This is a genomic window from Rhodococcus sp. IEGM 27, assembly GCF_033142305.1.
Taxonomy (GTDB): Bacteria; Actinomycetota; Actinomycetes; order Mycobacteriales; family Mycobacteriaceae; genus Rhodococcus_F; species Rhodococcus_F oxybenzonivorans.
In genome coordinates, this window is sequence record NZ_JAWLSG010000001.1 from 626,495 (window position 1) to 857,180 (window position 230,686).

At 66.6% G+C, this 230,686-nt stretch carries 202 protein-coding genes, 5 tRNA genes, 2 pseudogenes and 3 riboswitches (2 of these 212 cut by a window edge); of the genes and pseudogenes, 85 read left to right on the forward strand and 124 right to left on the reverse strand.

Features of this window, described 5'->3' with window-relative positions; all coding sequences use genetic code 11:
- Positions 1-310, forward strand: the 3' portion of a protein-coding gene (locus R4P95_RS02990) for an alpha/beta hydrolase family protein (protein WP_317743544.1). The gene continues 650 nt to the left of window position 1, outside the view; 310 of the gene's 960 nt are visible here — the last part of the coding sequence; its start codon lies beyond the left edge, outside the window; it ends in the stop codon at positions 308-310.
- Between the two features lie 45 nt (positions 311-355).
- Here the strand turns inward: R4P95_RS02990 and R4P95_RS02995 are convergent, their stop codons facing one another.
- The 17 genes from R4P95_RS02995 to R4P95_RS03075 all read right to left on the reverse strand — a co-directional run bounded on the left by R4P95_RS02995 (position 356) and on the right by R4P95_RS03075 (position 41,568).
- Positions 356-11,890, reverse strand: a complete 11,535-nt coding sequence (locus R4P95_RS02995) for a non-ribosomal peptide synthetase (protein ID WP_317753814.1) — start codon at positions 11,888-11,890, stop codon at positions 356-358.
- Positions 11,877-12,719, reverse strand: a complete 843-nt coding sequence (locus tag R4P95_RS03000; protein WP_317743548.1) for a 3-hydroxyacyl-CoA dehydrogenase family protein — start codon at positions 12,717-12,719, stop codon at positions 11,877-11,879. The genes R4P95_RS02995 and R4P95_RS03000 overlap by 14 nt, the downstream gene beginning before the upstream one ends.
- Entirely contained in the window at positions 12,716-17,164 is a 4,449-nt protein-coding gene (locus R4P95_RS03005; RefSeq protein WP_317743549.1) for a condensation domain-containing protein, read from the reverse strand. The genes R4P95_RS03000 and R4P95_RS03005 overlap by 4 nt, the downstream gene beginning before the upstream one ends.
- 31 nt (positions 17,165-17,195) lie before the next feature.
- Positions 17,196-26,357: a non-ribosomal peptide synthetase gene (locus R4P95_RS03010; protein ID WP_317743550.1), complete on the reverse strand. Its 9,162-nt coding sequence runs from the start codon at positions 26,355-26,357 to the stop codon at positions 17,196-17,198.
- 140 nt (positions 26,358-26,497) lie between these two features.
- Positions 26,498-28,078 (reverse strand): amino acid adenylation domain-containing protein, encoded by a 1,581-nt coding sequence (locus tag R4P95_RS03015; protein ID WP_317743551.1) that lies wholly within the window; start codon positions 28,076-28,078, stop codon positions 26,498-26,500.
- On the reverse strand, positions 28,075-29,109 hold the full coding sequence (locus R4P95_RS03020) for an HAD-IIIC family phosphatase (RefSeq protein WP_317743552.1): 1,035 nt from the start codon (positions 29,107-29,109) through the stop codon (positions 28,075-28,077). Before R4P95_RS03020 ends, R4P95_RS03015 begins: the two co-directional genes overlap by 4 nt.
- Before the next feature lie 5 nt (positions 29,110-29,114).
- The gene (locus tag R4P95_RS03025) at positions 29,115-30,119 is read right to left on the reverse strand and encodes a 3-oxoacyl-ACP synthase (protein WP_317743553.1); all 1,005 of its coding nucleotides are present in this window, start codon (positions 30,117-30,119) and stop codon (positions 29,115-29,117) included.
- The gene (locus R4P95_RS03030) at positions 30,116-31,213 is read right to left on the reverse strand and encodes an acyl-CoA dehydrogenase family protein (RefSeq protein ID WP_317743554.1); all 1,098 of its coding nucleotides are present in this window, start codon (positions 31,211-31,213) and stop codon (positions 30,116-30,118) included. Before R4P95_RS03030 ends, R4P95_RS03025 begins: the two co-directional genes overlap by 4 nt.
- Positions 31,210-31,509 (reverse strand): acyl carrier protein, encoded by a 300-nt coding sequence (locus tag R4P95_RS03035; protein ID WP_317743555.1) that lies wholly within the window; start codon positions 31,507-31,509, stop codon positions 31,210-31,212. Before R4P95_RS03035 ends, R4P95_RS03030 begins: the two co-directional genes overlap by 4 nt.
- 44 nt (positions 31,510-31,553) lie before the next feature.
- The gene (locus R4P95_RS03040) at positions 31,554-32,696 is read right to left on the reverse strand and encodes an LLM class flavin-dependent oxidoreductase (RefSeq protein WP_317743556.1); all 1,143 of its coding nucleotides are present in this window, start codon (positions 32,694-32,696) and stop codon (positions 31,554-31,556) included.
- A 44-nt stretch (positions 32,697-32,740) separates the two neighbouring features.
- Entirely contained in the window at positions 32,741-34,117 is a 1,377-nt protein-coding gene (locus R4P95_RS03045) for an NtaA/DmoA family FMN-dependent monooxygenase (protein WP_317743557.1), read from the reverse strand.
- Positions 34,114-35,256, reverse strand: a complete 1,143-nt coding sequence (locus tag R4P95_RS03050) for an LLM class flavin-dependent oxidoreductase (RefSeq protein WP_317743558.1) — start codon at positions 35,254-35,256, stop codon at positions 34,114-34,116. The genes R4P95_RS03045 and R4P95_RS03050 overlap by 4 nt, the downstream gene beginning before the upstream one ends.
- Positions 35,249-36,898 (reverse strand): ABC transporter ATP-binding protein, encoded by a 1,650-nt coding sequence (locus tag R4P95_RS03055; protein WP_317743559.1) that lies wholly within the window; start codon positions 36,896-36,898, stop codon positions 35,249-35,251. The genes R4P95_RS03050 and R4P95_RS03055 overlap by 8 nt, the downstream gene beginning before the upstream one ends.
- A complete protein-coding gene (locus tag R4P95_RS03060) occupies positions 36,895-37,815 on the reverse strand; it encodes an ABC transporter permease (RefSeq protein WP_317743560.1) in 921 nt (306 codons plus the stop codon). The genes R4P95_RS03055 and R4P95_RS03060 overlap by 4 nt, the downstream gene beginning before the upstream one ends.
- A complete protein-coding gene (locus R4P95_RS03065) occupies positions 37,808-38,800 on the reverse strand; it encodes an ABC transporter permease (protein ID WP_317743561.1) in 993 nt (330 codons plus the stop codon). Before R4P95_RS03065 ends, R4P95_RS03060 begins: the two co-directional genes overlap by 8 nt.
- A 3-nt stretch (positions 38,801-38,803) precedes the next feature.
- Entirely contained in the window at positions 38,804-40,393 is a 1,590-nt protein-coding gene (locus R4P95_RS03070; protein WP_397517672.1) for an ABC transporter substrate-binding protein, read from the reverse strand.
- Between the two features lie 119 nt (positions 40,394-40,512).
- Positions 40,513-41,568: an LLM class flavin-dependent oxidoreductase gene (locus R4P95_RS03075; protein ID WP_317743563.1), complete on the reverse strand. Its 1,056-nt coding sequence runs from the start codon at positions 41,566-41,568 to the stop codon at positions 40,513-40,515.
- 324 nt (positions 41,569-41,892) lie between these two features.
- Positions 41,893-41,991: riboswitch (SAM riboswitch) on the reverse strand.
- Positions 41,992-42,204: 213 nt separating this feature from the next.
- Here R4P95_RS03075 and R4P95_RS03080 point away from each other — a divergent pair.
- Both R4P95_RS03080 and R4P95_RS03085 read left to right on the forward strand, forming a co-directional pair.
- Positions 42,205-42,972, forward strand: a complete 768-nt coding sequence (locus R4P95_RS03080) for a sulfite exporter TauE/SafE family protein (RefSeq protein WP_159920023.1) — start codon at positions 42,205-42,207, stop codon at positions 42,970-42,972.
- 79 nt (positions 42,973-43,051) lie between these two features.
- Positions 43,052-43,831, forward strand: a complete 780-nt coding sequence (locus R4P95_RS03085) for an HAD-IIA family hydrolase (RefSeq protein ID WP_109327585.1) — start codon at positions 43,052-43,054, stop codon at positions 43,829-43,831.
- A 60-nt stretch (positions 43,832-43,891) separates the two neighbouring features.
- On the opposite strand, the gene R4P95_RS03090 is transcribed toward R4P95_RS03085, so the two are convergent.
- The 3 genes from R4P95_RS03090 to R4P95_RS03100 form a co-directional block, all read right to left on the reverse strand.
- Positions 43,892-45,115, reverse strand: coding sequence for an O-succinylhomoserine sulfhydrylase (locus R4P95_RS03090; RefSeq protein ID WP_109327583.1), 1,224 nt, complete (start codon positions 45,113-45,115; stop codon positions 43,892-43,894).
- Complete coding sequence (locus tag R4P95_RS03095) at positions 45,112-45,531, reverse strand: rhodanese-like domain-containing protein (RefSeq protein WP_213578242.1); 420 nt, start codon at positions 45,529-45,531, stop codon at positions 45,112-45,114. The genes R4P95_RS03090 and R4P95_RS03095 overlap by 4 nt, the downstream gene beginning before the upstream one ends.
- A gap of 67 nt (positions 45,532-45,598) precedes the next feature.
- Positions 45,599-46,045 (reverse strand): hypothetical protein, encoded by a 447-nt coding sequence (locus R4P95_RS03100; RefSeq protein ID WP_109327581.1) that lies wholly within the window; start codon positions 46,043-46,045, stop codon positions 45,599-45,601.
- 258 nt (positions 46,046-46,303) lie between these two features.
- Between R4P95_RS03100 and R4P95_RS03105 the strand changes: the two genes are divergently transcribed.
- Positions 46,304-47,695: an FAD-dependent oxidoreductase gene (locus R4P95_RS03105; RefSeq protein WP_213573239.1), complete on the forward strand. Its 1,392-nt coding sequence runs from the start codon at positions 46,304-46,306 to the stop codon at positions 47,693-47,695.
- Between the two features lie 93 nt (positions 47,696-47,788).
- On the forward strand, positions 47,789-48,544 hold the full coding sequence (locus R4P95_RS03110) for an amidohydrolase family protein (protein ID WP_213573240.1): 756 nt from the start codon (positions 47,789-47,791) through the stop codon (positions 48,542-48,544).
- Between the two features lie 13 nt (positions 48,545-48,557).
- Here R4P95_RS03110 and R4P95_RS03115 read toward each other — a convergent pair whose 3' ends face one another.
- The 5 genes from R4P95_RS03115 to cobF form a co-directional block, all read right to left on the reverse strand.
- Complete coding sequence (locus R4P95_RS03115) at positions 48,558-49,328, reverse strand: hypothetical protein (protein WP_213573241.1); 771 nt, start codon at positions 49,326-49,328, stop codon at positions 48,558-48,560.
- A gap of 74 nt (positions 49,329-49,402) precedes the next feature.
- The gene (locus R4P95_RS03120; RefSeq protein ID WP_213573242.1) at positions 49,403-49,885 is read right to left on the reverse strand and encodes a DUF456 domain-containing protein; all 483 of its coding nucleotides are present in this window, start codon (positions 49,883-49,885) and stop codon (positions 49,403-49,405) included.
- Complete coding sequence (purT, locus tag R4P95_RS03125; protein WP_213573243.1) at positions 49,882-51,093, reverse strand: formate-dependent phosphoribosylglycinamide formyltransferase; 1,212 nt, start codon at positions 51,091-51,093, stop codon at positions 49,882-49,884. The genes R4P95_RS03120 and purT overlap by 4 nt, the downstream gene beginning before the upstream one ends.
- Before the next feature lie 26 nt (positions 51,094-51,119).
- Positions 51,120-51,986, reverse strand: coding sequence for an Fpg/Nei family DNA glycosylase (locus tag R4P95_RS03130; RefSeq protein ID WP_213573244.1), 867 nt, complete (start codon positions 51,984-51,986; stop codon positions 51,120-51,122).
- A 9-nt stretch (positions 51,987-51,995) separates the two neighbouring features.
- Positions 51,996-52,745: a precorrin-6A synthase (deacetylating) gene (gene cobF, locus R4P95_RS03135; protein ID WP_213573245.1), complete on the reverse strand. Its 750-nt coding sequence runs from the start codon at positions 52,743-52,745 to the stop codon at positions 51,996-51,998.
- Positions 52,746-52,832: 87 nt separating this feature from the next.
- On the opposite strand from cobF, the gene R4P95_RS03140 reads away from it, so the two are divergent.
- The 5 genes from R4P95_RS03140 to R4P95_RS03160 all read left to right on the forward strand — a co-directional run bounded on the left by R4P95_RS03140 (position 52,833) and on the right by R4P95_RS03160 (position 55,780).
- Positions 52,833-53,633, forward strand: a complete 801-nt coding sequence (locus R4P95_RS03140; protein WP_109327565.1) for a thymidylate synthase — start codon at positions 52,833-52,835, stop codon at positions 53,631-53,633.
- Entirely contained in the window at positions 53,633-54,139 is a 507-nt protein-coding gene (locus tag R4P95_RS03145) for a dihydrofolate reductase (RefSeq protein ID WP_213573246.1), read from the forward strand. Before R4P95_RS03140 ends, R4P95_RS03145 begins: the two co-directional genes overlap by 1 nt.
- Positions 54,140-54,211: 72 nt before the next feature.
- A complete protein-coding gene (locus R4P95_RS03150; RefSeq protein WP_317743564.1) occupies positions 54,212-54,610 on the forward strand; it encodes a hypothetical protein in 399 nt (132 codons plus the stop codon).
- Positions 54,611-54,681: 71 nt separating this feature from the next.
- Positions 54,682-55,008 (forward strand): cupin domain-containing protein, encoded by a 327-nt coding sequence (locus tag R4P95_RS03155; RefSeq protein ID WP_159919999.1) that lies wholly within the window; start codon positions 54,682-54,684, stop codon positions 55,006-55,008.
- A 46-nt stretch (positions 55,009-55,054) separates the two neighbouring features.
- Positions 55,055-55,780: a hypothetical protein gene (locus tag R4P95_RS03160; protein WP_317743566.1), complete on the forward strand. Its 726-nt coding sequence runs from the start codon at positions 55,055-55,057 to the stop codon at positions 55,778-55,780.
- 11 nt (positions 55,781-55,791) lie between these two features.
- Here the strand turns inward: R4P95_RS03160 and R4P95_RS03165 are convergent, their stop codons facing one another.
- The gene (locus tag R4P95_RS03165; protein ID WP_213573249.1) at positions 55,792-56,415 is read right to left on the reverse strand and encodes a Tat pathway signal protein; all 624 of its coding nucleotides are present in this window, start codon (positions 56,413-56,415) and stop codon (positions 55,792-55,794) included.
- Between the two features lie 116 nt (positions 56,416-56,531).
- Between R4P95_RS03165 and R4P95_RS03170 the strand changes: the two genes are divergently transcribed.
- The gene (locus R4P95_RS03170; RefSeq protein WP_317743567.1) at positions 56,532-58,175 is read left to right on the forward strand and encodes a GAF domain-containing sensor histidine kinase; all 1,644 of its coding nucleotides are present in this window, start codon (positions 56,532-56,534) and stop codon (positions 58,173-58,175) included.
- Here the strand turns inward: R4P95_RS03170 and R4P95_RS03175 are convergent.
- From R4P95_RS03175 to R4P95_RS03200, 6 genes are all read right to left on the reverse strand, one after another.
- Positions 58,172-58,807, reverse strand: coding sequence for a response regulator (locus tag R4P95_RS03175; protein WP_213573251.1), 636 nt, complete (start codon positions 58,805-58,807; stop codon positions 58,172-58,174). The genes R4P95_RS03170 and R4P95_RS03175 overlap by 4 nt on opposite strands.
- 5 nt (positions 58,808-58,812) lie before the next feature.
- Complete coding sequence (locus R4P95_RS03180) at positions 58,813-59,700, reverse strand: universal stress protein (protein WP_109334909.1); 888 nt, start codon at positions 59,698-59,700, stop codon at positions 58,813-58,815.
- Between the two features lie 55 nt (positions 59,701-59,755).
- On the reverse strand, positions 59,756-60,796 hold the full coding sequence (locus R4P95_RS03185) for an LLM class F420-dependent oxidoreductase (protein WP_213573252.1): 1,041 nt from the start codon (positions 60,794-60,796) through the stop codon (positions 59,756-59,758).
- 58 nt (positions 60,797-60,854) lie between these two features.
- Positions 60,855-61,739: a universal stress protein gene (locus R4P95_RS03190; RefSeq protein WP_109327547.1), complete on the reverse strand. Its 885-nt coding sequence runs from the start codon at positions 61,737-61,739 to the stop codon at positions 60,855-60,857.
- Between the two features lie 273 nt (positions 61,740-62,012).
- Positions 62,013-62,468, reverse strand: coding sequence for an SRPBCC family protein (locus tag R4P95_RS03195; protein ID WP_317743568.1), 456 nt, complete (start codon positions 62,466-62,468; stop codon positions 62,013-62,015).
- A gap of 152 nt (positions 62,469-62,620) precedes the next feature.
- Positions 62,621-64,129, reverse strand: a complete 1,509-nt coding sequence (locus tag R4P95_RS03200; protein ID WP_213573254.1) for a glutamate-cysteine ligase family protein — start codon at positions 64,127-64,129, stop codon at positions 62,621-62,623.
- Positions 64,130-64,241: 112 nt separating this feature from the next.
- Between R4P95_RS03200 and R4P95_RS03205 the strand changes: the two genes are divergently transcribed.
- Complete coding sequence (locus tag R4P95_RS03205; protein WP_159919981.1) at positions 64,242-64,502, forward strand: hypothetical protein; 261 nt, start codon at positions 64,242-64,244, stop codon at positions 64,500-64,502.
- Between the two features lie 3 nt (positions 64,503-64,505).
- On the opposite strand, the gene R4P95_RS03210 is transcribed toward R4P95_RS03205, so the two are convergent.
- Positions 64,506-65,300, reverse strand: a complete 795-nt coding sequence (locus tag R4P95_RS03210) for a M23 family metallopeptidase (RefSeq protein WP_317743569.1) — start codon at positions 65,298-65,300, stop codon at positions 64,506-64,508.
- Between the two features lie 113 nt (positions 65,301-65,413).
- The gene (gene cycA / locus R4P95_RS03215; protein WP_213573256.1) at positions 65,414-66,892 is read right to left on the reverse strand and encodes a D-serine/D-alanine/glycine transporter; all 1,479 of its coding nucleotides are present in this window, start codon (positions 66,890-66,892) and stop codon (positions 65,414-65,416) included.
- 204 nt (positions 66,893-67,096) lie between these two features.
- Here cycA and R4P95_RS03220 point away from each other — a divergent pair, with 204 nt between their 5' ends.
- Both R4P95_RS03220 and R4P95_RS03225 read left to right on the forward strand, forming a co-directional pair.
- The gene (locus R4P95_RS03220) at positions 67,097-67,354 is read left to right on the forward strand and encodes a hypothetical protein (protein ID WP_213573257.1); all 258 of its coding nucleotides are present in this window, start codon (positions 67,097-67,099) and stop codon (positions 67,352-67,354) included.
- Positions 67,355-67,464: 110 nt separating this feature from the next.
- Positions 67,465-67,537: transfer RNA gene (locus tag R4P95_RS03225), tRNA-Arg, on the forward strand.
- 3 nt (positions 67,538-67,540) lie between these two features.
- On the opposite strand, the gene R4P95_RS03230 is transcribed toward R4P95_RS03225, so the two are convergent.
- Entirely contained in the window at positions 67,541-67,897 is a 357-nt protein-coding gene (locus tag R4P95_RS03230; RefSeq protein WP_317743570.1) for a hypothetical protein, read from the reverse strand.
- 103 nt (positions 67,898-68,000) lie between these two features.
- Positions 68,001-68,585, reverse strand: a complete 585-nt coding sequence (locus R4P95_RS03235; protein ID WP_317743571.1) for a hypothetical protein — start codon at positions 68,583-68,585, stop codon at positions 68,001-68,003.
- A 179-nt stretch (positions 68,586-68,764) separates the two neighbouring features.
- Here R4P95_RS03235 and R4P95_RS03240 point away from each other — a divergent pair.
- Both R4P95_RS03240 and R4P95_RS03245 read left to right on the forward strand, forming a co-directional pair.
- Positions 68,765-68,887, forward strand: a pseudogene (locus R4P95_RS03240) (TetR/AcrR family transcriptional regulator); the annotation flags it as partial.
- A 138-nt stretch (positions 68,888-69,025) separates the two neighbouring features.
- Positions 69,026-69,286 (forward strand): hypothetical protein, encoded by a 261-nt coding sequence (locus R4P95_RS03245; RefSeq protein ID WP_249353974.1) that lies wholly within the window; start codon positions 69,026-69,028, stop codon positions 69,284-69,286.
- A gap of 192 nt (positions 69,287-69,478) precedes the next feature.
- On the opposite strand, the gene R4P95_RS03250 is transcribed toward R4P95_RS03245, so the two are convergent.
- From R4P95_RS03250 to R4P95_RS03260, 3 genes are all read right to left on the reverse strand, one after another.
- Entirely contained in the window at positions 69,479-70,969 is a 1,491-nt protein-coding gene (locus tag R4P95_RS03250; protein WP_317743572.1) for a DUF4173 domain-containing protein, read from the reverse strand.
- 80 nt (positions 70,970-71,049) lie between these two features.
- The gene (locus R4P95_RS03255) at positions 71,050-72,078 is read right to left on the reverse strand and encodes a HAMP domain-containing sensor histidine kinase (RefSeq protein WP_317743573.1); all 1,029 of its coding nucleotides are present in this window, start codon (positions 72,076-72,078) and stop codon (positions 71,050-71,052) included.
- Positions 72,075-72,761, reverse strand: a complete 687-nt coding sequence (locus R4P95_RS03260; protein ID WP_317743574.1) for a response regulator transcription factor — start codon at positions 72,759-72,761, stop codon at positions 72,075-72,077. Before R4P95_RS03260 ends, R4P95_RS03255 begins: the two co-directional genes overlap by 4 nt.
- A gap of 179 nt (positions 72,762-72,940) precedes the next feature.
- Here R4P95_RS03260 and R4P95_RS03265 point away from each other — a divergent pair, with 179 nt between their 5' ends.
- Entirely contained in the window at positions 72,941-73,570 is a 630-nt protein-coding gene (locus R4P95_RS03265) for a hypothetical protein (protein ID WP_317743575.1), read from the forward strand.
- A gap of 13 nt (positions 73,571-73,583) precedes the next feature.
- On the opposite strand, the gene R4P95_RS03270 is transcribed toward R4P95_RS03265, so the two are convergent.
- From R4P95_RS03270 to R4P95_RS03345, 16 genes are all read right to left on the reverse strand, one after another.
- On the reverse strand, positions 73,584-75,857 hold the full coding sequence (locus tag R4P95_RS03270; protein ID WP_317743576.1) for an ATP-dependent DNA ligase: 2,274 nt from the start codon (positions 75,855-75,857) through the stop codon (positions 73,584-73,586).
- 87 nt (positions 75,858-75,944) lie between these two features.
- On the reverse strand, positions 75,945-76,376 hold the full coding sequence (locus R4P95_RS03275; protein WP_159919961.1) for an SRPBCC family protein: 432 nt from the start codon (positions 76,374-76,376) through the stop codon (positions 75,945-75,947).
- 67 nt (positions 76,377-76,443) lie between these two features.
- Positions 76,444-78,078: a cation acetate symporter gene (locus R4P95_RS03280; RefSeq protein ID WP_317743577.1), complete on the reverse strand. Its 1,635-nt coding sequence runs from the start codon at positions 78,076-78,078 to the stop codon at positions 76,444-76,446.
- A complete protein-coding gene (locus R4P95_RS03285) occupies positions 78,075-78,437 on the reverse strand; it encodes a DUF485 domain-containing protein (protein ID WP_317743578.1) in 363 nt (120 codons plus the stop codon). Before R4P95_RS03285 ends, R4P95_RS03280 begins: the two co-directional genes overlap by 4 nt.
- Before the next feature lie 188 nt (positions 78,438-78,625).
- Entirely contained in the window at positions 78,626-80,383 is a 1,758-nt protein-coding gene (locus tag R4P95_RS03290; protein ID WP_317743579.1) for a cation acetate symporter, read from the reverse strand.
- 7 nt (positions 80,384-80,390) lie between these two features.
- Positions 80,391-80,762 (reverse strand): hypothetical protein, encoded by a 372-nt coding sequence (locus R4P95_RS03295; protein ID WP_213573328.1) that lies wholly within the window; start codon positions 80,760-80,762, stop codon positions 80,391-80,393.
- Entirely contained in the window at positions 80,747-81,559 is an 813-nt protein-coding gene (locus R4P95_RS03300; RefSeq protein WP_397517665.1) for a LytR/AlgR family response regulator transcription factor, read from the reverse strand. Before R4P95_RS03300 ends, R4P95_RS03295 begins: the two co-directional genes overlap by 16 nt.
- 33 nt (positions 81,560-81,592) lie before the next feature.
- Complete coding sequence (locus R4P95_RS03305) at positions 81,593-82,756, reverse strand: sensor histidine kinase (protein ID WP_317753811.1); 1,164 nt, start codon at positions 82,754-82,756, stop codon at positions 81,593-81,595.
- The gene (locus tag R4P95_RS03310) at positions 82,753-83,118 is read right to left on the reverse strand and encodes an MmcQ/YjbR family DNA-binding protein (RefSeq protein WP_213573331.1); all 366 of its coding nucleotides are present in this window, start codon (positions 83,116-83,118) and stop codon (positions 82,753-82,755) included. The genes R4P95_RS03305 and R4P95_RS03310 overlap by 4 nt, the downstream gene beginning before the upstream one ends.
- Positions 83,115-84,353, reverse strand: coding sequence for a lipase family protein (locus tag R4P95_RS03315; RefSeq protein ID WP_317743582.1), 1,239 nt, complete (start codon positions 84,351-84,353; stop codon positions 83,115-83,117). Before R4P95_RS03315 ends, R4P95_RS03310 begins: the two co-directional genes overlap by 4 nt.
- On the reverse strand, positions 84,350-85,978 hold the full coding sequence (locus R4P95_RS03320) for a Na+/H+ antiporter (protein WP_213573333.1): 1,629 nt from the start codon (positions 85,976-85,978) through the stop codon (positions 84,350-84,352). Before R4P95_RS03320 ends, R4P95_RS03315 begins: the two co-directional genes overlap by 4 nt.
- A 106-nt stretch (positions 85,979-86,084) precedes the next feature.
- On the reverse strand, positions 86,085-86,276 hold the full coding sequence (locus tag R4P95_RS03325; protein ID WP_213573334.1) for an antitoxin: 192 nt from the start codon (positions 86,274-86,276) through the stop codon (positions 86,085-86,087).
- 127 nt (positions 86,277-86,403) lie between these two features.
- A complete protein-coding gene (locus R4P95_RS03330; protein ID WP_317743583.1) occupies positions 86,404-88,854 on the reverse strand; it encodes an HAD-IC family P-type ATPase in 2,451 nt (816 codons plus the stop codon).
- A 36-nt stretch (positions 88,855-88,890) separates the two neighbouring features.
- On the reverse strand, positions 88,891-90,222 hold the full coding sequence (locus R4P95_RS03335) for an MFS transporter (protein ID WP_213573336.1): 1,332 nt from the start codon (positions 90,220-90,222) through the stop codon (positions 88,891-88,893).
- A 37-nt stretch (positions 90,223-90,259) separates the two neighbouring features.
- Complete coding sequence (locus R4P95_RS03340) at positions 90,260-91,375, reverse strand: MBL fold metallo-hydrolase (protein WP_213573337.1); 1,116 nt, start codon at positions 91,373-91,375, stop codon at positions 90,260-90,262.
- Positions 91,376-91,419: 44 nt separating this feature from the next.
- On the reverse strand, positions 91,420-92,151 hold the full coding sequence (locus tag R4P95_RS03345) for an enoyl-CoA hydratase (RefSeq protein ID WP_204164881.1): 732 nt from the start codon (positions 92,149-92,151) through the stop codon (positions 91,420-91,422).
- Between the two features lie 143 nt (positions 92,152-92,294).
- On the opposite strand from R4P95_RS03345, the gene R4P95_RS03350 reads away from it, so the two are divergent.
- Positions 92,295-93,386, forward strand: a complete 1,092-nt coding sequence (locus R4P95_RS03350; RefSeq protein ID WP_213573338.1) for an NAD(P)-binding domain-containing protein — start codon at positions 92,295-92,297, stop codon at positions 93,384-93,386.
- Here the strand turns inward: R4P95_RS03350 and R4P95_RS03355 are convergent.
- On the reverse strand, positions 93,358-94,500 hold the full coding sequence (locus R4P95_RS03355) for a lipase family protein (RefSeq protein WP_249353980.1): 1,143 nt from the start codon (positions 94,498-94,500) through the stop codon (positions 93,358-93,360). The genes R4P95_RS03350 and R4P95_RS03355 overlap by 29 nt on opposite strands.
- Before the next feature lie 91 nt (positions 94,501-94,591).
- Here R4P95_RS03355 and R4P95_RS03360 point away from each other — a divergent pair, with 91 nt between their 5' ends.
- The 3 genes from R4P95_RS03360 (at position 94,592) to R4P95_RS03370 (ending at position 97,456) form a co-directional block, all read left to right on the forward strand.
- On the forward strand, positions 94,592-96,088 hold the full coding sequence (locus tag R4P95_RS03360) for a phospholipase D-like domain-containing protein (protein WP_213573339.1): 1,497 nt from the start codon (positions 94,592-94,594) through the stop codon (positions 96,086-96,088).
- A gap of 205 nt (positions 96,089-96,293) precedes the next feature.
- Positions 96,294-97,016 carry a hypothetical protein gene (locus tag R4P95_RS03365; RefSeq protein ID WP_213573340.1) on the forward strand — a complete coding sequence of 241 codons (723 nt, stop codon included), beginning with the start codon at positions 96,294-96,296 and terminating at the stop codon, positions 97,014-97,016.
- On the forward strand, positions 97,013-97,456 hold the full coding sequence (locus R4P95_RS03370; protein WP_213573341.1) for a cupin domain-containing protein: 444 nt from the start codon (positions 97,013-97,015) through the stop codon (positions 97,454-97,456). Before R4P95_RS03365 ends, R4P95_RS03370 begins: the two co-directional genes overlap by 4 nt.
- Here R4P95_RS03370 and R4P95_RS03375 read toward each other — a convergent pair.
- Positions 97,453-98,307, reverse strand: a complete 855-nt coding sequence (locus tag R4P95_RS03375) for an aldo/keto reductase (protein ID WP_213573342.1) — start codon at positions 98,305-98,307, stop codon at positions 97,453-97,455. The genes R4P95_RS03370 and R4P95_RS03375 overlap by 4 nt on opposite strands.
- A gap of 138 nt (positions 98,308-98,445) precedes the next feature.
- Between R4P95_RS03375 and R4P95_RS03380 the strand changes: the two genes are divergently transcribed.
- Both R4P95_RS03380 and R4P95_RS03385 read left to right on the forward strand, forming a co-directional pair.
- Complete coding sequence (locus tag R4P95_RS03380) at positions 98,446-99,039, forward strand: class I SAM-dependent methyltransferase (protein WP_109327485.1); 594 nt, start codon at positions 98,446-98,448, stop codon at positions 99,037-99,039.
- Between the two features lie 61 nt (positions 99,040-99,100).
- Positions 99,101-100,738, forward strand: coding sequence for an ABC-F family ATP-binding cassette domain-containing protein (locus R4P95_RS03385; protein ID WP_213573343.1), 1,638 nt, complete (start codon positions 99,101-99,103; stop codon positions 100,736-100,738).
- 1 nt (position 100,739) lies between these two features.
- On the opposite strand, the gene fdxA is transcribed toward R4P95_RS03385, so the two are convergent.
- Positions 100,740-101,066 carry a ferredoxin gene (gene fdxA, locus R4P95_RS03390; protein WP_005244047.1) on the reverse strand — a complete coding sequence of 109 codons (327 nt, stop codon included), beginning with the start codon at positions 101,064-101,066 and terminating at the stop codon, positions 100,740-100,742.
- Positions 101,067-101,212: 146 nt separating this feature from the next.
- On the opposite strand from fdxA, the gene R4P95_RS03395 reads away from it, so the two are divergent.
- The 5 genes from R4P95_RS03395 to R4P95_RS03415 all read left to right on the forward strand — a co-directional run bounded on the left by R4P95_RS03395 (position 101,213) and on the right by R4P95_RS03415 (position 104,882).
- Entirely contained in the window at positions 101,213-101,518 is a 306-nt protein-coding gene (locus tag R4P95_RS03395; protein ID WP_109327481.1) for a helix-turn-helix transcriptional regulator, read from the forward strand.
- A 7-nt stretch (positions 101,519-101,525) separates the two neighbouring features.
- On the forward strand, positions 101,526-102,065 hold the full coding sequence (locus tag R4P95_RS03400) for a hypothetical protein (RefSeq protein WP_213578259.1): 540 nt from the start codon (positions 101,526-101,528) through the stop codon (positions 102,063-102,065).
- 32 nt (positions 102,066-102,097) lie between these two features.
- Positions 102,098-102,994 carry an ATP-binding cassette domain-containing protein gene (locus R4P95_RS03405; RefSeq protein WP_317743584.1) on the forward strand — a complete coding sequence of 299 codons (897 nt, stop codon included), beginning with the start codon at positions 102,098-102,100 and terminating at the stop codon, positions 102,992-102,994.
- Positions 102,991-104,184 (forward strand): ABC transporter permease, encoded by a 1,194-nt coding sequence (locus tag R4P95_RS03410; RefSeq protein ID WP_213573345.1) that lies wholly within the window; start codon positions 102,991-102,993, stop codon positions 104,182-104,184. The genes R4P95_RS03405 and R4P95_RS03410 overlap by 4 nt, the downstream gene beginning before the upstream one ends.
- 65 nt (positions 104,185-104,249) lie before the next feature.
- A complete protein-coding gene (locus R4P95_RS03415) occupies positions 104,250-104,882 on the forward strand; it encodes a hypothetical protein (protein WP_317743585.1) in 633 nt (210 codons plus the stop codon).
- A 27-nt stretch (positions 104,883-104,909) separates the two neighbouring features.
- On the opposite strand, the gene R4P95_RS03420 is transcribed toward R4P95_RS03415, so the two are convergent.
- Positions 104,910-107,150 carry an NADP-dependent isocitrate dehydrogenase gene (locus tag R4P95_RS03420; RefSeq protein ID WP_317743586.1) on the reverse strand — a complete coding sequence of 747 codons (2,241 nt, stop codon included), beginning with the start codon at positions 107,148-107,150 and terminating at the stop codon, positions 104,910-104,912.
- Between the two features lie 210 nt (positions 107,151-107,360).
- On the opposite strand from R4P95_RS03420, the gene R4P95_RS03425 reads away from it, so the two are divergent.
- Together R4P95_RS03425 and R4P95_RS03430 are read left to right on the forward strand one after the other, a co-directional pair.
- Positions 107,361-108,128, forward strand: coding sequence for a hypothetical protein (locus R4P95_RS03425; protein ID WP_317743587.1), 768 nt, complete (start codon positions 107,361-107,363; stop codon positions 108,126-108,128).
- A 135-nt stretch (positions 108,129-108,263) separates the two neighbouring features.
- A complete protein-coding gene (locus tag R4P95_RS03430) occupies positions 108,264-111,410 on the forward strand; it encodes a multicopper oxidase family protein (protein ID WP_317743588.1) in 3,147 nt (1,048 codons plus the stop codon).
- An 8-nt stretch (positions 111,411-111,418) separates the two neighbouring features.
- On the opposite strand, the gene R4P95_RS03435 is transcribed toward R4P95_RS03430, so the two are convergent.
- From R4P95_RS03435 to R4P95_RS03450, 4 genes are read right to left on the reverse strand one after another with little or no spacing between them, the layout of a single operon-like run.
- The gene (locus R4P95_RS03435; protein WP_249353982.1) at positions 111,419-112,048 is read right to left on the reverse strand and encodes a PepSY domain-containing protein; all 630 of its coding nucleotides are present in this window, start codon (positions 112,046-112,048) and stop codon (positions 111,419-111,421) included.
- A 35-nt stretch (positions 112,049-112,083) separates the two neighbouring features.
- On the reverse strand, positions 112,084-113,055 hold the full coding sequence (locus R4P95_RS03440) for an antibiotic biosynthesis monooxygenase (protein WP_213573349.1): 972 nt from the start codon (positions 113,053-113,055) through the stop codon (positions 112,084-112,086).
- Between the two features lie 10 nt (positions 113,056-113,065).
- Entirely contained in the window at positions 113,066-115,789 is a 2,724-nt protein-coding gene (locus tag R4P95_RS03445) for a molybdopterin-dependent oxidoreductase (protein ID WP_317743589.1), read from the reverse strand.
- On the reverse strand, positions 115,786-116,613 hold the full coding sequence (locus R4P95_RS03450) for an FAD binding domain-containing protein (RefSeq protein WP_317743590.1): 828 nt from the start codon (positions 116,611-116,613) through the stop codon (positions 115,786-115,788). Before R4P95_RS03450 ends, R4P95_RS03445 begins: the two co-directional genes overlap by 4 nt.
- A gap of 177 nt (positions 116,614-116,790) precedes the next feature.
- Between R4P95_RS03450 and R4P95_RS03455 the strand changes: the two genes are divergently transcribed.
- The 4 genes from R4P95_RS03455 to R4P95_RS03470 all read left to right on the forward strand — a co-directional run bounded on the left by R4P95_RS03455 (position 116,791) and on the right by R4P95_RS03470 (position 121,706).
- Positions 116,791-118,290 (forward strand): acetyl-coenzyme A carboxylase carboxyl transferase subunits beta/alpha, encoded by a 1,500-nt coding sequence (locus R4P95_RS03455; protein WP_213573352.1) that lies wholly within the window; start codon positions 116,791-116,793, stop codon positions 118,288-118,290.
- A gap of 126 nt (positions 118,291-118,416) precedes the next feature.
- Positions 118,417-119,454: an alpha/beta hydrolase family protein gene (locus R4P95_RS03460; RefSeq protein WP_317743591.1), complete on the forward strand. Its 1,038-nt coding sequence runs from the start codon at positions 118,417-118,419 to the stop codon at positions 119,452-119,454.
- A 78-nt stretch (positions 119,455-119,532) separates the two neighbouring features.
- Entirely contained in the window at positions 119,533-119,700 is a 168-nt protein-coding gene (locus tag R4P95_RS03465) for a hypothetical protein (RefSeq protein ID WP_317743592.1), read from the forward strand.
- 86 nt (positions 119,701-119,786) lie between these two features.
- Positions 119,787-121,706, forward strand: coding sequence for a propionyl-CoA synthetase (locus tag R4P95_RS03470; RefSeq protein ID WP_317743593.1), 1,920 nt, complete (start codon positions 119,787-119,789; stop codon positions 121,704-121,706).
- Between the two features lie 21 nt (positions 121,707-121,727).
- On the opposite strand, the gene R4P95_RS03475 is transcribed toward R4P95_RS03470, so the two are convergent.
- Complete coding sequence (locus R4P95_RS03475) at positions 121,728-122,312, reverse strand: TetR/AcrR family transcriptional regulator (protein ID WP_213573356.1); 585 nt, start codon at positions 122,310-122,312, stop codon at positions 121,728-121,730.
- A 91-nt stretch (positions 122,313-122,403) separates the two neighbouring features.
- Here R4P95_RS03475 and R4P95_RS03480 point away from each other — a divergent pair, with 91 nt between their 5' ends.
- On the forward strand, positions 122,404-123,627 hold the full coding sequence (locus tag R4P95_RS03480; RefSeq protein ID WP_317743594.1) for an MFS transporter: 1,224 nt from the start codon (positions 122,404-122,406) through the stop codon (positions 123,625-123,627).
- A gap of 21 nt (positions 123,628-123,648) precedes the next feature.
- Here R4P95_RS03480 and R4P95_RS03485 read toward each other — a convergent pair whose 3' ends face one another.
- Both R4P95_RS03485 and R4P95_RS03490 read right to left on the reverse strand, forming a co-directional pair.
- Positions 123,649-124,989 (reverse strand): deoxyribodipyrimidine photo-lyase, encoded by a 1,341-nt coding sequence (locus R4P95_RS03485; RefSeq protein ID WP_317743595.1) that lies wholly within the window; start codon positions 124,987-124,989, stop codon positions 123,649-123,651.
- 29 nt (positions 124,990-125,018) lie between these two features.
- A complete protein-coding gene (locus R4P95_RS03490; protein WP_213573358.1) occupies positions 125,019-125,936 on the reverse strand; it encodes a mechanosensitive ion channel family protein in 918 nt (305 codons plus the stop codon).
- A gap of 71 nt (positions 125,937-126,007) precedes the next feature.
- Between R4P95_RS03490 and R4P95_RS03495 the strand changes: the two genes are divergently transcribed.
- Positions 126,008-126,724, forward strand: coding sequence for a response regulator transcription factor (locus tag R4P95_RS03495; protein ID WP_317743596.1), 717 nt, complete (start codon positions 126,008-126,010; stop codon positions 126,722-126,724).
- Positions 126,721-128,088 (forward strand): sensor histidine kinase, encoded by a 1,368-nt coding sequence (locus R4P95_RS03500; protein WP_250777992.1) that lies wholly within the window; start codon positions 126,721-126,723, stop codon positions 128,086-128,088. Before R4P95_RS03495 ends, R4P95_RS03500 begins: the two co-directional genes overlap by 4 nt.
- A gap of 28 nt (positions 128,089-128,116) precedes the next feature.
- Here R4P95_RS03500 and R4P95_RS03505 read toward each other — a convergent pair whose 3' ends face one another.
- The 5 genes from R4P95_RS03505 to pdxH all read right to left on the reverse strand — a co-directional run bounded on the left by R4P95_RS03505 (position 128,117) and on the right by pdxH (position 133,198).
- Positions 128,117-128,479, reverse strand: a complete 363-nt coding sequence (locus R4P95_RS03505) for an FKBP-type peptidyl-prolyl cis-trans isomerase (protein ID WP_109327431.1) — start codon at positions 128,477-128,479, stop codon at positions 128,117-128,119.
- Positions 128,480-128,523: 44 nt separating this feature from the next.
- Positions 128,524-129,819 carry a citrate synthase gene (locus R4P95_RS03510; RefSeq protein WP_109327430.1) on the reverse strand — a complete coding sequence of 432 codons (1,296 nt, stop codon included), beginning with the start codon at positions 129,817-129,819 and terminating at the stop codon, positions 128,524-128,526.
- A gap of 438 nt (positions 129,820-130,257) precedes the next feature.
- A complete protein-coding gene (locus tag R4P95_RS03515; RefSeq protein WP_317743598.1) occupies positions 130,258-131,220 on the reverse strand; it encodes an aldose 1-epimerase family protein in 963 nt (320 codons plus the stop codon).
- Positions 131,221-131,261: 41 nt separating this feature from the next.
- Positions 131,262-132,551 carry an MFS transporter gene (locus R4P95_RS03520; protein WP_317743934.1) on the reverse strand — a complete coding sequence of 430 codons (1,290 nt, stop codon included), beginning with the start codon at positions 132,549-132,551 and terminating at the stop codon, positions 131,262-131,264.
- Complete coding sequence (gene pdxH / locus R4P95_RS03525; RefSeq protein WP_397517671.1) at positions 132,548-133,198, reverse strand: pyridoxamine 5'-phosphate oxidase; 651 nt, start codon at positions 133,196-133,198, stop codon at positions 132,548-132,550. The genes R4P95_RS03520 and pdxH overlap by 4 nt, the downstream gene beginning before the upstream one ends.
- A 296-nt stretch (positions 133,199-133,494) precedes the next feature.
- Between pdxH and R4P95_RS03530 the strand changes: the two genes are divergently transcribed.
- A complete protein-coding gene (locus R4P95_RS03530) occupies positions 133,495-134,625 on the forward strand; it encodes a citrate synthase 2 (RefSeq protein WP_317743600.1) in 1,131 nt (376 codons plus the stop codon).
- Between the two features lie 41 nt (positions 134,626-134,666).
- Positions 134,667-135,788 carry a phosphoserine transaminase gene (gene serC / locus R4P95_RS03535; protein ID WP_109327422.1) on the forward strand — a complete coding sequence of 374 codons (1,122 nt, stop codon included), beginning with the start codon at positions 134,667-134,669 and terminating at the stop codon, positions 135,786-135,788.
- 86 nt (positions 135,789-135,874) lie between these two features.
- Here the strand turns inward: serC and R4P95_RS03540 are convergent, their stop codons facing one another.
- Positions 135,875-136,360: a nucleoside deaminase gene (locus R4P95_RS03540; protein ID WP_213573362.1), complete on the reverse strand. Its 486-nt coding sequence runs from the start codon at positions 136,358-136,360 to the stop codon at positions 135,875-135,877.
- A gap of 267 nt (positions 136,361-136,627) precedes the next feature.
- Here R4P95_RS03540 and sepH point away from each other — a divergent pair, with 267 nt between their 5' ends.
- Both sepH and R4P95_RS03550 read left to right on the forward strand, forming a co-directional pair.
- Positions 136,628-137,485 carry a septation protein SepH gene (gene sepH, locus R4P95_RS03545; protein WP_213573363.1) on the forward strand — a complete coding sequence of 286 codons (858 nt, stop codon included), beginning with the start codon at positions 136,628-136,630 and terminating at the stop codon, positions 137,483-137,485.
- A gap of 72 nt (positions 137,486-137,557) precedes the next feature.
- A complete protein-coding gene (locus R4P95_RS03550; RefSeq protein WP_317743601.1) occupies positions 137,558-138,361 on the forward strand; it encodes a DUF6928 family protein in 804 nt (267 codons plus the stop codon).
- Positions 138,362-138,365: 4 nt separating this feature from the next.
- Here R4P95_RS03550 and R4P95_RS03555 read toward each other — a convergent pair whose 3' ends face one another.
- Positions 138,366-138,659, reverse strand: a complete 294-nt coding sequence (locus R4P95_RS03555) for a DUF2537 domain-containing protein (RefSeq protein WP_397517664.1) — start codon at positions 138,657-138,659, stop codon at positions 138,366-138,368.
- Positions 138,656-139,462: a TrmH family RNA methyltransferase gene (locus R4P95_RS03560; RefSeq protein ID WP_213573365.1), complete on the reverse strand. Its 807-nt coding sequence runs from the start codon at positions 139,460-139,462 to the stop codon at positions 138,656-138,658. Before R4P95_RS03560 ends, R4P95_RS03555 begins: the two co-directional genes overlap by 4 nt.
- Before the next feature lie 70 nt (positions 139,463-139,532).
- Between R4P95_RS03560 and R4P95_RS03565 the strand changes: the two genes are divergently transcribed.
- The 6 genes from R4P95_RS03565 to R4P95_RS03590 all read left to right on the forward strand — a co-directional run bounded on the left by R4P95_RS03565 (position 139,533) and on the right by R4P95_RS03590 (position 146,300).
- Positions 139,533-140,372, forward strand: a complete 840-nt coding sequence (locus tag R4P95_RS03565; protein ID WP_317743602.1) for an SDR family NAD(P)-dependent oxidoreductase — start codon at positions 139,533-139,535, stop codon at positions 140,370-140,372.
- 60 nt (positions 140,373-140,432) lie between these two features.
- The gene (locus R4P95_RS03570; RefSeq protein ID WP_317743603.1) at positions 140,433-141,326 is read left to right on the forward strand and encodes a MoxR family ATPase; all 894 of its coding nucleotides are present in this window, start codon (positions 140,433-140,435) and stop codon (positions 141,324-141,326) included.
- A gap of 5 nt (positions 141,327-141,331) precedes the next feature.
- Positions 141,332-142,447: a vWA domain-containing protein gene (locus tag R4P95_RS03575; protein ID WP_317743604.1), complete on the forward strand. Its 1,116-nt coding sequence runs from the start codon at positions 141,332-141,334 to the stop codon at positions 142,445-142,447.
- A gap of 96 nt (positions 142,448-142,543) precedes the next feature.
- Complete coding sequence (locus R4P95_RS03580; RefSeq protein WP_317743605.1) at positions 142,544-143,077, forward strand: (2Fe-2S)-binding protein; 534 nt, start codon at positions 142,544-142,546, stop codon at positions 143,075-143,077.
- Positions 143,074-145,449, forward strand: a complete 2,376-nt coding sequence (locus R4P95_RS03585; protein WP_317743606.1) for a xanthine dehydrogenase family protein molybdopterin-binding subunit — start codon at positions 143,074-143,076, stop codon at positions 145,447-145,449. The genes R4P95_RS03580 and R4P95_RS03585 overlap by 4 nt, the downstream gene beginning before the upstream one ends.
- The gene (locus R4P95_RS03590; RefSeq protein WP_317743608.1) at positions 145,446-146,300 is read left to right on the forward strand and encodes a xanthine dehydrogenase family protein subunit M; all 855 of its coding nucleotides are present in this window, start codon (positions 145,446-145,448) and stop codon (positions 146,298-146,300) included. The genes R4P95_RS03585 and R4P95_RS03590 overlap by 4 nt, the downstream gene beginning before the upstream one ends.
- Positions 146,301-146,316: 16 nt before the next feature.
- Here R4P95_RS03590 and R4P95_RS03595 read toward each other — a convergent pair whose 3' ends face one another.
- From R4P95_RS03595 to R4P95_RS03605, 3 genes are all read right to left on the reverse strand, one after another.
- Positions 146,317-147,648, reverse strand: coding sequence for an MFS transporter (locus R4P95_RS03595; protein ID WP_317743936.1), 1,332 nt, complete (start codon positions 147,646-147,648; stop codon positions 146,317-146,319).
- A 95-nt stretch (positions 147,649-147,743) separates the two neighbouring features.
- The gene (locus R4P95_RS03600) at positions 147,744-148,175 is read right to left on the reverse strand and encodes a MarR family winged helix-turn-helix transcriptional regulator (RefSeq protein ID WP_109327398.1); all 432 of its coding nucleotides are present in this window, start codon (positions 148,173-148,175) and stop codon (positions 147,744-147,746) included.
- 33 nt (positions 148,176-148,208) lie between these two features.
- On the reverse strand, positions 148,209-149,663 hold the full coding sequence (locus tag R4P95_RS03605) for an NCS2 family permease (protein WP_213573372.1): 1,455 nt from the start codon (positions 149,661-149,663) through the stop codon (positions 148,209-148,211).
- 77 nt (positions 149,664-149,740) lie between these two features.
- Between R4P95_RS03605 and R4P95_RS03610 the strand changes: the two genes are divergently transcribed.
- Positions 149,741-149,989: a DUF2530 domain-containing protein gene (locus tag R4P95_RS03610; RefSeq protein ID WP_213573373.1), complete on the forward strand. Its 249-nt coding sequence runs from the start codon at positions 149,741-149,743 to the stop codon at positions 149,987-149,989.
- On the opposite strand, the gene R4P95_RS03615 is transcribed toward R4P95_RS03610, so the two are convergent.
- The 3 genes from R4P95_RS03615 to R4P95_RS03625 all read right to left on the reverse strand — a co-directional run bounded on the left by R4P95_RS03615 (position 149,986) and on the right by R4P95_RS03625 (position 154,134).
- Positions 149,986-150,525 carry a phosphatase PAP2 family protein gene (locus R4P95_RS03615; RefSeq protein WP_213573374.1) on the reverse strand — a complete coding sequence of 180 codons (540 nt, stop codon included), beginning with the start codon at positions 150,523-150,525 and terminating at the stop codon, positions 149,986-149,988. The two genes, R4P95_RS03610 and R4P95_RS03615, sit on opposite strands and share 4 nt — an antisense overlap.
- Positions 150,515-153,082: an ATP-binding protein gene (locus R4P95_RS03620; RefSeq protein ID WP_317743938.1), complete on the reverse strand. Its 2,568-nt coding sequence runs from the start codon at positions 153,080-153,082 to the stop codon at positions 150,515-150,517. The genes R4P95_RS03615 and R4P95_RS03620 overlap by 11 nt, the downstream gene beginning before the upstream one ends.
- 176 nt (positions 153,083-153,258) lie before the next feature.
- On the reverse strand, positions 153,259-154,134 hold the full coding sequence (locus R4P95_RS03625; protein WP_213573375.1) for a DUF3027 domain-containing protein: 876 nt from the start codon (positions 154,132-154,134) through the stop codon (positions 153,259-153,261).
- 38 nt (positions 154,135-154,172) lie between these two features.
- Here R4P95_RS03625 and R4P95_RS03630 point away from each other — a divergent pair, with 38 nt between their 5' ends.
- From R4P95_RS03630 to R4P95_RS03640, 3 genes are all read left to right on the forward strand, one after another.
- On the forward strand, positions 154,173-154,979 hold the full coding sequence (locus tag R4P95_RS03630) for a glutaminyl-peptide cyclotransferase (RefSeq protein WP_317743609.1): 807 nt from the start codon (positions 154,173-154,175) through the stop codon (positions 154,977-154,979).
- A 70-nt stretch (positions 154,980-155,049) separates the two neighbouring features.
- Positions 155,050-156,720, forward strand: coding sequence for an MFS transporter (locus tag R4P95_RS03635; RefSeq protein WP_317743610.1), 1,671 nt, complete (start codon positions 155,050-155,052; stop codon positions 156,718-156,720).
- Between the two features lie 6 nt (positions 156,721-156,726).
- The gene (locus R4P95_RS03640) at positions 156,727-157,212 is read left to right on the forward strand and encodes a DUF2771 domain-containing protein (RefSeq protein WP_317743939.1); all 486 of its coding nucleotides are present in this window, start codon (positions 156,727-156,729) and stop codon (positions 157,210-157,212) included.
- A 71-nt stretch (positions 157,213-157,283) separates the two neighbouring features.
- On the opposite strand, the gene R4P95_RS03645 is transcribed toward R4P95_RS03640, so the two are convergent.
- Complete coding sequence (locus tag R4P95_RS03645) at positions 157,284-157,694, reverse strand: cold-shock protein (protein WP_159926933.1); 411 nt, start codon at positions 157,692-157,694, stop codon at positions 157,284-157,286.
- 143 nt (positions 157,695-157,837) lie between these two features.
- Between R4P95_RS03645 and R4P95_RS03650 the strand changes: the two genes are divergently transcribed.
- The 3 genes from R4P95_RS03650 (at position 157,838) to R4P95_RS03660 (ending at position 159,548) form a co-directional block, all read left to right on the forward strand.
- On the forward strand, positions 157,838-158,077 hold the full coding sequence (locus R4P95_RS03650) for a hypothetical protein (protein WP_213573378.1): 240 nt from the start codon (positions 157,838-157,840) through the stop codon (positions 158,075-158,077).
- A 52-nt stretch (positions 158,078-158,129) separates the two neighbouring features.
- Positions 158,130-158,507: a YccF domain-containing protein gene (locus R4P95_RS03655; protein WP_213573379.1), complete on the forward strand. Its 378-nt coding sequence runs from the start codon at positions 158,130-158,132 to the stop codon at positions 158,505-158,507.
- Positions 158,508-158,742: 235 nt separating this feature from the next.
- A riboswitch (cyclic di-AMP (ydaO/yuaA leader) is annotated at positions 158,743-158,957 on the forward strand.
- Between the two features lie 9 nt (positions 158,958-158,966).
- Positions 158,967-159,548 carry a resuscitation-promoting factor Rpf1 domain-containing protein gene (locus R4P95_RS03660; RefSeq protein ID WP_317743611.1) on the forward strand — a complete coding sequence of 194 codons (582 nt, stop codon included), beginning with the start codon at positions 158,967-158,969 and terminating at the stop codon, positions 159,546-159,548.
- A gap of 67 nt (positions 159,549-159,615) precedes the next feature.
- Here R4P95_RS03660 and R4P95_RS03665 read toward each other — a convergent pair whose 3' ends face one another.
- Positions 159,616-159,804, reverse strand: a complete 189-nt coding sequence (locus R4P95_RS03665) for a hypothetical protein (RefSeq protein WP_109327376.1) — start codon at positions 159,802-159,804, stop codon at positions 159,616-159,618.
- A 60-nt stretch (positions 159,805-159,864) separates the two neighbouring features.
- Between R4P95_RS03665 and R4P95_RS03670 the strand changes: the two genes are divergently transcribed.
- Entirely contained in the window at positions 159,865-162,180 is a 2,316-nt protein-coding gene (locus R4P95_RS03670) for a helicase-associated domain-containing protein (protein ID WP_317743612.1), read from the forward strand.
- 109 nt (positions 162,181-162,289) lie between these two features.
- On the forward strand, positions 162,290-163,270 hold the full coding sequence (locus R4P95_RS03675) for an alpha/beta hydrolase (RefSeq protein ID WP_250777854.1): 981 nt from the start codon (positions 162,290-162,292) through the stop codon (positions 163,268-163,270).
- Between the two features lie 280 nt (positions 163,271-163,550).
- Here the strand turns inward: R4P95_RS03675 and R4P95_RS03680 are convergent, their stop codons facing one another.
- Complete coding sequence (locus tag R4P95_RS03680; RefSeq protein ID WP_317743613.1) at positions 163,551-164,210, reverse strand: class I SAM-dependent methyltransferase; 660 nt, start codon at positions 164,208-164,210, stop codon at positions 163,551-163,553.
- Between the two features lie 89 nt (positions 164,211-164,299).
- A complete protein-coding gene (locus R4P95_RS03685) occupies positions 164,300-165,082 on the reverse strand; it encodes a hypothetical protein (RefSeq protein ID WP_317743614.1) in 783 nt (260 codons plus the stop codon).
- A gap of 168 nt (positions 165,083-165,250) precedes the next feature.
- Here R4P95_RS03685 and R4P95_RS03690 point away from each other — a divergent pair, with 168 nt between their 5' ends.
- Positions 165,251-166,930, forward strand: coding sequence for a DNA repair helicase XPB (locus R4P95_RS03690; RefSeq protein ID WP_109327371.1), 1,680 nt, complete (start codon positions 165,251-165,253; stop codon positions 166,928-166,930).
- Between the two features lie 38 nt (positions 166,931-166,968).
- Positions 166,969-167,637, forward strand: a complete 669-nt coding sequence (locus R4P95_RS03695; protein WP_159919841.1) for a DUF3239 domain-containing protein — start codon at positions 166,969-166,971, stop codon at positions 167,635-167,637.
- A 1-nt stretch (position 167,638) separates the two neighbouring features.
- Here the strand turns inward: R4P95_RS03695 and R4P95_RS03700 are convergent, their stop codons facing one another.
- Both R4P95_RS03700 and R4P95_RS03705 read right to left on the reverse strand, forming a co-directional pair.
- Positions 167,639-168,202 carry a GNAT family N-acetyltransferase gene (locus R4P95_RS03700; protein WP_317743615.1) on the reverse strand — a complete coding sequence of 188 codons (564 nt, stop codon included), beginning with the start codon at positions 168,200-168,202 and terminating at the stop codon, positions 167,639-167,641.
- Between the two features lie 29 nt (positions 168,203-168,231).
- Positions 168,232-169,218, reverse strand: a complete 987-nt coding sequence (locus R4P95_RS03705) for an LLM class F420-dependent oxidoreductase (protein WP_213573386.1) — start codon at positions 169,216-169,218, stop codon at positions 168,232-168,234.
- Positions 169,219-169,306: 88 nt separating this feature from the next.
- Here R4P95_RS03705 and R4P95_RS03710 point away from each other — a divergent pair, with 88 nt between their 5' ends.
- The 4 genes from R4P95_RS03710 to R4P95_RS03725 all read left to right on the forward strand — a co-directional run bounded on the left by R4P95_RS03710 (position 169,307) and on the right by R4P95_RS03725 (position 174,523).
- The gene (locus R4P95_RS03710) at positions 169,307-170,485 is read left to right on the forward strand and encodes a sensor histidine kinase (RefSeq protein WP_317743616.1); all 1,179 of its coding nucleotides are present in this window, start codon (positions 169,307-169,309) and stop codon (positions 170,483-170,485) included.
- A 9-nt stretch (positions 170,486-170,494) separates the two neighbouring features.
- On the forward strand, positions 170,495-171,187 hold the full coding sequence (locus R4P95_RS03715) for a response regulator (RefSeq protein ID WP_213573388.1): 693 nt from the start codon (positions 170,495-170,497) through the stop codon (positions 171,185-171,187).
- A gap of 106 nt (positions 171,188-171,293) precedes the next feature.
- Complete coding sequence (locus tag R4P95_RS03720; RefSeq protein WP_249353991.1) at positions 171,294-172,076, forward strand: ABC transporter ATP-binding protein; 783 nt, start codon at positions 171,294-171,296, stop codon at positions 172,074-172,076.
- A complete protein-coding gene (locus R4P95_RS03725) occupies positions 172,073-174,523 on the forward strand; it encodes an ABC transporter permease (protein WP_317743617.1) in 2,451 nt (816 codons plus the stop codon). The genes R4P95_RS03720 and R4P95_RS03725 overlap by 4 nt, the downstream gene beginning before the upstream one ends.
- Positions 174,524-174,558: 35 nt before the next feature.
- Here R4P95_RS03725 and R4P95_RS03730 read toward each other — a convergent pair whose 3' ends face one another.
- The 5 genes from R4P95_RS03730 to R4P95_RS03750 are packed head-to-tail and all read right to left on the reverse strand — an operon-like array spanning position 174,559 to position 180,018.
- Entirely contained in the window at positions 174,559-175,785 is a 1,227-nt protein-coding gene (locus tag R4P95_RS03730) for an MFS transporter (RefSeq protein WP_317743618.1), read from the reverse strand.
- Positions 175,782-177,146, reverse strand: a complete 1,365-nt coding sequence (locus R4P95_RS03735) for an LLM class flavin-dependent oxidoreductase (RefSeq protein ID WP_317743619.1) — start codon at positions 177,144-177,146, stop codon at positions 175,782-175,784. Before R4P95_RS03735 ends, R4P95_RS03730 begins: the two co-directional genes overlap by 4 nt.
- A gap of 35 nt (positions 177,147-177,181) precedes the next feature.
- Positions 177,182-178,075, reverse strand: a complete 894-nt coding sequence (locus tag R4P95_RS03740; RefSeq protein WP_213573392.1) for an ABC transporter permease — start codon at positions 178,073-178,075, stop codon at positions 177,182-177,184.
- A complete protein-coding gene (locus tag R4P95_RS03745) occupies positions 178,068-178,904 on the reverse strand; it encodes an ABC transporter ATP-binding protein (protein ID WP_317743620.1) in 837 nt (278 codons plus the stop codon). Before R4P95_RS03745 ends, R4P95_RS03740 begins: the two co-directional genes overlap by 8 nt.
- A 43-nt stretch (positions 178,905-178,947) precedes the next feature.
- On the reverse strand, positions 178,948-180,018 hold the full coding sequence (locus tag R4P95_RS03750; RefSeq protein ID WP_213573394.1) for an ABC transporter substrate-binding protein: 1,071 nt from the start codon (positions 180,016-180,018) through the stop codon (positions 178,948-178,950).
- A gap of 280 nt (positions 180,019-180,298) precedes the next feature.
- Between R4P95_RS03750 and R4P95_RS03755 the strand changes: the two genes are divergently transcribed.
- The gene (locus R4P95_RS03755) at positions 180,299-181,219 is read left to right on the forward strand and encodes a sigma-70 family RNA polymerase sigma factor (protein ID WP_213573395.1); all 921 of its coding nucleotides are present in this window, start codon (positions 180,299-180,301) and stop codon (positions 181,217-181,219) included.
- Here R4P95_RS03755 and R4P95_RS03760 read toward each other — a convergent pair.
- Positions 181,194-181,823, reverse strand: a complete 630-nt coding sequence (locus R4P95_RS03760; RefSeq protein ID WP_249353992.1) for a carboxymuconolactone decarboxylase family protein — start codon at positions 181,821-181,823, stop codon at positions 181,194-181,196. The genes R4P95_RS03755 and R4P95_RS03760 overlap by 26 nt on opposite strands.
- A 144-nt stretch (positions 181,824-181,967) precedes the next feature.
- Here R4P95_RS03760 and R4P95_RS03765 point away from each other — a divergent pair, with 144 nt between their 5' ends.
- Positions 181,968-183,155 carry a pyridoxal phosphate-dependent aminotransferase gene (locus R4P95_RS03765; protein WP_213578275.1) on the forward strand — a complete coding sequence of 396 codons (1,188 nt, stop codon included), beginning with the start codon at positions 181,968-181,970 and terminating at the stop codon, positions 183,153-183,155.
- Entirely contained in the window at positions 183,152-184,183 is a 1,032-nt protein-coding gene (locus R4P95_RS03770; RefSeq protein WP_213573396.1) for an AraC family transcriptional regulator, read from the forward strand. The genes R4P95_RS03765 and R4P95_RS03770 overlap by 4 nt, the downstream gene beginning before the upstream one ends.
- A gap of 62 nt (positions 184,184-184,245) precedes the next feature.
- On the opposite strand, the gene R4P95_RS03775 is transcribed toward R4P95_RS03770, so the two are convergent.
- Both R4P95_RS03775 and R4P95_RS03780 read right to left on the reverse strand, forming a co-directional pair.
- Entirely contained in the window at positions 184,246-184,671 is a 426-nt protein-coding gene (locus R4P95_RS03775; protein WP_109327342.1) for a VOC family protein, read from the reverse strand.
- 70 nt (positions 184,672-184,741) lie between these two features.
- The gene (locus R4P95_RS03780) at positions 184,742-185,389 is read right to left on the reverse strand and encodes a LysE family translocator (RefSeq protein ID WP_317743621.1); all 648 of its coding nucleotides are present in this window, start codon (positions 185,387-185,389) and stop codon (positions 184,742-184,744) included.
- Positions 185,390-185,611: 222 nt separating this feature from the next.
- Between R4P95_RS03780 and R4P95_RS03785 the strand changes: the two genes are divergently transcribed.
- Positions 185,612-186,259, forward strand: coding sequence for an alpha-ketoglutarate-dependent dioxygenase AlkB (locus R4P95_RS03785; RefSeq protein WP_317743622.1), 648 nt, complete (start codon positions 185,612-185,614; stop codon positions 186,257-186,259).
- A gap of 4 nt (positions 186,260-186,263) precedes the next feature.
- Here the strand turns inward: R4P95_RS03785 and R4P95_RS03790 are convergent, their stop codons facing one another.
- Positions 186,264-187,352, reverse strand: a complete 1,089-nt coding sequence (locus R4P95_RS03790) for a 3-deoxy-7-phosphoheptulonate synthase (protein WP_159919809.1) — start codon at positions 187,350-187,352, stop codon at positions 186,264-186,266.
- A gap of 304 nt (positions 187,353-187,656) precedes the next feature.
- On the opposite strand from R4P95_RS03790, the gene R4P95_RS03795 reads away from it, so the two are divergent.
- From R4P95_RS03795 to R4P95_RS03815, 5 genes are read left to right on the forward strand one after another with little or no spacing between them, the layout of a single operon-like run.
- The gene (locus R4P95_RS03795; RefSeq protein ID WP_317743623.1) at positions 187,657-189,108 is read left to right on the forward strand and encodes a GntP family permease; all 1,452 of its coding nucleotides are present in this window, start codon (positions 187,657-187,659) and stop codon (positions 189,106-189,108) included.
- A gap of 25 nt (positions 189,109-189,133) precedes the next feature.
- The gene (locus R4P95_RS03800; protein ID WP_317743941.1) at positions 189,134-190,387 is read left to right on the forward strand and encodes a CaiB/BaiF CoA-transferase family protein; all 1,254 of its coding nucleotides are present in this window, start codon (positions 189,134-189,136) and stop codon (positions 190,385-190,387) included.
- Complete coding sequence (locus R4P95_RS03805) at positions 190,384-191,322, forward strand: hydroxymethylglutaryl-CoA lyase (RefSeq protein WP_213573400.1); 939 nt, start codon at positions 190,384-190,386, stop codon at positions 191,320-191,322. Before R4P95_RS03800 ends, R4P95_RS03805 begins: the two co-directional genes overlap by 4 nt.
- Positions 191,319-192,314, forward strand: coding sequence for a D-glycerate dehydrogenase (locus R4P95_RS03810; RefSeq protein ID WP_317743624.1), 996 nt, complete (start codon positions 191,319-191,321; stop codon positions 192,312-192,314). Before R4P95_RS03805 ends, R4P95_RS03810 begins: the two co-directional genes overlap by 4 nt.
- Positions 192,311-192,652, forward strand: a complete 342-nt coding sequence (locus tag R4P95_RS03815; RefSeq protein ID WP_397517663.1) for a glycerate kinase — start codon at positions 192,311-192,313, stop codon at positions 192,650-192,652. Before R4P95_RS03810 ends, R4P95_RS03815 begins: the two co-directional genes overlap by 4 nt.
- Here R4P95_RS03815 and R4P95_RS03820 read toward each other — a convergent pair.
- Complete coding sequence (locus R4P95_RS03820; RefSeq protein WP_213573402.1) at positions 192,647-193,432, reverse strand: IclR family transcriptional regulator; 786 nt, start codon at positions 193,430-193,432, stop codon at positions 192,647-192,649. The genes R4P95_RS03815 and R4P95_RS03820 overlap by 6 nt on opposite strands.
- Before the next feature lie 261 nt (positions 193,433-193,693).
- Between R4P95_RS03820 and R4P95_RS03825 the strand changes: the two genes are divergently transcribed.
- A complete protein-coding gene (locus R4P95_RS03825; protein ID WP_317743626.1) occupies positions 193,694-194,161 on the forward strand; it encodes a DIP1984 family protein in 468 nt (155 codons plus the stop codon).
- Between the two features lie 265 nt (positions 194,162-194,426).
- On the opposite strand, the gene R4P95_RS03830 is transcribed toward R4P95_RS03825, so the two are convergent.
- Positions 194,427-196,847: an ATP-dependent Clp protease ATP-binding subunit gene (locus R4P95_RS03830; protein ID WP_213573404.1), complete on the reverse strand. Its 2,421-nt coding sequence runs from the start codon at positions 196,845-196,847 to the stop codon at positions 194,427-194,429.
- A 169-nt stretch (positions 196,848-197,016) separates the two neighbouring features.
- The gene (locus R4P95_RS03835; RefSeq protein WP_317743627.1) at positions 197,017-198,630 is read right to left on the reverse strand and encodes an FAD-dependent monooxygenase; all 1,614 of its coding nucleotides are present in this window, start codon (positions 198,628-198,630) and stop codon (positions 197,017-197,019) included.
- Between the two features lie 119 nt (positions 198,631-198,749).
- On the opposite strand from R4P95_RS03835, the gene R4P95_RS03840 reads away from it, so the two are divergent.
- A complete protein-coding gene (locus tag R4P95_RS03840; RefSeq protein WP_317743628.1) occupies positions 198,750-198,941 on the forward strand; it encodes a hypothetical protein in 192 nt (63 codons plus the stop codon).
- A gap of 9 nt (positions 198,942-198,950) precedes the next feature.
- Here R4P95_RS03840 and R4P95_RS03845 read toward each other — a convergent pair whose 3' ends face one another.
- From R4P95_RS03845 to R4P95_RS03855, 3 genes are all read right to left on the reverse strand, one after another.
- Positions 198,951-200,354, reverse strand: coding sequence for a CitMHS family transporter (locus R4P95_RS03845; RefSeq protein WP_317743630.1), 1,404 nt, complete (start codon positions 200,352-200,354; stop codon positions 198,951-198,953).
- A gap of 108 nt (positions 200,355-200,462) precedes the next feature.
- Positions 200,463-201,761, reverse strand: a complete 1,299-nt coding sequence (locus tag R4P95_RS03850) for an LLM class flavin-dependent oxidoreductase (RefSeq protein WP_317743632.1) — start codon at positions 201,759-201,761, stop codon at positions 200,463-200,465.
- Positions 201,761-202,525: a 3-oxoacyl-ACP reductase gene (locus tag R4P95_RS03855; protein ID WP_213573409.1), complete on the reverse strand. Its 765-nt coding sequence runs from the start codon at positions 202,523-202,525 to the stop codon at positions 201,761-201,763. Before R4P95_RS03855 ends, R4P95_RS03850 begins: the two co-directional genes overlap by 1 nt.
- Before the next feature lie 48 nt (positions 202,526-202,573).
- Positions 202,574-202,677, reverse strand: a riboswitch (TPP riboswitch).
- Positions 202,678-202,759: 82 nt separating this feature from the next.
- On the opposite strand from R4P95_RS03855, the gene R4P95_RS03860 reads away from it, so the two are divergent.
- Both R4P95_RS03860 and R4P95_RS03865 read left to right on the forward strand, forming a co-directional pair.
- A complete protein-coding gene (locus R4P95_RS03860; protein ID WP_317743633.1) occupies positions 202,760-203,218 on the forward strand; it encodes a MarR family transcriptional regulator in 459 nt (152 codons plus the stop codon).
- Positions 203,219-203,222: 4 nt separating this feature from the next.
- The gene (locus tag R4P95_RS03865) at positions 203,223-203,645 is read left to right on the forward strand and encodes an organic hydroperoxide resistance protein (protein WP_159919782.1); all 423 of its coding nucleotides are present in this window, start codon (positions 203,223-203,225) and stop codon (positions 203,643-203,645) included.
- A 19-nt stretch (positions 203,646-203,664) separates the two neighbouring features.
- Here R4P95_RS03865 and R4P95_RS03870 read toward each other — a convergent pair whose 3' ends face one another.
- Positions 203,665-204,543: an oxidoreductase gene (locus R4P95_RS03870; RefSeq protein ID WP_317743635.1), complete on the reverse strand. Its 879-nt coding sequence runs from the start codon at positions 204,541-204,543 to the stop codon at positions 203,665-203,667.
- 40 nt (positions 204,544-204,583) lie between these two features.
- Positions 204,584-206,566, reverse strand: coding sequence for a CocE/NonD family hydrolase (locus R4P95_RS03875; RefSeq protein WP_317743636.1), 1,983 nt, complete (start codon positions 206,564-206,566; stop codon positions 204,584-204,586).
- Positions 206,567-206,757: 191 nt separating this feature from the next.
- Here R4P95_RS03875 and R4P95_RS03880 point away from each other — a divergent pair, with 191 nt between their 5' ends.
- Positions 206,758-207,675 carry a pseudouridine synthase gene (locus R4P95_RS03880; RefSeq protein WP_317743638.1) on the forward strand — a complete coding sequence of 306 codons (918 nt, stop codon included), beginning with the start codon at positions 206,758-206,760 and terminating at the stop codon, positions 207,673-207,675.
- Between the two features lie 22 nt (positions 207,676-207,697).
- Here the strand turns inward: R4P95_RS03880 and R4P95_RS03885 are convergent, their stop codons facing one another.
- Positions 207,698-208,279, reverse strand: a complete 582-nt coding sequence (locus R4P95_RS03885) for a transglycosylase family protein (protein ID WP_317743639.1) — start codon at positions 208,277-208,279, stop codon at positions 207,698-207,700.
- A 262-nt stretch (positions 208,280-208,541) separates the two neighbouring features.
- Between R4P95_RS03885 and R4P95_RS03890 the strand changes: the two genes are divergently transcribed.
- On the forward strand, positions 208,542-209,423 hold the full coding sequence (locus R4P95_RS03890; protein ID WP_317743640.1) for a universal stress protein: 882 nt from the start codon (positions 208,542-208,544) through the stop codon (positions 209,421-209,423).
- A gap of 13 nt (positions 209,424-209,436) precedes the next feature.
- On the opposite strand, the gene R4P95_RS03895 is transcribed toward R4P95_RS03890, so the two are convergent.
- A complete protein-coding gene (locus R4P95_RS03895) occupies positions 209,437-210,165 on the reverse strand; it encodes a VIT family protein (protein ID WP_317743641.1) in 729 nt (242 codons plus the stop codon).
- A 147-nt stretch (positions 210,166-210,312) separates the two neighbouring features.
- Here R4P95_RS03895 and R4P95_RS03900 point away from each other — a divergent pair, with 147 nt between their 5' ends.
- Positions 210,313-211,095 carry an SDR family NAD(P)-dependent oxidoreductase gene (locus R4P95_RS03900; protein WP_213573417.1) on the forward strand — a complete coding sequence of 261 codons (783 nt, stop codon included), beginning with the start codon at positions 210,313-210,315 and terminating at the stop codon, positions 211,093-211,095.
- 475 nt (positions 211,096-211,570) lie between these two features.
- Here the strand turns inward: R4P95_RS03900 and R4P95_RS03905 are convergent, their stop codons facing one another.
- The 5 genes from R4P95_RS03905 to R4P95_RS03925 form a co-directional block, all read right to left on the reverse strand.
- Positions 211,571-212,029: a MaoC family dehydratase gene (locus R4P95_RS03905; RefSeq protein ID WP_317743642.1), complete on the reverse strand. Its 459-nt coding sequence runs from the start codon at positions 212,027-212,029 to the stop codon at positions 211,571-211,573.
- Positions 212,030-212,094: 65 nt separating this feature from the next.
- On the reverse strand, positions 212,095-212,856 hold the full coding sequence (locus R4P95_RS03910; RefSeq protein ID WP_317743643.1) for a glucose 1-dehydrogenase: 762 nt from the start codon (positions 212,854-212,856) through the stop codon (positions 212,095-212,097).
- Positions 212,857-212,873: 17 nt separating this feature from the next.
- Positions 212,874-214,682, reverse strand: a complete 1,809-nt coding sequence (locus tag R4P95_RS03915; protein ID WP_317743644.1) for an acyl-CoA dehydrogenase — start codon at positions 214,680-214,682, stop codon at positions 212,874-212,876.
- Between the two features lie 31 nt (positions 214,683-214,713).
- Positions 214,714-215,445 carry an SDR family NAD(P)-dependent oxidoreductase gene (locus R4P95_RS03920; protein ID WP_317743645.1) on the reverse strand — a complete coding sequence of 244 codons (732 nt, stop codon included), beginning with the start codon at positions 215,443-215,445 and terminating at the stop codon, positions 214,714-214,716.
- A gap of 20 nt (positions 215,446-215,465) precedes the next feature.
- Positions 215,466-216,683: an acetyl-CoA C-acetyltransferase gene (locus R4P95_RS03925; RefSeq protein WP_317743646.1), complete on the reverse strand. Its 1,218-nt coding sequence runs from the start codon at positions 216,681-216,683 to the stop codon at positions 215,466-215,468.
- Between the two features lie 146 nt (positions 216,684-216,829).
- Here R4P95_RS03925 and R4P95_RS03930 point away from each other — a divergent pair, with 146 nt between their 5' ends.
- A complete protein-coding gene (locus R4P95_RS03930; RefSeq protein WP_317743647.1) occupies positions 216,830-217,468 on the forward strand; it encodes a TetR/AcrR family transcriptional regulator in 639 nt (212 codons plus the stop codon).
- Between the two features lie 365 nt (positions 217,469-217,833).
- On the opposite strand, the pseudogene R4P95_RS33500 reads toward R4P95_RS03930, so the two are convergent.
- From R4P95_RS33500 to R4P95_RS03960, 6 genes and pseudogenes are all read right to left on the reverse strand, one after another.
- Positions 217,834-217,968, reverse strand: a pseudogene (locus R4P95_RS33500) (IS3 family transposase); the annotation flags it as partial.
- 2 nt (positions 217,969-217,970) lie between these two features.
- Positions 217,971-219,005 carry a phosphotransferase family protein gene (locus R4P95_RS03940; protein ID WP_317743648.1) on the reverse strand — a complete coding sequence of 345 codons (1,035 nt, stop codon included), beginning with the start codon at positions 219,003-219,005 and terminating at the stop codon, positions 217,971-217,973.
- On the reverse strand, positions 218,998-219,780 hold the full coding sequence (locus tag R4P95_RS03945; protein ID WP_317743649.1) for an SDR family oxidoreductase: 783 nt from the start codon (positions 219,778-219,780) through the stop codon (positions 218,998-219,000). The genes R4P95_RS03940 and R4P95_RS03945 overlap by 8 nt, the downstream gene beginning before the upstream one ends.
- A 1-nt stretch (position 219,781) precedes the next feature.
- Positions 219,782-221,035: an acyl-CoA dehydrogenase family protein gene (locus R4P95_RS03950; protein ID WP_317743651.1), complete on the reverse strand. Its 1,254-nt coding sequence runs from the start codon at positions 221,033-221,035 to the stop codon at positions 219,782-219,784.
- Positions 221,013-221,828, reverse strand: coding sequence for an enoyl-CoA hydratase-related protein (locus R4P95_RS03955; RefSeq protein ID WP_317743652.1), 816 nt, complete (start codon positions 221,826-221,828; stop codon positions 221,013-221,015). Before R4P95_RS03955 ends, R4P95_RS03950 begins: the two co-directional genes overlap by 23 nt.
- Entirely contained in the window at positions 221,825-222,643 is an 819-nt protein-coding gene (locus tag R4P95_RS03960) for an SDR family oxidoreductase (RefSeq protein WP_317743653.1), read from the reverse strand. The genes R4P95_RS03955 and R4P95_RS03960 overlap by 4 nt, the downstream gene beginning before the upstream one ends.
- Positions 222,644-222,938: 295 nt before the next feature.
- Here R4P95_RS03960 and R4P95_RS33505 point away from each other — a divergent pair, with 295 nt between their 5' ends.
- Positions 222,939-223,160 (forward strand): acyl-CoA dehydrogenase family protein, encoded by a 222-nt coding sequence (locus R4P95_RS33505; protein WP_397517662.1) that lies wholly within the window; start codon positions 222,939-222,941, stop codon positions 223,158-223,160.
- An 8-nt stretch (positions 223,161-223,168) separates the two neighbouring features.
- Here R4P95_RS33505 and R4P95_RS03970 read toward each other — a convergent pair whose 3' ends face one another.
- Entirely contained in the window at positions 223,169-223,822 is a 654-nt protein-coding gene (locus R4P95_RS03970) for a TetR family transcriptional regulator (RefSeq protein ID WP_159919768.1), read from the reverse strand.
- A gap of 800 nt (positions 223,823-224,622) precedes the next feature.
- Between R4P95_RS03970 and R4P95_RS03980 the strand changes: the two genes are divergently transcribed.
- Both R4P95_RS03980 and R4P95_RS03985 read left to right on the forward strand, forming a co-directional pair.
- Positions 224,623-224,814, forward strand: a complete 192-nt coding sequence (locus R4P95_RS03980) for a hypothetical protein (RefSeq protein ID WP_317743654.1) — start codon at positions 224,623-224,625, stop codon at positions 224,812-224,814.
- Positions 224,807-225,082, forward strand: coding sequence for a hypothetical protein (locus R4P95_RS03985; RefSeq protein WP_317743655.1), 276 nt, complete (start codon positions 224,807-224,809; stop codon positions 225,080-225,082). The genes R4P95_RS03980 and R4P95_RS03985 overlap by 8 nt, the downstream gene beginning before the upstream one ends.
- Positions 225,083-225,522: 440 nt before the next feature.
- Here R4P95_RS03985 and R4P95_RS03990 read toward each other — a convergent pair whose 3' ends face one another.
- The 5 genes from R4P95_RS03990 to R4P95_RS04010 all read right to left on the reverse strand — a co-directional run bounded on the left by R4P95_RS03990 (position 225,523) and on the right by R4P95_RS04010 (position 227,555).
- Positions 225,523-226,122 (reverse strand): TetR/AcrR family transcriptional regulator, encoded by a 600-nt coding sequence (locus tag R4P95_RS03990; RefSeq protein WP_317743656.1) that lies wholly within the window; start codon positions 226,120-226,122, stop codon positions 225,523-225,525.
- 281 nt (positions 226,123-226,403) lie between these two features.
- Positions 226,404-226,477: transfer RNA gene (locus R4P95_RS03995), tRNA-Phe, on the reverse strand.
- 66 nt (positions 226,478-226,543) lie between these two features.
- A tRNA-Asp gene (locus tag R4P95_RS04000) sits at positions 226,544-226,617 on the reverse strand.
- A 110-nt stretch (positions 226,618-226,727) separates the two neighbouring features.
- Positions 226,728-226,800: transfer RNA gene (locus R4P95_RS04005), tRNA-Glu, on the reverse strand.
- 98 nt (positions 226,801-226,898) lie between these two features.
- A complete protein-coding gene (locus R4P95_RS04010) occupies positions 226,899-227,555 on the reverse strand; it encodes a TetR family transcriptional regulator (RefSeq protein WP_317743657.1) in 657 nt (218 codons plus the stop codon).
- Between the two features lie 317 nt (positions 227,556-227,872).
- Between R4P95_RS04010 and R4P95_RS04015 the strand changes: the two genes are divergently transcribed.
- Positions 227,873-227,948, forward strand: a tRNA-Lys gene (locus R4P95_RS04015).
- Positions 227,949-227,997: 49 nt separating this feature from the next.
- Here the strand turns inward: R4P95_RS04015 and R4P95_RS04020 are convergent.
- Positions 227,998-228,582 (reverse strand): TetR/AcrR family transcriptional regulator, encoded by a 585-nt coding sequence (locus tag R4P95_RS04020; protein ID WP_317743942.1) that lies wholly within the window; start codon positions 228,580-228,582, stop codon positions 227,998-228,000.
- Positions 228,583-228,710: 128 nt separating this feature from the next.
- Between R4P95_RS04020 and R4P95_RS04025 the strand changes: the two genes are divergently transcribed.
- Both R4P95_RS04025 and R4P95_RS04030 read left to right on the forward strand, forming a co-directional pair.
- A complete protein-coding gene (locus tag R4P95_RS04025) occupies positions 228,711-229,184 on the forward strand; it encodes a DUF4334 domain-containing protein (protein WP_317743658.1) in 474 nt (157 codons plus the stop codon).
- 48 nt (positions 229,185-229,232) lie between these two features.
- Positions 229,233-230,321, forward strand: coding sequence for an NAD(P)-dependent alcohol dehydrogenase (locus R4P95_RS04030; protein WP_317743659.1), 1,089 nt, complete (start codon positions 229,233-229,235; stop codon positions 230,319-230,321).
- Positions 230,322-230,331: 10 nt separating this feature from the next.
- Here R4P95_RS04030 and R4P95_RS04035 read toward each other — a convergent pair whose 3' ends face one another.
- Positions 230,332-230,686 carry the 3' portion of a hypothetical protein gene (locus R4P95_RS04035; RefSeq protein ID WP_213573465.1) on the reverse strand. Its footprint extends 233 nt past the window's final position, so the window shows 355 of its 588 coding nt (coding positions 234-588); its start codon lies off the right edge, out of view; its stop codon occupies positions 230,332-230,334.

A 230,686-nucleotide genomic window follows, 5' to 3' on the forward strand; every position in this document is an offset into this window, starting at 1 on the left:
GTGGGCGCGGCACGATCCGATGCTGAGCGCCGAGCGCCTGCGCGGCACAACGCTGTTCGTGTCGACCGGCAACGGGATGCCGGGGCCCGTCGACAACCACGACCCACTACTGGCCGTGCCGCAGACGATCGGCGGCAGTGTCGTCGAGATGGTCACCCATGTGTGCGCCGGCGCCTTCGAATCGCGGCTTCGGCAACTCGGAATCCCGGCCACGTTCGCCTACCTACCGCAGGGCACCCACTCCTGGGGTCTGTTCGAGACCGAGCTACGCGACTCCTGGCCCGTCATCGGCAGTGCTATCGGGGCATAGCGGCGATCGGGGAGACAGCGGCGATCGGGGCATGAGCGGAGACCATCAGGGCGTGCGCGCCAGTGCGTTTTCCAGGATCGGCCCGATCACCGCGAAGGCCTCCGGTGTGGTCATCCGCACGTGATCGCACTCCACCTCGTTCGCGGTGATCACGCCGGTCACCACGGGCTGCCACACGCTCGGCGAGGGTCGTTCACCTTCGTCGTCGGCGCCCTGCGCGGCGGCGAAGAACAGCAAGTCGCCGTCGAACACGCGCGGCCGATGTTCGGCCGAGATCCGCTTCGAGTTCTCGAGGCCCGCGCTGATGCGGCCCAGGAGGGTCGACGCGAACGCCGGGTCGCGGCCGAACGATCGGCCGAGCATCTCGACCAACTGCTCTCGGTACGACCTGTCGTCGTCGCCGCTGCCCTCGAAGTCGACGCCCAGTCCGTGTAGCCATTGCTCGGCGTCGACCTCGAGGTCACCGAAATCGCCCTCCTCTGCCAGGTAGCTGTCCATCATCGCGAGCGTGCCGACGTCCGCCCCGGACTCCCGCAATTCGACGGCGATCGCGTGTGCGATCACGCCACCGAGCGACCATCCCAGCAGGTGGTACGGGCCTCGGGGCTGCACCGCCCGCATCTCGACGACGTAGCGGTGTGCCAGTTCTTCCATCGACTCGAACGTCGCGCCTCCGCTCAGGATGGGCAGCTGGAGCCCGTACACCGGCCTGTCCGGCGCGAGGTGCTGGATCAGTCCGGCGTATCCGAGGGCGAGTCCGCCCGCGGGGTGGACGCAGAACACAGCGGGACGTGTTCCACCGGACCGGAGCGGGACCACGACACTCAACACGTCGTCGGTCGCCGCGGCGCCGGGCGTGGACGGGTCGACGATGCGGCGCGCCAGCCCTTCGGGAGTGGGGTTGCGGAAGATCCACTGCAGTGCGACGTCCGTGCCGAGCCGGTCCCGCAGTGCGGACGCCACCCTGGTCGCGACCAGGGAGTTCCCACCGAGTACGAAGAAGTCGTCGTCGGCTCCGACGCGTTCTACCCCGAGTACGTCGGCGAACACCTCCGCGACGGCGTGCTCGAGCGGAGTGGCTGGTGCCTTGAACGGCCTGGGTGAGACCATCGGCGCGGGAAGTGCCCGCCGGTCCAGTTTGCCTGTGCGCCCGACCGGCAGCTCGTCGAGCACGACCAGCTGGGAGGGCACCATGTAGGGCGCGAGATGAGAGGCGGCGTAGCGCAGCACTTCCGCCGGATCGATATTCGCATTGCCCTCCGGGACAACGTAGCCCACCAGTCGATCGATCGCGCCGGCGTGTGTCGTCACCGCCGCCCGGCCCACCCCGTCGCAGCGGGCCAGTACCGACTCGATCTCGCCGAGCTCCACCCGCTGTCCTCGAATCTTCACCTGGAAGTCGTTGCGGCCTATGTATTCCAGCCGGCCTATCTCGGTCCAGCGCACGAGGTCACCGGTGCGGTACATGCGGGAGCCCGGACCTCCGAAGGGGTGCGCCACGAACGACGCTGCTGTCATACCCGGGCGTTGATGGTATCCACGAGCCAGTCCCGGTCCCGCCGCATACAATTCGCCCACCACACCCACCGGGACCGGCTGCAACCACGGATCCAGGACTATCACGTCGACGCCGCGGCCGGGACCCCCGACGGTGACCGGCTCGTCCGGCGACAGCGCCTCGCTGGCCGTGGTCTGAATCGTCGCCTCAGTGGGACCGTATCCGTTGAAGACGAACCGGCCCGGTGTCCAGCGGTTCGCAAGCTCGGGGGCGAACCGTTCACCTGCCACTGCCAGAACTCGGACGGATGGAAGCTCCTCGGGACTCACCGTTTCCAGGATGGTAGGGGTGAAGAACGCATGTGTGACGTGTTCGGCCTCGAGGAGTTCGGCCAGCTCGCGGCCACCGAGCACGGTGGGGGGCACGATCACCAGCGTCGCCCCGACGGTGAACGCCATCAGCAGTTCGAAGACGGACGCGTCGAAACTCGGCGACGCCAGGTGTGACACCCGTGCCCCGTGCGTCGCTGCGAAGCGTTCCCGCTCCTCGACTACCAGGTTTGCCAGACCGCTGTGCGAGACGACGACACCCTTCGGTGTGCCGGTAGAGCCGGATGTGTAGAGCAGGAAGGCGGCGTGCTCGGTATGCAACGGTCGCACGCGGTCGTCGTCGGTGACCGGGTCCCCGGGGTACGCGCTGTCGACCTCCGGGTGGTCGAGCAGCAGCCACTCGACCCCGCCGGGCAGATGCCCGCGGTGCGCCGATACGGTCAGTCCGAGGAACGCACCGGAATCCTCGAGCATCGCCGTGATGCGGGCTGCCGGGAGCGCGGGGTCGATCGGCACGTACGCCGCGCCCGACTTCGCGACCGCCCACACCGACAGCACCGATTCGATCGACCGCGGCACCCCGACGGCGACGAAGGAGTCGGGGCCGGCGCCCCGGTCGAGGAGCGCTCTGGCCAACCGGTTGGACCGTTCGTCGAGCGTCCGGTACGAAACGTCGATGCCGTTGCTCGACAGTGCGATTGCCTCCGGATCCACGGCGGCGCCGGCGACGAGCACGTCCGACAGCGTCCGTTCCGGAACCGCGGGCGCACCCCGGACCGGCGCGAGTTCGTCCCGTTCGAAGTCGTCCAGTATGTCGAGGTTCCCCAGCCGCACCGAGGGGTCGTCCACCACGGCGTCGAGCATGCGAACGAAACGGTCGGCCAGCTCGGCCACGGTGTCGGCATCGAAAAGGTCGGTGGCGTAACTGAATGCGGCCCTGATACCCGACGGTGACCCCTCGTCGTCGTACTCTTCGGACACGGTGAGCTGTAAGTCGAATCGTGCGATCGTCGCACCGAGGTCGATGCCGGTCACCTCGACGTCCGGCAGCGACAGGTCGGATTGCTCCACATTCTGGAATTCGAGTAGTACCTGGAACAGCGGTGAATGCGCCGTCGACCGAGGTGGGTCGAGCGCTTCGACGACCTTCTCGAACGGCACCTCGGCGTGGGCGTATGCCCCGAGGTCGACGACGCGCACCTGCTCGAGCAGTTCGGCGAATGTGTTCGCGGACCGGATGACGGTGCGTAGCACCACGGTATTGACGAACATTCCGACCATGTCGTCGAGTGCGGCCTCGCCGCGTCCGGCGACGGGGGTTCCGATGGCGATGTCCTCGGAACCGGAAATCCGGGCCAGGAAAGCGGCCAGGGCGGCATGCGCGACCATGAACAGCGTCGACTGGTGCGCCGACGCCAGCGCCGTCAGCCGACGATGCAGGTCGGCGTCGATTTCGAATCCCACTCGGCTCCCACCCGGTGACCGTTGCATCGGACGCGGACGGTCCGCCGGTAGATCCAGTGCGGCAGGAAGACCGGCCAACGCGTTCCGCCAATAGTCCAGCTGTGCCGACACCAGCGACTGCGGATCCTCGCCCGAACCGAGGAGTTGCCGCTGCCAGAGTGCGAAGTCGGCGTACTGCACCGCCAGGGGTTCCCATTCCGGGGCACCCCCGTGGGTGCGGGCCGTGTAGGCCACCAGCACGTCCCGGGCGAGCGGGACCATCGATGCTCCGTCCGCGACGATGTGGTGCACCACCACCAGGAGCACTCGCTCGGCATCGGAGGTCTCGAACAGCGCGGCTCGCACCGGCACCTGCTTGGTGACGTCGAAGCCTTCCGACACCGACGCCGAGAGCCGCTCGCGCAACTCGGTTTCGCTGGTCACCGTCACCTCGGGCAGATCCGGTGCCGCGTCGGGGAGGATTACCTGCACCGGCTCACCGTCGCACATCGGAAAGCGGGTCCGGAGCGATTCGTGCCGCGCCACCACGTCGGCCACCGCAGCGCGCAACGCTTCGACATCGAGTGCGCCGGTGAGCCGGAACGCCATGGCAATGTTGTAGGCGGGAGAGGAGGTGTCGAACTGGTTGAGGAACCACATACGAGTCTGCGCCAGCGACAACGGGATTCGTTCCGGACGCGGTCCGGCCTGCAACACCGGTCGGTCGGTACGCACGGTGGCTTTCGCGGCACGCGCCGCAAACGCTGTGACGGTCGGCGCCTCGAAGAGGGCGTGCAGTCCGACTTCGACGTCGAGTGCCGCGTCGACCCGGGCGACCACTCGGGTGGCGGACAGTGAGTCGCCACCCAAGCGGAAGAAGTCGTCGTCGGCGCCGACCTGTTCGATTCCGAGGACATCGCCGAACACACCGGCCACGACGGCTTCGAGGGGGGTGGCGGGTGCCCGGAAGCGACGCGTCCCGGCGCCGGGTTCGGGTAGTGCTGTGCGGTCAAGTTTCCCACTCACCGTCACCGGCAACTCCCCCACAACCACCACCACCGACGGCACCACCCACCCCGGCACCACCCCCGCCACCCACTCCACCACCACATCCGGATCCACCCGCACCCCCACCTCCGGCACCACATACCCCACCAACCGACCCCCCTCCCGCACCACCGCCGCCGCCCGAGCCACCCCCGGACACCGCGCCAACACCGCCTCCACCTCCCCCAACTCCACCCGCTGACCCCGCACCTTCACCTGCCCATCAACCCGCCCCACAAACTCCAACACCCCCACCTCAACCCACCGCACCACATCCCCCGTCCGATACACCCGAGACCCCACACCCGAAAACGGATTCGCCACAAACGACACCGCCGTCAACCCCGCCCGACCCCGATACCCCCGCGCCACACCCGACCCCGACACATACAACTCACCCACCACCCCCACCGGCACCGGACGCAACCACCCGTCCAACACCACCACCTCCACCCCCACCCCCGGACCACCCACCGACACCACACCCCCCGCCACCAACGGCCCACCCACCGTCGCCTGCACCGTCACCTCCGTCGGCCCATACGCATTGAAAAACTCCCGACCCGGCGCCCACCGCGCCACCAACTCCGGCGCACACACCTCCCCCGCCACCACCAACACCCGCACCGACCCCAACCCCACACCCGACCCCAACGTCGCCAACACCGACGGCGTCACAAAACAATGCGACACCCCCTCCGCCTCCCACAACTCCACCAACCCCACACCCCCGAACACCCCCGGCGGCGCCACCACCAACCGCGCCCCCACCGAAAACGCCATCAACCACTCGTACACCACCGCATCAAAACTCGGCGACGACACCTGCGACACCCGCGAACCCGACGACAACCCGAACCGAACCCGCTCCTCCACAGCCAAATTCGCCAAACCCTCATGCGTCACCACCACCCCCTTCGGCCGCCCCGTCGACCCCGACGTATACATCACATACGCCGCACACCCCGCCCTCAACGGCCGCACCCGATCCCCATCCGACACCACACCCCCCGACACCCCCTCCACCACACCCGAATCATCGAGCCACAACCACTCCACCCCATCCGGCACCACACACCCCGACACCGACAACCCCACCACCACACCCGAATCCACCAACATCTCCCGCACCCGCACCAACGGCAACACCGGATCCACCGGCAAAAACGCCCCACCCGCCTTCGCCACCGCCCACACCCCCACCACCAACTCCACCGAACGCCCCACCACCACCGCCACCACCGACTCCGGCCCCACACCCCGACCGATCAACACCCGCGCCCACCGCGACGACAACTCATCCAACTCCCCATACGACACCTCCACCCCACCACACGAGACCGCCACCGCCCCCCGATCCACCCCCACCCCACCAGCCAAAATCTCCGGCAACACCCGAACACCCACACCCCGCCCACCCCGCACCGGAACCAACACCCCACGCTCCCCCGCACTCAACACCTCCACCCCCGCCAACAACCCATCCGGTTCGGTGGCCATCTCCTCGAATATCCGGGTGACCCGTGCCGCGATCGTCTTGACCGTGGCCGCCTCGATCAGGTCGGGTAGGTAGTGAAAGGTCATGCGCAGCTGCGTGTCCATCGAGAAGGCCACGCTGAGTGGGTAATGCGTGGCATCGACACCGCTGACGTCCACTACCCGGATTCCGGCCAGGTCGGTGTCCTCGGTCAGCCCACCTCGATCGATCGGGTACGACTCGAAGACGGTTGCCGTGTCGAATCCGAGCTGTGGGCCGGCCGCGCGCGCAATGTCGGCGAGACCCAGGTGGTGGTGGTCGAACAACGCCGCCTGCTCCGACTGCGTTCGTTCGAGCAACTCGCCCACCGTTTCCCGGGGATCGAGCGTGATACGAACGGGGACGGTGTTGACGAACAATCCGATCATCGACTCGGCGCCGGCGAGTTGCGGTGATCGCCCGGACACCGTGCCGCCGAACGTGACATCGGACGAGGACGTGGCCCCGTTCAACAGAAGTGCCCACGCAGCCTGGGTCACCGTATTCACAGTGACGTTGCGCTCGCGTGCCAGAGTCGCGAGTTCCGCGGTAAGGCTCTCGGAAAGCGAAAACTGTACCTGGGCGGGCGGGACCGACGATTGTTTTCCCCACGCATCCGGCAGGAGCAACGTCGGTCCGTCGATGCCGGCGAGCGCGTTCGCCCACACCCCCCGCGACTCCTCTGGATCTCGGTGGCGCAGCCAGGTCAAAAAGTCCCGATAGGGCCGGGGACTCGGCAGCGTCCCCGCCCCATCTGCTACATACAGGGCGAGGAGATCCCGGATCGCGAGTGGCATCGACCACCCGTCGAGGAGGGTGTGGTGGTTGGTCCACACCAGACGGACTTCGTCGTGTCCGATGGACAGGAGAAGGAATCGCATCAGCGGTGCGTGGGAGGTGTCGAATGCCGCAGAGCGATCGGCGGACAGAATCCGGTCCAGTTCGGCGCCGCGCGCCTCCTCGGGAATACCCGTCAGGTCGACCTGGCGGAACGGCACGTCGACGGTCGCCGGCACCACCTGTACGAAGGTGCCGTCGGCGGACGGCACGAAGGCCACCCGCAGGTTCGCGTGCCGATCCAGCAGTGCCTGAGCCGCGCGGCGCATCCGCGCCGGATCGACGGCGCCTTTCAAATGTAGCGACACCTGCACCGTGTAAGCGTCGATCGCGGGTTTCGCCATGAGGGCGTGAAACAGCAACCCGGCCTGCAGGGGTGCGAGTGGCCACACATCGGTGAGCGGCCCGAAGCGCTCCTCCCACGCGTCGAGGTCGCTCTGAGTCACGGTGACGAGCGGAACATCGGAAGGGGTGACCCCCCCGGCCTCAGGACGGTGAGAATGAGTTGTCAATGCGGACAACGCCTCCCGTAACAGAATCGCGAACCGCTCGGCATCGTCGCGCGCCACCAGGGTGTCCGGGTAGCCCACGCTCACCCGAAGTTTTCCGCCGACCACGATCGAGTTGACCTCGAGCGCGGCGGAGGCTGGCATGTCGGGGTCCGGAACGTACTGCAGGTCGCCGAATCCGTCGGCGGGTGCCCATGCCACCGTGCTGCCGGCTGGTGCGTCGGGGACCTGGCCGAGATAGTTGTAACTGATGTGCCCCGGTTCGGTCTTCGGCAGCGTGTCGGCCGTGTCGGGGTTCAGGTAGCGGAGGAGGCCGTAGCCGATGCCCATGTCGGGTACAGCGCGCAGCTGCTCCTTCACCACCTTGACCGCCCGGCCCATCGCGGGGCCGCCGGCGAGCGCGTCGTCGAGGTCGACACCGGCGAGGTCGACGCGGACGGGAAAGATTGTGGTAAACCAGCCGACGGTGCGGGACAGGTCGGCGCCCGGCACCACATACTGCTCGCGCCCGTGCCCCTCCATGCGGATCAGCATGGACGACAACGAGATTCCCCGATCGCGTCGCCATCTCGACGATGCCACTGCCAGGGCGGTGACGAGCACGTCGTGGGCACCCCCGTGGTATAACCCCGGGAGGGTTGTCAACAGTACGGAGGTGTCTTCGGTCGACATCTCGACGCCGACGTCACGAATTGCCGTCGCCACGTCCACCGCGGGATCCAGAGGGCGGTCGGTGATCGGGGGGTCCGGCCCGTCCACGACGCTCCGCCACCACGCCAGCTCGGCGACCCGCTCACCGCGCTGTGCCTCCTCCGCCAGGGCATGCGCCCACCGGCGCATGGACGTTCCCGGCGCCGGCAGCTCCGCACCGTGTCCGGCGGAGATCTGCGACCAGGCGGTCGCGAAGTCGGGCAACAGAATCCGCCAGGACACCCCGTCAACGGCAAGATGGTGAGCCACGACGATCAATCGGCCCGAGGTTGCGGGGACGCTCGACGGTCCCGGATCGAGCCACACGAACTGGACGACGACACCATCGGAGGGACGCAGTCTCTCGACAGCAGCCTGGTGCTCGGCCGCGACGAGTGTCGCCGGCGGGTCGGCCTCGACAGTGGCGTCGAACCTGACGCGACGGATCAGTGATGCCGCATCCACGTCGGTGTCCGGGCGGGTCTCCATCTGCCACTGCCCGCTCGCACCCCGGAAGAGCCGGGACCGCAGCATGTCGTGCCGTGCGATCACTGCGGTGACGACAGCGACAAGTCCGTCTTCGTCGATCCCGGCGGGGAGCGTGAGCAGCAGGCTCTGACTGAACCGCTCGAAGTGGCCGCCGCGCTCCAACAGGTACCGCACCACAGGTGTGGGCGGGAAAGTGCCGATACCGCCGCCGGCGAGTTCGGTGAGAGGTCCGGGCGTCGTGCGGTCCGCGATGTCCGATTGTGCTGCCAGCGCAGCCACCGTTCGGTGCTCGAACACCTGTTGCGGAGTGAACACCAGTCCTCGGGCCTTGGCCCGCGACACAAGCCGGATCGACAGGATGCTGTCGCCGCCCAACGCGAAGAACGAGTCGTCGTACCCCACCCGTTCGATTCCGAGTACTTCCGCGAAGACCGATGCCAACGTCTCTTCGACTGCGGTGCGCGCGGGCCGCTGGGGTCGGTGCACAAGTTCCGGTTCGGGTAGTGCTGTGCGGTCAAGCTTCCCACTCACCGTCACCGGCAACTCCCCCACAACCACCACCACCGACGGCACCACCCACCCCGGCACCACCCCCGCCACCCACTCCACCACCACATCCGGATCCACCCGCACCCCCACCTCCGGCACCACATACCCCACCAACCGACCCCCCTCCCGCACCACCGCCGCCGCCCGAGCCACCCCCGGACACCGCGCCAACACCGCCTCCACCTCCCCCAACTCCACCCGCTGACCCCGCACCTTCACCTGCCCATCAACCCGCCCCACAAACTCCAACACCCCCACCTCAACCCACCGCACCACATCCCCCGTCCGATACACCCGAGACCCCACACCCGAAAACGGATTCGCCACAAACGACACCGCCGTCAACCCCGCCCGACCCCGATACCCCCGCGCCACACCCGACCCCGACACATACAACTCACCCACCACCCCCACCGGCACCGGACGCAACCACCCGTCCAACACCACCACCTCCACCCCCACCCCCGGACCACCCACCGACACCACACCCCCCGCCACCAACGGCCCACCCACCGTCGCCTGCACCGTCACCTCCGTCGGCCCATACGCATTGAAAAACTCCCGACCCGGCGCCCACCGCGCCACCAACTCCGGCGCACACACCTCCCCCGCCACCACCAACACCCGCACCGACCCCAACCCCACACCCGACCCCAACGTCGCCAACACCGACGGCGTCACAAAACAATGCGACACCCCCTCCGCCTCCCACAACTCCACCAACCCCACACCCCCGAACACCCCCGGCGGCGCCACCACCAACCGCGCCCCCACCGAAAACGCCATCAACCACTCGTACACCACCGCATCAAAACTCGGCGACGACACCTGCGACACCCGCGAACCCGACGACAACCCGAACCGAACCCGCTCCTCCACAGCCAAATTCGCCAAACCCTCATGCGTCACCACCACCCCCTTCGGCCGCCCCGTCGACCCCGACGTATACATCACATACGCCGCACACCCCGCCCTCAACGGCCGCACCCGATCCCCATCCGACACCACACCCCCCGACACCCCCTCCACCACACCCGAATCATCGAGCCACAACCACTCCACCCCATCCGGCACCACACACCCCGACACCGACAACCCCACCACCACACCCGAATCCACCAACATCTCCCGCACCCGCACCAACGGCAACACCGGATCCACCGGCAAAAACGCCCCACCCGCCTTCGCCACCGCCCACACCCCCACCACCAACTCCACCGAACGCCCCACCACCACCGCCACCACCGACTCCGGCCCCACACCCCGACCGATCAACACCCGCGCCCACCGCGACGACAACTCATCCAACTCCCCATACGACACCTCCACCCCACCACACGAGACCGCCACCGCCCCCCGATCCACCCCCACCCCACCAGCCAAAATCTCCGGCAACACCCGAACACCCACACCCCGCCCACCCCGCACCGGAACCAACACCCCACGCTCCCCCGCACTCAACACCTCCACCCCCGCCAACAACCCATCGGGCGATTCCAGTGCGGCCGTGAGGATTCGGACGAAGCGCTGCAGATCGGCCGGACCGTGTGCTTCGACGGACCACGTCCCGTCCCCGTCGTCCACGGCGATAGATGCGCGCTCCCCCGTTGCGCCCCAACGCTTCACCACTGCGACGGCGCAGTTCCCGATCCGCTCGACGCCGAGCGGTTCCCGCACTTCACCCGCCAGCGGGCACCAGTCCTGCCCGATTGCGGCAGCATCGGTTGTGGAGAGGAAGCGCCGTCGACGGGATCTCCGCAGTTGCAGGCCCACCTGCCGCGTCACCGCGTCGAACGTGAAATGGGGGGCGAGGGTCACCCTGACCGGCATCGTCGTCCCGTGTTCCCGGAACCCGAGCAGTACGTCGTCGATGCCCGTAAGGCTCTGCCGGTACAGCGCGAGAGCCGCGAGGAGAACTGCTGCCGTACCGCCGCCGCTGCGGCGTGCGAGTCGCGCCGCTACACCGCCGACCGATACATTCTCGTAGCGTGAATCCTTCTGTTCGGGAACCTGATCCAACAGTTCTTTCGCTTTCGGGACCCCGGCGAGGAGTTCCTCCCAGTAGCGGCGGTCGTCGAGCCACGCGGCGCTCTCCCGGTAGCGGGCATCGGAGGCGAGCAATGCCGACGGGGACGTGAACGGCCAGATCACTCTCCGAGGCGGCGCGGTGCGGGCGGCCTCGTAGGTTTCGGCGGTGGCCCGGACGATCGCCGCCATGCCCGGTTCGTCGTTGACCAGGCGGTGGTAGCGCTGGAACCAGCCGAACCGTCCGTGCGGCAACCGGAAAAGGGTGTGGACGTACAGCGGGCCGGTGGTGACGTCCATTGTCCGGTCCAGTTCGCGGCTGATCCACGCCGCGACGAGGGTGTCGGCGTCGGCCGAGGTGCTCGCGTCGATCACGTCCGGTCCGGACACGTGCCCGGTCCCGGTTCTCTGGCGTAGTTCTTGCCCATTACCGCCGAGGGTGACGCGTAGACAACCACATTCGGTCAGCGTCTGCCGCAATGCGGTAGAAAATGCGTCCTCGACGAGCGGGCCGTCGAGTTCGAGATACAACGCGAAAGTGGGGTTGTGGTGTCCGGTCTCGACCAGTGCGAGTTGGTCGTACGTCAGGGGCAGTTCCACACTGCCAGTGAGCTCTTCATCGGCAGGCGGTCGTTCATCGGTAGTCATGGAAGCCCCGCCCGGTCTTACGCCCCAGGTGGCCGGCGTCGACCAATGCGGTGAGCGACTCGGGCGGGCGGTAGTGGTCGTCGCCTGTCAGCGCGCGGAGGGTGGTCATCGTGTCGTGAACGTTGTCGAGGCCGATCAGGTCCGCGGTGCGCAGCGGCCCCATGGGATGGCCGAGGCAGCCCTCGAACAGTGCGTCGACGGTTTCCGGGTCGGCGATACCGGCGTCGACGGAGGCGGCCGCCTCCGCGATGCACAGCATGAGCACGCGATTCAACACGAAGCCGGGTCCGTCACCCACGATGATGCCGGTTTTGTTCAGGGAGGTGAGGAACTCCTGCGCGCGGTCCAGGGTGCGCTGGGACGTTCGCGGTCCGGCCACTACCTCTACGGTGTCCTTGAGCGGCGCCGGGTTCATGAAGTGCAGCCCGACAACCTGTTCCGGCCTCGAGGTGGACGCGGCGACGAGATCGACCGGAATCCCCGAGGTGCACGATGCGAGTACGGCATCGGCGGCGCACCAGCGGTCCAGTTCGGCGAAGATCTTCTCTTTGAGGTCGATCCGTTCGGGAACACACTCGACGACGACGGTGGCGTCGTGCAGCTCGGACATCTGATCGGTCCATCGCACACGTGCCGCCACCTCGGCGGGTTTCGGGCCCGCGCTGCGGCCGAGGAGTATCGCGAGCCGCAGCGAGTCGCTCATGCGCTTGCGCGCGACTTCGACGGCGTGCGGATCCGACTCGACGACGATCACGTCGTGGCCGGAGTGCGCACAGCACTCGGCGACTCCGACCCCCATGGTGCCTGCGCCCACCACACCGATGCTCATCGCGCCGCCTCCGAGGAGAGACCGGTGTCGTCTTGATGCACGTACTCCATCGCCACCTCCTGGGCCGGCAGGTCGGGATGCGTCACCAGCCCCCGGATGAGCTGACGGAGGTCGGCGAGCATCGCGGTTGCCGTGCTGCGGTCGAACAGTTCCACCGCGTAGTCGAGTTCGAGGGTGAGATTCGGGCCCTGCCCACGGGACCACGCCAGCGCCAGTTCGGCGGACGATGCCTCGGCACGGTCGTCACTCGGGGCGCGTTCTCCGTCGCAGCGGACCGGGAAGTGTACTGCTGCGGAATCCCGCATGCTGCTCTCGGAGCACAGTTCCGTACGGACCGTCGACACCAGTTCGAGGAACGAGGGTTCACCCGACAGGTCGACACCGACGAGCCGCGGCGGGCCCCCGGGGGCCGCGGCGGTGCCGACGACCACCTCGTCCTGAGCGGTGTACCAGGCGAGGAGGGTGATCCACGCGGCGAGCAACTCGGCGAATTCCGGGGCGTCGTCGAGCATCGCGGTTACCCGATCGATCGAGTAGCGAAGCGGTTCCGCGCCGTTCGATGTCGGCCGCGGCCGGTCGGCCGGTACCACCGGGGGTGCGATCGGCAGTTCGCGCGACGGGAACTCGTCGGACGAGTCGGTGAGCAACGCTGAGATCGACTGCGCCGCCTGAGAATCGACGATGCCCGTCAGGATGGCAACGTACTCCTCGCACAGCGCGGCGGCGGTCTGCTCGGTGAAGAGTTCCGTGCTGAACTCGAGCCCGGCGGCCATGTCGTCTTCGCCGCCGCGCTCCGTGGTGACGAGGGTGAGGTCGAACTTCGCTGTACCGGAGGGCACCCCGCCGAAAGCGATGGCCGAGGGATCCTCCTGATCGAACAGCGTCTCGGTAAGCCCCTGCTGCGACTGCAACGCGGGCAGTTCCTGGTGGACATGGCAGACATCGAAGAGCGGGGTACGGCTCGTGTCTCGGTCACCGGTGAGTGCCGTCACGACCCGGTCGAACGGAATCTCCTGATGTTCGAGGGCGCCCAGCACGACGTCGCGCACCCGGCCGAACAGTTCCGTCAGGCTCGGTTCGCCGGACAGGTCGGCGCGCAACGCCACAGTGCTGTTGAAGTACCCGATCATGCCGGCGAGTTCCGGCCGGTTGCGCCCCGTCGTCGGGGTCCCGACGACGATGTCCCGCTGGCGACTCCGGCTTGCCATGAGTAGGAAGAACGCGGAGAGAAGTACCACGAACAGTGACACCGACTCACGCCGGGCCACGGCTCGTAGGCGTGCTGTCTGTTCGGCCGAAATGGTGAAGGTGTGGAATGCGCCGGTGAAGTTCTTCCGTTCCGGTCGAGGAAAGTCGGTGGGAAGCCGCAGCAGCGGGACATCGGCGAGTACCCGTCGCCAGTAGTCGAGTTCCGGCTCGAGTGCGGCGCTCGCGATCAGTTCCCGCTGCCACAGCGCGTAGTCCCAGTACTGGATGGACAGTGGCGGGAGATCCGCGGGGCGACCGGTCCGGCGTGCGGCGTACAGGGCGGGGAGTTCGCGTTCGAATATTCGCGGCGAACCACCGTCGTTGACGGAGTGGTGGGTGGTCACCTGCAGGACGTGTTCGTCCGGGCCGATCCGGACGAGGAGAGCACGCACCAGCGGGTCGTTTGCCAGGTCGAACGGTGCGATCGCCGCTTCGTGCACGAGTGCCCGGGCCGCAGCCACTGGGTCCGGCTCGTTCGACACGTCGGCGGTCCGGAAGAAGTCGCCCAGCGATGGGCGAATGCGCAGTTGCGGCTCTCCGTCGACGTTGACGTAGTTGGACAGCAGTACCTGATGCCGTGCGGCGAGGTCGTCCCACATTCCGCGGACGGCCGATTCATCGATCGGTCCGTGCAGGTCGCTGACCATCGGCAGGTTGTAGATCGTCGTGGCGGCGTCGAGTTGGTGGTGGAACCACATGCGCACCTGGCCGAAAGACATCACATGCCGTCCGCGTGGTGTGATCGGGGGCAGCCCACCGGCTGCGGACGTGCCCGCCGCGAGCAGCTCCGCGAAATCTGCGACCTTCGGCCGCTCGTAGAGGTCGATCAACTTGGGTCTAACCCCGTACTGCTCGGCCACCTTGTCGACGAGTTGCATCGCGATCAGCGAGTTGCCGCCGAGTTCGAAGTAGTCGTCGTCTGCGGCAACCGCCGTCTCGCTGTGCAGCAGACCGCGCAGTGTCGTCTGCAGCCAGTCGAGGCTGTCCGCCGGGGCGACGCGCGCCGGTTCCGGCTTCGGTTCCTGCGCGACGACTTCGGGGGTTCGACCCCACTCCGGCCGGCCGGGCAGGTCGTACCAGCACCGGGAGCCCAGCATGGGGTGCCCGGGCAACCGCACCCGCCGAGCGGTCTCGTCAGCCGCACCGACGGCAGCCCAGTCGAGGTCGACTCCGCGCTCGTACAATCCCGCGAGCACATGGGTGATGGCCCCAGAGGTGTCCGGTACGCGCAGGATCTCTGCATCCGCTCGGTCACCGAGCGTGTCGGCGAGCAACCGTCCGAGCCGCCCGTCCGGGCTCGGCTCCACGAACACGACGGGTCCGTCGGCGAGCATTCCTTTCGCGACGGCGACGAACCGTCCCGTGTCGATCGCAGGGTCGGCGGCGGCCGCCGCGATCTCGGAGGCGGTGACCTCCGACAACGTGCCGAGCAGATACCTCGCGGCATAGCGCGACACACCACCGCTGAGGACGGCGTCCACGGATATCCCAGCGTTCCGCAATTCCCGGTGAACGGCGATCTGGCCGGCGAGAAGGTCCGCCTCGTCACCCGTGGCCGGCAGTGCCGGCGGAAGGGAACGGCCACGGAGTGCGGCGGGCATCGGGTCCGGTGACAGCAGCAGTGCCACAGACGGTGCCCGCCGGGTCGGCGCAGTCTCGTTCCGATCCTCGAGGTCCGCAGCCTGCGCGGCGAGTGCCTTCGCCAGTTCGTCGACAGTGCGCGCCTGCACCGCCACCCGATACTCGTGATGCGGCCGCCCATGGTTGAGAGTGAAGACGATGTCGGCGAGGTGATACCCGCGCACCGCCGACGCCAGATCGTCACACAGAGTGGCCAGCGCCGCTGCGCTTTTCGCCGACACACCCACGAGCCGAAGAGTGTCCTCGGCGCGGGGCGCGGTGTCCTCGACGCGGGGCGCGGTGTCCTGCCGGGGTGGCTGCTCCACCACACAGTGCGCGTTGATACCGCCCAGACTGAACGAGCTGACTCCGGCCCGTCGAGGGCTGCGCTCCTCGCTCCAGGTCCTGGCCTCGGTGACCACCTCGATCCCGCTGCCGGCGAAATCTACTCCGCCGGTGGGCCTGTCGAAATGCAGCGACGGGTACAGCTCACCGTGCTCGACGGCAAGGATCGCCTTCACCAGGCCCGACACTCCTGCTGCGTGGTCGAGATGGCCGATGTTGGTCTTCACCGAACCGATGGGCAGAACACCCGACCTACCCTCGAATGCGGTGGCGATTCCCTCCAGTTCCACGGCATCGCCCAAGGGTGTTCCCGAACCGTGCGCTTCGAGATACCCGGCATCGCGCGGTGCGAGCCCCGCGTTGCGCCAGGCCCGCTCGATCACGGCCACCTGCGCCCGAGCGCTCGGTGAACTGATGGTCGCCGACGAATGACCGCTCGACACCGTTGCGGTGCCGCGGATCACCGCGTGCACCGGCACATGGTCGGCACGCGCGCGCCCCATCGTGGTGAGGAGCAGCGCCGCGCCACCCTCGCCGACGGCAGTACCGTCCGCGCTCGCATCGAATGCCCGGCATCGTCCGCCGGGTGACATCAGCTCGGCCGAGCCCTCGGCCAGATCGGCGCGAATGCCGTTCACCCGCAGACTGACACCGCCCGCGAGCACGAAATCGGCGTCTCCCGAGCGCAGCTCCCGGCAGGCGTGGTGCACGGCGATCAGCGAACCGTTGCAGCCCGAGTCGACGGCGTAACAGGGCCCGGTGAGCCCGAGTTGGTACGCGATGCGGGCGGGCACCGCGAACGGAACGTTGCCCAGGGTGCTCAGGACGCCCGGTTCCGCCCACATCGCCGGGTACGTGGACGTCGCGGCGCTGAAGATCACCGCTGTCGCACTGTCCCGGAAGTCGGTCGCCGAATAGCCGGCCTCCTCGATCGCTCGATACGCCAGGACCAACGCCAGACGTTGCTGCGGGTCGATCAGCGACGCCTCCCGCTTCGACAGCGTGAAGAACGAGTAGTCGAATGTGGCGATGTCCTCGACGAACCCCATCGGCTGGTAGTCCGAGGGCGGACCGAGTCCGGTGGCCTCGGCCCGCGACCGGGACAGCGGGCGCACCGAATCCCGGCCGGCCGCGAGGTTCGCGCGGAACTCCGCCAGGTCGTCGGCCTCGGGGTAGCGCGCGGCGATGCCCACCACGACGACGTCGTCGTCGCCCGGTTGTCGCTGGGTCACTGTTGCCTCCCGGAGTTGGTCAGAAGTTCGGTCAGAATTCGTAGGTAGCGGGTGCGCGGACCTGCGTTGCCCCGGCAGAGTGCGAGATCACCTCGGCCTGCGCGGCGACCGTGACGACGTCGAACAGCCGGCCCACGCGGAGGGCGCCCGGCCACCGGTCCTCGAACCGCCGCGCAAGTTCCACGACACGGACAGAATTGCCGCCGACGTCGAAGAACCCGTCCTCGCGAGAGAAATCGTCATGCCCCAGGACGGCCGCCCACTCCTCGGCGACGGCGCGTTGCACCTCGGTCCACCGTTGTCGTGACGTGCGGTCGGGTGCCTGCGCCTCCGGAATCAGTGCGCGCAGCGCATCCTCGTCGACCTCGCCTTCGGGGGTGCGCGGCACTGCACCGAGCGCGAAGAACTGCGCGGGCACGAGTCGGGATTCGAGTCGCTGGGCACCGAATGCGCGCAGATCCTCGGGCATCGGCAGGACCGCCGCAGTTGCCGCCGGAACCCAGAACAGCGTGATTCCCGCCGCCGTCGTCAGCGCGACCGCCTCGCGGATTGCGGGGTGAGTCTTCATGATGTCCGGAATCGAGTGAAGCGGGGAGCCGTCGACGCCGACGAGGCGTCCCGACCGTGTCCACCGAGCGAGCCGGCCGGTGCGGACCATGCGGGATCCGGGGGCACCGAAAGGATTGGCGACGACAGTGGTGGCCGCCGCCCGCGGTGACAGGTCGTCCGCCGCGGACTCGGCCAGGTACACCGCGCCCGTCGCCCCCTCGGGCACCAGATGCAGCCGGGAATCGAGAACGAAATTGCCTGCCGCCAAGCTATATTCGCGGAGCTGCTGCCGGTCGGCGGGGGCGAGAACATCAATCTCGTCGACGGCGATACCCGGCTCCGCGACTGCGGCCGATAGGATTCTGGTGAACCGGTCGGCGAGGGTGTGGATGGTCTGCTCGTCGAACAGGTCGGTGGCGTAGGTGAAGGCAGCGGTCATCCCGGTCGGCGACCCGGACTCGTCGTGGCGTTCACGGAGGGTCAGTTGCAGGTCGAACAGGGACACCGTGACTTCGGGTTCGAGCACCTCGACATCGAGGTGTGGGAGCGGAAGCGCGGGGTACTCGGTGTTCCGGAATTCGAGCAGCACCTGGAACAGCGGCGAATGCGACTGCGAGCGTGGCGGATTCAATGCCTCCACCACTCTCTCGAACGGCACGTCGGCGTGGGTGTATGCAGCGAGGTCGGTGTCGCGGACCCGCCCCAGGAGATCGGCGAACGTTCCCGAGACCTCGGTCCGCAGGACGAGGGTGTTGACGAACATCCCGACGACGTCGTCGAGGTCCGCCTCTCCGCGTCCGGCGACGGGCGATCCGATCACGATGTCGCGGGTGCCCCCCGACCTGGACAGCAGTAGCGCGAACGCCGCGTGCACCACCATGAAGACGGTGCAGTGCCGCGACCGTGCGAGCGCTACGACATCCCTGTGCATGTTTGCGTCGATGGTGAACGTCCACCGGTCGCCGGCACCGGATCGATGCGGCCGTCGTTCCCGATCCGCGGGTAGCTCGGTTACCACCGGCGCATCGGCGAGGACGGCTCGCCAGTAATCCAGTTGCCGGGACATCAGGGAGTCGGCGTCGTCCTCCGAACCCAGCAGTTGCCGCTGCCACACGGTGTAGTCGGCGTACTGGACCGGCAGCGGGTCCCACTCCGGCGCGCGGCCCGCGGCTCGGGCGCTGTACGCCGTGAGAACATCCCGCGCCAACGGGACCATCGAGAACCCGTCCGCGGCAATGTGGTGCACCACGACGACGAGCAGGTGGTCCCGCTCGCCGTACTCGAACAGTCGCGCCAGCATCGGGACTTCGGCGGCCACGTCGAACCCTGTCGACACCAACTCTGACAGGGGTGCCTCTCCCGTGGTCACCACCGTGAGCCCCGCGACGTCGTGAGCGTCGATGATCACCTGGGTGGGCCCCGCGACCCCGTGGGGATACCGCGTGCGCAGCGTCTCGTGCCGGATCACCACATCCGTGAGTGCGGCGGCGAGCGCGTCCACGTCGAGTTTTCCCGAGAGCCGCACCATCATTGCAATGTTGTAGGCGGGCGAGGAGGTGTCGATCTGGTTGAGTAGCCACATCCGGTGTTGCGCCCACGACAGCGGGAGCGGGTCCGGCCGTTGCACCGCCGTCAACCTGGGCCGGTCGGCAGCGCCTCTACCCTCGATCCGTCCAGCCAGGGCCCGCACCGTGGGGGCCTCGAACACGTCGCGCACCCCGATGCTCGCGCCAAGTGCGGCGTTGATCCGCGCGACGACCTGTGTCGCTGTCAGGGAGTTGCCACCCGACGCGAAGAAGTCGTCGTCGGCGCCCACGGCACCGCTTCGAAGCACTTCCGCGAAGATGCCGGCAACGATCGACTCGAACGGCGTGGTGGGCGCCCGGAAGACACGCGGGGCGAGCTCGGGATCCGGGAGTGCCCGCCTGTCGACCTTTCCGTTGGGGCCGAGCGGCATTCGATCCAGGACGGTCACCGTGGCCGGCACCATGAACGGCGCAAGGACGGATCCGGCGAAGAGCAGGACTTCTGTGCTGTCGAGATCCGCATGCTCGTTCGCCGTGACGTAGCCGGCGAGCACCGCCTGGCCGGCCGGGGTGCGGCGAACCGTGACCACCGCCTGCGCGACCCCGGGGCAACGGGTGAGCATCGCCTCGATTTCTCCCGGCTCTACCCGCTGTCCACGCAACTTCACCTGAAAATCGTTGCGGCCCACATACTCCAGGAGTCCGTCGGGTGTCCACCGCATGAGGTCGCCGGTACGGTACATTCGCGAGCCCGCGCGGTCGAACGGGTTGGCCACGAACGAGGCGGCGGTCGAACCGGGCTTCCGGTGATAACCGCGCGCCAACCCGTCCCCCAGCATGTACAGCTCACCGACCACGCCGACGGGAACCGGTCGCAGCCACTCGTCGAGGAGGAGTTCGCGGATGCCGCGGATCGGGCGCCCGATCCGCACGGGGTCGCCGGGCGCCATCGGGGCCCCGATGTTGGACACCACCGTCGTCTCCGTGGGCCCGTAGGCGACGAGCAGGGTGCGCCCGGATGCCCAGCGGTCGAGCAACTCCGGTGGACAGCGTTCCCCGCCGACGACAAGGGTGCGGAGGAGGTGCAGGCCGCGCGGATCGACCGTGGCGAGCACGGCGGGGGTCACGAAGGCATGCGTGATGCGTTCGGAGGCGAGGAGATCCGTCAGCGCGTCGCCGCCGTACACCTGGGAGGCCGCGATCACCAGTCGAGCGCCCGCACCGAAGGCCATGAGGTACTCCAGCATCGACGCGTCGAATCCGGGCGCCGCAAGATTGAGCACCCGGGAGGCGGCGGTCGTGGCATACCGGATGTGCTGCTCGACGGTAAGATTCTGCAGCCCCGTGTGGGTGATCACCACACCTTTCGGCGTTCCGGTCGACCCGGACGTGTACATCAGATAAGCGGGATGTTCCGGTCGCAGCGCGGCGACCCGGTCGCCGTCCGTGATGGGATGGGACCGCCACCGCCGCGACGGACCCGGGTAGTCGAGGTGTAGCCACTCCACACCGTCGGGCATCCGGTCGCGCTGTTCGGCGACCGTCAAACCGACGACCGCGCCGGAATCGGCGAGGATGTCGGCGATCCTCGCCTGCGGCAGAGTCGGATCGACCGGTACGAAGGATGCCCCCGACTTCGCCACCGCCCACACCGACACCACCAACTCCACCGACCGGACGAGGCCGATCGCCACTTGGTCTTCCGGGCCGATGCCGCGATCGATCAGCACCCAGGCCAGCCGATTCGACCAGTCGTCGAGTTCGCGATACGACATCACCGCGTTGCCGTAGGACAACGCGACTGCATGCGGATCGCGTTGCGCCGCGGCAGAGAGAACGTCCGGCAGCAACCGGGGCGCTTCGGCAGGGTGTCCGCCGACCGGAACCAGCGCCCCCCGCTCGTCGGGCGTGAGCACATCGATGCGCGCCAGTGGAACGTCGGGCGATGCCACGATCGTGTCGAGCAGACGCACGAACCGTTCGGCGAACGCGTGCACGGTCGCAGTGTCGAAGATATCCGTGGCGTAGGTGAAGCCACCACTCATTCCCGCCGGGGCGCCGTCCTCGGCGAACTGTTCGATCAACGTCAGTTGCAGGTCGAAGGTCGACACGGACACGCCGAGATCGATCTCTTCCACCGTGAGACCCGGTAGGGCCAGCGTCGGCCGTTCGACGTCCTGGAACTCGAACAACACTTGGAACAACGGCGCGTGTGACGTGGTGCGCGGTAGGTCGAGCACCTCGACCACCCGCTCGAAGGGCACGTCGGCGTGGGCGAACGCCTCCAGATCACGGTCCCGGACGGTGTGGAGCAGGTCTGCGAACGAGCCGGAGCCGGGGACCGGGGTCCGCAGCGCGAGAGTGTTGACGAACATCCCGACCAGGTCGTCGAGGACCGCTTCGCTGCGACCGGCGACCGGCGAACCGATCACCACGTCACTCGTGCCGGTCAGGTTCCCGAGTAGTACCGCGAACACTGCGTGCGACACCATGAACACCGTCACCTCGTGTTCTCGCGCGAGGTCCCGCAGTCGCTCGTGCAGGCGTGCGTCGACGGTGAACGACACGCCCGCCCCGGCGAGTGACCGCACTTCCGGACGAGGATGATCGAGCGGTAGATCCGCCACGATCGGCGCATCGGCGAGCGTGGAACGCCAGTATGCGAGTTGCCGGGACATCAGGGAGTCGGGGTCGTCCTCCGAACCCAGCAGTTGCCGTTGCCACACGGTGTAGTCGCCGTAATGCACGGGCAGCGGTTCCCACCGCGGCGCGTGGCCGGCCACCCGAGCCGCGTAGGCGGCCGTCACATCCCGGGCGAGTGGGCCCAGGGACAGCGCGTCCGCCGCGATGTGGTGCACCACGAGAGCGAAGACGTGCTCGCTCGGCCCGACTTCGAACAGTTCCGCCCGCAAGGGCACCTGCGTCGTGAGATCGAAGCCTGTCGCCAAGGCCGACGAGATTCGTTGGCGCAGTTCGCTTTCTCCCGTCACTGCCACCGCACGGAGTTCCGGCAGGGCGTCCCTCACCGGGAGCACCGACTGCACGGGGGTGTCTCCGGCCAGTGGGAACACGGTCCGGAGAATCTCGTGACGGTCCACCACATCGGTCAATGCGGCCTCCAGCGCGGCTGAGTCGAGAGGCCCGCGCAATCGGAAGGCCGCTGCAATGTTGTAGGCGGGCGACGTCGTGTCGAACTGGTCGAGAAACCACATCCGCGTTTGCGCGAGGGACACCGGCACCGGCGAGGAGCGATCCGTCGGGACCAGCGGTGGCCGAGTCGTCGTCGCGGCTCTACCCACGCGAGTGGCCAGCAACCGGATCGTCGGGGCCTCGAAGAGGTCGCGCACGCCCACACCCGCACCGAGTTCGGTCTGGACTCGGGCCGCGGCCCTGGCGGCGATCAGCGAGTTGCCGCCCAGCCCGAAGAAGTCGTCGTCGACACCGACGGACGGCACGTTCAGCGACTCCGCGAAGACAGCCGCCAGCGCCTGCTCGACGGCAGAGCCCGGTGCGACGAAGTCGGCACGGGCCTGCACTACCGGAGACGGAAGGGCCGCCCGGTCGACCTTGCCGTTGACGGTGAGCGGCAGCTGGGTGAGAACGGTCACCGACCCGGGAACCATGTACGAGGGGAGAGCGGATTCCGCTGCCTCGAGGACTGCCCCCGGGTCGACGAGCGCCCCCGGTCCGGGTACCACGTATCCAGCAAGGGCCGGGCCGGTCACCTCGTTCCGGAGCAGCGTCACCACCGCCTGCGCCACCCCGTCGCAGCGGCCCAACACCGATTCCACCTCGCCGAGTTCCACGCGGAATCCACGGATCGCGACCTGCTGATCGTCGCGCCCGAGGTACTCGAGATGTCCGTCCCGGCGCCACCGCACCACGTCACCGGTCCGGTACATACGCGACCCGGACGTGTCCGCGACGAATCGGGATGCCGTGAGCCCGGCGCGGCCCAGATAGCCGCGCGCCACTTGGGGTCCCGAAACGTACAGTTCACCGGCCACACCCACCGGCACAGGATGGAGTCGTGGGTCGAGCACCGATACGCGGAAACCCGGAATTGCCCGCCCGATCACACTCGTCCACGCGGCGGCTGCGAACTCAGGGTCGAGGGGAAGGTGACTGACGTGCACCGTCGTCTCCGTGATGCCGTACATGTTGACGAGTACGGGCGCGTTGTCGTCGTGCCGCGAGTACCAGCGTGCGAGCTGCCCGAGGTCGAGCGCTTCACCGCCGAGCACGACGTATCGCAGCGAGAGTGGTTCGGCGCTCTCGTTCGTGGCTTCCGCCTCGATCAGCTGGGCGAACGCCGTGGGCGTCTGGCTCAGCACCGTCACCCGTTCTCGGCGCAGCACTTCGAGGAACTGTGCCGGCGAACGGGTGGTGTCGAAGTCGGCGACCACGAGCGTCGCCCCGTGGAGCAGAGCTCCCCACAGCTCCCAGACGGAGAAGTCGAACGCCGGTGAGTGGAACATCGTCCAGACGTCGGTGCCGTCGAACCGGAACAGCTGCTCGGCGCTCGCGAAGAGGGCCACCACGTTTCCGTGTGACACTGCCACGCCCTTCGGTCTGCCCGTCGATCCCGATGTGTAGACCACGTACGCGAGCGAATCCGGGTTGATCGGCGCCCGCTCGGTGTCCGTCACCGGCAGCGCTGAAACGGTGTCGAGCTCGCCTTCCTCCGAATCGAGCAGGAAGACAGGGATGTTCGACGGCGCCAGCGCCGCTGCGGTGTCCTGGGTGGCGAGAAGACACACCGGTCGGGCGTCGTCGAGCACGAGCGCCGACCGCTCACCGGGGTGATCGACGTCGATCGGGAGATACGCCGCACCGGCCTTGACGACGGCGACCAGCGCGACCACCAGCGTGGCCGACCGCGGTGCCGCGACCGCGACCAGGGATTGCGGACCCACTCCCCTCGACAGAAGCTGCCGCGCAAGGCGATTGGACCGGTCATCCAACCGGCCGTACGTGAGCCGTTCGCCGCCCGCCACGACCGCGGTGGCATCAGGTGTGCCCGCGGCCCGCACTGCGAACAGCTCGGTCAGCGTCCGACGTGGGGGCGACGTGGGGCGCGTCGACCACTCGAGGAGAAGCGTGTGCTCGGCCGGCGCGAGCAGCTCGATGTCACCGACCGGGACGGACGGGTCATCGAGGGCGGCCTCCGCGAGTCGGAGCAGCCGATAACCGAAGCCCGAGACTGTGCCGGCGTCGAACAGATCTGCGGCATAGGAGAATCGGACCTGCTCGTGGTCCACGGTCACCACCAGGTCGAGATCGCCGAGATCCCGGCCTCGGTCTCCGTAGTCGAGCAGCACTTGGAACAGTGACGCGTGTGATCGGGACCGCGGCGGATCGAGCGCGTCCACGATCTGCTTCCACGACACGCCGCGGTGAGCGGCCGCCTCTCGTGCCGCGTCCCGCACCCTCTGGACCAACTCCGTGAACGGTTCACTGCCACGCAGCCGGGTCCGCGACACCAGTACCTCCGCGTCCACCGCGGTTCCGACGACCACGTCCGCGGTACGCGCTACCCGCGACAGCAGCAGAGCGAGCGCAGCGTGGACCACCGTGAACACGTCGGTGCGGTACTCGGCCGCGAACGTCGTCAGCCGATGCTGCAGAGCTGCGCCGATCGCCACCTCCACGGCGGCGCTGCGCCCGGACGGCCGGGGTGGCCGGGGCCGATCGGCAGGCAGCTCGATCAGCGGCGGCGCATCCGCCAGCGTCCGCGTCCAGAAATCCAATCTGGCTGTGTCTTCGTGGACAGTGCTGATCACGGCGTCCGCGTCCGCCCGCAGGAACTCGTCGAGCAGTTCCACGAACCGGCGGTGGTGGGCACCGACCTCCTCGGCGTAATACCGATTCGGGTTCGCCAGGAAGTGGACGAAGGTCTTCACCGGCGCACCGCTCTGGTACACGTCGACGAGCAGATCTTCCACCGGCCCGGACGTGACGATGTGGTACTCGCCCACGAGGGAGCCGAGCCTCAGCTCTTGATGGAAGAGCATCACGTTGACCATCGGCCCGGACAGCGTGTCGGCGGCGCCCGCCCCTGCGTCGCGGCGAATGTCCCCGAGCCCGAAACGCTGGTGTCGCAGGGCACCCAGCAAGTCGAGCCGGACTCGTTCGACCAACTCGCCCACCGTGTCTTCGGGCCGGATCTCCACCGGCAGCGGCACGATACCGGCCACCATGCCGCCCGAACGTCGCAAAACCGCCGTCGTTCGCGCCGACACCGGGATAGTGACCAGCACGTTCCGGCGTCCTGTCATGCGTGCGAGATAGCAGGCGAACCCGGCGATGATTCTCGCCGTGCCGTGCTGCCCGGCCTCGCGCAGCGCACGCTCGGCCGTCTCGGGCAGCGGTCCCCCGATGTCATTGCTGTCGGCCACAGCGGGTGCGGCCCTGCGAGCCAGGCTCGGTGCAGGACCGAGTCCGGCGATCCGCTCGGCCCAGAACTGGCGGTCCGCGGCGAAGCGGCTCGACGATCGGTACTGCTCGTCCACGTCGAGGAGGTACCGGGGATCGACAGCCTCATTCGGTGGCGGCTCCCGGTTCGCGATCGCGGCACTGTATCGGGCCGCGATCCGGTTGAGCATCGTCATTGCGCCGTAGCCGTCCAGCGCCACGTGATGAATCTTGCTGTACCACAGGTAGTGCTCGTCGCCAACCCGCAGAATCGCGGATTCGACGAGGCGGTCGTGGGTCAGGTCGATCGGCGTGGCGCAGTCCGCCCGCATCCACCGGCGAGCCGCGTCTTCCGGGTCGACCTCTCCGCGGAAGTCGACCAGCCCGATGGATCGGTCCGTCGAAGGGTCGACCAGCTGGAACGGGCGGCCCTCGACTTCGATCAGACGCAGGAACGGCGACCCGAACTCGTCGGCGGCGGCCACCGTGGCGGACCTGAGGAGATCGACGTCCAGGTTTCCGTGCAATTCCACATACTGCGCGATACACAACGGCACGTCCGGTGCGAGCTGCTGCGCCAGCCAGGCCTCGTACTGCGCGGCGGACAGTGGAAACGGTGAGGCTGGTGAAGCGAGGAAACGGGCGGGAGCGTCGGCGACACAGGCGGGTTCGCCGGCCGACCCCCTCGCTGCTCGTCGCTCCATCGCAATCGCATCCCAGCCAAGGCCCCCATCGCCTTCGCATCCGGGAGCAACCAACCACGGTGACGGACTACCTGCCCCTCACCCTGACCACGCAACGAAATCCCCGAGAAGATCGAGACTGCCTCCAATCCAGCACACTGTCAACCGCCGCCACCGCCGTTCATCTCGGACTTTTCCAGCAATGTCCGCAGCGCCGCTTCGTCGACCTTGCTGCTCGCCGCGAGAGGAAGGGCACCGAGCGCCACGAAATGGGCGGGCACCGCCTGCGCGACGAGACGCTCGGTGCAATGCGCGATCAGGTCGCGGGTGGTGGGCAGGAGGGTCGCCGCCGGGGCGGGAACCCAGAATGCGGTGAGGGCGGTGTCGCCGTACTCGTCCACGGTCGCGAGCACCACCGCCTGACGGATCGCCGGGTGACTCTCGAGCACCGACTCCACCGCGTGCCGCTCGACCCTCGCTCCCCGCACCTTCACCTGACCGTCGACCCGTCCGCAGAATTCGATGTCGCCGTGGACATCGACGCGTGCGAGGTCACCCGCGTGGTACATCCGAGAACCGGGATCGGTGGCGAACGGGTCGGCCACGAATCTGGCTGCGGTGCCCGCCGGGCGATGCGCGTAGCCTGCGGCGATCTGGGGACCACCGAGGTAGAGATCCCCCACCGTTCCCGGCGGCACGGGAACCAGCTTCGCGTCGAGGATGTGCGCCGTCGTCGCACCCAGCGGCCTGCCGATCGGGGCGATCGACGCGGGCAGCTCACGCACCCGGTGCGCAATGCAGCTGACGGTGGTCTCCGTGGGCCCGTACTCGTTGGCCAGCGGCACGCCAGGCAGCACCGCGCGGTGCCGTTCGACGAGCGTCGTGGGAAGCGCCTCGCCGGCCAGGGTCACCCACTGCAGGTGCGAGCGCAGCGGAGCGAGGTGCGGCAGCAGCAGCCGGTAGAACGACGGTGTCGCGGCCAGATGGGTGGCCCGCCACTTCCCTGCGAGCGCTGCGACGGCCTCGGCATCGCGCATACCGCCCGCGTCGGGGAGCACGCTGGTGCCGCCGGTGCAGAGCGCCCAGATTGTCTTCAGCAGGGCGCCGTCCCACGTCAGACGAAACGCGGAGAAGGTGACCAGATCGGACTCGTCGTAGTCGTAGTTCCGCCCCGCGACCATGCTCGCCAGATTGGCGCGGGTGACCACGACGGCTTTGGGAACACCGGTCGTCCCCGAGGTGGTGATCACATAGGCGGGTGCGCCTGCGGGGACGCGTTCGGGAAGGCCGATCGCACGTGACCGTGGCGGTGATTCCCGGTGCCGGTCGATCAATGCAGGCACGCCGGCACCGGCTTCACGGGCGAGGGCGCCGACACCGTCCGTGGAGGTGGCCGGATCCGTGGAGTCGAACACGATGGCGCCGCAGTCGACGTCCGACAGCAGGGCGCGCAGTTGCATCGCCGGGTGGCCTGGTTCTATGACGCACCAGGCGGCGCCCGCCCGTAGGGCGGCGATCATCGCCACCATCGTGTCGGTGCTCTGCTTCCGGTAGATCAGAACCACCCGGCCGGGCCGCACGCCGGTCGACACCAGATCGGCGGCGAGTTCCGCACTCCTCGAAGCGAGCTCGGCATAGGTCAGGGCTCGCTCTCCCACCGCTATCGCGATCCGCCCGGGAACTCGTGAGCATTGCTCGAGGATTCCCGCGATCACCTCGCCACCCGGACACCAGGCGCTCATGGCACCGCGCTCACGATGCGGACGTGATCGGTGTTCGGTCCACCGTGAGCAATGCCATTGTGCCGCAGCAGTAATCGCTCGGGGTCCGTGGAGGCGACCTCGAACCCACCGAAACGCAGGGTCACGAGCATCACGCGATTGACCTCGGTGGGCACGAATTCCGCACAGGGCTGCTGTCCGCGCGCCCGCGCCCGGTCGACGACATGCTGAATCAGGGCCGCGCCCACTCCGCGGGACATCACTCGGCACGACATCAACAGCAACTGGAGCACCGAGTCGTCCCCACGGAACTCCGACACCGCGAGTCCGATCGTTCCGTATCCACCGAAACGGTCCTCCAGGGCCGCCACGAGCACCTCGTGGCGATCCGAACGGCACAGTCGGCGGAGTTCGTCGATGCCGAATGTGCGACCGGTGGTGTTGAGTTGATGCGAACGCACGGTCAGTTCGTGCGCCCGCGCCAGGTCCGCGTCCTCTGCCCTGCGCACGGTCATCACCAAGCCCAGCGTGGCGAGGAACTCGGCGCTCGATCCCGCGAAAACCTCCTCACTGCTCTGCCGGATCCGCTCGGCGCGGTACAGCGCGCGCCGCCCCGCTGCCTCGGCCGTGATCGATTCCGGAGTCAGCTCGGGCAGATCGGGGAAGGAAGCGATGCTCTCGGCCGGATAACACCGCACCGACGGCAACGCCCCGGCGACTTCGGCGCGCTCGACCGGATCGTTGTCGACGAAGGCCACCGTGTCGAGACCGATATTCAGGGTGTCCGCTATCCGCCGCACTGCACCGGATTTAGGCCCCCATCCGACGTCGATGGCGCAGAACAGTTCTTCGAGGCCGTGGGCGCGCAGATGAGCGACAGCGGGTTCGAACTCTCCGCGGCTCGCGATGGCGTGCAGAATGCCGCGGCGGTCGAGCACGTCGAGCGTGCGCAGCACTTCGGCCTTCGGCACCGGGACATCCTGCTCGAGCACCACCCCGTCCCAGATGGTGTCGTCGAGGTCCCAGACCACGCACTTGACGGTCTGCTCCATTGCGCTTACTTCCCGTTCCCGGTCGGATCCGGCAGTCGCCGCAGGAGCGCGCTGCTCCACGCCGCGACAGGACTGCTGTTCATGAGTACGGCATAGTCGCCCGGCCGCTGCGACGCAGCCGCGGCTTCCAGGTTGAGCGCGACGTCGACGGATCCGAGGTGGCCGAACCGGGCCAGGTTCGCGCGGCACACCGGGTCGATGGGCACATCGAGGGCTTCCTGCCAGAACGCGAACGCACCGGCCGAAAGGTTCTGCATCAGAAAGGTCCCCACCCTGTCGTGTTCCACACCGTTGCGTCCGAGAAGCGCAGCATTGATGTCGGTGAAGCGCTTCCGGCTCTCGACGGCCAGCCGGAACGAGTACGTCGGCTCGTCCGTGCATTCCTCGGTCCAGTCGGCCTCGCGCACGTTCCGGTAGTCGATTCGGAACAGGTCGGAGTACTTCCCGTCGCTGCGGACGATCTGGTCGACGAGTTCGTATCGCCCGGTCCCCGACGTCGTCAACAGCACCGCGGCCGCACCGTCCCCGAGCAGCGTCATCGGTGAGCGGTAGCGGGCTCGCGTGGGCGTCTTCGCCGCAGCGACGACCAGAACATTGTGGCAGTGGGGGTCTCCCCGAAGTAGCGCGGATGCCAGTGCGAATCCCGCGGAGATCGAGACGCAGCCCAGGTCACCGACACCGGTCGTGAAGGCCTGATTTGCACCGAGCCGGTGTTGCAGCCGGGTGGCCTCGGAGGCGAGCAGATATTGCGGAACCCTCCCTTGCACGAGCAGGAGGACATCGAGCTGGGTCGGGTCGATGTCCGCTGCGCGCAGCAGCGCGGTGGCGGCGGCGTGAGCCATGTCCGACTCGGACTGACCGATGCCGATCCGAACGGTGTCGATGCCGAGGGACAGGGCGTGCTCGCGCTGCGCCACAGGAAGCTGATCGAGTTCCGGCAGACCCGCCACGGTGACCTCGTCGTCCGGGAACCACAGCGCGATCGAGTGCAGGGCGACGGGGGCAATCATCGAACACCACCGGCCAGCACGTACTCACCGATCTGCAATTCGGCGACCTCGGTGGCGCCCTCGATGATCTGCATGACCTTCGCGTCCCGGAAGAATCGGCCGACCCTGCTGTCTCCGGCGCATCCGGTGGCGCCGAGGATCTGGACTCCCTGCTGGCTCAGCGTCACGGCTGCGCGCGCAGCGGCGTACTTGGCGGCAACGGTGGTGAAGAGGGCGGTGTGCTCGCGTGCGTCGCGTTCCTGCGCGGCGCGTTCACAGAGGGCGCGCGCACCGGCGACCTCGACCCAACCGCGGCCGATCATCGACCGCACCGCGTCCTGCTCGGACAACACTGCAGTGCCCTGCACCCGGGTCGAGGCATGAGCCACCGCATCGGCGAGGCACGCCCGGGCCATCCCCGCGCACCCCCACGCGATGGTGTACCGGCCGTGGTCGAGAGCTGTGCCGGTGACGTGGGACAGACCGAATCCGGGCGGCGCAATGACGTGGGTGGCGGGTATGGACACGTTGTCGAGTTCGATGTGCGCCACCCGTGTACCTCGCATGCCGAGCTGCCCGTGTACCGGTTCCACGGTGACCCCCGGCGAACTCGTTTCGACAAGTGCGGTCGTGAGGCCCCCGGACGTCTGGCCGAGGACCAGGAGTACGTCCGCGACCTGGCCGTAGGTGACCCACAGCTTCCTGCCCGACACCCGGTAATCGGAACCGGCGGGGTCGAAGGTGGTGGCCACGCAGGAGAGTTCGGTTCCGGCACCGGCCTCGGTCGCCGCGAACCCGGCGAGGAGCTCACCGGTGGTCAGCACCGGCAGCCACTGCTCCCGTTGTTCGGCACTTCCCCATCGGTCGAGCGCGGCATTCACCATTCCCTGCACCGTGAGGAGCGACCGCAGCGACGTGCAGACAGCTCCGAGTCGTTCTGCCACCGAGCCCAGTTCGGCTGCGCTCAGGCCGAGGCCTTTGCAGGCGGGGGTCCGGTCCAGACCCAGGACACCGGCCCGGGCGGCGGCGTCGATCACCTCGGTGGGAAGCCCCGACTCGTCCCATGCGACCGCGTCCGTCTCCGCTGCCGCGACGAGAGTGTCGATCCCGATCACGGCGCCGCCCCGTCCGTGGCCCGAACCTGCTCGCCCCGCTTCCTCCGGATGAACTCGGCGACACGGGCAGCGGTGCGGAAGTTGTCGAGGTCGAGGTCCTCCACCTCGACCACGACGTCGTGGGAGCCCTCGATGTAGGTGACGATCTCCAGGGCCCGCAGAGAACTCACCAGGCCCAGCGTGAAGTAGTCGTCGTCGGGTCCGAGATCCGTCGACGTGATCGAACTGAGGTACTGCCGTAGCTGCTCGACCAACCCGTCAGAAGGCTCGGGCACAGGAGCGTGTGCTGTGTCCATGAGCGGGGAATGCCCACTTGGACCAGCGTTCAACCATCGCGGTGTCAGGCAGCGAGTAGTCGGGGCAGCCCCCATTCCCGCGCAAGCAGCTCGTAGGAACGCAATCGGTCGACGTGGTCGTGGGTGACGCTGGTGACCACCAGTTCGTCGGCGGCGGTGACTTTCCGCAGGCTGTCGAGCCGGTCGGCGACGGTGGCGGGTGCCCCGACGAACTGCGTGATCAGCCGGTCCTCCACCGCGGCGCGTTCCGCCTCACCGAGCGGCGGGGTACGGCGGGGATCCGGATACGGGATCGCACCGTGCCCGCTTCGGATGCTGTGGGTCCAATGTCCGAAGGTCGATGCCAACTCCCGGGCTGCCGCGTCGTCCTCCGCCACCACGGCGTCCGCGGAGACGACGACATACGGTTCCCGCAGTACCCGTGACGGCCGGAAGGCGGCCCTGTATGCCTCGACGGCGTCGATCGTCGTCGCCGGACTCACGTGGTAGTTGGCCCCGAAGGGTAGCCCGAGCCGCCCGGCGAGTTCGGCGCTCGGGCCCGCGCTGCTCCCGAACACCCACAGCTCGACGTCGGCGCCCTCCCCCGGACTCGCGTGGAGGTCGATGCCGTCCTCGGTACGGTACGTGCCCTCGAGTAACGCGAGGATGTCGTCCACCTGCTCTTCGAACTCGGGTGACCGTGCCCCCGGCTGCTGTAGCACCGACATCGACGCCGTGAGCCGCGGGGACAACAGCAGTTCGGACGGGTCGAACGGCGCCGGAATCACGACGCCGTCCCGGATCTCGGTCCGGGACGGCGGCACCGAAGGTTGCTGTCGGCGTTCGCCGACAGCCTGCAGTGCCTGCGCCCGGCGTTGACCCGACCGCCCCAGGCCGAGGTCCACACGCCCCGGGTACAGGGCATCAACGGTTCCGAACGCTTCCACCACAGCTGCTGCCGTGGTGTGCCCCAGCTGCACGGCCGCGGCGCCGACACGCAATGTGCTCGTCGCCGCAGCGAGTATGCCGACCAGCACGGCGGGTGACGAACTTGCGACGCCGACGAAGTGATGCTCGGCAACCCAGTACCTTTTGTAGCCCCACAGCTCTGCGTGCTGACCGAGGTCCACGGTGTTCCGCAGCGCGGCTCGGGCGGTGGATCCCTCGCTGATGGGCGACAGGTCGAGGACGGACAACGGGGTGACCATCTACTGCCGATCCTGTTCGAATTCCGTGGCTTCCGACGCTGCGATCATGATGCTCGTACTCCTTCGTTCCGGCGGTGCGGATGGCTCAGCCCGAGATGGCTGCGCAGGGTGGTGCCCGAGTACTCGGTGCGGAAACTGCCACGGTCCTGCAATTGCGGCACCACCTTCTCGACGAACTCGTCGAGCCCGGCCGGTGTGAGATGCGGCACGAGGATGAAACCGTCGCAGGCGTCCGACTGCACATAGTGGTCGATGTCCTCGGCCACCTGGGCCGGGGTGCCCACGAACTGCTGCCGGGCGGTGACCGCGATGATCAGCTCACGGATGCTGAGCTTCTCCGCCTCGGCCTTCGTCCGCCATGCCGAGGCGATCTCCCGCGGATCCTTCACGTGCCGGACACGGCCGCGGGTGATGTCCGGATTGTCGGCGGGTTCGACGTCCGGAAGGGGGCCGTCCGGGTCGTATCCGGAAAGGTCACGCCCCCAGACCTGCTCGAGGAATGCGATGGCTGTCTGGGGACCCACCTGCTGGTGCCGGATGTGATCGGCCCGTTCGGCGGCATCCGCCGCCGTATCACCCAGAACGAAAGTGGCCGCGGGGAGCACCTTGAGGTCCTCGGCTCTGCGCCCGTACTTCGCCAGCCTGCCCTTGACGTCGGAATAGAACGTGCGGCCGTCCTCGAGTGTGCCGTGCACGGTAAAGATGGCGTCGGCCTGAGCCGCCCCGAACTCGCGGCCCTCCTCCGAATCCCCCGCCTGCAGCAACACCGGATGACCCTGGGGGCTACGGGGCACCGTGAACCGTCCCCGCACGTCGAACTGCGAGCCCGAAAAGGCGACCTCACGGATCGACGACTCGTGCGCGAAAACCCCGTGCTCCCGGTCGATCACGAGAGCGTCCTGATCCCAGCTGTCCCAGAACTTCCGCGCGCCCTCGATCATTTCACTTGCGCGGACGTAACGGTCTCTGCGATCGAGATATCCCCCGCGCCGGAAGTTTTCGCCGGTAAACGCGTCCGAGGAGGTGACCATGTTCCACGCAGCCCGGCCGTCCGACAAATGATCGAGTGACGCGAATTGCCGCGCCAATTCGTACGGTTCGTTGAAGGTGGTGTTGATCGTCCCGGCCAGGCCGAGGTGGGTCGTCGCCCCGGCCAGCGCACCGAGCACGGTCAGGGTGTCGGGCCGGCCGACGACGTCGAGGTCGTGAATCCGTCCGCGGTGCTCACGCAACCGCAGGCCCTCGGCGAGGAAGAAGAAGTCGAACAACCCGCGTTCCGCTGTTTGCGCCAGGTGCACGAACGACTCGAAAGCTATTTGGCTCTTCGACTCGGGGTCGCTCCACACCGTGGTGTTGTTCACCCCCGGGAAGTGCGCTGCGAGGTGTATCTGCTTGCGGGGCACCGCTCGCGATGTCGTCATGCCGAAAGTCCTGTTCGGGTGAAGTGATTGGTGGGACGGTCGAAGCCGAGGCGTTCCCGCAGTAAACGCACGTCGCCGTCGTCGGGTCGCAGGAGCGGCAGTACTGCCTCGGCGAGGGTGTCCAGTCCGGAGGGAAGCGCGAGCGGGCGGAAAGTCACGCCGTCCACCTCGCCCACCCCCGCCACGTTCACGACGAGATCGGCCAGTCCCGCCGCATCCCCCCGGTAGAGGAGCGATCGTGGTTCGTACCCGGTCCCGGCCCAGTTCTCGAGCTGGGCGAGGTCCCGGGCGGCGCCGCTGTGGTCGGCGGCGAGCAACACCTCCACATCGAGGAGTATCCGGACCGCGCTCCGGTCGCGGCCCGCCTCGACCACGTCGCGCGAAATGTCCGCCGCAGCCCGGCCGGCCGCGTCGACGGTGAAGCCGCTGATGCGGATCACGTCGGCGTGTGATGCGGCCACCCGGTGGGAATGTTCATCGTGCACACCGAGCACGACCAGCGACTGGCCTTGTGGTGAGCGCGGTGTGATCGACGGCCCCTTCACGGAGAAGTGGGTTCCCTCGAAGTCGATGTAGTGCAGTTTGTCCCGATCGACGAATCGGCCGGTGGCGACGTCGCGGATCTCGGCGTCGTCCTCCCAGCTGTCCCACAGCAGACGCACGGCTTCGATGGCCTCGCTCGCCTCCGACCACAAATCTTCGCCGTCCTGGGGGTCCTTACGGCCGAACAGCTGAGCCTGGGCTCGACCGGCCGACACATCGACCTGCCACCCCGCGCGCCCCAGCGAGGCGTGGTCGAGACTCGCGATGGCTTTCGAGACGTGGAACGGCTCGGTATGGGTCACGGTCACCGTCGGGACCAGACCTATGGTCCGGGTGCTCGTCACAGCCCGTGACGCGATCGCGACAGCATCGAGTTGCCCCCGCTGTTCGCCGTGGCCCGCCGAGGCGAGAGCGAAAGAGTCGCCGATGAAGGCGAGGTCGATGCCGGCCCTGTCGGCAACTCCCAGAAGCCCGGTCCAGTAACCAGCCGTGAAGAGATCTTCTGCGCGTGAGTCGGGGCGACGCCACGCCTGCGGGTGCAGACCGGTGCCGTACAGGTCGACGGCGATGAGGGGGTGGTGACGATGTTCAGGCATGAATGGCTTCCTCCAGCTGTGCTGACGGTGGGCGAGCGATGGACCGCCCGGGAATCGCGTCGAGCAGCTCCCGGGTGTAGTCGTGACGGGGTGTGTCGAATACCTCGGCGGTGGTGCCGGATTCGAGGATGCGACCGGACCGCATCACGGCGACCGTGTCACTGATCTGCCGGACCACCGCGAGATCGTGCGAGATGAACAGGTAGCTGAGGCCGAGTTCGCGCTGGAGGGTCTCCAGTAGATCGAGTATCTGCGCCTGCACCGAAACGTCCAGAGCGGACACCGGCTCGTCGAGCACGAGAAGTTCCGGGTGCAGTGACAGCGCCCGGGCAATCGCGACCCGTTGACGCTGGCCGCCGGACAGTTCTGCGGGTTTCCGCGCGAGGTAGCTGCGCGGCAGCGCCACCTGCTCGAGGAGTTCGGCGACCCGCTCCGCTCGTTCGGCCTTGCTCCCGATCCTGAAGGCACCGAGCGGTTCTGCCACGATGTCGGCGACGGCAAGTGTGGGATCGAGCGAGGCGTACGGATTCTGGTAGACGAGTTGAACCCGCCGGCGAAGGGCACGCAGCGCGCCACCCCGCAGCGTCGTGATGTCTTCTCCGTCGAACTCGATGCTGCCACGAGACGGCGTCTCCAACCGGATCGCGATACGGGCCACCGTCGACTTACCGGATCCCGACTCGCCGACCAGGGACAGCGTGCGACCGCGCGGAACCTCGAAGGACACGTCCTCGACGGCCTCGATCGCTGTCTTCCGGTCGATCCGGAATGTTTTCGACACGCCCGACACGCGCAGGAGCGGGTCGGCCACGGTGGACGAGTGCTCTCTGCGCCGGGGTGCCGCGGACAGGCTGGGCGCGGCTGCCAGCAGTGCGCGCGTGTACGCGTACTGCGGCCGCGTCAGGATCTCCCGGGTGGGCCCCGACTCGACCACCTCGCCGCGGTTCATCACGATGATCCGGTCGGCGCGGTCGGCCGCGACACCCAGGTCGTGCGTGATCAACAGGACTGCGGTGCCAGACTCGGCGGTACGCGCAGCCAGGTGATCGAGGATCCGGCGTTGAACCGTGACGTCGAGTGCACTGGTGGGCTCGTCCGCGATCACCAGTTCGGGGTTGCAGGCCAGCGCGATTCCGATGAGGACGCGCTGCCGCTGTCCGCCCGACAGGTCCTGCGGATACTGCCGGGCACGCACGTCGGGCTTGTCGATCCCGGCCTCGGCGAGAATGCGCACCGCCTCGATTCCGGCCGTCCGCCGGTCGGCGAGACCGTGCACCCGCAGCACCTCGGCGACCTGAACCCCCACCCTGATCACCGGGTTGAGCGAGGTCGTCGGGTCCTGTGGCACCAACCCGATCCTCGCGCCGCGGATGCGCCCCAATGCGCGCTCGGACAGGGTGTCGAGGCGCTCGTCGTCGAAGGTGACGGTGCCGCCGATCGCGCGTCCGCTCCCCGCCAGTAGCCCGAGAATCGCGTGCGCGGTGGTCGACTTACCGGAGCCGGACTCGCCCACCACGGCCACCACTTCCCCGCGCGAGACCGTAAGGTCGACGCCCGTCACCGCCAGAAGTGGATCGCTCACGCTCCCGTACGCGACCCGCAGTCCGGAGACTTGCAGCAGCGGGGTGTCGTTCGTGCTCATCGCGACTCTCTCTGTTCGAGTGCATGCCCGAGGCGGTGTGCCGACAGCACGACGGCCACGATCACCAGGCCGGGCAAGGTGGTCATCCACCACGCCGTCGCGAGGTAGTTGCGGCCCTCGGAGATCAGCGAACCCCACTCCGGTGTCGGTGGTACCGCCCCGAATCCGAGGAAGCTCAACGACGACACCGCGAGGACCGCCATGCCGAACTCCACGGCGGCGAGGGCGACGACGGGTGCGTAGGAGTTCCGCAGGATGTGCCGGTGGAGCACTGTGTGCCACCGGACTCCCGAGGCGAATGCGGCCTCGACGTAGAGTGACCGGCGCACTCGCAGCACCTCTGACCGCATCACACGGGCAAAGTTCGCGATCAGGGAGACACCCACGGCCACAGCGACGTTGACGGTGCCGAATCCCAAGGCCGTGACCAGTGCGAGGGAGAGCAGCAATGCCGGAATGGACAGCAACACATCGACGAGTCTCATCAGCACCGCATCGACCGCTCCCCCGGCCGCACCGGACAGCAGACCGATCAGCGAACCGACAACCAGGGCGATTCCCACCGCCAGCAGGGTTGCGGTGAGCGAGAGTCCGGCACCGTGAACGACTCGGGTGTACACGTCCCGGCCAATGTTGTCGGTGCCGAACCAGTGCGCGGCGCTCGGGGCCTGCAGCTTCTGCGCGGGCACGCCGGTGAGTGGGTTGCCGCCGGCGAATACGGAGGGCGCCACCGCACACCCGACAGCAAGCAGGAGCACGACGGCGGAGACCACGAGCATGAGATTGCGACGCAACCAGGCCGCGACACTGCGCCGACGGGTAACAGGGAAGGGCCCGGCCACGGGTGTGAGTATGCGCGGAGACGGATCGACATCGACGACCTCGCCCGTCACCTCCCTCGTGAGGATGTCAGACATGAACCTTCTCCTCCACTTCCGCGAATTCGCCGGTGCCGCCGGAACTGCCTCTGCCCTCGATGATTCGCGGATCGATCAGCGGGTAGAGCAGATCCACGGCGAGGTTGACGAGGACGTAGGCAAGCGAGCTCAGTACCACGATTCCCTGGACCACCGGGATGTCCTGCGCCATCACGGAGGTCTGTGTGAGCCGCCCGACTCCGGCTCGTGAAAACACGGTTTCGACGACCACGGACCCGGCCAGCAGCGTGCCCACCAATACTCCGGCGATGGTGAAGGCGGGGATGCTCGACAACCGCAGCGCGTGCCGGGTCTGGATCCTCCACCGGGAGGCTCCTTTCGCCCGGGCGGTGTCGATGAACGCTTGCCGCCACGTGGTCTGCAGACTCGCGGCGAGCACCTGGGCTATCACGGCGCCGGTCGGCAGTGCGAGAGTGACCGCGGGAAGCACCAGGGTCGCGATCCCCTGGTCGCCGAACGCCGGAAAGGCTTTCCATCGAAACGAGAACAGCTGCAGCAGAATCAGACCTACCCAGAACGTCGGCACCGCGACACCGAGCGGAGGCAGCGAGAACAACAGATTCCGTACCCAGCGCACCTTGGTGTACGTGGCGACGAACGCTACCGCGGTCCCGAACACCACGGCGAGAACGAGTGCCACGGACGCGAGCGCGAAGGTGCTGGGCACCGCGTTCCCGATGGCCTCGGTCACCGACTGCCCGGTGGCGATCGAGTATCCGAAGTCACCGCGAACGGAGTGGCTCAGGGAGTTCCAGTACTGCACCCATACCGGCTGATCCAGGCCATACCGTGCCTGCAACTCCGCAACGGCCGCCGCGTCGACCGTCGTCCCCGCTGTTGCGGAATCGACCGCGATGCTCACCGGGTCCGAAGGCAGTAGGAACAGGACTGCGAACGACACGGTGAATGTTGCCCACAGCACGCCCAACGCCTGCAGGACGCGGGATCCGAGGTATCGAGTCATCTTCTAGCGTCCACTGATCCAGGTATCGAAGAACTGGAGCCGGGCCGAGGCCTCGAAATTCAGATCCTGCACGTTCGGTCCTGCGCCGATCGCCTGCGACAACTCCACGGTGGGGATCCACAGGCCGTTGTCGAGCACCTGCTGCTGGGCGTCGGCGAGAAGTGCGTTCCGCTCGGTGGTGTCGGTGGTGGCGAGTTGCTTCGCGAGCACGTCGTCGAGCGCGGGAATCGGGCCACGGCTGTTGAGGTTGCGGCCGTCGAGTCCGAACTGGGTACGCAGGATGTCACCGTCGGCGCGGGTGCTGTTGTAGTAGGTGGCGTCGAAGTCCTTGGCATTCTGGCGAGCGGTGGCCTCCGGAGTGGCCACGAGATTCAGCTGCAGATCCACTCCCACCGCTGTGAGCTGCTGCTGCACCAGTTCGAGGATTGCCTGGTTGCCGGCGAACACGGAGCTGAACAGAACGGGGAAGCTCAGCCTCTGACCGCTCTTCTCCCGGATGCCGTCGGCACCGGGAACCCAACCCGCCTGATCCAGGATGGACTTGGCCTTCTCCGGGTCGTACGTCACGTCCGGCAGCGCCACGTAGCCGGGGGTGCGGCTGGCCAGCGTGCTGGTGGCGGGCGTGAAGTTGGGGCCGAGCACGGTGTCGACCAGTTCCTGCCGGTTGATCGCCGGGACCAGCGCACTGCGCACGACCGGATCCACGAGCGGTCCGCGAGTCACGTTGGGCTGGAATCCGAATGGCGTACCCGGGTTCGATGTGGTGAGCACCTGCCCACCGACGCCTTCGATCTGCGGGGCATCCTGCGGCAGCGCATCGCTGATTGCGTCCAGCTGTCCCGAGGACAGGCTGCCCGTACGGACACCGGATTCGGGCACCACGCTGAACTCGATGGTGTCGAGGTAGGCCTCGCCGTCGTGACCGAATACGTCTGAGCCCCAGCTGTATCCGGCCCGCTTGGCGAGGGTCACCGACTTGTCCTGCTGGTAGTCGGCGTACGTGAACGGCCCGGTTCCCGAGATGTTGCCGGTGCAGCGCTCCTCCGCCGGCTTGGCGACGGACGCATCCGACAGAATGCCCAGCTGCGGGGTGGACGATGCCTGCAGGAACTGGGCGTTCGGTGCCGAGAAGTTGACCTGCGCGGTGCGCGCATCGATCACGGTGGTCCCGGTGTATCCGGTCAGATAGCTGGCGGCCAGTGGCGCCTTGGCCCCGGTGAGGGTGTTGACGAGCGCGTCGAAATTCTTTTTCACCGACTCTGCGGTGAGGGGAGTTCCGTCACTGAAGGTGACGCCCTCCTTCAGGCGAAAGGTGAAGGCGGAGGCGTCGGCATTCAGTTCCCAACTCTCCGCGAGCCACGGCGTCAACTCACCTGTTCGGGGATCCTGATCGGTGAGCGAATCGACCACCTGACGAGTCACGTAGATCGTCTGGTTCGTGCCGGACTGTGCGGGGTCGGCGCACGTGGGCGCCTGGGACAGGCCGTAGCGGAGTGTGCCGCCCGGTTGCGCGGGACCCGCATCCGCGGAGGAACTGCTGGAACCGCCACCGCAGGCGGTGAGAATCGACGCCACTATGGCGGCGACGCCGATACCTGCTGCCCTACGGGCTTTTCCGCGGAAGGTCGGGGACAAGGACACAAGCACTGAGGACACCGATAGCTCCGTAAATTCGACGACAGGCACGAATGACACCCGGGATTCGGGGACGCTCACGTGCACGGAAGGGTTGTGAGGGATCGGCTCGGGATGGTCGCGCGCAACGCGGGCGCCACTTCTGCCTGGAAGAGCTCGAGACTTTCGCGGTGCTGCTTGTCGCTTGTCCCCACTCGATCAGCCCCGAGGTGGATCACTTCGTGGCCGAACTGCTCGTGGTACCGAGCGACCTTGTCGATCACCTGCTCGGGACTGCCGATGAGCGCCGAGCTTCGCTCCACGAAGTCTTCGACCGTGTCGAACACCACGGGCAGTCCGGTCCTGCGCGCAAACTCGATCCTTGCGGCATGGATCGGCCGCCAGGTGTCGACGGCGTCCTGCGACTTCGGCGTCACATAGAAGCCCGCAGTCCCGGCACCGACCAGAGCGTCGGCGGGGTCGTGGCCGTAGTCGATCCACCGCTCGCGATAGTGGCGAATGAGTTCGGCATACGGCTCGACAGGGTTGGTGACGTTGGCGGAAAAGAGTGGATCACCGTAGCGAGCGGCCAAGTCGACCGACTCCCTACTCGTGGCACTGCCGTGCCAGATCCGGATCCGGGGCTGGAGTGGTCGCGGAAGTGCGACAGCGTGTTCGAGACGCGGACGGAAGCTGCCTTGCCACGTCACGTCCTCGCTCTCCCACAGTTGCCGGAACAGTTCGTACCCCTCGCGATTGCGATCCCACTGGTCGTCGGGGGTCACGGAGAACAGTTCGGCCTGGGCCGTGCCGTTTCCCTTGCCGATGATCAGCTGCAGGCGGCCGCCCGACAAGTTGTCCAGCGTCGAATAATCCTCGAAGGCCCGGACCGGGTCGAGCAGGCTGAGCGTGGTCACGGCTGTCCACAACTGCAATGTGGTTGTGCGCGCCGCGATCGCGCTGAGCACGACGGGCGGTGCCGAAGACAGGAATGGGTGTTCGTGCCGCTCACCGACGGCGAACCCGTCGTAACCGAGTTGTTCGGCGAGGACCGCCGAATCGACTACTTCCCGCAATCGCGTCGCAGTGTCGACTTTCTCGCCGGTTACCGGGTCGGGCTGATGCGTGACGAGAGTCATCAGCAGAAACTTCATGCCGACTGGAACTTCCTCGACGCCGACGAGGGGGCGGGCACAGCCTTCTCGAAGGCGTGCGCACCGAGTGGACCGTCGTCGAGGCTGTCCTCCACGGGTCGGGGCGCACTTATGACAGACATCACTACACGGCCTTTCATCGAGGCGGGGATCGAGAGGGAAGCGCACTTCCACGCTCCCCGTGGACACGCGCCAGACACTCACCGAGCACTGCGCCCGGTGAGCTGAGAGGTGGACCTACGTCAACAACCGCAGGACTTGGTGCGGCACAGATCGATGTGCCGTCTGCGCCATGTGCTGCGTGCGGTGTGTGTCATGTGATGCCTTCCATCGATCCTGGCGGTAGCACCCACACCCGAAAAAATGTCGGAAGGGTTGCTGCGACGTCGACGAGCCAGGTCTCTCGGTCGCTCTGGATGGTTGACGCGAACACTATCCGCATCACGCCACCTCGTCAACACGCGAATTCCCCTGCCACACAGGGGAAACCCGAAAAACCCCGTAATCGGATCAGGCTGCGTGTAAATGCTGACACCGGCCGCGCCATGAGGTTGGATGGGGTGGGCACCCTCTCTACGGGGCGCGTGTCCGGAACCCGGGCGCAGGGTGCCAGGCGCCCCTTGTAACGTCGCCCCGGTGACTCCACTCGAAGCCATTGCGATCCTCGTTGCCGGCATCGGCGCAGGTGCGATCAACGCGGTCGTCGGCAGCGGTACGCTCATCACCTTCCCGACCCTGGTGGCCTTCGGGTTTCCACCCGTGACCGCCACGATGTCGAATGCGGTGGGCTTGGTCGCCGGCGGCGTCTCCGGCACCTGGGGTTACCGGCGAGAGCTGGCCGGGCAGGGATCCCGGCTGCGCTGGCAGATCCCGGCGTCACTGTGCGGTGCGATTCTCGGCGCTTGGTTGTTGCTGCACCTGCCCGAATCGGTGTTCGAGTTCATCGTCCCTGTGTTGTTGGTCCTCGCGCTCGTGCTCGTGGTGTTGCAGCCGCGGATCCAGGCGTGGGCGAAGGAGCGCGGTAGCCACGAAGCCGGCCTCAGCCGGCCGCGTCTGCTGTTGCTGACGGCCGGCACGTTTGCGGTCGGGGTGTACGGCGGGTACTTCACCGCAGCGCAGGGCATCCTCCTGATGGGTGTGATGGGCGCGATCCTCCCCGAGAGTCTGCAGCGGATGAACGGCGCGAAGAACCTGCTCTCCCTGCTCGTCAACATCGTCGCCGCGCTCGCGTACACGCTTGTCGCCTTCGACCGGATCAGCTGGGCCGCCGCGGGCCTCATCGCGGTCGGTTCGCTCCTCGGCGGAGTGCTCGGGGCCCGCTACGGCCGTCGCCTGTCCCCCGCCGCGCTCCGGGTGACCATCGTGGTGGTCGGCCTGATCGGGCTGGGCCGGCTCCTGGCGTAGTCGCGCAAGCAGCCTGGTGCTGCCTCATACTGGGTCGGTGAGCACAACAGATGTAGAAAACCCCGGCTGGACGTACCTGATGGACATGGACGGAGTTCTCGTTCACGAAGAACACCTGGTCCCGGGGGCAGACCTCTTCCTGGCCGAGCTCCGCGAGGCCGAGATCCCGTTCATCGTGCTGACCAACAACTCCATCAGGACACCCCGCGACCTCCGCGCCCGGCTTCTCCGCACGGGACTCGACATTCCCGAGGAATCCATCTGGACGTCCGCGTTGGCGACAGCCACGTTCCTGGCGAGCCAGCGGCCGAACGGCAGCGCCTATGTGGTGGGCGAGTCCGGTCTCACCACCGCACTGCACGACATCGGTTACGTCCTCACCGAGAACGATCCCGACTATGTGGTGCTCGGCGAGACCCGCACCTACTCCTTCGAGGCGATCACCACCGCAATCCGCTTGGTGGAGAGAGGTGCTCGCTTCATCGCCACCAACCCCGATCCCACCGGACCGTCCCGGGAGGGATCGTTACCCGCCACCGGTTCCGTTGCCGCATTGATCAGCAAGGCCACCGGCCGCGACCCCTACTACGTGGGCAAGCCGAACGCCCTGATGATGCGCTCGGCACTCCGGGCCATCGGGGCGCACTCCGCGAACACCCTGATGATCGGCGATCGCATGGACACCGACATCGTGTGCGGGCTCGAAGCCGGGCTGCAGACCATTCTGGTGCTGACCGGTATCTCGACGCGCGATTCCGTCGAGCTCTTCCCCTACCGCCCCACGGCAGTCCTCAAGTCCGTGGCCGATCTCGTCGGGCGCACCTCGGACCCGTTCGATCGGGCTGAAACCTCCGTCTGACACCCGTGAGTACTTGTTAACACTCCGTGGTTAACAAGTACTCACGGGTGCTGCGTCAGCTCAGCTCAGCGCGTGCTCGAGGTCGGACAGTAGGTCCTCGGTGTCTTCGAGTCCGACGGAGAGCCGGACGACGCCGTCCGTAATTCCCACTGCCGCACGCCCTTCGGGTCCCATTGCCCGGTGGGTCGTGGTGGCGGGGTGGGTGATGAGCGACTTGGAGTCACCGAGATTGTTCGAAATGTTGACCAGCCGCAGCGCGTCGAGTACTTCGAACGCACGCTTCTTGGCCTCGTTCTCGGCGGCAGCGAGCGCGAAGGTGACCACCGTGCCGCCGCCGCTCATCTGGCGTTTGGCGAGCTCGTGCTGGGGATGGGACTCGAGGTACGGGTACTTGACCCACTCGACCGCGGCATTCGATTCGAGGAACCGCGCGATCTGCAAAGCGGAACCGACCGAGTGCCGAACGCGGATCGGCATCGTCTCCAGGCCCTTGAGTAGCGTCCAGGCGTTGAACGGACTGAGTGCCGGACCGGTGTGACGCATCAAGTTCTGGACCGGACCGTCGATGTACTCCTGTGAGCCGAGGATCGCACCCCCGAGCACGCGCCCCTGCCCGTCGATGTGCTTCGTCCCGGAGTAGACGACGACGTCAGCTCCCAGATCGAGGCTGCGTTGCAGCAGCGGCGTAGCAAACACGTTGTCGAGCACGACTTTGGCACCTGCCGCATGCGCCAGCTCCACCACGCGCGGCACGTCCACAAGGGTTTGCATCGGGTTGGAAGGCGTCTCGAAGAACACTGCCGTGGTCGGCGTCGAGAGGGCCTCCTCCCACTGGTCGAGGTCTTCGCCGTCGACGAACACGGTCTCGACACCCCAGCGGGGCAGGATCTCGTTGCACACCACGAAGCAGGACCCGAACAGGCTGCGCGCCGCCACCAGGCGGTCGCCGGCCTTCAGCAGGGCGCCCAGGGCGGTGAACACCGCCGACATCCCGCTCGCGGTGGCGAAGCACGCTTCCGCACCCTCGATGAGACGGAGCCGCTCCTCGAACATCTTCACGGTCGGGTTGCCGTAACGCGAGTAGACGAAGTGGTCGATGTCGCCGGTGAACGACGCCTCGGCCGCTCCCGCGCTCTCGAACACGAAGCCCGAATTCAGGAAGATCGCTTCGGACGTTTCTTCGAAGCCTGATCGGAGGGTTCCGCCGCGCACACTGATCGTGCCCTGACCGATGCCGTCCGGCAGCGCCTTCTGAAACGCGCCGCCCTGGGGAATTGCACTCACCACTGCCTCCACGGCAGGCCTAGCGCCCGCCAGCCGACCGCCCCACGATGACCGTCGGCGTCCAAGGCGCCTTCGAAACCGTCGAGCACGTTGTACGACGGGCCGATGCCCGCCGCTGTCGCGGCCTCCGCCGCACCGATGGAACGCTGACCGGATCGACACAGGAAGATGACGGGTGCGTCCTCGCCCCCGGTGATCCCGGCTTCCTTCAACTGATCCACGAAATTGTCGTTACGGGCACCGTGGGGATAGCTCACCCACTCGATCAGCACCGGCTGCTTGCCCAGTGCGGACGTATCGGGAACACCGACATATTTCCATTCGGCATCTGTTCGTACGTCGACCAGCACAGCGTCGGGATTGTCGCGAAGCAGCTCCCAGGCATGCTCCGGCGTTATGTCGCCTGCGTAACTCACCATGTCAGCTTTTCACAACCCTCTTATCGATGCCCTCCCGGGCAAGCGGCCCTCTTCTGGGCCCGCATCAATTGCACACGACCCACTTGTCGCCGGAGCGGGTCAGCTGCCAGGTGTCCGTCGCCTCACCGCGACCGTCCTCGGCCGTGATCCGCACCTCTGCCCGGGCGCGGTCGCCGTTCACCTCGGAGGAGTCGACACCCTGCAGGGTGATCTCCCCTTCGCGCCCTGCGAGCGGTGACCGGTCGTCCGACCAGGTAGAACACACCAACGACTTCTGCAGGTCGGCGTCGTCATGATTGCGGGCCTGGATGTAATCGGCCACCGAGCGGTTGATGCGGTCGGCCTCGGTGACGTTCTCGTCGGCGGGCGAGAGAATACTGCCGACGACGATCGCGACCAGGATGATCACGACGAGGGCGACGGCGGCGATGAACGGTGTGGCAGTGGTACGCCGGGGATCCTCCGGGTCGTCCCCCGCGGCGTTGTGCGGCGATTCGCTCGGATCGGACATGACTTCCCTTCGTTTCGGCGTGGTCAGCAGTGTATAGAGCAGCTCGTACAAATCTAATTTGTGACCCCCCAACCGGGAGACGACTACCCTCGACATTCGCAAGCCCAGACAATGGGAGCCGCCCACCTCTCACCGGCGCCACCGAGTGCGGGCCCGGCCGGGCAGGGGCGTGACGCAACACCTCGGCCACCCGATTAGGCTGGGCTTAACTTAAGCTGAAAATTCGTTGTCCGCCCATCAGAAGGTAGTTCGCTCCAGATGACTGATCAGACACGTCCGTTGCGCGTAGCGATCGTCGGTGCCGGCCCCGCCGGTATCTACGCTGCCGATGCACTCATGAAATCTGATGCCGCCTCGGACGGCGGGATCAGCATCGACCTGTTCGAGCGGATGCCGGCACCGTTCGGTCTGATCCGCTACGGCGTCGCCCCCGACCACCCGCGCATCAAGGGCATCATCACCGCCCTGCACAAGGTGCTCGACAAGCCGTCGGTGCGCCTGCTCGGCAACATCGACTACGGCACCGACATCACCCTCGAAGACCTGCACAACTTCTACGACGCGGTGATCTTCTCCACCGGCGCCAACGCCGACCGCGACCTGAACATCCCGGGCATCGACCTCGACGGCAGCTACGGCGCCGCCGACTTCGTCTCCTGGTACGACGGCCACCCCGATGTGCCGCGCACCTGGCCGCTCGACGCGGAGAAGGTCGCTGTCCTCGGTGTCGGCAACGTCGCCCTCGACATCGCCCGTGTCCTCGCGAAGACCGGCGACGAGCTGCTGCCGACCGAGATCCCCGCCAACGTTTACGAGGGGCTCAAGGCCAACAAGGCCGTCGAGGTCCACGTCTTCGGCCGCCGCGGACCGGCGCAGGCCAAGTTCACGCCTCTCGAGCTGCGCGAACTCGATCACTCCCCGACCATCGAGGTCATCGTCGACCCCGAGGACATCGACTACGACGAGGGCTCGGAGCAGGCGCGCCGCAACTCCAAGCAGGTCGACATGGTGGCCAACACCCTGCAGGACTGGGCTATCCGCGACGTCGGTAACCGGCCGCACCGGCTGTACCTGCACTTCTTCGAATCACCCACCGAGGTCCTCGGCGAGGACGGCAAGGTCGTCGGTCTGCGCACCGAGCGCACCCAGCTCGACGGCACCGGTAACGTCAAGGGCACCGGCAAGTTCAACGACTGGGACGTCCAAGCCGTGTACCGCGCGGTGGGCTACCTGTCGCAGAACATCGCGAAGCTGCCGTTCGACGAGCAGGCCGGCACCGTCCCCAACGAGGCCGGACGCGTCATCGCCGACGACTCGGCCGAGGGTGCCGCCCGGTTCATGCCGGCCACCTACGTCACCGGCTGGATCAAGCGCGGCCCCGTCGGCCTCATCGGGCACACCAAGGGCGACGCCAACGAGACCGTGGCAAACCTGCTCGAGGACCGGCCCACCTTCGCCGAACCGGCCAACCCGTCCGAGGACGGGATCATCGAGTACCTCGAGAGCAAGCAGATTCCGTACACCACCTGGCAGGGCTGGTACCGCCTCGACGCGCACGAGCGCAGCCTGGGTGAGCCCGAGGGCCGCGAGCGCATCAAGGTTGTCGAACGCGAAGACATGCTCAAGGCCAGCGAGCCCGACAAGGCCTGATCGTCGAGCATCAGCGAAGGGAGCCTCCCACGGGAGGTTCCCTTCGCAGTCCCTCCCCGCGTGGTACGCCGGCGACAAGGCAAAATGTGAACCGTGTTTGATGCCCACGTGCACATCATCGATCCCCGGTTCCCGGTGTTCGAGAATCACGGCTACCTGCCTGACCCCTTCACCATTGCCGATTACCGGGCACGGACCGAAGGTTTCGGCGTGGACGGTGGCGCCGTGGTCACTGCGTCGTACCAGGGCACCGACCAGAGCTATCTGATTGCCGCGTTGGAAGAACTCGGCCCCAGCTGGGTCGGCGTCACACACCTCGAGCCCGACGCCACTGACGAGGACATTCTGCGTCTCGATTCTGCCGGCGTGCGGGCAGTCCGGTTCAACCTCCGCCGCAGCGCGACCGATCTGAAGCTCCTCACCAAGCAGGCGCTGCGCGCTTACGAACTCGCCGGCTGGCACGCCGAGTTCTACGTCGACGCCACCCTCCTGTTGTCGCTGGAGCCGGTGTTCGCCAAGCTTCCCGCCGTCAGTATCGATCACCTCGGCATGTCGACCCGCGGGCTGCCCTACCTACTGGATCTCGTCGACCGCGGCGCACGCGTGAAAGCAACCGGATTCGGTAGAACCACCATCGACGACGTGTGCGAAGTGCTCCGCCAAATTCACGCCGTCAATCCCCGGGCACTGATGTTCGGCACCGACCTCCCCGGCAGCCGTTCCCGAAGAGTGTTCCAGGACAGCGACATCGACATCGTCGCGGAGGCGGTCGGAGACGATTTCGATGCCGTCATGGGCGACAACGCACGCGAGTGGTACCGCTGCAGCTCCGAACAGGGCCCCTGCTAGAACACGGACGCTGCTAGCAGCCTTCCATCTGCATGCTGTTCATCGACATCATCTCGCTGACCGGCGGTGTCTGCGGTTGTGAGGCGAGCCAGTCGTTGTATCCGCCCATCTGCTCGCATGCGGCCTGATCGTCGTCCCTGCGCTCCTGCCGCCGCTCCCGATTGCGTTCGTCCATGTCGTCGTTCCGGTCGACGGCGATACCACCTGTGGTCGATCCGTTGGCCTGCCGTTCGAGCCCCCGCACCCCGTCAGTGCGCATGATCCAACCGAGGGTGTAGTCGGCACCGTCGCGGTTGGTGGTGGCGCGGTAGAGGCCTTCATCGGCCACCGCGGGTGCGGCCTCGAACGCCTTGTCGGTCATGCCCGCAGCGGTAACCGTCCCCGACACCTTTCCGTCGCTCATCGTGCCGGTGAGCGCCGACCCGTCCGGCGCAGTCAGTGCCAACCGGTCACCGTCCATCGTTCCGGACATCCACATCCACATGTCGTCGCCGTCGCACAGGAATGCGACAGCGTCGCTACCCGACGTGACGACGGCGACATAGGCGTCCGAATCGTCCACCGCGCCGAGGAAGGTTCTCTCGAGCTGGGGTTCTTCTTCGAACGGGGAGGGAATCTGCTCCATCAGGGCGGCCGCTGCCGCGGTGGTGGTCGCGGCGGTGCTCGCGCTCGGAGTGCTGGTGTCGCTCGCCGCCGACGAGCCTGACGAGTCGTCCCCACAGCCGCTCACGGCCAGGACGATGACAGTGAGGGGACCGAGTATCCAGGTCGTCTTGGTGTGCACGGGCGTTCCTCCGCTAGGTGGGAGATCTCGTTCCGCATTCCATACTTGCAGGTGACGACCGCGTCTGGATACCCCTAAGTCGCGACCACCGCCGCCAGCCAGATACCGGAGGCGATCAGGGCGCCGAGCAGTTCGATCAGCATCGACAGCCCGACTGCCTTGCACGCGTGCCAGGTCGACGCCCATGCACGGTTGTGCGCCCGCAGCCGGTAGAGCTCGGCCACATACGTTCCCGCGATGAAGCCGAGAAACAAGCCCACTACCGGGATAACGAAGAATCCGACGATCCCCGTCAGTCCACCGGCGACGAGTGACATGTTGGGCACGCCGGCACTGCGCATCCGCTTACCTGGCCAGGTGTACTTCACGACGCCACTCACTACGAGAAACAGCGTGGCAGCGGCGAACACGGCCCACGCGGTAGCGGTGCCGGACATGATTGCCCACACCAGAATTGCGGCGAAGATCAGTATCGTTCCGGGAAGTACCGGAATGACGATGCCGATCAACCCGATCACGATAACGAGGCCGACGAGCGCCTCTGCTCCCGTGCTCATTCGACCGGACGAACGCGGGACGCGGCCTCGCGTGCCCTGCTGCGCGCCGTCTCGACGTCGGGTCCCGTGGACACGGCCACTCCCATGCGCCGTCGGACGTAGCTTTCGGGTTTCCCGAACAGCCGTAGGTCGGTTTCCGGTACGGCCATCGCCTCGGCGACACCCTCGAAACCGATGCCGACTGCGTCCCTGCCGCCGTAGATCACCGCGGACGCGCCGGGCGCGATGAGCGTGGTGTCGACGGGAAGCCCGAGTATGGCGCGGGCGTGGAGCTCGAACTCCGAGAAGCGTTGGGTGCGTAGTGTTACCAAGCCGGTGTCGTGCGGACGGGGACTGACCTCCGAGAAATAGACGTCGTCACCCTTGACGAACAGTTCGACCCCGAACACTCCCCTGCCGCCCAGCGCCGCGGTCACCGTTCCCGCTACCTCCCGCGCACGGGCGAGCGCTACCGGGCTCATCGCCTGCGGCTGCCACGACTCCACGTAATCACCGGCGTCCTGCAGGTGACCGATGGGCTCGCAGTAGGCGGTGTGCACCTCACCGTCCGCGCCGACGGCCCGAACGGTGAGCTGGGTGATCTCATAGTCGAAGTCGACGAACCCCTCGACGATGACGCGTCCGTGATTGATCCGGCCGCCGGAAAGTGCGTATTCCCAAGCCTTGTCAACGTCCTCGAGATCGCGGACGGTAGATTGCCCCTTCCCTGACGAGGACATCACCGGCTTGATCACACACGGCACACCGATGCGTTCGACAGCGGAACGCACTGCGTCCAGCGAGTCGGCGAATTCGTACGGCGACGTCGGGAGTCCCAGTTCCTCGGCCGCGAGACGGCGTATCCCCTCCCGGTTCATGGTCAGCGCGGTGGCGCGCGCCGTCGGAATCACCACGGCGGCACCGGACTCCTCGACGGTGGCCAGCGCGTCGGTGGCAATGGCCTCGATCTCGGGAACGACGAAGTGCGGCTTTTCGGCGTCGACGAGACGCAACAGCGCTTCCGGATCGCTCATGTCGACGGTGTGCGCGCGGTGCGCCACCTGATGCCCGGGCGCATTGTCGTACCGGTCGACCGCGATCACCTCGACGCCGAGTCGCTGCAGGGCGATGATGACTTCTTTGCCCAGCTCACCCGACCCGAGCAGCATCACACGTATCGCGCCCGCCGTCAGAGGTGTACCGAACCGCTCGGGTGCCTGTTTCCGCATGGCGACAACTATATGCGTGCGTAGAGCTACTTCAGCAGCCTGGACATCCGCCGATCCGCGAGCACCTTGCCGCCGGTCTGACAAGTGGCACAGTACTGAAAAGACTTCTCCGCGAACGACACTTCCCGCACCGTGTCGCCGCACACCGGGCAGGGCAGACCTGTGCGCGCGTGCACACGCATACCGGATCTCTTCTCCCCCTTGAGCCGCGCGGCATCCTGGCCGAGGGATCGTTCGACAGCATCGGTCAGCACCGTGCGCATCGCGTCGTACAGAATGTGGACGGAATCCTCCGGCAGTGTCTTCGCCGTCGCGAACGGTGAGATCTTCGCCGTGTGGAGTATTTCGTCCGAGTACGCATTGCCCACGCCTGCCAGCAGAGACTGATCGACCAGCGCGTTCTTGATCCGCGCAGAGGAGGTCTCGAGCAACGCGGCGAACTCCGGTTCGGTGACCTCCAGGGCGTCGGGGCCGAGTCGCGCGATCCCCTCCACTTCCTGCGGGTCGTGCACCACCCACACCGCGAGCCGCTTCTTCGTTCCCGCCTCGGTGAGGTCGAACGCCGGTGTCGCGCCCTCCGGGGTGAAGAAGTGGAGCCGCAACGCGAGCGGACCCTTCCCCGGCTTCGGTGGGGCGGCCGACGGGTTGTCGGTCCAGCGCAACCATCCTCCGCGGGAGAGATGCGTGACCAACCACACCCCGTCGCAGTCGAGGGCCAGGTGCTTACCGAAACGGGCAGCACCCGTCACATCCCGGCCCTGCAACGCCGTGATCGGCGGGTCGAACGTCTTCAGGACACTCAGCGCGGCCACGTCCACCCGTCCGACGACCGCGCCCACGGCATGTTTCCGCAGGAACTCGGCTAACGCCTCCACCTCCGGCAGCTCGGGCATGGCACCAGGCTAACGGACGTACCGCCGCAGCAGGTACGTGTCCATGATCCAGCCCTTGCGCTCGCGAAGTTCGGTCCGCACCCGCTGGATCTCGCTTTCGACGTCGCGGAGGCGACCGGAGATGAGAACCTCGTCGGGGGTGCCCAGGTAGGCGCCCCACCAGATCTGCACGTCCTCGCCGGGCACTTGGGTGAACGTCGTGTTCGCGTCGAGCATCACCACCGCGTTGTCGACGCCCTCGGGGAGTCCCTCGGCAAGCCGGCGACCGGTGGTGATGTGAATGGGTTCACCGATCCGGTTGAGCACCATCCGGTGTCCCGCCGCCAGCGACTGCACACTGGTCACGCCAGGGATCACCGAGTAGTCGAACGACACATTTCCGCGGGCGAGTACTCGCTCGACGATCCGCAACGTGCTGTCGTACAGCGACGGGTCACCCCACACGAGGATCGCCCCGACTCCCGGTTCGGCCGCGAACTTCTCCTCGAACAGTGCCGCCCGGCGCTCGTGCCAGTCGTCCACCACGCCCTCGTAGTCGTCGGGCGTGCGGTTCCGCGGCGGGTCGACGATGTCGACCACCCGATACGGACCGGTGACGTGTTCGTCGAGAATGGTGGTGCGGAGATCGACGAGGTCCTGCTTCTCGTCGCCCTTGCCGATGACGAAGAACACATCAGCCTTGTTCATCGCCTTGATCGCCTGGACGGTCACCTGGTCGGGGTCGCCGGCGCCGATGCCGATCACGAGAAGTTCACGCATGGGCGAAGGCTATCGCTCGTGAGTGGTCGAGGAGTCCAGGGACCCGCAGACCACTCACGGGCGGCGGAGCCGCCTAAACTGAACGCCGTGACTGTGCCGACCCCGTACGAAGACCTCCTCCGACTCGTGCTGGACACCGGCACGCCGAAGGCCGACCGCACAGGAACCGGCACGAGGAGTGTCTTCGGTCATCAGATGCGGTGGAATCTGGCGGACGGGTTTCCGCTGGTCACGACCAAGAAGGTGCACCTCAAGTCGATCGTCTACGAGCTGCTGTGGTTTCTGCGCGGCGACTCGAACGTGAAATGGCTCCAGGACAACGGCGTGACCATCTGGGACGAGTGGGCCGACGCGGACGGTGAACTCGGCCCGGTCTACGGCGTGCAGTGGCGCAGCTGGCCCACCCCCTCGGGTGAGAACATCGATCAGATCACCCAGACCATCGAGACGCTGAAGTCGAATCCGGATTCCCGGCGCATCATCGTGTCGGCGTGGAACGTCGGCGACATCCCGCAGATGGCGTTGGCGCCGTGCCATGCGTTCTTCCAGTTCTACGTGGCGGACGGCCGGTTGTCGTGCCAGCTGTATCAGCGCAGCGCGGACATGTTCCTGGGTGTTCCGTTCAACATCGCCAGCTACGCGCTGCTCACCCATATGGTGGCGCAGCAGGCCGGACTCCAACCGGGTGACTTCATCTGGACGGGCGGCGACTGCCACATCTACGACAATCACGTGGACCAGGTCACGGAGCAGCTGAGCCGGGAAGCGTTTCCGTATCCGACGTTGAAGCTGAACAAGCGGGATTCGATCTTCGACTACACCTTCGAGGACGTCGAGATCGTCGACTACCGGCATCACCCGGCCATCAAGGCTCCGGTGGCCGTCTAGTGGGCGCACGGCAGGTCAGCCTGGTCTGGGCGCAGGCGAACGGTGGCGTCATCGGTCGCGACAACACGATTCCGTGGCACGTGCCCGAGGACATGGCGTACTTCAAGAAGGTCACGCAGGGACACCCCGTGGTGATGGGCCGCAAGACCTGGGACTCGTTGCCGACAAAGTTCCGGCCACTACCGGGGCGGCGCAACATCGTGGTCACCAGGCAGCCGGACTGGATGGCGGAGGGCGCGGAGACCGCGTCCGGGCTCGCATCGGCGCTGGCACTGACGAACGAGGACGTCTGTATCATGGGCGGTGGCGAAATCTACAACGCGGCAATGCCTTTCGCCACACGGTTGTTCGTCACCGAAGTCGACGTCACGGTCGACGGCGATGCCTGGGCACCGCCGATCGACGACTCCTGGCACGCTGAGGACACCGGTGAGTGGCTCACGTCGGCGAAGAACGGCACCCGGTACCGGTGGATTACCTACACCCGGGCATTACCTGCAAGGTAATTGAGAGCATTCGGCTTCGGCGCGAGTCTGAGTGACATACCCGTTCACTCGTCTCACGTGAGGATCGCCGACATGATCGCCGCACTCGAAGCCCGAACCGCCCTCTCCCCGCTGCGCCTCGTATTGCGCCTCGACGCCGTCGTCACGGGCGTCAACGGGCTTGCCTATCTCGTTGCCGCCGGCCTACTCGACGGCCTGCTCGGTCCGACGACGGGTTTTCTGCGGGTCATCGGGGTGTTCCTCCTCGCCTTCGCCGTGGGCGTGTGGTCGGTGAGTGCGCCCGACCGCCCGCGAACCGCGGCCGTCGAGGCCGTCATCGTCGCCAATGCCGCGTGGGTGGTCGCCAGCCTGGCACTCGTACTCGCGGGATGGCAGCATCTCACCACTGCCGGAGCTGCCTGGGCTGTACTGCAGGCTGCCGTGGTCGGGGCCTTCGCGGCGCTGCAGGGGTGGACACTCGCCCGTCGCTGACCACAGCACCACGACCGCACCGTTACCCCATTCACCGGGTGACGGTGCGCGCGTTGGGTCATACTCGACTCATGGACAAGAAGTCACTGACCGCCCTTGCCCGTCAGCAACTGAAGTTGGCAGGCGGGACGTCCAGCGGTCGCAGTTCGCAGACCGTGTACGGCGGCCACCGGCGCAGTCTCCGTCAGACCGTTGTCGCGCTCACCGCAGGTCAGAAGATGGCTGAGCACGAGAGCCCGGGCGAAGGCACTCTGTTCATTCTCAGCGGCAAGCTGACCCTGGTATCGGGCGAGGATTCATGGAAAGGCTCCTCGGGCGATTTCCTGGTTCTCCCGAGTGATCGGCACAGCGTCGAAGCGCTGGAGGACGTGGCTTTCCTGCTCACCGTCGCCATGTGACATGAGCGTCCGCACGTGACCTCCCGCCCCGTGTGACACTGTCTTCATGACCGACACGCAACCGGTGATCGAGGTGTCCGTGGCTGCGGCGCCGCCCGTGGTGTGGCCCGCGCTGCGGGATCCGGAGCTGATCCGGCGCTGGCACGGATGGGATTATGACGGCCTCGACGCCGAGATCGAGGAAATCTATTTCCGCGACGTGACCGAGGATCCTGCCGCGTACAGCCTGGCCTTGGCCGGGGGTGACCGCTTCACACTCCACGAACACGAGGGCACTACCCTCGTGCGGATCACCCGGCCACCCCGCGACAGCAGCCCGGTCGCGGCCGACTGGTATGACGACGTCACCGAGGGCTGGACCACGTTTCTGCAGTTCCTGAAATTCGGCATCGAGCGGCACGGATTGGCGGAGCGGCGCACACTGTTTCTCGAAGGCCCAGTCGCGCAGGGAGATTCGGCGCAGCATCTGCTGGGCCTCGACAAGATCACCGGCGCGAGGCCGGGCGATCACTTCAGCGCCGTCTCTGCGGCGGGCGATCTGCTGTCCGGCGTGGTGTGCTTCGTCGGCGAGCACCAGACCGCGGTAAGTGTCGACGATCTCGGCCCTGGACTGCTGCAGTTCGGCGAGCAGCCGGTCAACTCTGCGCGCCCGCACGGTGGTGCTCAGATACTGCTGGCCGTGTACGGCCTGGACGAGGAAGAGTTCCGCGAGCTGGAGGAGCGCTGGACGGAGTGGTGGCAGGCCCGGCCGCCGGCCGGACCCGCCACCTAGTTGCTCGACTGTCAGGCGAGCACGGTCCCCAAACTGGGCCACCAGATCGTGCTCTTGACGATGTTCGGACCGACCTGATGATTCAGCGACCCGTACACGGCCGCCACGACCAGGCCACCACCGAGACCCGCGACCGGCGGGGTGGAGATGACGGTGGGAACCGCCACGTTGTTCTGGTCCAGCTTGACGACGCCACTGGCACCGGTGGCGAAGCTGTAATACACGACCTCGAGCTGGGCACCCGCCTGGTCGGCAGCGATGGTCCCCGGTCCCCCGAAGAACCCGAAGCGGAACTGGTTGCTCATGTTGGTTGCCACTCCGGCGCCGTACAGCTGGCCGAGGACGGGTCCGCCCTGACCGGTGTCGGAGTACGCGGGAACCTGGAAGATCTGGCCCGGCAGGGCGATGTCCATCGCGGCCGCATCGGTCGGTGAGAGTGCCAGCCGTTCGATGGCGGCCTCGGCGTCCGGATTACCTGCTGCAGCGGTCCGCAGCTTGGCGATCGCCGTGGTGGGGTCGACAGCCGGAACTGAATCTGTGGGCTGCGCCGAAGCCGCCCCGGTAAACATCATCGTCGCTGCCACTGCAGCGGTCAGGCCTGCCGCGATCCGTCGTCCGAAGTGCCGTCGATTCATTCTTCTTCTCCTCGTCCTTCATGGATAAGCGTTACTTCGAATGAGTAAACACTCTCGCGCCTCTATCGATACCCCAGTTCCGGGCGTTACCCCCCTCTCACACCTATGCTGCTGACATGGGACGGGACGACCAGCACGGGATGAGGATCAGACTGCCTCGCGGAGGCCTCAGCGAGGTCGTCCCCACCCGTCAGAGTTTGCAGCGTCTGTTCGAGGCGGTCCTCGTGGTGGGGTCGGGTCTCGAACTCGATTCCACCCTGCAGCGCATCGTCGATTCGGCCACCTCGCTGCTCGACGCCCGCTACGGCGCATTGGGTGTGCGTGCCCCCGACGGCGGTCTGGCCGAGTTCGTGTTTCGGGGCATCACCCCGGACGAGCGCGCCGGGATGGGCCATTTCCCGGAAGGTCGCGGGCTGCTCGGCCTACTGATCAACGACCCGCGCCCGGTCCGTCTGCCGAACCTCTCCCGCCATCCCGCATCTGTAGGCCTTCCGCCCGGCCACCCACCGATGAATAGCTTCCTCGGCGCGCCCATCATGATGCGCGGGACCGTCTTCGGCAGCATTTACCTCACCGAGAAACGCAGCGGTCCCGAGTTCACGGAAGAGGACGAGGTGATCCTGCTCGCACTCGCCACGTCGGCCGGGGTGGCCGTAGACAACGCCCGGTTGTTCGAGGAGTCGCGGACGCGCGAGCGGTGGCTGACGGCGGTCGCCTCCATCACGTCGCGCTTGATGATCGGTGGCTCACTCGACGAGACCCTACGTACCCTCGCCGGGCAGGTACGCGAATTGTCGAGCGGCGACGAGGTGTTCATCGTCGTCACGCAGGGCGACGGCGCCGTTGTGGGAGCGGAGACCGCCGCACGTCCCCTTCCCGACGCCTATCGGATCGCTGCGCACGCCGAGCCGCTGGCCGAGGTCCAGCATTCCCGGACTCCCGCTCTGCTGACGGGATTGGCCGGTCTGGCACCGTTCTCGCCGGATGCCGGTCGCGCCGCCGTTCTTCCGTTGTCGACGGCATCTGGGGTCGGCGGCGTCCTGGTGGTCACCGCCCGCGGGAACGAGCCCTGGGACCCCGACGAGGTTGCTCGGCTCGAGTCGGTGGCCGACCTCGCCGCTGTGGCAGTCGAGTTCGCGGACCAACAGCGCAAACAGCGACTGTTGTCGGTACTCGCCGATCGCGACCGAATAGCCCGGGACTTGCACGACAACGTGATTCAGCGTCTCTTCGCCACGGGTATGAGCCTGCAGAGCACCGACGCCGACGGACATGTGCCGGAGGCGGTGCGTTCCATCGTGGCCACCGCAGTCGAGCAACTCGATCGGACGGTGCGCGAAATCCGTACCACCATCTTCGATCTTCAGGCCACCGATGCCGCGTCCGCGACGAGCCTGCGCAGACGTTTCCTCGACGTGGTCAGTGATCTCACGGCGCAGTCACCGATCGCTCCCAACGTTCAATTCGCCGGCGCCATCGACACACTCGTGCCGAGCCGGATCCACCAACACGCCGAGGCAGTCCTGCGCGAAGCCCTGAGTAATGCGCTGCGGCATGCTCGCGCGACCACGATCGACATCTGCATCGCAGCCGAAGACGAACTCGCCATCACCGTAGAGGACGACGGGATCGGCATCACGCCAGGAGAACGTAGCGGCCTGGCCAACCTCGATCGCCGAGCAGAGTTGTGCGGCGGCACCTGCACCGTCGAGACGGGCCCCTCGGGGACACTCGTCACATGGCGAGTACCCATCTCCTAGGTCCGGCGCCGCAGCTCGGTCGCCAATACCGCTGCCTGAGTGCGCCTTTGCATTCCCAGCTTGGCCAACAGCCGCGAGACGTAGTTCTTGATCGTCTTCTCGGCGAGGAACAGCCGCTCGGCGATCTCCCGGTTGGTGAGACCCTCCCCGATCAGCTCGAACACCGCCCGTTCCTGTTCCGACAGTTGGGCGAGCGGATCTTCCCTCCGCTCGGACCGAATGCGCTGCATCAGCGCCGACGTGGCACGGCTGTCGAGTAGCGAACCCCCCTGCCCCACCGTACGGACTGCGGCTACCAGGTCTGTGCCGAGAATCTGCTTGAGGACGAAACCGGACGCACCCGCCATGAGCGCGTCGAACAACGCCTCGTCGTCCGAATACGACGTGAGCATGAGGCAGCGGAGCGCAGGCAGGGCGGCTCGAAGGTCCCGGCACAGCTCCACACCATTGCCGTCCGGCAGCCGGACGTCCAGGACGGCGACATCCGCACCGCTGGCGGGCAACCGGGCCAACGCCTCCGCTACCGAACCCGCCTCCCCGACCACTTCCAGATCCGGCACGCTGCCGAATAGGTCGACCAGGCCCCGGCGAACGATCTCGTGGTCGTCGACGAGAAACACTCGTGTGGTCATGCTTTCTACTGTTCCCGCACGATCATCACCGGACAGTCGGCGGTATGCATCAGGGCATTACTGGTGGAACCGAGCAGCATGCCCGTGAAGCCGCCGCGCCCACGGCTTCCGACGACGACGAGCTGCGCCTTTTCGGCGAATTCACTGAGGACACGGACCGGACGATCCCGCGCGACGACGCGTTCGACCGTGACGTCGGGATACCGCTCCTGGAAGCCGGCGAGCCGCTCGGAAAGTACTACCTCTTCCCCGGTTTGGATACCCCCCCACAAGGGGTCGTCCGGGCTTGCACCGAGCGACGGCTGAACGCTGACATCACTCCACACGTTCACCGCGACCAACGTCGACGACGTCGCCGACGCCTGCGCGAAGGCGACGTCCACTGCCGCCTTGCTACTTTCCGAACCGTCGACGCCGACCACGATCGGACCTTCCGTGGGCGGCCGCCCGTCGAGTGTGCGGCCACGCACCACCACCAGCGGGCACTGTGCGTGGGCCGCCACCGAGGATGTGGTGGAACCGACCAGCAACCCGGTGAACTCACCGTGCCCGCGCGAGCCGAGAACCACCATGTGCGCGTCGGCAGACAGGGCGATCAGCGTCTGACTCACCTTGCCCTCGTGCTGCTCGGTGGTGATGTCGAGGCTGCCGTCCACGGTCTGCTTGGCCAGTACGCGGGCACTGCCGAGGCGGGCCTTGGCAGTGTCGGCCAGCTCTTCCTTGAAGCTCTCGGCCAGATAGGGCTCGGTGTAGTAGAAGGCGGGGATATGCACCACCGTCACGATGTGCAGTGGCAGGGACAGCGCAGCTGCAGTCCGGGCCGCCCACACGACGGCGGCGGACGCCGACTCGGATCCGTCGACACCCACGATGATCGGCTTATGTCCGGTCATGATCGCCTTCCCCTCCTTCACACCTGCTTCCAGGCACGGCAATTCGGTGGTTCGGTTACCCGCAGATCTTGCGCAGCTTCTCGACCAACTCGACGCGGCCGGCTCGGTCGGCGGCCAGCGGCGACACGGTGAGAGTGGTGACGCCGGACTCGGCGAACGCCGCGACGCGCTCCGCCACGTAACTCTCCGGTCCGATCAGCGAGACGGCCCGGACGAGTTCGTCGGGCACCGCCGCGGTGGCCTCGTCCTTCTTGCCTGCAAGATAGAGATCCTGGATCGTCTCGGCTTCTTTCTCGTAGCCGTACCGGACCGCGAGGTCGTTGTAGAAGTTCTTGCCCTTGGCACCCATGCCGCCGATGTACAGCGCGAGACTCGGGCGAACCCAGTCGAGCATGTGCTCCACGTCTTCACCGATAGCGAGCGCCGGCGACGCATAAACCTGCAGCTCACCGAGGCTGGGGTCGCGCTTGGCCTTGCCCTTGGCCAGTGGCTCGCCCCACACACTTGCCGCCTTCTCCGGGTGGTAGAAGAGCGGCTCCCAGCCCTCCGCGATCTCGGCGGTCAGCTCGACGTTCTTGGGGCCGAGAGAGGCGATGATGATCGGAATGCGCTCACGCACAGGATGATTGATGATCTTGAGCGGCTTGCCGAGGCCTGTGCCCTTATCCGCAGGAAGCGGCACCTGATAGTACTTGCCCTGGAACTGAACCTTTTCACGACGCCACACCTGACGACAGATTTCGACGACCTCACGAGTGCGGCCGAGCGGTGCGTCGTACTTGACGCCGTGGAAGCCCTCGATCACCTGTGGGCCCGACGCGCCCAGACCCATGACGAAGCGTCCGTTGGACACGAAGTCGAGACCGGCGGCCGTCATGGCGGTCAGGCTCGGCGTACGGGTGTAGATCTGGAAGATTCCCGAGGCCAGTTCGAGCGTGGACGTCTTGGCGGCCAGGTAGCCTAGCTGGCTCACCGCGTCGAACGAGTAGGCCTCGGGCACGAACGCGATGTCGAGGCCCGCCCTTTCCAGGTCTGCGACCTCTGCGACCGTTTCGGCGAATCCGCCGCTGTAGTTCAAGCCCATACCGATGCGCACGTCGCTCCCCAATCCTGGCGTTCTTTTCTAACTCAGCACACTACTGCCGCCGATGGCGTCAGGGGCGTTCAGGCCTCACGACGACGACGGGACAATGGGCACCGCACACCAGACTGTTACTGGTCGAGCCGAGCAGCATCCCGGTGAACCCGCCTCGCCCCCGGCTGCCGACCACCACGAGCTGCGCCTTCTTCGACCATCCGAGCAGCCGGGCTCGCGGGTTGTCGACGTAAACCTTCCGAGAGACCTGCACGTCAGGGTACTTTTCCTGCCAGCCGGCGAGTCGCTCGGCGAGCACTGCCCGCTCGTCCTCCTCGAGGCCGGCGGGCACCAGCGCGGCGTTGCGGGGGTCGTCGAAGGTCATCGGGCCGAGGTCGCTCCAGACGTGGACGGCCACCAGCGCCGCGTTCCGCAACGAGGCCTCATGAAAGCCCACGGCGATGGCGCGTTCGCTGGTGCGACTCCCGTCGACCCCGACCACGACCGGGCCGCCGGAGTGCGCGTCACCGCGTACCACCACGACCGGGCAATGCGCGTGACTGGTGACGTTGATCGCGGTATTGCCGAGCAGGGCCGTGGCCGCAGCCCCCGACCCCGACGCGCCGACCACCACCATCCGCGCGGTCTCGGATAGGTCGACGAGCCACTGAGCGCTGCTGCCGATGGACAGCTCGGTGCAGACATCGATGATGGGGTTGACCACGTACGCCTGTTCCTGGGCTTCGGCGAGGATCGTTTTCCCGCTCGCCTCGACCCACTCGTACACGCCCCCCGAGTCCATGTAGGGCCCACCGAAACCGTACGGGGCGAAATCGAGCGCGTGGATGATCTTCAGATTCAGTCCGCGCTCGGTGGCCAGTTCAGCCGCCATTCGCACCGCAGCCTTGGAGCTGTCCGAACCGTCGACCCCGACGACGACACTGTTGCGGTCCCGTGCGCTCATGCCTCCACACTATCCCCGGTCGCCAATTCGGGTCTGCCGCCCTTCATCTTTCAGCAACGGGCCGGCATCACCACGCACCATAGACTCCAGCCCCTTCGCGGGTCGGGCGCCCTGCGGATAGTTCCGTGTGTATATTTCAAAGGGGTTGTTGGACAGATACATTGGTCGAGCACATCACGACTGCGCGACCCGCTACCGACGGACCGTTGATCGACACCGCTGTCACCGACATCACATCTCTGTTCGACGTCGGGGTGGTGCACCTTTCCGAGTTCAGCTTTCGGTGGTGAGCAGGTCGGCAAGGTTGTCCAGACTCGCCCGCACCGTGCGGGAGTACGCCTTGTTGACGATGGGGTCCGCCAGCTTGCCGAAGATGCCTCCGAGACCACTGTCGCTGTCGACGCGATAGGTGAACAGGGTGCCGCCGTCGACCTCTTCGAGTCTCGTCGAGGCTGTGAATCCGATCTGGCCCTCCACCGACTTGGATACACCGGCCTTCGCCGGCTGATATTCGACGAACTCGCTGACCCACTCGAATCGCTTCCCCAGGATCCGCGTTGCTCCGCGCCACCGGGTGCCTACCCCGGGGTCCCCGTCGGTGAGCTGCTCGCATTCGACGATCGACGATTCCCACGAGGGCCAGTTCTCCGCGACGGTCAGATAATTCCAGACTTCCGAGGGAGGGCGGGCGATGACGACGGACTGCTCGGTAACCGGCATTGCAATCATTCCTTGTACGGATTGGCAGATGAATGGACCAGATGAAATGAGACCGGTCCGTTTTCATCGTCCTCCCGAGCCGCGCCGATGTCACCCATGGTTAGCTCATCGAAGCACCGAGCGGCGGCCGTCGACGGGGAAGATTCGTCACCGTCCGGGGTTCACACTCGCCACGTGTGGACAGGGCTCCCGTCACGCATGTTCTCGACGTACTGACGCATCATGGCGGCGAGCGCGTCCCGCCGGTTCATCCCGGCGTCCTCGTGACGAACTACCTGCGCGCGCTGCCACGCTGCCCCTGTCTGCCGGGTGAGGCATCGGCCCTCGATGACGCTGAGGTAGCGGTCCCGCGCTTTCTGTGACAGGCCGAAGGCCGCCAGTCCCTGGTCGGCGATCGGCAGTAGCCTCCGCAGTACCAGCTCGTCCGCTCCCAGCGTGCCGACACCCGGCCAGTACATCTGGGCATCCATGCCGTGCTGGGCACCGGCGCGTAGGTTTTCCTCCGCCGCGTCGAACGACATGCGCGCCCATACGGGCTGATCGGCTTCGACCAGTCCTCGCAATGCGCCGTAGTAGAAGGCCGCGTTGGCCATGATGTCGAGCACGGTGGGGCCGGCAGGCAACACCCGGTTCTCGATCCGCAGGTGCGGTTTGCCGTCGGCACAGTCGTAAACCGGACGATTCCAGCGATAGATGGTGCCGTTGTGCATTTGCAGTTCACTCAGGTCGGGAATGCGGCCGGCGTCCAGTTCGGCCGCGGGGTCGACATCCGTCACCTCCGGAAGAAGCGCCGGAAAGTACCGGGAGTTCTCCTCGAACAGGTCGAAGACCGACGAGATCCACCGTTCCCCGAACCACACCCGTGGACGGACGCCCTGATTCTTGAGCTCGAGGGGTCGGGTATCGGTAGCCTGCTCGAAGATCGGTATGCGCGATTCGTGCCACAGCGCCTTCCCCGCGAGAAACGGCGAGTTGGCTGCCAGCGCGACCTGCGCACCTGCGAGGCACTGGGCAGCATTCCAATGTGCAGCGAACTCTTCGGGTGCCACTCGCAGATGCAGTTGCAGTGACGTGCACGCTGCCTCGGGGACCACAGAATTGCTGTCGGCACGAAGTTGCTCCTGCGGACGGCCTTCGAGAGCGACACCCTCGAGGTCGAGTTCGATGTCCTCCCCACGTGCCGCGAAGATCTGCTCGTTGAGCAGTTCGTACCGAGGGTTGGCCGAGATCCACTCGCGATCCAGGTGCTCGAGCTCGAGGGTCGGCAGCATCCCGATCATGACCAGTTGTGCGTCGTGGCGGTGGATCCGGGCATCGACGACGGACAGTGATGCCCGCAGCGTGCGCTCGAGGTCGAACGTCCCGTCACCGACAAGCGGCCCTGGTTTGACGTTCATCTCCACGTTGAACTGACCCAGCTCGGTCTGAAACACCGCGTCGTCACCGATCGACTCGAGCACGGCATTGTTGGACATGGCCGGCGTCATGTCTGCGTGCACGAGATTGAACTCGATCTCCATGCCCAACATCGGTCGTGGTGGATCGATGTCGTCCCGGAAAGCGCCTTCCTGCAGCATGCGTTCGAGCGCGTCGGCGCACATCAGGACCTTCTGGCGGAACAAACGTCGATCTGCTCGGCTGAATGTCCGAGAGGTGACCTCGCGGCCCATGCCACTCCTCTGCTCTGCGACTTCGGTTCCGCGAGCATATCCGTTCGGTCGGCACGAGACCGGGGTGGCGGGATAACCTCGAACCAGACGCTGGTGAGCGGAAGGATCCGAGATGACACCTCACACCGACTCGAGGAAGAAACCAGAGTTCAGCGTGGGAACGCGGGTGAAGACCCGCCATTCGGTCGATCCCGAGCTTCCCGAGAAGGAGTGGCCACTCGAGACGGGCGTCATCGTCGACGAGTTCGGCGGCGTCCAGGACATCACCGACGAGTCCTACGGCCGCAACTGGGCCGTGTCGCGCCGATGGGCGATAGCCCTCGACGGTGGGCCCCTCGTCTTCCGTAACGACCCGGATCTCGAGCCGGAATGAGACTCAGGCGTTGGCGCCGGCGTCGCCCCACGTGACAGCCACGCCGTTTTCCTTCAACCAGTGGGCGGGATCGACCTTGTTGCCGGCGGCGTCATGGACCTCGAAATGCAGGTGCGGGCCGGTGGACTGACCACGGTTGCCCACGTGAGCGATCTGCTGTCCGGCGGAGACACGCTGCCCGACGGCGACGGTGTAGTCGTTGACGTGCCCGTACACCGTCACGGTGCCGTCGTCATGAAGCAACCGCACCCACAGGCCGAAACCGGACGCAGCGCCGGCGTCGATGACCTGACCATCGGCGGCCGCAAGGACGGGGGTACCGATGGGAGCGGCGATGTCGATGCCGCCGTGGTGCGCCCCCCAGCGCGAGCCGAAGTTGGATGTGAGGGTGCCCGAGACCGGCTGTACCGCGTGCGGCTTGACGGGGTTGACCGAGCTCAGCCACTGCTGTGCCTGCGCCCCCAGGTCGGGTCCGCCGAAGTTCTGGACGGCGGCCCCCAAATCTGCAGGCAATTTGAATCCGGCAGGGAGGACGCCCGCCGGAATCTCGAAGGGAAGGTTGGGAGCGGTGTGCGGTGCTGCCGGCTCGACAGCGTGCGAGTCGGCCGGGGCAGCGGCCGCGCTGCCCGCTCCGAGCTGGGCTGCGCCGACGACGAGGGCGCCGGTGGCCGCCGCAACCGTTGCTGCCTTCACGCCCACTCCCGCTCCGGTCTGCGCAGTGCGATGGCGCCCGCGCGCCGCGTCCGGATCGATCTCGAATCGGAGCGAATTGCCGTTCGAGCGGTGGTGGGAACCCACAGTTGATACCTCGTCAGTCGTCGGATTGCAGCACGCCCCGTGTGGGGTGGGCTCCTCTGTCTGGCGACGAATGTAACAAAACGATATAGGTCAGCGCCACCGTGACCGAATCTTTATGCTTTGCGCCGCTCGAGTTCGGCGCGGAATTCGGCATAGCGGGCCTTGTGTGGGGCGCGCGTCCGCACCACCGCCCAGGCGATACCCAGCACGACGAACCAGAGGGGCGTGACGAGCAGCGCCTCGAGCGTGTCCTCTTCCTGCGTCAGAGCCCAGAGCAGGAACACGAAGAAGGCCAGCACCACCCAGCACATCACCACACCGCCGGGCATCTTGAAGGCCGACGCCTCGTGCAGTTCCGGCCGACGTTTCCGGTAGACGAGGTAACTGGCCAGGATCATCGTCCACACGAACATGAAGAGCACGGACGAGATCGTCGTTACCGTCGTGAAGGCTTCGATCACGGAATCGCCGGAGAAGAGAAGCGCGATGGCCGACAGCAGGAACGTGCACGAGAACATCAAGGCGTTGGCCGGCACCCGGCGCGAGCTGAGCGTGCCCAATCGGGCGGGTGCGTCACCCTCGCGGGCGAGACCGTAAACCATCCGTGACGTCGAGTAGATACCCGAGTTGGCCGACGACGCGGCAGAGGTCAACACCACGAACTGGATCACTCCCGCCGCGATCGCGAGACCGGCGAGCGAGAACATCGCCGTGAAGGGACTCTCGCCGGGAACCACCTCACGCCACGGCGTGACCGAGATGATCACTATCAGCGACACCACGTAGAACAACAGAATGCGGATGGGGATGGAGTTGATCGCCTTCGGAAGGTTCTTCTCCGGATCCTTCGCTTCGGCCGCGGTGGTGCCGACCAGTTCCATGCCCACGAACGCGAACACCGCAATCTGGAATCCGGCGACGAAACCCATTGCGCCAGTGGGGAACATGCCACCGTCGTTCCACAGATTGTCGAAGCCGGCCTGAGCACCGTTCGGGGCAGTGAAGTGGGCGAACACCATGACGAGACCCACCACGATGAGACTGACGATTGCGATGATCTTGATCAGAGCGAACCAGAATTCGGTCTCGCCGAACGCCCGCACGGTGGGGAGGTTCAGCAGAAGCAACGCTGCAATAGCGACGACCGCTGGAATCCACAATTGCAGGTCTGGCCACCAGTACTGCACGTAACCCGAGATGGCGATGATGTCGGCGATTCCGGTGACGATCCAGCAGAACCAGTACGTCCAGCCGGTGAAGAATCCGGCCCACGGGCCGAGAAGGTCTGCCGCGAAGTCGGAGAAGGACTTGTACTGCAAATTCGAGAGCAGAAGTTCACCCATCGCCCGCATGACGAAGAACAGCATGAAGCCGATGATCATGTACACGAAGATCACCGACGGCCCTGCCAGCGAGATCGTCTTGCCGGAGCCCATGAAGAGGCCCGTGCCGATGGCTCCACCGATCGCAATCAGCTGGATATGACGGTTGGCCAGCTGCCGCGACAGATGCGGTGCTTCCGCTGATCCGGTGGACGGAGTTTCGCCCGATTCCGATCCGATCGCGCCCGTCGAGGAAGTTCGGTCAGCCATGGAAACCCGCAACCCTTTCGTCGTACGTGCCGCGCCCTCGGGGTCTGGCGCCCGAGAAACGCACCCCACAAAAGCGTGGGTCACGTTACGCGCGATTTCCTCGAGACCCGCGTTCGAGGGCAGTGTCTTCAGACGCAGGGGTTGACAGGCCACACCCAGCTAAGGCTAACCTTCCTAGAACTTACCGAGGCAGGAGCTGAGTTCATGATCGACGACCTCATCGAGATCGCGTACGCACAGGGCGCCGTGCGGACCGCCGCCCGTGCGAGCAACGGTGTGGACGAGTACGAACTCGCACGCATCGACTGCGACCGCTCTACCGTGACCGTCGCCGTGCGCGCGGACGGCAAGTTCGCGAAGGCCACGACCATGGACGGGTACCTCACGCTCGGTCAGGTCATGCGGGTCTGCGGCCTCGACTACCGGAACGCCACCTCCCGCGCCCGGCACGCCGTCTCTTGACTGCCAGGCAAGCCCCGCCAGGACATCTGTTGCCGACTATGCACTCCGGATCGCGAGCGCACCCCAATTCCCGCTACACTCACCACGGCGTACGCCACGGGTGTACACGCGCCCTCGTAGCTCAGGGGATAGAGCAACCCTCTCCTAAAGGGTAGGTCGCAGGTTCGAATCCTGCCGAGGGCACTGTCAGCCCGGTCTCAGCTCGCAATGGACGCGTGATGACGCCTCGGTTGTGACTCGATCTGTTGCGACTCGATCTGTTACGACTCCTCGGTTGTGTCGCAGTGCGGCGTCGACCAGCGAGCGAAGGTCCTCCCCGCCCTGCTCGGAGCTGGTGCCGACCAGAAAGCATGACGTCACTTCGTGCAGCAGCGGGCGGGGAATGGTGAACATGCCGGCAACTGCAGCACGCAGGATGGTCTCGACAGCGATGCGTCCTTCACCCATGTCCAGGAATTCATCTACCCGACTTCGCGCACCGGCGTCGAGGAAGGGCTCGGCGATCTGCGACAAGTCGTGGGCAACGTCGATCGCATTTCTCATCCGCTGAGTGTAGTGCGACGGTCGTCACCGGGGACCGGAGCGCGAAATCTGACCCCCAACGAGCGGTGAGTGAAACTAGTTGTGACGCACAGTTACTCACATCTCAGAGTGCCGCGCATGCGATGCCGATGACCGCCAGCCCGAGCAGCGCGTCGAGGACACCGCAGAACTCCGCGAGGGAGCGGTCGACCACCGTATTCGCTCGGTAGTGGTAGAGGTCCCACGCCGCATGAGCGAGCAAACCGGAGCCGACGACGACGGCCCCCACCGTGGGCGCGACAACGACGGCCGTGGCCGCCACTGCACCGTAGGCGGCCATCGCCAGTACTGCAGGCTGCACCCGAAACGTGTGCCCTATGACGGCTCGGCCCACGGCGTAGCCGATTCCGATGACGCCGAACCCCAACAGCACCCACGTGACGTCGACGCCGACGTCCGTGGCACGCTCCGCCAGTTTTCCCGCGGTGATCACTACGACCGTCCCGAAGAACAGCGGCCACGCGGAGCTTCTGCGCCCCAGCAGTGCGGCACCTAGATACACGAGAGCGGCGGCGGCGAGGACCGGCGCGAAATCGGTGCCGCCACCGAACATGACGAACATCGCGAATACGACGGCAGCCAAGGTCGGCCAGCGTTGCAGGACGGAATGGGCCGGGTGGTGAGCGTGCCGTGTGACCGTGGTGCTCATATCGACTTCCCTTCGCGTGTCAGCGACCAAAGTCCTCAAGTCGAACATGCATGTTCAACTTATTTGCAGCGTAACCTGTACACAACTGTTCGACAAGAGGAAGAGGAGCCACGAGCACCAGCGAGGTACCCAGGAAGTCCGGCCGACGCCGCGCTGACGCGGAACGCAACATCGAAGCGATCCTCGACGCAGCTCACACATGCCTGAGCTCCGACCCGGACGCCAGCATCGGCGACATCGCGAAAGCCGCCGGCGTCGGGCGGGTCACGCTCTACGGACACTTTCCGACTCGCGCCGACCTCGTCGACGCAGTCGTCACGCGGGCACTTGCCGCCGCCGAACACGCCCTTACTGCCATCGACCTCACCGGTGATCCACGGGACGCCATACACCGGCTCGTCGCCGGCTCCTGGTCACTCACTGCCGATGCCGGTGCACTGGTGGCCGCCGCCGAACGCACCCTGCCCGCCGCACAGATACGTGCCGCCCACGACGGGATGCTGGTTCCCGTCGGGGAGCTCCTCGAGCGCGGTCGGAGCGAAGGTGTGTTCCGCACCGACCTGCCCACGTCGTGGTTGGCCGCCGTCCTCCACAGTGTCGTGCACTGCGCCGCAACCGAAGTCGATGCCGGACGGCTCGATCCGGGCGACGCCGCGTCCTACATCACCAAGACAGTGCTGGCGTCCTTCGCCCCGGGCTGACAGGTCAGATGCGACGCCACCAGGCATCGTGGCGCTCGACGCCTTACGAGAGCAGAAGGCCGAACTCACGCAGGCGCAGTACGCACAGGTCCACGCCATCACCGACTACTACTACCTGTGCTCGAACGAAGACGAGCGACGTGGGATCAATCCCGCGCATTCCGGCACGCGACGATCCGCCGTTCCAGCGATCTACGACGCGACCCGATCACAGCGCCCGACAGGGTGAGCGGCCAACAGATCGCGGGCCCTGTTCCGCGCTGCGTTGTACTCGTACCACTCGGCTCCTTCATCGACCTCGTGCTGGAGCCGATACAGGGCACACGAGCGTTCCGGCTCCGGCAGTCGATCCAGAGCGGGAACCGCATCGACCGACAACTGTCTCAGGTAGCTCACATCGATGCGTCCGGTCTCCTCGAAGCGTTCGACGTTCTTCTGCGCGATATAGGCGTCCGGATCGACCACCACAGCGAGGAGGAGCACCCCGCACACTGCCGAACCCAGAACCGCACACGGCAACCACCGCCCCGACAACCGCAGCCCCGCAATGAGCAACAGTACGAACACCAATCCCAGCCATAGTTCGGTCACCAGAACGAGCAGGCGCAGCTGTGTGTACCCGTAGTGACTCTCGTACAGCGACATCCGGGCGACCGCCGATGCGACGATGACGAGCGTCAGAACACAGAGCAGGCCGAGGAGCACTCGCACCAGCGTGCGGTCGATCGCCTCCCTCCGCGCCGCCTTGCGGAGAGCAACAGCGATCACCAGCAGCGTCAGCCCCGTCACGGCCAGCAACTGCCAGAAGCCCTGCCGGGCGTACTCGGCGTACGTGAGATCGTCCGTCGTCAACACGTGCCGGTCCCCACCGAACAGCACTCTCAACTGCACGGCGACGAAACCGAGGAACAGCAAGTTCAGCAGCGCGAGCGGAAAGGCCCACTCCCAGCGGGCAACGGGTCGACCAGGACCGGGGGCGAGTGCGTCCACCCGTGGGGTGCGTCTCAGCAGATAGGCAGCACCCAGCGTCCCAACGCACACGAGCGTGCCGAGCACGAGCCTGCCGACCGGATTGGACACCTCCACCGAGGGTGTCGCCTGCTCGAGGAGTTCGGCGAACTTCGCATCGGCGCTGGCGAACAGCGATCCGAACACCAGCAGGAGGACCGCGCTGACGGCGGCCACGCCGAAAACACGAAGCAGCGAGACTCTTTCGGTGGAACTCCAGCGGGAGGCTCCGCGTCGTGTCCAGCGAATCACCCGCAGCGGGGTGAACCACAGCGCGAACGAACCGGCGGCCAGACCCGTCCAGGTTCTGCCTCCGACCACGGCGAAGGACCCGACCACCCAGCTGAGGGCTACACACACGGCGGCCAGCCAGCCGGCGCCCCGAACACTGAGCACAGCGAGCAGGGCGAGTGCAGTGACTACTGCAACTGCCTGCGCAGCTGTGGGTCTCACCCTGCGCGTCGCGAAGACCGCCAGTGCGATCGCGGTACCGGTCAGCAGGTAACCAAGACCGACCACCGTGATGTGGAGAGTGAGAGCAGCGACCACGCCGGCTCCGACGGCGGCGAGGACGATCGCGCGCGGAGCGATCGACGTGCGGTCGCGCCGCCACACTCCCCCCGGCCACGATCGTGTCCGCCGTGGCCGAACTGGTTGGGCAGGTGCGATTGTCATGTGTCCTCCCTGGTTGCATCACCCGGATTCGGGCAGGCGTCATCGCGGGACCGGTGGGTCCCGTATCTGGTGTGTTCGTGTCAACCGGCGGGCAGGGTCACCCGGATGCAGCAGCCGCGCACCGTGTCGACGACCTCGATGCGGCCGTCGTGCAATTCGACCGCCCAGCGTGCGATCGCGAGTCCGAGCCCGGTTCCCCCATCCGTCGAACCCCCGCGTGTGAAACGCTCGAATACCCGGGAGCGCTCGCCGGGGCTGATGCCGGGGCCGTCGTCCTCCACCTCGATGATCACACAACCCTCTTCCGGAGCGGGGCGGCCGCGCACTACGACCTGGGTGCGGGCGGAGCCGTGCCGAAGAGCGTTGTCGACGAGGTTCGTCACCGCCTGGTGGAGTCGCGCGACATCGGCATCGACGCAGAGGCCGGACGGCTGCACGTCCACTTGCACCCGCCGTGGTCCTGCCGGTCCCACCGCCTGACGAACCACATCCTCGAGGAAGTCCCGAACCGGGAACCGCTCGCGGTCGAGTTGCACGGCACCCTCTTCCAGGCGCGACAGGTCGAGAAGTTCGGCGACCAACCGGCCCAGCCGCTCGGTCTGATCGAGTGCCACCTGCATCCGAGCCGGATCGGGTTCTTCCACACCGTCGACCACGTTCTCGAGCAGTGCCGACAGTGCGGAAATCGGTGTGCGGAGCTCGTGCGAGACGTTGCCGATCAGTTCGCGGCGATAGCGGTCGGCTGCCTCGAGATCCTCGGCCATGGAGTTGAATGCGCGGGCCAGTTCACCGATTTCGTCTCTCGACGTCGACCGGACCCGGCGGGAGTAGTCGCCCGTCGCCATCGCGCGGGCCGCAGCCGTCATCTCCCGCAGGGGCGAGGTCATCCCGTGCGCGAGGATCTGGGTCACTGCTAACGACACCAGCATCGCCAGGGCGAGCGCGTATCGGAAGGGCCAGCGCGCCGTCACCCAGAACATCAGGGAGGCGAGAAACAGTGCCGCGACCACGAGTAGCCCGGTCTTGACCTTGAACGACCGAAAAGGATCGAGCGGTCGGGGCAACCTGTCGACGATCCGTCCGCCACCGACCCGGTCACCGGCGCTCACCTCTGCACGTCCAGCGCGTAACCGACACCATGGACCGTGCGGATGAGGTCGCCGCCGAGTTTGCGGCGCAGGGCCTTGACGTGGCTGTCGACGGTCCTGCTGCCGGCCACGTCACCCCATCCCCAGACCTCCGCGAGCAGCGACTCCCGGGAGATGGCAGCCCGTGGGCGAGAGGCGAAATGCGCGAGAAGGTCGAACTCCGTCCTCGTGAGGTGTATTTCGTCGTCACCGCGCCGGACCCGTCGCTCGACGAGATCCACCTCGAGATCACCCACCGACATCCCCGCCTGTCCGCTGGAGGCCGCCTCGGTGGCCCGTTCGGCGCGGCGCACGAGCGCGTGCACCCTGGCCACGAGCACCCGCATGCTGAATGGCTTGCTCAGGTAGTCGTCCGCTCCCACCCCGAGCCCGATGAGCATGTCTGTTTCGTCCGCTCGGGCGGTGAGCATCAACACGGGAACCGGCCGTGCGGCCTGCACCCGCCTGCACACCTCGAGCCCGTCGAATCCGGGCAGCATCACGTCCAGGACGAGCAGGTCCGGTTCGGAGGCCTCGCATTCCGCCACGGCACCCGGACCGTCCGAGGCCGTGACGACGTCGAAGCCCTCGGCACGCAACCTGGCGGCGACCGACTCGCAGATCGTCGCCTCGTCGTCGACGACGAGCACTCTTCGCTGGCTCATGCCCCGACTGTATTGCCCGCACGTGCGGATCCCCGTCAGAGCCTGTGAAGATTCTGTGCAGGTTTACCCGCGCACGGGGTGGTGGATCGTCACCCTGGGGTCGCTGTCGCGGCGTTCGTCTTCAGCGCACGCTTGAGTCATCAGCCCGGCACACCCCCTACCCACCGGAGGCCTACACCGTGACCACCACCGCAACCCGCATCGCACTCGGCACCACCGCCGCCATTGCCTTCTCGTTCGTGGGGACGGCAGTCGTCCTCCTCACCGGAGGACACATCGACGGCGCACCCTCACCGACTTCCGACAGGAGCAACTCGCAGCAGCGAGTTCTTCCCGGTATCGCTGCTGTGCCCGGTGCCGTCGCGGTGGATCCGGGTACTGCGGCGGCCGATATCGAGGTCGCGGCGCCCGGACCGGAGGTCGTCCCACCGATCGTCTTCGCGCCGGCACCCCAAGTCGCAGCGCCGCCGGTCGGGGTGCCCCAGGTCGCAGCACCCCCGGTCGTGATTCCGCCGATCGCACAACCGCCCGTCGCCAAACCGCCTGTCGTCGAACCGCCGGTCGTCGAACCGCCCGTCGTCGAACCGCCCGTCGTCGAACCGCCCGTCGTCGAACCGCCGGTCGTGGTGGATCCGGTCAAGCCGCCGAAGCGCCCGTTCCCCTTCCCCGGGAAGATCGACGACGAAGTCCTCTCGCCCGCGACCGATCCCTTCCCGGCCGGTGGCGGACCGAAGCCCCGGCCGCCGAGCGTTCCGCAGGCCCCCGGTGGAGTGGGCGGGTCCGTGGGCGGAACGACTGTCGGCGAGTGAGTGGATCGGAGCGCTACGATTCGTCCACCACATCCGCCGGACGCTTGTCTTCCCGCAACCCACGCCAACTCGGGTGTCGTAGTCGTCCGGCGCCGGTCCATTCCATGAATCGCACCTCCCCCACCAGGGTGGGTTTCACCCACACCGCACCTTTACGGTCAGCGGTCGGGAGGTCGTCGACGAAGGGGCTGGTTTCGGTCTCGAGCGGACCGAGGGTGGATGCGAGTTCGTCGAGGTCGCGCTGGGTGAATCCGGTACCCACCCGGCCCACGTAGCGCAGTCCGCCGTCCTGGGGGATTCCGAGAAGGATGGAACCGATCCCCCGGGAACGGCCGCCCTGCCCGCGCCGCCAACCTCCTATCACCGCTTCCTGGGTCCGCCAGTTCTTCACCTTGATCCAGCTCGACCCACGCTTGCCCGGCAAGTACACGGACTCACGACGTTTGGCCACCACACCTTCCCAACCGCGGCGGCCACTCTCCTCCAGCGCCTCCTCCGCCGTACCGTGTAGCTGCGGAGGCACCACGAGGTCGTCAACTTTCTCGGCGAGGGCTTCGAGCACCCGACGGCGGTCGGTGTACTTCTTCCGCAGCAACGACACACCGTCCAGGTACAGCACGTCGAACGCCAGGAAGTGGGGTTGGTTTCCTTGTTGGAGCAGGCCGAAACTGGTGATTCCGTGCTGATCGAAGGCGACCACCTCACCGTCGAGCACGACGTCGTGGTCGGCGAGAGCGTCTGCAAGCCAGCCCAATCCAGGGTAGTCGCGGGTCTTGTCGTTACCTGCCCGGCTGCGCAGACGCAGTTCTCCCCCACCGATCTCGGCGATCACTCTGATGCCGTCCCATTTACCCTCGAAAGCCCATTCGGCTGGATCGAGCCCGTCGAGGGTGCCCGGCGTCGCCAACATCGGTGAAAGATCCCGTGGCAGTTCGGCGGATGTCGATTCCCCCGTCGACTGGTCCTTCATCAAATGCATCAACCACTGATCACCTTTGGTGCGGATCAGCGCGAAACGACCCTCCACCTGCTCGCCGTGCAACTGCACGATCACTTCGTCGTCGCGCCACTTCTCGACGTCGTACGTGCCGGTGTCCCAGATCGTCATGGTTCCGCCGCCGTACTCCCCCTTCGGGATGGTGCCCGAGAAGGTCAGGTATTCGAGCGGGTGATCCTCGGTGTGGACGGCCAACCGGTTCTCACCGGTGGAGGTGGGCACATTCTTCGGCACCGCCCACGACACCAGAACACCTTCGCGCTCCAGCCGGAGGTCGTAGTGCAGGCGCCGGGCATGATGTTCTTGAATGACGAAACTGTTGCCCGCACCGGGGTTGACCTTGTCCGGCATCGGTTCCGGGGTTCGGTTCGGGTCGCGTTTGCGGCGATAGTCGGCCAGCGTCGCGTCGTTCTCCCACGGCGGGTCGAGATCGGCCAGTAGGTCACCGTCGGTTTCCCACCGCTCGAGCACTTCCGTGAAGCTCAACTGCCGTAACTCCGGATCGTCGAGTTCGTCCCAACTGCGGGGCGCCGCGACCAACGGCTGCGGTCGTCCCCGCAACGAGTACGGCGCGATGGTCGTCTTCGACGGATTGTTCTGACTCCAGTCGACGAACACCTTCCCGGCGCGAACCGCTTTGGCCATCGTGGCGGTGACCAGTTCGGGCATCAGCTTCTCCAGGCCCGTCGCCACCTGCTTCGCGACGGTCGACGCCCCCGACCCCTCCAACTTCCGGTCGAGGGGCACATACAGGTGAATGCCCTTGCTGCCGCTCGTCACCGGGAAGGCGGTCCAGCCGAGTTCGGCTACGAGGTCCCGGACGGCGCGGGCAACCTCGGCGCATTCCGGCAGACCCACGCCCGGTCCCGGGTCGAGGTCGAAGACGATCCGGGTGGCCGGCCCGCGCCGCGACCCGTCGAATCGCCACTGCGGCACGTGGATTTCGAGCGCTGCCTGCTGACCCGCCCAGGCGAGCGCCGCCACAGAGTTGAGAATCGGATAGTGCACGGAACGGTCGGAGTGTTCCAGGGCCCGTCGTTCCAGCCAGGCAGGGGCGGAAGCGGCCAGGTTCTTCTCGAAGAACGGGTCGCTCTCCACGCCGTTCGGCCAACGTTTACGGGTGGCAGCCCGATCGAGGATGTGGGGAATCATCGCGGGCGCGATTCGCGTGTAGTACTCGATCACCTCACGCTTGGTGGTGCCCGACTCGGGGTAGAGGACCTTGTCCAGGTTGGTCAGCGACAGCCGATGTCCGTCGACCGTCACCTGCCGGGTTCCCGTGTTCGCCATCGACACCCTTCCGCCGCCAATACATACATATTGTGCGCTGCGGGAGGATTTTCCTCGCTCCGATTCCGGGTCCGGCAGGTGTGTCGATCAGCCGTACAGCTCCACGAACGTCTGCAGCGACTTCTCGATGTCGCCCTTCAGTGCCTTCGCGACACCGGAGCCGATGGGTCCGAACAGCGGCGCGCCGCCCAGCTCGATGGTGAACACGACCTCGGAGCCGCCACCCTTCGCCTTCACTTCCAGCGTGAGGCCGAGCTTCACGCCGCCCTTGCCGTCACCCTTCAGGACCAGTCGCCGCGGAGCGTCATATTCCTTGATGGTCCACTTCACCCGGTTCCGCAGCCCCTTGACCGTGACGACGGAGCTGAGAACCGTACCAGCGGTGAGCGTTTCGGGAAGCTCGCTGCGCCAGCCGTCGTGCACCACGAACCACTTGTCGAACTCCTGCAGATTCGATGCCTTGTCCCAGGTGTCCTGGGGAGTCAGCGGGACGTCCGTCTCGACCGTAAGTTTCGCCATCGCTGCAGCCTAGCCGCCTGTGAGTACTTCTTAACCGCGGGCGGTTAAGAAGTACTCACAGGCGGGATCAGTGCGAGACGGCCTTCTCCACGCCGACACCGGTGAGTGAACGGACCTCCATCTCCGCCTGCTTGGCGGGATCCTCCGCCTTGCTGCGACCGATGTAGGTGCCGACAGCGCCCAGCAGGAACGCGAGCGGGATGGACACGATGCCGGGGTTGGCCAGCGGAAAGAAGTCGAAGTCCGCGGACGGGAACATCGACGACTTCTTGCCGGACACCGCCGGGGAGAAGACGATCAGCACGAGGCAGCTGACGAGGCCGCCGTAGATGCTGAACAGCGCACCGGTGGTGTTGAACTTCTTCCAGAACAGGGAGTACAGCAGCGTCGGCAGGTTGGCCGAAGCGGCGACGGCGAACGCGAGCGCCACCAGGAACGCGATGTTCTGCCCCATCGCGAGAATGCCCAGGATGATCGACACGACGCCGATCACGACGACCGTGATGCGCGACACCCGTACCTGCGACTCCTCGGAGGCATTACCGCGCTTGATGACACTGGCGTAGATGTCGTGGGCGAACGATGCCGAGGCCGTGATCGCCAGGCCTGCGACCACTGCGAGGATGGTCGCGAACGCGACCGCGGAGATGACTGCGAGGAAGATGGTGCCGCCCAGTTCGAATGCGAGCAGCGGTGCGGCCGCGTTCTCACCGCCGGGCGCGGCGAGGATGGTGTCCGGTCCGACCATCTTGGCGGCGCCGTAACCAAGGACCAGCGTGAACAGGTAGAACGCGCCGATCAGCCCGATTGCCCAGGTGACCGAGCGGCGAGCTTCCTTGGCGGTGGGGACCGTGTAGAACCGCATCAATACGTGCGGAAGGCCGGCGGTTCCCAGAACCAGCGCGATACCGAGCGAGATGAAGTCGAGCTTGCTCATCGAGCTGATGCCGTACTTGGCACCGGGGCTGAGCATGTCGCGGCCCGCGATCGCCTCGTTCGTGGAACCGGCGGCCGTGGCCTGCGCGTCGGCGAGCAGCTGCGAGAAATTGCCGCGCACCGCGAACAGGACGAGGAAGAACATGACACCGGCACCGAGGACGAGCAGCACCGCCTTGACCATCTGCACGTAGGTGGTGCCCTTCATGCCACCGACGAGCACATAGACGATCATCAACGCACCGACCACGGCGACAACGATGGCCTGGCCTACCTTGCCGTCGATGTTGAGCAGTAGCGCGACGAGTCCGCCGGCGCCCGCCATCTGCGCGAGCAGGTAGAACAGCGACACGACGAGCGTGGAGAGCGCCGCGGCCATGCGCACCGGGCGCTGCTTCAGCCGGAAGCTCAGCACGTCCGCCATCGTGAATCGGCCGGTGTTGCGGAGGAGTTCGGCGACCAGGAGCAGAGCCACCAGCCAAGCGACGAGGAAGCCCACCGAGTACAGGAATCCGTCGTACCCGTACACCGCGATGGCACCGGCGATACCGAGGAACGACGCCGCCGACAGGTAGTCGCCGGCGATGGCGAAACCGTTCTGCGGTCCGGAGAACTGACCGCCACCGGTGTAGAAGTCCGAGGCCTTCTTGGTGGTGCGGCTCGCACGGATCACGATGGTCATCGTGATCACGACGAAGGCCGCGAAGATCGCGATATTGAGGAGCGGGTTGCCGACGTCGGTACCGGCCGCGAGGGTGTTGATCACTTCACGGGTCCTTCCAGCTCTTCACGGATGGCGGCGGATCGGGGATCGAGTTCCCGGTTCGCGAACCGCACGTACAGGGCGGTGATCGCGAAGGTGGTCACGAACTGCCCGAGGCCGAGGATGATGCCGAGGTTGATGTTGCCGAGCACCTTGGTCGCCATGAGTTCGGAGGCGTAGGTGGCCAGGAGCACATACGCCGCATACCAGGCGAGGAAGAACGCCGTCATGGGAAAGACGAACCTACGAAGGCGGCGCCGCAACTCCTGGAACTCCGGACTCGCCTGCATGTCGAGGAAGGCTTGCGCATCAGGGGTGCGCCGCTTTTGCGACGCTCCCTCGCTGATATCGGCTGTGGTCACTGCTGACTCCTTGGTCGCACGCATGAAGTGAACTGAAAATCGACGGTACTGAGAGGTGAGTCACAACAACATAGTGTGGCGGCAGTCACACGCCGAACTGTCGGAGTGTGCGCCGAACGGTTACCCGACCGCGACGAGCGGCTTCACCCCTCGTGCGTGCTCGAGGAGTGCAGAGACTCGTCAAGCACTCACGGGGAGCGGAGCTCCCTCTCGCGGTCGGAGCCGACACCGAGGCGCTCGGGGGCGTGCATGCGGGTGAAGATCCGGCTGAGGTCGGCGGGGATCTGACGCTTCGTCATCTTGCTGACCAGCACCATCGTGGCGAAGGCCAGCGGCACGCTGACCGCAGCAGGGTAGGCGACCATCGCGGCGGGCCAACCGTCGGCGATGTCGTCGGGGACGCCGCCCACCACGACGACAGCTGCGGCAGTACCGGCGACGAGTCCCCCGGCCGTCATCCCGGCGCCCGCCCCGGCCGCGGTGAGTCCGCGCCACCAGATGCCGAGGACGAGTAAGGGACACAGCGTCGACGCCGCGACCGCGAAGACCAGGCCGACAGTCCGGGACAGGTCGAGCGACGTCACCGCCAACGACAGCGCCAGTGGCACGACCCCGGCGAGGGTCGCGGCAATCCGGAAGTCGCGGACCCGTCCACGCAGCACATCGGTGCTCAGTACCCCCGCGATGCTGACGAGCAGTCCGGACGACGTGGACAGGAAGGCGGCGATCGCACCGGAGGCGACGAGCGCGGCCAGCAGCTGACCACCCCAACCGGAGAACACCGAGCCGGGCAGCAGGAGCACCGCGGCGTCGGAGGTGCCGGTGATCAGCAGTTGTGGCACGTACAACCGCGCGAACACGCCGAGCAGCGTCGGGAACAGGTAGAACACCCCGAGCAGTCCGACGACGGCGAGGGACGTCAACCGCGCCGCCCGTCCGTCGGGATTGGTGTAGAACCGGACCAGGACGTGCGGAAGCCCGAGCGTGCCGAGGAATGTGGCAACTATCAGCGAATACACCTGATATGTCGGGTGCCCGCCCCCGAAACCCCATCCGGGCGTAATCCAGTCGGAGTTGTCGGCCGGTGCGCCCGCGACGACGGGAACCGGCGACCCCGCTTCGAGGATCATCGACGTGCCCTCGCCGAGATGGTGTTCACCGGGTGCCAGGGTGACGTCTTCCGTGTTCTCCACTCCGTCGATCGTTCCCGACCCCCCGACCGTCACGGGAGCCGAAACCTGCACGACGACGTCGGTGGTGATGTCGACGGTGGTCTGCTCGTCGACGGTGGGCGGTGCGGGTGCACCCAACTCGTGGGAGTCGGCGAAGAAGTACACCGACAACACCAGCGCGGGTATCGCGACCGCGGTCAGTTTGAGCCAGTACTGGAACGCCTGCACGAAGGTGACGGACCGCATGCCGCCGCCCACCACGTTGGCGATGACGATGACCCCGACCACCGCCGCTCCGACCCAGCTGGGGACGCCGAGGAGGATGTTCAGCGTGAGGCCGGCCCCCTGGAACTGCGGGACGAGGTACAGCGCGCAGATGACGGCGACGACGATCATGGCGAGCGTACGAACCCGAGCCGAGCCGAGCCGGAACTCGGCGAAGTCGGGCACCGTGTAGGCCCCCGACCTCCTCAGCGGCGCCGCGACGAACAGCAGCAGGCCCAGGTATCCGGCCGTGAACCCGATCGGGTACCACAGGGCGTCGGCACCGTACTTGGCGATGAGCCCGGCGACTCCGAGAAAGGATGCGGCCGAGAGGTATTCACCGGAGATCGCGGCGGCGTTCCAGCGCGGGCCGACGCTACGCGAGGCGACCAGGAAGTCGGAGGTGGTGCGGGCCAACCGCACGCCGTAGATTCCGATGGCCACGGTGGCGACGGCCGCCGCAGCCAGACCGGCCAACGTGAGCCAGGGAATCGGCTGGTCGGTGGTCACGGCGTGCTCAGTCGTCCACGAGTTCGGTGAATTCCTGCTCGTTGCGCTCGGCCTGCCGGATGTAGACCCACCCAGTCGTCAGGAGCACCGGATACACCAGGGCGCCGAGCACCACCCACGGCAGGCGAATCCCCAGCACGGTCGCCTCCGACACCGCGGGGAAGGACAGCAGGACAACCGGTACCGCGCACAGGACACCCGCGGCGAAGACGGCGAGCCGGACAGCGAGCCACAGCTGGGCGCGGACGAGCCCGCGGATCATGGCATCCCCGACCTCGGTCTGTTCCTGGACCTCGACACGGGTACGCACGATGCGGGCCCCACGCCGCTGCGCCAGCACCACTCGAACCCGTTCGGGCGAGCTCATCGCGCGGTCCATGACTGTTTCGGTGCCCGGACCAGGCGATCCTTGAGAATTCGCGTGTGCCGTCGACTGACCGGCAATTCGACGGACGGCAGATCACCGTGCGGGCGTAGACAGACGACGAGGCCGTTGCCGACGGTGCGAATTCCCGTGACCAGCGGCAGGGACACCAGGTAGGAACGGTGCACGCGGAGGAAACCGGCTTCGGCCCAGCGTGCCTCCAGCGCGGAGATCGGAATGCGCACGAGATGTGAACGGTCGGCGGTGTGCAGTCGCGCGTAGTCACCGTCGGCTTCGACCCACTCCACCGACGAACGGTGTACCAGAGTGGTGACGCCGCCGAGCTCGACCGGGATCACCTCGTCGGACACCGCCCCGGCTGCGGCGGGTTCCTTTCGGCGCCGCCGGCCTTCGACGATCCGCCGCACGGACTCGGCGAGACGTTCCTCGCGCAACGGTTTGAGCAGATAGTCGACGGCACCGAGGTCGAACGCGTCCACAGCCCGGTCGTCGTGTGCGGTGACGAACACGACCGGTGGGGGCGACGCGAAGTTCGACAGGATGCCGGCCAGCTCGAGGCCGTCGAGTCCCGGCATGTTGATGTCGAGGAACACGGCGTCGATGTTCCCGTCCCGGAGGATGCGCAGCGCCGTCGTGGCCTCCCCTGCGGTGCGGATTTCCCCGACGGCGTCCTGCGCGCGCAGCAGGAATGCCAACTCGTCGAGGGCGGGTTTCTCGTCGTCGACGGCCAGCACGGTGAGCGGCGCGTCGCTTCCGGACGCTCGGGGGGCCATGTCGTCAGTGTCATTCACAACGAAACCGATTTTCGCACGGACCCCACCGGGTCACGGGCGGATCCCCTGCCGGAACTTGGGAACGCGCATGCTCACCTTGGTGCCCGCCCCGGGCGCGGTCTCCACGACCAGCCCGTAGTCGTTGCCGAAGGCGGCGCGCAGCCGGTCGTCGACGTTGGCGAGCCCGACGTGCGCCGCCTCCTTCATGCCGGACGACTCGGCGACCGCGTCGAGCGACCCCGACCGCAGCAGTTCCGGGTCCATCCCGATTCCGTCGTCCTCCACGCTGATCACGCAGTCCGTACCCTCGTCGGCGGCGACGATGGTGACGGTGCCGCCCTCGGGTTTGCCGGAGATGCCGTGCCGCACCGCGTTCTCCACCAGCGGTTGCAGCGCAAGAAACGGCAGCACCACATTGAGCACCTCCGGGGCCACCTGCAGGGTGACGGCCAGCGTGTCACCGAATCGGGCACGTTCGAGGGTGAGGTATCGGTCGATGTTGCGGAGTTCGTCCGCCAGCAGGGTGTACTCCCCCGCCGACCGGAACGAATACCGGGTGAAATCGGCGAACTCGAGGATCAGTTCCCTGGCCCGGTCGGGATCGGTGCGCACGAACGACGCCACGGTGTTCAACGCGTTGTAGATGAAGTGCGGGCTGATCTGTGCGCGCAGCGCCCGCACCTCGGCGCGGTCGAGTCGCGCGCGAGACGCATCCAGGTCGGCCAGTTCGATCTGACTGCACGCATACCGGGCCACCTCCGTGACGGCGCCCAGAATGCCGGGCCCCGGGTCCTCCGTGGTGACCACCCCGAGCACTCCCACCACGCCGGTGGCCTCGATGAGCAGGGGCTGGGCGATCAGCGCCCGCACCCCGTGGTCACCGGCGCTGCGAACCAGTCCGCCGTAGGCGACGAGCACCCGGCGCTCCCCGTCGACCGCCCGGCTCGCCGCATCGTGGAGTTGTTCCGCCAACGCCTCGTGGGGGCCGTTCCAGGCGAGGAGGTGTCCGGCGGCATCGAAGATCGCGAGCGCCTGGGCACCCGTAAGCAGGCGCAGATGCGGCGCCGCCTCCTGCGCCGAGGTCTCGTCGAGTCCCTGCCGCAACGATCCGGCCGCCAGCGACGCCGTGTGCAGGGTGGTGTGGACCGCTCGTTCGGTGGGTGTGGTCAGCTCCTGCCTCGCCCGCAACCATTGCAGCAGCCCGCGACGGCTCATTGTCCGGCGTCCAGTCGAGCGACCAGCGTTTTCGGGGCCACGGTGCGGTAGGCCTCCTCGACGATGTCGGCGAGGTCGCGCCAATCCTGCGGCACGTCGAGGTACACGCCTACCCACCCGCGCCCGCCGACGTACGGCGGCACGAAGAAGCGCTCCTCGTCGCGCCGAACCCAGTCCTGCTGCGCGCCTGCGGGAGCGGCGGCCCAGAACGACAAGCGGTCGTCGTGGTGATGGTCTGCGAGAGTCGCGAATTGGGGTGACCGGCGGACGAACCATGCGGGTTCTCCGTGACTGACGCGTTCGGTCGCCTCGGGCAACGCCAGGCACAACGCCCGCAGTCGGTCGATCACCGATCCGCTCACCGTGCGCCGCCGTCACAGGTGTTCGGCGCCTGCTCACCGGCGAAGCGGTCGGCAATCCATTGCACCGCACCGGGCACGGCGCGTCCGTCGGCGTGACCCTCCCCGGGTCGGGATTCGAACTCGATGACGTCGCCCTGCGCACACGCGTTGTCGACGGCTTCCGAAGTCCATTGCGGCAGAATGAGATTGTCTCGCTCACCGACCACGACGAGCATCGGGCCTTCGGCGCGCTCGCGTGGCAGTGCGATCTCCTCGAGCCAGCCGTTCATCCGTTCGGCGGCGGCCTCCGTGCGCGGTCCGGTGTCCACCGGAGTGAGCTGGGTTGCCACAGTCCACTTCTCGGAGAGTCTCGCCGTGACGCACGACAGCGTGATCTCCTGATTGTCGGCGAGCGCGCCGCGCATGTAGTCGGCCGGATCGAGGTCCGGATGGAGCACCGAGAGCCCCTCGAGTAGGTACGGCAGGAACATCTTCTGCGGCAACGACAACGGGGCTGCGGTTCCCTCCGCCATGATGCCCGACAGATCAGCCGCGGGCGACAGGTTGGCCGAACCCACGAATTCGAGCCCGTCCCCGTAGTCGTCCGCGTGTTCGGCCGCCGCCCACGACGCCTGACCGCCCTGGGAAACCCCGAGGGCCGCCCAGCGCGTCGAGGCCTCGGGCACCACGTTGCGGGCCGCGCGGACGGCGTCGATGAGGTTGTATGCCGCGGTGACGGGTTCGAGGTAGGGGTGCGGGCCGTCGGTGCCGAGACCTTGGTAATCGCTGACGGTCACCACATACCCCCTCTGCAGGAGCGGCACGACGAGTCCGGTGGTGCCCGACAGCGTCGGTGACGCCGACGGCGCGCAGTCGTCGGTGACCCCGGTGGTGCCGTGCCCCACGGTGACCACCGGCCAACCGTCCTCGGGAGCGGGTCCTGCCGGTGTGAACACGGTGCCCACCACTTCGGTACCGGCCCCGTCGACTCCCGACGTCGACCGATAGACGACGCGGGTTGCCGTTGCTCCCAGATTCGTGATCGCCGGGTCGATGCCGGCCACGGGGGTCTGCATGGTGAGCGCGCCGCGGTCGTCCCCGGTGGGGGCCGGCGGCAACGCGGGGGTGGAGGTCGCTGCGGGAGCGGAGGGCGGCGGGACGGTCGCCCCGTCTGCGCCGCACGCTGCGAGCACTACGACCCCGGCGACGGCGAAGATCACGGGCCATCCCGCACGCGGCCTCGACAGACCTGTCATCGCGCACCCCATTCTCGACGCCGTCGGACCCGCTCTTCTGCTGCAGCCTCTTCCACGTCGAGGCTTTCCAATACGGTACGCATTACCTCGTCGTCGAGACTGCCCGCGTCACGGGCATCGATCAACGCCTGCCGCTGCGCACGCAGCGCTGCCCGGCGGATGTCGTCGAACACCACGCCGGCCCGCGCCTTCTCGCCGGGCTCTTCCGCTTCTTCGGCCTGCAGGCGTGCCCGCATCGACCGGCGTACCCGCGACAGAATGTCGGTCACCTCTGCGGAGTCGATTCCCGAGGGCGGATGCTCGGCGCAGTCGTCGAGAAACCGTTCGCCCGCCTCGCGTGAAATGGTGCGCGCGTGCTTCACCTGTTCCTCTTCCCGTTGACGTTCGAGGGGGTCTGCCAGATCTAGCATTCGAATCAGCAACGGCATGGTGGCGCCCTGGATGAGCAGGGTTCCCACCGCGACGACGAAGGCGATGGCCTGGATGACTTCCCGTCCCGGGAAAGGGGCTCCGCTCGCGACCGTCATCGGAATCCCCGCCGCTGCCGCGATCGTGACGACTCCGCGCATGCCGGCCCACGACACGACAAGGCTTTCGCGCCAGCCGAGTTCCACGGTGTCGCCCGGTGTACGTACCACCAGACCGATGTGGCGGCGAAACCGGTGCAGCAGTATCCACGCCGGCCGCACCGCCATCACCACGACGAGGACCGCGAACCCGTAGAAGAAGATGTGGTGCACCGGCAATCCGTTGTCGCGGACGTCGACGATGACGAACTTGAGTTGCAACCCCATGTAGGCGAACACGAACATCTCGAGCACGAGATCCACGCTTTCCCAGAGGGACCGCTCCTGTATGCGGGTGGAGACCGAGGCGTCGGTTGCCTTGTGGCCCATCAGGAATCCAGCCGTAACCACCGCGAGAACGCCGGAGGCGTGCAGTTGCCCGGCGGCGAGGTACGCCGCGAAGGGAAGCATCAGCCCCAGGACCGTTTCCAGTGGCGAGTCGTACATGCGGCGCCGCACCCACTCGACGATCTTGGCGAGGACCAGCCCGACGAGCACTCCACCGATCACCTCGTAGGCGAAGAACAACACCGGGTGAACCGGTACATCCGTTCCGACCACGGCCGAGACGGCCACGGCGAACAGTGTCAGAGCGGTGGCATCGTTCACCAGGCCCTCACCGGTGAGAATGGCGATCACCCGATTCGGCAGCCCCAGTCGGCGGCCGACGGCGACAGCGCTGACCGCGTCCGTCGGCGCGACCACCGCCCCGAGTACCAGTGCAGCCCCCAACGTCAGCTCGGGCGACAACCACGAGGCGAAGAACGCGACGGCGAATGCCGTGGCCAGCACGGTGAAGATGCCGAGCCGCAGAATCGGCCCGAGGTGGCGACGGAAGGTGGCCACCGAGAATTTGAGGGCCGCCGAGTACAACAGGGGCGGCAGCACGACTCCGAGGATGGCCTCGGGGTCGAGTTCGAGGCGCGGAAGGCCGGGAATGAAGGAGGCGATCGCGCCGATCGTGACCAGAACGAGGGGCGGCTGCAGATCGCGGCGCTTGGCGAGACTCGTCACCGCGATGGCCGCGATGATGACGAGAAGCACGAGGACGCCGTTCACAGTTCGATTGTGCCGTGCCCGCCCCGAGCTCGCGGCTCATCACCGCGGACGCGTCCGGGCCCCGGTTCGAGAACCGGGGCCCGGACAGGTCTCGTGGGAAGGGTGGTCACTCCTTCGGAGGAACTGCCTTCTTCGCCGCGTCGGCAGCCTTGTCGATCTTGTCGCTGTACTTGCGACCGGTCTTGCTGTTCGCGAGGTCGGCAGCCTTGTCGATGGCGCCGTGAACCTTGTCCGCGTTCTGCGAGGCCGCAGCCTTCCCCTTGCCCAGCAGGCCCTTCAGTGTGTCGGCAAAACTCATCGTTCTTCCTCCTCTGTGCTTGCGCACATAGCGTCTGCGCGAGATCGAACACTCGCAGCGCACCCAGTCTCACAGCATCGAGCCAGGGACGCCAACGGTCCCGTTAACAGGACGCGAGCCACCGCCCTCAGCGGCGGCCCGGCAGATCCGCCGGTGGCGCGAAAAGTCGTCGATGCTCTCCGTGGAGGCGGCCCGTCACCCACCACGCCACCTCCACGAGAACCACCCCGACGAGACCGCAGGTGAGCGCCGACGTGGTGGCAGCCACGTTGGTCGGGTCGAGCTCGAAGAACGTCCGCGTGAACGGGAGGGCGAACAGGACGAGGTACGCCGCGACGGACCCGAAGATCAGGACCAGCTTCCACCACACGTACGGGCGTGCGACGACGGCGAGCACCCACAGCGCGATCATGATGAGTGTGATCAGTGCCGACGTACCCGCCTGCACCTTCTGCGTCTGGGTCTGCTCGGGCCCGGCGTAGACCAGGAGGTACGAAATGAACGTGGTGACACCGATGATGACGCCCGACGGCACCGCCAGCCGCATCACCCGTGGGACGAAGCCGGAGCGGGCACGTTCGTTGTTGGGAGCCAGCGAGAGGATGAATGCGGGGATACCGATGGTGAACCAGGCCGCGATGGTCACATGCCTCGGCAGGAAGGGGTATGGGACCGGTTCGAAATCGAACATCTGCGACAGCGCACCCGTCAGGCCGATCAGGAACGCCAGCAACACCGAGTAGACGGTCTTGGTGAGGAAGAGGTTGGAGACGCGTTCGATGTTGCCGATCACCCGGCGACCCTCACCGACCACGTACGGCAATGTGGCGAACTTGTTGTCCAGCAACACGATCTGTGCCACCGCCCGCGTCGCGGGGCTTCCCGATCCCATCGACACGCCGATGTCGGCGTCCTTGAGCGCGAGAACATCGTTGACACCGTCACCCGTCATCGCCACCGTGTGGCCGCGAGATTGCAACGCTGCCACCATTTCCCGCTTCTGATCCGGCCGCACCCGGCCGAACGTGGTGGATTCCTCGAGAACATCGGCGAGGGCCTCGGGTTCCGACGGCAGGGTGCGGGCGTCCACGGGTCGGTTCCCACCCGGAAGGCCGAGCGATCCGGCCACGGCACCGACCGACACGGCGTTGTCGCCGGAAATCACCTTGACCGTGACGTTCTGACCCGCGAAGTACTCGAGGGTGCCGCGCGCATCGGGTCGCACCCGCTGCTCGAGGATCACGAGGGCGCGAGGCGTGACGACCCCCGGCGCCGCCGGATGGTCGACCGGAACGTCGCCGCTGCCGAGGAGCAGCACCCGCAGTCCCGACGCACCCGCACGCTCCGCCTCCCGTGCCATGGCGCTGCCCGGGTCCAGGAGAACGTCCGGTGCGCCGAGCACCCAGTTCCCGTGGGAACCGTACGACTGTCCGCTCCATTTCTTCGCCGAGGAGAACGGCGCCTCAGCCGTGGCGTCGCCCCAGCCGGGATCGTCGGGGAACGCCTCCTTGATCGCCAGGACACTGGCGTTGGGGCGTGGATCGTCGGCGGCCAGGGCAGCGAGTGCGGCGCCGGCCGGACCGGCATCTTCGGCCAGGGCGCAACGCAATTCGGACAGGCGCATCCCGTTCTCGGTGAGCGTGCCCGTCTTGTCGGCGCACACCACGTCGACCCGGGCGAGCCCTTCGATGGCGGGCAACTCCTGCACCAGACACTGACGCCGGCCGAGCCGGACCACGCCGACGGCGAACGCGATCGACGTCATCAGCACGAGCCCCTCGGGCACCATCGGCACCAGCGCGGCCACCATGCCGTTCAACGCCGGTCGCAACGCCTGACCGCTCGAGAACAGCTGGTTGTAGATGATGAGCAGCCCCGCCGGAATCATCAGGTACGTGATGAACTTCAGAATCGTGTCGATGCCGCTGCGTAACTCCGAATGTACGAGTGTGAACTTACTGGCCTCCTCCGCCAGTTTCGCGGCATAGGCGTCACTGCCGACCTTCGTCGCCCGGTAGCAGCCGCTGCCGGCGGCAACGAAACTCCCCGACAGAACCGGATCACCCACCGCCTTGTGCACCGGGTCGGCCTCGCCGGTGAGCAGCGATTCGTCGATGTCGAGCGCGCTCGCCTCCACCACGACACCGTCGACGACGATCTGGTCGCCCGATCCCAGCTCGATGAGGTCGTCGAGCACCACCTCCCGAGGCGCCATCGCAACGGCCGATCCGTTGCGGCGCACCACCGGTTTGGTCTGGCTGACGATGGCAAGTTCGTCCAGAGTCCGCTTGGCGCGTATCTCCTGGATGATGCCGATGCCACTGTTCGCGATGATGAGCAGCCCGAACATCCCGTCGATGATCGAACCCGTCGCCAGAACGATGACGAACAGTATGCCGAGGATCGCGTTGATCCGGGTGAAGACGTTGGCGCGCACGATGTCGCGGATCGACCGGCTGGCGCGGTCCGGCACGTCGTTGGTCTTGCCTGCGGCCACCCGCTCGGCGACCTGGTCGGCGGTCAAGCCGTGCGCAGCGAGGACGGCAACACCGTCCGTACCGGTCTCGTCGTACGCCATGGTCCACAGGCTACGCAACGGGGCGGCGACAGGCGGTCATCCCGCCTCGAGAACCATCCCGGCACGCTCCGGCAGCGTGAACGCCGCACCGGCGGCCACGAGGAATGCTGCCGCGAACACGGCGAACACCAGTGCGTTTCCCCCGCCGATGAGCAGCCAGGGAACCATCAACGGCGCAAGGATCGACGCTATCCGGCCGAAGGCCGCCGCCGCACCCGTCCCTGCCGCCCGCACCGACGTCGGATACAGCTCCGGACCGATCGCATACAGGGCGCCCCAAGCGCCGAGGTTGAAGAACGACAACATCATTCCGGCGGCCACGATGGTGGCGGGCGTATCCGCGAGTCCGAACAGCCCTGCCGCCACCGCGGAGCCGAGGAGGAACGTCGCGAGTGTGCTGCGGCGGCCCCACACCTCGATCAGCCAGGCGGCGACCGCATAGCCGGGCAGTTGGGCGAGCGTGATGAACAACGTGTACTGAAACGACTTCACTAGGTCGAATCCCTGGTTGACGAGCAGGCTCGGCAGCCAGATGAAGGCGCCGTAGTAGGAGAGGTTGATACAGAACCACACCGTCCACAGCGCGGCCGTTCGGGACCGCAGCCGCGGCGACCAGATCGACTCTGCCGGTGGCTGCGGGGTGGCGCTGTCGGGACCGGCGGCGTTGTCGGCGTTGCCACCATCGACCGCGGCCGTCACGCCCGCCGATTCCTCGAACGAGCGGACCGCGGCTTCCGCTTCCTCGTATCGGCCCTGTCGTTCGAGGAACCGCACCGACTCGGGCAGTCCGATCCGCACCGCCACCGCGTACAGGGTGGGGACGAGTCCCACGGCCAGGGCCCATCGCCATCCGTTGTCACCGAGGGGGATGACGAAGTATCCGATCAGCGCGGCCAGAATCCAGCCGAGTGCCCAGAACGCCTCGAGCGCCACCACGACGCGCCCCCGTACCTTGCGCGGTGCGTACTCGCTGACCAGCGTCGACGCCACCGGAAGTTCCGCGCCCAGGCCGAGGCCGACGACGAATCGCAGAACGAGCAGCAGGGCGACCGAACCGACGAGCGCGGTAGCACCGGTCGCGAGGCCGTAGACGAGCAGCGTGACCGCGAATACCTGGCGTCGTCCGATCCGGTCGGCGAGTAGCCCGCCGAGGGCGGCACCCACCGCCATGCCGACGAAGCCGATCGACCCGATCCACGACAGCTCCGTCGAACTCAGTTTCCACTGCACGGCCAGCGCCGCCATCACGAACGAGATGAGCCCCACGTCCATCGCGTCGAGCGCCCACCCCACGCCGGAGCCGAGCAGCAGCTTTCCGTGCTTCCGGGTGAAGGGAAGCTCGTCCAGCCGCTGGGTTCGTGTGTTCATGGACCGGAAGTTAGCACCCGGCACCGCGTTCCACAGATCAGCCGAGGGCGGTCCACCACGGCGTCTGCGCCGTCGGCTTCGTCGCGTCGACGCGCTGGCCCGGCATCGGCACGGCCACCGTCGTGCCCGTGTCTTCCGCGGCCTCGACGAGCCGGACGATCGGTTCGGACCACGCATGGAAGGCGAGATTGAAGGTCGCCCAGTGCACGGGAACCAGGAGTCCGCGGGTGGCGTCTCCCTGTTGGAGGTCGGTGTGTGTCTGCACCGCCTCTTCCGGGTTCATGTGAATGTCGGCCCACCGGGGGTCGTAGGCACCGACCGGCAGCAGGGTGAGATCGAACGGCCCGTAGCGGCGGCCGAGGTCCGCGAACCTCGGGGTGTATCCGCTGTCACCACCGAAGAACACGGTGCGTTCGGGGCCGGCGAGAACCCACGACGCCCACTGCGTGGTGTTGCGGACGAGCCCGCGACCGGAGAAATGCCGCGCCTCCGTGCAGGTCAGCGTGAGCGCACCCACGGTGGTCGACTCGTCCCAGTCGAGTTCCACGATCCGCTCCTCCGGCACCCGCCACCGGCGCAGGTGCGCGCCGAGCCCGACCGGGACGACGAACGGCGCCTTCTGGCTGGAGACGAGTTGCCGCACCGTCGCCATGTCGAGGTGGTCGTAGTGATCGTGGGAGATGACGATGGCGTCGACGGCAGGCAGGTCCGAGAGTGGCACCGGTGTGGGATGCATGCGGGACGGACCGAGGAACGTCGACGGAGACACCCGGCGACTCCACACCGGATCGGCCAGGACCCGGTACCCGTCGACCTCGACGAGCACGCTCGAATGGCCGTACCAGGTGACCGCGACGTCGGCTGCCTCGACCGGTGCGAGGGGTGTGGCCAGCGGAATCGGCCTGCGCGGTCGTCCAGCGGTGCCCCGGGTGACGAGCGCCTTCAGGATTCCGGTTTCCGATCCCGGCAACATCGTGCTGCCGGGGTCGGAGTTGTGGAACTGCTGGTTGCGGTATCTCGGCGACACCGCGGCGTAGGGACGCACCTGCGCGCGGGACGCACCGATTTGCGCGGGCAGACCCCACGCAGCCCTCATCAGCCACCCGAGTGTGGCAGTTGCCAGGACTGTCGTCACAGCGCGTTTCGCGTTCATCCCGACAACTGTAACCACGAGTGCGCCGTACGTGACGCGGCCGGCTAGCGGCCCCGGAACACCGGGGGCCGCTTCTCCGCGCGTGCCACCCGCGCTTCGTGGGCGTCGTAGCTCTTCCACGCGGCATGGAGTGCGGCGAGCTGCTCGGGCGGCGGCGGGCTCTGGGTGCCGTCGTCGTTGAGAACCATCTTGAGGTGCTGCAACGACAGCGGGGCGAGCCGGGCGATGGAGTGCGCCCAGCGCTGTGCGACTGCGAGGTCGCCACGCTTGTTGGCGAGACCGTGGGCGAGGGCCTCGTCGGCACCGACCTCCTCGGCTCCGAGAAGGATGGTGCGGGCCGGTCCGCCGCCGATCAGCGACGCCAGCCGGTGCACGGTCCACCTGTCGACGGAGATACCGAGCTTGGCAGCGGGAATGGCGAAACGCGCTTCGGGGGCCACCACCCGCAGGTCCGCAGCGAGGGCCAGTTGGCTTCCTGCGCCGATGGCCGGACCGTTGATCGCGGCGATCACCGGGACGGGGACCGAGTCGATGGTGTGCAGCATCTCGAGCAGGGTGTCGGTGAACCCGTCCGCGTACACGTCGCCCGACAGATCGGCTCCCGCGCAGAACGCGGTGCCCTGTCCGGTGAGCACGATCACTCGTCCGCCGTCGGTGACGGACGTCTCCATCTCCTCGCGCAGGCGCTCGCAGAGTTCGGTGTTCAGGGCGTTCCGGCGGTCGGGGCGTTGTAATTCGAGGGTGATGACGTCGCCGTCACGACTCGTCCCGATCATGTCCACTCGCTTTCTCCGTGTTTGCTGTCCGTTGCGTTGCTGACGTGCCCACCCGACTGGACCGCTGCCAGCCAACCACACGCCGGAACGGCCGGAACACGGGAGCCGGTCGGATAGTTGTCCAGGAGGAGGTAAGGACGAACATGAGTCGGAATGTGAACGTGGTGGTGATCGGGGCCGGTCAGGCGGGGTTGTCCGCCGCCTACTTCCTGCGCAGGTTGGGGGTGGAGCCGGAGACGGAGTTCGTGGTTCTCGACCATGCGGCCGGGCCCGGGGGCGCCTGGCAATTCCGCTGGCCGTCACTGACCCTGAGCACTGTCAACGGGGTGCACGATCTTCCCGGCCTCTCCTTCGCCGATGCGGTCGGCGTCGACGGCGATGACGTGGCGGCGGCCCAGGTGCAGGCGTCGACCGCGGTCCCCCAGTATTTCGCGACGTACGAGAAACAGTTCGAACTGCCGGTGCACCGGCCCGTGCACACGCGCGTGGTGTGTGCCCGCGAGCAGCGGCTGCGGATCGAGACCGACGCGGGCACCTTCACCGCTCGCGGACTGATCAATGCCACCGGCACCTGGGAGCGCCCGTTCATCCCCCGATATCCGGGCGCGGAGTTGTTCGCCGGACAGCAGCTGCACACCAAGGATTATTCGTCGGCGGATCAGTTCGCGGGACGCCACGTGCTGGTGGTCGGCGGCGGTATCTCGGCGGTGCAACTGCTCGACGAGATCTCCCGGGTCACCACCACCACGTGGGTTACCCGGCGTCCGCCCGAGTTCCGGGACGAGCCCTTCACCCCTGAGATCGGCCGGGCCGCGGTCGCCCTCGTCGAGGATCGAGTCCGGCGCGGTCTCCCGCCGGGTTCGGTGGTGTCGGTGACCGGCCTCCCTGTCACTCCCGCTATTCGCGCCGCCCGCGAGCGCGGGGTGCTGGACCGGTTGCCCATGTTCAGCGAGATCACGGCGACCGGTGTCCGTTGGGCCGACGGGCGTGAGCAGAACGTCGATGTGATTCTGTGGTGCACGGGCTTTCGCAGTTCGCTCGACCATCTGGCGCCGCTGCGACTTCGCGGCCCGGGCGGCGGCATCGAGATGACCGGGCGGCTGGCCACTCAGGTAGCTGCCGATCCGCGGATCCATCTGGTCGGTTACGGGCCGTCGTCGTCGACCATCGGCGCCAACCGTGCGGGGCAAGCCGCCGCACGCGAACTCACCCGGTACCTCGAGTCGCCTGCCTGAACAGCGCCGCCACGAACACGGCCTGCTCCGGCGCGGACTGGTACATGCTGGCGAAGTGGCCGCCCGAGTACATGCGGTAGTCGAGCGGGGTTCCCGCTCGGCGCATGTCTGCGGCCAGTTTGTCCGTCAGGGGGAACGGCACCGACGGGTCCGTGACACCTTGAACGATCAGTAGCGGGCGGTCGTAACCGGCGACGGGTACTTCCAGATACTCGCGCAGCGCCGACTGCAGGTCGGGCGCGTCCAGCCCGCGCGACAGCATCTGCGCCACCGAGACGTTGCGCGTCAGCCTCACAAACTCGCGGAACGGCAACTCCGGCGCCGCATCGACCAATCGCCTACCCACCTCGGTGAGGTAACTGTCGAGGTCGAGTTCCGGATACGCGTCGCGGAACCCGGCGATCAGATAGGACATGTACACCGTCAGGCCTGCGAGCCCCTGCGGGGGAAACCAGGGACCACTCCACGGCGCCACCAGCTCGATGTTCGAGGGCACACCGCCCGCGACGGCGCCGCGGTAGTCGAGCTCCGGCGCGTAGGTGGTGGCAGCGTGGGCGGCGAACACGGAGGCCTGCCCACCCTGTGACAGTCCGACCGTGACCCAGGACGAGGACAGGGTATCGTCGACCTCCCTCGAAGCCCGGACCGAATCGACGACACTGCGTCCGGCAACCTTGCCGTCGAGGTAGGGCGGTACCCCCGGAGTGCCCAGCCCCACGTAGTCCGTCGCCGCGACGGCGTAGCCCCTCTGCAGCCAGCTGCTGACATAGTCTCGCGACTCCGTGTCGACGCCGGTCACCGACGGAGCGTCGTAATCGGAGTTCCCCACCGTGCCGTGCGCCCAGGCGATCACCGGCCAGCCCCCGTCGGGCGGTGGGCCTCCCGGCACGAACAGCATTCCGGTACAGGGCGTGACGCCGTGCCGGTCGGTGGTGCGATAGGTCATCCGGTACGCAGCGCCTGCACCCGGGAGTCGGAGCTCCGCCGGGAGTTCGGAGGATGCGATGACCGTTCCGGGACGCTCGTCGGAGCGCACCGGTACCGCACCGACAGTGGGTGCCCAGAGCACGCTGACCAGTGCGAGTAACGCCACGATGCGCCACCGATGCCGCACCTCTCCACGGTAGTCCGCGCAGGGATGGCAGTAGTGTGAATCGTCCGCCTTCGGGGGTAGGGCGGTCCCACCGGACGGGGAGAGCGGAAACATGAGCGACGAGAGCCCGATACTCGCACCGGGCGACACGTGCTGGCAGGTCACGCACGCCGATCGGCTGGCGTGCATCGTCGACGCCGCCGACTACTTCCGCCACGCCAAATCTGCAATGCTCCAGGCCCGGCACCGCATCATCCTGATCGGCTGGGACTTCGACACGCGGATCAAGTTCGAGCCGGACGAGAAGACGCTCGAGGGCCCGAATCGGCTGGGACGATTCCTCGTCTGGCTGACCCGGAAGCGTCCCGATCTGGAGATCTATCTGCTGAAGTGGAACATCGGGGCCTTCGCGGCGATCGGGCGCGGTATGACCCCGGTGTTCATGGTGAACTGGGTGACGGATCGCCGGTTGCATTTCGAGATCGACGGAGCTCACCCGGTCGGGTCCGCTCATCACCAGAAGATTGTCGTGATCGACGACACGCTCGCGTTCTGCGGCGGTATCGACATGACCGTGGACCGCTGGGACACCTCCGATCACCGGGACGACAACCACTACCGCACCCAGCCGAACGGCAACCGCTACGGGCCGTGGCACGACGCGACCACCGCGGTGGACGGTGACGCCGCCAAAGCTGTCAGCGAACAGGCCCGCGCCCGATGGAAGACCGCCACCGGCAAGGAACTTCCGGCGCTCGACGACACCGCGCACACGACACCCTGGCCGGACGGGCTGGAGCCGACGATGCATTCCGTCGACGTCGGCATCGCCCGTACTCTGCCCGAACTCGCCGATCGGGGGGAGGTTCGCGAGATCGAGGCTCTCTATCTGGCGGCGATCGCGGGCGCGGCACGGTCGCTGTACATCGAAAGTCAGTACCTGGCGTCGCGCACCATCGCGGAGGCGATCGCCACGCGACTGCGTGAACCGGACGGCCCGGAGATCATCCTGGTGCTGCCCCGCAACGCCGACGGGTGGCTCGAGCGGCTGGCCATGGACGGGGCCCGCCGACGACTGCTGCACCTGTTGTGGGACGCCGACGCCGGCGGCAAGCTCGGGGTGTACTACCCCGTCACCGCGGGCGGAAACCCCATTTACGTGCACGCCAAAATTCTGGTGATGGACGACCGCCTTCTGCGGGTCGGCTCGTCGAACCTCAACAACCGGTCGATGGGTTTCGACTCGGAGTGCGACCTGGCGGTCGAGGTGACGGCAGACACCGCGAACGGCGACCGACTCCGCGACACCATCGTCGGAATACGGCGTCAGCTGTTGTGCGAGCACCTCGACGTCGCGTCGGACACCTTCGACGACCTTCTCACCGAGAAGGGTTCGTTGTTGGCCACCGTCGAGGCGCTGCGCGGCGACGGCCGGACGCTGATGCCGTTCGAGCCGGACACCGTCGAGGGTGAGGACAGCCCGCTGGCCGAGAGTGAACTGATGGACCCGGAACGGACGCCGCCGAGCATCTGGGAGAGGACCAACTGGACGCGGTTCCGGCGCAGACTGGTACGGCGCAGGAAAGCGGCCGGATCGCTACAGGCGTGAGCTACAAGCTGCCCCACAACCGAGTGATGCGTAGCCTGATGTCGTTGTCGAGTACCGGAATTGGAGCTCCCGGCTTCCGAACACCTACGACTCTGGGGGTTACCGTCCATCCATTCAACGCACCCGAGGGATGGCGTTCACCCACCCTCGGGTACCCGACAGCGAAAGTATGATGAACGGACAGGGCACAGCCGAGGAGGCCGTGATGACGGACAGCCCACGATCGATCGCCCAACGCGACACGCCGCTTCCCGCCGGTCTGAACGAGGAGCGTTTCGCGGGGTACGGGGTGATGGGCCTGCCGTTCGCCAGCGGGCACTACCTCGCGTTCCGGCACTTCCCGGCGAGCTCGGTCGGGGAAGGGTACGACTCGGTGTGGCATCGCGACCCGGCCGGGAACTGGGTGATCTACAGCAGCGTCCCACCCAGCTCGAGTTGCGCGCGCTACTTCGGTTCGGAACTCGAAGACGCACGGGTGGAGGACATTTCAGTCCAGTGGACCGGTCCGCGCGCTTTCACCGTGGAGATTCGGCACAAGATCGTGTGGGAACTCGAACTCGGACGCTCGGTTGCCACCGCGGCGATGACCGGGATCGGCCGTCTCATGCCTGCGGCCTGGTGGCGGAGCGAGAAGGTGCTGTCCGCGATGTCGAAGGCGGCGGGACCAGTGCTGCGCGCCGGAAAGGTCGGCCTCACCGGGACGGTGTCGAACGGCCAATGGTTCCGCGCCAATCCACGGATGCTGTGGACCGTCGACGACAGCCGTGCCATGGTCGACGGCGTCGACATCGGGCCGCCTGGACCGCTCGATCATCAAGCGAGACTGGGAGACTTCTGGTTGCCACAGCGCGGCATGTTCGTGGTCGGCGAGTCGTTTTTCGAGCCGTATGATCCCGAGCGCCATCGGCAGAACACAATGGGTTCATGACAGATCTTCCGGACTGGGCGCGCGCGCTCGATCTCACTCCTCATCCGGAGGGTGGGTGGTATCGCGAGACGTGGCGCAGCGACATCACCGTCCCCGCCGAAAGTCTGCCCGCCGACTATCCGGGACCGCGGTCGGCAGGCACCGCGATCCTGTTCCTCCTGCTGCCTGGTCAGCAGTCGGCGTGGCACACGGTGCGCAGTGCCGAAATCTGGTTCTACCACCGGGGCAGCCCACTGCTCCTCGATCTGGGTGGTGACGGCGGCGAACCCGATGCCCCGGCAGCGCACATTCTCGGACCCGACGTCGCGGCGGGCCAGCAGCCACAGCTACTGGTCCCGCCCCGACACTGGCAGCGCGCCACTCCGGCGGGCGACGAACCGACTCTCGTCAGTTGCGTCGTCGCCCCGGGTTTCGACTTCGAGGATTTTCGGCTGGTCTAGCCGGCGAACGTGTCCGGGTCGCCGCCGAGACGGCCGTCCGGGCGGCTGAGAGAGCCGATGGTGTTGATCTCGTCGGGGGTCAATTCGAAGTCGAAAACGTCGATGTTGGCGGCGATGCGCTCGGGGGTCACCGACTTCGGGATCACCACGTTCCCGATCTGAATATGCCAGCGGAGAATCACCTGCGCTGTCGACTTACCGTGTGCCGCCGCGATGGTGGTGATCGACTCGTCCTCGAGGATGGTTCCCTGCCCGAGGGGGCTCCACGCTTCGGTCGCGATTCCCTTTCCGGTGTGGAAAGCCCGCAACTCGGCTTGGTTGAATCGAGGGTGAAGTTCCACCTGGTTGAGAACCGGCACCTCACCGGTTTCGGCGATCAGGCGCTCGAGGGTGGCCGGGGTGAAGTTGGAGACGCCGATCGAACGGGCGCGCCCTTCGGCCTTGATCTTCTGGAAAGCCTTGAAGGTCTCGACGTATCGATCAGCCGACGGCACCGGCCAGTGGATGAGGTAGAGGTCCACAAAGTCGAGGCCCAGCCGGCCCAGGCTCGCGTCGAAAGCGCGGAGCGTGGAGTCGTAGCCCTGATCGTCGTTCCACAGCTTGGTGGTCACGAACAGTTCGTCCCGAGCAATGCCCGAGTCGGCCAGCGCACGGCCCACCCCGGCCTCGTTCTCGTAGATGCGCGCCGTGTCGATGCTGCGGTATCCCGCCTTCAGCGCCTCGGTGACCGCGCCGTAGCTCTCGTCGTCGGGTACCTGCCAGACACCGAAGCCCAGCGCAGGAATGCTGTTCCCGTCGCTCAGCGTGACCGTAGGTACAGGTACAGGACTCTGTGCAGTGTTGAAACCCATAGGTGAATCCAACCGGACACCCGGCGAGGATGTTCCGCTGTCTCAGGATGTGGACGTTGCGTGTCGTCCGGTGGCGAGCGGGTAATCGGTCGCCAGTGGTGTGTTCAGGTGGGGACGCACCCATCGGAAGGGGCGAGCATGGGCCTCGGGTACGAACTGGCCTATCGGTTCAAGATCACACCCTGGGTAAAAGCGGGCCGAATCTTCGGCGATCAGATCGAAGGACTGCTCGACCCGTGTGACACCCCACCGGGCAAAGTCCTCGACGTCGGCTGCGGGACGGGCGACCATGCCATCGAAATGGCCAGGCGAGGCTGGGACGTGACCGGAATCGACACCGTCCAGCTGGCGCTGGACAAGGCACGCTCCAAAGCGCGAAAGGCGGGCGTCGACGCGCGGTTTCTCCGTGCGGACGCCACCGATCTCGAGCACACCGTCGGCCGCGGCTACCACCTTGTCCTCGACGTCGGGTGCTACCACGGCATGAGCGACGCCGACCGCATCGCGTACGCAGAAAACGTCACCACCGTCACCGAACCGGGAGCCACTCTCCTGATGTTCGCGTTCGGCCCGGGTCACCGGGGGCCCCTCCCCCGCGGAGCCTCCCGTTCCAACGTCGAGCGCACCTTCGAGGCGTGGAAGCTGACTTCCGACGTGGACGCCGACACCACGGGCATGCCCGGGCCGCTGAAGAAGGCCGACCCCCGCTGGTTCCGCCTCGTCAAGCGCTGACCCCTGTGCGCACTTGTCCACCGCCCGCGGTGCACAAGTGCGCACGGGGGATAATGCCCAGGTGACTGCAACACTGCGCATCAGCGGATTGTCGGCTTCGCGGGGTGAGCGGACACTGTTCTCCGGCCTCGACCTGACTGTCGCCCCCGGCGACGTCACCGGCTTGGTCGGCGCCAACGGCGCAGGCAAATCCACCCTCCTCACCGCTCTGGCCGGGGTCGGATCGGCCGACGTCGAGGGCAGCATCATCCTCAGCCCACCCGACGCCGCGGTCGGCTACCTCGCTCAGGAACCGGAGCGTGTGCCGGGTGAGACGGTTCTCGATTTCCTGGGACGGCGCACCGGTGTCACCGTGGCCGAGGACGCGATGAACGTCGCAGCCGAAACCCTGGGCGAGTCGGAGGAGGATCTCTACTCCCCCGCTCTCGAACGGTGGCTGGCGCTGGGCGGCGCCGATCTCGCCGAACGTGCCGAGAAGGTGGTCGCCGAGCTGGGACTAGGGGTGCCGCTGACCGCCCCGATGACGGCCCTGTCGGGCGGGCAGGCCGCGCGGGCAGGGCTGGCGTCGCTGCTGCTGTCCCGCTACGACGTCCTTCTGCTGGACGAGCCGACCAACGACCTCGATCTTCTCGGGCTCGAACAGCTCGAGCGTTTCGTCGCGGACAGCAGGGCAGCGATGGTGGTGGTCAGCCACGATCGTGAGTTCCTTGCACGCACGGTGACCGGCATCGTCGAACTCGACCTGGTTCAGCAGCAGATCGCCGTGTACGACGGCGGCTACGAGTCGTATCTCGCGGAGCGCGAGATCGCCAGAAAGCATGCCCGCGAGGCCTACGAAGAGTACGCCGGCACCCGTTCGGAGCTGGAAGACCGCGCGCAGATGCAGCGCAATTGGATGGAGCACGGCGTCCGCAACGCGCGGCGGAAAGCGAAGGACAACGACAAGATCGGAAAGGGCCTGCGTACCGAGTCGACCGAGAAGCAGGCCGCGAAGGCCCGTCAGACCCAGCGCCGAATCGAGCGACTCGACGTGGTCGAGGAACCCCGCAAGGAGTGGGAACTGCGCATGGAGATCGCTGCTGCCCCGCGCAGCGGGTCCGTGGTCGCGACGGCGAACGGTGCAACGATCACCCAGGGCGTCGGCGACTTCGAATTCGGGCCCGTGACCACCCAGGTCGACTGGGGTGATCGCATCCTCATCACCGGCGCCAACGGTTCGGGCAAGACGACGCTGCTGAAGGTACTGCTGGGCAAGCTCGTTCCGGATGCGGGTAGCGCGTCGCTGGGCTCGGGTGTGGCGATCGGCGAGATCGACCAGGCGCGCGGCCTGTTCGAAGGCGCGGAGAAGGTGTCCGACGCCTTCGCCGCCCAGGTCCCGGACTGGGCGGACGCCGACGTGCGAACACTGCTCGCGAAATTCGGATTGAAGGGGCACCACGTATTGCGTTCCGCGTCGTCGCTGTCCCCCGGCGAGCGCACCCGGGCGGCGCTCGCGTTGTTGCAGGCCCGCGGAGTCAATCTTCTGGTGCTCGACGAGCCGACCAACCACCTCGACCTTCCGGCGATCGAGCAACTCGAGCAGGCGATGGAGAATTTCGACGGCACCCTGCTGCTCGTCACCCACGACCGTCGGATGCTGGAGACGACCCGCAGCACCCGCCGGTGGCGGATGGATGCGGGCCGGCTGTTCGAGGAGTAGGTCAGTCGCCTTCGGCCATGGGCGGCAGGGCCTTGACGAACGGCGGGTCGTAGTCGACCTTGCCCAGTTTTGCCGCACCTCCCGGCGACCCCAGGTCGTCGAAGAAGTCGGCGTTCGCCTTCGTGTATTCCACCCACTGATCGGGGACATCGTCCTCGTAGAAGATGGCTTCGACGGGGCACACGGGCTCACAGGCGCCGCAGTCGACGCATTCGTCGGGGTGGATGTAGAGCATCCGACCACCCTCGTAGATGCAGTCGACCGGGCACTCTTCGATGCATGCCTTGTCCAGAACGTCGACACAGGGCTCGGCGATGGTATACGTCACGTCAGTAATCCTGGCCTTTCCTGCCGTCCGGCGCGAATCGCCTCCACTCTGCCACTCAATTGCCCGTGGTCAACCGAAGTCGACTTCGGCGCGCGGATCGTTGCCCCCAATTGACAAATCGTTGGGTTTTCACAACACTTCTTTGTGTGAGTCCAGTTCGCCGGGGGGAGTCTCTTCCCATCTACAACCGCATCGGAGTTCTTCGCGCCGAGCGAGGGATGAGCCGGGCACAGCTGGCGGGCCTCATCGACGTCAATCCGCAAACCGTCGGCGCGCTGGAACGGGGCGACCACTACCCCAGCCTGGACCTCGCCTTCCGCATCGCGTGGGTGTTCGAGCTACCCGTGGAGGCGATCTTCTCCCGGACCGAATTCGGTCCGCTGTCCACCGAGTTGTACCGCAACACCCGTCCGGCGCGCGAAACAGGAAGCGAGAGGAGTTCCGATGCCTGACACGACTCTGCCTGACACGACTCTGCTGGAGCGGTACCAGGGTTTCCGCACCCGAAGGTTTTTGCAGAACGAAGCACGTTATCGGACGTGGCTGCCGGGGTGGCGGACACAGCGCCGCCGGCGGCTACTCGTCGTGCTCCTTGCGCTCACATTCGTGTTCATGGTCGCAGTGGGGATCGTGTGCCACTTCGACATGGTGGTGGGACCACTGCTGTGGCTTCCCGCCTGCCTCTTCTTCTTCCCACTGTGGACGACGTTGCAGATAGTCTCCGGACGGCAGGGTGACGCACCCCGTGATGCACTCGACGAGTGGGAGATCCAGCAGCGGAACAGCGCCCGGTCGATCGGACTCACGGTGACCCAGCTGCTGACGCTCGTTCCCGGGTTGTACCTGATCTTCGTCGGCGCGCAGGACGGCGATCACAGCAACGTGCCGTACGCCGCAGGTCTCCTCGTGGTCACCGCGCTGATGGTCGGCGGATGCACCCCGGCCATGATTCTGGGCTGGACACAACCCGATCCGGAACCGGAAGACCTGACGCCATGACAACTTCTCGCCCTCCGAAATGGGAAGGACCCATGTCTCACACCCTCACGATCGACGGCATCTCCAAACGGTACGGTGACGTCGTCGCACTCGACGACCTCTCGTTCGACGTGCGGCCCGGCGAGATCTTCGGATTCGTCGGCAGCAACGGCGCCGGAAAGACCACCACGATGCGTATCGCCCTCGGCGTTCTGTCCGCCGACTCGGGTGAGGTGCGGCTCGGGAACAAGCCCGTGGACCTCGAGGTGCGACGGACCATCGGCTACATGCCCGAGGAGCGCGGGCTGTACCCGAAGATGAAAGTGGGTGCGCAACTCGCGTATCTCGCGGAGCTGCACGGTCTCACGCGCGCGGCCGCCCGCGAGTCGGTAGGCCGGTGGACCGAACGCCTCGGCATCTCGGACCGCACCGGTGACACCGTGGATGCACTCTCGCTGGGTAATCAGCAACGAGTCCAGCTCGCGGCAGCGCTGGTCCACGATCCGGCGGTCCTGGTGCTCGACGAGCCGTTCTCCGGGCTAGATCCCGTCGCCGTGGACGTCATGAGCGAGGTGTTGCTGGAGAAATCGAGAACCGGTGTGCCGGTGATCTTTTCGAGCCATCAGCTCGAACTGGTTCAGCGCCTGTGCCACCGGGTGGGCATCATCGCGTCCGGGAAGATGCGTGCGGTCGGGACCGTCGAGGAATTACGCGGCGCCGGCAACGTCCAACTCGACGTCTATGCACCGGAAGCTCCCGTCGGGTGGGCACACCACCTCGACGGCGTGACCACGATCAGCCACGTCGACGGCCGGACCCTGCTGTCGCTCGAACCACATGTGGACGATCAGCTGATACTGCACACTGCGTTGAAAACCGGCCCGGTGCACGAATTCTCGTTGCACCGGCCGTCCCTCACCGAAATGTTCCGAGAGGTCGTGACGGCATGAGCGCCCCACTGAGTCCTGTCCGTGCCATCGGCTTGGTAGCCCGCCGCGAGTTTCTGACACAGGTCGGCAAGAAGAGTTTCGTCATCAGCAACGTGATCATTCTCCTCGCGATCGTCGGCGGTATCGTCGCCTACTCGCTGTTTTCGGGCGGCGGCGACGACCGGGCGAAGATCGGCGTCGTCGGCGACCAGGCCCTCGCACCGGTTCTCGTCGCGACCGGGGACGCTGTGGGCACCCCCGTGGAGGTGTCGGCGATCGACAGCGAACAGGCCGGGCGCGAACGCGTCGAGAACGGTGATCTGGACGTGGTCCTCATCCCGGGCGCCGACGGCTCTGCCACTGCGGTCACCGAATCGGAGATCGGCTCCGGCCTACGTGCCGTGATCGACGGCGCCGTGATGCAACGAGCACAGGCCGAAGCACTGTCGGCGCAGGGTGTCGATCCCGCTCAACTGGCGGAGGAAGCCGGCAAGGCCGTGGTGACGGTCGACGCCCTGGACCCGCCCGACCCGGAGAAGGGTCAGCGGGTGGCATTGTCGGTTGCCGTGGTGGTGCTGCTCTACATGCAGATCATGATGTTCGGGATGTACGTCGCGATGGGCGTCGTCGAGGAGAAGTCGAGCCGCGTGGTGGAACTGCTGCTGTCGACCCTGCGGCCATTGCAGTTGTTGTGGGGCAAGGTCATCGGTATCGGCGCCGTCGGTCTGCTGCAACTGGCCGCGTACGGGGTGGCCGGCGTGGGCGCAGGCCTCGCCACCGGCACCCTCACCGTGACCGGTACCGCACTCGGGGTCCTGGTGGGCACACTCGGCTGGTTCGTCCTCGGTTTCGCGTTCTTCGCCGTGCTCTACGCCGCTGCAGGCTCCATGGTGTCCCGGCAGGAAGACGTCAACGCCACGGCGTCACCGCTGATGGTCTTGATCGTCATCATGTTCTTCAGCGCGTTCTCCTCGGTGAGCGACCCCGACGGCACAGTGAGCAACGTACTCAGCTGGATCCCGCCGTTCTCCGCGATCCTGATGCCGTTGCGGATCGCGGCCGGCGTGGCATCACCCACGCAGGTCGTGGCAACCGTGGCACTGATGCTCGCCGTTACTGCCGCGCTGAGTGTGCTGGCCGCCAAGATCTACCAGCGCTCGATCCTGCGTATCGGCAAGGTCGTGTCGTGGAAAGAGGCACTGGGACGCTAGTGTCGCGCATCTCCCGGGAACACCCGTCGCACGGTTGAGGTCCGGAGCGCCGGGTATCCAGGGTCATGACCACAGAACACCTGTCGCGCCATCGTGTGCCGTGGGCGAAGGAACACCCCACCGTTCGAAAGGTTGCGAACCGCGAAGCCCAGCTGATGCGAACGCTGGAGCGGGTGGTGTCCCTGCTCTCGGCCGCCGAAGTGCCGTTCGCGGTGGGCGGGGACTGCGCGGTGTACGCCCGCGGCGGACCGCCGGCCGAGCACCCGGTGACCATCATCGCCTCGGACACCCACCTGGCCGGGGCAAGGGCTGCGCTGGCGACGGGCGGGATGCGGCCCCTCGTTTCCCCCCGGCTCGGGTCACGCCTGCTGGTCGACGGTGATCACCGGATCACCCTGCTGTATCCGTCCCGTACCACCGGGACCGGACACGGACTCCTCGAACCGGCCGAGACGATGCGAATCGGGCAGATCTGGGCACCGGTCCTCAGCGCAACAGATCTGATGATCGACAAACTTCGTCATCTCGATGCTCATCGGTGGAACTTCGTGCCGATGCTGCCGGTGGCCCGCGCACTACGCGAGCAGGTCGACTGGCCCACTGTCGCGGCGGTCACCGCTGACCTCCCCAGAGCCCGGGCATTCTTGGGGCTGCTCGACGACCTGGCGGTCACACCACCGGTGGCAGAGCGGACCTGAACCGAAAGACCGCCCGGGCGTTCGGGCTCAGCGTTGGACGCCCGCCAGCGTGGTGTTCAGGGTCTTGCTCGGCCGCATCACGGCGACCGTCTTGTCGCTGTCCGGCTTGTAGTAGCCGCCGATGTCGACCGCTTCGCCCTGAACCTCGATGAGTTCCCGCACGATGGTGTCCTCGTTTTCGGCCAGCGCCTCGGCAAGCGGGGCGAAGTGCTGTGCCAGTTCCTCGTCCTCGGTCTGCGCGGCGAGTTCCTGCGCCCAATACATCGCGAGGTAGAACTGGCTGCCCCGGTTGTCGAGCTCGCCGGTCTTGCGCGACGGGCTCTTGTTCGTGTCCAGGAGCCGGCCGGTGGCTGCGTCGAGCGTCGTGGCCAGGATCTTGGCCCGATCGTTGCCGGTCTTGATCCCGAGGTCCTCCAGGCTGACGGCCAAGGCAAGAAACTCCCCGAGCGAATCCCAGCGCAGGTGGTTCTCCTCCACCAACTGCTTGACGTGCTTGGGCGCCGACCCGCCGGCGCCCGTCTCGTACAAGCCGCCGCCGGCCATCAGCGGCACGATCGACAGCATCTTGGCGCTCGTGCCGAGTTCCAGGATCGGGAAGAGGTCGGTGAGATAGTCGCGCAGGATGTTGCCGGTCGCGGCGATGGTGTCCATCCCGCGGATGAGCCGCTCCAGCGTGTACCGCATCGAGCGCACCTGCGACATGATCTGGATGTCGAGGCCCTCGGTGTCATGATCCTGCAGGTACAGCTCGACCTTCTTGATCAGCTCGTTCTCGTGCGGGCGGTACGGGTCGAGCCAGAACAGGACCGGCATGCCGGAGTTGCGTGCCCGGGTGACCGCAAGCTTGACCCAGTCGCGGATAGGCGCGTCCTTGACGGTGCACATGCGCCAGATGTCGCCCGCCTCGACGTGCTGGGTGAGCAGCACCTCACCGGTGTCGACATCGACGAAATTGGCGTCACCCTCCTCCGGAATCTCGAAAGTCTTGTCGTGCGAGCCGTACTCCTCGGCCTTCTGCGCCATGAGCCCGACGTTGGGGACGGTGCCCATCGTCGTCGGGTCGAACGCGCCGTTGGTCTTACAGAAGTTGATGATCTCCTGGTAGATGCGCGCGAACGTGGACTCCGGCATCACTGCCTTGACGTCCTTGGGCCGTCCGTCGGCGCCGTACATCTTGCCACCCGAGCGGATCATCGCGGGCATCGAGGCGTCCACGATCACGTCGCTCGGCGAATGGAAGTTCGAGATGCCGCGGGCGGAGTCGACCATGGCCAACTCGGGACGGTGCTCATGGCAATCGTGCAGATCCCGACTGATTTCCTCGCGCTGCGTGCTGGGCAGCTTCTCGATCTTGTCGTAGAGGTCGGCGAGGCCGTTGTTGACGTTGACGCCCAGTTCGTCGAACAGCTTCTGATGCTTGGCGAAGGCGTCCTTGTAGAACGTCTTCACCGCGTGACCGAAGACGATGGGGTGCGAGACCTTCATCATCGTCGCTTTGACGTGGAGGGAGAACATCACGCCGGTCTTGCGCGCATCCTCCATCTGCTCCTCGTAGAAATCGAGCAAGGCCTTCTTGCTCATGAACATGCTGTCGATGATGTCGCCCTCACCCAGTTCCACCCCGGGCTTGAGAACGATCGTCTCGCCGCCCTTGGTCACCAGCTCCATCTTGACCGTGCGCGGCCGGTCGAGCGTCATCGACTTCTCGCCGTGATAAAAGTCGCCGTGCCGCATGTGCGCGACGTGGCTCCGCGAGGCCATCGACCACTCACCCATGCTGTGCGGGTGCTTGCGGACGTACTCCTTCACCGCCTTGGGTGCGCGGCGATCGGAATTCCCTTCACGCAGGACCGGGTTGACCGCGCTGCCGAGGATCCTGCCGTAGCGCTGCCGGATCTCACGTTCCTCGTCGGTCTTCGGGGGGTCCGGGAAGTCCGGAATCTGGTAGCCCTTGCCCTGGAGCTCCTTGATGGCGGCCAGGAGCTGCGGCACAGACGCGCTGATGTTGGGCAGCTTGATGATGTTGGTCTCGGGCAGTTGTGTCAGACGACCCAGCTCGGCGAGGTTGTCCGGGACACGCTGCTCTTCGGTCAGACACTCGGGAAACTCGGCCAGGATGCGCGCCGGAACCGAGATGTCGCTGGACTCGACCTCGATGCCCGCGGCCTCGGCAAAGGTGCGCACGATCGGCAGGAAGGCGTAGGTCGCGAGCAACGGCGCCTCGTCGGTCAGCGTGTAGATGATGGTCGACTGTTTATCGGCGCTCATGCTTGTTCTCCCGCGTCAGTTCGGTCCGTTTTCGAAAGGGTGCTCTTGGCATCGCGACGAAAACCAGGCTACGTGCGAGATCAATAGAACCATATTCGAGCGCCGGTACCCGGTACTCCGAACTCCGCTTCACTGCGGTTGGTTTCGTCCACCGCTCGACGCACGGGAAACAGACCTACGTCCGATGGCGTGCGCTCTACCCTGAACGTCGTGGCCGCTCTTCACGCGGAGTGGATCAGAATCTGGAGCAACCCCGCAGACACCCTTGCGACCGTCGCGTTCAACGCCGTCCTGATGATCGGGGCCTGGTCCCTGCTGCCGCGGAACTGGTTGTTCGAGTGGACCGGGCCGTCGGGTTTCGCCTTGGCCTTGGCCGGCTGGATGTACGCCGATGTCACCGCGACCAACGTGCTGGCACCGGACCGGGAGAAAGTTCTCGCTTCGCTCGACGACCGCGCCGCGCTGCGCAGGATTCTCGGCGCCAAGGCGGTGGCTTTGTGGATGCTGATCGCGCCGCTCTGCGCGACCATCGCGATCGTTGTCGGTTTCGTGGAGCGGGACTGGATGTTCACTGCCGTGGTGGTCGTCGCTGTGGCGTTGTGTCCGTTCGGTCCGCTGGCCGGGTCGAGTCTGGTCGGGGTGTTCTTCCCCTACCATCAGCGGTCCCTGCGGTGGCGGTGGGAGCAACGGGCCCGGTGGCGCACCGTCGTCGTCCGGTGGTTGATCCTACTGGTACTTCCCTACGGCGTGTTCCCGGCGTTGTCGGTGGCGGTTGCCGTCGCCCCAGTCGCGCTGTGGCGCTCAGTGCGACCCGCGGATCCGCCTACCCGGATCGACACCGCCGCTTTCGCGCTGTGCGTCGTCCTCGCCGTCGTCATCTCCGCGTTGATGTGGGTGGTGGCGCGCCGGATCGCAGTGTCGCGGATACAACGGCACGCTCCGCTGGCGGAGTACCTACGCGACTGCGACAGGGGCTGAGGCCCTGCCGTGGAAAGTGGCGCTGGGCCGCGAGTGGGTGAAGGCGCGAATCCCCTGATTGCGGCCGTGCGTGCCGTGTAGCGTTCGATATGTCGATCGGCGCTGCTCACGTGCGGTCGTGGAACGGGGAACGTCATGGTCGTCCGTCGCAGAAGGCCGGTCGTCCTGGTCGCTGTCACGATGGTCACGTCGCTCACTCTGATGTTCACCGGCTGCGCATCCGAGACGACCACCGTGGGCGGTGGCAATTCTGGGCCGGACGGCACACCGGTCGCATACCAGGAGCCGGTGAAGCTGATGAGCGACGGCGGGGTCCTCGAAGTGCGGCTCTCGGCCCGCCAGGGCACCGTCGACCTCGACACCGCCTCGGCGCCGGTATCGAATTTTCTGCTCTTCGGGTACGAGGTTCTCCGAGGGACGGCCTCCGACGGTTCGGCGGAGGCCGACGGCGTCTACCCGGCCCCGACACTGCGGGTCGATCCGGGTGAGCGTCTGATCATCCATTACGACAACGACCTGCAGAACCTGACGATCGAAGATTTCTACGACCCCGCCTTCACACCCGCAGGTGGGGACGTACCGATCTACCCGCCGCCTCTGACGTCGTCGCCGCTCAATCTCCACACCCACGGACTCCATGTCAGTCCGGACGGCAACGCCGACAACGTCCTACTCGACATCCCGGCGGGCAAAGGCAACGTCTACGACTACGCGGTGCCTAAGGACATGCCGAACGGCCTGTACTGGTATCACAGCCACCGCCACACGGTCACGGCGCAGCAGACATATCTCGGGCTCGCGGGACTCCTCGAAATCGGGCGTCCCGACGGCAACCTGCCGCTGGTGACCGAGAACGACATCCCGATCCGGGACATGGCGTTGCAGTACAACTTCGTGTTCGACCGCAAGGGCGGCGGGCATCAGCTGAACGACCCGAACTGGCCGCAGTATGTGAGCACGCTGACGCCTCCCGAAGGCGACCAGCTTGCCGACGGCACCTACTCGCCGACCCTGGCCCCGGTGAACTTCTCGGAGACGTCGGAGGGCGCTCAGTACTTCACCAACTGGTACGCCGGACCGCTGTCGCCCGCCAACCACCGGGGACAGAACCAGTTCGTTCCCGGCAACCTGCAGAGTTTCAGCAGCGACGAGGCGAACATCCCCGCGGATCCGTCCCTGCCGGACAATCAGCGCGATGTGCAGTACACGGTGAACGGCCAGTTCCAGCCGGAACTGAAGCTGAAACCGGGACAGACCGAAATCTGGGTGCTCGCGAACATCAGCGACTTCGCCTACATGCCGCTGCGCCTCACCGAGACGGCGACGGGCAATCACCCGAAATTTGCGGTAGTCGGCCAGGACGGTAATCCCTTCCCTCAGGTCGAGAGGCCCGTCGGCGGTGACGGGACCCGGCTCGTCATCCCGCCGGCGTCGCGGTACGCGATTGCCGTGACGATGCCGCAGACCGGCGACCTGGTGCTGGACATGCCGCCCTTGGAGAAGGCACAGCCGGTCAGCAATCCCGGTGTGCTGTACACGAACGACGGCACCGAGAACCCGCCCGCCGTTCTGGGCACCGTCACCGTCGATCCGTCGGTCATCAGCTACGCCGACGGGTTCTTCACCTTTCCCACGCAGAAGCTCATCCAGGCCACCCCGGACGACGGCCAGGGACGGACCACACCGTTCGAACCCGGGCAGAAACTCGACGCCTACACGTCTTTCGTCGACACGTCGGCGATGACGCCCGACGTGAAACGCACCCTCACCGTCTCGGGCGGTTTCGGCAACGAGAAAGCCAGCAACAGCGACCCCAAGGCATTCACCTACGAGTTCGACGACAACACCTTCCCCAACATTCCCTTGATTCAGCCGCGGCTGAACTCCGTCGAGGAGTGGCTGATCACCAATCTCAACAACGACGAACACCCGATGCACATCCACGTCAACGACTTTCAGGTCACCGAGATCGTGGACCCGGTCGCCGGAACGAGGACAGGGGTGCAGATGTGGGGTGAGGACAACGTCAACGTGCCGGCCCCGGTGACCGACGCGAACGAGAATCCGCTCGTACCGGCCTCGGTGACGCTGCGCACGAAGTTCACCGAGTACATCGGCACCTTCGTCATCCACTGCCATCGCCTCAACCACGAGGACAACGGACTGATGGCCACCGTCAACGTGATCCCCGAGGTGTCGACGTACGCGGTCGCGGTACCCGGATCACCGGGCAGGGCGGCGACCGTGCAGGTCTACGACGGCAACGGTGACAGGCTCGTCTCGACCGCCACGCCCTTTCCCTCGTTCGAGGGAACGCCGACCGTCGCCATGGCCGACGTCGACGGCGACATGGTGCTCGACCTCGTGGCCGGCACGGGTGCGGGGGTGGCACCCGAGGTGGTGTCCTACGACGGAGCAGACGGGTTCCTCTCCGAGCTCACCCGTTTCGCGCCCTTCGATTCGGAATTCCGCGGTGGTGTCACCGTCGCAGGCGCGGACATCGACGGCAACGCCCTGGCCGACAACATCATCGTCGGCTCCGGTCCCGGAATCGAGTCGGAGGTGAAGATTTTCGGCCTTCCCGGCGAGAAGGGCACGGCCCCCGGGTTGTTCGGGCGCTTCACGCCGTACCCAGGATCGACGTCGGGTGTCACAGTTGCCACCGGCATGGTCGACGCCGTCTCGGGCCGCGACAGCATCGTCACCGCGCCCGGTCCGGGTGAAGCACCCCGCGTCAAGACATTTCGCTACGACCTGTACACCCCGACCGCAACGGCCGAGGCGAACGGATCGGCGGACGAGCATGCCAGCCACGCTGCCGGACCTGTGACCACCTCGGACTTCCTGGCCTTCGACGAGGGCTATACCGGTGGCGTCTCCCTGTCGACCGGGTGGGTTGCGGGCGCCGAGGGCGGCGCGCAGAGCATCGTCACCGGCATGCTCGGCGGCGACGGCACGGTTCGCGTCTGGTCGAGCGGTTCACGACTCGACGGCGAACCTGCGATGTATCTCGAGAGCCCCAACCATCATTCGGGGCCCGTCACCTTCACGCAGATCGCCGACTTCGTGCCGTTCCCGGGCAGCGGCGTGCAGGTGGCCACCACGAGCACCACCACGGGCGCAGATCTCCTCGTCAGTGGTGCCGGACCGGGCGGCGCCGAGGTCCGCAAGTTCGGGCTCGGCAGGGCCGACCCGCAGGCCGGCACCCTGGCGCCGTCCCCACTGGGCGCTCTGCCTCCCCTACCCGCCCCGAGCGGACCGGTGCCGCTCGGTGGGCGGTAGATCGTCCGTCAGTTGTCGGGTACCACCACGCCGGTGGCGGCATCGACGTTCACGTCGTAGTCCCAGCCCCTGCCGTCGCGAATATGCACGTGCCACACCGTTTTACCGTCCCGCTGCTGTTCCTCGGACGACGCCACCGTGCCCCCGGGCACCGTCGCCAGAGCCGTCTGCTCCGCCTGCTGCTGGGTGACCGCCTGTGGTGCGGCCGGCACGGTGGGTGTCGTCGCAGTGTCGTCGTTGTCCCGGTCCTGGTCCTGGTCCTCGGATACGACTGTGCCGTTGGCAGCATCGACGTTCACGTCGTAGTCCCAACCCCTGCCATCGCGAATATGCACGTGCCAGACGGTCTTACCGTCCCGCTTCACCTCTTCGGACGAGACGACCGTGCCTCCGGGTACCGTCGCCAGAGCGATCTGTTCGGCCTGTTGCTTGCCCACCGCCGTCGAGGCCGCCGTCCCGCTGGGCGAGGTGCCGGCGCCAGTCGTGGTTGCCGAATCCGTCGTGGTGGCGGCTGCCGTGGCACTGGTCTGCGAACCGGAGTCGTCAGCGCTGTCCGAGCCACAACCTCCCAGGAGCAGTGCCGATGCCATGGCAAGGGCGGTCAGGCTCGTACCTCGCACGGTTTTCGCGGTCATCATCGATCCTTCCGTTGACGGTGTCGGGGGCGCTGCTGTCAGGGCAGCGTCCAGAACTGGGTGGTCACCAGAAAGAAGACGAGCACCCAGAACACATTGGCGGCTGCGACGAGCGCGATCCCTCTGACGTTGGTCTTCACCTTCGACGCACCCGCCGGGGGCCGCAGCCACCGCCCCAGGAGCGGGTTCACGTAGTGGGGCATCGTCAAGAAACTCATGGTGAAGCTGGACAACAGATTGCCGACGAGCATTCCGAGCCACAGCGGCATCCGCAACGGCGACAGCGCAAGTGTGAGCAGCACGACGGTGGGATACAGGCCGACCCAGACAGCGATGGAGGTTTTGGTCTCCGACGGCGGCGGGGCCTCCTTGCCGTTCTCGTCGAACGCGAACCAACTGCCGAAGGAGTTGTCGACGGTGCGTAACTCGAAATCGGAGAACTCTTCGCCCTCCGCCAGCAGCTCCTGCCGCTTCTTCGATGTGAGCCAGGTGTCGAGGTGCGCCGCGGTGTCGTAGCGGTACAGCGCGGTCCACTCGTCCTGCACGCCCTCGACGGGACGGAAGAGTTCGCTGCCCCGGAAGCCCTGGAACCTGCTCTCTTCCAGGCGCAGTCGCTCCTGCCATTCGAGGAAGGCGGGGACGTTGCCGGGCGCGACGCGATGTGACACGACGACGGTGACGAGCGGGTCGGGGGGTCGGGTGTCCCCGCCGAGGACCTGCTGGGTGGCGGGACCGTCGACGTACCGCTGCCCCGCGTCGAGGTGCTCCTGCCGGGTGGCGCTGTTGATCCAGGCCTGCACGTGAGCGATGGAATCGAAGCGGTAGACCACCACCCAGTCGGGTTGCACGTCGGTCGGTGCGGTGATCTCGGCGCCCAGGAACCCTGCGTAATCCGAGGCGGCGGCATTCATGTCCTCCTGCCACGTCTCGAAGGCCTGCTCGCAACCGGCGCGGACCTTCTGGCCGATGATCACCGTCGCGGCGCCGCTGTCGATCCGTTCCGCGCGCATCGCCTCCGCCCTACCCCTGCGCCGTCACAACGCTCGTCGACTCCCCGAGCCGTCGGTAGATGCGCTCGGGTGTCAGTGGCAACTCCCGGTAGCGCACACCGGTCGCGTTGTGCAGGGCATTGGCCAAAGCGGGCGCCACCGGGTTGATACAGCACTCCGCCATGCCTTTGGACCGCATCGGGCCGACAGAATCCGTCGAGTCGACCAGCAACACCTCCGTGCGCGGGACGTCGGCGTACGTGGGGATGCGGTAGTTCCGCAGGCTCGGGTTGATCATCGTGCCGGTGTGGTCGACGTGGTAGTTCTCGGTCAGCGCGAACCCGATGCCCTGGGCCACGCCGCCCTCGATCTGGCCGCGCACCTGGGCCGGGTTGATGACGACGCCGGCGTCGGTGGCATGAACGCTGTAGAGGATGCGGACCTCGCCCGTGATCCGGTGAACGGCGATACGGAAGCCCTGGGTATTCGACACCACGCTGCGCGGCGAGCCATACGCCTTGCGCGCCGCGGTGAAGCGGATGCCGCGTCGGTGTGCCGCATCGAGGAGTTCGCCGAGCGAAACGCGGACGCCACCACAGACGACGCCGTCGTCGTCCATCGAGCACTCGGACAGACCGGCTCGGGTGTGTGCGGCCGCGAAGGCCAGGATGCGGTCGCGCAGGGCGTCGGATGCCCGCAGCACGGCGTTGCCGGCGACGAACAGGCCCGCACTCGCGAACGCTCCTGTGTCGAAACCGGTTCGGTCGGTGTCGGACTGCACGAGCCGCACCCGCGCAGGTGTGGTGCCGAGCTGGTTGGCGGCGATCTGCACGTGCGCGGTGGACGTTCCCTCCCCGAATTCGACCGTGCCGATTGCCAATTCGTAGACACAGTCGTCGCCGAGGGTCAGCCACGCCTCCGAGATGTGCTCCGTGGGCGGGGCGGTCTCGTGCACCGAACTGGCGGTACCCGTGCCGATCAGCCAGTGGTCACCGAGCGCCTTCCCGTCCGCACTGCGCGAGAGGGCAGCGTCGACGAGGTCGATGCACTGGCCGAGGCCGTCCTCGGTGAATGCGACGTCGTCCGGTCGGTCGTCGATAGCCACGAGAGAATCCCCGGGGCGCACGATGTTGCGTCTGCGCAGTTCCAGCGGATCGATGTCGAGGGCGATCGCGAGTTCGTGCATCGCGGACTCCACCGCGAACGCCGGCTGAGTCATGCCGTACCCGCGCAGCGCACCACTCGGCACCGTGTTCGTGTAGACGGAGTACGCGTCGAACTTCTTGTTGCGGCACCGGTACATCGAGATGGCGGCTCCGGCCGCGAACAGGGTCTCGCCCCCGTGATTGCCGTACGCGCCCGTGTTCGACACGTTGCGCACCCCGAACGCGGTGAGCGTTCCGTCGGCCCGCGCTCCCAAGGTGATCGTCAACGTCATCGGGTGCCGCGGCGATGCCGTCGTGAACTCCTCCTCCCGGGTGTACTCGAAGCAGACCGGACGCCCGGTGTCGAGGGCGGCGAGCGCCACCAGATCCTCGGTGATCACCTCCTGCTTGCCACCGAAACCGCCGCCGACACGCTTGCAGAACACACGCAGCTGATCGGGACGCAGGTCGAAGAGATGGGCCAGCTTGACCTTGGCGATGGACGGCGACTGCGAGCTGGTGCGCACGTGCAGCCGGCCGTCCGCCATCCATGCGATCGACCCGTGCGTCTCGAGATGCGCGTGCTGTACGCGCGGGGAGAAGTACGTGCCCTCGTGGATCACGTCGGCCTCGGCCAGCCCCGCCTCGAGGTCACCGATGTTCCCGTGGAGTTCGAGGAGGATGTTGTGGTCGGGGTCCCGTACGAAGGGGTCGTCCGAGCCGTGCAGCCGAGGCGCCCCGTCCGCCATCGCTTCCTCCGGGTCGAACACCGCAGGCAGCTCGTCGTACTCGACCACCACCTTCCGGCATCCCTCCTCGGCGGCGGCGACGGTGTCGGCGAGTACCGCGACCACCCGCTGCCCGGCGAACCGCACGGTGTCGTCGAGAATGTAGGTGTCGTCGGGGTCGACGAGGTGATCGGTGTGAATTGCCGTCGTGAACCTCTTCCGGGGCACGTCCTGCCACGTGTACACCCGCAGCACCCCGGGAACGGCGAGCGCCGCGGTCTTGTCGATGGAGACGATGCGCGCATGGGCGTGCGGGGAGTGCAGCACCTTCAGCTGCAGCATGCCCTCGATCTCGGTGTCCATGGTGAACTCGGCGCGGCCCGTCACCACGTCGGTGGCTGCGGGCGCCCCCACACTGGTGCCGACTGCCTTGCCCGGCAACGCTTCCTCGATCTCGGTGACACCGTTGATCGCGTCTTCGATCGCCCGGTACCCGGTGCAACGGCAGAGGTTACCTTTCAGCGCGCGAGGCAGATCCGCCTTCTGCGCCTCCGTGAACGTCGCCGAGGTCATGATCATGCCGGCAGTGCAGAAACCGCACTGGAAGCCCGGCGCATCGCGGAAGCAGCGCTGCACCGGGTGCAGGTTTTCGGGTGAGCCCAGCCCCTCGATGGTGGTCACCTCGTGGCCGTCGGCCCGGAATGCAGGGGTGATGCAGCTGTGCACAGGGACGCCGTCGAGCCATACCGTGCACGCTCCGCAGTCGCCCGCGTCGCACCCCTTCTTCACACCGTGATGGCCCAGTGCGCGCACGAAGGTGCGCAGGCACTGGCCCGGCTCGGGTTGTTCGTCGAACGTCTTGCCGTTCACGGTGTACGTCATGACAGTTCTCCCGGTGCCAGTTCACTGCGAATCTCTTCGGCGAAGTGTTTCGCCAGGTGACGGCGGTGGTCGGGAGTGCCGTTCGGATCGTCGAACCACACGTCTGCGGGTAGGTCGTCGATGCTGCGGCGCAGCGCGTCGGCATCGGGCATGGAGTCGAACGACAGGCGAACCGGACGGGTGGTGCCCGCAGTGAGGGTGAGTAGCATGTCGTCGGTTCCGGGCGACTGCGTGGCGATCAGGAAGATCGTGGAACGACCCAACTGTGTGAGGGTGAAACGACGGTGGGTGTGACGCTTACGCAAGGCACTCACCGGAATGTCGATGCGCCGCAGGATGTCACCCGGCGCGAGGATGTTCCGGTGATCTCCCGTCACGAAGTCGGCGGCATCGACGGTGCGTTCGGATCCGTCGGCATTCCAGAGCGTGTAGGTCGCCTCCAGCGCGACGGTCAGCGTGATCATCGGGCCGGCAGGCAGTGACATGCAGATGTTGCCGCCGACTGTCGCCGAATTCCATACCTTGAACGACGCCAGAAACGCCTCGCAACTCGTGGCCAGCAACGAGCCGGCGAGCCAGTCGCCCGGCGGCTCCAGCGCATACAGCTCCCGGATCGTGCACGTGGCCCCGATCTCCAAGCCGGCGTCACCAGCCACCAGCGCATCCCAGCCGAGAGTGGTGATGTCGACGAGGCGGCGGACGTCGGGCTGCGGGACGGAGAACAACCACGTGCCCCCGGCCAGCCAGGCGTCGCCGTCACGCCACGCCTCCTCCGGCCTGTCGGATGGTCGTCGAACGACGTCCGTGACAGTGTGGAGATCCATGGGACTGCTCCCCTCGGGGGAAGGTGTCGTTCTCATGCCCAACCTGCATCGACGTCTTCGACTCTAGACACCGGCGACGGTGTGTCGGCGCTGTTTGCGCTGTTCCCCCCGAATGGACTGCCGTCACCCGCCGTAGCAGGCATCGCTCCGTGCGGACGTACCGCTACTCTCAGGGCCATGGCCGCCAAGATCTCCGCCCACGACGTCCTCGAATTGGTGTTGGATCAGGGCAGTTACGTCTCCTGGGACACCACCCCGGTGGACGTGCGGCCCGACGACAAGTACGGAACGGACCTGATGAAGGCCACCGAGAAGTCGGGCGTCGACGAATCGGTGCTCACCGGAGTCGGCACGGTTCGTGGTCGCCGGGTAGCGGTGATCGCCTGCGAGTTCGCGTTCCTCGCGGGTTCGATCGGGGTGGCGGCGGCCGAACGCATCGTCAGCGCCATCGAGCGGGCCACCCGCGAGGGGCTGCCCCTGCTCGCCTCCCCCACGTCCGGGGGCACGCGGATGCAGGAGGGCACCGTGGCCTTCGTGCAGATGGTCAAGATCGCCGCGGCCGTGGCGACCCACAAGGCGGCGCACCTGCCGTATCTGGTGTATTTGCGCAATCCCACCACCGGCGGAGTTTTCGCGTCCTGGGGTTCACTCGGGCACATCACCGTGGCCGAACCCGGTGCGCTGGTCGGGTTCCTCGGTCCCCGCGTCTACGCGGCGCTCTACGGCGAGAAGTTCCCCGACGGCGTGCAGACGTCGGAAAACCTGTACCGCAACGGCGTCATCGACGGCGTGGTCCCCGCCAGTCGGCTACGGCTCCTGGTACATCGCGCCCTGCGCGTGCTGATCGACCCTCCTGCCACACCGACGGTCACCGTCGAGGTCCCGGACGTCGAGATTCCCGACGTCCCTGCCTGGCAATCGGTGATGCTCTCGCGGCGCGCCGACCGTCCCGGTATCCGTCACCTCCTCCGGCACGCGGCCACGGAGCAGGTACCGCTCAGCGGAACGGGGCAGGGGGAAACCGAGGGCACCGTGTTGTTGTCGCTGGCGCGGTTCCGCGGTGCCCCCTGCGTTCTCCTGGGTCAGGACCGCGCCGGACAGTCGGCGCTCAACACCATGGGACCGGCCGCCCTGCGCGAGGCTCGTCGGGGCATGCGTCTCGCGGAGGAGTTGCAGATACCCCTGGTCCTCGTCATCGACACCCTCGGCGCGGCGCTGTCGAAGGAGGCGGAGGAACGCGGACTGGCCCCGGAAATTGCGCGCTGCATCTCCGATCTGGTGACGCTGAAGACTCCGACCGTCTCGGTTCTGCTGGGGCAGGGCACCGGCGGCGGGGCGCTGGCGTTCCTTCCCGCGGACCGTGTCCTCGCCGCACAGAACGGCTGGCTGGCGCCGCTGCCTCCGGAAGGTGCCAGTGCCATCGTCCACCGCGACACCACGCACGCCCCGGAGATGGCGGCCGCACAGGGCATCCGTTCCCTCGACCTGCTGCGCGACGGCGTCATCGACTCGATCATTCCCGAGCGACCCGACGCCGCCGACGAACCCGTCGACTTCTCGAAGCGGGTCGGCGAGGCCATTTCCCGTGAACTGCGCACGCTCACCGCTGCGCCCGACGCCGAGCGATTCGCGGCGCGGCTGGCCCGCTACCGGAACCTCGGCCTGCCGAACGGCTAGCTTTCCGTTGCCGGCGAACATCGGGTCTTCCGTTTCGGCCGCCGAGAGGAATGTTTCCCCGTTACCGTGAGAGGGAATCAGGATCCAACGGTAGTCGGGCACTGCAGTCGAGCACGAGGAGCGGCCATGAGCGCGATCGGACACTGTCGGGCACTCCTGATTGTCGCCGTCGTCGCCTCGTCGAGTCTGTTCGGTCAGGTGGCCGTGGCGTCGGCCGACGAGTGGCGAACTCTTCCCACCGACAAGCCGGCCTCGGCGGACGGATCTGTTCTCGACCGCATCGAGGAGATCGACGGCCGTCAACTGAACATGTACGTCTACTCGGCGGCGATGGAGAAAGTGATTCTCCTCGAGGTGATTCGTCCCGCAGACACCAGCGTGCCCCGCCCTACCTTGTACCTACTCAACGGTGCCGGTGGCGGGCAGGACTCGGCAACCTGGAAGGCCAAGACTGACGTGGTCAGCTTCTTCGCCGACAAGAACGTCAATGTCGTCACCCCCGTCGGCGGCGCGTTCAGTTATTACACCGACTGGCAGAAGCCCGATCCCACTCTCGGCGTCAACAAATGGACCACCTTCCTCACTGAGGAACTTCCCCCGATCGTCGACGCCACACTGGGAACGACCGGTGAGAATGCCATTGCGGGACTGTCGATGTCGGGCACTTCGGTGCTGAGTCTCGCGCAGTCCGCCCCCTCGGTGTATCGGGCGGTCGGCTCCTACAGCGGGTGTGCCGAGACGAGCACCCAGCCTGGCCGAGATTACGTTACCTTCGTGGTCAGCGCCCGCGGCGGAGACGTCGAGAACATGTGGGGACCCCCGGGCGATCCGGACTGGGTGGCCAACGACCCCGTCGTCAACGCCGAAAAGTTGCGGGGCATCGACCTCTACATCAGCAACGGTTCCGGACTGCCCGGTCACCACGACACGCTGAACGGTCCGGACGTCAACGGGGATGTCGGCGTCCTCGCCAACCAGGTGATCGTGGGCGGAATCATCGAAGCGGGGACCAACCAGTGCACCTACCGGCTGGCCGACCGGCTGAACTCACTGGGAATCCCTGCCACGTTCGACTTCCATCCCACCGGCACCCACTCGTGGGGCTACTGGCAGGACGACCTGCACAACTCCTGGCCGATGATCGCGTCCTCGCTCGGCATCTAGCGCCGGATCCGGCGGGTCTCCCGTTTTGCCTCTCGCCCCGTCGGGTACCCGGCGCCGACCGAGAGGAAGGACGAGCACATGGAACGCGCGAGCGCCAAACACGGACCTCGGCAGGACGACGAAATGAAGCACGAGACAGAAGGAATGATCCGCGGCAACACACCCACGCGCGCGGAAGAATGGCGGGATCCGGAACCTCCAGCCGACGACGACCCCGATGTCGTGGGTTGGCGCGGTATGGATTGACCCCGCGCCGCGCCGTCCATCGACGTCCACCCGCCATCGCATAGGGTGTTTCAGGTCACAGGTGAACGGCGAGAGGACGAACATCAATGAGCTCCCCGACAGCGAGCGCCGGACGTACGTACGCAGACGTCTACCGCGAGAGCGTCGAACGTCCCGAGGAGTTCTGGCTGGCGGCCGCAACGGCAGTCGAGTGGGTCGAAGAACCGACGCGCGCCCTCGACGATTCGTCCGCCCCGATGTATCGCTGGTTCCCGGACGCGCGGCTGAACACCTGCTTCAACGCTCTCGACCGGCACGTGCGGGACGGGCGAGGTGACCAGGACGCCCTGATCTACGACTCGGCAATGGCACCCGAGGCTTCCCGCACATACACGTACGCACAGCTGCTCGACGAAGTGTCACGGTTCGCCGGCGTCCTCGCCGGGCAGGGTGTGGTGGCCGGCGACCGGGTGATCGTCTACATGCCGATGATTCCCGAGGCCGCCGTCGCGATGCTCGCCTGCGCCCGCATCGGCGCCGTCCACTCGGTGGTGTTCGGAGGTTTCGCCGCCAAGGAGCTGGCGACACGGATCGACGACGCCGGACCGGTGGTGCTGGTCACGGCATCGGGCGGTCTCGAGCCGGGGCGCACCGTCGAATACCTGCCGATGGTGGCGAAGGCGCTCGAATTGTCGAGCACTCCACCGCATACGGTGATCGTCAAGAATCGCGAGCAGGTACCGGGATCGGCCGCCGACTACCGCAACAACGGAGCCTCCTGGTTCGACTGGGACGCCCTCGCCGCCGACGCCTCCCCCGCTCAGCCGGTTCCCGTCGCTGCCACGGATCCGCTGTACATCCTCTACACGTCCGGAACCACGGGCAAGCCGAAGGGCGTGGTCCGGGACAACGGCGGGCATGCGGTGGCCCTGACCTGGTCGATGGCCAACGTCTACGACATCGGCCCGGGTGATGTGTGGTGGACCGCCTCCGACGTGGGCTGGGTGGTCGGTCACTCGTACATCGTCTACGGCCCCTTGCTGGCCGGTGCCACCTCGGTGCTCTACGAGGGCAAACCGGTGGGCACCCCCGACGCCGGGGCGTTCTGGCGGGTGATCTCCGACCACGGGGTAGCCGCACTGTTCACGGCCCCGACCGCGATCCGGGCAGTCCGCAAGGCCGACCCCGAAGCGAAAGAGATTGCCAAATACGATATCTCGTCGTTGAAGACGCTGTTCGCCGCCGGCGAGCGCCTCGACCCCGACACCTATACGTGGGCCACCCGGGTTCTCGACCTCCCGGTGGTCGACCACTGGTGGCAGACGGAAACGGGCTGGGCCATCTGCGCCAATCTGCGTGGGCTCGAACCCATGCCCGTCAAAGCCGGCTCCCCCACCGTGCCCGTGCCGGGTTATCGCGTCGAGGTGGTCGACGGTGAGGGTCACGTCGTTCCGGCAGGCACCGAAGGCAATATCGTGATCGGACTTCCCCTCCCGCCGGGAACCCTCACCGGGCTGTGGCGCGACCCGGACCGGTTCGTGAAGTCGTACCTCGCCACCTTCGACGGCTACTACCTCACCGGCGACTCCGGGTACATCGACGAGGACGGGTACGTGTTCGTCCTCGGCCGCAGCGACGACGTCATCAACGTGGCCGGCCATCGGCTGTCGACCGGCAGCATGGAAGCCGTGGTCGCGGGACATCCGGCCGTGGCCGAGTGCGCGGTGGTCGGGATCCGCGACGAGCTGAAGGGACAGCGGCCCAGCGGCTACGTGGTCCTCAAGGCCGGTGTCGACATCGACCCGGAAACGTTGCGCGCCGAATTGGTTGCGATGGTGCGCGAGCAGATCGGCGCGGTCGCAACCTTCCGGGACGTCACCGTCGTGGGAGCCCTGCCGAAGACGCGCTCGGGCAAGATACTGCGTAAGACGATGCGTCAGATCGCCGACCACGAGCCCTATACCGTGCCCTCCACCATCGAGGATGTCGCCGTGCTCGAGGCGCTCGAGAAGCAGCTGCGGGACTGACGTCTCCAGGAAAGGCGCGCGTCAGGCGTGAACAACCGCATCGAGGGCGGAATCGACGAGTGCCTCGATGCGGTCCTCCGCGAGCGGATCCTGATCGAACAGTATGCGATAGACGATCGGCGCGACGACGTGGTCGATCACGCCCTCGACGGCACCCGGCGCCCCTGAAAACTGTGCGTCCCGTACCAGAATGGCGTTGATCTGACTCCGGCAGAATGCCGCGCACTTGTACTGGTTGGTGCCGTTGTCGGGGCGGCCCATGTCACCACTCATCACGATGTCGCGTAGCGCGGCCCGGCCCACCGGCGAGGACATCTCCTCCAGGTACTCCTGAGCCCACGCCACGAGGTCACCGCGCACACTGCCGGTCTCCCGCGGGGGCGTCTCGGGCCGCAGCCTCTCGATCGCCACGTCGGCGAATACCTCGGTGATGTCGCCCCAGCGCCGGTAGATGGTGGACGGGGTGACGCCGGCGTCGGCCGCGATCATCGGGACGGTGATGTCCGCTCGCTCGCGCTCGGCGAGCAGCTTGCGCGTGGACGCATGCACCGCTTGCTGGATGCGGGCGCTGCGCCCACCGGGGCGTGGACCTGTGACCGGGCTCATGAGCCCATACTAACGCGAAATCTTTGCATTAAGAACAACGGCGGCGTACGTTCGTAAAGCAAACGCTTTGCTTTAAAGCTGGGAGTACCGCATGACGACCCTTGCCGCACCCGATGCTCCACCGAAGTCGCGACCCACACTCGGCCGCGCCGCTGCGTTCACGCTCGTCGCCGTGGTCATCGCCACCCTGCTCGGAGCGTCAGCGGCGCCGACGCCCCTCTACGAGCTCTACCAGAGCCACTGGGGCTTCTCGTCCCTGCAATCCACCCTCGTCTTCGGGATCTATGCCGTAAGTCTGCTCTTGGCCTTGCTCACCGTCGGTTCTCTCTCGGACTACATCGGCCGACGCCCCGTCCTCGTCACCGCGCTGGCCTTCGAGGCGGTCGCGATGGCCATGTTCGCCTCAGCCGAGAGCCTCGGGCTTCTCCTGGCAGCCCGGGTCGTGCAAGGCTTTGCGACCGGCGCCGCGATCAGCGCCCTCGGATCGACCCTCATCGACCTCGAGCGCAGACCCGGCCGCGGTTCCACCGTCAACAGCATCGCGCCTACGGTGGGTCTCGCGGTCGGCGCCATCGGATCGAGTCTGATCAGCGAGCACCTTCCGCGTCCGACAAGCACCGTATTCCTCGTCTTCCTCGCGCTCTTCGTCCTCGAGCTCCTGGGTATATGGGCAGCACCGGAAACGGCCGTGCGGCAGCAGGGCGCACTGGCCTCGATGCGCCCGACGCTCGCGATACCGTCCCCCGCTCTCGGCATGCTCGTGCTCACCGGGCCGTGCCTGATCGCCGTATGGGCACTCGGCGGTTTCTACTTGTCGCTCGGCCCCTCACTCGCCCGCAGCGCCTTGGACGTCCACACCTCGTTGATCGGCGCAATCATGGTGGCGACCCTGACGGGAACCGGGGCGATCGCCGTCTTCGTATTACGTAACGTGGCGGCGCGGCGAGTGCTGTTCGTCGGCACCTCCGCCCTGATCGCCGGTGTGGCCGTCACACTCGTCGGCGCCGAAACATCCTCTGCAGCAATCATCCTGGCAGGAACAGCCATCGCGGGGGTCGGCTTCGGCGCCGGCTTCCAGGGCACAATCCATACCGTGATGCCTCTGGCCGCGCCCCACGAGCGGGCGGGCCTGCTCTCGACCATCTACGTGATCGCCTACCTGGCCAACAGTGTCCCGGCGCTCCTCGCCGGCTACCTGGTCGGCGAGGTCGGATTGGTCGACACCACCCGCCTCTACGGCGGACTCGTCATCCTGCTCGCCGGGGCAGCCTTCCTCGGCCTCCTTGTGCGCCCAGCGCCTGTGAGTACTTCTTAACCGCCCGCTGTTAACAAGTACTCACGGGGCCTTGATTTCGCCGTAGCGGGCGAGGGACTCCTGCCGCGCGAGGCCGTGTTCGACGATGGGCTCCGGATAGCCCTCGGGCCGAAGGGCTTTCAGCGAATGGACTGCGCGGCCCGGGATGCCGCGAAGCTCCGGCACCCACTTGCGCACGTAGGAGCCGTCGGGATCGAACTTCTCGCCCTGGGTGATGGGGTTGAACACTCGGAAGTAGGGCGAGGGATCGGTGCCCGTTCCCGCCGTCCACTGCCAGCCGTGCTGATTGTTGGCCAGATCGCCGTCGACGAGGCGGTCCATGAAGTAGCGCGCTCCACGCCACCACGGCAGGTGCAGGTCTTTCACCAGGAACGACGCGACGATCATGCGCACCCGGTTGTGCATCCACGCCTCGGCTCGGAGCTGACGCATTCCCGCATCGACGATCGGGAACCCGGTTCTTCCCTCGCACCACGCGGCGAACGACTCGTCGGCGTCGGGACCGGAGTCGAGTCGGATCGCGTCGAACTTGCGGTCGTAATTGCCGCGCGCACTGTCTGGGCGTTGAAAAAGGATGTCGGCGTAGAAATCTCGCCAGGCCATCTGACGCCGGTACGCTTCGACCCCCTTACCGCGGCGGCGCGAGAGGTCGCGGAGCATGGTGCGGGGATGGATGTTGCCGTACTTCAGGTACACCGACATCCGGCTCGTCGCGTCGAGGTCGGGCCGGTTGCGGGCGTCGTCGTAGGAGTCGAGTTCGTCCTCCAGGAACTCCGCCCACCTTCGCGACGCCTCGGACTCGCCCGCGGCCACGCCCTCGGACTCCGGCTGAGGAATTGCTGCCCGCCGGACGGGGACGTCGTCCGGTTCGATCCAGTCGACCGTCGCGGCACCGGTGTCGATCGGCGCACGCCACCCGTGGTCGAGCCATTGCCTGAAGTACGGGGTGAACACGCGATACGGTTCGCCGTCGGCCTTGGTGACCCTCCCCGGCGCCACGGCATAGGGCGATCCGGTGGCCACCAGTTCGATGCGCTCGGCAACCGCAGCATCACGCTCGCGGCCGTAGGGACCGAAGTCGGCGCTCACATGAACGTCACCCGCCGACACCGCCTCGGCAACCGCTGGGACCACGTCGGCAGGATTGCCGTGCACTACCAGCAGCCGCCCCCCGAGTTGGTCGTCGAGCGCAGTCAGGCTGCGGTAGAGAAAATCCCGGCGCGGACCGCCCGCGGGGTGGAGCAGCTTGTCGTCGAGCACGAACAGGCCGAGCGCGCGAGCCCCCGCCTCGGCGACGGTGTGCAAGGTCGGAAGATCGCCGAGCCTGAGGTCGCGCCGGAACCAGACCAGTGCCGTGTCCATGCCTGCCACGGTACTGAAATGCAATGCCGTCAGGCGTCCATGCGGGCCGCGGACACGATCGACAGGTACGGCGCATCGATGTCGTACTTCTCGAACGCCGCGAGAGCCGCCCGCGCGAACGTGCGCTGCACCGCCCACTGCCGCCCCGGCTTGGTGCGGGCGGTGATGCGGAGCGTCACCGATTCGGCGGTCACGGCGTTGACACCCAGCATCTCGGGCGTTTCCAGCACGTCGGCCTCGATCGCGTCACTTCGCGACGCCTCCAGGATGGCGTCGAGGGCCACCTCGCATGCCCGCTGGACGTTGGCCGCATGCGCGATCGGCAGATCCACCACCGCCACCGCGTACCCCTGACTCATGTTGCCGACCCGGACGATTTCACCGTTGCGGCAGTACCACAGCGTGCCGTTGACGTCGCGGATCGTGGTGACCCGCAAGCCCACCGTCTCGACGGTTCCCACGGCCTCACCGAGATCGACCACGTCGCCAACTCCGTACTGATCCTCGAGCAGCATGAACATGCCCGACAGAAAGTCTCGGACGAGGTTCTGCGCACCGAATCCCAGTGCGAGACCGATCACACCGGCGGACGCGATGAACGGGGCGACGTTCACCCCCAGAATCCCCAGGATCTGCAACACACCCCAGATGAGGACGACGATCGACACAGCGGATTTGAGTACCGACCCGATCGTCGTGGCACGCTGCGCTCGGCGTTCGTTCGCCATCGCTTCCTTGATGCCTCTCGGCGCTCGCTCACGCAGAGGGCGAAGCATCGCCGGTTTGTCGGTGGCAGTCCGCTGCCGGGTCATTCGGTCGATGAGCCGGTGCAGGGTGAACCGCAGGGCCAGCGCGAGAACGACGTAGATCGCGATCTCGGCTGGGCGGCGAATCAGCCAGTCACGGTTGGTTTCGGTCAGTTCGAATGCCAGTAGGGAAGAAAACATCGCACCCGAGTGTACGGACGGACACGACCGGACCACCGCCATCCACCCCCTCCTCACGGCACAATGCAGGAGTGACCACCACCGACTCAGCCAGTGTTCTCGTCGTCGACGACGACGAGGACGTGCGGACTTCGCTCGAACGTGGTCTGCGCCTGTCCGGATTCACCGTTCTCACCGCAATCGACGGAGCCGACGCCCTCCGTGTGGTCAGCGAGCGACGCCCCGACGCGATGGTCCTCGACATGAACATGCCCGTCATCGACGGAACCGGTGTCGTGACCGCGCTCCGCGCAATGAACAACGACATCCCGATCTGTGTGCTCAGTGCCCGCGACACCGTCGACGACCGCATCTCCGGGCTGGAGTCGGGAGCGGACGACTACCTGGTCAAACCGTTCGTCCTGGCGGAGTTGATCGCCCGGATCCGGGCCATGCTCCGGCGGCGCGGCGCGACCACGCCCCCCGCAGCCGATACCCCCGCGGCTCCGCCGATCCGCGTCGGGTCCCTCGAGATTTTCGTCTCGGCGCGCCGAGTCTTCCTCGCAGGCCACGAAATAACCCTGACCAAGCGGGAGTTCGAACTGCTCGAGGTCCTCGCCCGCAACGTCGGCATCGTCCTGAGCCGCGAACGACTGCTGGAACTGGTGTGGGGATACGACTTCGTGGCCGACACCAATGTGGTGGACGTCTTCGTCGGGTATCTGCGGCGCAAGTTCGAAACCGAGGGCCAACCGCGCATCCTGCACACCGTGCGTGGTGTCGGGTTCGTGTTGCGGGAACCGTCGTGAAGCGCTCGTTCTCCCTCCGGACCCGTGTCGCGGCGGCCACCGCGCTCGGGGCGACCATCATCGTCGTGGCGTTGGGCATCCTGGTGGCACTCGCGATCAACAGGAACAACCTGTCCCAACTCGATCGCCGGCTCGAGACGGCGTCCGACGTGCTGGTTCCCAACGCGGCGACAGCGGGACTGTTCCTCGGCGCGCTGGGCGACAAGGGTGCCTTCGCGATCACCATCCGGTCCGCAGGCGGCGACACCGTTCTGGTGAGTACCCCCACCCGGCTGCCACCGCTCGAACCGGGGTGGCAGTCCGTCGACGTCAACGGCACGAAGTATCGGGCGTTCACGGCGACGACGCCCTTCCTGGGGACCCGGATCTCACTCGCCGTCCCGTACTCGGAGGCCCAGGACGTCACCACCGAACAGCAGCGCCAGGTGGCCCTCGTCGGTGTCCTGGCGGTGGCCGCAGCCAGTGGCCTCGGATGGCTGTTCGGTGGCCGGGCGGTTCGACCCCTGGTCGACCTCACCGGCCGCATCGTTCGCCGCGACCCCGAGTTGACGCCCGCGTCCTCAGGGGTGCGCGAGGCAGACGAACTGGCCTCCGCGGCGGAGTCGATGTTGCGCGATGTCGCCGAGGCGCAGGACGCGACCACCGCCGCCCTGGCCACCGCGCGTGACTTCGCCGCCGTGTCCGCCCACGAACTGCGCACGCCGCTCACCGCGATGCGCACCGACCTCGAGGTGCTCACCACGCATCAGCTGACGTCCGCGCAGCAGAACGAAATTTTCCGCGATCTGATTCGCGCACAGGGCCGGGTGGAATCGACCCTGTCGGACCTGGAGCGGCTGGCCCGCGGAGAATTGTCCACCGACCAGGACTTCGTAGACTGCGACCTCGTCGACATCTGCGATCTGGCGGCCGACGATGCGATGCGACACCATCCCGGACTGCAGGTCACCGTCGACGCCGTCCCGCTGACCGTCCGCGGGATGCCCGGCGGACTGCGGCTGACACTGGACAATGCGATCACCAACGCCGTCCGGCACGGGGGTGCGACTGCGGTGCGGATCACGCTGAGAGCCGTGGACGACGCCACCGTCATCACGGTCGACGACAACGGTTCCGGCGTACCGGACGCCGAGCGGACTCAGGTGTTCGAGCGGTTCCACCGCGGCACCAACGCCACCAGCAGCGGATCGGGACTCGGCCTCGCGCTCGTTGCTCAACAGGCAGCACTACACGGCGGGCGGGCGCACTTCGAGGACAGCCCGCTCGGTGGTGCCCGGTTGGTCGTGGAGCTGCACTCGGCCGACGCACATCCGATGCCGCACCTTCCGGCGCAGAATGCGACAAGTCCCGCCTCACCGAGGTGAAGCGGGACTTGTGACGTGAAGCGGGAAACTATTCCTTGGCGTCCAGCAGATCGATCACGAACACCAGGGTCTTGCCGGACAGCTGGTGTCCGGCGCCGGCTGGGCCGTAGGCCAGCTCCGGCGGGATGGTGAGCTGACGACGTCCGCCGACCTTCATGCCGGGGATGCCGTCCTGCCAGCCTTTGATGAGACCGCGCAGCGGGAACTGGATGGACTCCCCGCGACTCCACGAAGAGTCGAACTCCTCGCCGGACTCGAACTCGACGCCGACATAGTGCACGTCGACGGTGCCCCCCGGAACGGCCTCGGCGCCTTCGCCGACCACCAGATCCTTGATGACCAGGTCGGTCGGGGCGGGTCCCTCCTGGAACTCGATCTCGGGCTTAGTCATGTGTCCTCCTCGGTGAGGGCTGTCTGTTCGGCACAGGTCGCAGATCAGCGGCTTGTGACGTCCTTGTAGTCGCGCTCGGTGTAGCCGGTGTAGATCTGGCGCGGACGGCCGATCTTCGTAGCGGGATCCTCGTGCATCTCCCGCCAGTGTGCAATCCACCCCGGCAACCGGCCCATGGCGAACAAGACGGTGAACATGCGCGTGGGGAAGCCCATGGCGCGGTAGATGAGGCCGGTGTAGAAGTCGACGTTGGGGTACAGCTTGCGCTCGACGAAGTAGTCGTCGGTGAGCGCCGCCTCTTCCAGTGCCATCGCGATGTCGAGCAGCTCGTCGTCGCCACCGAGTTTGTCGAGGATGGTGTGCGCGGTCTGCTTCACGATGGCCGCACGCGGATCGTAATTGCGGTAGACGCGGTGCCCGAAGCCCATGAGCTTCACGCCGTCTTCCTTGTTCTTGACCTTGCGGACGAAATCGCCTGCGTTGCTGCCGCTGGCCTTGATCTCGTCGAGCATCTCGAGGACCGCCTGGTTTGCGCCGCCGTGCAGCGGGCCCCAGAGTGCGTTGATGCCGCCGGAGATGGAGGTGAAGAGGTTCGCGTCCGACGATCCGACGAGGCGCACCGTCGACGTCGAGCAGTTCTGCTCGTGGTCGGCGTGCAGGATCAGCAGCATGTCGAGTGCCTTGGCGATCTCCGGGTCGATCTCGTACGGCTCCGCGGGGAAGCCGAACGTCATCCGAAGGAAGTTCTCGACAAGGTTCAGCGAGTTGTCCGGGTACAGGAACGGCTGTCCGACGGACTTCTTGTACGCATATGCCGCGATGGTGGGCAGCTTCGCCAGAAGGCGGATGGTCGACAGTTCGACCTGCTCGGGATCGGCCGGATCCAGGGAGTCCTGGTAGTAGGCCGAGAGCGCGTTCACAGCACTGGAGAGAACAGGCATCGGGTGCGCGTTGCGGGGGAACCCGTCGAAGAACCTCTTGAGGTCTTCGTGCAGCAGCGTGTGCCGGCGAATCCGGTCGGTGAACGACTCGAGCTGCGTTGCGGTCGGCAGCTCACCGTAGATCAGCAGGTAGCTGACCTCGATGAACGTCGACTTTCCGGCCAGCTGCTCGATCGGGTAACCGCGGTAGCGGAGAATCCCGTGCTCACCGTCGATATAGGTGATCGCGGAGCTGGTGGAGGCGGTATTGACGAAACCCGGGTCCAGGGTGGTGTACCCGGTGCTGGCCAGCAGCTTGCCCAGTTCGATACCGTCATTGCCCTCGGTTGCCCTGGCAATGGACATCGTGTGCTCACCACCAGGGTAGGTAAGCGTGGGCTTTGTGTCATTGTCAGGCACGAAGCATCCCTCTCAAGCTCAAACCAATGAGTAACAACTTCATTCAGGTAGAAACTAGTCCCACTCCAGCCCGCATGCTGCAGGAGGGTCCACGGAAAGGCCGCAACCCGCCCCCGCCGCCGAATGCGGCGAGACCGTGGTGGCGACGCGCGGAGTACCGCCACGAGGATGAGACATTTCGTGCGGTGCGAGCGGCCGAGACTAACGGCCGGTGGCCGCCCGAGTGAGAAGATGCGGCGTTACCTGCATCGATGGCGTCGACAATGCGCAAACGCACAATCACGCCAGGAAAGCGGTGAGGAGACCTGCCGTAGTAATACGGCCTTCCACCGGATCCGGTCACGGCAACAGAAGAACCCCCACGGAACTTATCGAGCGATGCACTGCCGGTGTTACACCGTCTCACTCTGTGGACGTATGTCGTCGCGGACCGGACCGTCAGGAACCCACTGCGGTCATGCCCCACCGGCCGGACCAATGCTGCCCGGGAGCGAGCACCAACTGGTCGATGCCGGAGTTGAACGAATCCGGTGGACAGGTCATCGGTTCGAGGGCCAGCGCCCGTCCGCGGCCCGGATAGGGCTTGCCGTCCGCCGGATCGGCGATGAAAGCCTGCAGCCAGCCGAACTCGCGGCTAGCCCACAACAGAGTTCCGGCGCCGTCCGGGGCACGCAGTTCGTGCCGGGACCTACCGTCCGGGTCGACGTCCAACGCGCTGAACGGCGTGTCGAGCGACACCCCGGAGAGGGGGCGTGGACTGGTGAAGTCGTAGTCGCTGCCGGCAACAGCCTGCGAACCACCGTTCGGCAACCGGCGGTCGTCGAGCGGCAACCGGGTGCCTGCGGACAGGCGGAGCGTGCAGTCGTCGAGCGGAACGTCGCCGACGCGGACGTACGAGTGCATTCCCAAGCCGAACGGCGCCGGAATCGCCCCGGTATTGGTGGCGGTGTGTGTGACCGTCAGACCCGAAGCGTCGAGAGCATATTCGACGGTCACCCGCAGCGGATACGGCCAGCCCTTGTGAAGTCCCACATCGATCGACATCTCCACACGGTTCTCGGCGCGGCTGACGACACGCCAGTCCCGGCGACGGACGAAGCCGTGACTGGCGTTGCCGAACTCCGTGTCCGTGATCTCGAGCTGGTGTTCGATACCGTCGAAGACGAAATGACCGTCACGGATCCGGTTGGGCCACGGGGCGAGGATCAACCCCGCGGACAGCGGCGGCCTGGACCCGAGTTCCCACGTTTCGGTCAGCGCCCGCGGACCGTCCGGGCCGTGCCATTCGAGGCGTCGCAGCCCAGCCCCCGTGACTGCGATCTCGGCCCGGTAGCCGCCTCCTCGGATCTCCACTCCGCCCGCTGTGGACCTCTTCGATTCCGACGACTGCGGTTCACCCATGCACCACAGTGTGCCCGAAATCTGTGACAGGGCACAGGAACCTAACGAGCGACCTTGTATCGCACCAGCGCCGGGAATGCCACTGCGGCGATTACCACACCGACGACGACGAGGACGCCGCCACCGGCCGCGGCGACGCTCGTTCCGACTGCAGCGGCGGCAGCGCCGTGCAGGACGTCACCGATGCGGGGTCCGCCGGCGACGACGACGATGAACACACCCTGCAACCGTCCGCGCATCTCGTCGGTGGCCACCTGCTGGAGCATCGTGCTGCGGAACGCCGCGGACACCATGTCGACGGCACCACCGAAAGCGAGGAAGGCGAGAGCCGCCCACAACAGGACCGGACTCGAGCCCGGGGACGCAACCCCCACCACGAGACCGAAGCCCAGCATCGCCAACCCCCACAGCACGATGCACACGATCACGGCGAGTCCCTGTCGGCGCACCCGCGGCAACCAGCCGGAGAACACACCACCGGCAACCGCCCCCACGGACATCGCCGCGAACAGCAGACCGAGAGCGACACCGCCGCCTGCAGGGTCACCGAAGGTGTCGTGGGCGATCTGCGGGAACAGCGCCCGGGGCATCCCGAAGACCATGGCAATGATGTCGACCACGAACGACGCGAGCAGCACCTTCTGGGTGGCCAGGTAGGCGAAGCCGTCGAACACTTCCCGGAATCCCGCGCGCCGCGACTCCCCCACCGGTGGGATGGCGGGCAGCCGGAGTACGGCCCACAGGGTGGCCAGCAGTGCTATCGAATCGACGAGATACAGCGTCGACAGGCCGACGGCAGGAATCATGACCCCGGCGAGCAGGGGTCCGGCAATCGCGCCGAACTGCATCACCGTCATGTTCAGCGAGTTGGCCGCCGCCAGCTGCCCCATCGGTATCAGCCGCGGGATGATCGCGCTGCGGGTGGGCTGATTGACGGCGAAGAACGCCTGTTGCAAAGCAAGGAGTCCCAGCACCAGCCACACGTTGTTCAGGCCGAGCGCCGCCTGTACCCAGAAGAGGACAGAGGTCAGTCCGAGTCCCACCGTGGTGATCGTCAGCAAGATGCGCCGATCCATCACGTCGGCGAGGGCGCCGCCCCACAAGCCGAAGACTATCAGCGGTACCAGGGCGAACGCTCCCGTGAGGCCCACGTACGCGGAGCTGCGCGTGATCTCGTAGACCTGCTGGGGAACCGCGACCACGCTGAGCTGTCCCCCGATGACGGTGACGATCCCGGCAGTCCACAGGCGCCGGTAGTCCTTGTTCTCGAGTGGGGTCGTATCTGCGAGGAACCTTCGGGGCCGACGATCCCGGGTCACCTGTCCGGTCATGGCTGCAGCCGTTCGACGGTCCACCGGTCTCCGTGCCTCGAAGTCCGGATTCGGTTGTGCATCCGGTTGGCCCGGCCCTGCCAGAATTCGACCACCTCGGGGCGGATGAGGATCCCACCCCAGTTGGGTCGCACCGGGATGTCGACGTCGACGCCGAAGCGTTCGGCGACGTGCAAGAGCGCTGCATCGAGTTCGGCCCGCGAGCCGATCGGCCGGGATTGCTCCGACGCCCACGCACCGAGCCGCGACCCCCGCGGCCTGCTGTGCCAGTACTCGTCGGTGACCTCGGCGCTGACCCGTTCGGCGGGACCGCGAACGGTGATCTGCTTGGCGATCGGCACCCAGGTGAAGGTCACCGACGCGTACGGAACGGCGGCGAGTTGCCTCCCCTTGTCCGACTCGTAGTTGGTGAAGAACAGCACTCCGGCCGTGCTCAGGCCCTTGCAGAGAACGGTGCGCGTGCAGGGATGGCCGTGTTCGTCGACGGTGCCCAGCGTCATCGCATTGGGCTCGGGAATTCCCGCCTCCACGGCGTCCTCGAGCCAGCGACGCATCAACGGCAGCCAGCCGTCATTCAGCTGCTCGGCGTCCAGATCGGACTCTTCGGACCGTCCGGCGATGCCCTGATGTCCGTAACCGACGCGCATCGTCGCGAGGTCGGGGTTCGCCGGACCCGGCTGTTCTGCATCTGATGACACAGCGGAGAACGCTACTCCCGGGTATGCACTGACTGCCCTTCCGGTGACACCGGCTAAAGTTTTGGGGACCGAACCCGCCTTTGCTGAACCGTCGCCTCCACCGCGCGACACCAGGAGGGCGGGAGGCCGATTGCGCGGACGAACGAGTGCCTGCCCATCCCGCACGCACGATCAGCGCAGTTGTCGAAACGCCGAGGCAGTGCCGCTCTGACCGGGGGCACTCGAACGAGGAGAGTCCACGAGCTATGTCAGCGAGCGCGGCAATACCGGAGGATTTCGTCAGCGGACTGGAGGGCGTGGTCGCCTTCACCAGCGACATCGCTGAACCCGACAAGGACGGCGGCGCCCTGCGCTACCGCGGCGTCGACATCGAAGACCTCGTCTCCAAGCACGTCACCTTCGGCAACGTCTGGGCACTACTCGTCGACGGACGCTTCGGCCCCGGCCTCCCCCCGGCCGAACCCTTCCCCCTGCCCGTGCACACCGGCGACGTCCGCGTCGACGTCCAGGCCGGCCTCGCGATGCTCGCCCCCATCTGGGGATACCAGCCCCTACTCGACATCGACGACGACACCGCCCGCGAACAACTCGCCCGCGCCTCCGTGATGGCCCTGTCCTACGTCGCCCAGTCCGCCCGCGGCATCTACCAGCCCGCCGTCCCGCAGAAACGGATCGACGAGGCCAAGACCGTCACCGAACGATTCATGGTCCGCTGGAAGGGCGAACCCGACCCCGCCCACGTCGAAGCGATCGACGCCTACTGGGTCTCCGCCGCCGAACACGGCATGAACGCCTCCACCTTCACCGCCCGCGTCATCGCCTCCACCGGCGCCGACGTCGCCGCCTCCCTCTCCGGCGCGATCGGCGCGATGTCCGGCCCGCTGCACGGCGGCGCCCCCGCCCGCGTCCTGCCGATGATCGAGGACACCGAGAAGTCCGGCGACGCCCGCGCCCTGGTCAAGGGCATCCTCGACCGCAAAGACAAGCTGATGGGCTTCGGTCACCGCGTCTACCGCGCCGAAGACCCCCGCGCCCGCGTGCTGCGCGCCACCGCCAAACGCCTGAACGCCCCCCGCTACGAAGCGGCCGCCGCCCTCGAACAGGCCGCCCTCGCCGAACTCCGCGAGCGCCGCCCCGACCGGGCCATCGAAACCAACGTCGAGTTTTGGGCCGCGGTCATCCTCGACTTCGCCGAGGTTCCCGCGCACATGATGCCCGCGATGTTCACCTGCGGCCGCACCGCCGGCTGGTGCGCCCACATCCTCGAGCAGAAACGCCTCGGCAAGCTCGTCCGCCCCGCCGCCATCTACACCGGCCCCGCACCCCGCACCCCCGAGTCCGTCGAGGGCTGGGACCAGATCGCCCACACCAGCTGAACACCCTCACCGGAAATATCAGTAAGGAACAGAAAGTAGCGATGACCTCCACACCGATCATCCCCGCAGACCTCCTGCCCGCCGACGGACGTTTCGGCTGCGGACCCTCCAAGGTTCGCCCCGAACAGCTTCAGTCGCTGGTGGAGGTGGGCTCCTCGGTGTTCGGCACCAGCCACCGACAGAAGCCCGTCAAGGACGTCGTCGCCAGCGTGCGCTCCGGGCTCGCCGACCTGTTCTCCCTGCCCGAGGGATACGAGGTGGTTCTCGGCAACGGCGGCACCACCGCGTTCTGGGATGCCGCGGCGTTCGGCCTCATCCGGGAGAAGTCGCTGCACCTGACGAACGGCGAGTTCAGCTCCAAGTTCGCGTCGGTCGCGAAGAACAACCCGTTCATCGGTGATCCGATCGTCGTGTCGGCCGAGCCGGGCAGCGCCCCCGAGCCGGTGTCCGACCCCTCAGTCGACCTCATCGGCTGGGCACACAACGAAACGTCCACCGGTGTCGCGATCCCCGTGTCCCGTCCCGCCGGGTCGGAGAACGCCCTCATCGCCATCGACGCCACCTCCGGTGCCGGCGGACTGCCGGTCGATGTCTCCGATGCCGACGTCTACTACTTCGCGCCGCAGAAGAACTTCGCGGCCGACGGTGGTTTGTGGATCGCGCTGATGAGCCCGAAGGCCCTCGAACGGGTGGCGGAGATCAAGGACTCGGGTCGCTGGACCCCCGACTTCCTCTCGCTGCCCATCGCCGTGGACAACAGCTCGAAGGATCAGACGTACAACACGCCGGCCGTGGCGACGCTCCTGCTGCTTGCCAACCAGATCGAGTGGCTGAACAAGCAGGGCGGTCTCGACTGGGCCACCTCGCGCACCGCGGATTCGTCCTCGCGCCTGTACCAGTGGGCCGAGGCGACCGAGTACACCACCCCGTTCGTCAGCGATCCCGCGCACCGCTCGCAGGTGGTCGGCACCATCGACTTCGACGACAAGATCGACGCGGCTCAGGTGGCGAAGATCCTGCGCGCCAACGGTGTGGTCGACACCGAGCCCTACCGCAAGCTCGGCCGTAACCAGCTTCGCGTCGGCATGTTCCCGGCCGTCGACCCCGAGGACGTCACGCAGCTCACCAAGTGCGTCGACTGGGTCGTCTCTCAGCTCGGCTAGTGAACTGAATCGACGTCAGCCCCCGGCATGTGCTGCCGGGGGCTGACGTCGTTTTCAGGCGGTGTCGTTTTCAGGCGGTGTCGGTTTCAGTCGGTGGCGAGGAACCGGTGGAACGGAGCCAGAGCCTCGTCTCCGAGGTGAGGGCCGCTGACCTCGATCTCGACGTCGGCGGAGTCCACTACGTCGGAGCAGCGCAAACCGAACCGCGGCCCGTCCGGGAGGATTCGGCCGAAGTCGTCGGACGACGCGGCGAAGACGACCCGTCTGATCCCTGCCCAGACCATGGCGGCGCTGCACATCGGGCAAGGCTCACCGCTGGCGTACATGGTGGCGCCGACGAGCTGCTCTGTCCGCCCCTCGGCGCAGGCCGTGGTGATCGCGTCGAGTTCGGCGTGCTCGGTGACGTCGCCGGACGTGGCGACGGAATTGGCGCCCTCACTGATGACGTGTCCATCGGAGCCGACGGCCACCGCACCGAAGGGTCTGTTGCCCGCGTCTCCGGTCTCATCGGCCAGTTCGATTGTGCGCCGCAGATGGGCGAGGTCGGTGTCGTCGACATCGGTATGGCTCATCGTCGGGGATCCACTTCTGTTCCGACTTCCCGGTTCCCGGGCTCTGCCGATCAGTATGCGCGCCACGACCACGTCCTGGGAGCCGATCCCGACGGAGTGATGGAGGGTGTAGCGGATGAATTGCGACTCCGAAACGTCGAAGCGTAACGCGGACATGATCCTCTGTGCCGCGACTACGGCCGCGCGTGTCCTCCCGCATCGGCTGTCACGAATGAATTACAGTTGGCGCGGTACATCGTCGCGAGCCGGCGCGATAAGGAGGTCAACGTGCGAGAGCTTCGAGTGATCGGTCTCGAGCCAGATGGTTCGCACGTCGTGTGCGCTGATGCTGCTACCGGCGAGAAATTCCGGCTTCCCGCCGATGACAAGCTCCGCGCAGCATCCCGTGGGGACATCGCTCGACTCGGCCAGATTGAGATCGAAATGGACAGTCAGCTCAGACCCCGTGAGATCCAGGCCCGCATTCGCGCCGGTGCTTCTGTAGAGCAGGTGGCCGACGAGGCCGGTATTCCGCTGTCGAAGGTGGAACGCTTCGCCTACCCGGTTCTACTCGAACGCTCCCGTGCCGCCGAGATGGCGCAGGGTGGACATCCGGTCCGCGACAACGGCCCTGCCGTTCCGACGCTGGCCGAGATCGTCACCCAGGCTTTCCGGGCGCGCGGACACAACATCGACGACGCCACGTGGGACGCCTGGCGTGACGAGGACAACCACTGGGTCGCCCAACTGCAGTGGCAGGCGGGCCGCACCACCAACGCCGCGCACTGGCGGTACCAGCCGGATGCCCACGGCGGCACCATCGTCGCACTCGACGACACCGCGTTCGACCTGATCGATCCCGACTTCGGCCGTCCACTGCGCGGATTGGCTCCCGTGGCGTCCGACGAGCCCGAGCAACTCGAATTCGTCGACTACCCGGCGGAGTCCACATCGCCTGCGGCGGAGCCGGAGCGCATCGTCGAAGCCGAAACCGACGTGCCCGAGCCGGTCGACGAAGACACCGAGCCCGAGCCCACCGCACCGAAGGTCGCTCCGCACCAGACCTCCAACAGGGACAAGCGCGGGAAGCCGTCGCTTCCGTCGTGGGACGACGTTTTGCTCGGCGTTCGCAGCAGCGGACGCTGATTACCGGCGCGGTGAACAGGCCGGGAACACGGTCGTGGTCGTACTCTTTCAGGTAAGCACCGAAAGAGAGGGATGACCGTGGGGGCGAAGGTATCAACGATCTGGTACGTCGACGCCCCCGATCCGGTCACCGTCCTACGTGGACACCCACAATCCGATCCTGATGCCGCCCAGGCACTCGCCAGCCGGCTCTACCCCGATCTGGTGGCCACGCGGACCGGTTCGGCGTCGCTGTCCGAGGCGGCCGCCGTCGATGAGGACGGCACCGTGTATATCGGTTGCTACCCCGGTGTCACCGTCGTGTGCAGTGCCGATCTGGCGATTCCCCGCCCGTCGACACTGCCCGAAAGCCGGTTGCCGGTCTCGGCATTCGAGCGAATCTACTATGTGGCGTCCAAGCCCGACCTCGCGTGGGGTTCGTTCGCAATGTGGGAGAACGGCAAAGTGGCCCGATCCTTCAGTGCGACACCGGTGCACATCCATGAAGACCTCGGCCTACCCCTGGTATGGGAAAGGCCTTACTGGGCAGGCGAGTTCCCGCTGCGCTATCCGCCGGGGGTTCTTCCCGATCCGCAGTCGCTGCCGTTCCACCCACAACAGTTCGCCGAAGGCGCCAACCGGAACTGGCTGGGATTCCGGTACACCGGACCCCGAGAGGACTCCGAGCTCGACCCGAAGTCCCTCCCGGTGCTCGCCTTCACCGTGCATCGCCCGGGCGAAGGGCCCGCCGCGGACGTGGAGGAGCCGGAAACGCCGGAGCCGGAACCGGTATCAGCACCGGCGCTGGAACCGGCGCCGGAACCGGCCCCCGTTGCCGTCGAACCACCCTCCGCCACCCGCAGGCCCGGACGCCTGCGCAGGTATTTCGGTTTCTGAACGGTCAGCCGGCGCCCGCGAGAGCCGCGATCCATCCCACGAAAACTCCTACGCCCATTCCGTATACCGCCCACCGCCACACCGGCGTCCGGCGGAACCGCCACGCTGTCGGGGCGACACCCGCCACCACCACCAGCTCCAGGAAGACCGCGAGCACCGCGTTGATGCGGGCCAATTGGGTGCCGAAGGCGATGACCGCGGTCGCCACGACGACCGCCGTGAATCCGGTGACGAGTAGCCCGGTGAACCACGGGACCCCGGCGCCGGACACCTGCCGTGGTGCAGGTGGCACCGTCACCGACCCGTCCGGACGCGTTCGTAGAACGCCATCGCGGCGGCGGTGGCCACGTTCAGCGAATCCGTCCCCGGGGCCATCGGGATGCGGGCACGGACGTCGGTGGCACGCATGGCATGTTCGGTGAGGCCTGGGCCTTCCGCGCCGAGCAGGACGGCGACCTTCTCCCCTGTCATGGCCTCGGCCAAGGTGATCGCTTCGGGGTTCGGCGTCAGCGAGATCAATTGGAACCCGCGCTCGCGCAACACGTCGAGGTCGCGGGGCCAGGCCGAGACGTGTGCGAACGGAACGCGCAGAACGTGGCCCATGGACACTCGCACCGCCCGGCGGTAGAGCGGGTCCGCACAACCCTTGCCGAAGACGACGGCGTCCACTCCCAGCCCGGCAGCGTTGCGGAACATGGAACCGAGGTTCTCGTGATCGTTCACTCCCTCGAGGACAGCGACCGTTCGCGCGTTGTCGAGCACCTCCGGTAAGTCGAGCGGCACCGGCCGACGTGCCGCGGCCAGTACGCCGCGATTGAGATGGAATCCCACGACCTCGGCCATGACATCCGCCGTCGTTCGGTAGAACGGGACGTCCACCTCGGCCAGGTCGTCCGCGAGTTCCCCGAGCCGGCGATCGACGCCCAGAAGCGCAATCGGGTCGAAACGAGAGGCAAGCAGGCGCTGAGCCACCAGCACGCCTTCCGCAATCACCAGGCCCTTACCTTCGGGAAGATCCGGGCGGCGATCCGAGGAGTTGAGATCGCGGAAGTTGTCCAGCCGCGAATCGGCCGGATCTGCTATGTCGATGACGGAAACCACTGGTCCATCGTGCCGTATGTGCGGAGTCACCCCGTTGACTCCCCACCACCGAACGCGAAAGCTCGAAGGGATGAAGCAATTGCGTGGACGCACAGCTCTGGTGACGGGTGCCTCCGGCGGCCTCGGCCGCGTCATCGCACGGGCGCTGGCGCGTGAAGGCGTCACCGTCGCGGTGTCCGGCCGGCGCGAGGATCGACTCGCGGAAGTCGTCGGTGAACTGCGTGCTCTCGGTGTGCGCGCCGAGGCCGTGCCCGGGGACCTGAACCGACTGGAACAGCTCGATTCGCTCATCGAACGCACCGAGGCCACAGTCGGTCCCCTCGACCTGCTGGTGAACAACGCCGGTGTGGAGAACGTCTCGGCCTTCACCCGACTCGACCCCGGCGAGCTCACCGCAATGGTCGACGTCAATCTCACCGCACCACTGCTTCTCACACGCCGAGTGGTTCCCGGGATGCTCGACCGCGGTTGGGGACACGTGGTGTTCATCTCGTCGCTGGCAGCCAAGATCGGTCCGGCGTACTGCGCGCCGTACGCCACGACGAAGGCGGGCCTGATCGGTCTCACCCAGTCGCTGCGGGCGGAGTACGCGGGCTCGCCCGTCGGCTTTTCCGTCGTGTGCCCCGGCTTCATCGCCGGCGACGGCATGTACCAGCGCATGACGGAACGCGGCATCAGGGCCGGCCGGATCACGGGCGAGACCACCACCGACAAGGTCGCCGCCGCCGTGATCCGGGCAATCCAGCGTGACCGGCCCGAGATCGTCGAGAGCGGAGCCCCGATCCGCCCGCTGCTCGCTCTGGGGCAGATCGCGCCGGGACTGGTCGAACGGGTGGCCGCGCGGTTCGGCGCCACCGCGATGTTCCGGCGGTTGAGCGAGGACCGCGGCAGGGTGGAGCCGGACGCTTGACGGCAGCAAGCTCCTCCGAGTCGCGTATCCGGGGGCGGGCACTCACCTAGGCTCGCGTGGGTGAGGGATTCCACACCGACGGTCGGTTCGCCTGGGGAACTGGCGCGGGCGCTCGACGCCACGGGCTACCTTGCCGACGACGGCATCGCGATGGCCGCGTTCCTCGCCATACGTATGGGACGACCGCTGTTCTGCGAGGGTGAACCCGGCACCGGCAAGACGTCGCTCGCGACCGCGTTGTCGGAGGCGTTCGACCTGCCGCTGATCCGCCTGCAGTGCCATGAGGGCATCGACGCCGCGCAGGCGCTCTACGACTGGGACTTCCCGCGGCAGCTGCTGCACCTGCGGACGCTCGAGGCGGCGAGCAACGGCCTGCTCGAGGCCGACACCGTCGAACGCTCGCTGTACACCGAGCGGTTCCTGCTGGCCCGCCCCTTGCTGCGGGCGCTCACCGAAGCCCCCTGTGTGCTGCTCGTCGACGAGATCGACCGCGCCGACGACGAGTTCGAGGCGTTCCTGCTGCAGGTATTGGACGAGAACGCGGTCACCATCCCAGAACTCGGCGAGGTGCGGGCGGCGACACCGCCGCTGGTGGTGCTCACCTCCAACCGCACCCGCGAAGTGCACGACGCCCTCAAACGCCGCTGCCTGTACCACTGGCTCGAGCACCCCGACCTGGCCCGGGAGGTCGCGATCCTGCGACGCCGCATCCCCGGCATCGGCCCCGCCCTCGCCACGCAGGTCGCCCACGCCGTCCACTCCCTGCGGGAGATGGAACTCCTCAAGCCGCCGGGGGTGGCCGAGGCGCTGGACTGGGCACGCGCGTTGCGCGAACTCGACCGGGACGTGCTGGACGCGGAGACAGCCGCCGCGACGCTCGGTGCCGTCCTCAAGTACCGCGAGGACCTCGAACGGGTCGCCCGTGCCGGACTGGACCGGCTACTGGCCGGGTGAGAAGCATGCCCGCAGCACAGGGCGCCGGCGATCCTCTGGTGGGGTTGGCCGGGTTCGCCCACGCCCTCGCAGCCGCGGGACTGCCGGTCGCGTCGGACGCCGTCGCCGCCTTCACCCGGGCACTCCGCGAGGTGGAAGTAGGCAATCCCGAACAGGTGTACTGGTCAGGTCGCGCGACACTGTGCCGCGGTCCCGACGACATCCCCCGGTATGACTCGGCGTTCGCAGCCTGGTTCGGCGGTACCGTTCCCGTCCGTGTGCCGCCGTCCGGGGAACTGCCTCGCCGGGCGCGAACCGCCGCCCTGACCACGACGGACGGCGGCGACACCGGTGGCGACGCGCCGCAACTGCGGGTCGCCGCGGACGACACCGAGGTATTGCGCCACCGCGACATCGCCGACCTCACCGCGGCCGAACGCGCGCACCTCGCCGAGTTGATCGCCGCCCTGCGCCCGCGGCCCCCGACCCGCCCGGCCATCCGGATGCGCCCGGCCCGCCGTGGGACGGTGGACCCGCGGCGCACCGTACGGGGCATGCTCGCGGCGGGCGGCGAACCGGTGCGGCCGAGCCTCCACCGCAAAGCCACCCGGCCACGCCGGATGGTGCTGCTCATCGACGTATCCGGATCGATGAGCCCGTACGCCGACGCACTGCTGCGTTTCGCGCACGTCGTCGCCCGCGGCAACCCGGGCGGCACCGAGGTGTTCTCGCTGGGCACCCGGCTGACCCGGTTGTCCCGGGCGCTGCGGGTCCGCGACCCGGAAGTGGCGCTCGCCGCGGCAGGCAGGGCCGTGCCCGACTGGGCGGGCGGCACCCGTCTCGGTGAGACGCTGCGCGCGTTCCTGGACCGCTGGGGCAGGCGAGGCGTGGCCCGCGGCGCCGTCGTAGTGATTTTCTCCGACGGCTGGGAGCGCGGTGACCCCACGCTGCTCGCGGAGCAGATGGCACAGTTGCGCCGACTCGCCCGCACCGTGCTGTGGGTGAATCCGCACGCAGGCGCGGACGGTTACGAGCCGGTGCAGTCGGGGATCGCGGCCGCGCTGCCGTACGTCGATCGTCTGCTCGCCGGCCACAGTCTCGCGACACTGCAGGAACTGCTCGAGGTCGCGCGCCGAACGTGACCGATACGGAACGGGTTCCACGATTTCGGGTGTTGTTCGCGCTTCATCGGCGCAGAGTAGGACGTATCACCTGAGGCTCCCGGCTTTGGAGGCGCGATGCGCATCACTGTCACCGTCGACGGAACGGCATATACGGACGAGGTGGAACCACGACTACTCCTCGTCCACTACCTACGGGACCGGCTCGGCAAGGTCGGCACCGTCATCGGCTGCGACACCGGCAACTGCGGGGCGTGCACCGTTCACCTGAACGGTCACAGCGTCAAGTCCTGCTCGGTGCTCGCCGTGCAGGCCGACGGCGCCGACGTCCTCACCATCGAGGGACTGTCCCGGAACGGCACCCTCCACCCCGTGCAGCAGGCGTTCCGCGACAACCACGCCCTGCAGTGCGGCTACTGCACGCCCGGCATGATCATGCAGACCCTCGACCTACTCGCCGAGGAACCCGACCCGGACGAGCGGACCGTGCGGCTGGGGTTGGAAGGCAACCTGTGCCGCTGCACCGGATACCAGAACATCGTCAGTGCGGTGCAGGATGCGGCGCAGCGGTTGCGCGGCGGCAGCACCACCGAAACACCGACGACGGCGGATGCACCGGAGACCGACACCGCACAGGGAGGTGTGCGATGACCGCCACCGCCGAACCGGAAATCGGGAAGGCCCGCAAACGCAAGGAGGACGAGCATCTGGTCACGGGCCGTACCCGCTGGACCGACAACCTCGTGCTACCGGGTATGCAGCACCTGGCGATCCTGCGCAGCCCGTTCGCGCACGCCCACATCACCGGTGTCGACGCCACCGCCGCCCGCGAGATGCCCGGTGTCGTGGCGGTCCTGACCGGCGCCGACCTCGCCGCCGAGCAGGGCAGCTTGCCGTGTGCCTGGCCGATCACACCGGACATGAAGTCGCCGCCCGCCCCGTCCCTCGCGGTCGACAGGGTGAACTTCGCCGGCGAGGCCGTCGCGGTTGTGGTGGCGCGCAGCGCGTACGAGGCGCACGACGCACTCGAAGCGATCGACGTCGAGTACGACGAACTGCCGGTCGTGCTCGATCTCGCGGCCGCGTCCGCCGACGGCGCCGAACTCGTGCACCCGGATCTCGAGACGAACGTCAGCGCCACCTGGACCTTCGACTCTGCGGAGGCAGGCACGGGCGGCGACGTCGAGCAGGCCATCCGCGACGCCGAGGTACTCGTCGAGCGCACATTCCGGCAGCAGCGGCTGATCCCGGCGTTCATGGAACCCCGCTCGGTGGTGGTCGACCCGACCGGCGCTCAGATCACCATGTGGTCGGCCACACAGATCCCCCACATCCTGCGGCTGATGCTGGCGATGACGCTCGACATACCGGAACATAAACTGCGCGTCGTCGCCCCGGATGTCGGCGGCGGTTTCGGCGGCAAACTTCAGGTGACGCCGGAAGAAGTCATCGCGCTGCTCGTCGCGCGGCGACTCGGCAAGCCCGTCAAGTACACCGAGTCGCGTAGCGAATCGATGGTCGCGGCGCATCACGGGCGCGACCAGATCCAGAAATTGACACTGGCCGCCCGCCGCGACGGCACCGTCACCGGAATGAAGGTGGAACTGCTCGCCGACATGGGCGCGTACCTGCGCCTGGTCACCTCGGGGGTGCCGATCTTGGGCGCGTTCATGTTCAACGGCATCTACAAGTTCCCGGCGTATCACTTCACGTGCACCAACGTGTTCACCAACAAGGTGCCCACCGACGCCTATCGCGGCGCGGGGCGGCCGGAGGCGACGTTCGCGATCGAGCGGATGATGGACGAGCTCGCGACCGAGTTGTCGATGGATCCGCTGGAACTGCGGGCGAAGAACTGGATCACCCACGAGGAGTTCCCGTTCGACACCGTCGCGGGCCTGACCTACGACTCCGGCAACTACGAGGCCGCCACCGAGCGCGCGCGGGAGTTGTTCGACTACGACGGGCTCCGGCGCGAACAGGCGGAGCGCCGCGAGCGGAAGGACCCGGTGCAACTCGGCATCGGGGTGTCGACGTTCACCGAGATGTGCGGTCTGGCGCCGTCGCGCACCCTCGGCGCCCTGGCCTACGGGGCCGGCGGGTGGGAACACGCGGCGATCCGAATGCTGCCCACCGGCAAGGTCGAGGTGGTCACCGGTTCGTCGGCGCACGGCCAGGGACACGAGACCGCGTGGAGCCAGGTGGTCGCGGATCAGCTCGGGGTTCCGTTCGAGGACGTCGAGGTGCTGCACGGCGACACCCAGACGTCGCCACGTGGCATGGACACGTACGGTTCACGGTCGCTGGCCGTCGGGGCGATCGCGGTGGTGAAGGCCGCCGAGAAGGTGATCGCGAAGGCCCGGCCCATCGCGGCGCACCTGATGGAGTGCGCCGAGGACGATCTCGAATTCACCGAGGGCCGATTCCGGGTGAAGGGCACCGAGAAGGCGGTCGGCATCGCCGACGTCGCGCTCGCCGTGTTCGCCGCGCACGATCTGCCCGACGGGGTGGAGCCGAACCTGGACTCCGAGGCCACGTACGACCCGGAGAACTTCTCGTTCCCGCACGGCACGCATCTGTGCGCGGTGGAGGTGGACACCGAGACCGGGAAGGTCGGCATCCGGTCCTATGTGTGCGTCGACGACATCGGGCACGTGGTCAACCCGCTGATCGTCGAGGGTCAGGTGCACGGCGGACTTGTCCAAGGCATCGCGCAGGCCCTGTACGAGGAGGCGGTGTACGACGAGTCCGGCACTCTGCTGTCGGGTTCCTTCGCCGAATACCACGTGCCGTCCGCGGCGGATCTGCCGAAGTTCACCACGGGCCGCACCGAGACTCCAGCCACCGGTAATCCGCTCGGCGTCAAAGGGGTCGGTGAGGCGGGAACGATCGCATCCACCCCGGCCGTCGTCAATGCAGTCCTCGACGCCGTCCGCCAGTTCGGGGTGCGTGACATCGCGATGCCCTGTACACCGATGCGGGTATGGAACGCCATCCGGTCCGCTCAGGGAGGTGCCCGATGATTCCGTCGACCTTCGACTACGTAGCCCCGACCACGGTCGAAGAGGCGGTGGCCGCACTCGCCGACGCCGGGGACGACGCCAAGATACTCGCGGGCGGCCAGAGCCTGCTGCCGGTGCTGCGGCTGCGCTTGTCCTCGCCGAGCGCTCTCGTCGATCTCGGCCGGATCGTCGAGTTGCGCGGTGTGCGCGAGGACGGCGACAGCATCGTGATCGGCGCGATGACCACGTACTACGACATGATTCGAGACCCGCTCGTCCAGGAGCACGCGCTGCTGCTCGTCGAAGCGACCCGCACGGTCGCCGATCCGCAGATCCGGCACCGCGGCACGCTGGGTGGCGCTCTGGCACATGCCGATCCGGCGGGTGACCTGTGCGCACCGGCACTGGCACTCGACGCCACCCTGACCGCGGTCGGTACCGCGGGCAGGCGAAGCATTCCGGTCGCCGACTTCTTCGAGGGCTACTACACGACGGCACTGCACCCGGACGAAATACTTGCGGATGTGCGGATCCCTAAGCACACCGGCTGGGAGGCGCGGTACGAGAAGTTCAACACCGTCGCGGAGGCGTGGTCGATCGTGGCGGTGGCCGCGACGATTCAGGTCGACGGCGGCACCATCCTCCAGGCCCGGGTAGCGCTGACCAACATGGGCTCCGTGCCGGTGCGCGCTCGCGGCGTCGAGGACGCGCTCGTCGGCAATGCCGCCGATCCGGAGTTGATCCGGGCGGCCGCCGAGCACGCGGCCGAGGGCACCGACCCGGTCACCGACGGTAACGCCGACGCCGACTACCGCAGCCACCTCGCGAGAGTGCTGACCCGGCGGGCCGTGGCGACGGCGGTCGGCGTCTGAACGGTCGCGGCAGCCGTCAGGGCCGCGAGTCGCGGCCGGCTTCCACCGCCTGCTCGGTGGCGTCGCACACCACGACCGGGTGCGGGTCGACGACGTTATGCAGCTCGAACACCGGAAGGTAGCGGCCCGCATCCGGTCTGCGCACCTTCAGTCGCACCTTCGCGTGCCGCATCAGGTACAGGGCAGCGCCGAGGCCGCTGACCAATGAGATGACACCGCCGATCACGAGGGGTGCACGCGGGTCGAGGACGTCGGCGAGCCAGCCCAGAACGGGACTGCCCAGCGGAGTGCCACCGAGGAAGCAGAGCATGTAGATACCCATCACCCGGCCCCGCATCTCCGACGGCACCGACATCTGGAGAATGTTCATCGCCGCCGTGGTGAACGTGAGGGTGAGCGCCCCGGTGGGCACCAGCATGACGGCCACGAGAAGGTAGGTGGGCATGAGTCCGACGAGAATCTCGAATGCGCCGAACGCTGCCGCGGCACCGAGGAACGTACGCAATCGCGGCGGTGTCCGGCGCTTCGCGGCGATCGTGGCGCCCGCGAGCGTGCCGACGGCCAGGGTGGTGGAGAGCAGCCCGTAGGCGTCCGCGCCTTGCCCGAAGGTGTTGCGGGCGAGCACAGCCAGGCTGAGGGCAAAGTTCAGCCCGAACGTCGACACCAGGAACACCGCGATCATGAGCACCCGCAGATCGGCGCGGCCCCACACATAACGAAAGCCCGCCCGCACCTGCCCTTTACCGCGTTCCGCGGGCGGCGCTGTGAACAGTTCCCGCGTATTCATCATCACCAGCGCGACCAGCACCCCGGTGAACGTGGCTGCGTTGAGGAGGAACACCCAGCCCGTGCCGATGAGGGTGATGAGCACCCCGGACACCGCCGGGCCGATGATGCGCGCGGTGTTGAAGGTCATCGAGTTGAGCGCGATGGCATTGGGAAGGAAATCCCTGCCGACCATTTCGATGGTGAACGATTGACGGACCGGTGCATCGATCGCCGACGCGCAACCCAGCACGAAGGCAATCAGGTACACGTGCCACAGCACGACCACCCCACCCACGTCAAGCAGGCCGAGCGCCAGGCCGCACAACGCCATCGCCACCTGAGTGGTGATCAGGATTCGCCGCTTGTCGTAGCGGTCGGCGAGCACGCCACCCCACACGGACAGGAACAGGGTCGGCCCGAACTGCAGTGCCATCACGATGCCCACCGCGAGGGCGTTGCCGTCCGACAGGGTCAGGACGAGCCAGTCCTGCGCCACCCGTTGCATCCACGTCCCGACGAGGGACACGATCTGCCCCGAGGCCCACAACCGGTAGTTGCGGGTATGCAGGGCGGCGAACATTCCGGTCTTCTGCCGGGCGGGTGAGGCGGCGTCAGGTTCGGGTGGCACCGTTCCATCTTGCTCCCGGCGGCCGAAGCACCTGCGCTCCGGTGCGGCTACTCGGAGTCGGCGACAATGGCCGTGATGATGCCGACCGCGTCGCGGAGCGTTTTCAACTGGTCCTCGTCGAGTCCGGACAGCCGCTCGTTCATCCAGGCTTCACGGGCGTGCGTCTCGTCGGCGATCAACGCGTGACCGGCATCGGAGAGTGTGACGATGATCTGGCGGCCGTCGGTGGGATGCGCTGCGCGCTCGACCAGTCCCAGATCGACGAGCGAGGCGATGACCCGGGTCATCGACGGCGGCTGTACCTTCTCACGGGCGGCGAGATTGCCCGGCGTCATGGCTCCGTCACGCGCAAGGGTGGCCAGCGCAGACAGCTGGGTGAGCGACACCTGGGCGTCGACGCGACGCCCACGCAGATGACGCGTGAGGCGCACGACGGCCAAAGAGAGGTCGCTGGCGAGTGCGCGCGTATCCGTGGTCACGGGAATGACAATACGGGACCGATGGGCCGTCGTTTACGTTACTGCGTCGGTGATCGGGTCCACTGCGAAGTACGCCACGAACAGCAGTGCCACCACCCACATCAACGGGTGAATCTTCTTGACACCGCCACTCGCAGCGTTCAGGACCACCCAGGATATGAAGCCGACACCGATGCCGTTGGCGATCGAGTAGGTGAACGGCATCACGACGATGGTGAGGAACGCGGGCAACGCGATCGAGAACTTCGAGAAGTCGATGTCGCGAACCTGGCCGATCATCATGGCGCCCACCACAACCAGGGCTGGGGCGGCCGCCTCGATCGGCACCACCGAGTACAGCGGGGTGAGGAACATCGCGGCCAGGAAGAGCAGTCCCGTCACGACATTCGCCAGGCCGGTGCGCGCGCCCTCGGCGATGCCGGATGCGGACTCCACGAAGACCGTGTTGGACGAAGCGGATGCGCCACCACCGACGATAGCGCCGGTTCCCTCCACGACGAGCGCCCGCCCGATGTTGGGCAGGTTGCCCTCCTGGTCGGTGAGACCGGCTTCCTTGCCGAGGCCGGTCATGGTGCCCATGGCGTCGAAGAAGTTGGCGAGCACGAGAGTGAACACGAGAAGGCTCGCGGCCAGCACGCCGATGCGGACGAAGGCGCCGAAGAGGCTGACGTCGCCGACGAGGCTCAGGTCTGGGAGTTCTGCGACGACATCGGGAGCCGCGGGCACACTGAGGTTCCAACCGTTCGGGTTCACTCCGAGCGACGGGCCCACTCCGGCGACCGCCTCGATGATCGCCGCCAGCACGGTGGTGACGACGATGCCGATCAGCAATCCACCGCGCACCTTGCGGACTACCAGAACGCCCATCAGCAGGACACCGAACACGAAGGTCACTGTGGGCCAGGAAGAAATAGATCCGTTGATGCCGAGTCCCACTGGGACCGTCGTTCCGGCAGCGTCGGGAATGCGTCGCACGAATCCGGCGTCCACGAGGCCGATGAACGCGATGAACATTCCGATGCCGGCGGCGATCGCGGATTTCAGTTCGGGCGGAATGGCGTTGAACACCGCGGTCCGGAAACCGGTGAGCGCCAGGACGACGATGATGATTCCGTCGATCACCACCAGGCCCATCGCCTCCGGCCAGGTGACCTGCGGCGCGATGGTGACGGCGAGGAGACTGTTGATACCGAGGCCCGCCGCGATCGCGAAGGGATAGTTGGCCACGATGCCGAAGACGATGCTCATCAGCCCGGCCACGAGGGCGGTGACCGCCGCCACTTGGTTGACGGGGAGGATGTTGCCGAGGACGTCCGTCTTGGCGACGGCGTCGTCCGCGGAGAAACTGCCGAGAATCAACGGGTTGAGGACCACGATGTACGCCATCGCGACGAAGCTGACCACACCGCCGCGGATTTCCGTGCCCACCGTCGAACCACGTTCGGTGATCTTGAAGTAGTTGTCGAGCAGTGTCGGAGCTGCACCCATGTTCTCAATCCCCATCGCCAGAAGTCGCGCGTCGCTACTGGAGATTAGGGCACGATGACGAGGGTAGCGTTCTTTCGGTGAACGAGACCGAAGACCGACAGCCCCTCACGCGGCGCCTCGCCGACCCGCGACCTGCACTGATCCTGGGCACGCTTGCGTGGGTTGTGGCGATGGTCGTGGTGATCGTCACGGGCGACCGGTGGGCGGATGCGCTGCCGACGTGTATCGCGGGCGTCGTCGTCGGATTCCTCGGCTACGGATTGTTCGCGCTGCAGCGGCGGGCGGCGAGGCGCGGCAGTCGGGGGGCACAGCAGGGTCTGCTCTAGGTGCGGGTGCGGGCGGGTGAGCGGGTCAGCAGGATCCAGAAGGCCGCCCACAGTGCCCCGAAGACCCAGCCGGCGAGGACGTCGGTGATCCAGTGCGCCGCGAGGTAGACCCGCGACAGCCCGACCATCAGCGTGTAGAGCCCGAGCAGGGTCAGCGCTGCCGCGCGGACACGAGGAAGCACGACGAGGCGAACGACCAGGGTGCCGACGACACAGGCCAGGATGGCGGTCATCATGGCGTGGCCGGACGGGAACGAGTAGGTCGAGATGTTCACCAGCCGTTCGGGGAGCGGTGGTCGGTCGCGCCGGAACAGTTGTTTCAGGCCGCTCATCACCGCCCAGCCGGACAGCATCGCGCCGCCGACGAGCAGGGCGTCCCGTCGGCGGTCCTGCCGCAGCAGAGTGATGGTGAGTACGACCGAGATGATCCACGCGGCTACGGTTCCCCCGCTGTTCGTGATCGCCGTGACGACGTCGACCAGCCACACCGGCCGGTCCTCGATCACCCCGTTCAGGACACTGCTGTCAACGAGCATCGGGCACACCCCAGGTGGCTGCCGCCCAGGACTCGGAGACGTGTGTGGTGCCGTCTTCGTCCACCCACCACGGAACGGTCACTTCGGCATCGAGGGCACCGGTGAGCGATACGGTGAGCTGCGGATGAACCACGACCTTGCCGTGGGGCAGGGGCCGGCCGATGCTGACGTGGGCGAGCACTGCCGTCGGTTCGAGCTCCCACGACACCGGGCGGCCGGTGCTGGTCACGACGCTCCGCACCGCCGCGGAGGCTGTGGCGACATCGAGCAGGTCGGCCAGTGCCTCACCGGTGTCGAGGGCCCCCGCGACCAGACGGTCGTGCGGGACTGCGGCGGACAACCACGGCTTGTCGAGCACCAGCGCCGCGCCGGCGTCGATCACCGCGCCGGTGACGGCGCGCACATGGTCCGGCAGGTGTAGTTCGTCGAGGTCGAGGACCCCCGCAGCAGCGGCCGCGCCCAGCAGGGTGTGCGTGCGCACGATCACCGCCGGGGAAGGTTGCCGTCGGGAGTCGGCGAGACGATCGAGGAGGAGCTGCGCCAGTTCGGGAGAATCGACGGCGGGTGAGGCGAGCGCCGCGGCGAACACGCCCGATTCCGGATGATCGACGGCGTCCAGTAGCCCGGTGAACGTGTCATCGCCCGGTTCGCGGAGCAATCCCAGGACCTGGCCGTCCAGTTCGGCGTTGTGCCGAAGCCACCACGCCGTGTAGCCGCCGCGGTCCGCGAGCAGTGGGCGGGTCGACGGATCCGTCGCGAGCATGGTCAGAGCCGTCGCCCAGCGATCCTCGTCCACGAGGTCGAGGTCACGGACGGCGTCGATCGTCTCGGGATCGTCTTCGAGTGTGTCCCACCAGCGGTTCTCGTCGTCGAGGTCGTGATCGGGCCCGGTGGGCAGTTCTGCGCGCAGCACGGTGAAGCCCCAGCCCACACCGACGGCACGCAATGCAGTCTCGCCCACCCGCTCGGCGAAATCCGGGTCCACCGACGCGAACGGCGAGTCGTCCACCAGAACCGCCGCGAGAGGTGCACCGGGTAGGAGCAATTCGTCGGCGCCGCGCAACTCGCCGTCGATGTCGGGCAGAAGGAGTTCGCCCACCCACGACGGCAGGGCACCGGGCTCGGCGTGTGCGGCGAGCGCGAGCACCACCGTGGACAATTCCTCGGCCGCCGCCACGTCGTCGTGATCGAGGTCCTCGATCTCGGCCCGCAGTGCCGGGTCGGACAGCAGGTCGACGGCGGTCGCGGTCTTGGCGCCGAGCCTCGACAGCAGCGGGTGCGCCGCCTCGGGGTGGACCAGCCGCGTCCAGTCGACACCGAGAACGTCTCCGATGTCGTGGCCCAGCAATACCGTTCGCGGTCCGGTCACCGTGCGCCCGTCCGACAGCGGCACGGGAATGGAGGCCAGTTCCTCGGCCGCGAGTGCGTCGATGGCCAAAGGTTCGAGCGCGGCGTACAGGCGAGCCCACCACGTCGGCTCGCGGTCGATCCCGCTGATCAGTTCGGCGATGCGGGCGAGTCCGATCCTGTGGGTGTCGACGGCGGCCAGAGCGGGGGCCCAGCGCGGTCCGGACAGTTCCGGTACCACCAGGCCGTCCACGATGTCGGCGAGGAGTTCGGCGAGTTCGTCACTGAGTCCGGGTACGACCGATGCCCGGTTGGGCGCCCTGTCCTTCCCACCGACTGTGGGAAGCCACGGTTTCTCCCGCAGTTCGGTGAGCAGCCGTTCCCGCAGAGCCGAATCGACCTCGCTGCGAGCGAAACCCGGCAAGGGGACCAGCGCCGGTCGTTGTTTCGGGGGCAATGCCGCCACGAAGTCGGCGTAACCGACCGTTACCTCGGCAAGCGATGCGCCGGGCAGCACGCGGCGGCGATCGGGCTGCATCGCAATGTCCGCTATCAACATTGCCGGGATCGACAGTTCCTCGTCCGAGCGAGTGGGGGCGCGCAGAACGTCGTCGGCAGAGGGGCGCACGACGCCGTCGACCACGCGGACCAGCCACCGGGCCCGCACGGACTCGAATTGCCACCAGTGGTCGTCGCCGATGGCGATGTCGGTCAGCCCGGATGCCAGTGGGCGCTCCCGTCTTCGAAACTCCCTGCCCGCCACGGTAATCGAGTCCAGGGCAGGAAGCTCGAGCAGCAGGTCCGGCGCCTCGCGGGCCATGTGGGCCAGCAACGCGGTCGCGTCGACGGTGTCGCGCAGGGTCAAGACGACCTCGGACGTCGCCCCCGCGACGGGACGGTGGGCGGTGGGCCACGCGAGGCGCAGCGCCGGAACATCGGCACCCGGATCGGCGCCGTCGAACTCCGCGAGCGCAGATCGCGTGCGCCGCGAAGAGAAAACGACCGAACCGGACGACGAGCGCAACTCCACCTCGTCACTCACCGACAACACCGCGGTGAAACCAACCCCGTAACGGCCGACCGTGCCCGCCGACTTGTTCGACGCGCGGAGGGCGACGAGAGCCTGCACCCCGGACTCGTCCAGCGGCGCACCCGTATTGGCGACGCTCAGCACGCGTCCGTCGAGACGCACCCAGAGCTCACCGGGCACGCCCGCGCGCGCTGCCGCGTCGGCGGCGTTCTGAGCCAGCTCGGTCAGCAACCGGTCGCGGTAACCGGCATGGACGAGATCGGACTCCGCGGCGGCGTCTTCCCTCAACCGGGTGGGTGAGGTGCGCCACGCGTGCAGCGTCGAGTCCCGAAGGGCACCCGTGCCGAAAGGATCGGCTAGCTGGTCGATGCGGAATCCTCCACGTCGGAGTTCCCGGCCGCGGTCGCCTCGGCCGTCACTGTCTCCGCGTCGGTGTCGGCGTTCCCGGAGTCGGTTCCGGTCGGACCCTCGACCATCTCGACGGCGCCGTCGTCGTAGGCGTCGAACTGCGGCGAACCGGCACCCGACGGCAGCGAGGTGTCCGAATGGGCCCCGCATCCGTAGTCGGCGTCGACGACGTGCCCGTCCGCCGCCAACTCGTTGCCGCACACGCCGAACGCTCGATGCAGCGACCCGGCGAGCGGCAGATAGAACCCGCACAGGGAGCACGTGGACGGGGCCGCCCTGGCCATCTCCGAATCCGGACCGTACTCGCCGTCGTGCCAGCGCTGCGCGGCGTCGAGACGGCCCTCGAGGCTCATCACCTGTTTGCGGCCGAGCCCGATTTCGAGGGCGACGTCGTCGACCTCTGGGTCGCCGTTGGCGACGTAGCCGGGAACGAGCCGGGGGTCGCCGGCCGGGGGTGCCAGCAGATCACCGGCCGACAGGTCACCTGGCCGGATGCGCTGATCCCAGGGAATCCAGTCGGGGGCGACGAGGGCATCGGGTCCGGGAAGGAGGGCGATCTCGCTGACGGTGGCGTGATCCGCCGCGGGATCAGCGGCCACCACCACCGCCCACTGCCAGCCCCGGTAGCCCGGAAGGTCGGCAACGAAACGGTGAGTCGCGGCGCACTCGTCCTCGGTGGTGACACCCAGGTACTCGCCGATTCCCCCGTCCTGCAGTTCGGCCAGCGCGGTTCGGGCGAGCTCGACGGCGTCGGTCAGTACGGGGCGCGACACTGCGCGCTCGTCGGAAGAAGCAACACTCACACCACCAGTTTGCCGCACCACCGCAAGTGGATGCCCACCTGGGCTGTCATGCTGGTCCGATGACCGGCGGAAGGCACCTCGTCCCCGCACTCGCGGCGCCCCTCCTCGGGGTCGCGATGATGGTGACCTCCTGCTCCGCGCAGGCACCCACAGCGGCCGATGCCCCCGACGCCGAGCTGCGTGTCGAGATACTGCGCACCCTCGATCACGACCCGAATGCCTTCACACAGGGGCTCGAGATCGCCGGCGACGATCTCTTCGAGGGGACAGGTCGAAGCGGCGAGTCCTGGGTTCGTGCGACGAACCTGGGCAGCGGGACCGTCCGCGCTCGGGCCGAGCTCCCTCCCCCACTGTTCGGCGAGGGCATCACGGTCGTCGACGACACGGTGTGGCAGCTGACCTGGCGTGACGGGGTGGCCATCGCGCGGGACCGGGAGACCCTGAGCGAGCAGCGACGGGTCACACTGGACGCCGAGGGCTGGGGCATATGCGCGCTTGCCGACACTCTCGTAACCAGTGACGGCTCGTCGACCCTCACCTTCCGCGACCCTCGAACGTTCGAAGCGCAGCGCTCCGTCCAGGCGCGCCGGGACGGGGTTGCCGTCACGCACCTCAACGAACTCGAGTGCGCGGACGACGGCACCATCTACGCCAATGTGTGGACCACCGACACCCTCGTCCGTATCGACCCCGCCGACGGCGGCGTCATCACGGCGATAGACGCAAGCGCACTACGCGACGCCTTGCCGCCCGGGCCGCGGGACGTCGACGTCCTCAACGGCGTCGCCCAGATTCCGGGAACCGACCGTTTCCTCCTCACCGGAAAATACTGGCCGCGCATGTTCGAGGTCCGATTCGTTCCCTGACATGCCGGTCCCACCAGCTTGCCCGGGGTTGCTGTGGTCGGATGTCCGCCGACTAGGACAGAATTGGGGAGTGACCGGACCGCGCGAACCCTTCGACTCCGACAGCAGTCGGGCGCCCCACGGCAATTCCGGGCCCACCGCTCATCCCGGCTACGACAATTATCCTCCGGCTGCCCGCTCCGGAGGACGACGTACGCCGTTGCCGCCCCTGCATCCGGTGGGCGATGGGCAGCGATCCCGGTCGGAGGAGGACCGGGCGAACGCACCCAAGGCGCCGCCGATGCCGCGCAAGCTCACGGTCACCCGGGTAGCCGCCATGCGCAGTCGCGAGCTGACCAACAGGACGATCGCCACTTTCCACCGGGCAGCGAAAGCTGACGGGGCGGACAAATCGGGACTCACCGCGCTCACCTATGCGGTGATGACCAACAACGCGACCGATGCGGCCATCGCCGTCGCGCTCGCGAACACCTTGTTCTTTTCCGCGGCGACGGGCGAGGACAAGACCAAGGTCGCGCTGTACCTTCTGATCACCATCGCCCCGTTCGCGGTCATCGCCCCACTGATCGGCCCGATGCTCGACCGTCTTCAGCACGGTCGGCGCATCGCCCTCGCATCGTCGTTCGGACTGCGTACCGCGCTCGCGATCATCCTGGTCTTCAACTTCGACAGCTGGGTGCTCTATCCCGCCGCACTCGGGATGATGGTGCTCAGTAAGTCGTTCTCGGTCCTCAAGAGCGCTGTCACACCACGAGTGCTACCGCCCGAGATCGACCTCGTCCGGGTCAACTCCCGGCTCACGGTGTTCGGTCTCCTCGGCGGAACCATCGGCGCGGGCGCTCTCGCGGGCGCTCTCGCACTGGTCACCGGATCGTCCATGGCGACGTTGTGGCTGGCCGCGGTGATCACCGTTCTCGGTGCCTACCTGAGCATGCGTATCCCGTCGTGGGTGGAGGTGACCGAAGGCGAGGTCCCGGCCACCCTCACCTACCACGGTGACGACCGGCGCACCGAGGTCATCGACCGCACCCGCGTGATGCCGGAGGCGGACGCCGGCATCAAGTCGGGTAAGCGCAGGCAGCCGCTGGGACGGGCGGTCATCACCGGGCTGTGGGGCAACAGCACGATCCGCGTGCTCACCGGGTTCCTCACCCTGTACATCGCGTTCGTGGCGAAGTCCCGGACCGACCACGAACCACTGATCCAGGCCGCGATGCTGGGCTTGGTCGGGGCGGCTGCCGGCATCGGGAACTTCACCGGCAACGCCGCCGGCGCCCGCCTCAAACTCGGTCGTCCCGCTCTGATCGTTTTGCGCTGCACGGGCGCCGTCTGGGTGGTGGCCGTGATCGCTGCCGTCACCGACAACCTGCTCACCGCAGCCGTTGCCACCCTCGTCGGGTCGGCGGCGAGCGCCCTGGCCAAGGTGTCGCTGGACGCATCCTTGCAACACGATCTGCCGGAAGAATCGATCGCCTCGGGATTCGGTCGTTCCGAGACGGTGCTGCAGCTCAGCTGGGTTGTGGGCGGTGCGCTGGGCGTCCTGCTCCCCACCGAGTACTGGATCGGATTCACCGTGGTGTCGGCGGTCATGACCGTCGGGCTGGTGCAGACGGTCCTCACCTACCGGGGCAGCACGCTGCTGCCAGGGCTCGGCGGAAAGCGGCCCGACCTCGCCGAACAGGAAGTAACTCAGCCAATCTCGACCCACAGGGCCGACCGATCGACGGGAAATGTGACGTAAGTGAGTATGCAGGCGCGAACCAAGAAGACCCTGGCACTGATCACCGTGGGACTGGTCGTGGCAGCCGTGGCCTTCGTCGGGGTTCTGTACACGCTCATTCGGGACTCCGAGCCCCGCCTGCCCGAGATCACCGCCTTCGCGCACGGCCACGCGGAGCAAGTGGCCCCACTGGCGTTCTGCAATCTGTATCTCGAGAACTGCGAGACGGGCCGGCTTGCCGAGCTGAACGTGCCCCCGGGATCCGCGCTGCAGTTGTCGCTGCCGCAGGAGATCGTCGACGCACCGTGGCGCATGGTCGTCGTCTATCAGGACCCTTCGGGGCAGGTCGTCGTGCAGGAGAGGGCGCACCGCGCGGGTGAGACCCGTGCAGTGACCGTGCCGTCGACGGAAGAATTACAACTGGCCGGAGTCGAGATCCAGTTGCCCTCCGCCGTCATCGACGAGCAGGGGCTGACGCAGGCGCGGGCCGCCTGGTCGATCAAGACGGCCTGATTCGACAGCAAGCGAAAAAGGAACCCCGCACCGTGTCGTGGTGCGGGGTTCCTTTTTCGGAAAGCGTTCTGTCAGCTGTCGAGTTCCCGGGCGACGGCGCGGACCACCTCGGAGATGCGCTGAGCCGTCTTGCGGTCGGGGTATTTGCCCCGGCGCAGGTCGGGCTGCACCTTCGCCTCGAGGAGCGTGATCATGTCCTCGACCATGCCGTGCAATTCGTCGGGCGTGTGCTTCTTCGCGGAAGGTTCCTTGCGCCCGGCGTTCTGGCGCAGCGACGGCGCCGGGTCGAGCACTTTCAAGCTCAACGCCTGAGGACCGCGCCGCCCGGCGGCCATGCCGAATTCGACGCGCTGGCCGGCCTTGAGGCCCTCGACGCCTTCGGGCAGAGCGGACGAACGCACATAGACGTCCTCCCCCTCTTCCTGCGACAGAAAGCCGAAGCCCTTTTCGACGTCGTACCACTTCACCTTGCCGGTCGGCACCGCGTTCACCCGCTCATCACTTGAAGTGCAATTGGTATGCAAAACAACGCGCCCCACCTTTGGTGCGGGACGCGCAGTATCCACAGTCTACCTTGCACACACTGCCTCCGGCATTCGGGTTTCCAGGCATTATCGTTGCTGGTGTGCCCCCAGAATCGACTCCCCCGAGCACGCCCGGGACCCCCCGCACCCACGATGGTCTGCTGCGGGTGGCGCTTGCCTTGTTCGCGGTCGGATTCCTCGCGATCGTGGCGATCTTTCTCACCCCGGTGGTCTCGGACAGCGATCCCGGACTCGTCCTGTATCTCATCGCGCTCGCGTGCCCGATCGGTTTCCTTCTCGGGATCGTGGCGGCGCTGAGACAGGGCCGACGAACACGCTGATCGTGCACACGCTCGGCGACGACATCCAGACCCTCACTACGACGGGACGATCATGAGACTTCTGCTCAACATCATCTGGCTGATCTTCGGTGGGCTCTGGCTCGCCTTGGGCTACTTCGTCGCCGGAATCCTCTGCTGCATTCTGATCATCACCATTCCGTTCGGGATCGCCTCCTTCCGCGTCGGCGTCTACGCGCTGTGGCCGTTCGGGAAGACGGTCGTCGACAAACCGACGGCCGGGGTGGCGTCGCTGATCGGCAACGTCATCTGGTTCATCATCGCCGGTCTGTGGCTGGCGATCGCCCACGTCGTCACCGCGGTTGCCATGGCGATCACCATCATCGGCATCCCCCTCGCCGTGGCGAACATCAAGATGATTCCGATCTCGCTCATGCCTCTCGGCAAGGACATAGTCGACGCTCCACGCTGATGTGACGTTACTCACATAACGGCCCGGTAACAGAAGAGCAACGGGTCGGCGATAGGCACGTCTCGCCGCTACTAGCTGGGAAGAGTCCGCGAGGCCCCGAATAGTGGGCTGCATCAGGCACGGACACGCGGCGTTATCAAATGGTGACACTGAGGCCTCGGACCGTTACCGTCGTCAGCGGTCGAGCAAACATCGGCCACATCCGGCCCGCCGCGCCAAGCCTCGTCCCGCGGGTACCGGAGTCCCGACGAAGCATTCCAGGGACGAGGACGGGGGACCCAAAGTCCTCCAGGGAACTCGAGTTCCCAGGCGGACACCGGTCCGAATGTGCCACGCACAGTCGGACCTCGGGGTGAAGCCAGACCCTCTCCAAGCCAGGAGGGGTGAGGCCGGGCGACCTCTCAGCCCGAACCCGACAGCTGACCTCGCAGGCGCGTGTGGAGAGGATCTCGACCCACTATGAGCGGACGTCATCGCAAGCCCACCACCACCGGCCGTACCGTCGCCAAGGTCGCCGTCACCGGCGCCATCATGGGCGTCGCCGGAGCAGCCTTCTCGGGCACCGCCAACGCAGCCCCCGATTCCGACTGGGACCGCCTCGCGCAGTGTGAGTCCGGAGGAAACTGGGGCATCAACACCGGAAACGGCTTCCAGGGCGGCCTGCAGTTCTCGCCCAGCACGTGGAACGCACACGGCGGTAGCCAGTACGCCGCCACCGCCAACCAGGCTTCACGCGAAGAGCAGATCGTCGTTGCCGAGCGTGTTCTCGACTCGCAGGGATGGGGCGCATGGCCGTCCTGCTCCTCGAGCCTCGGCCTGAGCAGCGCCCCCACCCAGCGCAACGCGCCGGCCACCGTGCCCGACGTCCCGGAGGCCCCGGCGCTCCCCGACCTCACCAGCGGCGTTCCGAGCACCAATGCGGCCCCGCAGGCTGCGGACGCCATCGACTCGGCCATCGAGGCCGTCAAGGCTCAGGGTATCCAGATCGATCCCCAGATCCTGCAGCTCATCGACGCCAACCGGGCCCTGCTTCCGCAGTAAGTCCTCTCGGCACAGCGAAGAGGGGCCCTGCACCATTCCGGTGCAGGGCCCCTCTTCTGCCGTTGTACTAGCGGTTGATCACCGTGTGCGGATGCGCGTACGGCAACGACTCCGCCGGCAGCGGGAACTCGGTGTCCTCGCCGAACGGGGACAGACCGCCCGCCCGGCTCGACGACAGTTCGGTCACGGCGTGATCTCCATCGGCGGTTTCGGGCCACCCTGGATCCACATACTGCTTCTTAGAATTGTTAGCCACGGGGACATTTTGACAGGAGCGGTCGGCGACGTACAGCCCAGGTCTCTAATCTGATAGTCGATGACCGACACCGACGACACCGTCACGACCCCCGGCGCCGCTACGAGCACCGCCGGCGGCGCAAGTCTCGCCGACTGGCTGGCAGCGCGCAGCGACGCCCACCTGATCGCGCTGCTTCGTGCGCGCCCCGACTTGGCGGTCCCTCCGCCTGCCACGATCGTCGTTCTCGCCGGACGTGCCGAACAGCGGGCGTCGGTGGCCCGTGCCGCCGACAATCTCACCTCGCTCGAGTTCGGCATCCTCGAACTACTGGCCCTCGACAAAGCGGACGAGATGCCTGTCTCCCGCGCCACACTCCTGGGCGCAGTGGGGACGAGGGTGACCAAGAAGACGGTCGACGCCACCCTCGATACCCTGCGGTCGCTGGCACTGGTGTGGGGCGATGCCGACAATCTCCGCATCGTTCCCGCCGTCGTCGCGACCATTCCGTGGCGCGTCGGACGTATCGCCGAGCCCACGGAGACGCTCGACGAGGCCGGCATCACCGCTGCTCTGGCACAGCTGGTGACGGTCGAACGCGACATCCTCGAGACGCTCGCCCGCTCCACGTCCGTCGGTCGGACGCGGGACGCGGCCCCGGGAACGCCTGCCGATCGGCCCGTGCAGCGCCTTCTCGCCGCAGGACTCCTGCGCTGGGTCGACGAAGAGACGGTGGAGCTGCCGTTCCAGGTGCGTCAGGTCCTGCGCGGTGAAGCCGCTTTCGACCCCACCTCCCTGACGCCGCCCGCCGTGACCGGCCGTAAGTACAAACCGGCCGACATCAATGCCGCAGCGGCGGGTGAGGCCCTCGAACTGGTCCGCCACTGCGAGGACGTCGTCAAGGTTCTCGGAGAGGCACCCGCGCCCGCCCTGCGGGCCGGCGGTCTGGGTGTCCGGGAGCTACGGCGCATCGCGAAGGTGTCCGGGATCGACGAGAACCGGCTGAGTCTGCTGGTCGAGCTTCTCTCGGCGGCCGGGTTGATCGCGAGCGGCGCGCCTGATCCGGCTCCGCCCTCGGACAGTGGGGACAGCTACTGGGCTCCGACGGCCGCCGTCGACAACTGGCTGAATGCGCCGATCGCCCGGCGATGGCACGCATTGGCCTCCGGATGGCTCGAGTTGCCGCGCATGGCGTGGTTCATCGGTATGCGCGATTCCAACGACAAACCGGTTGCCGCCTTGTCGGAGGAGGTGCGGGCGCCGTCCGCACCCCGCGACCGGCAGACGATCCTCGGGCTTCTCGCCGAACTCGGGAGCGGTCAGTCCGTCGCGCCCGCGGAATTGAGCCGACTGCTCGCCTGGCGTCGCCCGCGGTGGGGTGCCCGACTGCGCGTCCATGCGGTGGAGCGGACCCTCGACGAGGCCGCGACTCTCGGTCTGGTCGCGCGCGGCGCCCTCAGCTCTGCCGGTCGTGCGCTTATCCACGGCGGTGACGCCGAGGCGGAGATGCATGCCTCACTCCCCGAGCCCGTCGACCACGTTCTCGTGCAGGCCGACCTCACCGTCGTCGCTCCGGGACCGCTCACACCCGACCTCCTCGAGCAGATTGCGCTGGTCGCGGACATCGAGTCGGCCGGCGCCGCGTCCATGTACCGAATCAGCGAAGACAGCGTGCGCAGGGCACTCGACGCAGGGATGACTGCCGCCGAGCTGCACAGCCTCTTTGCGACCCGGTCGCGCACCCCCGTGCCGCAGTCGTTGTCGTACCTGATCGACGACGTTGCCCGGCGGCACGGACGGCTGCGGGCCGGAGTCGCCTCGTCCTTCGTCCGCTGTGAGGATCCCGCCCTGCTCGCCGAGGTGCTGGCGTCGCCCGTGGCCGCGTCATTGGCGCTCCGCGCGCTGGCGCCGACGGTGGCGGTGTCGCAGGCCCCGCTGCGGGAGGTACTGAACGAACTGCGCGCCGCCGGGTTCGCGCCCGCGGGTGAGGATTCTTCGGGAGCGCTGGTCGACCTCCGTCCGCGGGGCGCGCGGGTGCTGACCCGTCGCAAGGCCCCCGGGTCTCGAGCACCGGCTGTCGCCACCGAAGCGCAGCTCGACGCAGTGGTCCGCACCCTGCGTGCGGGTGATCTGGCCGCATCGGCTCACGGCCGCGGCAGCATCCGCGCCGACGGGTCGCGAGCAAGCAGTGCTGCCACCGTCGCACTGCTCAGCACTGCCGCCCGCGAGAAGAGCAGCGTGTCCATCGGCTACGTCGACGCGCAGGGCGTCGCGACGCACCGCATCGTCGACCCCGTGAGCGTCGGCGGTGGTCAACTCGACGCTTTCGACCCGGCGAGTGGCAGTGTCCGTCGCTTCACACTGCACCGAATCACCTCCGTCGCACGAGTCGACTGAACGGCGCCTCGGATAACGATTGTGCCCAAACACCTGGACTCAGGGTTTCCGGGCAATAACGTGTTACGGGTATGTACCTGGCCGGGGACGACTACCAGGAGGCTGGAACATGAGTGTTACCGGAACGGGCCGGCGGACGATGCTGCGCGCAGTCGTACGTCTGATGGTCGCTGTGGTCATTCTGCCGTTGGCATTCGTACTGGCCGGAGGCGGAACTGCTGCCGCGAACCCGTATGACCGGCTGCGTGAACACTGGGTTGCCGCCCCGGGAGGTGTCGGGCAGATCAAGGTACGGATCTGGCTGGCGAACAACGGCAGCAACAAGGCCCTATACCTGCTCGACGGCCTCCGCGCACCCAACGACGTCAGCGGCTGGGAGCACGAGACCAACGCCGCGTGGCTGTCGGATCACGGAATCAACGTGGTCGAGCCCGTCGGCGGGATGTCCAGCTTCTACTCGGACTGGTACGCCCCGAGCAATACCAACGGACAGCCCTACACCTACAAGTGGGAGTCGTTCCTGACCCAGAACCTGCCCGACTTCCTCGCGAACGTGTACGGCATCAGTCGGACGAGCAACGCCGTGGCCGGGCTGTCGATGGGCGGCAACGCAGCTCTCATACTCGCCGCATATCACCGCGACCAGTTCACGTTCGCCGGTTCGATGTCCGGATATCTCAACCTGTCGGCACCGGGCATGCGCGAAGCCATTCGGGTGTCGATGCTCGACTCCGGCGGCTACAACTCCGACTCCATGTGGGGGCCGCCGTGGGATCCGGCCTGGCTCCGCAACGACCCCTTCGTCGTCGCCCCCCTGCTCCGCGGGCTACCGATGTGGATCTCCGCGGGAAGCGGGCTGCCCGGTGCGTACGACCGGCCGGACTCCGCCATCGGCGTGTTCAACACCAGCACGGCCATGGGCCTCGAAGCGATCGCCCTCGCCCAGAACCGCGCCTTCCAGGTACGGCTCGACACGCTGGGAATCCCCGCGCACTACGACTTCCCCGCCTCCGGAACCCACACCTGGGGCTACTGGCAGGATCAGCTCTGGGCCATGCTCCCGATGATGAAGGCCTCGATCGGCGCCTGACACCCCCCTGTGAGTACTTGTTAACCGCCCGCGGTTAACAAGTACTCACAGGGCTGAAAGCACCAGCCGCGACCCGGCATTCAGGGTGGTTGAAATTTGTGCCATGGCGTGGATCACAGTCTCTGGACTTCCAGACCCGTGCTCGCCAAAATTTCTCATGCGCCGCTCGTCATCACGTAGCAGGTTGTCCGTGTAGCGCCCCTGCCAGCTGATATAGATCGTTGGCAGGGGCTGCGCTTGGCTGCGCCGCACGACTCGCGCGGTGTCACCCCACCCATTATCAGTCGCGGTGAGCCGACAGTAGCCATGCAGGCAGCATGGCCCGGCCCTTGTCGTCGCGCTCCCAGTTCGCGGCCTCCTCCGGTCCGAGCAGCGCGTGGATGAATGCGGGGCGAACATCGTCGATGTTCCAGTACTCCGAGACGGCCTCGCGTAACTCTTCCTCGGTCACCGGATTCGGTCCTTGCCCCTCGGGGAAGGCACCCTTCGCGAACACCAGGATGTAGTACTGCGCACCGGGCGCCGCCGCTCGGGCGACGACGTGCAGGTAGTCGCGGCGACGGTCCACGGGGAGCGAATGGAACAGGGTGCTGTCGACGATCGTGGCGAACCGTCCGTCGAAGCCTGTGAAAGAACTGATGTCCGCCACCTGAAAGGTGGCCGTCGTCAGTCCACGGTCCGCCGCGGCTGCCCGAGCCACGCCAATGGCCGTCGGCGACAGGTCCAGACCGACCACCGTGTACCCCTGGGCCGCCAAGTGGAGGGAAGTTTCGGCATGTCCGCAGCCCGCGTCCAATATGTCGCTGCGGAACTTGCCCTCGGCGATCAGTCCGGCGATCTCGGGTTGCGGCTCACCGATGTTCCATGGCACCGGTCCCGAAAAGTTCTCCGCATCGCCTCGGTAGATGTCATCCCACGGCGCAACCTGGTCGTCGGTCATGACGTCGACGGTACGCCTGCACTTTCCCCGCCACAGCGCATCGGCACGGCCTCGTTGCGACGGGAACGGCACTCACGGTTGCGAAGTCGCTAACCGGTCAAGTTCACCTCGATGCAGTAGGTGCGTTGCGGTTCCGAGAAGGCGATGGGAAATGCGGCGTCGAACTGGTTGCACAGGGATTCGTCGTCCTGGCCGTCGACGCGTTCGACCACTGTGACGGTGTCGGGTTGGGAACAGACACCCGGAACGATTCTGCCGTCGTCCTCGAGGAGGTAGCACGAATCTTTCACCATGTTCGGGACGAGGCACAGCGTGCTTTCGACGGTGTCGTCCTCCCCCACCAGCGTGTAGGAGAAGTAGTCGTCACCGCACTGGACGTCACCGTCCTGCTTGGTGGCCACCTCGTACGTGGCGTCGTCGTCGGAGCAGTCCCGCTTTTCGTGCTCGGTCTCGGCGGCCGTGGTCGATGCGGATTCGAAGAAGACGCAATCTCCGACGTCGAGGCTGTTCTGGTCGGCACTACGCACGGCGAACAGGCCTACTGCGGCGACAGCGGCGAGGAGTACCACGGCGACCACAGCGAGGGTGATGAACAGGCCCTTGCGCGACTTCTTCGGAGGCGGATACTGACCGCCGGGCGGGTACTGCCCGTACTGTCCGGGCGGCGGACCGTACTGACCCGGCTGTCCCGGCGGCGGACCGTACTGGCCCTGCTGTCCCGGCGGCGGACCGTACTGGCCCTGCTGGTACGGCTGCTGCGGGTACTGGCCCTGCTGGTAGGGCTGATTCTGCTGGTACGGCTGCTGCGGGTTGTTCGGCGGCTGGCCGGGGGTGTTCGGATCGGGACGTGGGGGGTCGGGGGGCTGGGTCATCTCAGGCCTCGTCTCTGGGGGAACCACCGGCTCACCTCTCAATTTAGGCGGCCACCGCCCGGAATGTGCTGGTATCGAGCCAGGTGAGGGGTGGCGACGTGGCGCGCCGACGCCCATACCAGGACAATGGACAGGCTGGCCAGAATCCGGCGTGACAAGGAGGCTTCCGTGACCGACGGACCGTTGATCGTCCAATCCGACAAGACGTTGCTGTTGGAGGTCGATCACGAACGCGCGAACGACGCCCGGCAGGCGATCGCGCCGTTCGCCGAACTCGAGCGTGCGCCGGAACACGTCCACACCTACCGCATCACTCCCCTGGCCCTGTGGAATGCGCGAGCGGCCGGGCACGACGCCGAACAGGTGGTCGACGCCCTCGTCAACTTCTCCCGCTATGCCGTGCCGCAGCCTCTGCTGGTCGACATCGTCGACACCATGGCCAGGTACGGCCGCCTGCAGCTGGTTAAGAACCCCGCGCACGGGTTGACTCTCGTCAGTCTGGACCGCGCCGTACTCACCGAGGTGACCCGGCACAAGAAGATCGCCCCGATGCTCGGCGCCCGTGTCGACGACGACACCGTCGTAGTTCATCCGAGTGAGCGCGGACGACTCAAGCAGCTCCTCCTCAAGGTGGGCTGGCCGGCCGAAGACCTCGCCGGATATGTCGACGGTGAAGCCCACCAGATCGACCTCGACTACGACGGCACGTCGCCCGGATCGGCGGACGGCCATTGGCATCTGCGCGACTACCAGGAAATGGCAGCCGACTCCTTCTGGGCGGGCGGTTCCGGTGTCGTCGTCCTTCCCTGTGGCGCAGGCAAGACCATGGTCGGTGCCGCGGCCATGGCCAAGGCGAAAGCCACCACGTTGATCCTCGTCACGAACACCGTCGCGGGACGCCAGTGGAAACGGGAGCTCATCGCCCGCACCTCCCTCACGGAGGAGGAAATCGGCGAATATTCCGGTGAGCGCAAGGAAATTCGGCCCGTCACCATCGCCACGTATCAGGTGATCACGCGCCGGACCAAAGGTGAGTACAAGCACCTCGAACTGTTCGACTCCCGCGACTGGGGCCTCGTGATCTACGACGAGGTCCACCTCCTTCCGGCCCCGGTGTTCCGTATGACCGCCGACCTGCAGTCCCGTCGCCGCCTCGGCCTCACCGCCACGTTGGTGCGTGAGGACGGTCGCGAGGGCGACGTCTTCTCGCTGATCGGCCCCAAGCGGTACGACGCACCGTGGAAGGACATCGAGGCGCAGGGCTGGATCGCTCCCGCCGACTGCGTCGAGGTGCGGGTCACGTTGACCGATGCCGAGCGCATGGCCTACGCAGTCGCCGAACCCGACGAGCGGTACAAGCTGTGTTCAACAGCACACACGAAAATCGCAGTGGTCAAATCGATCCTCGAGCGGCATACCGATGCACCCACGCTCATCATCGGCGCCTACCTCGACCAACTCGACGAGCTGGGTGAGGCGTTGAACGCACCGGTCATCAAGGGCTCCACCAAGAACAAGGAACGTGAGGAGCTCTTCGACAGCTTCCGGGCAGGGGACATCCAGACGTTGGTGGTGAGCAAGGTTGCCAACTTCTCGATCGACCTTCCGGAAGCATCCGTCGCGGTACAGGTTTCAGGCACGTTCGGGTCGCGGCAGGAGGAAGCCCAGCGGCTCGGACGGCTGCTGCGCCCCAAGCAGGACGGCGGCCAAGCGCACTTCTACTCCGTCGTCGCCCGCGACACCCTCGACGCCGAGTACGCCGCACACCGGCAGCGCTTTCTGGCGGAGCAGGGCTATGCGTACCGGATCACCGACGCCGACGACCTCCTCGGGCCCGCCATCGGGTGACTCCGCCGCCGCGGAGCCTCGGACTCTAAGCTGGTGCCGTGCGACATTTCGAGTTCACCGTCGATCGGGCCTACGCGAAGTCTGTGAATCAGACGTTCGCCGATATGCGACGCCTCCAGGTGTCCGCGGTCATCGTTGCCCTGCTGTTCGCGGCCGCGGCTGTGGGGCTGATCCTGCTCGGGCATCCGTGGTCGATCATCCTCGGCGTCGTGGTGGCGCTCGTCGCTCTCACGTCGGTGTGGGTGGCGTTCTGGGTGCCCAAGAAGGTGGGCAGCATCGAAGACCTGTATGCGAAGAGTCCATTGGTCCCGGCCGTGATCTCGGAGGTGCACCCGCGTGCGCTCACGCTGCTGTCGCTGATCGACGCAGCGAAGCCTGCGGCAGGGCGGCCGTCGTACGTGCTGGTCACCCGGAACGTTCCGATCCGTGCACACCAGAAGCAGAACGTCGGCGACAGGGTGCCGTCCGTCGCGCTTCTGAGCGACCGCAACACGCACAGCGCCGCCGACACCTGGGAGATGGTCAGTCCGATGCCCATCGCCTGGGGGACGCGCGACTCCTCGGTGCGCGCCCGCGCAGCCGAAGCCATCGATCAGGCGGAGTGGGAATTTCTGGAGGGCAAGATCCCCGAGTCGGAACACGTGCGCACGAGTCCCGATCAGCGAGTGGCCGTGTCCGAGCACGAGCTTCCCGAGAGCCTGCGCTGAACTAGTCGGGCCAGCCGTCTGCCGGCGTGCGCGGGTCGTCCGCCAGCAGCGCTGCCATCCACGAATCCCGCCGGACTCCACGTTGGAGCAGCCCACGGCGCTGCACTCCCTCGAACCGGAATCCCAGTTTGCGGGCCACCGCCGCGGAGTCGTGGTTGCCGACGAAGGCACGCCACTCGATGCGTTCGAGACCCATCCCATCCGGCCGAAACGCAAAGTCGCACACCACCTCCACCGCGGATGCCATGAGACCTCGAGAGCGGGCACCGGCGGCGAGCCAGTATCCGATTTCGGCCGACGAGCTGTCGCGGGCGAGTAGTCCGATCATCCCCACCGCCGGTCCGTCGGCGCGCTCGCGAATTGCCCAGACCGGGCTGCGATCCGCCCATCCGGAGGGGACGGTCCGCCACACGAAGTGCTCGGCGTCCGATCGTGCATAGGGCGAGGGCATGGTGGTCCACTCGGCGATCGCGGAGTCGCTACAGGCGGCACAGATCGCGTCGATGTCGCTGACGACCGGCGGGCTCAGCCACACGGTGCCGGTGTTCAGGGTGACGACGAACATGCCGCCACTGTAGGCCTGCGAGCCGTCGATCAACGCAGCGCCGGGAGCACTTCCTTCTCGAACAGCTCGATACCGGACGTGTCGTACGCGGCTTCGGGAAAGTAGAAGATGCCGTAGGTCATGCCCTGCGCCTTCAGAGCGGACAGCTTCTCGATGATCTGATCCGGGGTACCCACGCCCGGCATTCCGCGGAAGGCGCCGAGAGTTCCCTCCGCCGCCTCGGCGCCGACATAGGGGGTGACCCGCTCGACCAGCGTGGCCAGTCGTTGCTCGACCTCGGCCTCGGTGGTTCCGATTGCGACGTTGTAGTTGGCCGACCGGACGATGGCATCGAAGTCGGTTCCGACGTTCTCACAGTGCCTGCGGAGGATTTCGGACTTGTGGGCGAACCCTTCGGGAGTGCCGTCGAAGTTGGTGTACTGCGCGTACTTCGCCGCGATCTTCAGGGTCACCTTTTCGCCGCCACCGGCAATCCACAGGGGAATGCCGCCCTCTTGGAGGGGAAGTGGCCGCACGATCGCCCCGTCCACCTGGTAGTGCGTGCCTGCAAGGGTCGCGCTGCCGTTGATCCAGGCCTGGCGCAGAATCTGAACGCCTTCCTCGAGGCGACCGAGACGTTCACCGGGCGAGGGGAATCCGTATCCGTAGGCCCGCCACTCGTGCTCGTACCAGCCGCCTCCGATGCCCATCTCCACTCGCCCGCCGGAGATGAGATCGGTGGTGGCGGCCACCTTGGCCAGATACGCGGGATTGCGGTAGCTGACCGCGGTGCACATCTGGCCGAGCCGCACCCGCGAGGTGACGGCAGCGAGAGCGGACATCAGGGTCCACGCCTCGTGGGTTGCCTCCTCGGTGGGCGCCGGAACGGTGTGGAAGTGGTCGTACACCCAGAGCGAATCCCAGGAGCCGCGGTCGGCACGCAACGAGAAGTCGCGCATCACCGCCCACTGCTCGGAAGGATCGATACCGACGAGGTCGAGGCGCCAGCCTTGAGGAACGAACAATCCGAAGCGCATGAGAAGAATGTACCCACAGTCCAGGTAGTCCTGCAGGGTGCGGCGCCACCCGCGGCCCGATCGTGTGAACAGGCGCTACCGTCACAGCATGGCCCGCTTTCCTTCCACCGAACAGTGGTACCGATGGAGCGCGAAACACAGTCGCGGAATCGACGTGTGCGTTGCCGGCGTCGTCACCGTTCTCAGTCTCCTCACCGCGGTGGAGGCGAGCGTGACCGCGGTGGTCGTTTCCTTGGGGATGACGGTGCCGCTGGCCTGGCGTCGTTCGCACACGGTGGTGTCGGGTTTCGTCATCGCCGCGTTCTCCGTGCTGCATCTTGTCGTGATCGCACACACCCTCCTGCTGTCCGTAGTCGCGGTCCCCATCGCGCTCTACGCTTTCGCCGCCTACGGTCCGCGGTGGAGCAGTTTCACCGCGCTCGGTATCGCCATGGTCGGGGCTGTGGGCGCGACGGTGAAGTACTTCTCCGACAGCAAGTCGTCCGAGATAATCGTGTACAACTCCCTCGCCTTCGTCGTCTTCGTCCTCGCGGTGTGGGCGTTCGGTGACCTGCGCCGGGTTCGGATGAAGGAACTCGACGGGCTGGCGGAGCGAGCTCGGCTCCTCGAACTCGAACGGGAACAGGAAGCCGAGATCGCCACCATCACCGAGCGCACACGGATTGCCCGGGAGATGCACGATATCGTCGCCCACTCGCTGACCGTGGTCATCGCTCAGGCCGACGGTGGACGGTACGGTGCCGCCCAGGATCCCGCAGCGGCTGTCGCTGCGCTGGAGACGATCGCCGCCACAGGCAGGCAAGCGCTGACGGATATGCGGGCACTGCTGTCTGTGTTGCGGGAGGACCGACCCCGGGACTTCGCCATGATCCCCGGTGCGTCGGATATCGAGTCGCTGGTCGCAGACCTTCGCAGAAATGGGGTGGACGTGCACCTGCAGATCGAAGGTAACCCGCGGGAACTGCCACCGGGAACGAGTCTGACCGCGTACCGGATCGTGCAGGAGTCGCTGACCAACGTGCTCAAGCACGCCGGGCCGGGGGCGCACGCCGACGTCGAAATGAGCTGGACCGAGCAAGATCTGGTTGTCACTGTCGTGGACGACGGCCGGGGCGTTTCGGCGGCACTCATCGAACCCTCCGCAGGTGGTCAAGGTTTGATCGGGATGACGGAGCGCGCACGTCTCCACGGCGGCCGGGTGACGGCTGGTCCCAAACCTGGTGGCGGCTATCGGGTCCGCGCCGTCCTCCCTCACGGAAACACCTAGGGTGAGTGCATGGACGAACACGGCGGCCGCATCGATGTTGCGCTGATCGACGACCAGCAACTGGTCCGCGCCGGATTCCGGATGGTCATCGATTCGCAGCCGGACCTGTCGGTGGTAGTCGAGGCGTCGGACGGGCGGCAAGCGCTGACCGAACTCGCGGCACGTCGCGTCGATGTCGTTTTGATGGATGTGCAGATGCCGCGCATGGACGGCATCGAAACCACCCGCCAGCTGCTGGCCGCAGAAGATGCGCCGAAAGTGGTGGTACTCACCACGTTCGACAACGACGAGTATGTGCTGTCCGCAATCCGGGCGGGGGCGAGTGGCTTTCTCCTCAAGGACGTTCCACCGGAACAGTTGCTCGACGGTATCCGGACGGTGCACCGGGGCGACGCCGTGATCGAGGCACGGGCCACTCGCCGCCTACTCCAGCACGTGGGGCCGTTACTCGAGGATTCGATGGACCGCGCACAGCTTCCGGAGGAACTCACACCTCGTGAGGTGGAGGTTCTCGAGGCCATGGCGTATGGGCTGTCCAATACGGAGATCGCGGCGCAGCTCCACATATCGGAGACCACCGTGAAGACGCATGTGGGACGCGTTCTGTCGAAAACGCACTCACGAGACAGGGTGCAGGCGGTGGTGTTCGCATTCCAGGTCGGTTTGGTGCGCCGCTCGGACCTTCTCGGTACCGAGGACTGACGCTGGGGGCCCACGTCGTCCTACCGGAGGATGACGGCCGCGGCCGGAAGATGGCTCCGCGCTCCGACGCGCACACCGCTTCACCTGCAATAACGTCGATTCCGTGATGACAAGGACCAACACGGAGGTGGGGACGACGATGCAGGCTGCGGTCCGCGCGAGCGGAGTAACGAAGGTATACGGCACGGGTGAGACAGCGGTGCGGGCGCTGGGCGGGGTGGACGTCGATTTCGCACGAGGCGAATTCACCGCCATCATGGGTCCGTCGGGTTCCGGCAAGTCGACACTGATGCACTGCCTGGCCGGACTCGACACGGTGACGGCCGGCCGCGTGTTTCTCGGCGACACCGAGGTGACCGGGTTGGGCGATGGGGAGCTGACCGAACTGCGGCGTGAGCGGATCGGATTCGTGTTCCAGGCATTCAACCTCCTACCGGTTCTGAGCGCACGAGCCAACATGATGTTGCCGATGCGCCTGGCGGGCAGCAACCCGTCGCCGCAGTGGATGGCGGAAGTGGTCGCCAAGCTCGGGCTCACGCACCGGCTCGATCATCTCCCCCACGAGTTGTCGGGCGGGCAACAACAGCGGGTTGCTGTGGCGCGCGCTCTGCTTCCACAGCCCGACGTCGTCTTCGCCGACGAGCCGACCGGAAACCTCGATTCACACTCCGGCACAGAGGTTCTCGGCCTGCTGCGAACGTGCGTACGGGAGACGTCGCAGACGGTGGTGATGGTGACGCACGACCCGGTTGCCGCGTCGTATGCGGACCGGGTGGTTCTCATCGCAGACGGTCTGATCGCCGGTGACATTCTCCGGCCGACCGTAGATTCCGTGATCGCGTCGATGCGTGCACTCGGCGCGAACGACCTCGCGGCGGTGCGACGATGAGGGAGCTGGCTTTGCCGCAGGCCCGGGCGCACGCGGGCCGGTACGTGGCCTCGATTCTCGCGGTGGTCATCGCCGTCGGGTACATCGTGGCGACGCTGACCTTGAACTCCACCGTCGGCGCCGGAATCGACAACTCGCTCGCTGTGCAGTATCAGGGCACCGACGCGGTCGCTTCCGGGCCGGGCGCCAGGGCGGCTGACCTCGCCCGGATCCCCGGCGTCGCCGCGACGACCGATGACGTGAGTGCCTCTGTCCGTGTCGATTCCGCGATCGACGGAAAGTCCTACGGTGACGCCGTGTCGATCGCGGACGACAGTGTGTTGCGATGGCAGCAGGTCTCCGACGGAGAACTGCCCAGGGGACTCGGCGAGGCGCTGGTGAGTAAGGACGCCGGAATCCCTGTCGGCTCGGAGATCACGGTGACCGCACTCGACGCGGGCGACGGTGTGACCACCAGTGTGCGGGTCGTCGGGCTGGTCGACCTCTCCGGAACGGCGCAGCGAATGCGCGGCACCACGGTCTTCGCGACACCTGCCCAGCTGATTCAGTGGGCCGGTGACGCCGCCACCCACGAGGTACGCATTGCCGGTGACGGGTCCCTGTCACAGCAGGAGCTGGCCACCCGTATCCGCGAGGCCCTGCCCGCCGACTCGACCGTGACTACCGGAGCCGCAGCCACGAAAGACGCTGCAGGACAGTATCTCGGTCAGGCCGAGGTACTGAGTACCATCCTCCTGTCCTTCGGCGCGATCGCGGTCGTTGTCGCGGCGCTCGTGATCGCCAATACCTTCGCAGTGCTGCTCGCGGCGCGGACCCAGGAGCTTGCGCTCCTGCGCTGTGTCGGTGCAACCGCATCTCAAGTGCGCCGCAGTATCCGGACGGAGGCGGCCGCAGTAGGGATCATCGCGTCCGTTCTCGGCGCCGGTGTCGGGATCGCGTTGGCCTGGGTGGTCGGACGGGTGGCCACGGCGGCGGATGCACCGATCCCGTTGTCGGTGTTGCATGTCGATCCTCTGTCGGTCGCACTCGGTGTGGCAGTGGGGATCGTGATGACCATGGTGGCAGCATCTGCCCCCGGACGGGCGGCGACCAGACTGTCGCCACTCGCAGCGCTGCAACCGATGGAGGCCAAGCCGGAGAGTGCGCGAATATCACTCGGCCGCAGGGTTCTCGGCCTCGTGATGCTGGCCGCCGGAATCGCGATGACCGTGGTAGGCGTCCTCGCACAGCAAGTTCCGGCAGCCACTGTGGGCGGATTGCTCTCGTTCCTCGGCATCGCGGCACTGAGCACTACGACGGTGCCTGCGCTGATCAGCCGGACGGGCATCGTTCTGGCACGGCTGGCAGGTCCGGTCGGCGAGCTCGCCGCGGGCAACGCAGGCCGTAATCCGCGCCGGACCGCCGCTACAGTCACTGCTCTGTTGATCGGTGTGGCGTTGACCAGCACCTTGGTGGTGGGGATCGCGACAGTGAAATCGTCGGCCCCCGCCGCGATGGACGAGCAGTTTCCGGTGGACGTGATGGTCAGCAGCGCAGGGAACCGAGGACTTCCACCGGAGTTGGGCTCGCGGATCACGGCAACAACGGGCGTGTCGGGGATTTCGGCGCTCGAGCGGGCCGACCTGGTCATCGATGGACGTGGCGAACTGGAGGCCTTCGGGGTGTCGGGCAGTGCCGCGCAGTCCGTGCTGCGCACCCCGATCACCCTTCCCTCACCGGGACGGCTGGTGCTCTCTCCCGCCGGACTGCGGGACAGCGGTCTGAGCCCTGGAGGCACGGCGACGGTCCGAGGTGATCGCGGCGACGTCACGGTCACGGTGGTGGAGGGCCGGGACGGTCAGCCGGCTCTCCTCGATCACACCGATATGGCGGCGTCGGCATCGTCCCCTGTTATCGACGCGTACTGGATTCGTCTGTCGGAGGGCAACTCCGACGAGCAGTCGCTGGCCGCGACCGACCAGGTGACGGAGCTTGCCCGTGAGCTGGCGCCCGGAAGCGAAGTCCAAGGCATGATCGCGATGCGCGGGGCTATCGATTCGGTGCTCGACACCATGCTCATGGTGGTCGCGGGCCTGCTGTCGGTAGCCGTGCTGATCGCTCTCATCGGCGTCGGTAACACGATGGCACTGTCCGTCCTCGAACGGCGTCGTGAATCGGGACTGCTTCGAGCACTCGGCCTGACGAGAAAAGGAGTACGCGCAATGTTGATCTGGGAAGCCCTCCTGGTGGCCGGTGTGGCGTCCGGAATGGGCGTCGTGTTCGGTCTCATCTTCGGAACCGCCGGAACTGCGTCTGTTTTCGGCTACGACGATGTGGTGCTCAGCGGAATTCCGTGGGTGCAGCTCTTCACCATCGTGTTGATCGGCGGGGTCTGCGGGGTGATTGCGGCACTGCTTCCCGCCAGGCGTGCGGGGGCGATCTCGCCGGTATCGGCCATGGCTGGTTAGCTGCCCGGAGCCGCCTCACCGAGCCCGGCCGAGTTCTAGGTCCTTTGTTCCTCGAGGGCGACGGAACCCGGATCGCGGCTCGGTCGAGGCGGCCACGGCGAATAGACGGGAATGAAGCGGAACAGCAGGCCCGCACCGAGCAGCGCAGCCGCGCCGACCGCACCGACGGCGAACCCGAGCGGGACCACCGCGGCCAGCGCACCCACCCCCAACGGCCCGGCGAACATGCCGGTGTCGTGGGTCAGACGCCAGGCGGCGAGGAATTCTGCGCGGATCGCGGGTGGGGCGATGTCGGCTCCCAGCGTCATGATGACGCCATTGCCGAGCCCGTTGCCGATGCCCATGAGGACGGCGACCAGGCCGATCGACACGAGATCGTGTGAGAACGGCAACGCCAGGTACGACACCCCGATCACCAGCAGGGAGGGTACGGCGATGAATCTCCGGCCGTACCGGTCCATGAAGTGGCCGGCCGGATACGAACACAGCAGGTCGACGGCCGCTCCGGCACCGAACACCAGGCTCACTTGGGCGGCGTCGAGTCCGAGGTGGGCGGCCCACAGCGGCAGCACCGCTTCCCGAGACGCTCGCCCCGCACCCATCAGCAGCGAGCCGGCGCCGAGGGTGGACAACAGCTTTCGGTGCCCCCGCAGAATCGAGGGCAGCGTGACATGCGACTTCGCCGGGCCATCCGTGCGACTCGGCGGATCGGGGACGCGGGACATCAGCCACCCCGACAGCACGACACCGACAAGTTGGACGACGAACCCGCCGCGCGTGCCGACGACGAGGATCACGGCGGCACCGAGAAGCGGGCCGACGAAGAAGCCGAGCCGCCACATCGCCGCAAACGACGACATGGCACGTGCCCTCAGCCCGAGCGGCACGGCCTCGGCCAGATAGCTCTGCCGGGCCAGGCCCCATACTGCGTTGGCGAGCCCCGTCAGCAGGGCGCCGAGACCTAGCACTCCCGGCGTCGGCGCGAACAAGCAGATCAGGACGCCGAGGGCGCCGACCGAGCTGCCCCCGATGATCGACCGCCGCTCGCCGAACCTGGCTACGATCCGCCCGGCCGGCAGGTCACCGAGCACGGCGCCGAGCCCGACGACCGCCACGATCAGTCCCGACACCGCCACCGACGCACCTAGATCACGTGCGGTGAGGGCCATGACCGGCGCCGCGGCGCCCTGGCCGATCCCGAAGATTGCGGCCGGGACGAAGACCGTGGTGACAAAGGGTTTGAGGCCGGTCGGACCGCTCATGCGCTCGCTTCGCCGACGGCACCGCCCAGCGCGTCACCGGGTGCGAACCGGTTGCCGACCTCGCCCAGTCCATAGTGACCGCGCAACGTCGTCGAGGTGTACTCGGTGCGAAACAGTCCGCGGTCCTGGAGAATGGGAACCACCTGATCGACGAAGTCGTCGAGACCTCCCGGCAAGTACGGCGGCATGATGTTGAAGCCGTCCGCCGCACCCTGTTCGAACCAGATCTGCAACTCGTCCGCCACCTGCTCGGGGGTTCCGGCGAACGTGCGGTGTCCACGCCCGCCGCCGAGGAGTCCGATCAGTTGCCGCACGGTGAGCGAGCCGTCTTCGGCAAGATCCTTCACCAGCTGGTACCGGCTCTTGTTCCCCTGAATCTCGTTGAGCGGCGGCAAGGGTGGGAGCGGGGCGTCGAGGGAATGCTCGGTGAGGTCGACGCCGAGCATCGTGGACAGCTGACGCAGCGAGTACGCGGGTGAAATCAGCTCGGTAAAGGACCGTTCGAGCGCCTCCGCCTCCTCCTGGGTGTCGGCGATGAACGGGACGATGCCCGGCAGCACCTTCAGATCGCCGGCATTGCGGCCGTACTTCACCACCCGCGCCTTGAGGTCCCGGTAGAACTCCTGCCCTTGCGCGAGGGTGCGTTGCGCAGTGAAGACCGCCTCCGCATGCCGGGCGGCGAACTCTTTACCGCTCTCCGAAGAACCGGCCTGTACCAGCAGTGGACGCCCCTGCGCCGATCGCGGGGAGTTCAGCGGCCCCTTGACCTGGAAGCGCGGACCGTCGTGGTCGATCGTGTGGACCTTTGCCGGGTCGGCGAACAGGCCGGTGTCCGGGTCGAGTACCACGGCGTCGTCTTCCCAGCTGTCCCACAGCGCAAGTGCCACGTCGACGAATTCCGCTGCGCGCTCGTATCTTCCGCTGTGCGCCGGGATTCCGTCGACGCCGAAGTTCGCCGCCTCGTCCGCGCCCGCCGAGGTCACGATGTTCCACCCCGCCCGGCCACCGCTGATGTGGTCGAGAGAGGTGAACTTCCGCGCCAGGCTGTAGGGGTCACCGTAACTCGTCGACGCCGTGGCGATCAGTCCCACGTGTTTGGTGGCGACGGCGATGGCCGACAGCAGCGTGACGGGTTCGAAGATCGCCTGCGTGTTGTGCTCGAGCCGCGGACCGATTGCCAGGGTGTCGGCGAAGAACACGGAGTCGAGTTTGCCGCGTTCCGCGATCCGACCGAGTTCCTGGAAGTGCTTCACGTCCAGAACCCGATGGGCCTCCGTGCGTGGATGCCGCCACGCCGCCTCGTGGTGACCCACGCCCATGAGAAAGGCATTGAGATGGAAGTGCTGGGAACCTTGTGACATCGAGTTTCTTTTCTACGAGAGGAGCAGCAGGCCGATCAGACCCGCCAGCGCGACAACCTGCGTTCGATCAACACGAGAATCGCGTTGAGGGACAGCCCGAGAACAGAGATCGCGACAATGCCCGCGTACATGTTGGGGATCTGAAAGTTGAACTGGGAGGCGGTGATCAGATAGCCGAGCCCGGCCTTGGCGCCCACCATTTCAGCGGCGATCAGCACGAGAATGGAGGATGCCGCCGCCATGCGGATACCGGTGAAGATGGTGGGAACAGCGGCGGGCAGCACAACCTTCTGGAACAGGCGCACCGGCGACAATCCCAGTGACGAAGCCGATTTGATCAACAGCGGATCGACGGTACGCACACCGGAAATCGTGTTGAGGAGAATGGGGAACGTGCAGGCGTAGATCACCAGCGCGATCTTCGACTCCTCACCGATCCCGAGGATCAGGATGAAGACGGGTAGCAGGGCCAGCGCGGCCGTGTTACGGAAGAGCTCGAGAATGGGGTTCAGGAAGTCCGACACCGGGCGGTACCAGGCGATCGCGATACCCAGCGGGATCGCGATCGCGACTGCCACGAAGAAGCCGATCAGAGCCCGCGAAAGACTCGCCGACACGTGCTGCCACAGTTCACCGCTGGCGGCCAGGTCGAGAAAGGCTTCGACCACCGTACTGAACGGTGGCAGAAACACCTCGTCCACCAACCCGATTCGGGGCGCGAACTCCCACAGCCCGAGAAACGCGACGATCGCGATGGAAGGCTTGAGGATTCGCCAGGCGACGGGCCCCACGACCGCGCCGGCGCGCTTCGCGGCGTTGGGTGCCGCCGGTCGGACCTCCGGTGCGGGCGATGTTGCGCGGGTCTGTAGTGGATCGGCGACGACAGGTGCCTCGTCGAGGTCTGTCGGTGTGGCAAGTGCGCTAGACATGAGCCTCCTCCTTCTCGATTACCTGTGCTCGCTCCACTTCACCGTGCAACAGCGTCCAGATCTTGTGCCGGTACTGCCGGAACTGCTCGTTGGATCGGACGTCCTCACCGCTGCGGTCGATGTCGATGTCGACGAACGTCTTCACCCGCCCGGGTCGCGAGGTCAGCACCGCAACCCGCTGCCCGAGGTAGATGGCCTCGTCGATGCCGTGGGTGATGAACAGGATGGTTTTTCCCGTTGCCTTCCAGATGCGCAGAAGTTCGTCCTGGAGTGATTCGCGGGTCTGCGCGTCGAGGGCGGCGAACGGCTCGTCCATCAGCAGCACTTCGGGATCGAAGGCCAAGCTGCGGGCAATCGCGACACGCTGCTTCATCCCACCGGACAGTTCGTGCGGGTACCGGTCACCGAAGCCGTGCAAGCCCACCAACTCGAGGTAGTACTCGGCGAGGCTCCGGCGCTCCTTCTTGGGCAGCCCCTTGGCTTCCAACCCGAACTCGATGTTGTGCCGCGCGGTGCGCCATGGGAGAAGCGCGTACTGCTGGAAGACGATGCCTCTGTCGAGTCCCGGCCCCGTCACCGGCTTCCCGTCGAGGAGAATGCGGCCCGAGGTCGGCGTGCTCAAACCTCCGAGAAGGTCCAGCAGCGTCGACTTTCCGCAACCGCTGGGTCCGACGAGGACGAGGAACTCGCCGGCGGCGAGATCGATGTCGATGTCTTCGATGGCGGTGAACTTGTCCCTCGTCCCGCGCACGTCGAATTGTTTGGTGACGTGTTCGAGGCGGAGTTTGGGGGGTGTGACCTGACCTCGGTCCGAAGCGGTCGTGCTCATGTCTGTCCTTCCGATACTTCTCCGTCAGTTCTGCTCGGTACTGTCATTTCGTGGCCAGGGCCTGCCCGTCCGGACCGCTGTCCGCCGGATACGTGCCATTGGCGTAGGGGTTGTACTCGTTCGTGTACACATCGGCCGGCGTGAGCTTGCCGTCCTCGAGTTCTCCATTGCGCACGAGCCAGTCGATCCAGGTCTGAATCTCCTTGTCGGTGATCACTCCACCGGGGCCGGCGACACCGGGCGACCTCCAGTAGTCGACGAGGTCGGTGTTCTCGTTGCGTCCGCGCTCGGTGATGATCTCCTTGTACTTCGCGATCACCTGATCGCGGGGCGTGGTCTGTGTCCAGCGGATCGCCCGGGCCGTGCCCTGCACGAAGTCGGCCACTGCCTCCTGGTTCTTCGCGATGAAGTCGTTGCGGAACAGCAGCGAGCCGTACGTGAACGAACCGAAGATGGACTCGTCGGTGAACAGCGCGCGGATGCCGCCCTTCTCCACGGCCTTGTCGCGGAACACGCTCCCGAGTGTGCCGACATCGATCTGCCCCTGTCGCAGTGCCTGTTCGGTGTTCACCGGGGGTACGACGGTGAGCTCCACCTGCTTGATCTCGTCCGGAGTGAGCCCTTCTCGCGCCAGCCATTCACGGACCAGGAATTCGTGGTGCGCGCCGAGGGTATTCATCCCGACTTTCTTGCCGATGAGATCTCGGGCGGTGCGAATCGGGCTGTCCTCGAGCACGTAGTACCCGTTGAACGTTTCCTTGTCGGAGCCGTAGTACCCGACGACCGAGGTGACGGGTGAATCCGCGGCGGCCAGCTTCAGTACCGCCCCGTTGAACGCCCCACCGAAATCGGTCTGTCCCGTTGCGGCGTTCTGGATGCTCTGTGGCCCACTGGTGCTGTCGCCGATCCAGTTCAGCTCGACCTTCTGGTAGTAACCCAGGTCGGCCGCCAATTCCGAGAAGGAGACCTGGCCGGTGGTTCCCTCGTAGCGCAGGACGGTCTTACCGTCGGCGGTCGTGACGGTCTTGTCGCTCGAGCAGGCGACGGTGAGGCCGGCGAAGGTGAGCAGGGCGGCCGCGGCGGCCAGAGTCCGCGCCAGACGTGGACGAATCATCGGGATCTTCCTCAGGGTGATGCCCGCGCACGGAAAGGGTGGCGGGTCGGGTGATGCGCACCGTTCGACCGGAGACCGGGACGGTCCCGCGGGATCGAGCAGTGCCTGCGAAGAGAAGGGGTGCAGAAAAGCCAGGTCAGCTGCGACAGCTACAACACTGGAACATGGCAGAACTCCCTGACGTCGTGTGGTTGTCCCACAGTACGTCCGGTGCCCCCACCAGGGTCAACGGTTACGCGCACCACGGATTTTATGTCTGGATCGGACGTACGATGTCGGCATGCCGTCAGCGACGCTGGTAGACGAATTCGAGGGCCACCGGCGGCATCTGTTGTCGGTGGCCTATCGGCTGACCGGCAGTGTCAGCGACGCCGAGGATGCCGTGCAGGAATCGTGGCTGCGACTCGACGAAGAGAATGCCACCGGCATACGGGACCTCCGGAGCTGGCTGACCACCGTGGTCGGCAGAATCTGCCTCGATCGGCTGCGATCGGCCGCCGTGCGACGGGAACAGTATGTCGGGCAGTGGCTTCCGGAACCCATCGTCACCGGGCTGGGACCGTCTGCGGAGCCGGATCCGCTCGAAGCGGTCGTACAGGAGGAAGACAATCGGTTGGCGGCGTTGATCGTGCTCGACACGCTCACTCCGCAGCAACGCGTCGCCTTCGTGCTCCACGACGGGTTCGGGGTGCCATTCGACGAGGTGGCAGACCTGTTGGGGATCGCGGTCCCGGCGGCGCGGCAGCTCGCGTCCCGCGCCCGTAAGGCCGCGGCAGCAACCACTCCCGCGGTCCCGGACGAGGAGCATTCACGCGCGGTGCAGCGACTTCTCGGAGCCCTCGCCTCCGGCGACATCGATGCGGTGGTGTCGGCACTGCACCCCGACGCCCTCGTCATCGGCGACGCCAACGGCACGACCAGTACCGCCGTCAACGTCATCCGGGGAGCGGACAAGTTCGCTCGCTTCTATCTCGGCCTCATCCGAAAGTACGGCGCCGCCGCCTTCACCACCATGCAGCCGGTCCTTGTCAACGGTCAGCTCGGCTTCTTCAGCGCCGGGATCGCCGGCGGCGGGACCCACCGCAGCTCGCCTCCGCGAGTGGGTGGGTTCACCGTCCGGGACGGACTCGTCTACGCCGCCTACGACATCGCGAATCCGGAGAAGCTCGTCGGGATCAGACTCCAGGACCACCCTTCGTGACCTCGGTGTCGTCACCTCGGTGGTCAGCAGCGGGGGCTTCCGAGGCCCACGGCACCCGGCACGATTCGGTGCTGAAACCCTGTTCGGTGATGCCCAGTGCCGAATACATCCGGGCCCGCATGTTTTCGATCCCGATCTGATACGACAGTTCGACGACACCGTCCCTGCCGAAACGGCGTTCGAGGTCGGCCACCTGTTCGTCCGTGACCGTCGTGGGCGTCGCAGTCATCGCGTCGGCATAGGCGATGGCCGCACGCTCGTCCTCGCTGTACGCCGGGGAGTCGGCGTAGTTGCCGATGTCTTCGAGCCTCGCCGTGTCCAGCCCGTCGAGGCGTTGCAGCATCGTGCCGAAGTCCACGCACCATGAGCAGCCGATCGTCCAGGCGACGCGGTACACCGCCAGCTCCCGGACACTGGCCGGAAGCACGGTCGACGCCTTCTGCACCGCCAGCTCGTGCCGGGCCGAGGCGACGAAGAGTTTGCGGTGGTGGGCGAGCACGGTGAACGGCTCCGGCACCTCGTCGAACTTGCGGGCAGCGAATTTGTACGCAACCTTGACCAGCGGGCTCGCGTCCGCCGGGGCCACTGCGGGAATGCGGGGCATTGTGTCCTCCATCGTCACCGGGCGCCCTTCGCGCGCCGTCTACAGAGAAGACGAGACAGCCCCGCAGAACGTGACACGGCCGTGTGCGAGGTTCGGTGGCACACCGACTACGCTGCAGTAATGCCCGAAACGCCGCGCAATCGCCTGTCGGCTACGCCGCGTAATCGAACCGTCTCGCGCCTGCAGCCGTTCGCATCGACCATCTTCGCCGAGATGACCGCACTCGCGGTGGAACACGACGCCATCAACCTCGGTCAGGGTTTCCCCGACACTGATGGGCCGTCGTCGATGCTCGACACCGCGCGTGCGGCCATCGCCGACGGCCTCAACCAGTACCCGCCCGGGCCCGGAATGCCCGTATTGCGGCGTGCGGTGGCCGCCGACCGGCTGGCTCGCTACGGCCTCGACCACGACCCGGACTCGGAGGTGCTGATCACCGTTGGCGCCACGGAGGCGATCAGCGCGGCAATTCTCGGTCTCGTGGAGCCCGGCGAGGAGGTGCTGTTGATCGAGCCGTACTACGACTCCTATGCGGCCTCCGTCGCACTGGCGGGCGCGGTGCGCCGCACCGTGCCGCTCGTTCCCGCGGGCGAAAGCTTTGCCGTCGACCTCGACGGACTCCGCGATGCAGTTACGAGCAAGACCCGGATGCTGATCCTCAATACACCGCACAATCCCACCGGCACGGTGTTCACCCGCGAAGAACTCGAGGCCATCGCTCGCCTGGCCTGCGAGCACGACCTGCTGGTCCTCAGCGACGAGGTCTACGAACACCTGGTCTTCGACGGCCGGACCCATACCGCCGTCGCCACCCTCCCCGGGATGTACGAACGCACGGTCAGCGTGTCGAGTGCCGCCAAGACGTTCAACGTCACCGGGTGGAAGATCGGCTGGGCATGCGGACCCGCCGAACTCATCGACGCCGTGCGCACCGCGAAGCAGTACATGTCGTTCGTGGGCGGCGGCCCGTTCCAGCCGGCGGTGGCTCACGCGCTGACGCACGAACAACAGTGGGTGACACAACTACGCGACAGCTTGCAAACGAAGAGGGACATTCTTTACGACGCTCTCGTGGCGGCCGGCCTGGAAGTCCGTTCCGGCGGGGGCACCTACTACCTCTGCGCCGACATCACGGGGATCGGCGAGCACGACGGTATCGAGTTCTGTCGGAATCTTCCGGCGAGGATCGGTGTCGCCGGTGTGCCGGTCAGCGTGTTCACCGACCACCCCGAGCAGTGGAAGCCCTTGGTTCGCTTCGCCTTCTGCAAACAAGACCACGTGCTCGCCGAGGCCGCACGGCGATTGCGGGCTCTCGGAAAGCCTCGCTCGTGACTGCTCGCACCATCCCCGCCGACTTCGTCCGGCGATCACTGGAACTGTCGGCTCGCAGTGGTGTCGACCTCTCCCCCGCCTTATCCGTCGCAGGGATCACGGCGGCATCGCTGCAGGACCCATTGGCCAGGCTCACACCGACCCAGGTCACCGCGTTCACGCAAGCGGTCTGGCAGATCACGGGCGACGAACTGTTCGGTCTCGGACCGGCTCCGGTGCCGCGCGGCACCTTTCGGCTGGTGTGTCTGGCGTTGATCCACACCGCCGACCTCTCTGCCGCGCTCGAGCGGATGGCAGACATTCTCCGAGCGCTGCCCTCGCTTCCCGCTCTCCACATCGTCCCCGGCAACCACGGCGGAACGCGCATGACGCTCGATATCCGTCCCGGCGCGAAGGTCCAGTCGGCCGAGGACGCACAGTTGTCGCTCGAGGCGGCGCGCGTCACCACCGACTTCCTCCTCATTCTCCTGCACCGGTTCGCAGCGTGGCTGGTGGGTAAGCGCGTCCGGTTGCTCGCCGTCGACATGCCGTACCCCGCACCGCTTCCACGCCTCGCCGAAAACTATGACCACATCTTCGGTGTCCCCGTCACATTCGACTGCGCAATTCCCGCAATCGAATTCGACAATGCAGTGCTGCGGCTGCCGATCATCCAGACCGAGGACACGCTCGAGGAGTACCTCCGCGAATCGCCGACGTTGCTGATGTCCGAGCGCGACTACGACAGCACGGCGTCATCCCAGGTGCGGAGGGTGCTCGAATTGGGCATGAAGGGCCGCACGTCCACCGCCGAGGAGATCGCGGAGATGCTGTCTATCAGCGTGCCCCACCTACGGCGCCTACTCCGGCAGGAAGGCACCTCGCTCAATCAGCTCCGCGAGGAGGTTCTGCGCGACGCCGCAGTCGCGGGTCTGCGACGCGGTGAGACGGTCGACGATCTGTCCGCACGCCTGGGATTCTCCGAGCCCAGCGCATTCCGGCGCGCCTTCAAGCGGTGGACCGGCACCACTCCCAGCACGTACCGCTGACCTCGGCCACTGTGTTTTCGGCCCACTGCGTTTTCGGCCCACTGCGTCCCCGGCCTGCTCGGTCAGGCGAGGCAGAACTCGTTGCCCTCCGGATCGGCCATGGTGATCCACTCGTTCGGACCCTGCCGTCCCCGATGGAGCACCTTCGCGCCGGATTCCTCGAGTTCCCTGGCGAGGTCTTCTCGCCCGTCTCCCACCCGCAGGTCGAGATGCAGGCGGTTCTTCACCGTCTTCGACTCGGGAACGAGTTGGAACAGCACCCGTGGCCGCTCCGAATGCGCCGGATCCCGAATGGCGGCACCCTCCCGCCAGACGAGAACACCTTCGAAGATCATGGTGTCGGATTCTTTCGCGTGACCGGCCTGAACCAGTCCGCGGATGAATTCCTCGTTGCTCGGCTCCACCTCCCAACCGAGCGTCTGCGCCCACCACTTGGCGAGGCTGTGCGGGTTCTCCGAATCGACGGTGACCTGAAATTCGTATCCCATGTTCCGACGGTATAGCGAGGTACCGACAGGTTGAAGCGAGTACGACACCGCGGGAGTTGTACGACGGACGTCAGACCACCGTGGGGCGACCGCGATCGAACGCAAGATGTACCGCGAGCCCGCCTAACACACTGCCCATCATGAGTTTCTGAGCGCGGATCCACCGCGGCCGCCCCTGCAGCAAGCCGGCGACAGACGCTGCAAGGCAGACGATTGCGGCATTGACGACCACAGCGACAACAATCTGGACACTTCCCAGCAGCAGACTTTGCGACCACACCGGTCCGGAGTCGGAGTCGACGAACTGCGGAATCAACGCCAGGTACATCACCGCGATTTTGGGATTGAGCAAGTTCGTAGTGAGTCCCATCGTGAACAGACGGGCCGGCGAATCGCGCGGCAGAGTCTGCCTCGGGGCGAACGGTGTAGCCGAGCCCGGCCGGAGCGCCTGCCACGCCAGCCAGCCGAGGTAACACGCACCTGCCAGTTTCAATGCCGTGTATGCCTGCGGAACCGCAGAGAATACCGCCGAAATCCCCAGCGTCGTCGCTGCCAGATACACCAGAAATCCGATCGCGACTCCGCCCAGCGACATCAAACCTGCTCCTCGGCCCTGAGTGATGCTGCGCGAGACCAGGTACAGCATGTTGGGTCCCGGCGTCAGTACCAATCCGAGCGCGATCGCCGCCACCCCGAGTATTGCCGTCGAATCGATCATGGTCGTGACGATCCCACCGGCGCCACTTGCCGTCACCGTCCAGTCCGGCCTCGGTGGACCGGTGGCGCGCTCTTTGTACACAGACGCACCCCTTCTTCGCAGCCGCACTTCTTTCAGGGCCCGAAAAGTAGTGCAGCTACAGAAATCGGGTGCGTCTGAGCGGCGATCACTACCCCCGAAATGAGGGGAACATACGTTCGAATCTCGAGGTAGTATGACCGCATGACTTCCGCGGACGCGCGGTACGCGCTCCAAGCTTCGCTGTTCGACGACGCGTCGGGCGGTGTCGAACTGGGCGAACTCGGATCGACGGTCACTCGCCGGACCCTCACTGCCGGCGCCTGGCTCGACGTGCGCCCCGGCTGGATGACGGGCTCCGACGAGCTGTTCACCGAGCTCGTAGACACCGTTCCGTGGCGGGCAGAGCGCAGACAGATGTACGACCGCGTGGTCGACGTTCCGCGCCTCGTCCGCTTCTACGGGGAGAACGAGCCGCTTCCCGATCCACTCCTGGTCGAGGCGCGCGAGGCGTTGAGCACGCATTACCTGCCTGAACTGGGAGAAAAGTTCGTGACCTCGGGTCTCTGCTTCTACAGGGGCGGCTCCGACAGCGTGGCCTGGCACGGCGACGACACCGGCCGTAGCCGCACCGAGGACACGTTGGTGGCCATCCTCTCCCTCGGCACCGCGCGACCGCTGTTGCTGCGGCCGCGCGGTGGAGGGCGGTCGATCCGGTACTCACTCGGGCACGGCGACCTTCTGGTGATGGGGGGATCCTGCCAACGCACTTGGGAGCATTGCGTACCGAAGAGCAGCCGCCCGGTGGGGCCACGCATCAGCGTCCAGTTCCGCACGCGAGGAGTCCGATGATCGCTCACCCCCGCCGGGCCGCGACCGCCTGCGCCAACCGGTCGAGCTGCGCGGCGGTGGTGTCCCAGTCGATGCAGGCGTCGGTGATGGACTGCCCGTAGGTGAGGTCCTCGGCGCGGCCCAGGGTGAGGTCCTGGCGGCCGGCCTCGATGAAGCTCTCGATCATGACGCCGACGACGCCGCGCTCGCCCGCCTCGAGCCGCGCCGCGATGTCGCCGACCACCTCCACCTGCTTTTCGTGATTTTTGCTGCTGTTGCCGTGGCTGGCATCGATCACGACCCGCTCGGACAGTCCCGACTTCCGCAGCCGGGCGAGTGTGTCGGACACCGTCTCCGAGTCGTAGTTGGGTCCGTCGGTTCCGCCGCGCAAGATCACATGGCAGTCGGGGTTGCCCATCGTCCGGATCAGAGCGGCCTGACCGTCCAGATCCGTGCCGGGGAACACATGACTCGCCGCCGCGGCCCTCGTTCCGTCGACCGCCACCTGCACGTCACCCTCCGTGGAGTTCTTGATACCTACCGGCATCGACAGCGCGCTGCAGAGCTGTCGATGCACCTGGCTGGCGGCGGTGCGCGCACCGATTGCGCCGTAGGTGACCAGGTCGGCAATGTACTGGGGCATGATCGGGTCGAGGAATTCGCAACCGACGGGAAGCCCGAGCGAGGACACGTCGAGCAGTAGTTTCCGCCCCATCCGCAGTCCGGTGTCGATGTCGAAGGTGCCGTCCAGATGCGGGTCGTTGAGCAGGCCCTTCCATCCCAGGGTTGTGCGCGGCTTCTCGAAGTAGACACGCATGACGATGTGCAGATCGTCCCGCAGTTCCTCCGCCTTCGCGGCGAGTCGGCGCGCGTAGTCCATCGCAGCCGCCGGATCGTGCACCGAGCACGGGCCGACCACGACGAGCAGGCGGTCGTCGTCGCCGTTCAGCACGTTCACCGTGTCGGCGCGGCCGCTACGCACAGTCGCAGCCGCGACATCGTCGGGCGCGAATTCACGGCGCACGACAGACGGAGCGACCAGGGGGCTGATGCTCACCGTGCGCTGGTCGTCGAGGCGATCAGCATGGGACGCGGTGTCGAGAGTGACAGTCATGGGTTGGGGTTCCTGTTCTCAGGCCGACCCTCGAAGACTGTGAAGAATCCCGCGAGCCGGTCTGTAATCCGGCTCTGGGGTGGAAGTGATCAGCGCGTGGTTACGCCGACCGACCCACCCGGGGCCGGCCTGCTAAACCAGAAATACACGCGCTGCATGGCGCCCACAGTAGCGGCCACCCCCGATCGGCGCCACACCCACCCCTGAGGACGTCCGGTCCGTTGCTTATATTGTGAGTCTGTGTTCATAATATGGGTGACCTTGTGACTGCAGTCACTATCCGCCTCCTCGTTAGGACGCGTCAATGTCAGACCTCGCAATCCTGATCAACACTGCGATCGCCGTGTCGGCCGTGGTGCTGATGATCGTGCGTTTCAAGTTCAACCCGGTGGTGTCGCTGGTCGTGGGATCCGCCTATCTCGGCCTTACTTCCGGGCTCGGAACGGCGAAGACTGTGGAGACGATCGCCACCGGTTTCGGCGACATCATGGCCGAAGTCGGGTTGCTGATTTCCTTCGGCGTCCTGATGGGCGCCATGCTGCGGGAAATGGGTGCGATCCAACGTCTGGTGGGAACGCTGCTGCGGGTCTTCGGTCCCAAGCGGATGCCCTACGCGCTGTCGCTGACTATTGCGACGTTGCTGCAGTCCATCTTTCTCGACGTACTGCTGGTCATCTCCGCACCCCTCGCACGTAACCTCGCCCCGAAGATCGGCCGGATGGGCACCGCACGGATGGCCACCGCGCTGGCGATCGGGCTCGAGTGCGGGATCGTGCTCATGGTCCCGGGTGTGGGCGCGCTGGCGCTCGCCGGACTTCTCGGTGTGCCGCTCGGCAAGATGCTGATCTTCGGGTTGATCCTGGTGATCCCGACGGTGGCGATCTCGGTGGCGATCATGTCGTTCCTGTTCACCCATGGTTGGTGGAACCCGGAGAAGGACGAGGAGCACTTCCATCAGACAGTGGTGGACGACGAGGAAGAGGACGCGACTCCCGACGGCGGCGTAGGTGCCTCGAGCCCGCGGCCCGTGCCCGGTCGCAGCGTCGCCCAGGCCGAGCGCACCAGCACCAGCCTGCGCCCGATCACGAACGAGGATGTCGTGACCCGGCACGAGGGCCGGCTCATCGTCCTGCTCGCTCCGCTGCTCGTGTCACTTCTTCTTATCGCGACCGGCGCCATTCTGGATATCGCCGAAGTCAGCAATCCGGTTATCGACTTCGTGTCCGAACCGCTCATCGCTTTGTTGATCGGTCTGATCGGCACCAGTTTCATCGGACGGCTCACCATCGGCCAGCATCGCGTGCAGAAGGCAATCGCCAGTGGTTTCAGCGAAAGCGGCCAGATCCTGATTCTCACCGGAGTCGGTGGCTCGCTCGCCGCCACTATCGCGGCCGTCGGACTCGGGGACATTCTCGGTCAGTACTTCGCCGCCAACCACGCCGCCCCGCTGCTCATGGTGTGGGTGATGGCCGCCGCCTTGCATATCGCGGTCGGCTCGGTGACGATCTCCGCGATTACCGCCGCCGGCGTCCTCGCCCCCGTCGCACCGATCATCGGCCTCGATCCCGTCCTGATCGCGCTGGCGGCCGGTGCCGGTTCACTGTTCGCCGTGCACGTCACCAGCAACACCTTCTGGCTCCTGCAATCCCTCATGGGACAGACCACACGTGGCACGCTGAAGACGTGCTCCGTAGGAGTATCGGTGGCGTCGGTGGTCGCCATCCTGCTCATCCTTCCGATGAGCCTGTTCTTCTGACCGCCCCTCGCACCCCTGAAGGAACATCATGTCTGAAAACACGATCCGCCCCCTCGACGGCGTACGGGTACTCGAGCTGGGTAACTACATCGCCGCCCCGACCGCGGGACGCATGCTCGCCGACTTCGGGGCCGAGGTCATCAAGGTGGAGCGTCCGAAAACTGGTGACGAACTGCGCAACTGGCGCCTCTACTCCGGCGACACCTCGATGCTGTACCGCACGATCAACCGCAACAAGAAGTCGATCGTGCTGGACCTGCGGACCGAGGAAGGCAGGCAGCTCGTCCTCGACCTCGCCGCCAAGTGCGACATCCTGCTCGAGAACTTCCGGCCCGGCACCCTCGAGAAGTGGGGCATCGGACCGGACGCGTTGAACGCGGCCAACCCGGACCTGGTGATCACCCGCATCTCGGCGTTCGGGCAGACCGGGCCGATGTCACAGCGGCCGGGGTTCGCTGCGGTCGCGGAGGCCGCGGGCGGATTCCGTGAACTGGTCGGCGACCCGGACCGACCACCGGTACGGGTAGGGGTGTCGATCGGCGACTCGATCGCCGGCCTCTACGCGGCGTTCGGGGCGGTCATGGCCCTGTTCCAGCGGGAGACTGCGAAAGTCGCCGGAACGCAGGGCCCGTCCCTGCCGCATCGGATCATCGACGTCGCGCTCAACGAATCGATCCTGTCGATGATGGAGTCGCTGATCCCCGACTACCTCGCGTACGGCGTCAAACGTGAACGTGTCGGCGGACGGATGGAAGGCATCGCCCCGTCGAACGCGTACCTCTGCAACGACGGCAACAGCGTCATCATCGCGGGCAACGGTGACGCCATCTTCCAGCGCTACATGGACACGATCGGCCGACCTGACCTCGGCACCGACCCGGGTCTGCAGAGCAACGCGGGCCGCTGGGAGCGACGCGACGAACTCGACGCAGCGATCGGCGAATGGACCGCGCAGTATTCCCGCGAGGAGGCGCTGAAGATCCTCGACACCGCCGGTGTGCCGTCGGGTCCGATCAACACCGCCGCCGACATCTGCAGCGACGAGCAGTACGCCGCCCGCAACATGATCCAGCAGTTCACCGTCGACACCGGTGAGGCCGAGCCGAAGCAGGTCGGTTTCCCCGGCATCGTCCCGGTGATCGGCGGCACGTCACTGCCCATCCGCCACGTCGGACCGGACCTCGGCGAGCACACCCGGGAGGTCCTGGAAACATTGCTCGGCAAGACCCCGGAACAGATCGACTCCATCGTCAACGACACAGTAGGTGGCCTCTCATGACGCAGTCCTTCGAATCACGCACCCTGCTCCGCGACGTCACCCTGCGCGACGGGTTGCAGTTGACGGGCAAGATGCTGCCCACCGCCCGGAAGCTCGAGATCGCCCGCCGGCTCCTCGAACTCGGCGTGCCCGCGCTCGAGATCGGGTCGATGGCCCGTCCCGACCTCGTCCCGCCGATGGCGAACACCGTCGAGGTCATCTCCGAACTGACCCAGGAGGAACTGGACCACTGCTGGGTGTGGGTGGCGACGCCCCGGCACGTGGAGAAGGCCGCCGCGGCCGGCGCACGCCATTTCCAGTACTGCTTCTCCGCCTCCGATTCCCACAACCAGGCGAACATCGGACGATCCACCGAGGACAGCCTCGCCTCGATGCCGGCAGCGATCGAACTCGCCCAGCAGGTCGGCGGCAGCATCCAACTGTGCATCGCGACGTCGTTCACCTGCCCGTTCGAGGGCCGGGTGCCCGAGCAGCGGGTGATCGACATCGCCAACGACCCTCGCGCCCACGGCGCCGTCGACGTCGTCGTCTGCGACACCCTCGGCCAGGCCGTCCCCGCCCAGGTGTACTCGCTCGTCTCCCGGATCCGGCTCGAAACCCCGCAGCGCGGAATCGTCTTCCACGGCCACGACACCTGGGGTATGGGGGTCGCGAACAGCCTCGCCGCGGTTGCTGCCGGCGCGATGACCGTCGATGGTGCCCTCGGCGGACTCGGCGGCTGCCCCTTCGCGCCCGGTGCCAGCGGCAACACCGCCAGCGAGGACCTGCTGTTCGCCACCCGCCCGGACTGGCTGAATCCCACCGTTTTCGGGTCGCTGGTGGAACTGTCCGAGAAGACGCTCGCGGAACTCGGTGAGGCCAATCGGTCCAAGGCCGCTCAGGGCGCACGCTCCAACGCCACTGCGTTCGAGTGGGTCATCGGCGGCGGCCGATGAACGGCGCCCGGTTCTACGTCACCACCCCGATCCCCGAACCCGGTCTCACGCTGCTGCGCACCGCGGGCAGCGTCCACGTCCCCGACGCGTTGCCCGACGCCGCGCAACTACGGGACGCGTGCGTGTCCGGGGACTACGACGTGGTGGTGTCCCAGCTGCGCGACACGTTCGACGCCGACCTCCTGGCCGCCGCGAAGATCCGCGGGATCTCCAACTATGCGGTCGGGTTCAACAACGTCGACATCGGGGCGGCAACCGCGAACTCGATCCTCGTCGGCAACACACCCGGTGTGCTCACCGACGCCACCGCCGACGTCGCGATGCTGCTGATCATGGCCACCGCCCGCCGCGCCGTGGAGGCCGACACGTTCGTCCGCGCCGGAAAGTTCACCGGATGGGAGCCGAACCTGCTCCTCGGTCAGGATGTTTCGGGACGCACGCTCGGTCTCGCCGGGTTCGGTCGGATCGCGCGGGCGACCGCGAAACGGGCACTGGCCTTCGGCATGCAGGTGCAGTTCTGCCCGCGGCCTCCCGGCGACCGGCCGGTGACGGACGAGGAACTCGGGGAGTTCGCCGGACTCGTCACCCACACCGACTGGGACACCCTCGTCGCCACCAGCGACTACCTGTCGCTGCACGTGCCCCTCAACGCGCAGACCCGCCACCTGGTCGACGCGGGCGTGCTGGCGGCGATGAAACCCTCCGCGATCCTGGTCAACACGGCCCGCGGTCCCGTCGTCGACGAAGCCGCCCTCGTCGCCGCCCTGAAGTCCGGGGAGATCGCCGGCGCCGGGCTGGACGTGTACGAGGACGAACCCGCGCTCGCGCCGGGACTCGCGGAACAGTCGAACACGGTCCTGCTCCCCCACCTCGGCAGTGCGACGGTGTCGGTGCGCGCCGAGATGGCGAGGCTGTGCGCCGAGAATGCTGTGGCCATGGCGCAGAACCGGATTCCCCCGCATCCGGTCAACCCGGAAGCGTGGAACCCATGACGGTTCTGATCGCCCCCGACAGTTTCAAGGGCACCTACACCGCAGGCGAGGTCGCCGACGCCGTCGCCGGCGGGATCACCACGCCGCACGACGGCCCCCGCGACCCGTCCGAAGTCGACGGCACCGGCGCGGCAGGCGGGTTCTCCGGCGGCATGTGGGCACGGTACGACGCCGAACTCCGCTCCGGCGCCGAGTACGTCCTCGACGTGATCGGCTTCGACACCCTCGCCGCGGAAGCGTCGGCGGCGACTACCGGTCCCGGATCGCCGGCGTTTTCGTCGCCACGGACGCCGTGGCCATGCACGAAGCCGGCCGCGCGATCGCGGCGCAGCTCATGACGGGTAGCGGCCACCCAGCGTCCGGGTGACCTTCTCGGCGCTGCCGACGAGCAGATCCACCCACTTCTCGCACTGTTCGCGCGGCATGCGGAGCGTCGGCCCGCTGATCGCCAAAGCACCGATCACGTCGGCGGACGAATCGAACACGGGCGCAGCCAATCCCGACGCGCTGTCTTCCCGCTCCCCGGCGGTGATGGCGTACCCGTCGGCCCGGGCCTGGTGGATCAATTCACGCAGCACCGCGGTGTCGGTGACAGTGCCCTCGGTCATCGGCTCGATGGGGCCGGCGAGGACCTGTTCGGTGAGTTCCGGGTTCCAGGCGAGCAGCACCCGGCCCGCCGATCCCGCGGGCAAGGGGACGATCTTTCCGACGTACATGTTTCGGCGCAGCGCGTGCTCGGTCTCCGCGATGGCCACGCACACGCGGTAGCCCTGCTCGACCCGGAAGAAGCTGGCGGTCTCGCCGGTGGCGTCGCGGATATCCTTCAGCACCGGCGTGACGACAGCCAGCACGTCGAGTCCCTTGGTGGCCGTAGCAGCCCAGAACGCCATCTTCACGCCGATCCGGATCTGGTCGCCGGACCGGTCGAGGAATTCCTGCGCCACCAGGTTGCTGACGAGCCGTTGGACTGTCGAGGTCGGCAGACCCGTCGCCTGCTGGATCTCGCCCAGCGTCATCGACGGACGCGACAGGCTGAACGCATCGAGGATCTCCGTGATCTTGCTCAAGACCAGCAACGGTTGGTGCTTGGAGGTCAATTCGCCGTCTTCCGCTCGCATGCCTCAACGATAGTCGCCACCGCCCACCGAGGACATTGCTGCTCGCGCCGAGCGCCGGGATGTGGTAGTTGTTGAGGATGCTGAATCGCGACTCGACGAAAGGCGCATGAGCGCCCACCGAGATCCGCTCCCCACGCTTCGATCGGCACCCCTCCGATGTCGTGACCCCTCCACCCTGCGTGTCCGTCGACGCTCGAAATCGTTGGCGCACATTCGCGCAGACGAGGGGAACATTCAATCGAACAGGGTGGGGAGGTAGAGATGAAACTAGCAGCGGCACTGGCCGAACGCGGCGATCTGACGCGTCGGGTGGAGCACCTGAAATCGCGCATCCTCACGAATGCGCGACACCAAGAGGGTGAGTCGCCGGCGGAGGACGCCGCGGCGCTACTCGCCGAACTCGAGGAGGTCCTGGACCGCCTGGAGGTTCTCGTCCGAAGGATCAATCGAACGAATACCTCTGCGCCCCTTGGTGATGAGAGCATCACGGACGCCCTGGCTCGCCGGGACATGCTGCGTATCCGGCACCGGGTGGTGTCCGCCGCCGCGGATGCCGCCTCCGGTCGTGAGCAGGACCGGTACGGCCGACAACTACGCTCGGAGCTCGTCTTCGTCGCGGCGTTGCCGGTTCGGGATCTCAGGCGTACTGCCGATGATCTGGCGCGGCAAATCCGGGAAGTCGATCTCCGAGTGCAGCAAGCGAACTGGGAGGTCGAGCTGCTCGACTGAATTCTGCTGGGCAGTAGGTAACCGTTTCAGAGGCGGGCACACACCGCGGTCGGCGGCAATCCGGCCACACCTCCTGCGTGGTAGGCGGCGCACCCCGGGCATACACCCGGATCACAGTGTAGCCCAGCACATTGCACAGGTGACTGCGCACGACGCACAGCTCATCACCAGGTGCCGATCCAAGACGGCGAGGGCGGGAAAGGGGCTCCCAGCACACACGTGAGTGGCACAGTACGCCGAAGCATACTGTGCCACTCACACGGGCTCAGCCGACGACCAGATCCAGCTCGTCGTCGTTGACACCGACCGTCACGCTGCCACCCTCGACCAGAATGTCGTCGAGCAGCAGGTCCGCGATCCGGTCGTCGACCGCACGCTGGATCGACCGGCGCAGCGGGCGTGCCCCGAACTCGGGCTGGTGTCCGTGTTCGGCAATCCAGTCCACCGCGGCGTCACTGAACGAGATCTCGATGCCCTTGGCCTCGAGCCGCTTCCGGCTGTCGTCCAATAGCAGGTCGGTGATCCGGTGCAGCTGTTCGGTGTCCAGCTTGCGGAAGATCACGATCTCGTCGATCCGGTTGAGGAATTCCGGCCGCATCGACTCACGCAGCCGGCCCATCACCCGGTCTCGCAGCGGCTTCTCCGACGCCTCGGCGTCACCGGTGGTGAAGCCCAGTCCGCCCGACTTGCTGGAGATGATGTCGGATCCCAGGTTGCTGGTCATGATCAGAACGGTGTTCTTGAAATCCACCGTCCGGCCCTGACCGTCCGTCAACCGTCCGTCGTCGAGTACCTGCAGCAGCGTGTTGAACACGTCGGGGTGCGCCTTTTCGATCTCGTCGAGCAGGATCACGGAGTACGGGTTGCGCCGGACCTGCTCGGTGAGCTGTCCCGCCTCCCCGTAGCCGACGTATCCGGGAGGGGCACCCACCAGGCGACTAACCGTGTGCCGTTCACCGAACTCGCTCATGTCGAGTCGCAGCATCTTGTTCTCGTCACCGAACAGGGTGGCGGCCAGAGCCTTCGCCAGTTCGGTCTTGCCGACACCGGTCGGGCCGAGGAACAGGAAGCTGCCCACGGGGCGGTCGGGATCGTTCATACCGGTCCGGCTGCGACGCACCGCCCGGGCGATGGCCCGCACGGCGTCGTCTTGCCCGATGACCCGCCGGTGCAGTTCGTCTTCGAGCCGGCGGAGGCGTTCCTTCTCCTCCTGGGTCATCTGGCTTGCGGGAATACCCGTCGACCGCGACACGACCTCGGCGATCTGCTCGGCGGTCACGTCCGGTGTGAGGTCCGACGCGTCGGCCTTGCCACCGATGCGGGCCTGCAGCTTCGTGATCTGGTCACGCAGTCCCGACGCCTTCTCGTACTGCTCATCGGCGACAGCCTGATTCTTGGCCTGTTCCAACTCCTCCACCTGCTTCCGCAGAGCCTCCACGTCGACGCTCGGCATGCGCAGCCGTAGCCGGGCCCCGGCCTGGTCGATCAAGTCGATCGCCTTGTCGGGCAGGAAGCGGTCACCGATATACCGGGCAGAGAGCTCGACGGCGGCGGTGATGGCGTCGTCGGTGTAGCGCACGCCGTGGTGCTCTTCGTATCGGTCGCGGAGACCCGACAGAATGGCCACTGCGTCCTCGATGCTCGGCTCCGCCACCGTGACCGGCTGGAATCGGCGTTCGAGCGCCGGATCCTTCTCGATGTGCTTGCGGTACTCGTCGAGGGTGGTGGCGCCGACGATGTGCAGTTCACCGCGGGCGAGCTTCGGCTTGAGGATGTTTCCGGCGTCCATCGCGCCCTCTGCTCCTCCACCGGCGCCGGCAATGGTGTGGACCTCGTCGATGAAGACGATCAGCTCGTCCTTGTGGGCGGCGATCTCGTCGATCACCTTGGTGAGGCGTTCCTCGAAGTCGCCGCGGTACCGGGTTCCCGACACCATGCTCGACAGGTCGAGTTGCACGATGCGCTTACCGGTCAGACGGTCGGGTACGTCGCCGTCGACGATCCGCTGAGCCAGGCCCTCGACGATCGCCGTCTTGCCGACGCCGGCCTCACCGACGAGGACGGGATTGTTCTTGGTCCGCCGCGACAGGATCTCGATGGTCTGTTCGATCTCGTCGGCCCGGCCGATCACCGGGTCGACGCCGCCGCTGCGGGCGCGTTCGGTGAGATCGAAACCGTACTTGTCGAGAGTGGGAGTGTCGGAGTCCGGCGCCTGCTCGGCCGACCCGCCTTGGATGGCGGTCTGTAGACGTTCCGGGGTGACACCCTCCGAGGCCAGCAGGCGGCCTGCGGCATGGTCCTGATCTGCGGCGAGCGCGAGGAACAGGTGCTCGGGATCGATGTACGTCGACCCGAGAGCGCGGGCGAGCTGATGCGCCTCGAGTAGCGCGGTCTTGAGCGCACCGCTCAGCGAGGGCACGGCGAATCCGGACGAGTTCCGGCCCTGCGGAAGACGCAGTTCCACGGCGTCCGACACGGCTGACACGTCAGCGCCTGCTCGCTGCATCAGCGTCTTGGCCGGGTCTTGTTCGGCCATGACGCGTAGAACGTGCAGTGCATCGAGGTCGGAGTCACCGCGACCGGCGGCGAACCGCGCGGCCGCTGCCATGAGTTCCTGGGTGGAGCGGCTCATGAGACGGCTGATGTCGATGCGACCAGGGCCCTCCGGCCCGAAGAATGCTGGCATTCCGAAGCCTCCTAAGAAGTTGAGCGTTACTCACTCAACTAACGTGCCGGTGCTCCGATCAATTCCCGCAGCGGGGTCCATTCATTGTGATGGCCGTCATATGCGGACGGCTGCCCGGCGCGAGGGACTCCCTACAACACCGGACATGGACCCACTCTTCCCGGCGGGGTCAGCGGAAAGTCGACTTCAGGTATTCGGCGAGACCCTCGATCGAGACGGGCGACATCCGGAAACCCAGATAGCCGTCCGGACGGACCACGTACGCCGCGCAACCCTCGGCGCCATAGGCCGCGGCGAATTCGCCGGCCTCGTCCCGCACGAGCGGAAGAATCGTTTCACCGACCTCGGCACCCGAAGTTGCGATCAGATAGGTGTCGAGCAGGCCGTGGGCCGCGGTCACGGCCGACGCCGCAGCAGCCTCCAGCACGGCCAGACCCCGCGCGTCGACCGAGTCGTCGGCGTACAGCAGCAGTGTGTGCCGGTCGCGTCCCAGTAACCCGAACAGCCGGATCGGAAATGCGACGGCGGCGCGGGTCAACCCACGCGCGTCGGGCGCTCGCTGACCGGGCCGCAGCGTGGTCGCGTCCTCGGTCCGGGTCACGATAGGGCTGTCGCCGTAGTCGATGAGCAGCTGCGCTTCGCGGCGCATGACCAGTTCGGGGTCCGAAGTACCCGCGCCGATCCCTTCCCGGGCGCTGCGGATGGTGCGACCCACGACCTCCTCGCCGACCGGCCGCCGCTCGAGGTCGTAGCTGTCCGTCAGGTCGGGGGCCGCGACTCCGGACACGGCGAGCGCAAGTTTCCATGCCAGGTTGTGGGCGTCTTGGATCCCGGTGTTCATGCCCTGCGCCCCGGTGGGCGGGTGGATATGGGCGGCGTCGCCGGCAACGAACACGCGTCCACGTCCGTAGGAGTCGACGATGCGGTGGCTGATGCGGAACACGGAGGACCACCGAAGGTTCGATGCCCGGGCCGTTTCGGGAGCCAGCCTGTCGAGTACGGCCTGAATGTGCCCGAGTTGCGGCGTGGGCCCCGACTCGAATCCGTGCCGGATGTCGTCGCCGGCCGAGGCGCCGGTGTTCGACAGTTCCGCGGGCACCAGCATCGACATCCGGTACCGACGACGACCGGGCAAGGGAATGCACACGAGGACATCGTCGGGTCCGTCCTCGGTGCGGCGGACCGAACGAATGTTGTAGCCGCGCGGCAACGACCAGTCCACTTCGACGTCACCGAGCATGTACTGCTCACCGAAGGCGCCGCCCTCGAACGTGAGACCGAGACCCTTGCGCACCACACTGTGCGCGCCGTCGCATCCGGCGAGGTACTGCGACCGGATGGTGCCGCCGCCGTCCCCGCTCACCGTGGCGACCACCCCGCCCTCGTCCTGTTCGAACGAGACGAGGCCGATTCCGCGCTCGACCCTGGTGCCCAGGGAGGCCAGGTGTTCGGTGAGTATGCGTTCGGTCTCGTACTGGGGCAGTCCGATGAACCCGAACGGCACATCCGCGGGCAAGGCCAACTCCATTCGCCCGACCTCGACTCCGTCGACGTAGAGGATCTGCCCGCGGAATGGAACCCCCGCGTCGAGCACTCGTCCGAGCACGCCCATACCTTCGAACACTTCGAGGGTCCGGGGTTGGATCCCCACCGCCTTGGCGTACTGCGGCGGCTCGTGGAGCGGATCGATGATGCGGCAGGAGATGCCGCGCCTGCGCAGTTCGATCGCCGCAGTCAGTCCTACCGGACCCGCTCCGACCACCAATACCTCGGGATCCACCACGAAGACACCGCCTCACCAGGAGGGATCGAGTTTCGATCAGTATGCCTGGCCGCCGCGGAAATTGGAGGCAGACGAGCTCCCGATTTTTGAACATGCAGCCGTGTGGGTAACCGTCGGACATGACGCACAAGGACACCGAGCAGCACGAGAACACACCCGGCCCGGCGACGACGAGTACGGAGAGTGGCAAGTCGGGTGCCCACAAAGACGTGGTGTCCGATCCCGCGGAGGACGACAAGGTTTCGGGTGCGGACTGGAGCAGCGAAGGTGGCGCGACCCCGGAGGGGCCCGCCACCGACACGGACGACTGAGACTGACGGCTACCAGGGAATCTGACCGGCGAGAACACCGACCACCAGCATGGTCAGCGACACCAGCGCGGCGCGCCACAGCACCTTCTTGTGGTGGTCGGCCAGGGACACCCCCGCGAGGGTGACGAGCAGCAGGATGGCCGGGACCAACGGGCTCTGCATGTGGAAGGTCTGTCCGGTGATCGAAGCGCGGGCCATCTCGACGGGCTCGATGCCGTAGGTGGACGCGGTTTCGGCGAGCACGGGCATCACACCGAAGTAGAAAGCGTCGTTGCTCATGAAGAACGTGAAGGGCAGGCTCAGGACACCCGTGATGACGGCGAGGTGTGGTCCGAGCGATGCCGGGATGATCTCGAGCAACCACTGCGCCATTGCCTCGACCATGCCCGTGCCCTGGAAGACTCCCGTGAGCACGGCTGCGGCGAACACCATCGCCACCACCGAGACGATGCTCGACGAGTGCCGGGTGATGGCTTCCTGCTGCTCCTTGACGCGCGGGAAGTTCGCCATCAAGGCGATCGATGCCGCCACCATGAAGAGCACCGGGATGGGCAGGACGTCCATCACGAGCACGGCCAGCAGACCCACGCTCAGAGCAGCGTTGAACCACAACAGCTTCGGTCGCAGCGTCGGCCGCTCGGGGTCCAGTCCTTCGACGAAGCCGTCGAGCCCGTCGTCCGAGCCGGAATCTCCGGAACCGCCGGTTGCGTTGCCGCTGCCACCGTCAGCGCCGCCGGAACCAAGCCGAGTCCGACCGGATCCCGCGCCGACGAGCAGACGCTCGGATGTGAGAACCAGGGTGCCGACGCGTCGTCGTTCGGAGTAGCCGAGCTGCACGGCGAAGAGAAGCACGATGACGAGTCCGGCAACGAGCGAAGGAATCATCGGCACGAAGACGTCGGACGGGGAGATCCCGAGGGCCGCAGCAGCTCGGACGGTCGGCCCACCCCACGGGATGATGTTCATCGCGCCGTTCGAGAGCCCGGCGACGACGGTGAGGACGACGGGGCTCACCTTCAATTTCAGGTAGAGCGGGAGCAGTGCCGAGGTGACGATGATGAAGGTCGTCGACCCGTCACCGTCCAGCGACACCACCATGGCCAGGACTGCCGTGCCGACGACGAGCCGCATGGGATCGTTGCGGACGAGCTTCAGAATCACCTTCACCAGTGGGTCGAAGAGCCCGACGTCGATCATGATCCCGAAGAAGATGATCGCGAAGAACAGCAGTGCCGCGGTGGGTGCCAGCGCTTTGATCCCGTCGGTGATCATGTCGCCGATACCGAGGCCGGCCCCGGCCGCGATACCGAACGCGACCGGGACGGCAATCAGCCCGACCACCGGGGTGGCCCGTTTGGACATGATCAAGAACATGAACACGGCCACCATCAGAAAGCCGAGTGCTACCAGCATTGCCACTCCTCGTCCGCACCTGAAAAGTCGCAATGTGATCGCGACAACAGCAAGTGTTGATCGAGTGGGCGCTCACAGTCACTGTTACGGACGTAGAGAAGGTTGTGTTCATTGTGGTGGCGAAGACAGATGTTCCCTCAACGTCGCCGTCTTGTACTCGGTCCGGAACAGTCCGCGCTTCTGCAGTACGGGAACGACCTCGTCGACGAAGTCGGTGAGAGCGTCCGGATAGATCGGCGGCATCAGATTGAAGCCGTCGGCGCCACCTCCGTGGAACCACCGTTCGATGTCGTCGGCGATCGACTCCGGCGTGCCGATCATCGTGCAGTGCCCACCACCGGCGGCCAGTGTTCCCAGCAGCGCGCGGACCGTGGGCCGATCCTTCTCGACGATGCGCAGGATGGTGTCGTAGCGGCCCTGCGGTCCGGTGAACTCGGAGAGTGGCGGCAGGTCGGGGACGGGCGCGTCCAGTTCCCACTCACTGCAATCCTGATGCGTGAACAGGGACAGTTGCGCGATCGACTGTTCGACCGGCAGCAGGGCGTCGAGTTCGGCCTTCTTCCTGTGTGCCTCCTCGGTGGTCGATCCGACGTAGGTGACGAGACCGGGCATCACGGTCACGGCGTCGGCATCGCGGCCCGCAGTTCGGATGCGCCGCTTGACGTCTCGGTAGTAATTCTGAGCGGATTCGAGGTCGTACGCCACGGCGTAGATACCCTCGGCGCAACGGGCCGCCAGGTCGCGGCCCTGCTCGGAGGCACCGGCCTGGAAGAGGACGGGACGCCCCTGCGGCGACCGCGGCACGTTCAGCGGGCCGTCCACCAGAAAATGCTTGCCGCGGTGATGAATCGGGACGACCTTCGCCGGGTCGGCGAACACCCCGCCTCGGTCGAGTTCCAACGCGTCCGCGTCCCACGAATCCCAGAGCGCGAGTGCCACGTCGACGAACTCGGCGGCGCGCGAGTACCGCTCGTCGTGCGGCGGCATTTCCTCGAGTCCGTGGTTACGGGCCTCCGCGTCGAACATGGAGGTCACGACGTTCCACCCGGCCCGGCCGCCACTGATGTGGTCGAGCGATGCAAGCATCCGGGCGGCGTGGAAGGGCGTGTAGAAGGTGCTGGACACGGTGGTGACCAGCCCGATTCGCTCCGTCGCCCGGGCCATCGCCGACAACGCCGTCAACGGTTCGAGAAACCACAGTCCGCCGGCGGCGGGCTCTCGCACCGAGTGTCCGTCGGCGAAGAAGACGGCGTCGAAGCAGCCACGTTCTGCGGTCTGCGCCAACTCTTCGTAGTAGGCGATGTCGGTGAGCCGTTCGACCTGCGACGCCGGGTGCCGCCAGGCGGCGCCGTGGTGTCCGCAGGCGAAAAGAAATGCGTTGAGGTGCAGTTGCTTACGTGCTGCCATCAGTCTTTGACCAATCCCCCGTCGACGACGAGATTCTGACCGGTCACCGAACGCGACCACGGAGAGGCGAAGAACAGCACCGCGTCGGCGAATTCTTCCGGAGTGGTGACGCGTTGCAGGGGCGTACTCGCCGCAATGAGGTCGAACACCTCGTCCGGAGTGGCGGCGCTCGCGTCCGTGGTGCGCAGCAGCCCCCCCGACACCATGTTCACCGTAATACCGTCGGGACCGAGATCGGCGGCGAGCGTGCGGGTCAGTGACAGTGCTGCAGCCTTGGCCGCCGTGTAATCGTGGTAGGGAACTACGGGGTTCTGGAACAAGTTGGTTCCGATGGTGACGATGCGACCGAAGCCGATTGAGCGCATGCCCGGAAGTGCGGCTTGCGTGGTGTTCAGAGTCGCCTTGACACTCCCTTGCAGCTGCGCGTCGAAGGCGTCCCACGAGATGGCGTCGGCCTTGTCGCGGGCGTCGCCGTTGAAGGAGAAATCGGCGAGGGCGTTGTTGATCACGGTGGTGACCGGTGAGCCGAAGTGGTCTGCCGCCGCGCCGAACAGGGCGTCAACCTGTTCGCGGTCCGTGACATCGGCCTGTAGCGCGATGGCCTGCCCGGCGCCCGCCTCCGCCGCGAGGTCCTCGGCCGCGTCTCGGCTACGACGGTAGTTCACCACCACCCGTGCGCCCTGCTCGGCGAACGAGCGCACGATGGCGGAACCGAGGCCGCGTCCACCCCCGGTCACGAGAACGATCTGCTTGTCGATCTGCATTGCGCACCTTTCGTCCGGCCGCGAGGAACGCCGGACGACCGCACGCATCAGCGGTCGGCGCGACATCCCTTCGCTAGCACTACCTAGTTCAGGTTCGACGGGTGTGTTCTCAGCCGCCCAGCTTTCGCCGGGCAGCACCCCGTGTCACTGGCGACAGTCTAAGCGCTGCCGTGAAAAGAGAAAGCCGCACCCGTCTTTGTTGCGCACAATTAAGTTGTGTGCAACCATTCTGGGGTGACCGATCCTCTCACCCTCGACCGCCAGTTGTGCTTTGCCCTTTACTCGGCATCGCGGGCCATGACGGCGACCTACCGGTCGCTGCTCGAGAAGTTGGGTGTGACGTACCCGCAGTACCTGGTTCTGCTGGTGCTGTGGGAGCAGGACGGCCGCGGCGTGCGCGACATCTGCGACGCCCTGGATCTCGATACCGGCACCCTGTCACCGCTACTCAAGAGACTCGAATCGCTCGGGTTGGTCGAGCGTCGTCGCGACTCGGCCGACGAGCGGCGGGTCGGTATCCATCTCACCGAGGCCGGGACCCAGCTGCGGCATTCCGCCGTAGGCATTCCGGCCGCACTGGCCGGCTCGACGGGCATGGACGTCGACGAGCTCGTCGCCCTCCGCGACACCTTGAGTCGTCTCACCGAATCACTACACCAGTACACCGCAACCGATCCCCTGAAAAGGAAGTAATCCCGTGCAGATTCTCTACACCGCCGAAGCCCTGGCAACCGGAGAGGGCCGCAACGGCCACGCCCGCACCTCGGACGGCCGACTCGATCTCGACCTTGCCATCCCCGTCGAGATGGGCGGTTCGGGCAACGGCACGAACCCGGAGCAGTTGTTCGCCGCCGGCTACGCCGCGTGCTTCCACTCGGCACTGCAGATGGTGGCCCGCCAGGCCAAGGCAGATGTCACCGACTCGGCGGTCGGTGCGCGCGTCGGAATCGGCTCGGCGAACGGCGGCGGTTTCGGTCTCGCCGTGACCCTCGAGGTGTCCCTGCCCCATCTCTCGCGCGACGAGGCCCTCGAATTGACCGAGAAGGCGCACCAGGTCTGCCCGTATTCCAACGCAACTCGGGGAAATGTCGAGGTCACCCTCGACGTCACCGAGGACTGAACCTACCGGCGGGCGTCGGTTATGCGAATGTGTATTCGACGCCCGTCAGGTTCTCGGACAGCGACCACAAGGCACCCGCGGTCTTCTCGTCCCGCGACTTCGTAGTGGAACCGACGACCTTCGGGTGGCCACGCTGCTCGAACAGCCCGTCCGGCCCGAGGTAACTCCCGCCCGCCACTTCGGGAACGGCGGCCGCGTACAGCATGGGCAGCGCACCCATTTCCGCTGACTGCGCGAAGATTCGGTTACCGACGGCCATCAGCTTGTCCTGTACCGACTCGGTGTGGGCCTGCAGATTGGTCGATGCGTAACCGGGATGCGCGGCAACAGCCTTGACCGATGACCCCGCCGCGGCGAGTCTGCGCTGTAGCTCGTAGGTGAACAGAAGATTCGCGAGTTTCGACTGTCCGTACGCGCTCCACCGGTTGTATTTGCGGTTTTCCCAGTTGAGATCGTCGAGGTCGATGGATCCCATCTTGTGTGCGGTGCTCGACATCGTGACAATCCGGTCGGTGATCTTGGCGAGGAGCAGGCCGGTGAGCGCGAAGTGGCCGAGATGGTTTGTGCCGATCTGCATTTCGAAGCCGTCGACGGTCTTACGCCGGGGAACTGCCATCACTCCGGCGTTGTTCACCAGCACGTCGACCGAACCGATGCCCGCGGCGAAGTCTCGCACCGAAGCCAGATCGGCGAGGTCGAGTCGGCGGACCTCGGCGTTGTCACCGATGGTGCGCGCGACCGCGTCGCCTTTCACGGTGTCGCGGCAGGCGAGGACGACGTGGGCGCCCGCCTTGGCGAGTGCGCGCGCAGCCACCTCCCCCAATCCACTGTTGGCGCCCGTGACGACGAACGTCCGGCCCTGCTGATCCGCGATGTCCGCTGCTGTCCACTTGGTCATGAGAGCAACCCTACGGAAGTCGGGACGCGGCCAACACCCGTCACCACGCCGTTGCTCCGACCAGCGGGAGGTTGACGAAACTCGGCCTGTCCGGTGACAACCGGACATGCTGCGGCTTCAACTGGCTGTCCGCGAGCATCGGTCCGAGCGGCAGATAACGCGGAAAGCTGCTCGCGTACAGGTCGACACGCAACCGGTGTCCGGGCGCCAGGACGGCGTCGGTGGGCACGAAGTTGATGTCCACGGGTGTGACCTCCCCGGGAACGAGGGGCTGGCGCGCCGCCACCGTCAGGTAGTGATGCGGTTCGGTGTAGTCGCCGTTGGGAGACTTCGTGCTCTGCGCATCGTCCACCGCACGCATCGACGCAGTGAGCGCCCCATTGGTCAAGGTCGTCGACGTACCGTCGGGCGCGACGTCGTTGAGTGTGACCGCCCAGAAGCCGTCGGTGGCGTCGAGCACCGTCTCGAGATGCAGGTTGACGGGTCCCGACAACTCCGTGGGCCGGGTGACGGGGGCACTGGTGAACGCGAGTCCCTCGGCCTCGTTGAAACGCGAGTCTTTGGTGCATGCCGATCCGAAGATCACGGCCGCCCCGGCCGTGCCCTGGGCACCGTCACGCGAGCACAGCGCCCGCAGGCCCGGCGCCACCGTGAGATTCGCGGAATCGGCGGGCTGCGCCGGGACGAGGCTGCCGTCGTGCGCAGCATGCCCCGCCGTGCCGCTCGGCGCGTTGGACAGATACATCCGCTGGTAGTCGACGCCGGCCCGAGGGAACGAATCGGTAGTGGTCCATCCGTTGCCCTGCTGATACAGCGTGACCGGGCCGTAGCCGTCGATTCCGTTGTCGACACCCTTCAGCCACTTGTCGTACCAGGCGCGTTCGAGAACGTCGAGGCGCGGCGGGGCGCCCGGCTCACCGAACCCACCGCCGAAGTTGATGTGGTAGGCGTCGCTCATGATCAGCTGCTTCTCGCCCGGCGGCAGGGGGATGTCGTTGTAGACCCGGGGCTCGCTGTTGGCGAAGATGTCGTGCCACGCGCCGTAGAGCATCGTCGGCACCTCGATGTCGTCCACCCGGGCCTTGCGCTCTTCGTAGAACTCCCCATCCTGCGCTACCCGCAGCGTGCCGGGATCCAGGTCGTTCACGGTGGGCGCTGTCATGGCCTCGAGGAGAGCCGGGAACAGCGTCAGGGGATCCCGAAGCCGATCCTGAAGCCAGGTCTGGTCGAAGCGGCCCTGCGCGAGCGCCTGTACGTCCGGAACGAACTTGAGACCGTTCACCAGCGAGAGCCAGAGGGGCATGAAACCGACACCCAGTCCGGCGCCGGTCCCGACGATGTCGCGGAGCAGATCGTTTCCGGGTTCGGTGGGGAAGATCGCCTTCAGGGCAGGCGGCTGATGACCCGCGGCCTGCAGGGAGTTGATGCCCGAGTAGGACACGCCGCCCATCCCGACTCTGCCGTCAGACCAGCTCTGCTTGCTGATCCAATCGATCACCTCGACGGAATCGCGCTGCTCGACCGGGCCGAGCGCCTGCCATTCGCCTTGCGAGAAGCCGGTGCCCCGCGCATCCACGACCACCTGCGTGTATCCGTTCTGCACGAGGTCGCGGTTGACACCGAAAACACGCATGCCGCCACCTGACAGAACCTTCGCGGCCTCGGTGATGCCGTCGAACGGCGTCCCGGCGAGGTTGTAGGAATTCACCAGGTCGACAACGGTGTCTTCGAGCCCCGGGACCGCGAGCACGGAGTCGACGACGTTGCCGATCAACTTGGTATACGGCGTGACATTGAGAACCGAGGGCATCTTGGTGTCGACCGGAATGCCTGCCGCGTCGGCGGGCCGATAGACGTTCGCCTTCAGCACGGTCCCGTCACTCATCGTGATGGGCACGTCCCAGTCGATGGCGACGACCGGGTAGGCCGGCGGTGCATCGACGGCAGCCAGCCACTGTGCGGCCGCGGGTCCTCCGGTCGGGTCAGCGGACGCCGTGGGCGCTACAGCGAGCCCTATGGACATTGCTACCGCGACTGCCAATACACCTGGTCGAAACGCCCAGCGACGCACGATCACCTAAGAACCCCCGTGAACTTTCCGATGACGCGCCTCAGCGGCCAGGGTGGCCCGCGTCACAAACTTACCGGATAGTAACCATGGGTTCGCGCCAGGTCAACGTCGAGTTACAGACAAGCTGCACTACCGTCGACGGTGTGCCCGACGCCCCGCTTCCCGTTCGTGACGGCCTCAACCCGACGCGGCTGAGGACGCCCGACGACGGACCGTGGCCCACCGTCCTCGAGTACCTCGTCGGCCGCTTTCCCCACGACGAAACACGGCTCCGCGAGAAGGTGGCCGCGCGGGAGGTGGTCGACGAGCGGGGGCACCCCGTCACCGAGTCGACGGCGTTCGTCCCGCGGAGAGACGTCTATCTCTACCGGGATCCTCCGGTGGAATCGCGGGTGCCGTTCGAGATCGAGATCCTGCATCGCGACGAGAATCTGCTCGTCGTCGACAAGCCCCATTTCCTGGCCAGCACACCACGAGGCGCGTACATCGTCGAGTCCGCACTCGTACGGTTGCGCAGGAGTCTCGGACTTCCCGACCTGACGCCCGTACACCGGCTGGATCGTCTCACTGCAGGAGTTCTGATCTTCACCGTGCGACGCGAGGTCCGGCGGGACTACCAATCGCTGTTCGATCGACGGGAAGTGCGCAAGGAGTACGAGGCACTTGCCCGCTACGACCCCGAGTTGACCCTTCCGGCAACGGTCCGCAGCCGCATCGTCAAGCAACGCGGCGTGTTGAAGGCTTTCGAGACGGAGGGGCCCGCGAACAGCGAGAGTCACATCGAACTGCTCGAAATCCGCGGTAGTGCCGCGCGCTATCGACTGCTCCCCCACACCGGCAAGACGCACCAGCTGCGGTTGCACATGAGCGCACTCGGCATCCCGATTTTCGGTGACAATTTCTACCCCGACTTCTATGACGTTGCCGCGGACGACTATTCGACTCCGTTGCGCCTACTCGCACGCTCGGTGGAATTCACCGATCCCTTGTCGGGTGCGCACCGCCGGTTCGTCAGTGAGCGGACCCTGACGTGGCCGACGTCCACCCCTCCGGCGCACTGACACTCAGCGAAGGGACGTCGAACTACTCCTGCGAGGCCGCCACCCTCTGCTCCAGAACCTGACCGGACCCGTTCTGCTCGGCGAGGCGGCGGGCGCTGTCGAGAGCCTCCTGGGCAGCGGCCTTCACCGCGGCCGCTTTTTCGGCGGGTGTGAGATCCTCGGGCGACGACGGAGCCACTTCGGGCACAGGCGACGACGGAGCCACTTCCGGCACCTCGCTCACTTCCGGTGTTTCCGGTACCTCGTCCGTTTCCGGCACCTCGACGGGGTCTGTCAGGTATTGGCCGCAGTCCGGCCAGGCGCCGACCCCCTGGCTCTGGAGCACTTTTTCGGCGATACGGATTTGTTCCGCTCGACTCGCTTCGGACGGGTCTCCTTTTCCGCCATGCGATTTCCAGGTCTCGGGCAGAAATTGCAGGCCCCCGTAGTAACCGTTTCCGGTATCGATCGTCCAGTCGCCGCCGCTTTCGCATTCGGCGACGGCGTCCCAGTTGTGCGGTGCGGCAGACGCAACGCCGGCGCTCAGGCCCAGTGGAACCGTCACGGCTGCGCCGATCGTGGCAATCCAGCCCAGGGTGCGCCTCTCGATGTGGCATGTGGTCATGCTGAGTCCTTCCTCTCCGCGCTCGCGGACATGGTCGGCTTCTCCCCTTTGTGACCTCCTCCCGATACCTCTGAGGCAGAAGTAAAGTACAGGTGTACGACTATTGTGTTGTGACAGGTGAATCTTCGGTATTCCGAAGATTCGACGCCGATCCGTCGCCGTGTCGTGACGAGTCCGTTACTTGCCGGAGGTGGGTCCGCAAAGTACGCACATAAGGCACTGTGGACACCGGACGAGTACAGCCCGACGAAGGGAACCAGACGTGAGCACTTCTTCAAGCCATTCCGTCGTCGTCGGCCTCGACGGATCCGACGCGTCCACGACCGCCGCCACGTGGGGCGCCGCAGTAGCAGCGAAATGGCGCGCCACACTGTCACTCGTCCACGCGTTGCCGCAGGACGGCCCGCTGTACAGCCCGGCGTCGATCATGCTGGAATCGCAGTTTCTCAGCCAATTGAGAGAGGACGGCGAGGCCATCGTCGACACCGCGAAGAAGCTACTGGGACAGCACTACCCGGATCTCACGATCGAGACGACGATCAGTCCCGGACCGGCGGGCACGGCGCTGCTCGAAGCCGCCGACTGGGCCCGGCTCATCGTGCTGGGTTCGACCGGAGCAGGGGCGTTCCGGTCGGTCCTTCTCGGATCGACCGCGCTGCACGTGGCCAACCGTGCGGAGTGTCCGGTCGTCGTGTTGCGCGGCGAGGCGAGTGCGCCGGACGGTCGTCCCGTCGTGGTCGGAGTCGACGGAAGCGAACTCAGCCGTGACGCGGTGTCCCACGCATTCGAGTTCGCCTCCTTCTTCGGCGCGCCCCTGGTTGCGGTCCACACCTGGCAGGGCTCGCCGACATTCGGAGCGGGCGGCACCGGCATGCTCGTCGACTGGGAGGCGGTGAAACAGGAGGAAGCCGCCGTCCTGTCGGAGGGCTTGGCCGGAGAGTCGGAGCGGTACCCGGACGTCGCCGTGACGAAGGTGGCTCAGCAGGGCGCCGCTGCGGACGTCATTCTCCAGCACGCCGCCGACGCCCAGTTGATCGTCGTGGGCAGCCATGGCCGTGGACCGCTGCTCGGCGCGCTGATGGGATCGACGAGCCAGAACCTGCTCCACCACGCCACCACTCCGGTCATGATCTGTCGAAGCTGAGACTCGTCCGGCGCTACGTGATGGCGGTCCCCACCCACTGACCGATGCCATAGGTCACCCCCATGGCGAGTGCGCCGCCGAGCGCCACCCGCAGGACGGCGCGGGTCCGCCGAGCGCCGCCGAGAGTGGCACTCACCGACCCGGTCAGGGCGAGTGCGAACAGTACGGCCAGAAAAGTCACAGGGACGCGAAGGTGCACCGGCGTGAGAAGAATCGCGAGTAAGGGAATGGCAGCGCCGAGAGTGAAGGACAGCGCCGAAGACCCGGCCGCCTGCCACGGATTGGTCAGTTCGTCCGGATCGAGACCCAACTCGACGTCGACGTGCGCGGCAAAGGCATCATGTTCGGTGAGTTCGCGGGCCACCGTGCGGGCAGTGTCCTCGCGCAACCCTTTCCGCTCGTAGATCGCCACGAGCTCTTCGAATTCGGCCGTCGGGGTTTCGGAAAGTTCCTGTTGTTCCTTCGACAGCAACGCCCGTTCCGTATCGCGCTGCGTGCTTACCGACACGTACTCGCCGAGAGCCATGGACACCGCTCCGGCCGCCAGACCGGCGAAGCCTGCGGTGAAGATCGCCGATCGCTCGGTGGTGGCCGCCGCGACACCGACCACCAGACCGGCGGTGGACACGATGCCGTCGTTCGCTCCGAGAACCCCGGCACGCAACCAGTTGAGGCGACCGGCCAGGGTGGGGCCGTGCGGTTCCACGGCGGCATGCGAGGACTCAGCGCGTTCTGCGGACATGGGTTCAGGCTAGGTCCGCGCTGCGTTGCCCGATAGCGAGGCAAGGCTGCGCTCTCGCCCGGTTCGCTGCGCTGCCGCTCGGTTCACAGCGCGACCAAGCAGTTGCTAGGTTGATGATGTGGCTCGTCCCCGATCATTGGAGTCCCTATGGCGGCACCCCGTAACAGCGCTCCCCCGCGGCGACTGTCCGCTCTGGTCACCGGTGGCACGGGCGGCATCGGTTCCGCCGTGGCGCGCCAACTCGCGGACCTCGGGCACCACGTGGCCATCACCTACCGGTCCCACGCCGATGTCGCGGCCGACCTGGTGACCGAACTCGAGCAGACCGGTGTCACCTGCGCCGCCTTCTCCACGGATCTCGTCGACGAACTTCGCGTCGCCGAGGTCGTCCGGCAGACGGTTGAGCACTTCGGCGGGCTCGACATCCTTATTCACGCAGCGGGACCGCACATTCCGATGGTCCACCTCTCGCAGATCACGCCGAAGGAATACGCCGTCCATCTCGAACAGGAAGCTGTCGCGTTTTTCACCGTCGTCCGCGCCGCGCTCCCGGCCCTGCGGGAATCCGCAGGTTCCGTGGTCGCCGTCACGACCGCTGCCACCAGCCGCTACCCCGTCCGCGACGGCCTCTCGGCAGGTACCAAAGGTGCTGTCGAGCAACTGGTCAAGGGGTTCGCGGCCGAGGAGGGTCGCTTCGGGGTCCGCTTCAATTCCGTCGGCCCGGGCATGCTCACCGACGGAATGGCGCAGCGCCTCATCCAGTCAGCCGATCTCGACCAGCGCGCCCTCGACGTGGCCATGAGCCGCATCCCGCTTCGCCGTTTCGGCACGGCCACGGACATCGCCGAGGCCGTGTGCTTCCTGGCGAGTGACCGTGCGGGGTTCATCACCGGACAGAAACTCGATGTCGACGGTGGATACACGGCGTAACAGGCTGCCATGTGCAATGGAGGCATATGACCGACGCGGAGGACACCCGGACGACGCCGCGCCAGCGGTGCAGCGGATATACCTGTAGAACACGGTGATCGGTCTGCAACGGGGTGTAACCGGTACCCCTCCATACGCGTCGAACACGCGACAACCGCCACGACCACCCGGGGCCGATCGGTTTCCCTCCGCGTTGTCAGCCGATACCAGTCGCCGGGATGACGGAGCCAGTCCTCATCGACCCAGAACCTTCCAGTGAGAGGTCGCACGGCCACCGTGGGCTGAGCATGACCACCTCGCCGGTTTTGGGGGCGCAAGCTATCGGTACTTCATCGAAAGTGAGTGGTCGTCCGTGCGGCCGGTGTACCTTGCCAGATTCGAATCCACCAAAGATCCAGCGTTGACAGTCCCAGTTCAACCACTATCCCGATATTCCCGTGAATATGTCGGTTCGAGTTTGTGGGCCTCGAGCGACTCAGCGATAGAACCGGAATACCGGTTCGGCCACACACACTGGCTTGTCCACTGCGCTGCAGTGCACTGTTGCTCGAAGAACGATCTGGATGCCGCCGGCGATGTCTTCGACGGTAAACAGCTCCGCGCTCAGTCGGACCTTGGACCCGACCGGAACCGGAGCGGGGAATCGGACCTTGTTCAGACCGTAATTCACCGCCATCGACGCTTGCTGAACCTCGAGCACCTGCGAGAACATGGCACTGAGTAACGACAGCGTGAGGTAACCGTGGGCGATGGGCCCACCGTAGGCGCTTTCGCTATTGGCGCGCTCGACATCCACGTGGATCCATTGGTGGTCGTCGGTGGCGTCGGCGAAGGTATTTACCCGGTCTTGGGTGATGTCGAACCAGTCGCTACTTTCGAGTTGCTGTCCGAGCAGGCCGTGGAGGGCGTCGACCTCGTCGATTGTGGTGGGCATGGTTACCTTCTCTCGGAGAGTGAAGAGATCAGCGGGTGGTGTGATGTCGGGAGCGCGCCATGCGATCAGGTAATGGTGATGCCGCCGTCGACTACGAGGGTTTGTCCGGTGACGTAGCCGGCGGCGTCGGAGGCGAGCCAGATAAGGGCGGCGGCGAGTTCGGCGGCATCGCCGGTGCGCCCGAGCACCATCCGTGACGCGAGGCTGTCGAGGTAGCCGTCGTGATATTGGTCGGTCATCTCGGAGGCGAAGAAGCCCGGGGCGAGCGCGTTGACGCGAATTCCCTTGCGGCTGCCCCATTGTTGGGCGAGATCTCGGGTCAGACCGATGATTGCGGCTTTGCTGGCACTGTAGGCGGCCTGGGGCAGGCCGGCGGTGGTGAGCCCGAGGACGCTGGAAATGTTGACGATGGAACTGCCGGGTGGCATGACTTTCCCGCACGCCTGGGCGGTCCAGTAGGAGCCGGACAGGTTGATGTCGATCACCGAGCGGAACTGGTCCGGGGTTTCGCGGGTGGCGGGGTGGGCGGTGGCGACGCCGGCGTTGTTGACGAGAACGTCGACGCGGCCGAACTCGGTCATTGCCGCGTCGACCAGAGCGGCGCACTGCTCCGGATCAGCGATGTCGGTAGCCACCGGCAGTGCCCGTTGGCCGGTGGCACGGACAAGTGCGGCTGTGTCGTCTAGTTTGTCGACGCGGCGCGCCGCGAGGACGATGTCCGCGCCGGCCTCGGCGAGGGCCTGAGCGAAGGCCACACCGAGGCCGGACGAGGCGCCGGTGACGATGGCGACGCGGCCGTCGAGGCGGAATTTCTCGAGCACACTCATGTGTGATGTCTCCTGGGTCAGAACCAGCTGGGGTTCATGTCGAGAGTGGTCCGGTCTCCGCTGGCCAACAGATCGAGTTGCGGGCCGACCTTGGGTACCTCGTGGGTGTAGAAGTAGCGGGCTGCCATGCGCTTTCCGTTATAGAAGTCACCACTCTTACCCTCGGTGGCGATGAGCTGTTCGAGCCACATCCACGCGATGACCGTGTGTCCGAACGCCTCCAAATAAACCGACGAGTTTGCCAGCGCGGCCGCCGCGTCACCGGCCGCCCACAAGGCGGCGGTGATGTCGACGACCCGGTTCCAGACGGTGTCGAGGGCGTCGGCGTAACCGGTGGCGTCGCCACCGAGAGACCGAGCCCGCGCGACGGTGGCAGCGATCTTCGATCCGACTAACCGCAGCCCGGCACCGTCTTGCATGATGACCTTGCGGCCCAGCAGATCCAGCCCCTGGATCCCGTGCGTGCCCTCGTGGATCGGATTCAATCGGTTGTCGCGGTAGTACTGTTCGACGTCGTAGTCGCGGGTGTAGCCGTAACCGCCGTGCACCTGGATCGCGAGGCTGTTCGCCTCGAGGCACCACTGCGATGGCCAGCTCTTCGCGATGGGAGTCAGCACGTCGAGAAGCAACGTCGCCTGGTCGCCGGTGGCCGCATCGTCGGCCGTGTCGTCGGCCGTGTCGTGTTCGTCCACCAACCGCGAGCAGTAGAGGCCGAGCGCGAGCGCGCCCTCGACGTAGGACTTCTGCGCCAGCAGCATGCGGCGGACATCGGCGTGTTCGATGATCGGCACCGGCGGCGAGGAGGGGTCCTTGGCTCCGAGAGGGCGGCCCTGGGTCCGCACCGTCGCGTACTCGAGCGACTTGCGGTATCCCACGTAGCCGAGGGCGATCGCGAGGAACCCGACACTGATCCGAGCCTCGTTCATCATGTGGAACATGTAGGACAGGCCGCGGTGTTCTTCGCCGACCAGGAAGCCGACTGCCCCGGCATCGCCTGCGGGGGTGTGGGTACCGTCACCGAAGACGAGCAGGGTGTTGGTGGTGCCGCGGTTGCCCATCTTGTGGTTGAGACCCGCCAGCGTCACATCGTTACGGTCGCCGAGCCCGCCGTCGGAGCCGGGGAGATATTTGGGCACGATGAACAGTGAGATGCCCTTGACGCCGGGGCCGCCGCCCGGGGTCTTGGCCAGGACCAGGTGCACGATGTTCTCGCTGAGTTCATGATCGCCACCGGAGATCCACATCTTCGTTCCGGTGACCCGGTAGCTGCCGTCGTCCTGGCGGACCGCGCGGGTGGTGATGTCCGCCAATGATGATCCGGCCTGCGGCTCGGACAGGCACATGGTGCCGAACCAGCGGCCCTCGAGCATCGGACGGACGTAGTCGTCGATCTGCTGCTCGGTGCCGTACTTGGCGAGCAAATTTGCGTTGGCGGTCGTCAGGAACGGATAGGACGAGGTGCTGGCGTTAGCCGCCTGGAACCAGGCCATCGCCGCTCGCGCCACCGTGGTGGGCAGCTGCATCCCGCCGACGCTCTCGTCGAATGATCCGGCGATCAAACCGGCCGCCGCGTAAGCGTCGAGCGCCGTCTTGACCTCCGGGATCATCTCGACGGTGCCGTCCGGGCGCATGGTCGGCTCGTGCGCGTCGGCCTTCTTGTTGTGGGTGGCGAAATGCCTGTGCGCGAGGTCCGCACTGAGGTCGAGCACCGCGTCGAAGGTGTCCTTCGAATGTTCGGCGAAGCGTTTACGCGAGGTCAACGCGACCACGTCGAGCCACTCGTAGAGCAGGAAATCGAGATCGCGGCGAGAAAGTACATCAGTCATGAGAATCAGTTCCGTTCAAAGGTGAGCCCGCTCAGATGGAGATGCCGCCGTCGACCGGGAGGACGACGCCGGTGACGTAGCCGGCTTCCTCCGACGCGAGGAAGCAGATGGCGTCGGCCATCTCGACGGGATCGGCGAACCGCGAGATCGGACCGGTGACCTCGGCGATCTTCTCCTTCGGAATGGAGGCGGTCATCCGGGTCGCAGCGTTCGGAGAGATCGCATTCACGGTGACCCCGAAAGCAGCGAGCTCTTTCGCGGCGGTCTTGGTGAACCCGATGATCCCGGCCTTCGCGGTGGCGTAGTTGGCCTGCCCGCGGTTGCCGTGCAGCCCGGTGTAGGAGGTGATGTTGACGACCCGCCCGAATTCCTGGCTCCGGAAGTGCGGAACACATGCCCTCGTGAACCGAAACGTGCCGCCCGCGTGGACATTCAGGACCTGGTCCCAGTCCTCGTCGGTCAGCTTCCACAGCACCTTGTCGCGCAGGATCCCGGCATTGTTGATCAGAATATCCACCCGCCCGGTCTCGGCGATCACGGTAGAGACAACGTTCTCGACGTCACCGGTGTCGCTGACGTCGGCGGGGATACCGATGGCTCCGATTTCGCGGGCGGCCTTGTCGAGTTCGTCCTTGTCGAAGTCCACCATGAACACTGTCGCCTTGGCCTCGGCGAAGTGGCGGGCCAGGGCCTGGCCGATGCCGCGGGCGGCGCCGGTGGCGATGACGGATTTGCCGGTGAAGTCGTACGTGATGTTGCCCATCGTGTTTCCTGTCTTTCTTCTCAGCTGAGGCGTTCGAGGACCATGGCCATGCCCTGTCCGCCTCCGACGCACATGGTTTCGACGCCGAACTGCTTGTCGCTGGACTGCAGGTTGTTCAGCAGGGTCGCGGTGATCCGGGCACCGGTCATACCGAACGGGTGACCGAGGGCGATCGCACCGCCCGAGACGTTCAGCTTGTCCTCGTCGATGCCGAGTTCCCGCGCCGACCCGATCACCTGCACCGCGAACGCCTCGTTGATCTCGAACAGGTCGATGTCGGAGATACCCATCCCGGCGATGGCCAGGGCCCGCTTGGTGGCCTCGATCGGGCCCAACCCCATGATCTCCGGCGAGAGCCCGGACACCCCGGTGGACACGATCCGCGCCAGCGGGGTCAACCCGAGTTCCTTGGCCTTGGTGTCGGACATGATCACCAGGGCAGCGGCACCGTCGTTGAGCGGGCACGCGTTGCCGGCGGTCACCGTGCCGTCCGGCCGGAACACCGGCTTCAGCTGCGACACCGCCTCGTAGGTGGTGCCGGCGCGGGGGCCGTCGTCCTTCGATACGACGGTGCCGTCGGGCAGTGTGACCGGGGTGATCTCCCGCTCGAAGAAACCACTGTTGATGGCTTCCTCCGCCCGGTTCTGTGAGCGCACGGCCCACCGGTCCTGCTCTTCGCGGGTGATGCCGGTGATCTGGGCGACGTTCTCGGCGGTCTGGCCCATCGCGATGTAGGTGTCCGGGACCAGGCCCTCCTCCCGCGGATCCACCCAGGCTTGCCCGCCCTGGGCGAGCTTCTCGGTGCGGGTCTGAGCGTCGGCGTAGAGCGGGTTCTGGGTGTCGGGCAGCGAGTCGGAGCTGCCCGCGGTGAACCGAGACACCGTCTCGACACCGGCGGAAATGAACACATCCCCCTCGCCGGCCTTGATCGCGTGCAGCGCCATCCGGGTGGTCTGCAAAGACGAGGAACAGTACCGGGTGATGGTGGTGCCGGGAATGAAGTCGTAGCCCAACTGGACCGCGACGTTACGGCCCATGTTGAAGCCCTGCTCACCGCCGGGCAGCCCGCAACCCAGGATCAGGTCGTTGATGTCGGTGGGATCGAGGGCGGGCACCTTGTCCAGCGCCGCCTGCACCATCTGCGCGGCCAGGTCGTCCGGGCGCATGCTCTTGAGCGATCCCTTCATGGCGCGACCGATCGGCGAACGGGCGATGGAAACGATGACGGCCTCGGGCATGAGGAACTCCTGGGTGCGGGTCGTATGGCGACGTGATGGGAAAGCCTTGTAGCAAAAAATATGCAACCGCATATTTACTATGCGTCTGCATATACTGACCGTGTCGGAGGAGACATGTCAACCCCCGCCAACCGAGAGGCAACAGCGTGACGGACGCACCACCAACCGGAGCGGTCAGCGAACTGGGTACCTCGAAAGCCGCTGCGCGGATACGCGCCGCGGCCATCGAGGTGTTCGCCGCAAAGGGGTACGGCGCCGCCACTACCCGGGAGATCGCCGCCAGCCTCGACATGAGCCCAGGAGCCGTATACCCGCACTACAAGACCAAGGAATCCCTTCTTTACGCCATCAGCCTCGAGGGCCACCATTCGTTACTGGCGGCCATCACCGCCGCTGATAGTCCCGACGTCGCGGCGCCCGACCGGCTGACGTCGACCGTGACGGCCTACGTGATCTGGCACGCGGACAACCGCGCCAGCGCCCGAGTCGCGCAGTACGAACTACGTTCGCTCTCGCCTGTGCACTTCGCAATCATTGCGGACATCCGCCGGTCTACCACGAAGGTGTTCAAGCGGATCATCGAAGCCGGCGCAACGGCAGGCGACTTTCACCCCTTCGACATCGAGGCCGCCGCGCTGGCGATCACGTCCCTCGGCGTCGATGTCAGCAGGTGGTTCCCCTCCCGTGCCTACTCCGACCCACGCATTATTGCGGCTCGCTACGTCGAACTTGCCCTTCGAATGGTCGGGTGCGCCGACCGGCAACCCCTCGACAAGCCTTCTTGACACATGTTCCTGCTCTGCAGGATTCGAGAATGGCTGTCACCGAAGAGGGGAGTTCCAGCCGGTACTGGAGATCTAATACCTTTGAAAATCAACGAGATACGGTGATTGTTCAACCGCGTCGCCTGTCCGGTCGAACACGCCCTCGTACATGTCTGGCACTGGTCGAGCTGGCGCCGCGCCAGCCAGGCCAGAGCGCGCGCCAGCCACTCCAGGTCTCTGCCGGCGCGTTTTCGACGTGGAACTCCCACTCGTATCCGCGGCCTCGATGTCGTTCGGGGGAAAGTAATCGATTGACGAATGGAGTCTGTCCGTGTTGAACCGCGGACCGACTCCATTCGGCGGTCTCCCGCTCAACCTCGACAGCTAGCATCCGAGTGATGCCTCAAACCTGTTGAGGTGAACCGGAAACCTGTTCTCCTGCAGGTGATCAGTGCTTGTCCGAGATGGCCGCTGACCAACGGCGTGGTCTTGGTAGTCATCACTCGCCAGCCCAGAACCCGAGTCAGATTCCGGCTCGGGTTGCTATGTCGCACGCCTTTTCCACGAGCGCGTCGATACGCTCCACCGTCGGCGTTCCTGCTGGTGCTTTGTTCTGCGGTTCGTCTCGCGCCCGGCGCATGACACCCTCGGCGATGACCGCGACCTTCCACAGACCCAGAACATGCCAGAATCCGAGCGCCTCCGGGTCGCGCCCCGTCTCTTCGAAATACACCTGGGCGATCCCGGCTCGGTCGGGAAAGCCGACGAGGGTCGAAGCCGGGAATTCACCACCGAACGTCTCGCCGGGCTCCGGCCAGTAGGCGAGCAGACTGCCGAGATCGGCGAGTGGATCGCCCAGGGTGCACAATTCCCAGTCAAGTGCCGCGGTGACGTCGCCGGTGTCAGTGGACGTGATGACGTTGCGGAGATGAAAGTCCCCGTGCACCAATGTCAGCTCGTGTTGTTCGGGCACCGACTCGACGAGCCGACGCGTCAGATCGTCGAGGGCGGCCAACTCGCGGGTCTTCGATTGCTCCCATTGTCCCGCCCACCGTCTGAGTTGACGCTGCGCATACGACTTGTGGCTGGCCAGATCGATCAGTCCGGTCTGCTCGAGGTCGACCGCATGAATCTTCGCAAGGGTGCGGGGCAGGGATAGGCCGATCGCCCGCCTCCGCTCGGGTACCAACGCCTGCGCGACCGACATCCGGTCGACCACCTGCCCCTCGACGAACTCCATGAGCAGCAGCGGCACGTCGGTGACCGCCGGGTCTTCGGTGAAGCCGTACACCCGCGGGGTCGGCACCGCGGTCTCCTCCAGTGCGGAGAGTATTCGGGCCTCACGAGCCACGTCGTGTGCCGACGCGAGAAGGTGCCCCAGCGGTGGGCGCCGCAGCACCCACCGTCCACCGACGCTGTCGCGAACGAGGTAGGTGAGGTTCGACTGTCCGAGACCGATCCGGTCGAAGGTCAGTGTGCCCGTGTAATCGACGCCGATGGTGTGCAACCATCGGGCCACGGCGACGGTGTCGATTCCGACGATACCCACGCTAGACACCGAGCTGGACCCCCTGCCGGAAGGGAAGAACGTCACCGAGCACCTGCCCGCCGTCGATGACCAGAGTTTCGCCGGTGATCCAGCCGGCGGCGTCGGAGACGAGGAACGCGACCGCCGAGGCGACGTCTTCGGGTTCACCGATGCGTCCGAGGGCTGTGGACGCGGACACCGCCTGCTCGTGTTCCTTCCACAACGCTTCGGCGAGCTTGGTCCGCACCACACCGGGAGCGACTGCATTGACCCGCACCTTCGGTGAAAGTTCCAGAGCCAGTTGCTTCGTGAGGTGAATGAGCGCCGCCTTCGACGCGTTGTACACGCCGATGTTCGCCTCGAACGCCATCCCGCCGACGGAGGCGGTGTTGACGACGGCGCCGCCGTGCTCACCCATCCATGCCTTCGTGGCCAGCCCCGTCCAGAGCACCGGCGCCCACAGATTGACGTCGAAGGTTTTCGCGAAGCGGGCATGGTCCTGATCGATCACCGGCCCAAACGCCGGGTTGGTGCCCGCGTTGTTGACGAGGATGTCCACGCTGCCGAATCGCTCGAGCGTCAGATCGATACACCGCCGGGCGGCGTCTTCGTCGACGGCATGGGCAGCGACGCCGATCGCGGTTCCTCCGACCGTTGCTGCAGCGGCGTCCGCCGAGTCCTGCGAACGAGAGGTGAGCACCACGTTGCCGCCTGCGGCCGCGATGGCCTCAGCCACCGCGAGGCCGATCCCGCGGGACGCGCCGGTGACGATGGCGGTGCGCCCGGTGAGGTCGAGTCCGGTCATCTCAGCTCACCGCAACCTTGTGTCCGTTGGTCGAGGGCGCGGGCGCGCCATCCCGGTACCGCCGTAGTTCCTGGGTGGCGATGGACCGCTTGTGTACTTCGTCGGGGCCGTCCGCCAGTCGCAGTGTGCGCAGGTGCGCCCAGGCCATGGCAAGCGGGAAGTCGTCGGTCACCCCGGCACCGCCGTGTACTTGAATCGCCCGATCTACGATCCTCAGCGCAATGTTCGGTGCCGCCACCTTGATCGCCGCGATCTCCGTGCGCGCCTCCTTGTTCCCGACGGTGTCCATCAAGTAGGCCGCCTTCAGCGTGAGCAACCGGATCATCTCGATCTCGATCCGGGCCTCGGCGATCCAGTCCTGAATATTGGCGTTGTCGCTGACCGGTTTCCCGAACGTCACCCGCGACGACGCCCGCCGGCACATCAGCTCGAGCGCCCGCTCGGCCATCCCGATCGCCCGCATGCAATGGTGGATCCGTCCCGGCCCCAGTCGCGCCTGGGAGATCGCGAAACCCTCGCCCTCACCCTTGAGCACATCCTTGGCCGGAACCCGAACGTCGGCGAAGTCGATTTCCGCGTGCCCTTCCCGGTCCTGGTATCCGAACACCGGCAAGCCTCGCATCACGGTGACACCAGGCGCATCGATGGGGACGACCATCATCGACTGCTGCCGGTGCGGCGCCGCCGACGGATCGGTCTTGCCCATCACGATGAGCACCTTGCAGTTGCGATGCAAGGCGTTGGAGGCGAACCACTTCCGGCCGTTGAGCACATACTCGTCGCCGTCGCGGACCATCGAGAGTTCGACATTGGTGGCGTCGGAACTCGCCACCGCCGGCTCGGTCATCGCGAATGCCGAGGCCATCGTCCCGGCGAGCAGCGGCTCGAGGTACTTCTCCTTGTGCTCGTCGGTTCCGAAGAGTTCGAGCACTTCCATGTTTCCGGTGTCGGGTGCGTTGCAGTTGCACGCCTCCGAGGCGATGTGGCTGCGGCCCATGATCTCCGCCAACGGTGCATACTCGAGGTTCGTCAGCCCCGGCCCGGAGTCGGGATGCGGGTGGAAGAGGTTCCACAACCCACGGCTACGTGCCTCCGCCTTCAACTCCTCGAGGATCGGCGGCTGGAAATGCGGATCGCCCGATTCGCGCATCTGCTCTTCGTACACCGCCTCCGCGGGATACACGTGGGAGTCCATGAACTCCAGTAGATCGGCCTGGTACTTCTTCGCGCGGTCAGAGATGTCGAACAGGGACACGGGAACTCCTTGTAGGTAGGGAGGGAAATGTGGGTGTGCGCTTGTCGAGGTGGCTCTGTACACCCTCAACGAGGTCTTCGCCTCGGAAGGAGTCGAACATCAGACCTTCTGCGCGGGACACGGAGTCGGCGTAGGTGCCGTCCGCATCGGCCTGTAGTTGTCGTTTGATTACGGCCATCGAGGTCGGTGAGCACTGCGTGGCCAGCTGCTGTGCGTACGACACCGCCGCGGCGAGCACGTTTCCGTCGGCGATCAGGTGATCGACGAGTCCGATCCGAAGCGCTTCCTCTGCGTCGACCATCCGACTCGACAGCAGCAGATCCGCCGCGCGGCTTCCTCCGACCAACCGTGACAGCAGCCAGGAGATGCCGTATTCGGCGATCAGCCCACGCTGAGCGAAGGCGGTGGTGAAACGCGCAGCCCGTGAAGCAAACCGGACATCGCAATAGAGCGCCTCGACCATGCCGAGCCCTGCCGCGACGCCGTTGACCGCACCGATCAGCGGCTTGCGGAGCTGCAGCGACACGTCACGCGGCCGACGTTTCAGCAGGTCGGTGGCATCACCCACCGTCTGCAGATCCGTCAGGTCGGCACCGGCACAGAACCCGCGGCCTGCCCCCGTCACGACGACAGCACGCACGTCCGGGTCGTCTTCGGCGGCGTCGAGCAGGTCGAAATAGCGGTCCTCGAGTTCGTTCGTCCAGGCGTTGAGTTTCGACGGCCGGTTGAACGTCAGAACCAGCACCTGTCCGCGGCGCTCGGCGAGCACCAGGTCCTCGTGCGCACCCGTCATGCGTGTTCCAGCAGCGAGCTCTGGTAGCGGCGCATCCCGCGCAGCCAGCGGTCGTAGTCGGAACTCTTCTGCCGGTACATGGTGAGGACTCTCTCGTGGGGCAAGATCAGGAACGTTTCGCGATCGACGGCGTCCAGCACAATGTCGGCGACCTCCGCCGGCTGGAGCACGTCCCCCGCAGAGATCACGGCCCGGGTGGCCGCAACACCAAGCGGATTCCCCGAGTCTTCACCCGAGCGCATCAACTTCGTCTCCACTCCCATCGGACAGAGACAGCTCACCCGGATTCCTCGGTCTCCGTATGTCACCGACAGCCATTCGGCGAACGCGACAGCCGCGTGCTTGGTGACTGCATAGGTGGCGGAGCCGATCTGGGTGAGTAAGCCCGCTGCAGACGCCGTCGTGACGAAGTAACCCTCGCCGCGCTCGATCCACGTGGGCACCAACTGCTGGGCGGCGCGGATGTGGGCGCGGATATTGACATCGAAGGCCCGATCCCAGTCGGCGTCGTCGGCGTCGAGGCCCGGCGCTCCCCCGATGCCGGCGTTGGCGAAGTAGAGGTCGACCGGACCCAAGTCGGTCTCGGCCCGCTCGATGACGCGCCGAATCTGCTCGGAATCTGCGATATCTGCACCTTCCGCGAGAGCCGATCCGGGGTGCCGTTCATTGATGCGGTCCGCGACCGCGGCGGCTGCATCCGGGTCCAGATCGGCCACCAGCACCTTGGCACCCCGTTCGGCGAGACATTCGGCGATCGCTCCGCCGATCCCGTTTCCACCGCCGGTCACGATGGCGACTCTCCGTGCAACCTTCACGAGGCTTCCTCTCCTTCGCCGTGCGTTGTGACTCGCATCGCTTTTTGTATAGTCGAATCTGGCGTCAAGTTCAAGTCCAATGCCCGCAGTATTGCGTCGATAGTTATCGTTCTCTATCGTACGGCGAGTGGCGATGACGGAAGGGACGGCGTCTCGGAAGTCAGCAAGCACCGCCAAGGCTCCTGTGCATTTCGCGCTGCGAGCGCGGACACTGCGAGGCGGTCTACATCACCGGTCGCCCGGGCCGAGCAGGTCATTCCGGGATTTGGTACGCGAGTTCCTCAACCGTCATCTGGTGCCCAACGAGGAGAAATTCATCGAGCAGCGCTACATCGATCGCGAGATCTGGCTCGAGGCCGGCGCCGACGGCTACCTAGGCTTGGAGATCCCCAAACAGTATGGCGGCAGCGCCGCTGGTGACTACCGGTTCAATGCCCGAGCTTCGCGCGTGTGCAGCGGTGCCTGCAGGGCGTCGCCGAGGTGCACATCCGTCAGCGACGGTCGTTGTCGGGAGTAGCCCGACCTTCAGCCGCCCAGTCTCCGGAACACGAGGCGGACAGCAAGAGTGAGGTGCGACATGACCTCGTCCACCGAGATGCGGCCAGCCACCCACGACACCAGGCTCGACATCCAGACGTCACCGATCACGCGTATCGCGTTCAACTGGTCGTCCGAGATCTTCTCGACACCGATGGTTTTGGCGAACATCTCCGTCATCAGCGCGCCGAAGGCATCGAGTTCAGCCGATGCCGACGCGTCGGCGAACATGAACGCCCGAACCAGCGCCTCGTATCGCGGTCGGTCCTTCTCCAGCACTTCCGTGTTCTTGCGGAGAACGAACAGAATCCGTTCGGACGGCGTGTCGCCGGGAATCACGACGTCCTCGAAGCGGGCGCGCATTCCCTCGAATACCATGAGGAGCCCCATGACGAGCATGTGGTTCTTCGAGGGAAAATACCGATACACCGTGCCGAGGGCGACGCCGGCCCGATCTGCGATCGCCCGCATCTGCACGGCGTCGTAACCACCCTCGGAAGCGAGTTCCATGGCCGCCGCGACGATGCGCTGATAACGCTCCCGCTGCGGCGCCTTCGCCGCCCGTGAGGGGAGTTGGCCGTGCCGCAGCAATGACAACAGCCCGTCGCGGCCCGCAGTCAACGGCTCTTCAGCAGTGCTCATGGGGTCAGCCTAGCGAGTCACCTGTGGCGTCGGCGGTCGCGGCTGCGCGGAACGCGGCTGTCCACCGCGCTCTACGACACGATCAAAGCGCGCCGATTGCGGGGCCCGTATTCACCGTTCGGCGGCGTCTACACGTCCCCGAAGGTCACAGCACACCGAGGATGTCGTCGACCCGCTGCTTCGCATCACCGAACTGCATCCGGCTGTTGTCGCGGACGGAGAGGGGTTCTGCACCCCGGCGTAGCCGGCGGCCATCGAACACATGAACACGATGACACCCTCGACAACGACCGGGTCGCTGGACCATTGCTCCTGCTATATGCTCAACGACCCGCGACAATCAGTCGGCTCACCATCGACGACATCGACATCACCGACGGCACAGTCGAACTCCGCCTCGGGCGTGAGTCCATAACGCGCCCCGAGCCGCTCTCGACACTCCTCCGAGACCTGGTCACCGTCCGGCGTGGTCGCACAGCCCTCGGCGAACAGGGAACATCCCCTGGCTGTTCCCAGAAGGACAACCCGGCCGCCCAGGAAGCGCCGACAGACTCGGCGCACGCCTGCGCCTAATCGGACTCCGCCCCGCCACAGCCTGATCTACCGTCCCGTTCCAGGACGCCACCGAACTACCCGCCGCCGTCCTGGCCCGCATGCTCGACATCCACATCACCGTCGCAGTCCAATGGCAACAAGCCTCTGCCGGCGACTGGACCAACTACGCCGATGACGTCAGCCGGAGACCAGAAAACCGATGAACACAGGTGTGTCGGACAATTTCGATATCTGACTGTGCCGTTATGCACGACAGCACCATCCGCACCGAGTTCGAACACCACCGCCAAACCCGCGTCGACGTTGAGGGCCGCCGGCTCGGCTTCGACCCGACCGCGGACTGCCGACGCCGAGTGGATCAAACACCGCCTGGTTTCTCGGCCTTCAACGCCTTCGAGGCTCGTAACACGGTCAGCGCCACGCAGATCGGTGAGTGACGAGCGAAGCCGGATGATGGCGTTGGCGGAGCGGTGGTATCGCTTCGGTGGCGGGAATCCCGAAGACATCATGGTGGAATTCGGAATCACCGAAGCGGTGTTCTTCGCCCGCCTACGACAGCTCCTCGCGTGTTCACCGGAGTTGATGAGCCACCCCATCAGTCAAGCCATTGACGATGTCGCGGCCGGCCGCCTCTCCGCCATCGGCAGCGGTCACTCGCAGGGCGCGCAACCGATAGATAGGAGGCCTGAAGCGAAGTCGGCGTGACTCGTTGAACCGGCAATGCCAAACTTCGACACGGTCATCGACAGTGAATTTCGCGCTGTCGAGCTGTGACCTGCGCCTGAGGACGAACCAGCTCGGAGATCCCCCACCACGGTGGACTCCGGGCTGGTTCGACGCCTCGATCGGTCTCGCACCGGGATCGCTCGGTTGGCAGCACAGGCTCGACCGTCACACGCCCGGCAGACCGAATCGCCAGTCGGAGCAGCGACAGGACAGTGGGCACGACCGGCGGTTTCGCACTGGCGATCTCCAACTCAGCGAGCTGCGCGAGCAACAGCCGGCGGCCGATCGGTCCAAATCCGGAACGGTTGGCCGCGGCCAGTCGACACTGCCGCCTGCCAGCTTCTACGGTCGCCGAATAGCCGAAGGCGTCAGGCAGCGGAGTTGGCGTCAGAAATATTCTATGGCTGCACAGCTTCCTGCTACGTCTCGGCAGCGTCGCGCGGGCGACCAGCCAAGGCGCTGTCGATCAGGATTTCAGCCGCCGAACGGGCGTGCATTGCGCCTGATAAATCCTGGAACAGGACGGCGGATGCGCTGGCGCCGTCGAGTAACAGCGTCAACTGAATAGCCAGTCCTGCCGGATCGGACACGCCGAGCTCCGCCGCGAGTTCGGCGAACCCCTGTCGACCGGCATCCTTGTATCGACGCGCTATTCGAGTGATCTCGTGATCCGGCGACGCCATCTCCACCGTCGCGTTGAGGAACGGGCAGCCCCGGAAATCTGCCTCCTCGAGTCCCTCACGAAGAATGTCGAAGGTGACAAGAATCGCCTCCCGCGGCGATTTCGCGCGCCGCTCGACTTCACCGCCGACCTCGTCGCGAAGGCGCTCGCCCCGACGTTCCAGATATGCCGCCGCCAGCCCGTCCTTCGAGCCGAAGTGGCGGTAAAGAGTCATAATCGGCGTATGCGCCTCTTCAAGGATGCGATTGATCCCGACGGCGCGAATGCCTTCCTTGAAGAACAAATCGTCCGCGGCAGCCAACAGGCGATCACGCGGGGACACGGTTTTGGCTGACATAGTCCAAGTATAGCGAGCGCTATCTAACACCTAAACGGTGCGCATGCGCGACCGGTCGGTGGATCCTGTGCGATTTCTTGCATCGTCGACCGAGCGGATGGTCCGGTCGAGCGATGGGGACTTACGCCGATGCGTGCGCTGGATATGGGTGGATCTGCGGGTGCGGGGCGCGGTGGTCACCGCGGCGGCACATTCGTCAGTGGCCCCATAAGAGCTGACCCCACGTGTCCCGAATGAGAGCTGGATCAGCAAGAACGTTCCTGACCCGCAGAAACAGTGTGTGGCCAGGGCCGGGATCGAACCGGCGACCTTCCGCTTTTCAGGCGGACGCTCGTACCAACTGAGCTACCTGGCCGGACGGCACCCGAACCGAATGCCTATCGCATTGCGTATCCGATACCGGGTATCGGATACGCATCTGCGACCCTGACGGGACTCGAACCCGCGACCTCCGCCGTGACAGGGCGGCGCGCTAACCAACTGCGCCACAGGGCCTTGCTTGTCCTGCTGTGCTTCACAAGTGAAGCGATACTGCATGTCACTTTTACTGCTGTCCCACTTTTACTGCTGTCGAACCATACCGCATGCTCGACACCGGTCAAACGTACCCCCTACGGGATTCGAACCCGCGCTACCGCCTTGAAAGGGCGGCGTCCTAGGCCGCTAGACGAAGGGGGCCCGTCGGATTTCTCCGAACCAGTACCTCAACGGCGTTCCGTTGGGAGCTTGGATAGCTTAGGACACAGATCGAGAAAATCCCAAATCGCCAGGTCAAACTATAATTCGGGCAGATCTGACCGACATTCGGGCCACCCCTGCCTGGCAAACTTCTCGAGCCATTGCTCGGATGCCATCGCAGCGAGGACCACCTCGAGCGATTCCTCGAATAGGTCGGCCAGGTCGCCCCTCAGCTCCGTCAGATCCGCCATGTACCTCTGACCGGCCAACGAGGCCGCCAGCACCCGGGTGAACTTCTCCGTGTCGACACCCTCCCGCAGCAGCCCTTCTTTCTGCGCGCGCAGGGCGAACTGGCGAGCGGTGGCGCCCCACACCTGCGAACCACCGGATTGCACGTCCGCGTAGAACTCGGGCTCGATAATGAGCCGGAATTCGGCCTGCACGATCACATTGGTGCGGAACAGCTCGGCCAGATCGACGACGAGGCAGTGCAGTGCCTCGAAGGGGTCCAGGTCGTTGCGACGCGTCCAGCGTTCCGTCAGGGCGGTGAACTGCTCGACCCCAGCCTGCAGAACCGCTCGGGCGAGTTCTTCCTTGGACTGGAAGTGGAAGTACATCGCCCCCTTGGTGGCGTTCGAGCCCTCGAGAATCGTGTTCACCGACGCAGCGGCGTAACCGCGCTTGGCGAATTCGATCGCGGCCGACTCCACCAGTGCAGCGCGAGTACGTCGCGCACGCTCCTGTTGACGTGCCATGGCGGTAGATCCCTCTCCGGCTGTTCCGGGCTCCGACGTCCAGGACGCGAAGTCTCACATAACAGTATGCCCGTTTTGAAAAAACCGACACAACAGTCTGTCCGCCATGAAAACTACCGCGCGAGCCGACCCAAGGATTTTTATGGGGCGCTAAACAGACCTCTGCCAAAAACACACCGAGTGGTATAATTTGGGTCGGCTCGGGTGCGCTGCAGGGGGTGCGCACCCGAGCCCATCCGTCGGTTCGAGACAGGTGACGGCGTGTCGGGGGGGCCAGTTCTCATCCCGGCCGTCCGCGCACTAGACTCTGGCTCCGCGCCCCTATAGCTCAGTTGGTAGAGCTACGGACTTTTAATCCGCAGGTCGTAGGTTCGAGCCCTACTGGGGGCACCACCACTCCCCTTACTCGGCGCCTTCGCCGGGTAAGGGGTCAGCGGCCCGTTCAGGGCCCGGTACCCGGCACCGCGATCAGTCGCCGCGCAGCCTCGACAGCCGTCTGTCTTCGTTCGGCAGCGCCGCGCTGGCCCGATCTTCCGCCGTGAAACGCGAGACGTGTCGCCGCCAGCGTGCGCGCGATGTCGGTGATTACCAGCAGCAACTCAGCGGGGTTCCAAGACGGGTCGATGAACCCCGCCTCCTGGCCGCGACGAATCTCGGCGATCTTGGGCCGCAATGCGCGGATCCGCATGTCGTTCTCGTCGTCCAGCTCGCCCATCTCCAGATCGGCCCATTCCTGCAGTCTCGCGTTCTCGGGATGAGCCAGATAGTTGTCGAACAGTCGACCGACGTACCCGGGCAGGTCGTCTCCGCGCAGCGCGGTCACTTCGGTCGTTTCGACAATCCATTGGTGCGAGACCGCGTCGAAGAGCGCTTCCTTGCTGTCGAAGTAGGCGTACAACCGATCCTTGCTCGCCCGGGCTGCCGCCGCGATGCGATTGATCCGGGCCCCGGCCACTCCGTGGCGAGCGAACTCCTCCTTCGCCGCAGCGAGAATCCGTTCCCTCGTGGCTTCACCGGCTGAACGCATACGGATCATCCTAAGTTGACCGTTGCCGAACCATTTGGTTCGGCGTAGGGTTCCGTCTCGGCGAACCAAATGGTTCGCGAACATCACGCCGAGCGCAGACTCCACGCACTCTCTCCGGAGGACTCTCCATGGACATCGATGAGGCACGCAGCACCTTCAGCACACTCCGCCGGCTCGAGAGCGGCGTATCCCCCGACGACCTCGACGCAGCGTGGGCAGCGCTCGACCCGGTGCGCGCCGAGGAGATCCTCGGGCAGTGGAAGGGCGACGACTTCGCCACCGGACATCGCCTGCACGAGAAACTTACCGCGAGCCGTTGGCACGGAAAGACGTTCAATTCGCTCGAAGACGCGAAACCCTTGATCTGCCGCGACGCGGACGGAAACCTCTTCTCCGACATCGCGAGCGGAAACGGGGAGGCAAGCCTGTGGAACATCGAGTTCCGGGGTGAGGTGACCGCGACCATGGTCTACGACGGCGCGCCCATCTTCGATCACTTCAAACGGGTCGACGACACAACCTTGATGGGCATCATGAACGGCAAGTCCGCACTCGTCCTCGATGGTGGCCGGCACTACTACTTCGTGCTCGAAAGAGACTGACCCGGTGACGAATCGACGAATCGCCCCCTCGACACCGAGGACGCCCCCATGCAGATGAAGGCCGCACTCACCCGTGGCCCGCAGTCGTCTTTCTCGCTCGAAACGGTCGAGCTCGATCGTGCGCGTCCCGACGAGGTGGTCGTGCGCATCGTTGCCACCGGGCTGTGCCACACCGACCTCTTCGCCAAGTCGACGCTTCCCGCCGCGATGGGGCCGGCCGTCTTCGGGCACGAGGGCGCCGGAGTGGTTGAGGAGGTGGGCGCACTGGTGAAGGACATTTCACCAGGTGACCACGTGGTGCTCAGCTATCGGCACTGCGGCGCCTGCCGGCAATGCCGCGGCGGGCATCCCGCCTATTGCGAACGCGCCCAACAGCTCAACAGTTCGGGACGCCGCCCGGACGGATCGACGACGATCACCCAGAACGGTGGAGAGGTGCGGGCCGCCTTCTTCGGCCAGTCCAGCTTCGCCGAGTACGTGGTGGCGACGGCGGACAACGTGGTCGTGGTGGACAAGTCCGTGGATCTCACCCTTGCGGCGCCCTTCGGATGCGGTTTCCAGACAGGGGCGGGCGCAGTTCTGAATGTGCTTGCTCCGGATGACGACTCGACCGTGGTGGTCTTCGGCGCCGGAAGCGTCGGATTCGCAGCCCTTCTCGCTGCCCGCGCGAGCGGAGTTGCGACGCTGTGCGCCGTAGATACCGTTCCCGCGCGACGCGCACTCGCCGAGGAATTCGGTGCCATGGCCCTCGATCCGGCCACCCAGGACGTCGTCGCCGAGATTCGGGCACTGACCGGCGGCGGTGCCACCCATACGCTCGATACGACGGGAATTCCGACAGTGATCGGCCAGGCCGTCTCGGCACTGCGGGAAAGGGGCACGGCCGTCGTGGTGGGACTCGGCGCACCGGAGGTGATGGTGAACATCCAGGACCTGATGCGCAAGGGCAAGACTCTGCGAGGGTGCATCGAAGGTGACTCGTCGGTGCAGACCTTCATTCCGCGGCTCCTCGCCCTGCACGCGGAAGGGAAGTTCCCGGTCGACCGGCTCGTCACCCGATACCCGTTCACAGACATCGATCGCGCCGTGGCCGATCAGACCTCCGGCATCATCGTCAAACCGGTACTGGTGTGGTGATCGGCAACCCTCAGGGTGCGGACGGCGCCTCGCCGGGTCCAGTCGCCGAGCCCTTCGAATCTGCATCGGCACGGAGCTCGGCCAGATCCTCGCCGCGCTTGCGATAGGTGTAGGTGAGGCCGATAACGCCGAGGAAGACGACGACGCCGATGATCGCGCCCGCCAGAGACGCTCCACGGAACCCGGGCGCGTCCACATCCATGATCCGTTCGCCCGCATGTGCCGCGCTGTTTCCGCCGAGCACCACGCTGAGAGTCAGGAGAGTGGGCAACGCGACGATCACGGCGACCACCAGCATGATTACCTGCACCGGCTTGAATCGGCGCCGGCGGAACAATCGCCACGCTCCGCGGAACAGCAGGAGT

Excerpts from the sequence above, each read along its gene's own strand:
- R4P95_RS02995 (WP_317753814.1), bottom strand. The coding sequence starts at position 11,890 with ATGACTACCGATGAACGACCGCCTGCCGATGAAGAGCTCACTGGCAGT.
- R4P95_RS03000 (WP_317743548.1), bottom strand. The coding sequence starts at position 12,719 with ATGAGCATCGGTGTGGTGGGCGCAGGCACCATGGGGGTCGGAGTCGCC.
- R4P95_RS03010 (WP_317743550.1), bottom strand. The coding sequence starts at position 26,357 with ATGGAGCGACGAGCAGCGAGGGGGTCGGCCGGCGAACCCGCCTGTGTC.
- R4P95_RS03015 (WP_317743551.1), bottom strand. The coding sequence starts at position 28,078 with ATGAGCGCCTGGTGTCCGGGTGGCGAGGTGATCGCGGGAATCCTCGAG.
- R4P95_RS03020 (WP_317743552.1), bottom strand. The coding sequence starts at position 29,109 with ATGGAGCAGACCGTCAAGTGCGTGGTCTGGGACCTCGACGACACCATC.
- R4P95_RS03025 (WP_317743553.1), bottom strand. The coding sequence starts at position 30,119 with ATGATTGCCCCCGTCGCCCTGCACTCGATCGCGCTGTGGTTCCCGGAC.
- R4P95_RS03035 (WP_317743555.1), bottom strand. The coding sequence starts at position 31,509 with ATGGACACAGCACACGCTCCTGTGCCCGAGCCTTCTGACGGGTTGGTC.
- R4P95_RS03040 (WP_317743556.1), bottom strand. The coding sequence starts at position 32,696 with ATGGTCACCCCGTTGTCCGTCCTCGACCTGTCGCCCATCAGCGAGGGA.
- R4P95_RS03045 (WP_317743557.1), bottom strand. The coding sequence starts at position 34,117 with ATGACGACATCGCGAGCGGTGCCCCGCAAGCAGATACACCTCGCAGCG.
- R4P95_RS03050 (WP_317743558.1), bottom strand. The coding sequence starts at position 35,256 with ATGCCTGAACATCGTCACCACCCCCTCATCGCCGTCGACCTGTACGGC.
- R4P95_RS03055 (WP_317743559.1), bottom strand. The coding sequence starts at position 36,898 with ATGAGCACGAACGACACCCCGCTGCTGCAAGTCTCCGGACTGCGGGTC.
- R4P95_RS03060 (WP_317743560.1), bottom strand. The coding sequence starts at position 37,815 with ATGTCTGACATCCTCACGAGGGAGGTGACGGGCGAGGTCGTCGATGTC.
- R4P95_RS03065 (WP_317743561.1), bottom strand. The coding sequence starts at position 38,800 with ATGACTCGATACCTCGGATCCCGCGTCCTGCAGGCGTTGGGCGTGCTG.
- R4P95_RS03075 (WP_317743563.1), bottom strand. The coding sequence starts at position 41,568 with ATGAAGTTTCTGCTGATGACTCTCGTCACGCATCAGCCCGACCCGGTA.
- R4P95_RS03085 (WP_109327585.1), top strand. The coding sequence starts at position 43,052 with ATGGACATGGACGGAGTTCTCGTTCACGAAGAACACCTGGTCCCGGGG.
- R4P95_RS03100 (WP_109327581.1), bottom strand. The coding sequence starts at position 46,045 with ATGTCCGATCCGAGCGAATCGCCGCACAACGCCGCGGGGGACGACCCG.
- R4P95_RS03105 (WP_213573239.1), top strand. The coding sequence starts at position 46,304 with ATGACTGATCAGACACGTCCGTTGCGCGTAGCGATCGTCGGTGCCGGC.
- R4P95_RS03120 (WP_213573242.1), bottom strand. The coding sequence starts at position 49,885 with ATGAGCACGGGAGCAGAGGCGCTCGTCGGCCTCGTTATCGTGATCGGG.
- purT (WP_213573243.1), bottom strand. The coding sequence starts at position 51,093 with ATGCGGAAACAGGCACCCGAGCGGTTCGGTACACCTCTGACGGCGGGC.
- R4P95_RS03130 (WP_213573244.1), bottom strand. The coding sequence starts at position 51,986 with ATGCCCGAGCTGCCGGAGGTGGAGGCGTTAGCCGAGTTCCTGCGGAAA.
- cobF (WP_213573245.1), bottom strand. The coding sequence starts at position 52,745 with ATGCGTGAACTTCTCGTGATCGGCATCGGCGCCGGCGACCCCGACCAG.
- R4P95_RS03150 (WP_317743564.1), top strand. The coding sequence starts at position 54,212 with ATGATCGCCGCACTCGAAGCCCGAACCGCCCTCTCCCCGCTGCGCCTC.
- R4P95_RS03155 (WP_159919999.1), top strand. The coding sequence starts at position 54,682 with ATGGACAAGAAGTCACTGACCGCCCTTGCCCGTCAGCAACTGAAGTTG.
- R4P95_RS03160 (WP_317743566.1), top strand. The coding sequence starts at position 55,055 with ATGACCGACACGCAACCGGTGATCGAGGTGTCCGTGGCTGCGGCGCCG.
- R4P95_RS03165 (WP_213573249.1), bottom strand. The coding sequence starts at position 56,415 with ATGAATCGACGGCACTTCGGACGACGGATCGCGGCAGGCCTGACCGCT.
- R4P95_RS03170 (WP_317743567.1), top strand. The coding sequence starts at position 56,532 with ATGGGACGGGACGACCAGCACGGGATGAGGATCAGACTGCCTCGCGGA.
- R4P95_RS03175 (WP_213573251.1), bottom strand. The coding sequence starts at position 58,807 with ATGACCACACGAGTGTTTCTCGTCGACGACCACGAGATCGTTCGCCGG.
- R4P95_RS03180 (WP_109334909.1), bottom strand. The coding sequence starts at position 59,700 with ATGACCGGACATAAGCCGATCATCGTGGGTGTCGACGGATCCGAGTCG.
- R4P95_RS03190 (WP_109327547.1), bottom strand. The coding sequence starts at position 61,739 with ATGAGCGCACGGGACCGCAACAGTGTCGTCGTCGGGGTCGACGGTTCG.
- R4P95_RS03195 (WP_317743568.1), bottom strand. The coding sequence starts at position 62,468 with ATGATTGCAATGCCGGTTACCGAGCAGTCCGTCGTCATCGCCCGCCCT.
- R4P95_RS03200 (WP_213573254.1), bottom strand. The coding sequence starts at position 64,129 with ATGGGCCGCGAGGTCACCTCTCGGACATTCAGCCGAGCAGATCGACGT.
- R4P95_RS03205 (WP_159919981.1), top strand. The coding sequence starts at position 64,242 with ATGACACCTCACACCGACTCGAGGAAGAAACCAGAGTTCAGCGTGGGA.
- cycA (WP_213573256.1), bottom strand. The coding sequence starts at position 66,892 with ATGGCTGACCGAACTTCCTCGACGGGCGCGATCGGATCGGAATCGGGC.
- R4P95_RS03220 (WP_213573257.1), top strand. The coding sequence starts at position 67,097 with ATGATCGACGACCTCATCGAGATCGCGTACGCACAGGGCGCCGTGCGG.
- R4P95_RS03230 (WP_317743570.1), bottom strand. The coding sequence starts at position 67,897 with ATGAGAAATGCGATCGACGTTGCCCACGACTTGTCGCAGATCGCCGAG.
- R4P95_RS03235 (WP_317743571.1), bottom strand. The coding sequence starts at position 68,585 with ATGAGCACCACGGTCACACGGCACGCTCACCACCCGGCCCATTCCGTC.
- R4P95_RS03250 (WP_317743572.1), bottom strand. The coding sequence starts at position 70,969 with ATGACAATCGCACCTGCCCAACCAGTTCGGCCACGGCGGACACGATCG.
- R4P95_RS03260 (WP_317743574.1), bottom strand. The coding sequence starts at position 72,761 with ATGAGCCAGCGAAGAGTGCTCGTCGTCGACGACGAGGCGACGATCTGC.
- R4P95_RS03270 (WP_317743576.1), bottom strand. The coding sequence starts at position 75,857 with ATGGCGAACACGGGAACCCGGCAGGTGACGGTCGACGGACATCGGCTG.
- R4P95_RS03275 (WP_159919961.1), bottom strand. The coding sequence starts at position 76,376 with ATGGCGAAACTTACGGTCGAGACGGACGTCCCGCTGACTCCCCAGGAC.
- R4P95_RS03295 (WP_213573328.1), bottom strand. The coding sequence starts at position 80,762 with ATGGACCGCGCGATGAGCTCGCCCGAACGGGTTCGAGTGGTGCTGGCG.
- R4P95_RS03305 (WP_317753811.1), bottom strand. The coding sequence starts at position 82,756 with ATGAGCCGTCGCGGGCTGCTGCAATGGTTGCGGGCGAGGCAGGAGCTG.
- R4P95_RS03315 (WP_317743582.1), bottom strand. The coding sequence starts at position 84,353 with ATGACAGGTCTGTCGAGGCCGCGTGCGGGATGGCCCGTGATCTTCGCC.
- R4P95_RS03325 (WP_213573334.1), bottom strand. The coding sequence starts at position 86,276 with ATGAGTTTTGCCGACACACTGAAGGGCCTGCTGGGCAAGGGGAAGGCT.
- R4P95_RS03330 (WP_317743583.1), bottom strand. The coding sequence starts at position 88,854 with ATGGCGTACGACGAGACCGGTACGGACGGTGTTGCCGTCCTCGCTGCG.
- R4P95_RS03335 (WP_213573336.1), bottom strand. The coding sequence starts at position 90,222 with ATGAACACACGAACCCAGCGGCTGGACGAGCTTCCCTTCACCCGGAAG.
- R4P95_RS03340 (WP_213573337.1), bottom strand. The coding sequence starts at position 91,375 with ATGAACGCGAAACGCGCTGTGACGACAGTCCTGGCAACTGCCACACTC.
- R4P95_RS03345 (WP_204164881.1), bottom strand. The coding sequence starts at position 92,151 with ATGATCGGGACGAGTCGTGACGGCGACGTCATCACCCTCGAATTACAA.
- R4P95_RS03350 (WP_213573338.1), top strand. The coding sequence starts at position 92,295 with ATGAGTCGGAATGTGAACGTGGTGGTGATCGGGGCCGGTCAGGCGGGG.
- R4P95_RS03360 (WP_213573339.1), top strand. The coding sequence starts at position 94,592 with ATGAGCGACGAGAGCCCGATACTCGCACCGGGCGACACGTGCTGGCAG.
- R4P95_RS03365 (WP_213573340.1), top strand. The coding sequence starts at position 96,294 with ATGACGGACAGCCCACGATCGATCGCCCAACGCGACACGCCGCTTCCC.
- R4P95_RS03370 (WP_213573341.1), top strand. The coding sequence starts at position 97,013 with ATGACAGATCTTCCGGACTGGGCGCGCGCGCTCGATCTCACTCCTCAT.
- R4P95_RS03375 (WP_213573342.1), bottom strand. The coding sequence starts at position 98,307 with ATGGGTTTCAACACTGCACAGAGTCCTGTACCTGTACCTACGGTCACG.
- R4P95_RS03380 (WP_109327485.1), top strand. The coding sequence starts at position 98,446 with ATGGGCCTCGGGTACGAACTGGCCTATCGGTTCAAGATCACACCCTGG.
- R4P95_RS03405 (WP_317743584.1), top strand. The coding sequence starts at position 102,098 with ATGTCTCACACCCTCACGATCGACGGCATCTCCAAACGGTACGGTGAC.
- R4P95_RS03410 (WP_213573345.1), top strand. The coding sequence starts at position 102,991 with ATGAGCGCCCCACTGAGTCCTGTCCGTGCCATCGGCTTGGTAGCCCGC.
- R4P95_RS03415 (WP_317743585.1), top strand. The coding sequence starts at position 104,250 with ATGACCACAGAACACCTGTCGCGCCATCGTGTGCCGTGGGCGAAGGAA.
- R4P95_RS03420 (WP_317743586.1), bottom strand. The coding sequence starts at position 107,150 with ATGAGCGCCGATAAACAGTCGACCATCATCTACACGCTGACCGACGAG.
- R4P95_RS03430 (WP_317743588.1), top strand. The coding sequence starts at position 108,264 with ATGGTCGTCCGTCGCAGAAGGCCGGTCGTCCTGGTCGCTGTCACGATG.
- R4P95_RS03435 (WP_249353982.1), bottom strand. The coding sequence starts at position 112,048 with ATGATGACCGCGAAAACCGTGCGAGGTACGAGCCTGACCGCCCTTGCC.
- R4P95_RS03440 (WP_213573349.1), bottom strand. The coding sequence starts at position 113,055 with ATGCGCGCGGAACGGATCGACAGCGGCGCCGCGACGGTGATCATCGGC.
- R4P95_RS03445 (WP_317743589.1), bottom strand. The coding sequence starts at position 115,789 with ATGACGTACACCGTGAACGGCAAGACGTTCGACGAACAACCCGAGCCG.
- R4P95_RS03450 (WP_317743590.1), bottom strand. The coding sequence starts at position 116,613 with ATGGATCTCCACACTGTCACGGACGTCGTTCGACGACCATCCGACAGG.
- R4P95_RS03455 (WP_213573352.1), top strand. The coding sequence starts at position 116,791 with ATGGCCGCCAAGATCTCCGCCCACGACGTCCTCGAATTGGTGTTGGAT.
- R4P95_RS03460 (WP_317743591.1), top strand. The coding sequence starts at position 118,417 with ATGAGCGCGATCGGACACTGTCGGGCACTCCTGATTGTCGCCGTCGTC.
- R4P95_RS03465 (WP_317743592.1), top strand. The coding sequence starts at position 119,533 with ATGGAACGCGCGAGCGCCAAACACGGACCTCGGCAGGACGACGAAATG.
- R4P95_RS03470 (WP_317743593.1), top strand. The coding sequence starts at position 119,787 with ATGAGCTCCCCGACAGCGAGCGCCGGACGTACGTACGCAGACGTCTAC.
- R4P95_RS03475 (WP_213573356.1), bottom strand. The coding sequence starts at position 122,312 with ATGAGCCCGGTCACAGGTCCACGCCCCGGTGGGCGCAGCGCCCGCATC.
- R4P95_RS03480 (WP_317743594.1), top strand. The coding sequence starts at position 122,404 with ATGACGACCCTTGCCGCACCCGATGCTCCACCGAAGTCGCGACCCACA.
- R4P95_RS03485 (WP_317743595.1), bottom strand. The coding sequence starts at position 124,989 with ATGGACACGGCACTGGTCTGGTTCCGGCGCGACCTCAGGCTCGGCGAT.
- R4P95_RS03490 (WP_213573358.1), bottom strand. The coding sequence starts at position 125,936 with ATGTTTTCTTCCCTACTGGCATTCGAACTGACCGAAACCAACCGTGAC.
- R4P95_RS03505 (WP_109327431.1), bottom strand. The coding sequence starts at position 128,479 with ATGACTAAGCCCGAGATCGAGTTCCAGGAGGGACCCGCCCCGACCGAC.
- R4P95_RS03515 (WP_317743598.1), bottom strand. The coding sequence starts at position 131,220 with ATGGGTGAACCGCAGTCGTCGGAATCGAAGAGGTCCACAGCGGGCGGA.
- R4P95_RS03520 (WP_317743934.1), bottom strand. The coding sequence starts at position 132,551 with ATGACCGGACAGGTGACCCGGGATCGTCGGCCCCGAAGGTTCCTCGCA.
- pdxH (WP_397517671.1), bottom strand. The coding sequence starts at position 133,198 with ATGCGCGTCGGTTACGGACATCAGGGCATCGCCGGACGGTCCGAAGAG.
- R4P95_RS03530 (WP_317743600.1), top strand. The coding sequence starts at position 133,495 with ATGTCAGCGAGCGCGGCAATACCGGAGGATTTCGTCAGCGGACTGGAG.
- serC (WP_109327422.1), top strand. The coding sequence starts at position 134,667 with ATGACCTCCACACCGATCATCCCCGCAGACCTCCTGCCCGCCGACGGA.
- R4P95_RS03540 (WP_213573362.1), bottom strand. The coding sequence starts at position 136,360 with ATGAGCCATACCGATGTCGACGACACCGACCTCGCCCATCTGCGGCGC.
- R4P95_RS03550 (WP_317743601.1), top strand. The coding sequence starts at position 137,558 with ATGACCGTGGGGGCGAAGGTATCAACGATCTGGTACGTCGACGCCCCC.
- R4P95_RS03565 (WP_317743602.1), top strand. The coding sequence starts at position 139,533 with ATGAAGCAATTGCGTGGACGCACAGCTCTGGTGACGGGTGCCTCCGGC.
- R4P95_RS03575 (WP_317743604.1), top strand. The coding sequence starts at position 141,332 with ATGCCCGCAGCACAGGGCGCCGGCGATCCTCTGGTGGGGTTGGCCGGG.
- R4P95_RS03580 (WP_317743605.1), top strand. The coding sequence starts at position 142,544 with ATGCGCATCACTGTCACCGTCGACGGAACGGCATATACGGACGAGGTG.
- R4P95_RS03585 (WP_317743606.1), top strand. The coding sequence starts at position 143,074 with ATGACCGCCACCGCCGAACCGGAAATCGGGAAGGCCCGCAAACGCAAG.
- R4P95_RS03590 (WP_317743608.1), top strand. The coding sequence starts at position 145,446 with ATGATTCCGTCGACCTTCGACTACGTAGCCCCGACCACGGTCGAAGAG.
- R4P95_RS03595 (WP_317743936.1), bottom strand. The coding sequence starts at position 147,648 with ATGTTCGCCGCCCTGCATACCCGCAACTACCGGTTGTGGGCCTCGGGG.
- R4P95_RS03605 (WP_213573372.1), bottom strand. The coding sequence starts at position 149,663 with ATGGGTGCAGCTCCGACACTGCTCGACAACTACTTCAAGATCACCGAA.
- R4P95_RS03615 (WP_213573374.1), bottom strand. The coding sequence starts at position 150,525 with ATGCTCGTTGACAGCAGTGTCCTGAACGGGGTGATCGAGGACCGGCCG.
- R4P95_RS03630 (WP_317743609.1), top strand. The coding sequence starts at position 154,173 with ATGACCGGCGGAAGGCACCTCGTCCCCGCACTCGCGGCGCCCCTCCTC.
- R4P95_RS03640 (WP_317743939.1), top strand. The coding sequence starts at position 156,727 with ATGCAGGCGCGAACCAAGAAGACCCTGGCACTGATCACCGTGGGACTG.
- R4P95_RS03655 (WP_213573379.1), top strand. The coding sequence starts at position 158,130 with ATGAGACTTCTGCTCAACATCATCTGGCTGATCTTCGGTGGGCTCTGG.
- R4P95_RS03660 (WP_317743611.1), top strand. The coding sequence starts at position 158,967 with ATGAGCGGACGTCATCGCAAGCCCACCACCACCGGCCGTACCGTCGCC.
- R4P95_RS03670 (WP_317743612.1), top strand. The coding sequence starts at position 159,865 with ATGACCGACACCGACGACACCGTCACGACCCCCGGCGCCGCTACGAGC.
- R4P95_RS03675 (WP_250777854.1), top strand. The coding sequence starts at position 162,290 with ATGAGTGTTACCGGAACGGGCCGGCGGACGATGCTGCGCGCAGTCGTA.
- R4P95_RS03680 (WP_317743613.1), bottom strand. The coding sequence starts at position 164,210 with ATGACCGACGACCAGGTTGCGCCGTGGGATGACATCTACCGAGGCGAT.
- R4P95_RS03685 (WP_317743614.1), bottom strand. The coding sequence starts at position 165,082 with ATGACCCAGCCCCCCGACCCCCCACGTCCCGATCCGAACACCCCCGGC.
- R4P95_RS03700 (WP_317743615.1), bottom strand. The coding sequence starts at position 168,202 with ATGTTCGTCGTCACCCTGAACACCGGCACCGTGTGGCTGAGCCCGCCG.
- R4P95_RS03705 (WP_213573386.1), bottom strand. The coding sequence starts at position 169,218 with ATGCGCTTCGGATTGTTCGTTCCTCAAGGCTGGCGCCTCGACCTCGTC.
- R4P95_RS03710 (WP_317743616.1), top strand. The coding sequence starts at position 169,307 with ATGGCCCGCTTTCCTTCCACCGAACAGTGGTACCGATGGAGCGCGAAA.
- R4P95_RS03715 (WP_213573388.1), top strand. The coding sequence starts at position 170,495 with ATGGACGAACACGGCGGCCGCATCGATGTTGCGCTGATCGACGACCAG.
- R4P95_RS03720 (WP_249353991.1), top strand. The coding sequence starts at position 171,294 with ATGACAAGGACCAACACGGAGGTGGGGACGACGATGCAGGCTGCGGTC.
- R4P95_RS03725 (WP_317743617.1), top strand. The coding sequence starts at position 172,073 with ATGAGGGAGCTGGCTTTGCCGCAGGCCCGGGCGCACGCGGGCCGGTAC.
- R4P95_RS03730 (WP_317743618.1), bottom strand. The coding sequence starts at position 175,785 with ATGAGCGGTCCGACCGGCCTCAAACCCTTTGTCACCACGGTCTTCGTC.
- R4P95_RS03735 (WP_317743619.1), bottom strand. The coding sequence starts at position 177,146 with ATGTCACAAGGTTCCCAGCACTTCCATCTCAATGCCTTTCTCATGGGC.
- R4P95_RS03740 (WP_213573392.1), bottom strand. The coding sequence starts at position 178,075 with ATGTCTAGCGCACTTGCCACACCGACAGACCTCGACGAGGCACCTGTC.
- R4P95_RS03745 (WP_317743620.1), bottom strand. The coding sequence starts at position 178,904 with ATGAGCACGACCGCTTCGGACCGAGGTCAGGTCACACCCCCCAAACTC.
- R4P95_RS03750 (WP_213573394.1), bottom strand. The coding sequence starts at position 180,018 with ATGATTCGTCCACGTCTGGCGCGGACTCTGGCCGCCGCGGCCGCCCTG.
- R4P95_RS03755 (WP_213573395.1), top strand. The coding sequence starts at position 180,299 with ATGCCGTCAGCGACGCTGGTAGACGAATTCGAGGGCCACCGGCGGCAT.
- R4P95_RS03760 (WP_249353992.1), bottom strand. The coding sequence starts at position 181,823 with ATGCCCCGCATTCCCGCAGTGGCCCCGGCGGACGCGAGCCCGCTGGTC.
- R4P95_RS03775 (WP_109327342.1), bottom strand. The coding sequence starts at position 184,671 with ATGGGATACGAATTTCAGGTCACCGTCGATTCGGAGAACCCGCACAGC.
- R4P95_RS03780 (WP_317743621.1), bottom strand. The coding sequence starts at position 185,389 with ATGATCGATTCGACGGCAATACTCGGGGTGGCGGCGATCGCGCTCGGA.
- R4P95_RS03785 (WP_317743622.1), top strand. The coding sequence starts at position 185,612 with ATGACTTCCGCGGACGCGCGGTACGCGCTCCAAGCTTCGCTGTTCGAC.
- R4P95_RS03790 (WP_159919809.1), bottom strand. The coding sequence starts at position 187,352 with ATGACTGTCACTCTCGACACCGCGTCCCATGCTGATCGCCTCGACGAC.
- R4P95_RS03795 (WP_317743623.1), top strand. The coding sequence starts at position 187,657 with ATGTCAGACCTCGCAATCCTGATCAACACTGCGATCGCCGTGTCGGCC.
- R4P95_RS03805 (WP_213573400.1), top strand. The coding sequence starts at position 190,384 with ATGACGCAGTCCTTCGAATCACGCACCCTGCTCCGCGACGTCACCCTG.
- R4P95_RS03810 (WP_317743624.1), top strand. The coding sequence starts at position 191,319 with ATGAACGGCGCCCGGTTCTACGTCACCACCCCGATCCCCGAACCCGGT.
- R4P95_RS03815 (WP_397517663.1), top strand. The coding sequence starts at position 192,311 with ATGACGGTTCTGATCGCCCCCGACAGTTTCAAGGGCACCTACACCGCA.
- R4P95_RS03820 (WP_213573402.1), bottom strand. The coding sequence starts at position 193,432 with ATGCGAGCGGAAGACGGCGAATTGACCTCCAAGCACCAACCGTTGCTG.
- R4P95_RS03825 (WP_317743626.1), top strand. The coding sequence starts at position 193,694 with ATGAAACTAGCAGCGGCACTGGCCGAACGCGGCGATCTGACGCGTCGG.
- R4P95_RS03830 (WP_213573404.1), bottom strand. The coding sequence starts at position 196,847 with ATGCCAGCATTCTTCGGGCCGGAGGGCCCTGGTCGCATCGACATCAGC.
- R4P95_RS03840 (WP_317743628.1), top strand. The coding sequence starts at position 198,750 with ATGACGCACAAGGACACCGAGCAGCACGAGAACACACCCGGCCCGGCG.
- R4P95_RS03845 (WP_317743630.1), bottom strand. The coding sequence starts at position 200,354 with ATGCTGGTAGCACTCGGCTTTCTGATGGTGGCCGTGTTCATGTTCTTG.
- R4P95_RS03850 (WP_317743632.1), bottom strand. The coding sequence starts at position 201,761 with ATGGCAGCACGTAAGCAACTGCACCTCAACGCATTTCTTTTCGCCTGC.
- R4P95_RS03855 (WP_213573409.1), bottom strand. The coding sequence starts at position 202,525 with ATGCAGATCGACAAGCAGATCGTTCTCGTGACCGGGGGTGGACGCGGC.
- R4P95_RS03870 (WP_317743635.1), bottom strand. The coding sequence starts at position 204,543 with ATGACCAAGTGGACAGCAGCGGACATCGCGGATCAGCAGGGCCGGACG.
- R4P95_RS03875 (WP_317743636.1), bottom strand. The coding sequence starts at position 206,566 with ATGTCCATAGGGCTCGCTGTAGCGCCCACGGCGTCCGCTGACCCGACC.
- R4P95_RS03885 (WP_317743639.1), bottom strand. The coding sequence starts at position 208,279 with ATGACCACATGCCACATCGAGAGGCGCACCCTGGGCTGGATTGCCACG.
- R4P95_RS03895 (WP_317743641.1), bottom strand. The coding sequence starts at position 210,165 with ATGTCCGCAGAACGCGCTGAGTCCTCGCATGCCGCCGTGGAACCGCAC.
- R4P95_RS03900 (WP_213573417.1), top strand. The coding sequence starts at position 210,313 with ATGGCGGCACCCCGTAACAGCGCTCCCCCGCGGCGACTGTCCGCTCTG.
- R4P95_RS03905 (WP_317743642.1), bottom strand. The coding sequence starts at position 212,029 with ATGCCCACCACAATCGACGAGGTCGACGCCCTCCACGGCCTGCTCGGA.
- R4P95_RS03910 (WP_317743643.1), bottom strand. The coding sequence starts at position 212,856 with ATGAGTGTGCTCGAGAAATTCCGCCTCGACGGCCGCGTCGCCATCGTC.
- R4P95_RS03915 (WP_317743644.1), bottom strand. The coding sequence starts at position 214,682 with ATGACTGATGTACTTTCTCGCCGCGATCTCGATTTCCTGCTCTACGAG.
- R4P95_RS03920 (WP_317743645.1), bottom strand. The coding sequence starts at position 215,445 with ATGGGCAACATCACGTACGACTTCACCGGCAAATCCGTCATCGCCACC.
- R4P95_RS03925 (WP_317743646.1), bottom strand. The coding sequence starts at position 216,683 with ATGCCCGAGGCCGTCATCGTTTCCATCGCCCGTTCGCCGATCGGTCGC.
- R4P95_RS03945 (WP_317743649.1), bottom strand. The coding sequence starts at position 219,780 with ATGACCGGACTCGACCTCACCGGGCGCACCGCCATCGTCACCGGCGCG.
- R4P95_RS03955 (WP_317743652.1), bottom strand. The coding sequence starts at position 221,828 with ATGACGGGTGCGCACGAGGACCTGGTGCTCGCCGAGCGCCGCGGACAG.
- R4P95_RS03970 (WP_159919768.1), bottom strand. The coding sequence starts at position 223,822 with ATGAGCACTGCTGAAGAGCCGTTGACTGCGGGCCGCGACGGGCTGTTG.
- R4P95_RS03980 (WP_317743654.1), top strand. The coding sequence starts at position 224,623 with ATGCACGACAGCACCATCCGCACCGAGTTCGAACACCACCGCCAAACC.
- R4P95_RS03990 (WP_317743656.1), bottom strand. The coding sequence starts at position 226,122 with ATGTCAGCCAAAACCGTGTCCCCGCGTGATCGCCTGTTGGCTGCCGCG.
- R4P95_RS04010 (WP_317743657.1), bottom strand. The coding sequence starts at position 227,555 with ATGGCACGTCAACAGGAGCGTGCGCGACGTACTCGCGCTGCACTGGTG.
- R4P95_RS04020 (WP_317743942.1), bottom strand. The coding sequence starts at position 228,582 with ATGCGTTCAGCCGGTGAAGCCACGAGGGAACGGATTCTCGCTGCGGCG.
- R4P95_RS04025 (WP_317743658.1), top strand. The coding sequence starts at position 228,711 with ATGGACATCGATGAGGCACGCAGCACCTTCAGCACACTCCGCCGGCTC.
- R4P95_RS04030 (WP_317743659.1), top strand. The coding sequence starts at position 229,233 with ATGCAGATGAAGGCCGCACTCACCCGTGGCCCGCAGTCGTCTTTCTCG.